Raw genomic sequence first — 230,686 nt, 5'->3', positions numbered from 1 at the left:
ATTACGTCGTATGATTGACGAAATCCACCTTCAATATCCGTTCATGGGCAGTARGCGTGTTCGAACCGAGCTGGCTAAAAAGGGCCACAACGTTAATCGCAAGCGTATTGTTCGGATCATGCGAGATATGGGCATTGGAGCGATTTATCCCAAGCCAAAAACAACACTGGCGAACAAAGCACACAAGGTTTACCCCCTACCTGTTGCGTGATATCGAAGTCACTTACCCGAACCAAGCTTGGGCTATTGATATCACTTACATCCCAATGGCTAAAGGGTTCCTGTACCTGGTCGCYATTATCGACTGGTATAGCCGTAAAGTGTTGTCTTGGCGCTTATCGAACAAGCTTTTGCATTGAGGCTCTCGAAGACGCGCTTCAACACTACGGGCCACCTGATATCTTTAACTCCGATCAGGGTAGCCAGTTCACCAGTTCTGACTTCACGGAGAAGTTACTTGACCACGGAATACGGATCAGCATGGATGGAAAAGATCGCTGGGTTGATAATGTCTTTATCGAACGACTGTGGCGAAGCCTAAWATATGAGGAGGTTTATTTAAAAGCTTACACCACGYCCCGAGAGGCAGAACTTGAAATCGGTCACTACATGGTGTTTTATAATGAAGAGCGTAATCATCAAGGACTCAATGACCTCACTCCTGATGAAGCCTACTTCGGCAGGCAGAGATACGCTGCATGAGCAAGATCAACCACTTAAGAAATTAGCTTATGTGTCCAACCATCGGGGTCCACTTCTCTGGTGTTTTATAATGAAGAGCGTAATCATCAAGGACTCAATGACCTCACTCCTGATGAAGCCTACTTCGGCAGGCAGAGATACGCTGCATGAGCAAGATCAACCACTTAAGAAATTAGCTTATGTGTCCAACCATCGGGGTCCACTTCTATTTTATTCATCTCTTAAATATGTGGATTATTATTGTTTTTTATTTTTAAATATACATTTTAGTGTTGTTTTAACTTGAAATATATTTACGCTTATTATATTTAAAGCGCAAGAATGCAAAATGAATAAAATTATTGGCTTTAGCGGTTACCGTGGGCTTAGAGACTATCTCGATAGGTGTTGTCTGAGTCCTATCTACATAAAGCCTTCTCCCTGAACGCTGGATAAAAGCCGCCATAGCGACGGCTTGGGGTTAGGGCTGACTATTGTTTCAGAATCCGCCAAACGACTCATCTGGTGCATTTCAATAGATGAGAGCGAATTGGCTGGGGCTCGTTTTAAGGTTTTTTATCGAGTGTTAGTTCACTGAACTGTACCAGCGTTCACCATAAGCACTGCTGTAATCGGGTTCTTCCAAATGTGTGGATGCTTCTACTGGCTCAAGTGGGCCAACTGTCGTCCGATAGGGTAAGACGCCAGCCCACACAGGAAGATCCAAATCGGATTCATCATCGTTGACACCAAAACAACTGATTTTGACAGACGCTTCGCTTAAAGGCATCTTCAGCACCATTGTCGCGGCGAGTTCTCTATCATTACTTAATCTGACCTGCTCCGTTCTTCCGGGGGCAATCTGCTCTATAAAATGATTGAGTAGACGATCTTTTTCCTGCTTTTCTTCAACTACTTCAAATTGGCCGAAAACGACAGCTGAGCGGTAGTGGGCGCTGTGGTGAAAAGCCGATCTTGCTAAAACCCAGCCATCGAAAAGTGTGAATGTCAGGCAGGTCTGGTGGCCTTGTTTTAACGAGCGCAGCAGTCGGCTGTTGTTTGCCCCATGGATATACACATGTTGATCGACACGCCATGCCAATATAGGAATCACAATAGGGCCGTTAGCGTCATTAATCGCGATATGGGCGATTAATGACTCATCAATAATTTGTGCAAGATGTTTGTCCTCGAACACGGCTTTGTGAGCGCCTTTTTTTATTTGGGTCCTTTCTGTGTTTGATAGCATTGCGTATCTCCATTGGCTTGTCATTTATGGTTCCAATCTAGTACTTAACTGGTATGTTATTGAGAGCCAGTTTTAACAAACTTATAGGTCCAGTTAATGGCGTTGATTGATATCGGAGATCTGACCCTCTCAGGAGGGGCGAGCACTTTACAGCAGCAGTTGTTTCATGCGATTCGAGCAAAAATAGTGAAAAGCTTGTGGCCATTGCAGGGTAAGTTACCTTCGACGCGTAAGCTCGCCAGTGAGCTCAATGTGAGTCGTAATACCGTAACGGCTGCTTATGAGCAGCTTTTGGCGGAAGGTTACATAGAAAGCAAGCAAGGCTCGGGGTTCTACGTTGCGGTTGAGTTACCGGACAAATATGTGCCAGCGACCGTGACTCAGGGTACGTCTTCGGTCGAGTCCAGCTGCTTTGATATCAATTCGTCATTTGCACCTGGCGTTCCAGATCTTTCACTGTTTCCGCTTGGTAAATGGCAACGACTGTTGCAAAGGCATGTTCTACGCCCAGTGCTACTGGGAAATCAAAATATTCAGGGCAGTGAAGTGCTTAGAGCGGCGCTGTCTGATTACTTGTCTTCCAGTCGCTCCGTTTATTGCTCAGCACAGAGAATTATCGTGACTTCTGGCGCGCAGCAGGCTTTGACCATTGCGATGGCAGCGACTCTGGCACAAGGTGAAAAAGTCTTGATGGAGCAGCCCGGGTATGCCCAAATGACCAAGGTGCTTGAATTCAACCAATATCGACTGGAACCTTTGACGGTGTATCAAGAAACAGGCTTTGAGTTGAGTGATGTCCTGGAAAGTACGGCACGAGCGTTATACATCACCCCGAGTAACCAATATCCGATGGGAACGACCATCAACACTGAAAATCGCCTGAAGTTGATTGAATGGGCGGCGAGTAATCAAGGATGGATCATTGAAGATGATTATGACAGTGAGTTTCAGTTTGCGCACCGGCCTTATACCAGTCTACAGGGATTAGCGGGGCAAATGGGGCTAGATGAGCATGTGATCTACATTGGCTCACTGAGTAAAGTGATGTTTAACGGCTTAAGGTTAGGTTATATGGTGGTGCCGGATAATTTAATTCAGCGCTGTCTTGAAATCAAAGATGCCATGAGCGGGGATTCTCCTTCTCATACACAAGAGGCTTTGGCTGACTTTATTGCTGAAGGTCATCTCATTCGTCATATTCGGAAAATGCGCCGGTTGTACAAACAGAAACATGAAATAGTCAGCCAAGCCATTGTCGACTATTTTCATGGAAGGATGGAAATCATCAGCCAAGCGGCAGGATTGCATGTCACGCTCAAATGGGACGGCGGAATAGATGAGCAAGAGTGGGTGGCAAGGGCCGAAAAGCAAGGCATTGTACTGCGTCCGTTGAGCTACTACGAGCATACCGCGGCAAGTCACCGCACTTGGCGATCTGTTGTGCTTGGTTTTGGTAATACGCCCTTGTCAGAGCTAGAACCGAGAATACGAGTGCTTGCCCGATTGTTTGAATCGTGATTGTATTGAATGAAATATCTTCAATTGAGGGAAGCTTATGTGCCGCTGGTTAGCCTATCAAGGAGAGTCCATTTATTTAGACAAATTAGTCTATGAGCCTGAGCACTCCTTGGTGCACCAAAGTCTTGATGCAAGAAAAGCAGTCACGCGCGTGAATGCCGACGGTTTTGGGCTCGGCTGGTATACCGAGCGAGATACTCCAGGGCAGTTCCACGAAGTCTTACCGGCTTGGGGAGATGAAAACCTGCGCTCATTAACTCACCACATTCGTTCCCATCGATTTATGGCTCATGTTCGCTCTTCCACAGGGACTCAGGTTTCTCGTTCTAATTGTCATCCGTTTATCATCGATAATTGGATGTTTTTGCATAATGGCCAGATTGGGGGCTTTGAACAAATAAAATATGAGTTACATAAGAAGTTATCGGAGCCGTTGTTCCTCCAGCGCATGGGCACAACGGATAGCGAGCTTATCTTTCTTTTAATGTTACAAAATGGCCTACGTGAGCAGCCTGTTGAAGCGATTCGTACAACTCTCAAGGATATAGGCCAGCTGGCGACATCGAGAGGAATAGAAGAACCATTGAAAGCATCGATTTGTATTTCGGATGGTGAGCAATTTTGGGTCGTGCGTTATAGCTCAGCGAATGATGCGCCAACCGTCTTCATTCGACAAGATGGCGCAAACATTGCTCTGGCATCAGAGCCGTTGGAAAAAAGCGCTGATTGGAGAAAAGTCTCTGCGCAAAGTATTTTGTCTATAAAGGGTGACGCCGTAACCTATCATGCTATTTAGCCCGACTTTGATTGAGATAGCGTCGCTTTCTCCATGGGAGAGAAAGAACGGCGAAAATAGTGACGGCATATAGCATTGACCAACCTAAGCAGATGAATACGCCAGTACATATAAACAATGACACGCCAGCCATCCATTTACTGGTACCTGTCAGGAGCTTATAGGCTGAAAGCATGGCCAAAAGGTAAACCAGAACGAAAATGCCATTGGCCAGCTTTAGAAAAAACTCAAGATCTAGGCCTGAAATTTCCCCGACCAAACATGAAAGCACTAGCACCACGCCGACTACCAAAGTTGCGTTGGCCGGAACGCCGCGAATTGAGACTCTGGCTAAGGCGCTTTTAGGTTTGTATTCGCGTGCCTGAGCCCAGACCATTCTTGAGAGACTCTGTGTGTATAGATTGACGCTAGCAAAACAGGCAGCAAACCCAAGGGCGCTGATGAGCAGTTTAAACTGTTCACCAAACAGCATTTCTGATAACCAAGGTATGGAAGCGCTGTCGAATTCGCTGCTTCCATAGGCACCAAACTTTAAAATAACGACGGAGCAGGCCCAGTAAGCGGCTCCAGCGACAAAACAACCGATAATGATCGCAATGGGGAAATCTCTTTGCGGGTTTTTAAACTCTTCTCCCATGTGTGCGAAAGCCTCTATCCCGACAAAACACCAAAACATAACGGCTAGTGCAGCCCCAATACTCCAAGTTGATTCGGAGGTGAGTGCCGGCATCTTCAGATCTTGCCCGCCAATATCACCTTTCCACCAGAAGGCTGCGACCAGAATGAAGATACTGAGCGCAATAAGCGTCTGAAGGCGCCCCGATGACTTTGTGCCTGCCAGATTAACAGCGATCAACAGAAATACCGTTAGCAGTTGGGCGAAAGTAGAGGAGTTCAGCGCTTCGGGCAGTAATTGTTGTAAAAAGCCAGCGGCAAGTGCCACCGCGGCAGGTACACCGACGGGAATTACACTGACAAATAACCAAGCCACGCTTTTTTCAAGGCGCTTATCAAATGCTTGACGTACAAAATACGCGGTTCCACCTGCGTTCGGGTAACGCTTACCTAACTGAGCAAAGGTCAGCGCAATCGGACATATCGCAATAAATAGAATGAGCCACGCCCAAAGAGAAAGTGAACCAGCGATGCCAGCTGCAATCGCGGGGACCATAAAAAGGCCAGTACCCAGCAAGGTCGTTGAGAGTTGCCCAACGCCTGATAATAATGTGATTTCTTGTTTTAGCTGCCCCATGGTTCCTTTCCCGTAATTTTTTTTGATAGCTTACTCAAACATTAAGAGAAACACAGCAAACAATTTGTCGGATTTATATGTCACTTTGGCGGAACTGAGGGAGGTAAATAGGCAGATTGCACTCTTTCGCCCAACGGCTTTTTGTGTCACATTACCTGAAATCAACAGGATAAGTTGAGGTATGACAGGAAGTAATATGGATAAGTTTGATAACCAAATTCTTAATATCTTAAAACATAACGCCAGAGCATCGGTCAGTGATATTGCTCGTCAAGTGAATTTGTCACGTTCAGCTGTTACTGCAAGAATTCAAAAACTGGAACAAGAGAAAGTGATTCTTGGTTATCACGCCAATATTGCCCAAGACGAGCCGGAGTCAATACAAGCCTACATTGCATTAAAATTCGATATGTCTGCGTCGTCACATTATTGTGAGTCGTACGCTGCGAAGATCTATAAGATCGAGGGAGTGAAGTGGTGTCACGCCATTACAGGGGAAACGGATATGATGCTATTTGTTGAAGTGCCTACCATGGCTAGGCTTAATGCAGTTCGCGATGAATTACAAACGATTCCGGAGTTACGTCACCTAATGACCCACACTGTACTCACGGAGTTTTTTAATACCCGTCATGTCTCTTAATCATATCAATCTCAATTTATTGCGCTCGTTGCAGGTACTGCTAGAGGAATGTCATGTCAGTAAGGCTGCAGAACGACTTAACATCACCCAATCTGCAGTGAGTCGCCAGCTCGCCCAATTAAGAGACTTATGTGGTGACCCGTTATTGGTGCGTGACGGTAATGCTTTGGTTCCGACCCCAAGAGCGCTCGCAATGCAGACAAAACTCAATTTGCTTTTGGGCGAGTTTGAACAGCTGCTGCATGACAAGCCATTCGATCCTAAAACTTGGAAGCAGGAGTTCGTTTTGTCTTCAAGTGATTATGTTGCTCAGTACATAGTGCCAGATGTTGTTGCGGTAATGGTGGAGCAAGCCCCTAACGTCAACTTGGCTTATCGCCTTTGGCAGCCTGATTATCTTCAGCAGTTTGGCGAAACGGGTATCCACTTAGCGTCAACCATGCAGCCAGAGAAACCTGCTAATGTAACCAGTGTGAAGCTTGGGGAAGACAAGTCAGTTTGCCTTATGCATCGCTCTCATCCATTATCGTCTAAACGCACACTGACTGTAGAAGATTTAATCGCTTATCCGCACTTGAAAGTCACCGGAGGGGGAGACAAAGATTCCAGCACTGACACGGTATTGAAAAATTTAGGTTATGAAAGGCGGGTAGCGCTGAAAGTGCCTTTCTTCTTTGCTGCCGTGAATGCGCTAGTTTCTAGTGATTATTTAATGGTAGTGCCTGAACACATTGCGTTGAACTTATCCGCCAATCACGATCTGGAATATCGCCCGCTACCGTTTGACACGGAAGCGCATCAGTATTGGCTTATGTGGCACCCTAAGTATGATCAAGATAAAGCCCATCAGTGGATGCGTGAGAGGGTGCTTCATGCGATCCGCACTTCAAGGTATTCTATTAGTATGATTTGAAGTCATAGCTAATATAATAAACTTTGATTTCAAATCATTATTTCGCTGCGATAACTTAATGGTATGACTCTAGTTTCAGGAAAAAATAATGACACTCACAATCTGGCTATCACTTTTCACGATCTGCATTTTAGGGGCGATGTCACCCGGACCAAGCCTAGCGATGGTGGCCAAGCATAGTTTGGCTGGTGGTCGTAGAAATGGTTTGGCAACGGCATGGGCGCATGCATTTGGTATCGGTATATATGCTTTTATTACCCTGATTGGTCTTGCCGTTGTCCTGCAACAGTCCCCACTGCTATTCAAAGCAATCAGTTATTCGGGGGCGGCGTATTTGGCCTATCTTGGCTACAACGCTCTGCGCTCAAAAGGTGGCGTGGCAGCGAAGTTAGAATCAGGAGAGCACACAACGGCTTGGCAGTCGGCAAAAGAGGGCTTTCTTATCTCCATCTTGAGTCCGAAAATTGCCTTGTTCTTTATCGCGTTGTTCAGCCAATTTGTGGCCGTTGGAGATAGCTTGGCAGCCAAAGCTCTGATTGTATTAACCCCTTTCGTTGTCGATGGTCTGTGGTACACCCTGATTACTTTTTTACTCTCTAGCCCCCGTTTGCTAGACAAAATTCGCTCCAGAGCACAATTGATTGATCGTTTGTCAGGTGCCGTGTTGATTTTTTTAGCGGTGCGAGTCGTCATGACAGTGTAAGATACTCAATACATATGAGAATAGATAACAAAGGAGCCCTTGGCTCCTTTTGTCATGATTGGAGAAGAAAGGATGATTAGACTTGCTGTTATCGGAACAAACTGGATCACAGACCAATTCATTGAGGCCGCATTAAAAACCGATCTGTATCTTTTAGCAGGCGTGTATTCCCGTTCTATTGAAAAAGCGAAAGCGTTTGCCGAGAAATATGATTCACCAGCTCTGTTCGATGATTTTGACGAATTGGCCACTTCAACAGAGATTGATGTGGTTTACATTGCCAGCCCGAATTCACTGCATGCCCCACAAGCGATAAAGCTACTAGAAGCAGGGAAACATGTGATCTGTGAAAAGCCGCTGGCTGCCAATGAGACGTTAGCGCAACAGATGTATCAGACGGCATTAGCAAACGATGTTGTGCTGTTTGAAGCATTTATGTCACCACATACTCCCAACTTTAAATTATTGAAAGAGCATAGCCGCCATATAGGTAAGATTCGTAAAGCATTGATTACTTATTGTCAGTATTCATCGCGTTACCCTAAGTATCTGGCGGGTGAAAACCCAAATACGTTTAATCCTGCTTTTGCAAACGGCTCAATTATGGATATTGGCTACTATTGTGTAGGCGCTGCGGTAGAGTTATTTGGCGAACCACTCAGTGTGAAAGCTCACGCCCAGCTGCTGGACAGTGGTGTGGATGGCAGTGGAAGTGTGATTTTGGGTTATGATGGCTTTGAAGTCGTGCTTCAGCACTCTAAAACCAGTGACTCCTATTTACCAAGCGAAATTCAAGGCGAAGAGGGCGCGCTTTTGATGGAGATGATTTCTACGGGTAAAAAGCTGACCAAGATTACAAAAGGCAGTGTTGGAGTAGATTTGAGTGTGAAACAAGATCCGAACCCAATGTATTACGAAGCCTTGGTTTTTGCTAAGCAATTTGAAACGAACAAAATGGACGAAGACTGTATGAAGCGCTCGCTGATTGTGGCTAAATTGCTGACAGAAATTCGTAAACAAACGGGCGTAATATTCCCGGCAGACGTATAAGAGAGAAAGATATGCAAGCTGAAGTTAAGTGGGTTGAAGAATTTAAGTTTCTTGGTCACTCTCAATCTGGTCACTCTGTGGTCATGGATGGTAATGGCGGTGCAACTGCACCAAGCCCAATGGAGATGGTTCTGATGGCGGCGGGTGGCTGCAGCTCAGTCGATGTTGTTGACGGGCTAAAAGAAGCGGCGCAAATGGTAACAAGTTGCACGGCAAAACTGTCGACTGAGCGTCGTGAAACCGCGCCTAGAATTTTCACCAAAGTAAATATTCATTTTGAGGTGTCTGGTGAAAATTTGGATGCCGAGGTTGTCGCAAAAGTAACAGCAGACTCTCTAGAAAAGTATTGTTCCGTGTGCCTGATGCTAGGTGAAGGCGTAGAAATGACCCACAGTTGGGACATAGCATAGCTTACTATAAAACGTGGAAAGCCGGGTTTACAACTCGGCTTTTTTGTCAATTACGGAAATGATCCTCTGTCAGCTTTCCCTTTTTACAATCCTCTATTCGCGCTACTTTATCTTTTTTATTCAAGCCGTTAATGGGAAGGCGTGATGACAGAGTTTGAAAAAATGATCGCTGGCCAGTTGTTTGATGGGTCAGATGGCAGCATCAATCGTATTCGTGAGCAAGCCACTCGCCTCTTGCAAGAATTGAATCACAATACCAGCGATGGGCAGCGTGTAGACATCTGCCGCCAATTGCTCAATCATGTTGGTGAGTCAAGTATGATTCGTTCACCATTTCTCTGTGAATTTGGTCAAACCATATCGATAGGGGATAACACATTCATTAACATGAACGTGACCATGTTGGATGGAGCTGAGATTAAGATAGGCAATCATGTGCTTATCGGCCCTAACACTCAATTCTACACTGCAGGCCATGCTTTGGATTACCGTTGTCGACGAGGTTGGGAAACGACTTGCTTGCCAATCACGGTTGAGGATGATGTTTGGATTGGTGGTAATGTGGTCATCAATCAAGGTGTGACCATAGGTGCACGCAGTGTGATTGCGGCTAACTCGGTGGTGACACGAGATGTACCGCCTGACAGCCTATATGGTGGCACCCCAGCGACTTTGATAAGACATTTGACAGAGAATGACAGTTAACGCTAGCTTAACCTCTTTTATTGTCAATTTGAGAGAATAGTGTGAGCCAACATAAATTTACTTTGTGCGGTGTACTAGCCATCCTGCTTTGGAGTAGTGTTATGGGGTTAGCTCGTACGGTCACCGAGTTTTTAGGCCCTATTGGCGGTGCAGCATCAATCTATAGCGTTGCTTCTCTGTTTTTAGTTATGGTCATGGGGCTGCCTAAGGTTCGAAGTTATTCAATGACTTATGTGCTGTTCGGGGGTGGGCTATTCGTCGCTTACGAAATCTGTTTGGCTCTGGCATTGGCGATGGCAAACTCTCGTCAGCAAGCTGTAGAAATGTTGGTGATTAACTATTTATGGCCCGCTCTAACCGTCTTGTTGGCTGTAATGTTCAGCCCGAAGAAAACCAATATCCTCGTTTACCCTGCGATAGCGATAGCCTTCTTTGGTGTCGCGTGGAGTATTACCGGAGAACAAGGGCTTTCTTTCTCTCAGATTGCTGCGAATATCGCAACGAACCCGCTGACGTACACTATGGCTTTTGTCGGCGCCTTCCTGTGGGCAATATATTGCAATCTGACTAAGCGAATATCTAAAGGGCAAAACCCGATCACGCTGTTCTTCATCATGACGGCGGTAACTCTATGGATGAAGTATGCCATCAGCAATGAAACAGGTTTGAGCTTAAATCTTGAATCTGGTGGATTGTTACTCATTACGGGGATTGCAATGGGTAGTGGTTATGCGCTTTGGAACTACGCGATCATAGGCGGGAATATGGTGCTTTTAGCCACTTTGTCTTACTTTACTCCCGTTCTTTCAACGATTATCTCTTCTGTGATCCTGGGTCTTGTGCTCACCGATACCTTTTTGCAAGGCGTTGCGCTAGTGACAGTCGGTTCATTACTGTGCTGGTGGGTAACAAGAGAGAAAAAGGCTGAGCCAGCGGAGCCTCAAACATGTAATGATTAATCATTACCAGCGTATATCAATGGGTGTACCAGATTTCACTAGAGTGAGCAGCTCATCCATTTCTTCATTAGTGATGGCAATGCATCCATTGGTCCAGTCAAAGCTCTGTACGAAATTTGCAGGGCGCTTTTCCCCATTCCTTAAGCCATGAATCTTAATATTTCCTCCAGGATTAACCCGAAGCTTTGCTGCGTATGCAATATCTTGAGGGTTTGGGTAGCTGATATGAATCGAACGGTAGAACTCTGAATCGTTGATGACAAAGTCTAGGAAGTAACGGCCTTCTGGTGTGCGGTTATCACCCTCTTGAGTTTTATGCCCTCGTGGGTGTTTGCCAAGTGCAATGCGAAATTCTCTAACCACCTCACCATCGTCGATGAGGTACATACGACGTTTGGACTTGTCGACGGTGACCAAGTCGACGGATGCATTGGCGCTACAGACGAAAATTATTGTGCTTAGTATGAGGGTTACTCGAATTGCAATCTCAATCATTGCTTTCAGCTCGCTTAAAAAACAGAAAGGTAGCTGCAAAGCTACCTTTCGAGTTTAGGCGGTTTCATCAGGGAGAAATAGAGAAAATATCACACTCCGCAAAACCCAGATCTTTAAACGCCTCTATCGCCTCATAACGACTTTTTGCATCGACTTCAAATGAAGCCATTTGAGAGCCGTCAAAATAGAGGATCACATAATGAGTACTGGGATCTGGCTTTTCTATTGCCGACATCATTCCTCCAGTTATTCATTGGTACACCAACGTGGACGCGACCAATGCCTCTATGTATTAAAGCTTCGCTAAAGTTTCATTCGGCTTATCTTTTGTCCGAGGCATCTTGTCCACCTTTTTAATCAGTTTAAGCAATTTTGATGCGTTCCAGCTAGTTTCTTGCTGAGAAAAACGTGACTTTTGCATATCATCCAGTTCATTTTGGATGTCAGAGAGAAGAGATTTATCACTGATTTGTGCCTCCTGAAGCCATTTTGAAGCACAGTGCTGCGCTTTAAAATGATCGCCAGCCTTTAGCGCAGCGATCAAACTGTCACTTGATTTTATTGGTGTTTTGGCATCATGGTGATTTGGCGCTTCAATCGGAGTGCGTTTCTTTAGCCACAATATGGTTGTGGCGATCCAAAGACATGCAAAGAGGCCAGTTAAATAAGGCCAGAACCCTGGGTCGTTGACGGTGATCGTTTCGACTTCTGCGGGGGCTGTATATTGAGAGGCTGGAACCGGAATATTCAAGCTCTCACCGGGGCTTACATTCAGTGCTAAACCATCAAGATGAGCGACTTTCTGCTGTTTATTCTGGCTATCCCACCAATTTAGATTCACTTCTGATAGCTCAACATCACCGGTTTGTTGGGGAATGAGCACCTGTTTCAATGTCATGCGGGTAAAGCCATTGTTCAGTTGCGTGAACTGAGGTTTTTCTGCATAGACACGAATGCCTTGAGGGTAGGTGATCTTGATATTAGGGAAGCGATCGGAAGAAAGCCCCTCAATATCAAGAGTAATTTCTCGTGTAATTGAGTCTCCGACTTTGGTGTCATGAACTGAAGAAGAGGTTATCTTCTCACCGTTGGCTGCTGTCCAAGTTTGAGTTAATTTAAGTTGGGAAGTTGGCAACCAGACGCCGGTGTAGCCTTCGGGCTTATCTTCTACTTTAATCTCAAAAGTTTTAGCTGGGGTGTCAACGGAAATGAGTTTAGTGGTGCCCGTACGATCGTTGCCATAGACAACAGAACCTTTAAACGCAGCGCCAGTCAGTGTGTAGTCACCGGGCTGATTGGCGGTAACGCGATAGCTTTGATCAAGCACTGTTACTTCTACCCCATCAAGTACACTTTGGTACTGATTTGGTTCACCCATCTGAGCTAATGTTAGCCCTTCAACGCGAGGCGGAATAACGTTAGGGCTCTGCAGGCGCCTTGGATCCGCTTTAATGATCAGGCGAGTTCGTAGTGAGGCACTTTCATTTGGGTAAAGCGTTGTTTTATCGAGTGAGCTTTGCAGCTCAACGAGATCAGAGATTTGAGGTTCATCATTATCAGTTGTGACTTGAATAGCAATGGGTTTTGAACTGGCGCCATTGATAGTAAATGCGGGGATCTTGGCAACCCCTAGGGTTTGAGCAGCGAGTGTTAAGTTCCACTCGCTGCGTGTGCTGCGATCACCATTGACGATGTTAATTGAAGAGCCAAAGCTAGGCCTTCCCACATAGAAATCCTTTTCCAGTGCACTGAAATCTATAGCATCGGAAGAGACTTTTTCGTCAACCACAACGCGAAGCTGAAATACTTCATTCTTAACGACTTTATTTTTGCTAACGGTAGCCCAAACATTGGCTGCCAATGCCGCTGGGCTAACAAAAGTAAAAGCCAGCGCCAGTAAGCTAATCAGTTTTATTATTTGTCGGTTCATAGTTACCACTTCTTACCTGTATTCTGCGGTGGTTGTTTTTGCTGAGCTTGCAACATCATCTGAGCTTTGAGTAAACGGCTAGGATCGCGTGCACTCTCAACTTGTTCTAGCTTGCGAAGCGCAGGATCTATCTGTTCTAGGTTTTGCTCCTGTTGTGCTTCACCTTGTGGTTGTTCTGAAATTTGGTTCTCCTGCTGAGGCACTTGCTCTGCTTTTGAAGTGCTTTGCGATGACTCTTTTTGCTCAGCTTGGGAGTGGGAAGCTTGTTGATTTGGCTGCTTGCTTTCACTCTCATTTTGCTGAGACTCTGGTTGCTTGTCAGAGGGCTGTTTGTCTGAACCAGAGTTTTGTTCAGATTGAGAGGAGCGCTCTTGCTCTGGTGACGAATCCTGTTCAGACTTTTGTTGCTGTTGCTGTTGCTGTTGCTGTTGCTGTTGCTGTTGCTGTTGCTGTTGCTGTCTGACTATCTCCAAGTTTTTTTTGGCATCTTTATTATTCGGATCTTGTTTAAGCACGTCCTCGTAAAGCTCAATAGCTTGCTCCAACTCTCGGTTTTGAGCGTAGGCGTTGGCAAGGTTGTATTTTCCGTGGAGTGTTTGAGACTCTTTAAGGGCTTCAATGGCGGCAGGGAAATTGCCCGCTTGATAGTGCGCAATACCTTGCCATTCTCTATTCTCAAACAGCTCAGCGGCGGCTTTATACTGCCCCGCGTCGTAGAGTTGTTTGGCTTGTTGATTACTGTTTAGAAAAGCGGAGGCCAATGCGGGTTCGGGGGAAAGTAGCGGGTAAGTTAAGGCTACTAAAGCAAACAAAAAGCCGCGACGGAACATTAAAAGTGCAGGAATAATCAAAAGTGGTAATAACCAAATACCACTGTTGACACGATCACTGATTTGTTGTGATTGATTGAGTTTTCCTGTGTGCTCAATTTTGCTAGTGCGATTGGCAATCGCGTCGATATCGCTGTTATTAAGTTGAATAGGCGTGAAGAAGCCACCAACAGAGTTGGAAAGGCGATTCATATTTCTGAAGTTCGATTTCGCAACGACGGTTTGCCCTGCATCTTTGAGTAGGGTGCCGTCACTGAGCCGGATTGGTGCACCAGATCGAGTTCCGATCCCAAGTATGGATAGACGCCATTGTGTGTTAGCAATAAGATCCTGAATGCCTTGGCTTTCTTCATCATCTAAGTCATCGCTGAAAAGGACGATGTCACCGCGGGATAACCCGCTATTTTTCATCATCTCGATGGCCAACTTAACCGCTTTAACTGCATCGGCCCCGGGGTAGGGCATCAACTCAGGTGAGAGGTTTGGTATCAGGTTTTGAATAGTCCGCGTATCTGAAGTCATCGGGCTCACGGTATATGCATCGCCAGAGTATGCGAGTAGGGCGGTCGTCCCTTCACTCCATTTCTTGAGCAGATCAGTGGCTTTGTACTTAGCTTGAGTGAGCCGATTCGGTTTGATGTCGGTGGCGTACATTGACATCGACATATCCATGATAAGCACTCGCGCATTGTCATTGCTAAAGCTCGGTCGTTCAGAACTGGTGAAGCTCGGTCCGGAAAGGGCGATAATAGCAATAAAGCCACTGAAGGCGATGATACTGGTTATCGCGGTTCGTGTTGATTGATGCTTAATGCCCATTGCTTTTGCTAAATGAGGTGCGATCAATGTTTGGCTACGACTACGTTTCGAGAGCCAGAAAACCATCCCTAAGAGTGGAATAAGCACCCATAACCACTCTGGGTAGAGGAAGCGAAAATCAGACATGATTCCTCCTAATGATGATAAGGGCAAAGAAGCCTACTAGTGATATTGCCAGCGGAAACCCGAACCACTCTTGCTGTGGTCGCCAAGTTTGAGTCGCTTGACTCACAGGTTCTAGGCTATTTATGGTGTCATAGATGGTCGCCAGTTCTTTACTGTCACGGGCACGGAAGTATTGTCCTCCTGTCAGCTTGGCAATTTCCATCAGTGACTTCTCATCCAGATCCTGTGCCGTATTGACTTTGCGCGTCATGAAAAACTCTTTGACCATCATCTCACCCGCACCAACACCGACGGTGTATATGGTCGCATTGTACTTTTTAGCAATTTTGGCGGCTTCTATCGGGTCAAGTACACCAGCAGTATTGCTGCCGTCACTGAGTAAAATCATGACACGTTGTGGAGCATCACTATCGACAAAGGTCTTCGTCGCCAGTCCTATACCTTCACCTATGGCGGTTTTGGTACCAATCAATCTCAGCACTGTTTGATTGAGTTGCTCGGCAACAGTATTCCTATCAAGCGTTAATGGTGTTTGCAGATAAGCGTGATCGGCAAACAGCACTAGGCCGAGTCGGTCTCCCTGACGTTTGGCAATAAAGTCTGATAAGACCTGTTTTACTGCACTTAAACGGTCGATATAGTCACCGTTAAATTGCATGTCTTCTTTACTCATCGAGTAAGACAAGTCGACAACCAGCATCATGTCTCTGTGCTTCGGTTGTGTCGTGACCGGGTCGCCATACCAAACCGGTCTTGCGACTGCGGTAACCAGACAAACCCAAATCAGACCAGCCAGAATTTTAGCCAATAAATTCCTTGGTGCGTTACCTGCCGTAGAGTCTGGCAGGTAAGGCATATAAACAGGAGATGACTGCTTAACTGGCGGCAGTAAAAAATAAATCAGTATGGGTAGCGGCAGCAGAAAAAATGCCCACCACCATACAAATTCGATGTTAGCCAACTTTGGCTCTCCTTCTTTTTGGCGGAAGTGCTTCGTCTACCCATCGTGAGCAATGTGTTACCAATTCGGCTGCGTTTCCGATAGGCTCTTTCGAATACAAAGCTTCTTGCCAGAGTTCGTAATTGTCTAGAAATACAGGGGATTTAACCTGAGTATCAAGAAAGGCGTACCACTCTTTACCTGTAAGCTGTGCAACTTCTTCTCTTGGGTAGTAGCACAGGGCTGCTTGACGAAGTAATTCAATGGCTTCCGCAGGCTTTTCACCTGCTTGAATGAGTTTCAACGCGGTTTTCTTGGGGGCCAAGCGCTTTTTGTTCCAGCGATAGACTAACCAAATGACCAATGCGCCGAACACCATTGCTCCTGCGGTTGCCCACCAGCCCCATGCTAATGGAAACCACGAAGGTACTTCCGGTAAATGCATAGGGTTGAGTGGGAGTAATGAATCCTTATTATAGGTGCTCATTGAGTACGTCCAGATAATTGTTGTAGTAGTGACTCTTGGGTGGAGAGACGGGTAAAACTCAAGCCGTGTTTAATAGATAAGTCTTTCAGATCTTGCTGTTTTTGTTCAAAAACCGACTTGATCTGATCGCGCGCTTTTCGTGAAGAAAAGTCCATCCACAAAGTTTGACGTTTGTCGGAAACTTGCTCGACGCCACGATAATTGGTGATACCGGCTTCTAAAGGATCGGAAATATGCACCAGCCTAACTCGGTTGTGGGAACGCAACCTAGTGAGTAATGACTGGTTGGACTCTGAAAAGCGCAGGAAGTCACTGATAATAACAACTTCACTGCCTTTGGGACAAAGTCGATTAAGAGCTTGTAACCCGTTCATCATATCAGGTGATGCTTGCGTGGGTGCAGAGCGCAGTTTGTCCTGATGAAGCTTCACCATATGCTGAATGAATGCTAACGGTCCTTGATTACGGCTAGTCGGCTTTAACTCGGTCAGCTGATCGCCAGTATCGATAATTGCACCGATGCGATCGCGCTGCGCGACAGATAGCCAAGCAATCAGGCTTGCTATGTGTGCGGCTAAGACCGATTTAAACATCAGTTGAGAACCAAACATCATGCTGACACTGAAATCCACGTACACTATGATGGGCTTTTCTCGTTCTTCAGTGAAAAGTTTGGTATGAGGTTTGCCGGTTCGAGCGGTTACACGCCAATCGATGCTGCGAACATCATCTCCAGCTTGATACTGGCGGACTTCAGCAAAGTCCAAACCACGCCCTAGTTGCTTACTCTGATGCTGTCCCAGCGTTTGAGACCACAAACTCTTAGCAGGAGGTAACCACTTTATCGCTTGTTGCTTATAGTAAAGCAGTTCATCAAGACACAGGTTTACACCGTCTGAGTATGGGGATAATTGTTTATCCATCTGTAACCCTTACGCGCTGCCCACCAGAGACAGAAGACGGTTCACTACCTGATTAGCACAGATGCCTTCGGCTTGCGCCTGATAACTAAGCAGAATGCGGTGTCTGAGAACGGGGAAGGCCATGGCTTGTACATCTTCTGGAGAAACATAATCGCGACCAGACAGCCAAGCGTGTGCTCGAGCACAGCGATCCAAAGCGATTGTGGCGCGTGGACTTACTCCCATTTCTATCCAACTACTCAATGTATCATCGTATTGAGCGGGCTGACGCGTTGCCATGACGAGACGAATAATATAATTCTCAACCCCTTTGGCCATATGAATGTTCAACACTTCCTGACGAGCAGAAAAAATATCTTGTTGAGAGAGAACTGGTGGTGTGATTTTTTCTGCCCCTTTGGCTTCGCCGCGGTTAAGACGCAAAATTTCCAGTTCACTTTCCGCATTTGGGTAGTCAACATTGAGATGCAGTAGAAAGCGATCTAACTGAGCTTCAGGCAGTGGGTAGGTACCTTCCTGCTCAATGGGGTTCTGTGTTGCCATGACCAAAAACAAATCGGGCAATGGGTAGGTTTGTCGACCGGCCGTAATTTGCTTTTCTGCCATCGCTTCAAGCATTGCTGCTTGCACTTTAGCAGGAGCACGGTTGATTTCATCGGCCAGAATCAGTGAGTTAAAAATCGGCCCTGGTTGGAAAGTAAATTCGCCTGTTTCTGGACGAAAAATATCGGTGCCAGTTAAGTCTGCAGGCAGTAGGTCAGGAGTGAACTGAATGCGATGGAAATCGCCTTCAATACAGTCAGCCAATGATTTCACAGCTCGTGTTTTGGCCAACCCCGGAGGGCCTTCAACCAAAATATGTCCGTCGGCCAGTAAAGCAACTAAAAGCTGCTTGACGAGTTCTTGTTGGCCAATAACCTGACCTTCTAAATATTGCTGTAGGTGGTGCAATGACTGAGAGTTCATCAGTGTCTATCTCCTCACTTTTTCACTTAGTGGTTTGAGCTATGAAAAAGTTCATCCATTTTGACTTTATTGTCGTTCGGCTGCTTATTTACTACTCAACGCAGCAGTACAACATAAGTGCTATTATTTCAGTTGTTTACAATATGGGGATTTTCGTTCCTCATGCAAGTGTTCAATATCGAAAAATTGGTTTGCAAATCAGGGTTAAATTGATGACTTATTCAGTAAAGAAATGTAATTTACATCCGATATAAAAAGATGCGTCACAATTTAGCTTGGCTCGCCCCTTTCTGGAGCTAGTAAATCAGTGGTGATGATGAATTTTCATAATGACAAAGCGCTAAAAGGCAACTCGAATGATGAAACTAAACGCGATCAGTATTAAGCAAAAGGTTGTTGCGGGTATTACCTTTGCTGTTCTCGCTTCAACAATTATTGTTGGAGTCATGGCACAGCGTCAGGCACGCGAAGTTCTGGAGCATAGACTGGTAGATATTGAACTGCCTTCCATGCTAGACCAGATCAAGGGACAAATTGACTACGATGTAACTCAGCTACTGCGAGCAGCAGAGCAGATAGCAAATAATGAATTTATTAAAGATGCGATTAGCACGACCAATATTGACCCTCAGGTTGAAGCTAAGCTGGTTAAAGAGCTTAACAACGTTCGTAACCAATACAGTTTGAATGATGCTTCTGTTGCGAATCGTGAAACGGCTTACTATTGGAACCAAAATGGCTTTTTGCGCCAGTTGAACCAACAACAAGATGGCTGGTTCTTTGGCTTTACCCAATCTGGTCAGCCGACCATGGTAAGCATGTTCCAAGAGTCGACGGGTGAAGTAAAAATGTTCGCCAACTTCCAGTTTGTTAATGGGCTAAGTATGTCTGGCCTGTCGAAATCAATGGATGATATGGTTAGGTTGTTGAATGGCTTTCAAATCGAAGACACCGGCTTTGTATTTCTGACCGATGCACAAGGGCAAGTACAAATTCACCGTCAGAAAGACAAAGCACGTTCGACGTTATCTCAGCTCTATGGTGGGGAAGCCTCTCAACTTCTGAATAAATCGGGTTTTAATTTGATAGAAGCGAACTATGAAGGTGAACAGGTGTTTGTTTCAAGCCTGTATATTCCTTCTATGGATTGGTTTGTTATTGGTGTAGCCCCGGTTGATGAAGTGTTTGCTGACCTTAACCATGTTGCCAAGCAAATGACCTTTACGACGATTGTGGTTGCTGCTCTGTTTATCTTCATGGGTCTATTCTTAGCTAATAGCATCACACGCCCTATTAAGTCGATTGCTGCTCGCTTTACCGACCTTGGCCGAGGCGATGGCGACCTTTCACAACGTATCGAAGTTCAGAGTAGCGATGAGATTGGCCAGCTTTCTGAAGGTTTTAACGGCTTTATTGAGAAAATACACGAGTCAATGAAAGAAGTAGCGTCAACCAGTGGTGCGTTGCAAACGGCCGCTGACAGTGTGTCTCACAAAGCTAACACGACTCATGACAATAGTCAGATTCAGCGTGACCAAACCATTCAAGTGGTGACCGCGATTAACGAGATGGGCGCGACGATCAGCGAAATTGCTTCGAATGCGGCCACCGCAGCGGAAACCGCGAACCAAGCTTCAGACAACACTCAGGTCGGCCAGAGCGTCGTCAACAAAGCTAAGGACGCGATCAGTCGTTTGGCGATGGACATAGAAAACACAGGTCAAGTGGTTGAGCAACTGGCATCTACAACGCAAGAAATTGGCTCTATTCTGGATGTTATCCGTGATATCTCCGAGCAAACCAACTTACTTGCATTGAACGCAGCAATTGAGGCTGCACGTGCGGGTGAACAGGGACGTGGCTTCGCTGTGGTCGCAGATGAAGTAAGAAACTTGGCCAGTCGAACGGCTGATTCGACGGAAGAGATCCAGAAAATGATCAACCAGCTTCAAAGTGATGCAAAAGATGCTGTAACGGCGATGGAAGCTGGTAAGTCTGTAACGCATGAAGGCGTGTCATCGTCAGATGAAGCGGTAGAAGTGTTGGTGAACATTTCCGAACGTATCCACGACATTTCTGACCGTAACACTCAGGTGGCAACGGCGACGGAAGAGCAGTCAACGGTTGTGCATACTATCAACCAAAATATCGAAGAAATTAACGCCATTAATGAAGTGACAACCAGTACTGCCGAGGAACTGGCGGCCGCCAGCTCTGATCTAAAAGAGCTGTCGGAACGTCTAGATCGTATGGTAGGTAGCTTTAAGCTATAAAACTGTCCGTAAGCTAGAATAACTGGGGTTAAGTAGGTAAACTTAGCCCCAGTTTTTATATTGATTAGGTAAGTAAATAGCATGAGTGATTTTGAAAAAGAGCTAGAGCAAATGTCTCAGGAAATGAGTGATGAGCCTGAGGTAGCTCTTCCATCACTTGAAGAGCAAAAAGCTATCGCGGCAGAGCTAAAAAAACTCGAAGAAGCTGGTGAGCTAACACCAGAGATCCTAGAGCAGTACTTCGGTAAGTTTTATTCTAAAACCGATAAGCCAGTGCATTAGTATTAGAATTCGCTCTAACAAAAGCCGCTTTAAGCGGCTTTTGTTTTTATCTACAACCGATAATCATTTATTTTTCGGTCGCCTATTTTCATCCCCAAACTCTAATTGCTGACGATTCTCAGAAACTAACTCGCTCAAGAATTCAGCGACTACTCTTATTCGTCTTGAGTGCGCTAAATCTGAATGTATAGCCAACCAGATAGGCTGATTGCAGTCTACTTCGTGTTGAATGCAGACGAGTCCTTGCTGCTGGGCTATGAAATGCGGGAGTACTGCGAGCCCAAGGCCTGCATGAGCGGCACTGAACTGTGCGGATAAATTGGTTGTGGAGATCTTGCAATTTCTTCCTCTGAGTGTTTTCTGTACCCACTGAGCCGTGGGGAGGTGGTGTTGAGTTTCTGCCCAGCCGATGAAGTCATCGTTGTCATAGGGATGGGTCTGCGCTGAATCTGTTCTGCTACTGATATAGCTCTCAGAGCCGTAAAGGCCAAAGCCCAGCTTCCCTAAACGTCGGATAGTCACATTTCCTCTATCTGGTCTCACCATACGTATGGCTAGATCTGCATCCCTTCGATGCAAATTAACGATTGAAATACTGGTCACAACTTCTACGCTGAGCTCGGCATGCTTGCGTAGTAGATTTGGTAGGGCTGGAATGATTAAGTGGTCGGCAAGCCCTTGGGCTGTGGCTATACGAACGTGTCCTGAAACTCCATCATCATGGCCTTGCGCGGCAGAGCCAAACGCATATCCGGCTTGTTCTAGAGCTTCTGCTTGAGGAATAAGCGATAACCCTTCGTCAGTGAGTTTATAACCCAGTTGATCTCTTACAAACAGCCTTAAATTGAGTGCACTTTCTAAGCGCTCAATACGACGAGTTGCCGTTGCTATTCCGACACCTAATGCTTTGGAGGCACCACTTAATGTCCCCGCTCTAGCTATGGCTAAGAAGACTCGTGCATCATCCCAGTGGATTTTGTTGAATTCCCATTTTCCGATATCGGAAGATGGATTGCGTTTTTTTGGCATATAACTTTCCCTTTTGGGAAATCATACTGTGAACAATACAACAAACCAAGGAAATTAGATGATGGAAAAACGTATCTTGGGAAATGGCTTAGAAGTATCAGCAATCGGGCTAGGCTGCATGGGAATGAGCGAGTTTTATGGGCCAAGAAATGATCAAGAATCATTGCAAGTACTTAATAAGGCAATCGATCTCGGGTGTACATTCTTGGACACAGCGGATACATATGGGGACCATCACAACGAGGAATTGATTGGCCGATTCTTACGGACTAAAGACAAAAATATCAAAGTTGCCACCAAGTGCGGCATCGTAAGGGAGCCAGGAGAATACAAACGACGTATTGATAATAGCCCCGAGTATATTCGCCAAGCGTGTGAAGGGTCACTGCGTCGACTCGGTGTCGAGTGTATTGATCTCTATTACATTCACCGCTTGGATCCCAAGGCTTCTATTGAAACGACAATGGAGACGCTAAGTGAGTTGGTTTCAGCAGGAAAAATTGCACATATTGGGCTTTCCGAGGTAAGTGCAAATACCCTGAGAAGAGCTAATGCAATTCATCCAGTTACGGCAGTTCAGACGGAATATTCACTTTGGACTCGAGATGTTGAAGCTGAGGTACTACCTACTTGTCGTGAACTCGGTATTGGATTTGTACCATATTCGCCGTTAGGGCGTGGTTTTCTGACTGGACGTATCCAGTCAGAAAAGGATTTCTCTCACAACGATGCTCGTAAAGCGCTGCCACGCTTCACGTCTGAAAACTTAAAGGCTAATCAACCTTTATCCGATGCGGTGAAGTACTTAGCGATGGAGAAGGCGTGTTCGCCCGCACAGATCGCCTTAGCTTGGTTACTCGCGCAAGGGGACGATATTGTGCCTATTCCAGGTACTAAACAACTTAAATACTTGGAAGATAATCTTGGTTCGGTGAACGTGAGGCTAACACCTCAGGACGAGGCTATCCTGGAAAAAGCCATTGATGGTTTTAAGCCAGTAGGTGAGCGTTACACCCCTGAAGGCATGAAGGGTGTGAACGCGTAAGGGGACTTTTATCAGTGTACCGGCCTTGTTTAGCCTTCAGGCGCTCTAATTGCTTATCTGTTAGCTAGTCTAAAGTTCGGTTTTTTGATAAACAAAGAGGCATAGCATTGATCGTGCCTCTTTTCAAAACTGAAACTCCACCCCAGTTGCTGACATAAACGCTTCACCAATATGAGACCTAGCCCAAAACCTGAGTGCTCCGCATAATATTCATGATCTTCCTGCCGTTCTCGGTTAATGATCTGAACGGCTCCCTGACGCTGATCAATAGTAATCATACCCTCATGTGTGTGTTGCACGGCATTACGCAATAGGTTAGCGATTATCATTTGCACAGCCGCGTAGGGTAGGTTGACCTCATAACTGTCAGTACGGATTTGCACTTCAATGCTTTTTCCTTGTGTCAGATAGCTCAGGTTCTCCATTTCTGAATGCAGTAGCGATGATAGATCCACGGGTTGAGTGGATAGCTGAGAATCTTCGGCTTTATTTAGCCATAACAACGTATTGCAGAGTTCAGCCATGCAATGGCTGGCATCCTTAATTCTCTGCATTGCGCGATGACTCTTGACCTCCCATTGCTGTTCGACTTTTTCCATTAGTTCCACACTACTACGAATAACGGCAATCGGTGTACGTAGCTCATGGCTGGCATACTGAACAAACTCCTGTTCTCGCTCAAGTGAGGCATTCGTTTTACGTACGCTATCGAGGATAATTTGAGCGAGTGTATTCAGCTCTTTGTATCGGAACCCTGGCGGTGCGGCACTTAAATTTTGGGCATCCAGCTCTCTGGCCCAGCCATACAGTTCTTTAATTGGTTTAGTGACTGAGTTCATAAACATTAGCAATATCATGAAAAAGAAACTCAATGCGCAAAGTCCAAGAAAAACTGCTTGAACTTCAGGTGATGTGAACCAGTATGGGGCGGGGATGTTTGGAGGCTCTTTGAAATGATGAGCAGCATAATGGATTTCTCCATTGGGCCTTGCTAGGGAGAGCAAAAACACGGACTCGGTCGGCCTAGAGAACAGGCTGTCTCGATCTGACTTTTGATAGAGTCGATCTGGGATGAGTTGTTCACGAGTGAAATGACGGCGAATCTCGATAGGTAGGTCATGCCAATTGCTGGTTTTTAAGAATCGATGATTTGCCTCAAGATGGTCTGATTCGCTCCTATGGGCTACTTCGAGTAGAGCGCCCTTAATCATGTTGTCTTGACTGCTAAAAAAATGAAGCATCCAGAGAGCGGACATCAGTGTTACCAATATAACAGCGGAGGTGAGAAGCACGATTAGAGTATAACGTTTTAAGCTTGGTATCTCGCTGATCATGGGGTCTCCAACTCTGTAATTTGTAACTTGAAGCCTTGTCGATTGATAGAAATGATGGAGGCCGAACTGTTATGACAAGCTAATGCCTTACGTAGGTGATGTATGTGGACTTTAAGGGAGTCACTGTTGGGCAATCGGTCATCCCAGATCGCCAAATTAAGAGATTGACGAGTGACTGAGTGCGGGTAAGCACGCATTAATTGCTCTAAGATAGTCAAGCTTGTCGGCGGGAGCTTGAGCGGTTGATTATCAACATACGCTTGTTTTTCTTGCGAGTTAAACATTATGTTTCCCGCCTTGAACTGAGTGAGTTGACCGCTTTTTCTATTCACCAGTGCTTTCGTTCTTGCCACTAATTCTGCCATTGCAAAGGGCTTTACGAGATAGTCATCAGTGCCAACTTTAAATCCTGTCAGCTTGTCTTCAAGTTGACTTCGGGCAGTTAACATAATAATTGGAACCCCGATTCCTTGAGAGCGAAGCTGTTCGCAAACGCTAAAGCCATCAAGTCGTGGGAGATTTATATCCAGAATAATAACCTGATAATCATTATTTTCTATCAGGTTGAGGGCTGTAATACCATTACTGGCGAAATCACATGTAATGTTTTCCAGTTCAAGAAAATCTATGATATTGCCTGCTAGCCGAGTATCGTCTTCAACCAATATTGTGTGGATCATGGGCACCTTAGTGAAATCCAATAGAAGTAAAGCCAAGCCAGTGATGGCTTGGCAACAATGTTCCCTTTTCTTGAGAAAGCGAGTTATCTTTGTTTGGAGACATCAAGTTGTATCGATGTACCATGATTGATTCCATCGCCAGCCGCTAGGATGAAGTACCAACCGGGAGGTGGAGAGTCAATTCTGATGTACTCACTACTGCCAAGGTTTTGAGAGGAAAACTCAAATTGGTTGATACTTGGCCAATAAGGACTGACATACAAATCCGTATTACCGCTACCGTGTTGTGTTCTAACTTCCAGAGTACTGTTGGGTTGGGTGACCTTGATGAAATAATAGTTGTCACCTTGTGCAGTACAGACGGGAGAACCACTCTGCAATTCGCTAAAGGAGATAGGAGCAGAAACAGCACACTGGTCTGAGATGACTTTAGGCTGCTCTCCAGGTTCTTTATTTGCTTGGTGTTCACCCAATGCGATAGATACCCCTTGGTACCCCTGTTGTGAGATGGCACTTAGGTAGTGGCGTCCCCGATTTAGGGTGATGATAAGGACTTGTTCTGTGCCTTCTCCCACTGATTCAGCTAACGCATTTTCCTCAGATGCCCAAGTTGTTGGGTGATAGTAGAGTTTAAGATCACCCTGACCATCGCGACTGCTCAGGTAGACAGTGGTGTTATCTCTCTGAACATCAAAATAAAAGTGTTCAGTTAAACCAGTGATACACTCGCCTTGATCTCTTGTTAGCTTTTCACCGGATTGTAGGGCTTCACCCTCCGAACACTTGGAAGGCAGGTAAAGAGGTACCCCCTGATAGTTGATTGCTTGCAGTTGAAGCCCATCAGGATCTGACTCCTCCGGCTGAGGAAGCCAAGCTTGCAGGCACTCTGCGCTTTTCACACAAGGGTCGGTGAGTGCTTTCATAAAGTTAACCAAATCGGTTTTCGATTGATCTGACAAGTTGAGTTTTTGTAGCACAGGGGCACCATCGGCAATTTCATCATCAATGATCTTGGCGGCTTTATTTGTATTCTCTCTTGTCTCTGGGAACAGACTATTGCAATGTTCAATGTCTTTAAACTGCGGTTGTTCACACCAGCCTAGCTCATCGATGTACTGATCGAGTATCTGATGATAATCATCATAATGATCAATTACTTGTTCGAGTGTATCGTAACTTCCAGCATGTCCGAATGGTCCGGTGACTTCGATGTTTAATAGCGTACCAGAGCGAAAGCTATAAATGTCGTCTTCACTTTCATTACGATGGGCACGGCCTAAGTCATTGGTTTCCATTCCTGGTTCTCCAGTTCCGGGGCCAATTTGTGGGAAAGCAAGGCGATGATAGTTTGAATCTTTTGTTTGACTGAAGGTGTCCGTGTTATGGCAACCAATACATTGGGTGGGTAAGAAATCGGGCTCATTACCACCATCAGACGGAGGGGGTGGCATGTAGAGGTATAGGTAAGCACCGCGCTTTTGTGAAAGGGTGAGCGCAGACAAATCCCCTTTTACGTATCGGTTCCAAGCATTGTCGGTAAAATTCATTGATTGTTGGTACGCAGAGAGTGCTCGGGTAATGTTGGCAAACGTCACAAGCTCTTGAGGTGATTTGTCTTCCCCGTAAACGGATGAAAATTTTTCTACCCAGTGATTGCGAAACAATTCGCCTTTCGCGTCACCATAGTCGCCAATTCTTGCCGCGAGATGTGCTCTTACAGCTTGATTAGAGGCATCCTGCATGAAATCAAAACCGCGCATTTCTGAGGCTGTGACCGGTGGAAAGCGAGCTTGAGCTGCTAACAAGGTATCACCTGCGTTTGGGTCAGCTTCACCAAACGCCACATCGGGGGTGCTGATCCCTTTTGAGGGATCAAGCCAATCAACAAACTCTACGCGTGCATCGCGAAACAGACTGCGTTTGTATAAACCTGCATTGAAGATCGTTGGAGTGTTGCGTGCTACGTAGAATTGGCCAGTCGTCGTTTTTCGGCCTGGACCCAGTACATCTTCATTCTCAGCCAGTGTACCGACTGGAAGTGATAACCCGTCTCCACCACCAAGGTAGGGGTGATGACAGCTGGCACAAGCGACGTCTTTATTGCCACTCAGTGCTTTGGAGAAAAATAACAGTTTGCCTAGTTTTACTTCTTCTGAATCCACACTGGGTATCTCAAAACCTTTGTTGGGCTCCCCAGTCAGGCTGTGTTGCTCAATCAGTTTACGTAGTTCTGTATCCAGATCATCGGGGATAGGGATCGCCATTGTTTGGGATGCTAGCCCCAACGTCAGGGCGAATAAACACGCTTGCTTTTTCATCGCTTTCTTCCTTGTGTGCAGTAATAGATGGGATACTAGGAAGGCGAGGGTTAAAAAACGGTTAAAGCGGACGAAATCAAATTGTCTTGGATGGAGTAAGTTTACTAATCTTGATGCATATCAAGGTTAGTGGTGAAATGTAATCTAACTCGAGTAGAAAATGTTTTGAGCTTAATGCTCGAAATCTCAATAAGTAAAAGGTATAACGTAGCCTTGTTTCTAGTTGCTTTGTAAGCCGCATTGGCGGCTTTTTTCACGCTTGAGGAAGTGTTTATGTTCATCGTTTATCGTCTTTTGAAGTTGGCGGTTATCTGTGCTGTGTTTTTCACCATTTATGACTTGATTGAAATGGGCCAAGTGACTTGGCCTATGCGCTTCTTTGGCCTTTAAGCTATTCACATCAATGATTGTCTGTAATTATATATTCGTCATATAACAGAAATACGGTTGTACGGAGTTAGCACATTGAGCGATAAAACAACGATCGTCATTATTGAGGATGAACCAGCCATTGCCGAAAACTTAATTCATGTTATCGAAATGGATGGCTATCAGACTGCATGGTTTTCAACCGCGAGAGAAGGGTTGGCCTTCATCAAGCAGAGCGAACCAGCGTTAGTAGTACTTGATGTTGGCTTACCGGATGGGAATGGATTTGAACTTTGTAAATCCATTCGAGAGTTTTCTGATGTACCGATTATTTTTCTGACTGCGAGACATGAGGAAATCGATCGTGTGGTGGGGTTAGAGATTGGTGCCGATGACTATGTCACTAAACCTTTTAGCCCAAGAGAAATGCTGGCACGAATCAAGCTGCGTATCAAATCACGCTTCACCTTAGACCAACCGCCGAAAGAACATGAGAGTGAGTTAAAAGCGGACAACTTTGATTACAGCGTTGGTGACCAATCATTAGGTTTAACTGCCGTTGAGTTTAAGATCTTAAGCAAACTTATTGCTGTATCCAGTCGTGTTTTAAGCCGTGAGCAATTGATGCATGCGGCTGATATGACACCGCATACGTCTTATGAGCGTAATATCGATTCTCACATTAAAGCGATACGCAACAAGCTCAAGCCCTTTGCCATGAATGATCGTATTTGCACCAAGCGTGGTTTCGGTTACTACTACGAACAAACGGATGAGTAACGATGCAATGGCCTAAGATCCCACTCGGATTAAGACTGTTCTTTTTGTATTTTGTTCTTGTCGGTCTGACGGCCTATACCGTGAGCACTACGGTGATTCAGGAGCTTAAACCGACGGTTCGACAAACGACCGAAGAAACGCTGGTGGATATGGCCAACCTCTTGGCTGTGCTTGCGGAAGAAGACGTGGCGAATGGCCAAATTTCAGAGAGTCGATTCTCAACACTTCTTACTGCATATGGCTTAAGAGAGCCCAAAGCTCGTATCTGGGAAATCGGTAAGAAAGCGATCAATCATCGCATTTACATCACAGACAAAAATGGGGTTGTGATTGCGGACTCGTGGCAACAGGATGTCGGAGAAGATTATTCGAGATGGAACGATGTCTATCTCACGTTACGTGGTCAATACGGAGCGAGAAGTACTGCTGAAGATCCAGATGATCCTCTGTCAACAGTGATGCATGTCGCAGCCCCTATTTATCATAAGGGGGAAATCATTGGCAGCGTGACGGTGGCTAAATCCAACCGTTCGGTTCAGCCATTTATTGACCTGTCGAAGCGAAATGTCTTGTTTTGGATGGTGTGGATGAGCGGGTTAGTATTGCTGGCTGGGGCTTTGTTCGCATGGCGTATTCACTCGGCGCTGAATAAGTTGGAAAATTATGCGGTAAAAATGGGCCAAGGAGAGAAGGTCACTAAACCAAGCTTTCGCGTGTTTTATGAATATGGGACTTTGAGTAACGCATTAGAAAACATGCGTAATCAACTCGATGGTAAGCAGTATGTCGAAGAGTATGTGCAAACATTGACGCATGAACTCAAAAGTCCGCTTTCAGCGATTAAGGGAGCAAGCGAAATATTACAGATGCCGTTATCCGATGAAAAAGTAGCGCGTTTTGCGACAAACATCGAGCGCGAGAGCGATAGGATGCAGTCTTTGGTAGACAAACTATTGGAGTTGGCTCGACTAGAGAAGCAACCACATTTGGATAAGCAGGAACCGATCAACATCAACACTATGCTTAATGATATTTTAGCGGCCTCCGATGCTCGACTCAATGCTAAAGGAGTTACATGCGAAGTCGTTATAAAGTCTGATTTTGAGATCGTTGGTGATCGCTTTATGTTCCAGCAGGCCTTGTTCAACCTTATGGATAATGCACTGGATTTTGTGGATTGTAATGGCGCGATTCGTTGGTGTTACTCACAATCAGGTGATCGAGTTGCTTTGTCGATATCTAATGACGGGCCACGTATTCCAGATTACGCGATGCCAAGGCTTACAGAGCGATTTTATTCTCTTGCTCGCCAAAATGGCGTGAAAAGTACTGGGCTTGGGCTGAATTTTGTTGAGCAAGTTGCCAAACTGCATAAGGGTTCATTGCTGATTGAGAATGTCGACCAAGGTGTTAAAGCCACTTTGAGCTTTCCTTCTCCATAAAAACTCCATAAACGCTCCATCTCTTCTCCAAGTGGCTGTTTTACATTAGCCACATCAGTTAAGGAGAAAACAGATGAAAAAAATCTTTAATAATCAGCTTGGCATGAAGTTTGGCTTTGTGCTGCTTTTGTTTGTCTTATTACAAATCCCGGTTTCTATGGTGAGTGGCCTTGTTTCCGAGCGCGCTTACCGTCAGCAAGAAGTGAGAGAGGAAATCGCACGCAGTAGCAGTGGTGAGCAACGTATTATCGGTCCATTCATCGCGATAGACTTTACCGAAACGGTTAGCAGTGAAGAACGGACTTATACGGTTGAGCGTCAGGCTTACATTTTGCCAGATACTTTTGATATGACAGCTCATTTAGACAGCTTCGAGAAATATAGAGGCATCTACAAAGCTCGCTTATACAAAGCGCAAAGTGCGCTCAAAGGATCGTTCGATCTTTCGTTGCTAAATAAGCTTAAGCAATATCAGATCAAAAAAGTAACTATGGTGGTTGGTATTAAAGATAGCCGCGGCTTAGTTAAGTTAGATGCAATGAAGCTGGGCAGTAAGACACTTAATGTAGTGCCGGGTACAGGTATTAAACAACTGGCTCAAGGTTTTCATATTTCACTTGATTTGGTTCATTTAGATCCTAACCAATCTCTTGATTTTAATCTGAGTTTTTTATTACAGGGGATGGGGAAACTTCAAGTCACACCAATTGGGAATACCACCTCAGTAACGCTGTCATCAAAATGGCCACACCCGAGTTTTATCGGTGACTATCTGCCAGTAGCGTCGGATGTTTCTGAATCAGGCTTTAGTGCAAAATGGGCCAGCAGCAACTTTTCATCCAATATTACGCAACTGTTTAAGAACTGCATGGAAGAAGCCTCGTCTTGTGATGAGTTAGAGCAACGTCAAATGGGGGTTGACCTCATTGACCCGGTTGATCATTACCTTAAATCACACCGTGCTATTAATTACTCTCTTCTTGTCATCACCTTAGTATTTGCCAGCTTCTTCTTGCTTGAATTGTTTCAGGCTCGCCCTGTTCACCCTGTTCAATATGGTTTTGTTGGCCTTGCTTTGGCGTTGTTCTATCTATTACTGATCTCACTCAGTGAACATACTGGTTTTAACTGGGCTTACGTCATTTCTGTTTTGGCTTCGACCAGCCTCTTGAGTGTCTACGTCAGCGGTATGCTAGACAACACCAGGCTGGGGGCAGTATTTGGAGCGAGTTTATTGTGTCTATACGGATTACTCTTCGGGTTACTTGAGGCAGAAAGTTACGCACTCCTGATGGGGACAGCATTGTGCTTTGTGATCCTAGCTTTCGTTATGGTTATCACCAGAAAAGTCGATTGGTATCAACGCAGTAAAAAAGTTGTACAGCCACCACAAGCTAGGGGAGAAGCGCAGAATGAGTGATACTAAGCCGATTAAAAAGCGAGTACGACGCAGTTTGCTTGAGAAAGTGTTTATCTGGTCTCTTGAGCAAAGGTTCCGTGGATTCATCATGACTAATCGGCGATAACAAGGATTTACTCAGTCTGATAAATTTCCAGTGGTAAACCATCTGGATCCTGAAAGAAGGTAAAGGGCTTGCCGGTGAACTCATCAATACGTACGGCTTCGACGGCAACCCCTCTACCTTCTAAGTATGTTTTGACTTCTTCAACGCTATCTACCGCAAAAGCTAAATGACGTAGGCCTTTTGCTTCTGGGAAACTCGGCCTTTTCGGTGCACTGGGAAAGCTGAACAACTCAATTTGCGAGCCGTCTGGGAGCTCTAAATCGAGTTTGTAAGAAGATCTCTCCTCTCGATAATTTTCTGCCAAGACCTTCAGCCCCAACACCTCAGTATAAAACTGCTTAGACACTGGGTAATCAGAGCAAATAATCGCTACGTGATGAATTGCATTAAACATAGGAGTTCTCGTTAATGGCTGGCGAGTTTATCGCCTAACGCTTGGCTAATGTAGTCGATAAAAACACGCAGACGAGCGGGCATGTATTTGGTTTGCGGGTACTGCATGGCGATGGCACCATGGTAATTACTTTTGATGGTCCAATCAGGGAGTACAGGCACAACCTTTTGTTTTTCAATGGCTTCTGCAATAACAAAGTCGTGAAATATGCCGATCCCTAGCGCGTTTTTTACTCCAGTGAGTCTCATTTGAGAGTGGTTTACTGCATAGCGACCTGACACCGTCATTGAATGGAATTCGTCATCTTTGAAGAAGTCCCAGATGTTATCTCGTTCTGTTTCAGCTAGATATAGGCAATCATGCTGTTGTAGGTCGGTAGGGTGTAAGGGCATCCCGCGCCGTTCGATGTATGCGGGACTTGCACAAAGCACCAGATTCGTTTTACCAATTTCTTTAAGCACCAAGTTTTCATCGGGTCTATCGGTGAGTTTGAAGGCGACATCGATCCCGTCTCTGAGTAGGTCGATCTCACCATCAGCCACCCGCAATTTGAGCTGAATGTCTGGGTACTGTTTTAAGAAAGGCACGACAAAAGGCTGCAAAACAGAGTTGAGAAAGGCCTCTGGCGCTGCAATGGTAAGAGAGCCTGTTGCTTGTTTGTGATCAGTGGTTGAGAGCTCCCAAGCTTGCTGGGCGGCGTTTACCATCACGATCGCTTGATCGTATACCTGCTGTCCTGTCGGCGTGATCACCAGTTTTCGGGTGGTACGCTCGAACAACTTTGCAGATAGTGCAAACTCAAGCCGAGTGATCAATTTACTCAGTGCTGAAGGGGTCACTTCGAGCTTTTTGGCAGCGGCTGTAAAGCTACCTTCATCAACGATCAAAATGAAGGATGCAAGATCTGGGAGCAAAGCGATAAGTTTTGAATTAACCAAGTTGAAACCGTGATATGTCTTTAAATTGAGAATTAAATCGGTTGTTAATAATTTGTTGTATCGATAAGGTGGTCAAATGTTAAACAGCAAGAGGTACTCAAAGTGCAAGAACCAGGTTTTCTTCTTGACTTGGGATCAATGATGCAAGATATCTTGCTGGCCGCATTCGCAGTCGTATTGCTCACCATAGTCACCTTAGTGTTAGAAAAGTAACACGCGTGTTCATTTATGTCACCAAAACAGGCGGGTAGGTCAAAGTAACCAACGCCTGTTTTTGTTTCTTACAGTCTTTAATACATTCCCATAGCTACACAGCACACTATATTTATCCACCTATACATCCATAAGTGTCTAATCTTGATTACTGTTAGACAGCAATTTTATATCTAATCGGAAAGATGGACTGTGACTTTTATCATAAAAAATCCTTATTTGTGCCTGTGATTCACGAATGTTTTTCCACCTGATGGGATAATGAAAGTGACGTGCTTGAATTACACTTAGGGCAACTTTTTACGCCTTCGAAAAAACGAAGGTGATGAATAAGCAATGTGCTTAACATAATAACTAGGAAGGAATTTGAAATGTCTTCTGCATTCTACGAACAGATCAAACAACAGATTGAAGAAGTAAAGGCTGAAGGTCTTTACAAGTCAGAGCGCGTCATCACTTCTCAACAGCAAGCGGCTGTAAAAATCTCTACAGGCGAAGAAGTGCTTAACTTCTGTGCTAACAACTACCTTGGCCTAGCTAACCACCCTGAGCTGATTGAAGCGGGTAAAGCGGGCATGGATAAGCACGGGTTTGGTATGGCGTCTGTTCGTTTCATTTGTGGTACTCAAGATATCCACAAAGAGCTGGAGCAAAAGCTTTCTACGTTCCTTGGTAAAGAAGACACAATCCTATACACCTCTTGTTTTGACGCTAACGCTGGTTTGTTCGAAACGATTCTGGGCAAAGAAGACGCGATCATCTCTGATGCGCTTAACCACGCTTCAATCATCGATGGTGTTCGTCTGTGTAAAGCGATGCGCTTCCGTTACTCAAACAACAACATGGAAGAGCTTGAGCAGCAGCTAATCGCGGCTAAAGAAGCGGGCGCTCGTAACATCCTTATCGTTACAGACGGAGTATTCTCAATGGACGGTGTAGTCGCTAACCTGCCAGCTATCTGTGACCTTGCTGACAAGTACGGCGCACTGACTATGGTCGATGACTCTCACGCGGTGGGTTTCATGGGTAAAACAGGCGCAGGTACTCACGAGTACCACGATGTGGTTGAGCGTATCGACATCATCACAGGCACGCTAGGTAAAGCCATGGGCGGTGCATCAGGCGGCTATACTTCAGGTAAAGCAGAAGTGATTGATTGGCTACGTCAGCGTTCTCGTCCATATCTGTTCTCAAACTCGGTAGCACCAGCCATCGTTAATGCTTCTATTCGAGTTCTTGATCTCCTAGAGCAAAGTGGTGACCTACGTGATCGTCTATGGGAAAACGCAGCGCATTTCCGCACGCGTATGGAAGCTGCTGGTTTCACTATGGGTGGTGCTGACCACGCGATCATTCCAATCATGCTTGGCGATGCGAAAGTTGCGGCTGAGTTTGCAGAGCGCGCACTAGAAAAAGGCATTTACGTTATTGGCTTCTCTTTCCCAGTAGTACCAAAAGGCCAAGCACGTATTCGTACACAAATGTCTGCAGCACACTCGCGTGAGCAACTTGATCGCGCCATCGATGCCTTCATCGAAGTGGGTCGTGACATGGAGATCATTAAGTAATGAAAATTAAAGCGCTATCTAAGCTAAAGCCTGAAGAAGGCATCTGGATGACTGAGGTTGAAAAACCGAAAGTTGGCCATAACGACATTCTGATCAAAATTAAGAAAACCGCAATTTGTGGTACAGACGTTCATATCTACAACTGGGATGAGTGGTCTCAGAACACGATTCCTGTTCCTATGGTTGTTGGTCATGAATACGTGGGTGAAGTGGTTGCTATTGGTCAGGAAGTTCGCGGATTCGAAATCGGTGACCGTGTCTCTGGCGAAGGCCACATCACTTGTGGTCACTGTCGTAACTGTCGCGGCGGCCGCACTCACCTATGTCGTAATACTATTGGTGTGGGTGTAAACCGTGAAGGGGCATTCGCTGAATACCTAGTGATTCCAGCATTTAACGCGTTCAAGATCCCTGAAGGTATCTCAGACGATCTAGCATCAATCTTTGACCCGTTCGGCAATGCTGTACATACGGCACTGTCTTTCGACCTTGTGGGTGAAGATGTACTGATCACAGGTGCTGGCCCAATCGGTATCATGGCGGCGGCAGTTGCTAAGCACGTAGGTGCTCGTCACGTTGTGATTACAGACGTGAACGAATATCGTCTTGAACTTGCACGTAAAATGGGTGTGACGCGCGCAGTCAACGTTGCGGAAGAAAAGCTTGAAGACGTAATGGAAGAGCTGGGCATGACGGAAGGTTTTGATGTGGGCCTTGAAATGTCAGGTGTTCAGGCGGCATTCAGCACCATGCTGAAGACAATGAACCACGGCGGCCGAATTGCACTACTAGGTATTCCGCCATCAGACATGGGTATCGACTGGAACCAAGTGATCTTCAAAGGTCTGGTGATTAAAGGTATCTACGGCCGCGAAATGTTCGAAACTTGGTACAAGATGGCATCATTGATTCAATCGGGCTTAGACTTGACGCCAATCATCACTCACCATTACAAGATTGACGATTTCCAAAAAGGCTTTGACGCAATGCGTAGCGGCCAATCAGGTAAAGTGATTCTCGACTGGGAATAAAGGAATCTAGATTCTGATTAGTAAAAGGCGATAGGTTAACCTGTCGCCTTTTTTGTAGGGCAAGATCAAACTGGCAATGTTAGTCAAACACCGACAGCCTCCAGTGAAATTGACAAAAAAGAAACTTTCACTTTTTTGTATCCGGTTCCAAAATTCGCAGGTAATCAAAGTTTTCCTACTACTCATGAATTTGGTCATCGACTTATGATGGTGGCCGATCTTCCGTTGGTGACGATAATAAGGAAATAACATGAAAAACACATTGATTGCCGCAAGTTTGATGATTGCGATGGCCGGAACGGTTCAGGCCTCTGAATGGGGTTACAAAGGGGATAAAGGGCCTGAACATTGGGGAGATGTTGCCAAAGAGTGTGCCACTGGCAAAAACCAAAGCCCGATTGATATCAAGGATGTGGTTGACGCGGAGCTGATGCCACTCAACATTGAATATCAGGGTATGGTGACTGGGCTGACGAATAACGGACATACACTTCAAGCTGTTGTTGAGGGGAATAACGCCGTGACAGTAGATGGAGTTGAGTTTAATCTGGCGCAGTTCCACTTCCATACGCCTTCAGAAAACCATATTCGTGGTCAACACTTTCCCTTGGAAGCGCATTTTGTCAATGCGGATAAAGATGGCAACCTAGCGGTTGTTGCTGTGATGTATAACGCAGCACCAGGGGAAAACAACCAGATCACACAGTTGACGGCGACCATGCCTGAACCCGGTCAAACCGTGAGGCTACAAACGCCGTTTGCGGTAAAAGATATGTTGCCTGCAACGGGGGAGTATTACCGCTTTAATGGCTCTCTGACGACGCCACCTTGTTCTGAAGGCGTACGCTGGTTTGTGCTTAAATCTGCGCAAACCTTAACGACGGAACAGGCAAAACAAATGCAGATGGTGATGGGTAACAACAACCGCCCAATTCAAAAACAGAATGCTCGTGTCGTTCTCACTAACGATTAAAATAATCAGGCCGGGACATCCCGGCCTTTTCAGCGGCTGTGAAGCAGCACTGACAGACCTTAGTCTGGTTTTTGCTTCCCTTTCACACTCAGTATCCCAGTGGCGATTCTCACAATGATGTGAGGTTGGGTGATCGCAGTTCTACCGAGTTCGAATTAGCGACTTTGGCTAATGGCCGCGTATTGGCGCAGTAAGTCGGTTAACGTTGTGACCCACTCTAATGCGTTGGTTGGGGCTTGTTTAAGTAGTACTTCCACATGCTGACAATGGACTTCAAGAGGTATTGCCTGTTCAAGGTGAAACGAAACCGAATAGAAATGCCAAAGCAGTAAGCGTTGCATGCGTAGCGTATTTTGCTGTTGATTGTCTGATTCGCTGAAAAGGGCTGGCAGTTCACTCAGAGCGATCGCACTCATCCTCAACATGGCATCAAACTGCGCCTCTTGCAGTTTGTCTTTGGATTCCGTCTCATCGGCATCGAACGTAAACAGCTCCGTCATCGATTCTTCTGCGATCAGGCGGTGGATCATTCGTAGACTCAGTTCTTCCAGCTCTTCTCTTGGGGTAGCTTGTAGGGATGAGAGGGTGTAATCGCGTTGCATGGTGATCTCTGGCATCTGTTAAAGGGGCGATTATTCTATACCGCTAGTGGCATAAATCTAGCTCTAATTGAGTTACTGCTTAGCATGAAGTTCCCAATCAGCGCTCTAAATTGCTCCAAATAAAATAGCCCCACCAAACGGTGGGGCAATATGCAGTTGTGTTTGCGTTATTAGCTTGCTGACGTTGTTAGAGAATTCTTTTGCCACTAGTACGTTAGTTGATACTTTTATAAACCTAGATGGCAAATCGTGAATTGCCAAACTTTTTGCGTAAATGAATTTGGTTACATATTAGTTATTGTGATCTTGGTTCATTATTTCATAGCAACAAAATGCACAATTTGTACACTTGCTGCTAGTTTCCCTGGTCAATCTTATCAGGGGTGAAAGTATTGCTTATAGATTGAGCGCTTGAACGTTTGCGTGAAAATATGTGATGAATCTCTCATTATGTTCGCTATACTTACCGCCCGGTTAAGAGCGACAGCTCTACCAATACAAGCCGTCACATGGAATGGTGAATGACCCCACGGACCGGACCAGCTATTTTTCAATGCTTGTAGAGGTTATCTTTAATGAATGTCCTATTCGGATTAATCGGTGTTGCGACACTATTATTGTGTGCTGTGTTGTTGTCAGAGAGTCGCAAAGCAATCAACTGGAAAACAGTCTCTCGCGCTTTGTTACTTCAGGTCGGTTTTGCCGCTTTAGTCTTGTACTTCCCTTGGGGACAAACCGCACTCACCAGTTTAAGTCATGGTGTTTCTAGCCTATTAGGCTTTGCCGATGAAGGTATTGGGTTCTTATTTGGTGATTTAGCCAATACAGGATTTATCTTTGCGGTTCGTGTTCTTCCTATCATCATTTTCTTTAGTGCGCTAATTTCTGCACTTTATTACCTTGGTATTATGCAAAAGGTTATCGAGTTTATCGGTGGTGGTATCCAAAAGTTCCTAGGGACGAGTAAAGCTGAGTCTTTGGTTGCTACCGGTAACATCTTCCTATCTCAAGGTGAGTCTCCACTTCTTGTTCGACCTTTCCTTTCGCGTATGACTCGCTCTGAACTGTTCGCTGTGATGGCCGGTGGGATGGCCTCTGTGGCTGGTAGTGTGCTGGGTGGGTATGCCGGATTAGGCGTTGAGCTGAAGTACTTAATTGCCGCGAGCTTTATGGCCGCACCGGGCAGTCTGATGATGGCAAAGATCATTGTGCCTGAGCGTGAAACACCAATTGACCAATCTGATATTGAGATGGACAAAGCGCAAGACAGCAATGTGATTGATGCCCTAGCAAGTGGTGCAATGAATGGTATGAAGGTTGCCGTTGCTGTCGGTACCATGTTGATTGCGTTCGTGAGCGTGATTGCCATGGTCAACACGGGCCTAGAAAGTTTGGGCGACGTGGCGGGCTTTAGCGGACTGACGCTGCAAACGCTGTTCGGTTACCTGTTTTCTCCTCTGGCATGGGTAATTGGTGTTCCGGCAAATGAAATGCTGATGGCGGGCTCTTACATTGGCCAGAAAATTGTCATGAATGAGTTTGTGGCTTTCATCGACTTTGTCGAGCACAAAGCGCTACTCTCTGAACACACCCAAGTGATCGTCACATTTGCACTGTGTGGCTTTGCCAACATAGGTTCGATTGCTATTCAGCTTGGCTCTATTGGTGTGATTGCACCAGAGCGCCGCTCTGAAGTGGCTAATTTAGGCATAAAAGCAGTACTTGCTGGTACACTGGCGAACCTAATGAGTGCATGCCTAGCGGGGATTTTCATTCTACTTTAACCCATCGCTAGATTCTAAAATCTATAAAAGAAGTACAAAGCCCAGTTTATGACGTTGGGCTTTACTTATCTATTTGAGCCAAAACTGATTTATAGCAACGTTTCGATTTGTTGTAGGCGTAGGATGGGAGCATCCCGTCTGGGAGATTTCCAACAATAATAAGAGATACCGCTATGAATGAACTGATTCAACGTTTTTTGCGCTACGTAACTTTTAACACACAATCCAATCCTTCAAGTTCCAAATGTCCAAGTAGTGAAGGACAGAGAACGTTCGCCCAGTTTTTGCAACAAGAGTTAATAGAACTGGGGTTAAGTGATGTTTCGCTTGATGAAAATGGGTATTTGATGGCGAAACTGCCAAGTAATGTCGATTATGATGTCCCTGCGATAGGTTTTGTCGCTCATATGGATACCGCACCTGATGCGTCAGGAAAAAATGTCAAGCCTCAGATTGTTGAGGATTATCAGGGGGGGGATATTGCACTTGGTAAGGGGGATGAAGTGCTTTCTCCTATTCAGTACCCCGAGCTGCACCGACTTCATGGGCATAACCTTATCACCACAGACGGTACAACGCTTCTCGGTGCGGATAACAAAGCGGGCATCGCTGAAATTATTTCCGCTATCGCTGAATTGCAAGCGAGCCCAAGTATTCCACATGGTGATATTTGTATTGGGTTTACACCAGATGAAGAAATTGGTCGTGGAGCAGACTTGTTTGATGTGAAGAAATTCGGCGCGCAATGGGCATATACGATTGATGGTGGTCCTGCTGGTGAACTGGAGTATGAGAACTTTAACGCAGCCAGTGCCGATGTCATTTGCCATGGTGTCAACGTACACCCAGGAACGGCAAAAAATAAAATGGTGAATGCCATGAACATTGCAGCTCAGTTCCAGTTGTTGATGCCTACTGATGAAACGCCAGAGGCAACGGAAGGGTATCAGGGCTTCTACCATTTGAAATCTGCGGAAATGACCGTTGCACGTTGCGAGTTAGGTTATATCATTCGGGATTTTGAACGTGATGGACTTGAGCAACGCAAGGCGTTTATGCAGAGCAAAGTGAACGAGCTCAATGAAACGCTAACCAAAGGTAGAGTAGAACTTAAACTGACAGACAGCTACTTCAATATGAAGGAGATGGTTGAGCCGCACCCTCATATCGTAGAGCTAGCAAAACAAGCGATGATCGCCTGTGATATCGAACCAAACGTTAAGCCAATTCGCGGTGGTACCGACGGTGCAAGGTTATCATTCATGGGGTTACCTTGTCCTAATCTCTTCACTGGTGGCTATAATTTTCATGGAATTCATGAGTTTATCAGTATTGAGGCTATGGAGCAGGCCGTTAAAGTCATTATGACCTTGTCAGAAAGAACCGCACTTAGCTATAGATAAAATCTTGATATATTCCTGTTATCTCATTGATTATCGTGTACATTTATTAGAGTATGCTCGATAAACAGAGGTTTCAGGGATGAAAAGGATTTTTTTACTGTTTACACATCTTATGTGTGGTGGTGTTGGTTTTGCAATTGGTATCTATGCCTTACCTATACTCATCCAGCCTGATTCGCCTTCGATGAGCTCAGTAGAGAATGTCACTAACAATGCCGTTTATACGGCGACCTTCCAGCGTGATAGGAAAGACAGTGATTTTTTGCATTGGGGCGAAGGATCAGTGTCTATCAGTCAGGACAAAATCGCTTTTGTTGGTGAATTAGCTCCGGGGCCGGATTATAAGCTTTATTTATCGCCACAGTTTGTCGAAACCGAAGCTGACTTTAATCAACAAAAACAGACCATGGTGAAAGTCGGTGACGTGAAGACGTTTGACCGTTTTACTCTCGATTTACCGAGTGATGTGAGTTTAGCAGAATATAATACGGTGATAGTTTGGTGTGAAACCTTTGGTGAATTTATCACCTCTGCGCGTTTTAAATAGTGTCTCACAGCACATAGACTGTATTTATAGCAATGTAAACTGGATCCTTCTCAACAAGTATGGGAAGTTATTATTGATCATGTATAGATTTCTATGAGGGGCGTTTGCCCCTTTCTTATATAACAAAAACAGGAGCCGAGAATGGAGAAAGTGCAAGTTGTCATCGATTTTCTTCTGACTCATAAATTTATTTTCACAGCGCTGATTATGGTATGTGTAGTCGTAATCCGCCGCATCATTCTATCTAAGATACGTGGCGATGTTGCCTTTGTGTCTGAGAAACAACGTAACTGGATGTCACGCACCAAGAATGGTGCATTTGCCGTGACCGTTCTGCTACTTTTCATTCTGTGGAAGTCTGAGATCAATGAATTCGCTCTTTCGGTAACGGCGATTGCCGTGGCGATAGTTGTGGCATCCAAAGAAATTATTTTATGTTTTACCGGCTCGATTCAAAGAGCCAGTTCTCGTTCATTTCGAGTTGGTGATTGGATTGAAGTTGGTAAGCTTTGTGGTGAAGTGATTGAGCACAACATGATGGCTACTGTCATTCAGGAAATCGATCTCCACCATGGCCAGTACCACTACACGGGGAAAACCGCGACCCTCCCCAATAGTATGTTTTTTACTTATCCGGTGAAAAACCTCAACTTCATGAAGCGCTATGTTTATCATAATTTTTCGATTGTTTTGGCTGAGTTTGTCAACTTGTATCCACTAGTGCCGATAATGATCGAGAAAATCGAAGAGCATTGCCATTATTTCAGCGATGTTGCAACACGTTATAACGCCATGATCGAGAAGCACGCTGGTGTTGATTTGCCGGGGGCAGAACCTCATATCCATATCAATAGCGGCGCGACAGGGGAGCAAGTTGTTCATTTCATGATTTTTTGCCCGACTGATAAGGCGACTCATCTAGAGCAGGAAATCAGAAAAGACTTTATGGAACTCTATGAAGAGAGGTTCCCGCCAAAGAAAGACGAGGAGAAAGAGAGCTGAGGCTCTCTTTTTGTGCCTAAAACGCTTCTATTCGACAGCTCTATCTTCAACCGCTAGTGTTAACATGAGAGGGTGAAGATGAAGACTGTCGTTGAAAAGGTGCCCATCCCTTGTGTGAGAAATTGCTGCCTTGATGGTGATGACATTTGCTTAGGGTGTTTTCGAACGCTCAATGAGATATTGGAGTGGCGCTCTTATACGGATGAGGAAAAACGCGCTGTGCTAGTACGTTGTGCAGAACGCAGAAAGAAAAGAAGTCGGTAGCGCCCGATATTGATGAACAGTATGAAAAGTTTGCATGAGCTGAGCGCTTAATCGCTAAGGCATTCAATTAAAGAGATGATTAAATACATGCTCAAAATCTGCGATGCCATGGCGATTGATTCTATAACACACCTTAGGGGGATTCGGCTCTGCAATAATAAACTCAGCTTGTTTTAGAATACGTAAATGCTCAGATACGGTTGATTGTGCCAGTTCTAACTGCGATACCAGATCACAGTTTAGGCAGCCTCCAAGGTTATCCAATGTTACTAAAATCTTAAGAATTCTAACGCGGGCAGGGTGAGAAAGTGCTTTCGCTTGGAGAGCAAATGCAGTTTCTAGTGCGATTTCAGCATCTGTTGTTGAGAATGCTCGCTGGTTTGCTAAGTTACATTGGTTAGTCATATGAGTGATACTAATTGATAATCGTCAAATCGCGATTGAATATACTGATGGTTTTTTTCTGGTGCAACAAAAAAAGCAGTCCTGTTAGTAGGGTTTTGCGAGTGGATAGATGTCTGCTAGATTCAGACACCTTCCGGTTGCATATCTTCCAACTGAACTCGAATTGGGTGCTTGTCAATGATTAAGCTGAGCTCTTTGAGCCGATTCACTAGGCGGCTATCGAGTAATGTTCCCGCTTTCAATAAACACCCGCCATTATTTGCAAATATATCGCCTGCTAACGTCATTCCTGCTTGTAGCTCAGCCAGGCTCGCGAGTGTAATAAATTGGTTGGAATTCGTTGTAGAATGAGGTGTTGTCGTATTCGAGGACTCTCGATTAATGTCGGTTACGACATCATGGTATTGATGCTGTTGATACAATTCTGAGTGTGCGGTGATCGCTTGCTCGATTTGCTCTCGGGTGTCTTTGACTTTGATCGGTTTTGACAGAAATGCGTCGATTTCGAAACGCATGCAGGTTGAGATTGTTTTGGTGTCTGAGAGCGCTGTAACAGCGATAATACTGGTTTCTGGCGGGGCTTTAGTATTCCCCATACGAATAGCTTTAATCAATTCTAATCCGTTAATATGAGGCATATTGATATCTGTGATGACTAAATCAATATGGCTTTGTGCTATTTTTTCTATTGCACTTTGGCCGTCTGCTGCGCTCAGAATGTTTTCGTAACCACTTTTAAACAGCATGCCTATGAGTGATTTGCGAGACAAGTTATTGTCTTCTACAACAAGAATGGTAAATATTCTAGGTTCGAATGTTGTCATAAACCTCTCCTTGTAACTATGTGAGAGTAGCGTTGCTCGAATTATACGAGTTCTGCAAATATCGAACCAATAACTGGCTATTTCAGTTCATCTGATTATTTTTGTTTTAAATCAATGATATGTTTACTGATTGAATATGTTGGATGCTAGAATTGAACCCTAATTTGTCTCTCAATATTGGAAAGTTTGAGGTGTTCTCAGTTTGATTCTGAATCTGAGAAAGTGGCTTAGACAGCCATCTGTGTTTTGTCTTCTCTAACCACGATGCTATTTGTATCAACAATTTTACTGAGCTCAAATAAGCGTAAAATGAGCTTTTTGTTAAGCACAGTGCCAGCCCGAAGCAAGCAACCACCCGAGACGGCATTAATATCATAAACTAGGGTCATACCTTCTTTGAGTTCCGAAAGCTGTGATAGTTCGCGTACACGACTGTCTATAGACCGGATACGCTGTGTTGTTTCTTGCGGATTTTCTTGAGGAGTTAAGTCAATGTGGGTATCGACCTCTTGGTAAAAGTGTTGTTGATATAAACGCTTAGGTTCTGATATTGCACTTTGAATTTTTTCTTGTGCCGACTTTATATTGATGGGTTTGACTAGAAAAGCATCGACTTCCATCGCCATACAAGCTGAAATAGTGGAGGTATCAGACAGGGTTGTGACAGCGATAATTCGTGTGTCACAGGCGATTTGGGCTTGGTTGGTTCTTATGGTTTTAATCAACTCCAGTCCATTAATATTGGGCATGTTGATGTCTGTGATAATTAAATCAATTTTGTTCTCTGCGCATTTTTTCATGGCTTGCATGCCGTCTTTAGCGCAGAGTAAGTTTTCATAACCACCTCTTACTAGCATCCCTACGAGCGCTTGGCGAGAGAACTTGTGATCTTCAACGATAAGAATCGTAAAATCGGCTGGGTCATAGTTACTCATAAATCACTTCCGTATCTTCGATGATTGAATGCTCAATTAGGTAGTTCTTTAAGCGTATCAGTTCTGCTTTGGCGTCGTTTAAAGTGTTCGATAGTTCTAACCAGTTTTTTTGATGTGCTGTTTTTTGTAAGATCTCAAATGTATTGGCGAGTTCATCAGCTCCCGCAGAGCGGGCGGCTCCCTTTGCAGCATGGGCAATTTGTTGAAGTTCTTTATCGCTTTGCTCAGTCACTGCAAGCTCTACTTTTTCTATATCTTCATTAACGGACTCCCAGTAGCCTTCTAATAAAGGGCCAACAACCGATATCTCTTTAGTGCCTAAAAGCTGCTCCAAAGTAGACATACTGATAGGGGCTTGCTCTGATTTTTCTACGGGGATTTCGGTATTTTCTGGCGCAGTCTCAGGTTGATTGGCAGATTTATCCCCCAGTGGGATAGGGGAGAGCTTCATCCAGTTCTCTATTGCTTGATCGAGAGCTTTTAGCTCAACTGGTTTGGTCAAATAATCGTCCATCCCCGATGCGATACATTGCTCCGAAGCCTCAACCATCGCGTTGGCGGTAATGGCGACGATTGGCGTATGGCCTCGATTCTTGTCTTGACGTTCTATATTCCTGATTTGATTCGCCAGTTCATAACCATCCATTACCGGCATGTGGCAATCCGTCAATATCAAATCAAATTGTCCATGCTTCCACTTGTGGAGGGCTTCTTGTCCATGCACGGCCATTTCACATTGGTAACCGAGGTGACTGAGCTGTCTTTGAATAACATCTCGGTTGGTGGGTTGATCATCGACAATTAAAATGACGCCTGTTTTGCTTTTGGGAATGCCTTTACTGGTGTCATTCTCAAGTTGTTTGATGTTTTTTTCACAACTGATAAGGCCTCGCATGACACCGATAGCGGTAGTGAGCTCGCTTGGCTTAAAAGGCGTACATGGCATTACATAGCTGTTAGGTTTGGTTAAGCCGGATTCTGCGGTTGGATTACGAGTCAGAAAGATGAATTTTTGTTTATCCAGCAGGGGTGATTTGAACTCAGACAGTGGTTTCTCTTCGTAATAATGATAGAGATCAGGGCCAATGATAATGAGATCGATGGTCGCACCGGCATTACTTGCGTAGTCGAGTACGGAAATCGCTCTTTGAATGGTGGCAACGCAATTGGTTTTACAACGAAAGTTTGCAAGATTGATATCACAGAAGGTAGAAATGTTTTGATCATTGGTGACGAAAAGGATTCTGGAGCCATTAACATAGTTTGGCGTTGGGTCTTGAGGGCCTTCTTCTACTTCTATGAAAGGGAGTTCAACAGAGAACCGGCTACCCACACCAAACCTGCTGTCTACCTTGATATCGCCTCCCATCATTTCTAATAGGGAGCGGGTGATAGAGAGGCCTAACCCCGTTCCACCATAGAGTCGAGTAGTACTGGTGTCTGCCTGACTAAAGGCTTTGAATAGTTTTTCAACCTGCTCCTCAGTCATACCAATTCCATTGTCTTCAATGATGATTTCGACGTAGGGCGCGATTTCATGCTGGTTAAGAGTTGCAGACACCCACACCTTACCTTTCATTTCATCCGTGCTATCGGTGAATTTGACGGCATTACCAACTAGGTTGAGTAACACCTGACTGAGCCTAACACTGTCACTCATGATGACTTTCGGTAGGCTGGCATCATAGGTGAGATAAAGCTCAATTCCCTTGTTGTTTGCCTGTAAGCAGAGAACATCTAGTGTCCTTTCGATGAGTTTTTGCAGCTCAACAGGGACACTTTCCAAAGACATTTGACCAGCTTCTATCTTAGAAAAATCTAGAATGTCGTTAATAATATGAAGTAGGGTAAGAGCGGAATCTTTGATGGTGGTGACCATACTTTTTTGCTCACCGTTAAGCTCTGACTCACTCAAAAGGCTCAACATTCCGACAACACCGTTCATCGGAGTTCGTATTTCATGACTCATGTTCGCTAGGAACATAGATTTTGCTTCACTGGCGGCTAATGCGATTTCACTTTCTTGCCTGAGGTTAGCTTGTGCTTTTTTTTCTTTCGTGATGTCAATGTTAACACCACCCATACCAATAGGGGTGGTTCCATCCTGATCAAAGAGAACATCTGCAGCGGCTTTAACCCAGCGTATATTCCCGTCTGGTAATTGTATTCTGAATTCAGAGTTAAATTGAGTGAGGTTTTCTCGGGCTTTGTTAAGGGCTTCCTCAGCGCTGTATACATCTTCTTCTAATACTCGTTCTTGCCACATAGCGTAGTTGTTCTTACAGTTGTCAGGATCTACGCCATATATCTCGTACATACGTTCATCCCATGAGAGCTCATTGCTTTTAAAGTCCCAGCTCCATATTCCGATCCCCCCAGCTTGAGTTGCTAAATTGAGGCTCCTTACTACCTCTTCAAGCTCACTTTGGCTTTTTCTGAGTTCATTCTGAGCTATCTGCTCTTTACTGATGTCACGCAAAACCAAAACGATGTACTTTTGCGATTTCATTGTTATGTATCGAACAGAACCGAGCATGCTGAGAACGTCATTAGTTCGATTGACTTTTATGACGTCATCTAGTGGCACTTCTTGGTACATTTCCACACTGGAAAGCTTACTTTCGATGCTGTTTTCTGAAAACTCATAAAGGAGCGAGGTGAGGTTCAAGCCAAGCAGAGCGGTTTTGTCATGCTCAAAAAGAGAGAGTGCCGAGTCATTGACGTCGAGTATTCTCAATTCAGAGTTGAGCAGCAGCATATTATCGACGGCCTGTTCGAACATGACCCCCATTTGGACTTCTTGCTCATTGATGCGCTGATTTTGGTTAGAGACCAACTGTTGAAGCTTACGATTAGACTTTTTGAGCTCTTGACGAACTTGTTTCATTTGGCTGATGTCAGTTTGGCTGAGAATGAGGTAGTGGTTACCGCCTCCTTTTTTTCTCATTGCTTCCAAGTTGATACGTAGCCAACCTTGCTTTTTTTCTTGATTGATACAAATTTCACTGGTGTGGGATGTGGCTGCATGGACTGCGCTATGAAGACTAGCGATATGATCGTCACTGAGATAATGTGAGAAAAATTCAATGATATTACGGCCAATGACTTGGTTAGAAGGGAGTTGGTAGTATTTGAGAAAAGCAGGGTTGGCATAGAAAATGGCATTGGAGCCTACTTGGCCATCAAATATCACCATACCATCAGATAGCAGATCTAAAATGCTGGTTTTAATGCTGTCATCACGTTGTGGTAATGCTTTCTTTGGCTGTTTGTCTGCCAGTAATGACGTAAACGGGTTCTTCATAGGCGCCAACCTTGATGTGCTCGTGTTACTGCCTCTCCATTTTGAGATTGGAGATGTCTTTTATGAAATCATATACATAATAATAGAACGAGCTGGCGCATTTGGTAGGATTAATAACAAAATCTCCCTCTTCAGAGGGAGATTTCTAATGTTTTAACAATGGGTTATTTAACCCGCAATATGCAAATTAAGTCTAAGGTCGAGCGGTAGCTTAGAGAGTTTATCTTTCAAAATGCGACGTGTTTTCTCAATATCTGCGATAGCCACCTGTTTCTCTGTTGAATGGACATCAAGGTTCACTCTAAGCTCACGACCCACTTTAGTGACAGCCGTTAACTCAATTTGTTGTTTTACTTCTTTAACCAGTGCCGATACACCTTGATCAACTGCGTCACAGATCTCATCACTAGGAGGCATCATCAGGAGTTCACGAACCGCTTCTTTAAGCATCTCATAGGGTACTTTGATGAAGTAAAAAGACATCAGAATCATCATCATAGGATCAGCGTAAACCGAATATTCAGCAAGTGGAGATAAGGCAACTACCCATGCAGCTATAAAGCCTAAAGTGACGGCAACACTTAATAATGTGTCCATTTGCCATTGTTTGACTTCCGCTTCGATTAAACCAGATGAAAAACGCTTGGACTTTTGAGCAATGTGCCACCACGCGTAACCACAGCCTAGAACATTGACTACACCAAACAAGGTAGCGATAGAGGCATCGACTTCACGTCCACCATTGAACACTGCGATAATGGCAGAATAAAGTGAGTACGCAACAATAAGAAGGATGACACTGCCTTTAGTTGCGATAACAACAGGCTCTAAGACTGCTTTACCAAAGGGGAAGTGACTCCGGGATGGGCTTTGAATGTACTTAGATACAGCGAGCGACAGTAAAGTTAGCAGCAAACTAACTGAAGAATAAACCCCATCAAAGACAATGACTAATGAACCAACAAGCAGCCCGAGTACCAATCCGCCTACTGCAAAGCCTGAAGCTAAAAGGGCTGAGAAAGTCAGTATTCGTTTTTCATTTAAGCTTGTCCTGGCACACATAGAGTTTTCTCTTCGCTATACATACCTTTATTCTTCTCATACTGAGAGAATTTGACAAACTCGATCTGACTTTAAAATAAACAATGTTCTTTGCTTTAAATTAAAGTACTTCTAAATCAATGGATTAGTTGTTATTCTTGGTGTCAGTTAAATTGGCACTGACTGTCGTATTGTAAACGGAATCTATCATTTTAAAGCTTGGGCTTGGTTTTTAAATCGAGGCGGCAGTTAAAAATCAAACAGATATTCGTTAAGTTTGTCAGCTAACCAGGACATGCCGGGGTGTTCTGCCATACCTGCGGCGGTAAACATGCAGTAGTCCTCTTGAGTCAGGCCATAGGTATGTTTAATGACCGCCAGTTCTTGCTTGCGCAAGTGATGGCGTATGAGGGGTTCAGGGAGCACTCCCCAGGCGTCTTCTGTAAGAATGGTTTTGAGTATGTAATCAAAGCTGGAAAAGCCAATATGGCGCAGAGAAAAAGGTTGCAATTCCGGATTATCCTTTTCATTCAAATACACCATCACCGCTTGATTTGCGTTGCGAAGCTCTTCGTCTGAAACACGTCGAAGTTGGCTAAGACGATGATCGGCCTTACAGACAGACATCAACCTTATTTTACCTAAAGGGTGATAGCTGATGTGTGGATCGTCAATGCGCTCGTAGTCGATACCAAAGGCAAAGTCGACTTGCTGTGTTGTGACTAAATTGGCTAAATCTCCACTGGATGCCAGCACAATGTTGAATGAGGTCGCTGGAAATTTATTGTTCAATCGGTGAGAAAGTTCTTGCCACATGTCGTCTGGTAGTGAGTCATCACGTGCTATCCAGACTTCGGCGTTGAATTCGCCTGAAACTTGCGCGCAGGTCTGACGAATACGGGAAACCGTTACCAGTAAATTCTGGCAATCTTTATAGATGGCTTTGCCAGCCTCAGATAGAGATACATGATTACCTGTACGCACAAATAGTTCAATATTAAGGTCTTTTTCAAGTGCTTTAATGGACATGCTCAGCTTGGTGCGATTGCATTCGAGTTGTCTGGCGGCCTCGGATACTGACCCAGTATCAGCAACAGTACAAAAGGCTTCAATCTGCGATAGGTTCATCTGAGTAATTCACGTCATTGGTGTTTATATAAGCTAATGTTATAAGAATACATTACGCTTGTCTGTTTTCTGGTGGCAAAAGCTATGAATTTTATGCAGTTTTGATACTCTTACTGGACGCCAAATGAATGAGGTAACAGGGAGATCATGATGGCTACAAATTGGGATGATTACGCAGCAGAGTGGGAAAGCGAACCTTCAGCAGTCTTGTATGCACAGAAAGCATTCGACTCTCTGCAAGAAATTGTCGATGTCCAAGGGAAGCGTATTCTCGATTTTGGTTGTGGTACAGGATTACTAAGCCAGAAACTTTCTCCTCTCGCGAAAGATATTGTCGCGCTAGACAGTTCAGAAGCCATGATTGAGCAACTGGACATGAAAGAGCTGGATAATGTTGAACCTGTTGTTGACTACTTGTCTCGTGGTTTGGTCGCAATGCATCCAGCGTTTCGCAATCAGTTTGATCTCGTTGTCGCATCGTCTGTTTGCAGTTTTCTACCTAACTACTCTGATATTGTCGATATTGTCTATAGCTTGCTTAATAAAGGAAACCACTTTGTTCACTGGGACTGGTTATCTGAGAAAGACGAAGAAGGTGGAATGACCCCAACACATGTTTTGCAGGTATTGAGCAGTGTTGGGTTTGATGAGGTCGAAGTCACAACGCCGTTTAGTATAGACACGCCGCAAGGTAAGTTGACAGTACTGATGGCGATAGCAAAGAAATAACGCCAACTTCAAAATTTTGTAAGCCCGAACGATTGTTGTTCGGGCTTTTTGTTTAAGACACCGCTTGAGTCGCGTATTGAGCAATTTCATCCAATACGTGAGGGTTAGCTATTGCCCCTTTGTTCAGGACTTCTTTACCGTGTAAGACCTGTTTGACGGCTAGCTCCACTAACTTACCAGATTTGGTTTTTGGTACTTCGCTAATGGGGTAGATTTCAGCGGGTACATGCCTAGGTGAGCATTGAGTTTTGAGCTGTAACTTGATGGTTGAAATGAGTTCATCGTTAAGTGTACGGTTTTCATTTAACTGAACGAACAGCACCACTTTCTCATCACCGTCTGTGACCCGACCAACAGCGATAGAATCCTTGACTTCTTCAAGCTGGTTAACCTGCTGGTAGATCTCCGCTGTGCCTATCCGAACGCCCCCGGGGTTGAGGGTGGCATCACTACGGCCATAGAAAACCATTCCCCCGTTGTCTGTTATTTCCACATCATCACCATGGTGCCATGTGTTGTGGTACTTATCCCAATAAGCGTTGTGGTAGCGTTCACCATTGTCATGCCAAAAGCCGACGGGTTGATTCGGGAAGCTGTTAAGACAAACGAGTTCACCGCGCTGATTCTCGACGGGCTGTCCTTGCTCATTGAATACTCGGATATCTAACCCCAGTCCCGCCGCCTGACATTCACCACGATATACCGGAGAAATTGGGTTTCCGAGAACAAAACAGCCACAAATATCAGTGCCACCGGAGATAGAAGCCAAGTGAACATCTGCCTTGATGCAGCTATAGACGTAGTCATACTGCTGTGGGTAGAGTACGGAACCAGTTGAACAAAGAGTTTTAAGGCTTTCTAGGCGGTAGTAATGACTCGGGTTGAACTCTGCTTTTTGCAGTGCTTCGAGATACTTAGCTGATGTGCCAAATAAACTGACTTGTGCTTCTTCAGCCAATTCCCATAAAACACTGGGCATTGGATACATAGGGCTGCCGTCGAAAATGACGAGAGTCGCGCCACTGGCGAGGGCTGAAACGTGCCAGTTCCACATCATCCAACCACAGGTAGTGTAATAAAACACGCGATCACTTGGCTGAATATCACAATGTAGTTGATGCTCTTTCAAATGGTTAAGTATCGTGCCACCGACGGAATGGACGATACATTTAGGCTTGCCGGTCGTGCCGGAGGAGTAGAGGACAAACAGTGGGTCATTGAATCCGACGCGTTGGTATCGCACTCCACGAGGGATGTAGCTGGCTAAAATCGACTCCCAGTCAGAAAACTTTTCATTGCTGTGGGGCCCTTCTTGCCCAATCTGCAAATAATCAATGTGACAGGTGTTTTGAATGCTGGATATAGCCTTCACAATTTGGTTGTTCTTTTCATCCATGTTGAATGTTTTACCGTTGAAGCTATAACCGTTGCAGCAAAACAAAATCTTAGGTTGAACCTGTCCAAATCTTTCTTTGACGCTCTCCACCCCAAAATCAGGGGAAGTGGATGTCCATATGGCGCCTAAACTGGTTGTCGCAAGCATAGCGACGACCGTTTCTGGCATATGGGGTAGGTATCCGGCGACCACGTCACCTTTTTCTACACCGTTTTGTTTTAACCATTGTTGAACAATAGACACCTGATCGCACAGTTGTTGCCAAGTGAGCTTACGGCTTTGGCCGCGCTCATTTTTAAACCAGATGGCGACACCTTCAGGCTCTTGAAATGCATAGGAGAGCAGGTTTTCAGCGTAGTTTAGCTGAGACTGTGGGAACCAGATAGTGTCGCGATTGGATAAGAACTTTTCCCAACGCGCTATTCCTTCGCCATGAATGCAATCACCTTTGAATCCGATTACATCGCAAAAGTGCCAAATCTCCATCCAGAAATGTTTTTTATTTTCTACAGACCATCGGTGTAAATCACTATAATTTTCAATGGCCTCTCCCTGCATGTTGATATGCTGGATAAATTGATACAGATTGGATGCGGCCATTCTTTCTTGGCTAGGCTCCCAAAGTGGGAGTGGCCCAACTGACTTTTGAGTGGACATGACTTCCTCGTCTTACACACTTTTCCATAACTATGGCTAAGTTTTGTTGCAAAAATAGCCAATGTCAAACAATCCGCCAATAAACATATCGCTGATAAATAAGCAAAAAAAATGAAAATGTAAAATAAATGTTACAGTGGTCGTGACGGTGATGTAAGTGGACGAATTGTCACCGATTTCGTGAGGGGATAGGCTTAATGTAAAAGAGTTGTTAAAAGGAAATGTGATGACTCACTACGTATCTAAACCTGTTAATAAACAAGGATTTGTCGATTGGAGCAGCGAAGAAGATCAGATCTGGCATGATCTTGTCTCACGTCAGTTAGATTTAGTTAATCAGCGTGCTTGTAAGGAATATCTTCGTGGTCTTGAGTTGCTCAATCTACCGCTCGATAGAGTTCCTCAACTGCCTGAAATTAATCAAGTCTTACAAAGAGAAACCGGGTGGCAAGTCGAGCCTGTTCCTGCATTGATAAACTTTGATCGTTTTTTCGCTCTACTGGCAAATAAGAAATTTCCGGTGGCCACCTTCTTACGCTCACGTGAAGAGTTTGACTACTTACAAGAACCCGATTTCTTTCATGAAATTTTTGGCCATTGTGCAATGCTCACTAATCCGGAATTTGCTGAGTTCACACATATTTACGGTCAACTTGGCAAAGACGCGACAAGTAAAGAACGGGTGTATTTAGCTAGGCTTTACTGGTTTACTGTAGAGTTTGGTTTGGTGAAAGAAGGCCAAGAATGCAAAATTTATGGGGGAGGGATTTTATCGTCTCCTGGAGAAACACTGTATGCCTTAGATGACGAGCGCCCGTTGAGAGAAGGGTTTGATATCCATACTGTACTGAGGACGCCATATCGCATTGATATTATGCAACCAATATATTTTCTGCTCGAAGATATTAGGCAGTTATATAAGCTAAGTAAAACGGATCTGATGTCTCATGTACATCAGGCAATGAACGCGGGATTGCTACCTCCGCTATTTGAACCAAAGGAAATCACCCATGCTTAATGAATTACGATGTGAAGCCTGCAGCAGTGATGCGATTGCACTGAACAAAGAAGAGCAAAGATTGCTGCTTACAGAGCTTAACGATTGGATGCTAATAGAGCGAGATGGTATTCCTCAGTTAGAGAAGGAATACAAATTTAAGAACTTTAAGTTAGCGTGGGCATTTGCTAATAAGATTGCCGAATTGGCTGAAGATGAGTTTCACCACCCTTCGATACTATTGGAATGGGGTAAAGTAACTATCACATGGTGGAGCCACTCAATCCAAGGCCTGCACCGTAACGATTTCATCTGTGCAGCGAAATGCGATAAATTGAAAGATTAACCACAAAGGCCTGAAGCTTGCCTCTGTTTTGCTTCAGGCCGTTTTATCTCACTGAACATATCCCACCTTTATTGTCGCCCTTATCCTATATCGATTTACCATTATCATTTAATGGATTTTCCATCAGTAAGTGGTTAATTAATCCTAAATCATAATTTGATTTATTTAAATAAACTGAGAGTAGTAATGCTGAATAATTTCTATTAGTGATATTAATGTTTTTTAAAGGTGTTGTCATTTATATGATTTTCAACTCTCCGTTACGATGAGTAAGTATTAATTATTATTTTACTTTAACTGACAATCTAAGTTAATTTAAATTAAATATTAGTAAGATTTATCTTAGAGGTTTGACAGGTATAGTGGTTGGAAATATATTTATTTTTTAAATTTAATATCACTTTAAATTCACAACCATTCAAATAACAGAACTACAGGATATATGATGAACAGACTATTTATAGCGGCATGCCTTACCGTTTCTTTATCAGGTCAGTCGTTTGCTAATGAAGAGCAAAGTTTAGGTGATAAAATGACACCTAAAGTGGAGCAGTTAGCGAAATCTTCTCGAAGCTGGGAAGGTTCTGAGCTCCCAAGCTACGGCCAAGGCATACCGGAAATCACCGTCCTGAAAATTACTATTCCACCTAAGGCACAGCTTCCTTTGCATGAGCACCCTGCAATCAACGCTGGTGTTTTGACTAAAGGTCAGTTAACAGTCATTACTCAAGATGAGGTAAAGGGCAAAAAGGTGTTAGAAATGAAGGCGGGAGATTCACTAGTTGAAGTGGTTAACACTTGTCATTATGGTCGTAACGAAGGTAATGAGCCCGCTGAAATCATTGTATTTTATGCAGGGATTAAAGACGCGCCTGTGACGGTTTCAAGTAAGCGATGTGTATAATTCTAAAGGCTGCATTTAATGCAGTCTTTCTTTTTATGATGGTTTGAGTTGATCTAACGTAGTTTCTTTTAATACATAATCGTTCTAAAAGAGGTCTTGTTATTATGTGCTACTTGGATCTACTCTAATTACGCAGGTGATGGGGTTCCACCTATTTAACCGCCACTGTGGCTGATGACTCCTACAGAATACGAAAACAAGTGATTCGTCGAAAGGTAATCTGATCAAATCAGGTTGTTGGTTCTGTAGTAGTGAAAATCCACGACCCACTTCCACTTGTTTTCCGATTAAGAGGAAAACATCATGCAATACTCTTGTGAAATTGAATCCATGTGTCCGATTCAGCGTGGAGAATTACACCCTTCTTCACCTATCCCTGTCGAAGGCCAAATGATACGTCCAAAAGAAGTCATCGCTATTTCGGGCTTGAGCCACGGAGTTGGGACTTGTGCTCCACAACAAGGTGCAGCAAAGCTTACGCTCAATGTGAAGCAAGGTGTTATCGAAGAAGCCTTGATTGAGACTATTGGATGCTCGGGCATGACTCACTCTGCCTCAATGGCGGCGGAAATCCTCACAGGTAAAACCATTTTGGAGGCACTGAATACTGATTTAGTCTGCGATGCCATTAATGTAGCGATGCGCGAAATCTTTCTACAGTTTGTTTACGGGCGGACACAGTCGGCTTTCTCTGAAGGAGGGTTAGAAATTGGTGCAGCGCTCGAAGACTTAGGGAAATCACAACGCAGCCAGGTAGGGACGAGTTATTCAACCATAGCAAAAGGCGTACGTTATATGGAGTTAACAGAAGGCTATGTGACCAAGCTTGCCTTAGATGAATTCAGCGAAGTGATAGGGTATCAATATTTGAACTTGGGCAAGATGATGGCGGACCTTGATCAAGGTATGGATGCGAATGAAGCAATGGTGCGCGCAACGGGTTGCTATGGCCGATTTGACGAAGCCAGTACAGTCATCAACCCCCGTAATGCGTAGGAGGCTGCCGTTATGAATGAATCAATGACTCAATTACTCCAAGAGATGAACTTATCCTCTATCGAGCAAGCTCATGAATACTGTATGAGTTTCGGTATTGATCCTAAAAAAGTAGTACTGGAGACTCAGCCCATAGCCTTTGACAATGCCTGTGATGCTTATACGTTGGGTTCTGCACTTGCCATAAATCGAAAAGCTCAGACTGCGGTAGATGCGGCGAATATCATCGGTGAAGGCTTGCAGGCATATTGTAAACCGGGCAGTGTGGCCGCGCAGCGAGAAGTCGGTTTAGGGCACGGGGCTCTTGCAGCTCGTTTACTTAGTGAAGAAACCCAATGCTTTGCATTTCTGGCCGGTCATGAGTCGTTCGCTGCTGCTGAAGGGGCGATTAAAATAGCGCTTAATGCCAACAAGTCTCGTCAAATACCTCTTAAGGTCATTTTAAATGGCCTGGGTAAAGATGCGGCATATCTTATTTCGCGCATTAATGGTTTTACCTATATTCGAACAGAATTTGATTACCAGACCAATCAACTGATCGAAGTCGAACGCAAGCGGTTCTCTGGAGGCGCACGAGGCGATATCTTGTGTTACGGTGCTGATGAAGTACGTGAAGGCGTTGCTATCATGCATAAAGAATCAGTCGATGTCAGTATTACAGGGAATTCAACAAATCCAACGCGATTTCAGCATCCGGTCGCAGGCATCTATAAGTCAGAATGTAACGCATTAGGTAAACACTATTTTTCAGTGGCGTCAGGAGGTGGCACTGGGCGAACCTTGCATCCTGACAATGTTGCCGCCGGCCCCGCGTCCTATGGGATGACAGATACCATGGGAAGAATGCATGCCGATGCTCAGTTTGCAGGCAGCTCTTCTGTGCCAGCTCACGTTGCGATGATGGGTTTTATTGGAATGGGTAATAATCCGATGGTGGGAGCGACTGTCGCTTTAGCTGTTGCCGTCGAACATCAACTGCATCGCTAGCAAAATGTGGAGATTGGGGTTTATGGTTTGTTCTTTTCCAGGGCCTCGATTTCTTGCTGATAAATACGTCGGACCCGCTCTATTTTTCTAAGCAAGATTTGAGTGTCATTTCTTAACGTCTGATTAAGCTGTATGTATGTCAGGCTAGAAAAGCTATTAAGCTTGTACTGGGCAACTTTACAGTGGCGGTGAATACCTTCCCACATTGAGATTGCGTTATCAATGATGGCAGATTCACTAGTGAGTGCATCCACTTCTTGATTGAGTGATTGGACCACCGTGTTGGCAGCACGTATCTGCTGATTCATCTTGTAATGTAAAGCGTGCTTTTCCGGTTTCCAAAAACTGGTGATCTCTTGTTCAGAGAAGGCTTTGTGTAGAAATGTCTGTTGGTGGTGTAGTTTGAGTAACTGATTGAAACGTTCGGCTTTGGTATTATACCAGTCTTCAACTTTTTGCTGAGATTTGAGGGCTTTATTCCACGTATCTGCACGGCAATGCTCACCAAAACTTTTAATTGGTAAAGTGATCAATATAAATGCCGTTACAGTGACATATAGCCCGTGCCATTTCATATTAGCTATATTGTTCATGAAAGATGGCTTAAGTATAGAAAAGACGCTGACTCAATATGAAAAAGATAATCATGGTTGTTTTGCTTTTACTCGGTATAGCTTGTGCTGGTGGTGGCTACTACATCTTCTACTTAAAGCCGCAGCAAGATGCAGAAGCAGCAGCGGCGATGATGGAGGCGAATAAGGAGCCGCCGCCCCCGCCAGTGAAAGAAGAGAAAGCACCACCGCCTAAGCCAGAAGTGACAGATTTTTACGTTAGCCCCGAGAAACTCGGCGTTAGAGAATATCCCCAATATGAAGCGTTCGTGGAAAGCGTTGTTTACCGTGGCGACAAACTGCATATTCTGGAGAAGAAAAATGGATGGGGGCGTATCTCTCCTTATTATGTTTACGAGGAGGGAGGGGAAGAAGTGGCCGAATGGGTGCCAATGGAAGCCTTACTAGAAGTAGCGCCAACCATTACTAAAGAAGAACGTGTAGAAACAGTCAGCAGTTACATAGAAGAATCTGATGACTTTAAACTTCACTTTGAGATGTTTGTACAGAAAACCGATCAACTACTCAAGGAGAAGACCTGTGTGCCTGAAGATTTTGAAGAAACCAGCGGTTGGATTCGGTCACTGACGTTTGAGCAAAAGGACGTGTACTTTGTCTATTGTGGAGGAATTAAGCAAGCCAACAAAGTTTACCTCGATGTGCAGACGGGAGAGATCTTCTATCGATAGCCAGTGAAGACTCAGGTTTTTACTGGTTTTATCTGACATTGTTTACTGTTCAAATGTGGAATATTAGCTTTTAGATAATTTTAGTTGTTTATAGATAGGCTTGGACTTAACATCCAGCTGTCTTTTTGTATTGGTGTTGTGAATGGCTCAACGTTTTATCCACTTTTTCTGGTTTTTATTGCTTGCGATGGTTCTTCCAACGCAGGCAATGGCGTATTTCACGCAAGCAGAAAATGATGCAAGCGCACGCTTAAGCCGCCATACGACCCAGATCTTACCTCAGTCCCAAGCGGGCTATCAGACTCTGTTTGAAGAGTCCCAGCAGGAAGATAAGCCCCAACAACCCATATCTCAGTCTGAAGTTGGTGTTGATGTGGTGGCGATTGTCCCACTCAGTCGTTGGAGCTTATCTGATCGCCACACTGAGGAAGGAGAAGCGCCTGGGGCCAGTGATGGCCATTATTCCGGTCAAGCACAGCTTCCTCTTCATTCGCTTTATCTTTACCCCTTAGCCAGTCAAGGCTATTGGGTTACACATTCGTTTTCCTCAAACCACCGTATCTCGGGCTGGAAAGAGTCCAATGCACTGTACGTTGCACTCAATAGCCAGTTCGCTTGAACGCCTTCCTGTAATCTGTTGATGGCGCTTAATGTAGCGTAAATTCGCTGCATAAATGGACGATACGTCACTGTTGTCCCACTTCAGATTCTATCAACAAGTTTAAGACTGACCTCTTTGAGGATCAGGCGACCTTCTATACCTATCAGGCTACAGCCGTGACTAGGTATTGCATGTAAAAGATAAATATATGAAGAAAAATACACCTAATAAAAAACATGCGAGAGTGATGAACCGTTACTCGGCATGGCAATATGTTGTGCTGCTTGTAACAGTGGTCGTTCTTGCACTCAGTGCCATCCCAACTTGGTATGGGGAGCTGCCCTCCATTCAAGTGACGACGTCACAAAAAAATGAAGTTCTTGATAATCCCTTACAACTGAATCGCTACTTGGAACAACGAAATATCCACGCGAATGAGATTACTCAGGAAGATAACACCACCATTTTGGTGTTTGATAACGAAACCGCTCAAACCCAAGCGCGTGAAGTGCTGAATGATTTGTTAGGTAAACAAGACTCGATTACTTTTTCGTACGTGTCTGTTGCACCCAAGTGGTTGAGTGACATGGGCTTTAGCCCAATTAAACTTGGGCTGGATCTTCGAGGCGGTGTGCAATTCTTGCTTAATGTAGATGTAGACAAAGCATTTGAAGAACAAAGAAATACTATTGTGGATGAAATGCGAGATATGTTGCGTCGGGAGCATATTCGCGGGGTTAAATTTGCCCAAGTTGGCGTGGATGGGTTTGATCTGAAAAGTAACTCAGGAGAAGCGTTAACTCAGTCTGCGAACTATATCCGTCAAAATTATTCGGGTTGGGAGATTAAGCGTCATTCTGACTATTTAGCAGTGAAACCAACAGCGCAGAACAAATCAGATTTCCAAACCGTCACGATAAAGCAAAACCTTAAGATCATGCGCGATCGTATCGAAGAGCTTGGGATTACAGAGGCGCTGGTACAACGACAGGGAGAGCACAGCATTCGGATCGAGTTACCTGGGGTGCAAGATCCTTCACAAGCAAAGAATGTCATAGGTGCAACAGCCACACTTGCGTTTCATGAAGCAAAAGCGCCATCTGAAGGAGTTTCCTATGGTGACATTGTTCTGAAGGACAATGATGGCCGTGATGTAGTGCTGTCAAAACGTCCGGTCTTAACGGGTGAGCACATCGTTAATGCTCGCGCTGGTGTCGACAAAATGGGCTTTTCCGAGGTGAACATTTCACTGGATCACTCTGGTGGTAAAATAATGAGTGATTTTTCCGGCAAACACATTGGTAAGCCAATGGCGACGGTATACCGTGAATACACGACCAATGCTAACGGCGAAACCGAGCGCAGTGAAAAGGTCATCAGTGTTGCCACTATTCAGTCGCAACTTGGTAGTCAGTTCCGCATTACTGGAGCAGGTACTTTGGATGAAGCTCAAAATTTAGCGTTACTGCTTCGTGCAGGTTCACTAACTGCGCCCGTCACTATCGTTGAAGAACGTACCATTGGTGCCTCACTCGGAGCCGAAAACATTGAAAATGGTTTTGCGGCACTAGCGCTTGGTATGGCGATGACGTTGATTTTTATGGCGCTTTGGTATCGACGCTTAGGATGGGTTGCCAATGTGGCACTTGTCGTCAACATGATTAGCTTGCTGGGCCTAATCGCGTTATTACCGGGGGCGGTTTTAACACTGCCGGGCATTGCAGGGCTTGTACTGACTGTCGGTATGGCGGTGGATACGAATGTTCTGATATTTGAAAGAATAAAAGATAAGTTGGCTGAGGGGCGAACTTTTGCTCAGTCAATTGACTTAGGCTTTGGCAGTGCATTGAGTACCATTCTGGATGCCAATATTACCACTATGATCACGGCGGTGGTCCTTTACTCGATCGGTAACGGTCCGATCCAAGGTTTTGCTCTGACGTTAGGCCTCGGGTTGTTAACTAGTATGTTCAGTGGCGTTTTCGCTTCACGCGCAATTATTAATTTAGTTTGGGGACGCGATAGCCGTCGTGATGTAAGGGTTTAATTATGGTTGAGTATCTAAAACAAAATATCCGTCTAATCCGATATATCACAAGTTTTGTTTCGGTTGGATTGATGGCCATCTCACTGATTGCCTTCGGTGTAAAAGGCTTAAATATGGGCCTAGACTTCACTGGTGGTATGGTGACAGAAGTTCAGGTAGATAAAACCCTGAACAACAGCGATTTGCTCGAAGCTCTACAGCCTTCGCTGGGAGAGTTCACGTCTGTGACGCATTCTGATCAAGAGGGGCGTTGGATAATTCGTTACCCAATCCCAGATGAGGGGGCAAGCACACCTGATATTTCATCAGTATTGTCTGGGCTATCACATCAAGTAGATATAGTGAGTAACAGCATGGTAGGGTCTCAGGTCGGACAGGATTTGGTTGACCAAGGTGGATTGGCGTTGCTGATCTCGATGATGTGCATTCTGGGCTATCTGTGCTTCCGTTTTGAGTGGCGATTGGCAAGTGGCTCATTGCTGGCCCTTATTCATGATGTCGTCTTGGTACTGGGTTTCTTTGCTGCTACTCAGATGGAGTTCAATTTAACTGTATTCGCCGCTATTCTGGCAATATTAGGTTACTCGTTAAATGATTCTATCATTATTGCAGACCGCATTCGTGAGCTGCTAGTGGCCAAACAGACTACACCTACTGATGAGATAAACGATCAAGCGGTTATTGCAACATTCTCCAGAACCATGGTTACGTCCGGCACCACGCTACTCACAGTATCAGCACTATGGATCATGGGGGGCAATGCGCTTGAAGGATTTGCGATTGCAATGTTTATCGGCATTCTTTCTGGTACTTGGTCTTCGATATCGATAGGGACGGTATTGCCGGAGTGGCTAAAGCTGGAGCCTAAGCATTACTTACCTGTTGAAGTTGACTCTGCGCCATAACTCCGCATCATAACCTTAGCTTATGCCCTGTAACCAAGTTATAGGGCATTTTTTGTTCTCTTCACACCAAAACTCCGCTAGCTTATGGTGTTGACTGAGATTGGCTATGGTGGAGGATGCATGAAAACAGAGCAAGAAATGGCGCAAATGGGCGCTGCTAAGGTGCATTTGATTGAAAAGCAAGGACAACAATACATTCGAAAACAAGGGGTAAACGCTATTGAGAGAAGCTTCTACCTAAGCGCCGCTGAGGTTCTAAGTCAACAAGGTGTTAAGTCACCACGTCTTATCACAGCTGACGAGGACTCGATTGTCATCGAATATGTGCCTCATTCGGTAACGCTGGAAGAGTTGGTTAATGCGAGTGAACCATTTAAGCAGATAGCCGCTATACATCAAACGCCAGTCTGTCCTAATTGGCAACTTAAGTCGCACTGTTGGAGTGATAATGCGATGGAGACATCGCTGGCTATGCTCTCTCTAACTGCGGAGCATAAACAGTTTCTTGGCAAGTTACACTCACAGAGTGACGTGATATTTGAAAACCCCACTCTACTGTCTGGTGATACTAATGACGGCAATTGGGGCAGAAGAGAAAACGGTGAATGGGTATTATTCGATTGGGAACGCTTTAGCACGGGTAGCCCAGCAATTGACTTAGCACCTTTGGTTAAAGGGCTAGGGGATAAAAGCGATATGTTACGTATTGTTGATACATATCTGAGTGTGCATCAGCCTATGTCGCGAGAAGCGTTGCTGAAACAGCTTATTATTGCGAAAGCATGGCTGGTCATTGAAGTAACCAACCTTCTTTATAAGCGTAAAAAGCCCCAACTCAGCAAGTATATCGACTGGTTCAACCTACATTTACCAAGATGGATTACCAGTATTGAGGCTTTAATTTAAATGCTGAAAAGGTATTCTATCTTATATTTTTCTTTGATATCCATTCTTCTATTATAATGTAAATATATTATATTTATTAAAATTAACTATAGTGATGGCTACTTATAAATAATTCATAATTAAATTATTTTAAATGCAGTTTAATTTAAGTGAGTTATGTTTCTTTTGGTTTTTTATATCTGAATTAAAATCATTATTATTGGTTATTTATCTTTGTTAATTATCTATTTTTTATGTGATTATTTATTATTATAGTTCGCTCTTTATTTAGTTGTTACTTTTTGTTTTTGCTTTGTTATCAATGGCTTGATTGTTGTATTGATCAAGTTTAAGGTTTTAAATAAAAATGAAATACGACTGAAATGTTACCTTTTTAAAAATGTAATAAAGTCATTTTATAACCTAGCGCCTCAATGGAAATACCATAAAAACTAGGAGTAATGTAAATAATGGGCGCAAGAAACACGGCTAAGCAGGGGCTGGTCTTATCTCTTTTAGGCTTGTCTGTGCAAACAGCTTTTGCCACGGGAGATGATGGAAATATCGATCTTGGCGAGAACATCAAAATAGCGATATTACCTGATACACAATATTTGTCATTGAATTACCCAGAAATTTACGAGAAGCAAACTCGCTGGCTTGCTGAGAATGCGGACAATGAAAACATTCAGTTTGTCATCCATGTAGGGGATATTGTCCAAAAAGGTCAAAACGACTGGGAATGGGATAATGCTAATAAGGCAATGGCGATTCTTGATGACGTAAATATCCCGTACAGCACTACGTTAGGTAACCATGATGTAGATAAATCGGCATCATCATGGGAACTGGTCAATGCAGTAAATTATCTCAAACATTATGGACCTGAGCGTTTTGAGAACATGCCAAACTTTATCGCAAGTTCCCCAAACGGTCTGTCTACAGCGTTCAAATATCAGCTAAATGAGCAGGAAATCATCGTGCTCAACATGGTGATTGACCCGACGGATGAAGATTTGGACTGGGGACGTAAGGTATTGGATGATCATCCGAATGTCCCTACGATTCTTGTCACTCATCGATTGGTGGGCCAAGACGGTGAGCTTGGTTATACGAACAATGTTTTCTCAGGCTTCTTGACTCATGACCCGATTCAAATGTGGGAGGAGTTTATTAGCAAAGAAGACCAAATATTTATGACGATCAATGGTCACTCTTCTCCTGCGCCTACTAATGGCGCTTATAACATTGTCCGAACTAATGACAGTGGATTGCCAGTAAATCAGGTGCTTGTCGATTATCAAAATCTTTATGAAGACGACGAAACCTGTAGTGATGTGTACCCAGAAAACTGTGGTGAAAAGAGTGGTAAAGGTTACCTGAGAATTCTTGATATTGATTTTGACAACAACAAGATTTCCCACCGTTCATATTCACCGCATATTGATGAGCTAGAGGGGGATGGGGACTATACCGTTGGCACTGAAGGTTACTTCACTGATAAATGGAATCACTATGATGATTACATTAACTTTAGCACCAGATTCGCCCAAGAAGTCCCCCAAACTATTGAGAAGATCGACATAAGAATAGAGTACGACGATCCAGACAATTATGGCGGTAATGAGTGGCTGACCAAGACAGAAACGTCACTCCCAGCTGGTACCTATGAAACCATTTATGCTAAGGCATCACCGGAAGTTAAAAGCAACAATCGAAAAGACTTGGAATGGGTCGTTGCTGATGACAGTGTAGCAAAGCTTGATGTTGACTCTACCACACGTAAAGCCGTTTTGACCGCAATTGCTCCGGGTGAAACCGAGATCCACGTACGCTCTGGTGAACAGTGGTCTAACCCCATTACTGTAGAAGTGACGGAAGCGGTGAATAATGTATACGCGTTGGATATTGTTAATGAAGACAATGTTGCGTTTGCTGAAGAAGGGGAAATGGTCGAGTTTGGAGTTGATATGTCAGCGTTGGATGACGTTGAACAGATCGAACTTAAATTTACCATGCATACCCAGACCATCGAAGACGATAAGGTTGAAGTGACCGATAGCGTGTATATCGATACTGGGATTATCGAAGGCAAGGGAGGCTTCAAGGTTGTAGAACAAGATGGGGCCCAGTATACGTATGAACCTCTGTTCGATGAAAATGGAGAGCCTATGCCCGGTGCTCAAGTCGAGGTGACCGTAGTACTAGAGTGTGTCATGAAAGGTGGCTGTTCTTCAGATACAGGCGAAACAGAGCAAGTGGTGAATGTTAAGTTTGCAACTAATGCAGAAGTTTCAACAGGTAAAGCAAGCAAAGACGACGCTTACACGGAATTTGAAATCACCCGTTTAGACGTCACTAGCTCTGGTCAAACTTCGACGCACGCAATGATGACTAAAGATCGTATCGCGTTTAAGGCGGTCTACCCAGAAGGGGATATTGCGGGCCACCCAACCGGTGGTGAGTTTATCGGTGACACTAAAATTGATTTAGCTGACTTGGCAATGGTGCAGCGTTATATGCACTCCACAAACGCACCTAGCGATCCATATTGGCATCATATGCGTTGGGACGCAGGGAGTGCCAATCTCGTTGATATACCTAATGATAGCGGTGCTCAGGTTATTGATATGAAAGACTTTATGTCTGTTTACAACAAGCTCGATATGCATAAGTAACACAATACGAGAATATGAATATGCTAAGTAACAACACTTTGTTCAAAGCCGCACTAGTCACCGTTTGTTTGAGTTTAGTTGGCTGTAACCTTGGTTCATCAGATGATGCGTCACAAGGAAACCTTTCTTTAAATGTTGAAGAGGTATGGGATGCTGAGAAAAACATGACGTACGACATTTCAGCAGTTAACACGGGCGAAGAAGGACCAATCACTTGGTCGGTAAGTAATGAGTCAATCTTAGAGATTTCTTCAGTAAGTCAAGACGGGTCTTCTATCAAGTTAAAGGCGCTGGATTACGGTACAGCAAAAGTTGTAGCGAGTAGTGACAATGGCCACACAGCTGAATCAACACTGGTGGTTGAAGGGCTCACTGAGCAAGTCTTTGCCATTACCTCTGAAGGTATAACAACATCAGCAGATGCATCAGGGAATGTAGACAGTTTTGCTACGTTCGCTTTTACCATGCCTCATCATAGTGGTCTACTCAATGCTAAAATTGCATTCAAAGTTGAAGGGACTATAGATGAAGCTGGCTCATACGTAGATGGGCTCGGGAAGTTTGAACCCTTAAGTAGCGAAGGTAGCCAGAATGGTATCGTTTGGACTGGTGAGAGTGAAGGGTACGTATTGCTCTACGCCAAAAGTGATAACCCTGGTGAGCTCTTCCATGGTGTGACAGAAGAAGGAGAGCTTAAATTAGGATCGATCAGTTTGAAACTTCCACAAGGTGCAGAACAATCAGCAGAGTTAACGATCACTGAGGTTAAGATGGCAGGTGTGAATGAATTGATCAACGTGCATCAGTTTGAGCCTTTCGTTGTGACTGATAGCGCTTCACCACAGTAAACTAAACCACTTGTATTAATTGATTGAGCACAATGTCAGTAACTAAGGTTACTGGCATTTTCATTTCTGAATTCCTGAAACAATGCGTCTAGGGCGAAGCCCACCTTGTAAACTTCTTAATGAAATCCACACTCATTAATGAAAGTACGTTAACCCCTACTAAAATTGAGCAAGACGGCAGCTTTGCTCAAGGTAAAACCAAGTCAGTGACGTTATATTTTGGCGAAACCGATGCTTCGATACTAGGCTTGATCACTCGTTCTTACTAGATTACTGCTATGAAAAAAGCCTCCCGAAAGAGGCTTGAGTTAGGAAAAGAAAAACGGAATTACATAGCGGCTTCGAAGATGGAAGAAATTTCCTCGTGAGTTGCTTGTTTCGGGTTGGTAAAGCCACACGCATCTTTCAGTGCGTTATCTGCGAGTGTCGGAATGTCTTCTGATTTCGCACCTAGTTCTTTGATGCCCGCAGGAATGCCCACATCTTTCGCCAGTGTCACGATGGCATCGATTGCTGCTTCTGCGCCTTGCTCCGCTGTCATACCTTCAATATCTACTCCCATCGCTTTCGCAACATCACGTAAACGTTCAGGGCACACCTGCGCGTTGTATCGTTGTACATGTGGAAGCAGAATGGCGTTACACACCCCGTGTGGTAGGTCATAGAAGCCGCCCAGCTGATGAGCCATGGCGTGGACATAACCCAGAGAAGCGTTATTAAACGCCATACCGGCCATAAATTGCGCGTAAGCCATTTGTTCGCGAGCTTCGATATCTTCACCGTTTTCGACAGCGGTGCGCAGATGAGCCTGAATAAGCTCAATAGCTTTGATGGCGACGGCGTCGGTGATAGGAGTTGCAGCGATAGAAACATACGCTTCAATAGCGTGTGTAAGGGCATCCATACCTGTTGCGGCTGTCAATGATGCAGGTTTTGCTAGCATCAGTTCTGGATCATTGACTGAAATTAGCGGAGTGGTGTGCTTGTCAACAATTGCCATCTTAATGTGGCGTTCTTCATCAGTAATGATGCAGAATCGGGTCATTTCAGATGCCGTTCCAGCAGTAGTGTTGATTGCAATCAGAGGTAACATGGGTTTGGCTGATTGATCAACGCCTTCGTAATCGCCGATCTTGCCACCGTTTGAAGCGACAAGCGCAATTCCTTTTGCGCAATCATGTGGAGACCCGCCGCCTAGAGAAATAACAAAATCACATTCGTTGTCGGCGAGTAGAGCCAGGCCGTCGTTTACGTTTCCTATTGTTGGATTAGGTTGAGTGCCGTCAAACACTACAGTTTGGACGTCGCGTTCTGTTAGCAGATCTTGAACCTGCTTTACTACACCGATTTGGTTAAGAATCTTGTCTGTAACGATAAGACCTTTTTTGAAGCCCTGAGACTGCACACTGTCTGCTGCATCCTTTAAACAGCCAGCACCCATTAAGTTTACAGTAGGGATAAAAAATGCACTTGTCATCGACTTGCTCCGAATATATTTAGAATAAAAACTACAAATAGATTGGCACATACAGAGGCATTGTAATTTTGATCTCAAACAATTTGCCTACCCAAAAGTGGTATATATGCTCTAGATTTGTGAGCTTGGTCAGAGAGGCCGAGTTTTCCTGATAATAATGTTAAATATTAGTGGGTTACCGCAACCGTTTATTCAACAGGAACCGTGATTGTCGTAATATTGTTCAGCGATGGTTTTGTGTGAAAATGAAAAAAAGCCCTCTGATTGAGCAGAGAGCTGTGGTGTCGAATCGGGAAATTAAGCAATTTCTACTAGTTTTCTCACTAGTTTATCGATGCCGCTGGCTGCCTGAGAAATACTGCCCGCTAACATATATGCAGGTGTTGAAAGCACTTTGTTCTCTTCATCGAAGACGATGTCGCCCACCTCACAATTGATATGTTCACCTCCCAATGCACTGAATGCAGAAGCAGTGGCTTCATCATTGCCGATTGTACCCTTGACGCCATTGCCGTAAATCATCGGAATGATGGCTGGTGCAATGCACAGATAGCCGGCTGGTTTTCTTGCTTGGGCGAAAGCTCGACATGCTGAAGCGACATGTGTATTGATACTGCATTCTGCGCCATTAATAGCAAAGTCCGTCAGGTTTTTTGCGGCACCAAAACCACCAGGCAGAACGAGTGCGTCAAATTCCTCAGCATTTAGTTTCGCCACATCTTCAATATTACCGCGTGCGATACGAGCCGCTTCGATCAAGACATTTCGATTTTCCGGCATCTCTTCTCCGGTGATGTGATTAATCACATGGAGCTGATCAATATCTGGAGCGAAGCAGTGCCAACTGGCTCCTTGCTTTTCAATCGCGTGCAAGGCGAGAACTGATTCATGAATTTCTGCGCCATCAAATACACCTGAGCCACTGAGGATAACTGCGATTTTCTTCATTACTTATTTCCTTATCAAACTGACGTTGCATAGGGTAGATGAAAATAAATACTTTAGACCGGAAGTGAGTCGCATTCTTTCTCATCAGTTTGAGACACGGTGTTAGAGTCATCATCAGTATCAATGTCACTATCATCTTGTTCTGGCTCAGAATAATATTTGACGACAAAAGGAGTGAGCATCACACTCGAGGGGAAAAATCGTTTCATAAAACCTCTAGATTCATCGCGTGGGATTGGTCTAATTGTGGTCTTGATAAGTTGATTAACTTTTGTCTTACATCATGAAATTGACCTCGAAATTGTCCGATGGTTTGGTAGTGAGGACACAGTCACGTTTTTATGGTGATGACGTTCACTTGTTTAAATCGAGTCCCAGTAGGGGATATCGGAGCCAAATTTTTCGGCGATAAAGTCAACAAAAGCTCGAACTTTCAGTGGTAGATGCTTTCTTTCTGGGAATACGGCATATACGGCATGAATAGGTAGGTCATAGTTTGACAGTACAGGTTTGAGGTTACCTGCGGCAATATCTTTAGCGACAATGAAAGTCGGCAGTTGGCCGATGCCAAGCCCTTCAAGTAAGGCTCGTCGAATGGCTTCGCTGTTATTGACGACTAATTTTCCTTTTGGTACCACACTGAAAGATCCCGCAGCACTTTCAAATGTCCATTCACTTCCACCACGAAAATAGGCGTAGCGTAAACAATTATGATGACTAAGATCGCTGGGTTTTTCGGGCTCTCCAAATGCATCGAGATACTGTTGAGAGGCACATAAGATGCTTCGACATGTTGCGAGTCTTTTCGCAACTAAGTTGGAAAGAGGTAAGTGACCGATTCTGATTCCCAAGTCAAAACCACCTTGGACGAGATCAACCATCTGATCTTCAAGCTGCAAGTCAATTTCTAGATCAGGATATAGATTCAAAAACTCAGCCACCAGAGGGGCTATATGCAGAACACCAAAAGACATTGGAGCAGTGATCTTTAGCTTCCCAGTTGGCTTTCCCTGCAGTTCTGTTACAGCATCAATACCTTGTTGGGCCAAGCTAAGTGATTGAGCTACGTAATCATAGTAGCGTTGTCCGGCTTCCGTGAGGCTGAGCTTTCGAGTCGTGCGGTTCAACAATCGAATCCCCAGTTCATCTTCTAGCTGGTTAATTCGCTTGCTTACGGCTGATTTTGTTATATGGAGCTTCTCTGCCGCTGTTGAGAAGCTTCCGCTCTCTACGACGGCAACAAAAATAGGTATGGACGAGTATGCTTGCATTGGTTGAGTAATAGTAAACAATAAGTTTCTTAATTGGTAGATTATCATCTTAAGGAAAACAATCTACACTGGCAGCGAATTTTGAGGAGAGAAAAATGAAGTACGATTGGATCTTATTTGATGCTGACGAAACCCTGTTCCACTTCGATGCCTTTCAAGGGATGCAGTTGATGTTCTCTCGTAAAGGGGTTGAGTTTACACAGGATGACTACAACCACTACCAAAAAGTGAACAAGCCACTGTGGGTTGATTATCAGAACGGTGCCATCTCCGCCCATGAATTGAAGCACACTCGTTTTGAAGAGTGGGCAGCAAAGCTTGAAACGACGACCTCAGAGCTAAACAGCGCATTTCTTGATGCAATGGCAGATATTTGTACCTTGCTGCCGGGGGCAAAAGAGCTAATGGACGCGTTACAGGGAAAAGCGAAGCTGGGGATTATCACTAATGGTTTTACTGAGCTACAGGCAATCCGCTTAGAGCGTACCGGAATGACCAATTATTTTGAGCATGTGATCATTTCAGAAGAAGTAGGCATTGCTAAACCAGATGTGGGTATTTTCACTCATGCGTTGGAGAAAATGGGCAGCCCATGTAAAAGTAAAATCCTGATGGTGGGCGATAATCCACATTCCGATATTTTAGGCGGTATCAACTTTGGTATTGAAACCTGTTGGTTGAATTGTGCCAAACAGGATGACGTGGAAGGCATTGTCCCGAATCACACTGTCAGTTCTTTATTTGAATTGAAAGAAATATTATTGGCTTGAAGGTGATCTTATTGCGCTACCTGTCAGTACAATCTTCAAGATTATGAATGAGGGTTAGCGCATGTTAGGAGTCATCGTAAAGTGGAATGCAAAACATGGCTATGGTTTGATATCGTCACAAAATTCACCCACTCAGCACATTTTCTTTCATATTAGAGATATGAGTCGTGATGAAGGACCTCCTTTTGTGACTGAACATGTGGAGTTTGATGTGCTGTGTGACATGAGTGGATGCAAAATGGCAACCAACATCTGTCCGACATTTTTAACTGTCGATTAGTCCTTCGGAGCATATATCGTGATGTAATGCTCTAGGCATTTATCTGCTGTAGTTTCAAACTGTTGATCCAATATGCTCAGTGTTTCTATTCTATCTAACCGGAAATGTCGATAGGCATTTCTGAGTTCACACCACGCGACCAGCGTCCACACTTTTCCCCAGAACATTTGTCCAAGTGGTTGCAGCCTTCGTTGCGTTCTAGCGCCACTTTCTGCGGTGTAATCAATATCTATTTTCAGTTTTGCATCAATCGCATGGCGCAGCATTTGTCCATGTCGGGCAGACTCTGTTTGCGTGTAAAAATCTGGGACTAGAATGGGGAAACTTTCAACTTGTTGCTTTCGTTTGTCTGGTAATACGGAAAGAATTTTTGTAGACGCTGTTGTGGAAGCATCAGCGAGTTCGCTGTCGGACCAAGCGCGTACCATCCTCATACCTAGCTCGAGAGCCATCATTTCCCGTTCAGAAAACATTAAGGGAGGTAAATGCGAACCAGCTTGTAGGACATAGCCCACACCAGCTTCCCCCTGAATCGGGACACCGGAGTTCATCAGCGACTGAATGTCACGATAAATGGTTCGTTCACTGACTTCCATTGACTGAGCTAACTCTGCTGCTGTCACCGCATAGCGCTTTGAACGCAGCAAGGTTAGTAGCTCAAACAATCTTTCCGATTTACTCATTTCTTTCCTTGTTGATTAAAAGGAGAACATCGAAATGTTCTCCTTAGCGAGGCGTTAAATCAATATTACTGGTACTTAGCTGCTAGATCGCTCATTCGGAGAATCTGATGTTGCATGTTCACCGATTCGGAGTCAATCAGTGCCATTAGAGGTTGACAGTCAGCACAGTTAACAAACTGCTCACCAGCGGCTTTAGCATCTTCCATTGAGTCCCAATACACGACATCTGTCCATGTGTTGTTCTCCTCGTTATGGCTCAAGGAACGATATTGAAAGCCTTTTAAATTGGCGACGAACTTCTGGCTTTGATTGGCCGCTTCTACCAATTCATCCGGTGTTGTACCTGATAATAGTTTAAAGCTAACCATTTCAATAACGTTTTCCATTGTGTTACTCCTTTTGACTTTGTTTTAAGTTCAAAGTGAGTGTATGGCAGTGGAGTGTCAGAAACTGTCAGTAATGATGTTGAGCCCAAACTGGGGTTACTTGAAGCATTATTATAATGTTATTAAGCAACTTGTTGTTTATGAGCTAAACTACTCGTAGCAGTGCAAATAAATAATAGATTGGTTGGGCTAGGTATCCTTGAGTAGGACGCTCAAGGGAGTGAGGGATCATTATGGCTATTCAAGGCACCATTAGTGAGTGGCATGATAGTAAAGGCTACGGATATATTTCGGTTGATGATCAGGAAGCACAGATTAAGTTCCATCTATGTGATTTGGAAGCGTATGGTCATCCTCCTCGTATCAGTGAACGAGTGCAATTTCGCTTAGCTAAGGATGCGCATGGAGGGATACGTGCTGTTAATATAGAGCGTCAGGTAGTCTTCAATTTTACGCTTTCAATAGCCATTTGGTTTTTCAGCACTCTTGTGGCGAGTGTTTTTCTGCTTGATTATCCACCGCTTTCTTTTGTTCTCTACATTACGCTAAGTACCATTGCATATATGGTGTACGCACTAGATAAACATGCGCTTCATACTGGTGGTTGGCGAGTACCATCGGTCACTTTTCATATCATCAATGTTTTTGGTGGCTGGCCCGGAGCGTTGTTGGCTCAGTCTGTTCTGCATCATAAATACAGTGATATAGGCTTTAAAAGTCTATTTTGGGTGACACTACTAGCAAACTTTACTCTGTTTTGCTGGACGCTAACAGAAGAGGGAATGATGACAACCTTAGAGTTTTTGTCTCAGTTGCAAGTGATGCTTTTGTTTTAAAAAGCAGCCAGCTACTTTGTGGTAGCTGGCTGATACTCGCTGTAGCTGTCTGTCACCGTTTATGGGCGCTCTCCGGCTGCTAATCGGCGCTCGACATCTTTAATCACGTCTGGTAACTCAGAAATCGTATCGATGAGGTAATGAGGGGCGCTTTTGATGAGTTTTGCTTTGGCCTTCTCACGTGCTTGATTCAACGTATCTTCATCTGCAGATTGATATTCTTCGAAAGTTAACCCGGCTTCATTACCGGATAGTAGCAATCCAACAGTCCACATACCCGCATTGTGCCCTTCGTCAATTCCTGGGGCAGCGTCATCAACTTTGATGCATGCCTTAACATCCGTCACACTGAGTTCGATAACATTTTTTAGTGCCATGTAGGGGGCAGGGCGACCACCTTGAGGAAGGTCATCCGTTGCTACGACATAGTCTGGTTTGTAGCCATAGTCGGCTGCGACAGGAATAAGCACATCCATGACTTCACGAGGATAACCTGAACAGGATCCAATTTTGATACCTTGAGCTTTTAGATTATCGACCACTTCAATGGCATTGAGAATTGGTTCTGCGTGGTCGGCCACTTTGGCTTTTTGCAGCGGCATAAAGGCTGCGTAAATACGGTCAATATCGTCACTGTTCATTGAACGACCAAATTGTTCGTTCCAGCGTTTATCGACAGATGGCAGCTGGCCTACCGCTTGGATGTGATCCCATTTACCCAGTCCCATCGGCTCTCGGGCTTCTGCAAGGTTTATGTCGAAATCGAAACCTTGTTTGAAGGCTTCAACGAAAATACTGGTTGGAGCAAATGAACCAAAATCTACTATGGTCCCAGCCCAGTCAAAGATAACGGCTTGGATTGGTGAATTAGTCATAATTGATACCTTGTTATCAATAGTTGTATTCATTACACACATTAGCGATTGCTTCTTCAAAGATCGCTAGTGCTTCGGTCAGTTGTTGGCGTGAAATGATCAGTGGAGGACTCAACTGAATCACATTACCTTGGGAGACTTTAAAGCTCAGCCCATTGTTGAGGCATTGGTAAAGTACTGACTCTGCTTCATCGTACGCTCGCTGTTTTGTTTGTTTATCGGTAACGAGCTCTATTCCCCAGAGCAGGCCAATGCCACGAATGTCTCCAATTACTGGGTATTTCTCTTTCATTTCCAGCAATTTTTTACGTACAAATTTGCTATCGTCTTTTACTTTTTCCAGCAAACCTTCTTGCTTAATAGCTTCCATGGTCGCGAGAGCGGCGGCGCAACCTATTGGACTCTTCTCATGGGTGTAATGACCCATAGAGATCTGCTCAGCGGTGTTGTATTTGTCTTTGGTGACCATAGCTGCAATTGGAACCAGGCCTCCGCCAAAGCCTTTACCAATACATAAAATGTCCGGTTCTATATCGTAAGCTTGATAAGTAAACCATTCACCGCTACGCCCCATACCATTAGGAATATCGTCGATGATCAACATGACATTGTGTTTGTCACAAATCTCACGTACACGTTTCCAATAGGCTTTGCTCGGGACTTGAACATCGGTGTTTCGTACTGCCTCAGCAATAAATGCACCAATACCGCCTTCTTTCTCGATGACATACTCTAGATAATCGGCGTAGTGAACATCATCAGAGGTATTGGGAAATGCCCCCCGATAAGAAACGGCAGGTGGAATGCGTTCTACACCAGCCATTAAAGGCCCCATACCTTCTCGGAAGCAAGCTTCGCCTCCAACGGAAATGGCATCAAGCGAGGCTCCATGAAACGAGTCCCAAAGTGATACCACCTTGAAGTTTCCCGTGACATGGCGAGCTAATTTGAGTGCCATTCCTATGGCCGAAGTGCCACCGGGGGCAAAGAGCACTCGATTTAGCTCTCCGCCACAGATTTGAGTGAGCTTTTCTGCACATTTGATGGCCGTTTCATTGGTGAATCGACGAGGAGAAAATGGCAAGCTTGCTATTTGCTCCGTGACTTTTTTAATGATATGAGGGTGGCCGTAACCTAACTGGTGGACATTGTTACCATGGAAATCCATGTATTTCTTGCCCGTTGCGTCTTGCAGATAAATGCCTTCAGCACTTTCAAGCGCGTCTAAACAAGGGGTCGACATTGCCTGATGCACGAACACATCACTATCGCGTTGAAGTAAGCTTTGCGTTTGCTCATCTTTCAAAGAAGCGCTCCAAGCTTGTCGTGCAGAGGTGGTGTTCACGTCCCCTTCGCTACGAAAGTGAGTGGGTTTGACTGATTGACTCATGGCATTAAGCTACCGTTGCTGTTTCTTGCCAGTACATGGCGTTTTTTATCGCCCCAATCAGGCGTTCAATGTCTTGTGGGTAGACTTCGCCGATGTTGCCAATTCGGAAACAATCTGCATCCGATACTTTACCTGGATAGATCACAAACCCTTGTTCTTTAAGGCGTTCATAAAAGGTCTTAAACTGATAATCTTCGTGGGTGGGTGAATAGAAGGAAGTAATGATTGGAGAGTGAAGCTCGTCGTTGAGCAAAGGCTCAAAACCAAGGGAACGCATACCAGCGACCAGCGTGGTCTGATTGGTGTGGTAGCGCAGGTACCTCGCTTCGATACCGCCTTCTTGTTCCAGCTCTAGCAGAGCTTGGTAGAAAGCACGCACAGTATGAGTTGGTGACGTGAAACGCCATTTACCGTGATTCTTTTCCATGCAGTGCCACTGGTCATAGAGGTCTAAGCTAAGAGAACGTGCACGACCCTGACATTTTTCCAACTCTTCCTTCTTAGCGATGACAAAGCCAAAACCAGGTACGCCTTGAATGCATTTATTGGCTGAGCTGATCATGAAGTCGATACCCATGTCACCAATATCCATTGGGATACCCCCGAAACTCGACATTGCATCTAGGATGACGACTTTGCCATATTGTTTCGCGAGTTTAGTCAGGGGTTGAATTGGGTTAAGCATGCCGGTTGTCGTTTCACAATGAACGACAGCAACGTGTGTGATATCGGGATCCGTTGCCAATGCCGTTTCCACCTCGTTCAAGTTTGGCTGTGATGTTTCGCCAGGGGAAACGACATGGCAATGGATGTCCAAACATTGTGCGATTTGGGCGATTCGAGCACCATATGCGCCATTATCGATGACCAGCAACTTGCCTTTTTTGCTAATAACGCTGCCTATTGTTGCTTCGACAGACGCCGTGCCACTGCCTTGCATCAATACGCTTGTATAGCCGCTGTGATGAGTGGCTAACTTCACCAGTTGCGCTCGAATCACTTCGACGATATCTCTGTTGTAATCATCATCCCAAGTACACCAGTCTTTGAGCATGGCTTGACGAACAGTAGCAGAAGTTGATAGAGGTCCAGGAGTAAGTAGTAGGTATTCGTTATTCATCCTAATATCCATTTTGTTTTTTTTGGTATACACCAGAATTTAAGCTTACTCTAGCAAGCGAGGAAACGATGAGTAAATAGACAAAAACTGAAATTCATAAAACTTTCATATCGAAAATATTAGGTCCGTGATGAAGGAGGATTTTTTGAACAGGTTTATAAAAAGTGCCATTTTTTATTCATAGAATCGTCACAAAGCCAATTTAGGGTGTATGTCATTAACTGGTACAGACCAATGTATTTTGCCCAAAGGGAAGTGAATTGGTCTCAAACGATAGAGTCTTAACTGGAGAAAATGATGAAGAACCGTTTGATGAAAGGATCGCTGGCTGCGCTTGTCTCTGTTCTAGCGACTAATGTGATGGCCGCTGAGGAAGTGACGGTTTATACCGCTTTTGAAACTGACATTCTTGCAAAATATAAATCGGCATTTGAAAAAGAAAACCCAGACATCACAATTAAGTGGGTCCGTGACTCTACGGGTATAATGACAGCAAAACTCCTTGCTGAAAAAAACAACCCGCGTGCGGAAGTCGTATGGGGCCTTGCGGGCTCTTCAATGGCATTGCTGAAAGAGCAAGGCTTGCTTAAGCCATATACACCAAAAGGTGCTGAGTCTCTACATGCCAACCTCAACGACCCGCAGTCGAATCAAGCTTGGTTCGGTAATGACGCATATTTCAATGCGGTTTGTTTCAATGAAGCTGTGGCAAAACAGTTGAACCTACCTAAACCATCGTCATGGGAAGATCTGACGGATCCGGTTTACAAAGGCCATATTGCAATGCCAAACCCAGCGTCATCTGGTACTGGATATATGCAGGTGTCAGCGTGGCTTCAAAGCATGGGTGAGGACCAGGGCTGGAATTACATGAAAGCACTGGATAAAAATATTGCTCATTACACGCATTCAGGCTCTAAACCTTGTGTTCAAGCAGGTATGGGAGAAGTGGCGATTGGTATCTCAATGGCAAGTCGCGGCGCTAAGCTGAAAACTCAAGGTGCGCCACTTGCGGTGATTACGCCTAAAGGTATTGGTTGGGAATCAGAAGCGGTTGGTTTGGTAAAAGAGTCTGACGCAGCGAAACGTGTGGTTGACTGGTCCATTTCTAAGAGTGCTAATGAACTGTACGTAGAAATGTACCCAGTGGTTGGTCATAAAGAAGTGAAAGCAACAGTGTCCAACTTCCCGAATGTACAAGAAAATATGGCGGAGATGGATTTTGCGCAAATGGGTAGCAAGCGAGCTGATATCTTGGCTACTTGGTCTGCGAAATTTGACGCAAAGTCTGAGCCAAAATCGTAATCAGTGATACACAATTTGGTTAATCCATAGGGAGAACTTAGGTTCTCCCTTTTGTTTTCTAATCAGCTAGAGGTATTTTTATCAATATTGGTGTGAGCAGATAAAGAGTTACACAAGAGGCTGGTATCCAATAGCACTAGCGGTGTTGGATATATGAATCTCTTATTCATTTTTTTGTCATCTTTGCTCTATAAATTTGTAATGTGCCTGAAATAAACCAGATTTAAAGTTGGTATATACCATTTGGAGTGTGTGTTATGCCAACTAACCAACCTTATCTACAGATTGAAAATGTTGTGAAGCAATTCGGACAGTTCACAGCACTAAAACAAATTTCGCTATCCATTGAAAAAGGTGAGTTTGTTTGTTTCCTTGGGCCATCCGGTTGTGGAAAAACGACCTTACTAAGAGCCATTGCTGGTCTCGATTTACCGACTTCTGGCTCCATATCTCAACATGGTGAGGAGACGACTTTTCTCCCCCCAGAGAAGCGCGACTTTGGTATCGTTTTCCAATCCTATGCCTTATTCCCCAATTTAACCGTCCAAGAAAATATTGCCATTGGTTTGAAGAATCAGGGGATGACGAATCAGGAAGCCTTAGAAAAGGTGGATTGCTGGCTTGATATGATAGGGCTAGCAACATCAGGACAGAAGTACCCAAACCAACTTTCTGGAGGGCAGCAGCAGCGTGTTGCGCTTGCTCGTGCATTGGCTTTATCTCCAGGATTGTTGCTTCTTGATGAACCTTTATCAGCTTTGGATGCTAAGGTTCGAGTGCACCTTCGCGATGAGATTTGCAAGCTCCAACGTAAGCTGGGAATTACCACGATTATGGTGACCCATGATCAGGATGAGGCGCTAACCATGGCTGATCGTATTGTTGTTATGAATCACGGTGTTATTGAACAAGTTGGCACGCCACAAGAGATCTATCAACAGCCAGCCACCAGATTTGTCGCGGAGTTTGTTGGTAGCATGAACTTTATCAACGCTTCCGTTGCAACTGACAGCCAGCTTAGAATTGCAGAGTCATTGATTGAAGCGCCGATATTGGAAAATCGCGATTTGGTTCGTGGTGATCACTTTGATTTAGCTATCCGTCCAGAGAATATTCGCTTCTCAGATGAGGTTAAAAATGCGTTGCCGGTGCGTATTCGTACCTATGAATTTCTAGGGGCTTTCTGGCGATATGAGTGTGAGTTGCAGCATGACAAACATGCACAGCCCATCTTTATTGATGTGTCTGGGGAGCAAGCGCAAAACATGAAACTTCGAATTGGTGATATTCGCTACATTCAATTTGCTGAGCATGGGGCAAGAGCCTACCCAGTGATGAGCCCTACGGGTGATAAAGCGATTGCGGCTTAGGGATAGATTAATGGAAAGTAACACAATGAATAGCCCGACGATGAATGCCCTTAAAGCTCGGCCCGCTGGCCTGTTAAAACGAGTAAGCCGCGACAATATCGTCTTATTTGGTTTACTTGCTTTTCTTTTCACACTATTGGTGCTCTTTATCGTCATGCCCTTGTGGGCAATGCTGGAAAAAAGCGTTCAAGGTGCGGAAGGGGAGTTTGTTGGTTTAGCCAATTTTGCTAATTATTTTTCCCAAGCAAGTTTGTGGCAGTCTTTGGGTAATACGTTCACAGTCGGCATTCTGGTGACTGGCGTTGTCGGGGTATTGGCATTTGGCTATGCCTATGCGTTGACACGCTCCTGTATGCCATTTAAAGCCATGTTTCATGTGTTGGGGGCGGCGCCGATTCTTGCTCCGTCGTTATTACCTGCAATTAGTTTGATCTTCTTGTTTGGTAATCAAGGTATTGCCAAAGAAATCCTCGGTGGGCACTCGGTTTATGGTTTGATTGGTATCTCTCTAGGCTTGATCTTCTGGACGTTTCCTCATGCGCTGATGATATTAACCACCTCACTCAGAACGTCTGACGCGCGTCTTTATGAAGCCGCGCGGGCGCTTAAAACATCGCCACTGAAAACTTTTTTTGTGGTGACATTACCTGCTGCCAAATATGGTTTGATAAGCACGCTTATCGTTGTATTTACTTTGGTGGTTTGCGATTTCGGTGTGCCGAAAGTCATTGGAGGGAGTTACAACGTCCTTGCGACTGATATTTTTAAGCAAGTGGTAGGACAGCAGAACTTTTCGATGGGGGCGGTGACCAGCATCTTGTTGTTGATCCCTGCTTTATTAGCGTTTGTTGCTGACCGTTGGGTACAGAAGAAGCAAAAGAGTTTGTTTGATACTCGCTCCGTGCCTTATCAGCCAGAGCCAAACACTTTGCGCGATGGCGCTTGTTTTGTTTATTGCTCAGTCATTTCATTAGCAGTGCTTGCCGTGCTTGGTATGGCGGTGTATGGATCATTGGTTACCTTCTGGCCATGGAATAAAGCATTGACGTTAAATAACTATAATTTTGCCGAGATGAGTACTTACGGCTGGCAACCTTATTTTAATTCATTGTCTTTGGCTACATGGGCTGCGATCATTGGTACTGCACTGATTTTTGTCGGAGCTTACTGCATCGAAAAAGGGCGAGCGTTTGCACCTATTCGGCAGGCAATGCAAATGTTAAGTGTGGTGCCTATGGCGGTTCCTGGTATGGTGCTCGGCTTGGGTTACATATTCTATTTTAATGACGCCAACAATCCTTTGAGTTTCCTTTACGGTACGATGGCATTTTTGGTGATTAATACGGTTGTGCATTACTACACGGTTGGGCATATGACTGCCTTGACGGCACTAAAGCAAATCCCTGCAGAGATTGAAGCCACGGCGGCCTCGGTGAAGCTGCCTCAGTACAAATTGTTCTTCAAAGTGACTTTGCCAGTGTGTGTTCCTGCAACGTTAGATATCGCTACCTATCTGTTTATTAATGCATTAACGACCACTTCTGCGGTAGTATTCATTTATTCAACTGAAACCATTCCTGCTTCAGTATCTGTACTAAATATGGATGATGCTGGGCAAACAGGCGCAGCTGCTGCGATGGCAGTCATGATTATGATTTCTGCTGCTGTGGCAAAATTGGTGCACATGACGTTAGGGAAATGGTTGGAAAATAGAACGCAAGCGTGGCGCAGAAGGTAAGGACAACGAGTGCAGTACGTAAAAATTAAAGATTCCATTGTTGAACAAATAGAATCAGGTCTTTTGTCACCTAGACAAAAATTACCCGCAGAGCGCAAGTTAGCAGAATCCTTTGATACAACCCGTGTGACTTTACGCGAGGCGCTGTCACTACTGGAATCAGAAGGTCGTATTTACCGAGAAGATCGTCGAGGTTGGTTTATATCTCCAGAGCCACTTAGATACGATCCGACGCAAACACTGAACTTTACTAATATGGCCTTATCACAGAAGCGAACACCTCTGACGGAGCTGGTTGCCGCCAAAGGCATATTGGCTAATAAGCAGGCAGCGAGTTTACTTGGGCTTCAGCCTTTTTCCGATGTATACAAGGTAGATAGAGTGCGTTACTTAGAAGGTCGCCCAGTCGTGTTTGTGACTAACTACATTCGCCCTGAATGGTTTCCGAACCTACTCGATTTTGACTTGTCTCAGTCACTCACGGATATTTATCGTGATCACTTTGGCATGGTGTATCAAAAGATCAGATACCGAATCAGTACCAGCAGTTTGCTTGGCGATACCGCACAAGCATTGAGAGCGACCTCAGGTACGCCTGCAATGGTGGTTGAGCGTATTAACTACAACCAGCATGGAGAGCTTATTGATTGTGACATTGAATACTGGCGTCATGATGCTATCAGTATTGAATCCCTTGCTGAACTAAACCGTTAACCTGCTCTTTACTATGGATGGGCTTCCGACAGGAAGCCTTTTTTCACAAGGATTTTCTATGTCACTTTGGGCCATCACACTGGTCGTGATCTCCGCTTTCCTTCACGCTGGTTGGAATCTGCTTAGTAAAAGCAACAAGGCTTCAGGGCCCGCATTTTTTCTCGCCAGTAGTTCAGCCGCCGCAATACTACTGACTCCTTATGTGATTTGGTATCTTAACCAAGTTGATATGACTTTCTTTCCGACGACGTTTTGGCTAATCCTGATTGTCAGCGGTATTGCGCAGATGATTTATCTGCTGGGACTTGGTTTTGCTTACAAGCAGGCGGATATCGGCGTGATTTATCCTATCGCACGAGCACTGCCTGTTTTGATGGTTGGATTAGTAACCGTTGTATTGGGCTATGAGCTGAGCATCAACAGCTGGATTGGCTTTACGTTGATCACTCTTGGCTGTTTATTTGTGCCTTTAGAGTCATTTAGTCAGTTCAATATTAGAGATTATCTCAACGTGGGGGTTCTATGGGCATTGATTGCCGCTTTTGGAACTACAGGTTATTCCATTCTTGATAAAGAAGCCTTGCTGCTTTTAGCCAGTACATTTCAAAACGTGGTTAGTGACAGAAGTTCTGCTATTTTCTATCTTGGTATACAGTTTTGGTCTATTGCGCTTTGCATTACCCTCTATTTGCTTATTGCACGAAGGGGTGACGATTTTAAACAGGCCTGGGCGATTAAAAAGCCTTCAGCATTAGCTGGCACAATGATGTCAACAACTTATGGGTTAGTGTTATATGCCATGACAATGACAGAAAATGTCAGTTATGTTGTTGCCTTGCGTCAACTGAGTATTGTGTTTGGTATGGTTTTTGGGATCATTTGGCTATCAGAAAAATTCTTAATGACCCGACTGATAGGAACAATATTGATTTTAGTTGGATTGGTTTTGACGGTAGCCTAATTGCGCTAATCAACATGCTTTGTATTGTTCTCTTTACGACGAAAATCGATGAGAGTTAAACCTCTAGTCTGCAGCGAGTAAAAGCCCCAATGATTTCCTCGCTGGGGCATTTTATATGTATTTCTGGGTTATTAGCTTTCCACTTCCACCATTGTGGGTTGCTCGTCAGCATGCGCCGCATCGAGAATCTTGCGAATAATGAATGAAGAGACTAGTGCGATGACGACCATTAAGACAGCTAATACAGTCAGCAGTTGGAAGTAATCACCGTAAACCGTTTGAACAATCTCTTGGGTCAGTTCTTGGCCTTTTTCGAGCGCTATAGAAGTAGAGAAAACCGCACCAACAATTCCACTCAGTGCTATTGCGACGGAAAACAAAGACACCGAGAAGCCTTCAATATGTTTAGGAGCCACCGATAGAATAAAGGCAACGACTAAGCTACCGACGATGACTTCTGCAAACGCTTGGAAGAAGTGAATTGCCAGGAAGATTTCAGGGCGGATCACTACGTCTTCACCGATATTCATTACCGCCATCGTTAAGATACCAAAGGCAATAGCAGTGAAGATAAAGGCAAAACCAATCTTTGTCGCGGTAGAGAAGTTAATCCCTTTTTTCTCGAGTGAAGAGAATGTCATGGCAATCACCGGGCCTGCGACGATACACCAAAGCGGGTTCATTGCCATTGAGGCTTCAGGGGCAATAGGGATGATATTGAACAAATCACCACGCATCGTATTGATGGTGACCATCGTCATCGATGTCATCATCTGGCCATAGTAAACAAAGAAGCAGGTTGTCAGCACTGTCATGATCAGAATCGTGCCCATTTTCAGTGCGTCCGACTTGCCAGACTTAATCATGAGAGTAATGAAGTACAGAATCGCGGCTGCGCCAATGGCGTAAACGATGTTTTTACCGATAGCCATGTTCGAGAACATGAAAAACACCAAGCCAACCATCGCGGCAGATAACGCAAAGAAAGAGAGCCAATTTTTTATGCTGACAGGGGTCTGGTCAATATCGGCACCCACGCCAACTAATTGTTTGTTGAAGATAACTAAGATGATAAAAGCAAAGCCAGCCATTACTGCTGAGAGCATAAAGCTACCGTGGAAACCTATCGCTAACACAAACATAGGGAATAGATATTGACCGAGCAGAGCGCCTACATTGTTAACAGAATAGTTGACTGGGTAGCCGTTTTCGAAGTCTTCTTCTGTTGAAAAAGTGCGCTTGTAAAGACTGGGATAAGAAGGAGACATCAACCCACGGGCATAGCTAGCCAAGGCAATACCGATTAAGCTCATCGGAACATTGGTGGTGGAAGCACCTAAAACGAGCAAGGCGTATCCTATTGCGAATGTACCGTAAGCAATGGTCAACGAACGATAGGCGCCGAGGAATTTATCCGCTATGAACCCACCCGCAATGGCGAAAAGTGGGCCAATAGAAGAGAAAGCCCCGACAACCATCATGGTGTCGGCTTCACTGTACCCTAAATCTTCTAAGAAGAATCGGGTCAGGATAACCATCACACCGTAGAATGATAAGCCAAACATTGCTTGGCAGAACATCATTGATTTATTGAGTTTATTCCACATAATAGTCTCGCATAATTGTGTGATATAGAATTAATGTCTGATAATTATATCATTTGTGGTTTGTTATAAATTGAAACAATTATCGCAGAAAACATAATCCATGCACGATTTTTTCTAAATTTCGCATAACTTTTTATAATGAAATTGATCTAAAACGTTTGCGTTGGATAAGCACGATTTGCAAGCCTTTTGTCAGGAGTCTGCAATTTCATTTTTGCGTACTAACCTTTGTGTTAGCCTGTTTATAAAGTTGTTTTTATTGATAAGGAAAGTAACTCAATGAAGATCTTCAGCAATTTCGAAAGTGGTAGTATTGAAGTCGTCAACGCGGATAATAAAGACGCAATTCAGCTTAAGATTCCTAATGATAATCAGTCTGAGTTTTATCAGTGGTTCCATTTTCGTTTGGAAACCGAAGCAGAGCAGTCACACTCGATTCAGATTGTTGACCTGAAAAACTCCGCTTATCCAGAAGGTTGGAAAGACTATGATGTTGTTGCGTCGTATGACCGAGAAGAGTGGTTTCGTATTCCAGCAGAATTTGATGGTGATACGCTGAGCTTTACGCTGATTCCGGAGCACGGATCTGTCTATTTTGCCTACTTTGCACCTTATAGCTACGATCGCCATCAAGATTTACTGCATGCTGCCCAAAGTGCCCATCACTGCAAATTAGAAACATTAGGTCATACTCTTGATGGTAATGATATGAGTTTGCTGACTTTTGGTGAGCCTAGTGATGGTAAGAAAAAGATATGGGTGATTGCGAGGCAGCACCCAGGTGAAACCATGGCTGAATGGTTTATGGAGGGTATGATCCAACGCCTTATTGATGACGAAGATACGGCAGCGCGTGCTTTGCTGGAAAAAGCGGTGCTGTACGTTGTGCCAAATATGAACCCTGATGGTAGTATTCGCGGGCATTTACGCTGCAATGCGGTGGGTGTAAACCTGAATCGTGAATGGCAATCTCCAAGTATGGAGAAGAGCCCTGAAGTCCTTCTTGTAAGAGATAAGATGCTTGAAATTGGCGTGGATATGTTCCTTGATATACACGGTGATGAAGCTATTCCTTACAACTTTGTTGCTGGTTCAGAGGGCATCCCTTCTTATGACGAGCGACTGGCTTCACTGGAAGTTGCATTTAAACAGGCGCTACACACAGTGACACCTGAGTTCCAAGATGAGTTTGGTTATGACAAAGATGAACCAGGCAAGGCTAATCTAACAGTCGGCTCTAACTGGGTAGCGGAGCAATTTAAGTGCTTGTCTTACACTGTTGAAATGCCGTTTAAGGACAACAATGATTATCCAGATCCACTTTATGGCTGGTCGCCGGAAAGAAGTGTGAAATTCGGTGAGGACACCTTGTCCGCTATTCTGGCGGTGTCAGATAAAATATAACCAGAGTGAGCCCAAGTACAAGAAGCGCAGCATAGCCTGCGCTTTTTTCATTGCGTTAGTTATGTTGACGCTAAGCGTCAGATATCCTCGCTATGTACATCAAACGGATCCGATTACATTTTGAATATCGAAAACAACAGGTATTCAATCATGTCACAACATCCCTCATTTTGGTTTAAGCAAGCTTTGGAGCGAGAACAGCCGCTGAATACCACTACCTTAATGGATGATATTCAAGTGGATGTTGCTATTGTTGGTGGTGGTTATACAGGCCTTTGGACGGCCATCATGCTTAAAGAGCAGCAGCCTAAATTATCTATTGCAGTGATTGACAAAGGTCTGTGCGGTAGTGGAGCTTCAGGCGCGAATGGCGGCTGTATGTTGACTTGGTCAACGAAATTCCCAACGATGAAGCGGTTGTTTGGGGAGGATGAAGCTAAAAGGTTGGTCAAAGAATCCGAAGCAGCGATATATGAGATTGAAGCGTTTTGCCATCAACATCATATTGATGCCGAGCTTCGTCGTCATGGTGCTTACTACACGGCAACCAATACTGCTCAAAAAGACTCGATGAGTCCCATAGTGGAAGAGTTGAGCCGATTAAATATCAATAGCTGGCAGTCATGTTGTCCTGAAGATATTGCGAGATTAGCGGGCTCACATCGACACTTGGAAGGCTTCTATTCACCTGCTGCTGGCAGTGTGCAACCAGCTTTATTGGTAAGGGGGCTAAGGCGAGTCGCGATAGAAAAGGGGGTCCAAGTCTTTGAAAATACACCCATGAAAGTACTTAATTTTGGTCATCCAGCCCTGATAGAGACGCCTAATGGGACTATCACAGCAGATAAAGTGGTATTAGGGCTTAATGCTTGGATGGTTAAGCACTTTAAACAGTTGAAACGCAGTATTGTCGTGGTTTCCTCTGACATGGTCATTACGGACCCTATCGAATCGCAACTTAACGAATGTGGAATTGACAGAGGGGCTGCGGTGGTCGATTCACGTATTTTCGTCCATTACTATCGTGATACCCAAGAAGGGAGGTTGATGCTAGGCAAGGGGGGGAATCGTTTTTCTTATGCCAATCAAGTGGATAAGATGTTCAATCAACCAACTCGATATTTGCCTTTATTGACACGATCATTCGCTCGGTTATTTCCTCAGTTCAAAGGGGTTAAGTTCGCGTATAACTGGACGGGGGGATCTGATCGGTCTGTGACAGGTTTACCTTTCTTTGGTCGATTAGAAGGTCAAGCAAACATCTTCTACGGTTTTGGCTATTCCGGTAACGGTGTTGCTCAAACTCGGATAGGAGGAAAAATTTTATCTTCGCTTGTACTTGGAGAAAACAATGATTGGACACGAAGTGGTTTAGCGCAAGGACCACTCGGTCTGTTCCCTTCGGAACCTATTCGTTGGATAGGTGCAATGTTAGTCAGAAATGCAGTGAGACGAAAAGAAGAAGCGGAAGATAACGAGCAATCGCCAATGTTCTGGGATAAATGGCTATCAAAGCTTGCTGGTGCCGCCGGTAAAGCAGACAAGGTGAAGTAATATCTCTGTCACACAGAATTGCCATGCTTATCGCTTTGACATTAACTTGCCAATCTATGCGTTTTATACCTCCTCTTAATGCTTTAAAAGCTTTTGAATCCGCTGCCCGACTACAAAGTTTGACCAAGGCGGCGGATGAACTCAATGTCACTCGTGCCGCAGTGAGTCAACACGTTAAACAGCTTGAAAGCTATCTAGAGGCTACTTTATTTGAACGTAGAGGGTCGAAGCTCCAACTGACTGAAGACGCGCAGTATTACTTACCTTTGCTGACTCAAATGTTTGAGTCACTCTCTGTTGGAACAGAGCAGCTGTTTCAACGGAAAAAGCGTCATAGGTTGAACTTGAGTATTGCGCAAAGTTTTTGCTTTCAGTGGTTAATCCCCCGCCTTGAAGACTTTCGCCGTGACCACCCGAATGTCGAACTAAAGATATCTACTTCGTCAAATGCTTATCCCAATGGCAGTAAAGTTGCGGATATTGAAATCATTAATGGCCCGAAGCCCATGGGTGAGGGAAATGTCATTGCTTTAACAGAAGAAAACTGGGTACTGGTTGCAGCACCAAGATTGGTGGTATCCAACTCCATACAGACACTAGATGAGATAGCGAATAGTGAGAAGATAGCCACTACGGGTTATCAGGAAAACTGGCAGTACTGGTTTGATTATCATCATTTCACAGGTCGTATTGTGGAGCCTGCAATACAATTTGATCATTCGCTTCTCTCAATTGAAGCGGCAGTATCAGGGCTAGGTATTTTGCTGGTCAAAGAGCTACTAGTAGAGGAGCATCTTATTCAGGGCAGTTTAGTGAGAATCAGTGATAAAATAGTGCCCAGTCGAGATGGGCACTATTTACTTCAACACGACCCGAGTAATCCGCTTGCTACCCAATTTTCCAATTGGATAACAAGCAGCTTGGATTATTCACAGGGTGGAGCCATATGAATGACCGCCAGCCCGCCAAGAGATGTTTCACGGTATTTTTTATTCATGTCTTTACCTGTTTGATACATAGTTGCGATAACTTTATCTAGAGAAATAAGACATTTGCTGGTTCTTTTTAGTGCCATTCGTGAGGCATTGATGGCCTTCATCGCCCCCATTGCATTACGTTCGATACATGGCACTTGAACAAGCCCACCAATGGGATCACAAGTCATGCCTAACGAATGCTCCATTGCAATCTCAGCTGCGATACAGATCTGTTCGTTACTGCCACCTCTGAGTGCGGTTAAGCCAGCTGCGGCCATTGATGACGAAACACCGACTTCGCCCTGACAGCCTACTTCAGCGCCAGATATCGACGCATTTGTTTTGTACAAAATACCAATTGCGCCAGCGACAGCTAAAAAGTCTTTGATTTGTTTAAGGTCGAGTTCTTTAATAAAGCGATGGTAATACATGAGTACAGCGGGAATAACCCCTGCCGCGCCATTCGTTGGAGAGGTAACTACTTGGCCACCTGCCGCGTTCTCTTCACTGACAGCGAAGGCGAAGAGGTTAATCCAGTCCATGATTTCCATAGGATCGTTTTCAATCGCTTCGTTAGCTTCAAGCTTTTTCAATAAGTTAGGCGCACGTCGTGTGACATTGAGTCCACCTTCCAAAATGCCTTCAGTGTCAAAGCCACGTTGCATGCAAAGGGTCATTACTTTCCAGATCTGTTCTGCTTTACGATCGATTTCATCACTGTCAAAGAAGCAGACCTCGTTTTGTAAAATCATGCCGCCAAGGCTGAAGCCATTCTCTTCTGCCATGTTTAGCATTTCGTCAGCAGAAGTAAATGGATAGGGCACATCGACGGGCTGCTCACTGCTGCCATTTTCCAACTCGGCGGCTGTGGCAATAAACCCACCTCCGATAGAATAGTAAGTTTCAAATGCGAGCTGTGCCCCAAAGCTATCATAGGCGGTAATTGTCATGCCATTTTCATGTAACGGTAGATTGTCGCTGTGAAATATAATGTCACTCTCATAGCGGAATGCTAAGGTATGGGCGCCTGCCAGCAGCAACGATTCATTATCCAGTGTCTGTTGTAAAGCTTGCTTGGCACTGGTAATTTTTATTGTGTCAGGCCTATTACCCATAAGTCCTAAGATCACAGCACGATCCGTATGGTGACCTATGCCAGTTAAGGATAGCGAACCATACAAATCAACCTGTATCCGATCCACTTTGGATAAGGAATCACTGAGCAAGCGCGTGAAATGATAACCGGCCAGCATTGGCCCGTTGGTGTGGGAACTGGATGGCCCAACTCCGACTTTGAAAATATCGAAAATCGACAGCATAAACTAACTTCCTGTGATATGGCCTGTTGGTCAGACTCTACTTAAATATAGTTAACAAAACATTAACCTTGCTAACGCTATCTATAAAGAAGATGTTTGTACAGGACTTCGGCAAGTTAGTATTAATAATTGAGAAGTGAGTAAATAATGAACATTCGTAATGTGGTTATTGTTCTTGGTAAGCGGCTGGTGGACGACACACTAACAAAAGAAGGCCGCTCTCGTGTTGAAGCATTGCCCGCATTACTCAGTTCTCTTAACGATGACGAAACTGCCTTAGTATTTTGTGGTGGTGTAACCCCAGGACAAACCGTTTCTGAAGCTGTGGCAATGAGAGAGTATTTTAACCAAAGCGCATCTCAGATTCGTCTGAAAGAAAGCCATGTTATTTTGGAAAGTGAATCGCAAAACACAGTACAAAATATTCACAATGTCGCGCTGAAACTACAGCAAATGGGGCTGAATCGTCAGCCAATCAACATTACCTTGGTATCTAACGATTATCATTTGAAGCGTATCTTTGAAGTTCAGCAATTGATGAATGAGCAAGGGCTACTTCGCGCACTTAAACAGCGCTGCAATAGTGCGGGATTGGACATAAAGATAGATATGGATATTCGTCACCATTGTAGTGTCGAGTACCCGCACCGAGAAGGTAATGCTGAAGCATTTCTACTGGTCGATGAACTGACGACCTATCGAGTGTATTTAGAGGGGGCGACCAACAATGCTTTTCAAAGACCTCTAGAAAGAGTTCGATGTGTACCGGCGGAGTTAGCGCTTCACTCACTTTCGCAGTTAGATGCACTTAAACTTTCAGACGAGGTGCAGGAAAAGTTAACTATCTTGAAAGAGATTGTACTCAGTACAACCTCCGACGTGGATGGAGCAACATTACGTTCATCATTGGCTCGCTTTCATCATAACCTTACTTGGTTAAATAGGCATTTGGACCCAGAAATGGCCGCCATGCAGTCAACTTAGAGAATCAAGATGCAGGTGAATGATGGTTCTGGCGATAGTATTCCCATTCCTCGACTCGTTTCTCTGAGCTAAGGACACAATACGTGATACGTTGCTCGTTTTCGCTCACTGTTTCCAGCTTTCCACCTTGCTGAACGCAGTAGACTGACGCAGGGTTAGCGACAGAGGTGTAACTTTTTACCTCATATTTGTCCGGTTCAGCAGCACAACCTGCAAGTGTGATGATAGCGGTTAATATCAGACCCCAAGTGACTTCCTTCATTTTATTTTCCCATCATAATCAATTAGTGGCGCATTTAGTTTAGAAGAGTAGATAAAAAACATTGCCTTAAGTTTGTTAAAAGATCGAAGGTGTCTAAAATTAAAAATGTACTCATAGCGCCTATCTATGAAACGACTGATGAAGTAACAGTACCAGTTATTCAGATGAAGTACTTTGTGCTGTTAAAAGATAAGGATATTAAGATGTCGAAACAGAAACATCGTTTAGTGACACGAAGTGATTTTGACGGACTAGTGTGTGCCGTACTTCTTAAGCAACTTGACCTTATTGATGATATTAAGTTTGTTCATCCAAAAGACATGCAAGATGGCATTATAGATATTACCCCTCAAGATATTGTCACGAATCTTCCCTATGTTGAGCAGGCTCATCTTGTGTTTGACCATCACCTGTCAGAAATGATTCGCAATCAAGGAGAGCGATCAAATCATATTATTGACCCAGATGCCCCCTCCGCGGCTCGTGTTGTTTGGGAGTACTATGGTGGAGAAGAGACTTTTCCCTCTGACTGGCTAGCAATGATGGAGGCGGTTGATAAAGGTGATTCGGCGCAGTTTAGCCGAGATGAAGTCCTCGACTCAACGGGTTGGAATCTACTTAACTTTTTGATGGATGCTAGAACAGGTTTAGGGCGCTTTAGAAATTTCAGAATTTCAAACTACAATCTGATGATGGATTTGATTGAGTATTGTACTTCTCACTCGATAGAAGAAATCCTTGAGCATCCTGATGTCAAAGAACGTATTGATCTTTATAAAGAGCACGAGAACTTATTCAAAGAGCAGATCCAGCGTTGTGCCACAGTGTATGACAATTTAGTGTTTCTCGATCTTACTGGAGAAGAAACAATCTTCGCTGGTAATCGATTCATGATATATGCCTTATACCCTCAGTGTAATATCTCAATTCATAAAATGTGGGGATTTCAAAAACAGAATATTGTATTTGCTACGGGTAAATCGATATTTGACCGAAGCTCAAAAACGAATGTGGGTGAGCTAATGCTTAAGTATGGTGGGGGTGGACATAAGGCCGCTGGAACTTGCCAGATTGATAATGACAAAGCGGATGCTGTGCAAAAAGAGTTGATTCAAGCGATCACTTCCGATGGGTAAATTCATCCCAACCCAAAAGGAGCCCTTGATTAAATGGGGCTCCTTTTTTACGTGGTTCAGAAAGTTAAATTGGCATTACTCGGTTGCGGCCGAGCTGCTTCGCTTCATAAAGAAGTTTGTCCGCTCGCTCGATGATTGAGTGTGGCATTTCACCGGGCTGTAATTCAGCAACCCCAAAGGATGCGGTGATATTTCCTACCTGCTTGCCAGAACGACGGTCTTTCACTGATAATTTTTCGATTGAGCGCCGTAAACTCTCTGCAAATTGGCGAGCAATTCTTAGTTGTTTATTTGGCATAATCAAAGCAAATTCTTCACCGCCAAATCGGTAAGCATGAATACCATCCCGACTGCTGATCTGAAGGCGTTTGGCGATGCCTTTGATAACCGCATCGCCAAAAAGATGGCCGTAAGTATCGTTGTAATTTTTGAAGTGGTCGATATCAGTCAGAATTAAACAAATTTTTTGCTCTGAACGACAGAGGGTATCTAAATCATTATCGAAGGCACGCCGATTGTACAAACTGGTTAATCCATCAAATAGAGCATCCTGTTGGACTTCGGCTAGCTGAGTTTTTAGATTCTTTATTTCTTTGCTTGCTGTTTCAAGTTGGTTGTTAAGAAAGTTTGTTGAATGGCGAATATCTTTAGATTCCGCAACCAGTTGACGAATTACTTTCATTACTTCATCAATGGACATCGCTTCGTCATCGACTTTTTCTAGGTTCTCAAAGCTTTTATCGATTACCTGAGAAAAGTGAGAGGTATCCGCGAGAGTATCCGTCATGGAGGATGCGACTTGACCCACCAGCACTTCAATGTTCGCACGCAAGTCGTTTATGTCTGTTTCCGCTCTACTCGCAACATAATTGTTGTAGAGCATTTCACCAGCTGCGGGGGGGCATACACCGTAATTCTCGATGATGTTTTCAAGCTCACGGTTCATCTGAGGAATGGCATTTTCGACGTAGGTGTACCATAGCGCGTAGTTAGCAGGTGTTGCGGCTACGTGATTTTGCATCATGAGTGGGACAGCTTTTTTTAAATTAGCGGTTGATTTTTTAAAGTCGTCGGTCATTTGTTTATTAGCATTCTGCGTTAACTACCAATTAACTTAAGATTAGCGGATTTGTTTCTGAGATGCTTGAGTTAATGGCAATAAAATTCGAATATTTAATAGGTTTGATAAGTCGAATTCAGTGAAACTCATCAAACCTAAACTTTCAGTAGGTTAAATTTCTACTTCGATTCGCTCTGTTGGGTTTCCGGATTCAAGCTTGGCAGCACCTCTCAGCATAGCTTTGATTAAATCCCCAGCATTAAACTTTTCAAGGGCTTCATGTGCGCCGACTTGGCGTGCTCTGTCCACACAGATCTCGCTCGATAGTGAGGTGTGAAGAATGATGTAAGCGTTACTCAGTTGCTGCTCACTTTGGGTTTCAAAGGCCAACTCGTAACCGTCTAGTCCCGGCATTTCAATATCGCTCACTAATAGCTGAATAGGCTGACCACGTTCTGCTTCCTCTTTCATCAGTTCAAGTGCTTCAATGCCATTGTTTCGTATTTGATAGGAGATATTAATGCTATCAAGAGCATCAGCGAGTTGTTTTCTTGCAATAGAGGAGTCATCGACAAGCAAAATATTTAATGCTTTGAGTCGTTCACGTTCAATATCCGTCAACATTGGAATCTTTGTGGATTCGTACTGTGGGTAGATTTTCGACAGAAGCAGTTCGACATCGAGCATCTGAACGATCTGATCTTCAAAACGAGTGATACCTGTTACAAAGACATTTCGGCCTGCGGATTGGGGAGATGGTTCGATGGAGCGCCAATCACATTCAATGATTTTTTCAATTGAACGCACCATAAAGGCAACGATAGTCCTTAGGCAATCTGTCACAATCAAATAACAAGAGTCATACTCTTCCGGTTGTATAGGTCTGAAGCCAATAGCCGCAGGCATGTTAATCACTGGAATGGTTTTATCTCGAATCGTAACAGTACCAATCACATGGTGGTGCGAGTAGGGAATTTGAGTTGTCGGTTGATACGGGACAATCTCACGAACCTTTAGTGTGCCAATCGCAAAAAGTTGTTCACTTTTAGTCAGAGTGAACATCAACATGCCTTGAGACTGATTTGCTTTACTGATTGTTTTTGCCATAACGGACGTTTCTCAAATATGATACTTTATAAATGTGATGTTAACTGATCTGTGGAGCTATTCAATTAAGATAGGTCAATTAACCCAGACTCTTTGATAATTTTTATGGATATTTTCCTGAGAGATGGTGATCTTGCCGTAAATCGTTAAAATATGCCCTTATAGTTAAGCCCAATAGGTTAAGAGTTTTACATGGCAAATACAGCAGCTGCTTTACACATTTTGGTCAAGCATAAAGAACAGGCTGAAGACATTATCAAACAGCTGAAGAAAGGCGCTAAGTTTCAGACATTGGCGAAGAAGTATTCCACTTGTCCATCAGGCAAAAAAGGTGGGGATTTGGGAGAGTTTCGCCGAGGGCAAATGGTTCCGCAATTCGATAAAGTATGTTTTCAAGGTGAAACGCTCGTTCCTCATTTAGTAAAAACCAAATTCGGATGGCACGTAGTTAAGGTGCTTTATCGAACATAAAAGCACCCCGCACTTGCGGGGTGTTTTTCTTGCCGAGTTAGAGCTTAATCCAAGCGTCACTCCAAGCCGAGCCCGTTCCTGGGGCATATGCCCAAGCCGCGCCTGAACACCAACCTGAGTATGGGTAAGGTTTACACTCGTAGTTTTCTCCTACATTAGTCACGCGGTCTCCAGCTTCGTACGGAGTTCCTTCAACATATTGTGGGTACTCGCCAGGGTTACCGTCATCACTCGCTTTTACCAGAATAGATAAGCTGGCCGTATCAGAAGCCTTGCCATCTGAAACCGTGACAGAGACAGTGACATGGGTATCTTGCGTAAACTCAGGAGCGATAAAGCTTGCGTTGTCACCATTTTCAGTGAGCGTGACATCAGATGAACTCCACTGATAAGTCAGGTTGTCGCCATCAGCATCGTTGCTGCCAGAAGCATCTAATACAACGTTGTTACCAGCTTCAGCTTGTTCTGGGCCGCTAATGTCAGCAACCGGCGGTGTGTTTTCTGGTTCACTGCCAAACTCAGCTTTAATACTCATGGTGTCATAGGACGTTGCGTTTTCATCATCCATGACGGTTAGCTTGAAGCTGTAAGTCTCATTCGTTCCTGTATCTGGCACTGTCACTGTAGCGATCGCTTTATTTGGGTCGGTTATGCTCAAGTTAGGGCCAGAAACCTGTTCCCATTGATAGGAGGTAATACTCCCATCGTTGTCACGTGAACCAGACCCATCGAGTTGAACGCCTTGAGCCGTGTCAATGACGATGTCATTACCAGCATCGGCAACCGGAGGCTGATTACCTGGCTCTCCACCATCAAGGAGTCCTTGCTGCATGGCATTAAGGATATCGCCATTGTCAGCATCGATTTCCCAAGAGAACAAGCCTGCAAAGCCTTGAGATCTTACGTAGGCAGCTTTGGCTTTAACAGAACGTTCGTCATCATAGGTGATCACTTCACCAGTCGCTTCTTTGTAGAGATATGGGGCTTTTGCAGGTTCGTCGTAAAATTCTTCAACGCCCGGTTGGCCAAAGTAATTACTGGCAAGATCTTTATAGTCAATGACACCTGGTTCCCAGCTGCCAGCAATAGGGCCATTACCGACACCAGTGATAGGGTTTGCAGGATCGGACATACTATCGCGAGTAACCCCTTTCCAGCCTCGACCGTACATGGCTGCCCCCAGTACTAACTTACTTGGCGATACGCCTTGTTTAAGTAGCTCTTTAGCTGCATTATCGGTTGTGTATTCAGGGCCGTCGTCCGGCGTTAACGTTCCTTCACACTGGGCTGAAGAGACGTGAGAACCACAGTATAGTGCGGCCTGATGACCGAGGTTATTGTCCCATGCTCCATAGAAGTCATACGTCATAACGAAGAGGTAATCCATGTATTGGGTGGCATCAGGGTAATCAACGTCTTCTATTTTATCCCAGCCAGCGCCAATAGCAGAAGTTAGCTCATAGGTTCGACCTGTCTCTGCAGACAGCTCATCCAACATTTGACGAAGCTCTCTCATCAGTGCAACGTAGGCAGGACCGTCTTTTTCTGGGTCACCTAGATCTGGGTTCGCACCGGTTCCGCCTGGGTACTCCCAGTCAATGTCAACGCCATCGTAAAATTTCCATGTCAGAAGAAATTCTTTCACTGAGGCGACGAAGGTATCGCGATTCTTTTTATCGGTGAAGCCAAAGAACGGGTCGGACAATGTCCAGCCACCAATCGAAGGAAGAATTTTTAGGTCTGGGTAACGCTGCTTTAATGCCATCATCTGACCGTAAGTTCCTTTGATAGATGAATCCGCAGTACCCGGCAAGTTTGAACCAAATGCGCCCCATTGGTCATGAACCACAACTTCATAATCCTGAGAATCACCACAAGCCAGTTGCAGGGCTCTTTGCGAGTTCGGGTCGGTTAACGAATCATTAGGGCCACATATTGGAACAAATCCATATATGATATGCGTTAGATTGTCCGCTGGGATGTTATCCACCGTGAACTTTCGGTCATATTGGCTCCATTCGACAAAATAGGTCCCTACAACCGTACCATCTGGCTGTGGGGGAAAAGATTGGTTATTGCCGTCGACGTTCATTTCCAGTGGCGCCATGCCTTTGCCATCAGTATCTGTCACCGAAACAGCGTGGACAGGTGAAGTTGAGCACTCCCCGTTAGCGTCACAAATATTAACGGTCATGTCGTATTGGCCTGCTTTATCTATCTGTACTTGCGTTTCGCCTGAAAAAGCAGAGCCTGTAGGGCCATTGATCGCTTCAGAAAAGATGACCTCATCATTTATGCGAACTTGCCATTCTGTTGCTGGTGTTCCGCTGTTGTACCAAACATCCCATTCTACTGGGAAAGTTACTTGGTCATTTCTTACCACGGTCTTTTTGTAAGATTGCTGGCCTGCTTCTCCGTTAATCTCAACAAATGACTGGCTCTTCACGCTAGTCATATTCCAGTCCAAAGTTGCAGCCGATGGCGCAGCGTATACATCCATGCTAACTGTTCCTAAACTGAGTGCGATAACTGCAGACAAAGGTTTTAAAATGCCTTTTTTACTCAACTGACAATTGTATTTTATGCTCATTGCACATTTCCTTTTTATTCAACCCTATGTTGAAACCTGAAAGTAACTTCAATAAGGAACTTATTTTTCAGGCTATCCATTTTCAATTTAGAAGGTTTTTTAGAGGAGAAAAAAGGCAACTTTTCAAGATGGAACTAGAAGCAGTAATTAATATTATTTCATAAATAATTGCTGGACTTCATAAAGCTTAAATGGAAGGTTAACTTAGTGTTTTTATTCTAAAAAACCTCGGCAAAAACGTTAAAAATCGCATGCTTAAAATTAACGTTTTTATCGTCTGTGTTCTTTTGTTTTAAATATGTCAAAAATTTATGCTTATTAAAGAATTAAATTATTAGTAGGGCGTGGTTGGATAAGTTTCTTTATCTAGGAGAATATATTTTATCCATAGAAACCTTTATGGAAGAGTCATTAACTGTAAAACATCATAAATGGTACGAGCATTTACTACATGTCATACTGATGGGGAAGTGGCTGAGAATGGACTCTTGGAGAGATGGAAATGAAAAACTCTTGGTTGAGCAGTGCCGTATGCTTAATAAAAAAGCCAGTCACATCATTCGTAACTGGCTTTTAGAGAGAGTTATGGTGAAAACTATAAATATGTTTTTAACTTATCAATAAGCAACTTAATGTCAGACTCAGAAACGTCTTTATGAGTTACAAAGCGTATTGGGTTTCCTGGTGAAACGGTAATGCCATCTTCACTCAATTTACTTGCAATGGCGTGGATATCGACGTTGTCGTCTAGCTTAGCAAAGACAATATTAGTCTGAACGAAATCAGGGTTGACGTGGAAGCCTTGAAGCTGACTTAATTCTGTCGCCAGTAGCTTCGCGTTAGCGTGGTCAACTTTGAGTTGCTCTACTTGCTCTGTCAATGCCAGTTTGCCTGCCGCAGCAAGAATACCAGCCTGACGCATACCACCGCCGACCATTTTACGTAATCGGCGAGCTTTAGCGATATAAGCCTTGCTGCCAAGAAGCAATGAGCCGATAGGCGCTGAGAGCCCTTTTGACAGGCAGATTGTCATTGAGTCAAAGTGTTTGGCGATCTCTTTTATATCCACATTGAGAGCAACCGCCGCGTTGTAAGCTCTCGCTCCATCAAGGTGTAGTAAAAGGCCGTGTTGATCAACAAACTCACGGGCTTGTGCTAGGTAAGAAAGTGGGAGCACTTTGCCATTGATGGTGTTTTCTAGGCTTAGTAATTTAGTACGAGCAAAATGGCTATCATCGGGTTTGATTGCGGCTTTTAGTTTATCGAAATCCAGTGTGCCATCTGGGTTGTTTTCGATTGGCTGAGGCTGAATGGACCCAAGCACTGCAGCACCGCCAGCTTCGTATTTGTAGTTATGCGCTTGTTGGCCACACAAATACTCATCGCCTCGTTCGCAATGCGCCATTAAACCAAGCAGGTTGGCTTGTGTGCCGGAGGTGGTGAAAAGCGCAGCTTCGAAGCCGTGGCGCTCTGCTACCCATGCTTCTAGCGAATTAACGGTCGGGTCGTCACCGTATACGTCATCTCCGACTAACGCGTCGGCCATTGCTTGTCTCATTGCTTGGGTTGGTTTGGTGACGGTATCCGAACGGAAATCCATGCGCTTTTCTCCTATATGTATCCGCATAACTTTGCTTTACTCAAACATGCGATCGTTTTGGCATCGGTGAGCTCTCCATCGATAATCTTTTGTTCGATTTCTTTTACTGATAGAGACACCACTTCAATGACTTCATCTTCATCGCACGCAAATTTTGTTACCTCTGAGAGGCCTTTCGCGACAAATAGGTATTGAATCTCATCGCAGAAGCCTGCCAAAGGTGTGACTTGTCCTAGAGATATCATGGTTTCAGCGCTGTAACCAGTTTCTTCTGCCAGTTCTCTTACTGCACAAAGCTCAATGGGTTCATTAGATTCGAGTGTTCCGGCTGGTAGCTCGAGTAGCCATTTCTTGAGAGAGGGACGATATTGATTAATAAGAACGATATTCCCATTGTTTTCAATTGGCAAAATAACGGCAGCGCCAGGATGAGAAATCGTAGTGTGAGTGATGGTTTTACCATTAGGTAGGGTTGTTTGCTCTTCCTGAAGGGAAATGCCTTTCCATGTGTGTAAAATATTCAAAGGTGTATCCATGTCGTCTTAAAGTGACTCATTTTTAATGCGGATTACATTACAGCCAACATATAGTGAATAAAAGGTTAATAAAGAGCTTGGCTCAAATTTGAGACACTCTCCCAGTGACTTGCCTCCCAAATTTGCAAACATTGATTTCAACAAGTTACGTCAAAATTGCTTCTGCTATAAAGACGAGTCAAAACTAAAAAATGCACTTGTAACAAAGTGATAACAAATGTATATAAATATACATACAATAAATTCTGAACGAAGTCAGAGGAGCGCAGAATGATTAGCCCTACCAGAGTCTCCCACTCGCAAAAAGCGTTACTCTCTGAACGAATTAACAAATTAGCGCATGCCTTATCTGACGGGGTCTACGAGCGTGAAGATACCATCAAAATGTGTTTGCTTGCAGCGCTGGCAGGTGAAAGTGTATTTCTCTTAGGTCCACCAGGTATTGCGAAAAGCCTTATTGCTAAACGGCTTATTCAAGCCTTCGACAATTCTTCTTATTTTGAATACTTGATGACTCGCTTTTCAACGCCTGAAGAGGTGTTCGGACCTCTGAGCATTCAAGAACTGAAAGATAATGGCCGCTACCTTCGTTTGACTGAAGGGTACCTGCCAACAGCTCAAGTGGTATTTTTGGATGAAATTTGGAAGGCGGGGCCTGCCATTCTCAACACATTGCTGACGGTAGTAAATGAGAAAACGTTCAAAAATGGCAGTGACGTAGAGCGTGTACCTATGCGCCTTTTGGTTTCGGCTTCCAATGAATTGCCGGATGAAGACAGTGGCTTAGAAGCCCTCTATGACCGAATGTTAGTGCGTATTTTTGTTAATCGAATTCAAAACAAGCAAAACTTTAAGTCGATGTTAACGGTAGGGACGCCTCAAGAAGCGCAGATCCCAGAAGGTTTAGCTATTACCGATGAAGAATACCATTTGTGGCAGTCGGAGCTTGAAAAGTTACAGCTTAGTGATGAAGTGTTCGAAAAGCTCTACGAACTGAAACAGATGTTAGAGCAAGCCGCCATGGAAAGTACTGGAGCTGACATCGCAGATACCGACATGTACGTATCGGATCGTCGTTGGAAAAAGGCGGTTAAGTTACTCAAAGCTAGCGCATATTTTAACGGTAGAGATGCGGTCAATCCGCTCGATTTACTGCTTCTACAGGACTGTTTATGGAACAGCCCTGAGTCTCGAGAGGTAGTTCAAAGAGTAGTCAAAGAATTTGCTCTTAAACAAGCTTTTGATCAACAAGAGGTTGAACAGCAGATCAGTCTATGTCGAGAAGAATTGGCTGAAGTTCAGGAAGAGTTAGAGTCTGAATTTGGCATTATGTTATCAATGGAATCGACAACCGGGTTACTCAAAAAACAAATTTATAGTTACGATATTTCGGATGCAAAAACTTACAAAGTAGGCAGTGCTTTCGACTTGGTTAAGTTGGTGCTACTGCAGAGTAATATGTCGGTATCTGAATCCGAGAAAGGCGACAGTCGCTGGGTTTACGTGCCTAAGAATGAGTTGGAGCGAGTCATTAAAGAAGGGAACGGTGATGTCTATGGCTACGTGAACCAGAACACCAATATGTGCCGACTTCGATTTGATATTGATGCTGCGAACAATCTGGTCATTAAAGATATAGCCAACAGGGCTGTGCTGGTGTCGGTCGTGACGAATAAAGGGTTAGATGAAGGCTTATATCAAAGTTGGCTGACAAAATCAGAACAAGCACTTGCTCAGCTTGAACATGCCGAGCACCACTTATTGAAAGTACGCTCTAATTTCCACGGCGCATTACCGCACAGCTTTATTGATCAAGACTTGCCTAGGGCGATGGAAGCAAGCCTCCAGCATATTCAACAAGTGCTTGAGTCCACCAAAACTGAATGTGAACGTACGGTTTTACGTTTTAGAAACCTAAACCAGTTCTTCTCTTAAAGGAACAATGAATGTTAGGAGCCGACGGACTCAATCTCGCATTAATGATAGCAGACTCAGGGATTATCGACTCTGCAGTGAATGATTTAATGGCGCGATCTCAAGTGATGGCGCTCACCGAAAACAGAGGGGTGAAAACCAAAGTTAAAAACCATCTGTTGAAGTGGCGAGGGAGCGTTAAGAAACGAATTACTCGAGTGTGTGAAACGGAGCGATTTCAGCAAGAGTTGGGACTCTATCAAGAGGTGATTCATTGGGATGAAGCCACGTTTTTTGAAAAGGTTCCTGACGTCATTAAGAAACTGGAATGGCATTCTGCTTTTTATCTTCAAGCTCGTCGACTTATAGAGAAGAATAAAGGGGTAAACAACCCAATGTTTCCTCATTACTTCTGTGACCAGTGGTATCAAAGTCTGTCAGATGCCATCCATCAGGCTCAGGTGAGTGAGCTGGAAGCAAGCAAAGAAAAAGCTCTGAAAGATCTCTATCAGCGTATGGAAACCATGAAGAACATGGATAAAGTCACTGAGGAAGGCGATGAAAACAGTGTTGGGCGTCTGTGGGATATGGCTTCTGCGAAATTGAGTAAAACGGATTTATCAGTAATGAAACGTCATGCTGAGTTTCTGAAAAAGAATCAGGGCTTACAGGAAATTGCTGAAAAATTAGGGCGTATGGCTGGTCAGGTTGACGATCCGGATTTAAATCGCGCTCCAACTGAAGAATTGCAAATGGTCGAAGAAAAATCGGATGAAGCAACAGATGATATTGTTGGTATCCACGAAAGTGATGACCTCAATAAGTTGCTTCCGAACGAGACCATGTTTTTGGCTTACCCAGAGTTAGAGGTGGTTTTTTATAAGCACTTAGTCGACAAGCGGCTTATGAATTATCGTATGCAAGGTAAATCTCGTACTCTGCGTAAAGTGAAAGCGCAGAAGCCGGAGCACAAGCAAGTTGATGTCGAAAAAGGCCCGTTCATCGTTTGTGTTGATGCATCAGGCTCTATGAGCGGGTTCCCAGAGCAATGTGCAAAAGCAATGGCTTATGCGCTCATGCAGATCGCTTTGGCCGAAGATCGTGATTGTTTTGTTATTTTGTTTTCCACAGAACAAATTACGTATGAGCTGACGAGGCAAGATGGTTTGAGGGAAGCGAGTGACTTTCTTACATACAGTTTCCATGGTGGAACGGACTTAGAACCCGTTTTGATCAAGTCTATTGACTTGATGTGTGGTGATAAATACAAAAATGCCGATATGGTGGTGATTTCTGATTTTATCGCCCCCCAACAATCTCCGGAAATCCAAGATAAAGTTACGCAGCTTAAAAAGAGTAAGAACCGATTTCACGCGATCAGTTTGTCAAAATACGGTAACCCTGAGCTTATGTCTATGTTTGATCATAGTTGGGCTTATCATCCCAACCTAGTCGGTAGGATAATGAAGAAGTGGTAACCTTCATCCAATATTTAAACAATCGGCAACGCATTCAGACATTTTCTACACAGACAAGTGTCATTAGATGTTAAGGAAGAGATGTCACGCTGTTCGACAGAAAAGCACCAGCACGTACTTTTCCCTGCACTGATATCGCATTGAGCGGGTTGCCCACATGAAGGGCATAAGTGACTTGTAACGCTTCCCTGAAGAGCTTGTATTACAGTCTCTCTTTTATTATCTGATAGATGTCTCCAACTGATGATTTCGTCTATAGTTCGATGGCAGCCGTTACAGATCCCACCATTATTTTTGCATGCAGCAATGCAGGGCGTTTTCAAAATAGATATCCAAGCGAAAAAACTGACACAGACTATACCGGAGTCTGCCGGTAACAACAAAAATCAGTTGTCATTAATATTGATTCCCACTAACATTTAATGTAAATGATAATCAATATCAAAAAGTAATTTATTCATGATAGCTTTGCTTGCTGTTTCAGTCTTTATCGTCGGGCTTGGAATTAAAATTTATGTTTCTCACCTGCAAATTGTCTTTTGGTTGCTATTTACATTAGGGCTAGCACAGTTTGTTCATAACCTGGCCTTGAATGTATTGGTATCGATGTTCATTGCATCGCCATTTTTAATTAAAATGGACAATAAGCCATTGGCTCGGCAAATCTACATTCTATGTGTCATTGTTCCAAGCATCACACTCATCTCTAAGCTTATTTAAACTTAGGCGGTTGATAGAGCAAAGAGGTATCCTGTTTCATGAAAACATTGCTGGCTATTAGGCTCCCGACACAGATTAACCCAAGAGCGAACCATCCAAGCACGGTTGGCTGCTCGTTAAATACAACTATTGCTAGCAAAGTCGCAATGGCTGGTGTTACTGCACCAAAAGCGGCGGTACGTTCTGCACCTAGTACTGAGATCGCGTGTAAGTAGGTATAGGCAGCGACTATACCAGCACCTATACCTTGTAAAGTAATATGACCAGCCAGCTCCTTCCAAGGCCACTCTGCAACGTTAGTCTTGAATAAGTAGCTGTCTATGTTGCCGCTGAAAATCAGTGCGGGCAGAGCTAACGTTGATAACAACGAAATGAACCCTGCGGTGATAAGTGGATTAAGGCTCGAAACACGGGCGCAGATAGTAAATGTTGCCCACATCAAACTTCCAATTAAAAACAATAAGTACCCCTTGAGCAGGTGACTATCTGGTTGGCCAAAGCCTTGATAAAGAAAGGCCGCTATTCCGCTTACTACCAGTGTTAACCCTAAAATGCGGTGTGAGCTCAAAGGTTGTTTAAATAAAACGACAGCAATTCCGGAAACAAACAATGGCAGCGTTCCTGGAATCAGTGCACTACCATCAGATACGGGAGCAAGCTGCATTCCTGCGCCTGCGATAAGCAAGTAGGGCAAGCCACAACCCAAAAACATGCCCATTATGTAGCGCTTTGGTACTCTTTTGATTACGGATTTCGATTTGATAACCAAAGGCAGTAGCACGATAGCGGGGATTAGGAATCGAACTAAGGCGATATCCGCTGTGGTTAGGTCTGAATGTGCTCCGTCACGAAGTGATAAGAAAAAGCCGGACCAGAGTAGTAGTGTGGCGGCCATGGCCAAGTAACCTGAGATCATAACGTTAATAATAATTGAATTCGGTGATGATAATTATGGGTCGTTTCTTGCGACCAAATATGGCAAAGTTAACTATTAATAGATTATAGGTTGGCTGAAAACGCTAATATTTCATTGTTTTAAGCGATAAAGAAGCGTGCTTCATGGACAGAATCGATCAACATATTTTAATGCTGTTACAAAAGGATGCGCGTCAATCGACCGCAGATATAGCCGATAAAGTCGGGCTTTCGCCTTCTCCCTGTGCCAGGAGAATTAAAAGATTGGAAGAAGAAGGGGTGATCGCTAGTTATCGAGCCAGTTTGAGTAAGGCTAAAATCGGAGTAGGGATGACGGTCTTTGTTGAAGTTAGCCTGAGTAACCATCAGGCATCGTCGATAGAGGATTTTGAGCAAGCGGTGCAAGACATGGAGGAGGTTGTCAGTTGCCACGTGGTTTCCGGAGCTTATGATTACCTACTAGAAGTTGTGAGTCATGACTTAGCAGGTTATGAGTCTTTCACACGAAAAATTCAAAGGTTAGAAAATGTGAAAGATATCCACACCCACCTTGCTATCAGACAAGTTAAAGAAGCGAGCCAGCTACCTATATTTAAGTAGTTAGCGGGTTGTCTGCTGATATGTACTTTGGCTGCCTTCGCTTAAATAGTCTGGCTTAGAAAAGAGAGAGACACGATCTCGGCCTAGTCTTTTGGCTTGATAGAGAGCGATATCTGCGCGTTTTACCCAGTCTTCGATGGCTTCAAGGGGTTGGGACTCTGCAATACCTGAGCTGAGGGTGATTTTTACTTTTATGGGGTAATCGCCTTCTTTTATTGATTGATTAATGAGCTCCATCGCGGATTTTGCCGTGTATTGGTCGACTTGAGGGAAGAGCAGCAGGAACTCATCGCCACCCAAGCGAAATAACATGTCCGTACGTTCAGTATGTTGAGTTATTATTTCAACTGCTTTGCTGATGACTTGATCTCCCACATCATGCCCATAGAGATCATTAATGGTTTTAAACTTATCGATATCAATCAATGCGATTGAAGACGTCGTATATAACTGGCGGATGTTCTCTAGTGAACTTTGTAATTGATGTCGGTTATAAGCTCCTGTCATAGGATCTCTCACTGAGAGAAAACGTAACTCGGCCTGGAGCTTTTTGATGGCTTTAACCACAACATGCACAATAATTGCTGTGGCAAGCAAAGAAAAGGCGTATCGAGAAGTTTCTGATAGTTCTTGATGTGGAAAGAGAGCAATAACACAACCGAGACACATTAGGACATTAGCCATTAAAGCTGTTCTGGTTGGAAGTAAAAAAGCAATGCTGATTACAATTGGGAACACCCAGTAACTTGCAAGTGTTCCAAAAATATTCACCGCCATAATATTTGATATGACCAACAAAGAGAGCGGCACTATATGCCCAAAGAAGCCTGACTTATTGTAGATGATCGCCGTGATTTCGAGCAGCAAAGTGATCTCAAATGCCAGTAGTACGGCACCAAGCATCAGCTCACCTGTCAGAAGGTTTTTTATACCGAGTGGCACAAAGAAAATAAGCGTAATTGCAATGATAAGCTTTAAAACGTGCTTCTGCTGTTTGGTATCAAGTAGGGTATTCCTATGACGAGTCGGAAGCGTTTTTTCTTTTATCATGCAACACCCTTGACTGTTTTTACGCCTTTACTAAAAAGTAAGTCTAAAGTGTTGCTAAATCAATTTTACGATAGAAAGTTACTCGGCTTTGGTGATACTGCCGATCTCTAATACCGGTGCTACATCAATATCTTCGGCATTCATCATAGATGAAATGCGTTGTACAGAAGAAAGTAACAAGGACTGTTCCCACTCTTCAAGGTGCTGGAATTTGTTAATGAAGTTTTGCTGTAGAGGCATTGGAGCTTGAGCAAGCACCGCAGAACCTTTTTCAGTTAAGTGTGCATGCACTTTTCGTTTGTCTTGCACACTGCGAACGCGTGTAACCAATTCTTGACGTTCTAAACGGTCTAGAATAGTGGTCGCTGTTGCTTGACTCATGTTGGTATGGTTAGAAAGCTCGCGAATAGTGACTTCACCCAGCTCTCTTATTGAGCGCATCAGAATCAGTTGAGGGCCCGTTAAGCCTGATTCTTTACTTAGCCTTTTCGAGTGCAGATCGATGGCGCGGATAATCTGTCGAATAGAGATAAGAACTTCTTCGTGCTTTTCCAATGTAAATCCTTAGTGAGCGAAGCGTTTGGAGGCGAAAAAATACATGAAAACTCTCGCAAAATGAAGTCTGAAAAGTCATAAATTTCATACTTAACTCTCATATTGATGAGGATATTGATAGTTATGAGAGTTGACGAGAAATTTTCTAGTGTAAATGTGATGTTCTCAAATGTTTAGAAGTCGAATTTAGTGCCTGTTAATGGATTGTTGATTGTTGTATAAATGATAGACGACTTAATCTTAGTTTGCCGAAAAAGTAGCCGAGTGAGAGTGATTTACTGGAATGTTTTGTATCTCAGCGTACAATAGTGGTGATTTGATCAAGTCTTGATATAGACTAAATTGTTTTTATCACTAACGATTTTCTATCTGAAGACTGGATTAGGGAAGAGTATTTATCCATAGAGAGGAAAGATGACTAAAGGTATTGATAAGTACAGTATCGATAGTACCGATTACACTGTCGGTCAAGATAATGTACAGAAGTGGGGGTTTGACGTTCATAACCCTGTATTTGGAGTAAGTGCCGGATTTATTGGTTTATTCCTATTTGCAGTTCTTGTGATGGACGCTCAATCTGCAAAATCGATGTTGGATGGTTTAAAGTTTCAAATCATCGGAAGCTTTGACTGGTTGTTCATTTGGTCAGGAAATATTTTTGTTATTTTCTGTTTGGCATTAATTGTTAGCCCTCTAGGTAAAATTCGCCTAGGCGGACAAGATGCGACTGCTGATTATTCGTTTATCTCGTGGTTGTCGATGCTGTTTGCGGCCGGTATGGGTATCGGATTGATGTTTTGGAGTGTTGCTGAGCCTGTAGCGTATTTTACAGGTTGGTATGAAACTCCTCTTGGTGTTGAAGCAAATACTGCGGAAGCGGCTAAGCTGGCGATGGGCGCGACGATGTACCACTGGGGTTTGCATCCTTGGGCTATTTACGGTGTGGTTGCTCTGTCTCTGGCATTTTTTGCTTACAACAAAGGTTTGCCACTTTCTATCCGTTCTATTTTCTACCCAATCCTCGGTGACCGTGCCTGGGGCTGGGCTGGGCATGTGGTTGATATTCTAGCAGTATTGGCGACATTGTTTGGTCTTGCAACATCACTAGGGCTAGGGGCTCAACAGGCTGCAAGCGGTATCCATCATGTCTTTGGTCTAGACGCAGGCATGGGACTACAAATTATTGTGATCACGGTTGTAACCTTGCTCGCGGTAGTTTCAGTCGTTCGCGGTATTGATGGAGGCGTCAAGGTCATTAGTAACATTAACATGATCGTTGCTTTCCTGCTGTTGATCTTAGTTGCTCTGATAGGTTATGCCGTAGCATTTGGTAATATTGGAACGACCTTGATGGCTTACGTCGAGAACATCATTCCACTGAGTAATCCTCATGGCCGCGAAGATGAAGCTTGGTTCCAAGGTTGGACAGTATTCTACTGGGCTTGGTGGATTTCATGGTCACCATTCGTTGGTATGTTCATTGCTCGTGTTTCTAAAGGCCGTACGGTCCGTGAATTCATGACAGCGGTACTATTGGTGCCAACAGTGGTTACGCTACTTTGGATGTCGGTATTTGGTGGCATTGCGATTGACCAAGTTGTAAACAATATTGGTGAGCTTGGTGCTAACGGCCTGACTGATGTTTCATTGGCTATGTTCCAGATGTTTGATGTACTGCCATTTGGCACTGTTTTGTCTATCATTGCTATTATTTTGGTGTTGGTATTCTTCATCACTTCTTCAGATTCTGGTTCACTTGTTATTGATAGCATCACTGCTGGTGGTAAAGTGGATGCACCTGTTCTTCAGCGTGTATTCTGGGCCTTTATGGAAGGAGCTATTGCTGTAGCACTTCTATGGGTTGGTGGTACGGAAGCAGTACAAGCGTTGCAGGCAGGGGCTATTTCAACCGCATTACCTTTCACGTTCGTTCTATTAATGATGTGTGTGAGCCTACTGATGGGGATGCGCACTGAACAATACGATCGTTAATTGCAAGGGATGATACTTCATCCCTTTCGATGATTTAACAAAGGCCTAGCTTTCGAGCTAGGCCTTTTCTAATTGGAGTATGCAAAGTTGTTATTACTATAATGATGCAAGCTTCTGCTTCAAATAACCGTTGGCTTTGTTTGATAAAGATGACGTTATTGACTTTGAATACATGAGAGTAGTGAAAATGGAAATCCGCCTATATGCGACAAAATAGCGAGTTAATGGTGGATATAATCTTCCGAAGAGATTGAAACGAGGGCCAATTGAATTGAGTGGAGCGGGAATAGACAATCCCCGAGAATGATATCTTAGGGATTGTGTCTTAGAGGTTGTGAAAGGGTCTATGCGTAACGTGCGACTAACATTTCCCAGCTTTTGCGCTGAGATTCAAGCTCTTGCTTCATTTGCTGATAGCGAACTTTAAGTACGGAGTGTTCATACTTTTTGGCTAAATCACACTTTTTACTTTCAAGCATTTCTTTTTTCAGCTCGTAGTAGTCGGACATTTTGTTCATTAGGGCATCAAACTCTTTATTTAACGCCTCATTAAGCAGTGAGGCGTTAGGAAGTTTGCTGACGTTTTTAGATGCTTTGGCTAAGTCTTGCTTTGCCATTGCTTTCTCTATTTTGAGTTTGGGCGTGACACGAAGCTTCTTGGTTAGTCCAAGCCATGAACAAGACTTGATAAGCCACTTTGTTGGATCGTACTGCCACCAGTGAATGCCATTGCGATAATCATTTTCAAAAATATGGTGATAGTTGTGGTAACCCTCGCCAAATGTGAACACTGCGAGTACTGCATTATCTCGTGCTGTGTTCTTATCAGTGTAGGGTTGCGATCCCCAAATGTGTGCCAGAGAGTTGATAAAGAATGTGGAGTGATGGCTTAACACCAGACGTACCACACAAACCATTAGTAACATGCCCCAGATATCCTGATAGAGAACACCTAGTAACAGTGGTACTCCGATATTCATAACAATGGCAAGCAACAGGTAGTGTTTGTGCTGCCACATTACAATTTTGTCTTTTTGTAAGTCTCGACAGTTGCTGTAATCAGAATAGGTCGCTGGATTGTAGTGTCTTAGCATCCACCCAATATGTGAGAACCAGAAGCCACGTTTGGCGGAGTATGGATCTTTATCATTGTTGTCGACATGCTTATGGTGGACTCTATGGTCTGAGCTCCAATGTAGAGCACTATTTTGTAAAGCGAACGCGCCACCTAAAGCGAAGATCAGTCTTAGCGACCAATGAGCGTCATAGGTTTTGTGGGACCACAAGCGGTGATAGCCCGCGGTGATTGAAAGGTTACAAAAGGAAAAAGTTATCAACAGCCAAAGCCAGTGCTCCACATCATATCCGTATTTGAAGCCATACCAAGGTGCAACAACGGTAGCCACAATAAAACTAGAGAGAAAAAGCATGACATTAAGCCATATCAGCGGTGGCTTTTCCTTTAAAGACATTTCAAATTTCCATTCAGCTAACAGATGTGCGCCAGAATATCAGCGTACATGTGTAAGTCAAATGAAAGTTAGATGTCGTGTGAGTTCAGTGAAGGGTTAATTGTCAGAATTTATAACAATATCATCAATAAATAAGTTTAAGGGGAATTGAGCTGATTAGCGGGGATTATTCTTAGAATCCTCGTAGTACGATTGGCTTTTAGTTAAATGTTTTATAGTATGAAGAGATAAGCAATCCTTACAGGAAGTAATAAGGAACTACAAATGGAATTAAAAGTAGCTGAATATAGTGACTACGAGCGAATAGCCACTCTGCATACGCAAAGTTGGAAGACATTCTACCAAGGGCTTCTTGCTGATGATTATCTCAAAAATGAAGTTCAGGATGAACGAATGGCTATTTGGCAGACGAGATTGATCAACCCTCCGTTCAACCAACACGTTCTTTTGTTGGAAGAAGGGGGACTACTCTGTGGCTTTATCTGTGCTTTTGGCAATCATGACTTTGAAAAAGGCACTATCATCGATGCGTTACATATTGATGATAATTATCGTGGCCGTGGGCTAGGCGTGAAGCTTATCGTAGAGATGGCAAAGTGGATTACTCAACACTTTCCGGATAATGGTGTTTATCTTGAAGTCATCAAAGGCAATCAACAAGCGGTAGACTTCTATGAGCGTATTGATGGTCAGTTGGTTGAGGAGCGTTTATGGAATGCTCCATGTGGTAGCCAGACCCCTGAGCTAGTTTATGCTTGGAAATCTGGCGCTGATTTGCTTGAAAGTATTCAAAGTTACACTCCGACAGAAGTCGTAACAGGTTGAAACACATAAGCCTGTTCTCCTGATAATTCTCGGACAATACCCACAAGATCGTTAGGTACTTTGGCGGCAGCCTGTTTTCTCAATTTACCTAGCGGTCTATTCAATGAAAAAAACGTTACTAGTTACGGCACTATCCAGTGCGATACTTCTTTCAGGATGTGGGGAGCAAAATCAGGGACAGAAACACATGCCAGCATCGCTTGTCGTCACGGAGCAAACATCGGTTATTCCTTATCAGCAAAGCAAATCTTATATCGGGCGAGTCGAAGCGGTAGAAGACACAAATATTACTGCACAAGTTACCGGTTATCTTAAATCCCGTCATTTTGAAGAAGGTCAGATGGTTGAAAAAGGCCAGCTACTCTTCACTATTGAACCTTCTTCGTTTGAAGCTCAGGTCGCCAGCGCAAAAGCAGCATTAGCACAAGCTAATGCTGAACTTAAAAAAGCTGAGTTAGACTTTCAACGAGGAAAAAATCTTTTACCCAAAGGCAGCATCTCTCAATCTGAATTCGACAATCTCAATGCTGCGCTATTAGGCGCAAAAGCCCAAGTTGAAGCGGGTAATGCTCAGTTAAATTTAGCCAAGGTTAATTTGTCTTACACGCAGATCCGTGCGCCATTTTCTGGTCGTATCAGTCAAAGCAAGGTCAGTACGGGCGATTTGGTTTCGCCTCAGTCAGGTATTCTAACCACACTAGTCAGTTTAGACCCAGTGCATACTCGTTTTAGCATCAGTGAGCGAGAGCGTTTAGAAATGGGTATAGACCGTATGAAAGGTGACGGTTCTGCTGATGTGGTTGAAGTGCAAGTTGTATTAGAGAATGGTCAGCATTTTGAACATTTGGGTCAGCTAGATTTCCTTGGCAATCGCATTGATTTAAACACGGGCACTATCGCTATGCGTGCTCAAGTCCCTAACCCAGATTATCGTCTCTTACCTGGCCAGCATATCCGTGTTGAGCTTAGAGAAAAGCAACCGACAGATGTGGTTGTGGTTCCACGCCGAGCGGTGCAAACCGACTTGGAAGGAAACTTTGTTATGGTAGTAGCTGAAGGCAATATTGCTGAGCGCCGTAATGTTGAGCTGGGTCGCCAACTAGAAGAGGGTATTATCGTGACCAGTGGGGTGAGTATTGGAGATCAAGTGATCACTCAGGGCTTACAGCGAGTTCGTAATGGTGCCCCTGTGCGCATAAATGAAAACACAGACGTTGAGTAGAGGAGCTTAAATGTTAAGTCGTTTCTTTATCCAGCGTCCAAAATTTGCGCTGGTCATCTCAATTATATTGACTCTGGCTGGAGCAATATCGCTCGCCGTTTTACCTATTGCTGAATACCCAAAGATTAGCCCGCCGTCAGTGAGTGTTAGCGCTTTCTACACCGGTGCGAGTGCCGAAGCGGTTGAACAGGCGATCGCTGACCCAATAGAAACATCCGTCAATGGTGTTGAAAACATGATTTATATGTCTTCGAAAAGTGCCAATGACGGTTCGTATAACCTCAACGTTACATTCGATGTTGGTACTGATCCAGATATGGCGCAAGTCAATGTTCAGAATCGAGTCGCACAGATCGAGTCGAAGCTGCCTCAGGAAGTGCGTATGGTTGGGGTGACTGTCAAAAAGCGTTCACCGGACCTTTTGATGGTTCTGAACTTTTACTCACCAAATGGTAAGTACAATGATCAGTTTTTAATCAACTATGTGAACTTGAATCTGAAAGACCAGCTAGCGCGTGTTAAAGGGATCAGTGAAGTTAACGTATTAGGTGGTGGTGAGTTTGCTATGCGTGTCTGGCTTGACCCAGAGAAAATGGCAAATCTGAATTTAACCACCAGTGATGTTCACTCTGCTTTGGCAGAGCAAAATGTTCAGGTTGCAGCAGGACGAGTTGGTTCAGCGCCTTACAGCACCGCGCAAGAAGTGCAGTTTAACCTTGTGACTAAAGGTCGATTGGAAAGTGTTGATGAATTTGAGAACGTTGTATTACGAGCCAATAGTGATGGCTCAACGGTCTACCTTAAAGACATTGCACGGGTAGAGCTAGGCAAAAAATTCTATGACGGGACTGGAAAATTCCGCGGACAGGATGCGTCGATAGTGACGCTGTCACTCCAGTCTGATGCGAATGCCCTAGAAAGTGGAAGGGCGGTGATGGAGCTACTTAATAGTCTCAGCGCTAACTTCCCAGAAGGAATGGCTTACGAGACGAGCTATGACACTACAGTGTTCGTTGCGGAGTCGATTAAAGGCGTAGTCAAAACCTTAGTCGAAGCGATTTTGCTGGTTATTGCCGTCACCTATTTGTTCCTTGGTAGTGCTCGCGCCACGTTAATACCGGTTATTGCTATCCCGGTCTCTCTGATAGGTACTTTTGCCATCATGCAGTTAACGGGTTTCACGATAAATACAGTAACGCTGTTTGGATTAATATTGGCAATTGGTATTGTGGTTGATGACGCTATTCTGGTGATTGAAAACGTTGATACAACAATGGCGAAAGATCCGTCCATTAGTCCACGTAAAGCAACATTGATAGCGATGAAAGAGGTGACGGGGCCTATCATTACCTCAACACTCGTGCTTCTCGCTGTTTTCCTTCCTGTGGCGATGCTTCCGGGAATAACTGGCATCATGTATCGCCAGTTTGCACTCACGATTTGTATCTCTGTGGTTATTTCATCGATCAATGCTTTGACATTATCTCCTGCACTTTGCTCTTTAGTACTAAAACAAGGTGGTGGCAATACGGCACGCTGGTTTAAGGCATTTAATAGTGGCCTTGAGCGAATAACCACACGCTACGGTCAAATTGCCGGCTATCTGGTCAAGAAGTCACTATTGCTGGTGGTGTTTTTCGTTGTTGCAGTAGCAGCTGTGAGTTTCTTCGCCAAAACAACGTCTACAGCTTTTGTACCTCAGGAAGATAAAGGTATTTTGCTTGTTAACGTTCAACTTCCTGATTCTGCATCATTATCCCGCACTGAGTCTACAACGGCTCAATTGGCTAAGATGATTGAACAGGAGCCGGGCATTGACGGTATCACGGTCGCGAATGGGTACTCATTCATGACGGGAGCCGCCGCTTCCAATGGGGCGTCGCTCTTTATCAAACTTCATGATTGGGAGACTCGAAATGGGCTGGATGGAGAACACTCGGCGGCTGCCATCGCCAACAGAATCAATGGTCGATCTGTAGTTGAGCTTCCGCAAGCGGTAGTTTTTGCTATGGGCCCGCCTGCAGTGCCGGGGATGGGAGCTGCATCTGGATTTGAATTCGTCTTAGAAGATACGCTTGGCAGAAGTCGCAGTGATCTTGCTGTTGTGATGGATCAAGTCATTGCTGAAGCGAATAAACAACCGGAAATTGCACGTAGCTTTAGTACGTTCCGAGCTAACGTTCCACATTACTACGTTGATATTGATCGAGAGAAGGCTCAGCAACTTGGGATTCCACTATCGAGCATTTTTCAAACGCTACAGGGCAACTTAGGGTCGCTATATGTCAATGACTTTACGATGTTTGGTAAGAACTTCCGCGTGACGATGCAGGCGGATGCAGAGTACCGCACAGGAATGGAAGATTTAGAGCGCTTTCACGTGCGCTCGTCAGCTGGAGAGATGATTCCACTCAGTACATTAGTAAGCTATGAGCAGATATTCGAGCCGGATGTGGCATGGCGTTATAATATGTATCGAAGTGCGATTATTCAGGGGCAACCTGCCCCGGGGTACTCAAGCGGTGATGCAATTGAAGCCATGGAACGTGTCGCGGCTGAGATATTGCCTCAAGGCTATCAGTACGAATGGACGGGGATGGCTTATCAGGAAGTGCTTGCAGGCAACCAAGCAATATTTGCCTTTGCGCTGGCTTTGATTTTTATTTACCTGTTTATGGTAGCGCAGTATGAAAGTTGGAGTATTCCTCTAGCTATCATTCTGGTGGTGCCAATCGCTACTTTAGGATCGTTCTTAGCTCTGAACCTGACTGGAACACCACTTAACCTCTATGCTCAGATAGGTTTGGTTCTCTTGATCGCTCTCGCAGCTAAGAACGCAATTTTGATTGTTGAATTTGCAAAAGTTGAACGAGAAGATAAAGATGCGCCAATTGCCGAGGCTGCCGTGAAGGGGGGAAAACTGCGATTTAGGGCAGTGAATATGACATCTTGGTCGTTTATTCTGGGTATCTTCCCGTTAATTTTTGCTGCGGGAACAGGGCATGTAAGTCAAAACTCATTGGGTATCTCTCTCATTGGCGGTCTGCTGTGTGTTTTGCTTGCGGGAACCTTCTTGATCCCAGGCTTTTACGCGCTTGTTCAGCGTCAACGTGAAAAAGTCCATGGTGGTAATACTAAACGGCTTCCCTTAGATGATGAGTAAGCCAACGAAATAATGCAAAATCCCCTTAGCAGAAGCTAAGGGGATTTTTGATATTAGTCTTAAAATTCCAGTGTCGTTATAGGTATTTACTCTGTGAGGTATTTGTCCATCTCATGTTGTGGAACCATACCGCCACCTGTTGCCCAGACGAGATGAGTCGCGTTTCCCAAAGCGGATTCAGATAAGCTCAATCGAGCCAAATACTCGCGATCCTTGCAAGCAATGATTGGGCCTTTCATGCCAGCGAGCGCAGAAGGTTCAAGTTCAATGCCCTCTGTTTTCTTTAGCAGCTTTAACTGTGCGAAAAGTGTATCGTCCGCAACAGTGTAGTAGCCATCGATCATGCGCTCCATTGCTCTACCGACGAACCCAGATGCTCTGCCAACTGCCAAACCATCCGCTGCGGTGATATTGTCTAGACCGATGTCTTGAACGGAAATTTGATCGTGTAGCCCAGTATGTACTCCGAGTAACATACATGGCGAGTGTGTTGGCTCTGCAAAAATGCAGTGCACATGATCGCCAAATGCCAACTTAAGGCCAAAAGCCACCCCTCCGGGGCCTCCACCGACACCGCAAGGCAAGTAGACAAATAAAGGGTGCTGTTCATCGACATGAATATTCATATTTTCAAATTGCTTTTTGACCCTTTCACCCGCTACCGAGTAGCCAAGAAACAGTGTTTTGGAGTTTTCGTCATCAATGAAAAAGCAATTGGGATCTTGCTCGGCTTCCAAGCGTCCTTGTTCGACGGCAACGCCGTAGTCGCTATCATATTCTCGTACAGTCACACCATCTTCTCGAAGCTTTGTCTTCTTCCATTCTCTTGCATCTGATGACATGTGCACAGTGACTTGAAAGCCTAGGCGAGCACTCATGATACCGATGGACAGTCCCAGATTCCCTGTCGAGCCAACGGCAATACTAAAACGAGAGAAGAAGTCGCGTAATGGTTGAGTATCGAGTGTTTGGTAATTTTCATCTTTACCGAGTAAACAATGACTTATGGCGAGTTGCTCGGCATGGGTCAAGACTTCATAGATACCACCCCTTGCTTTGACCGAGCCTGAAATGGGTAAATGGCTATCCATCTTCATCAAGAGTTGACCAGCAATCTGGGTTTGATAAGTCGCTTCCAACTGAGACTTCATGGCAGGGATTTCACGAATGGGGGATTCGATAATGCCATTAGTCTTGGCTGTTTCAGGAAAGACTTTCGCTAAATAAGGGGCAAAGCGTTGTAATCGCTGTGAAGCATCCAGTAAATCTGATTGTGTTAAACCTACAAAGGGAAGGGCTTCTTTTGTGCTGGTGATATTGGGGTTAAACCAGCTCGTTTCTTCATATTGAGTTAAACGGTTAATGAGAGGGTACTGAACTAAGAGGTCATCCATAGAGCAATCAACAGGTAAGAAATCATGACTCAATGTAACGCTTGAACTCTTTGGCTGGCAAATAATACTTTTTCACTGAGTGTGAATGATGCTGTCGAAATAGGATGGGCAAACTTTTTTGTACATGATTAACAAAATACTAATATAAACATGGGATTAACTAATATCGAGCGATATATTGGTTGCAGGCATTAACCATAAAGGACTTGATATGCAGCTTGAATTACTTAAAGAAGGTCACAGGGAGAAACTTCTTGAGTTCGAGCTTCAAAACAGAGAATGGTTTGAAGCCAACATCCCTCCTCGCGAGATAGATTTTTACTCACAGAAAGGTGTTCAAGAACACATCCAGATGTTCCTGCTTGAATTTACTGCGAAGACACTGATTCCGATGCTGATTGTTGAGGATGGTGAAATTCTCGGACGCGTGAATGTATCCAATATTAACCGCCGAAAAAAGGTTGCACATCTTGGCTATCGTGTGGGTAAATCTTTTACGAACCGTGGTGTAGCAAAATTCGCAGTGTCCAACATTATTCAAGTTGTTGAAGAAATCGGAGTGAAGACGTTGATCGCCTATGCGTCGACTGAGAACGTAGCGTCTCAGAAGGTATTGATAGCTAATGGGTTCAAGCAGAATAAGGTAGTAAATCATTACGCAGAGATGAATGGAGAGCCTATAGACTGTATTGAATTTCAGTTACGTATCACTTGAGGAGCAATGAATGATTAAACAAGTAGGTCAAACCACGATCAAAGAGTATCATAAAGCGACTTGCCACTGTGGCAAGGTTGAAATGGAGCTACACCTTCCCTTGGGTATCGATAAACCTCGGCGCTGCGACTGTTCGATTTGCAGAAGAAAAGGGGCGATTGTTGCGTCGGTGAAGCTCAATGGGATCCGAATAGTGAAAGGGCAAGAGCTGCTAAAGCTTTATCAGTTTAATACGGGGACGGCAAAACACTACTTTTGCTCTGAGTGCGGAATTTACACCCACCATCAGCGTCGCTCAGACCCATCTGAATATGGGTTCAATGTAGGGTGCTTAGAAGGTGTGAACCCCTTTGAATTAGGTGAGATTGTCACTCACGATGGGGTTAATCATCCGGCTGATCGATAACATAAAATGAGGAACTATCATGAACTTTCCAATCAATGCATCTTGTCAGTGTGGGCAGGTTTCTTACCAGCTTAGCGCTGCGCCTTTAAAGGTCATCGCCTGTCATTGCCAAGAATGTCAAAAGTTATCGACTAGCCCATACAGTGTGACGGCAATGGTTAGAACCCAAGATATCAAGTTCAAGGGGGAGTTGAGTGAATGGCATCGCATCGCTGAGAGTGGCAACAAAAACTTTGCCAAATTTTGTCAGGGATGTGGCAATCGTGTTTACCACTACAACCCAGATGATATGGCGACCATTAAACTCAAGCTGAAACCTGTAGGTGCCGAATATAACGCTATCTTTGAGCCAGAAATGCATGTTTGGCTAAGTGAAAAGCAAGATTGGGTGCACATTCCCAAGGGCGTTGCATGTTTTGATAAGCAGCCTTAATTCCGAAGCTGTGCTCATTTACCTGCTTTCTTATCTATGAACGAATTCAGATGCTGAATGTGAAGTCACAGTACTCAGTGAGCTAAAAATCCCCAAGCCAATGCTTGGGGATTTTATGTGAAGAGAAAGCTAAAATTTCCTTTAGAAATTGACAGAGCGTTTAGCCAAGTGACGGCAGAACGCCCATGGTAATGAGCAGTTGGGCTGCCACAATTACAAAGCCAATTGTACCGCTGATCATCAAACCTGCTGTACCACCAAACACTTGGTAGCCACCTTGAGTATCCTCAGCAACACGAGCTTTCTTCACCATCATAATAGGCAGGAATATGGCTAGAATGGCTAGCGCAATCGCTGCGTATCCAAGAGCCATAATAAAGCCTTGTGGGTAGAACAGTGCGAAGCCCATTGGCGGGACAAAGGTAATAGCACCAACGACGATGCGACTAGAAGCGTTTTTCTTCTTGAAGCTGTCTCCCAAGAACTCAAATAACCCTAAGCTGACACCGAGGAAAGAAGTTAACAGCGCTAAATCCGCAAATACACCGATAGTCTGACCAAGACCTGATTGGTGGACTTTATTCGACAGTGTCGAAATCAGCCCACTTAAGCCTTGGTTGTCCACCAGTGCATCCTGACTAACTACACCCAGTGTAACGATTTGCCAAAAGACATAAATGACCAATGGGATAGAAGAGCCGATTACAATTGCCTTACGCAGTGATGGGGTATTCCCATCAAGGTAGTTGACGATAGCGGGAATGCTTCCATGAAAACCGAATGATGTAAAAATAACAGGGATAGATGCGACGATAAGTCCTTGTTCAATAGGCATACTAAGCAGGTATGACTCTGTTACGTTTGGTACAAGAAATGTCAGCACCATTGCCATCGTGACAAGTTTGATTGTGAATAAAACACGATTCACTTTATCGACGGTACTCGTACCTATGGTAACGACTGAAGCGACTACAATGGTGAAGATCACCGTTGATGCTGTCCCTGTGATTTCAAGGCCAGTGAACTGCGCAAGACGCTCGCCAAATTGAGCCCCGCCACCTGCAATGTACGCAGCACAAAGTGAGTAAAACAGAAACAGCATAGAAAAGCTGGCAACCCACTTACCTTTTTGCCCAAGGAACTGCTTTGCAAGAGTGTGTAAAGTCGCACTTGAATCAGCGTGCTGGTGGAGTTCCACCATCAAGAGAGCGGTATAAGCCATTAATGCCCAAAGCGCGACCATAATGATTAGAGAGGTAGCAAAGCCGATTCCAGCAGAAGCAAGTGGTAGAGCGAGCATTCCAGCACCGATTGTCGTGCCTGCGATGATCAAAGTGCTACCCAGAACTTTTGAATTAGTCATGTACGTTATTCTTTACGTTTTTGAGGTGACTTAGTGCTAAAAACTATGTTAAGCACCAATTTCATTATTGAAAAACTAGTATTTAGCCATTTTGTAGAATTTAAGAGAGCATTTCAAGTGATTTGTACATATATATATCCATTGATGTAAGTTTTTTTATACATTATTGGTGGTTGAATCTGTGTAATAAAGATGCAAACGATTACTTGCGATAAAACTCATATCACTATGATTATTTACTTTGTTCTTTCAAAAAACTGTCATATAAGTGGTTTAAAAAGGAGCAATAGGCCTTATATTCATGTTGAGACTTGAAAACAGGTCTATAAAATTGTTTGCTATTAAGGAGGTCAGAATGAGTGACCAAACATTGAACGAAGAGTGCCTTGAATTGCTGGATGCTATGGAGATTGGTTTTGAACTGTCAGATTATGAGCAGTCAATCGAAGAGCTAGCTGAAGAAATCTTCAATAAATAATCGTTCGTTTAAATCAACACTCAAGTTGATTACAGAAAGAGCCAGTGCAAATGCGCTGGCTTTGTGCTTTTATGGAGTTAACGTATCCAACAAAGCAGAGTCATGAATTATCTTGCCCACCTCCATATTGCTCAGCATTGCCAGTCGAGTTTATTAGGGAATTTGCTTGGAGACTTTGTCAAGGGGAACCCTACACATCGGTATTCACCACGCATAGTTCAAGGCATCAAGCTTCATCGATTTGTTGACAGTACGACAGACAGCCACGCTCTTATGCGACAAGCAAGGCAATACTTTGGCGGCAAAAGCCGACGCTTTTCAGGCATTGCACTGGATTTGTTTTGGGATCATTGCCTTGCTTCAGAGTGGCCGCGATACCATAAGCACAGATTGAAAGATTTCTGTGATGATGCAGAGCGTGTGGTGCGAATAGAGTCCCCAGAAGTACTGCCTGAGCGTTTTGTCATAGTCAGCCAAGCGATGTGGCAAGGCCGGTGGCTTGAATCCTATCAGGAACTTGAGAACATCGAGTACGCTCTGCAAAGAATGTCGACTCGCTCACCAAGAATGGGGGAGTTATCACGTTGTTTTGCTACGTTAGATCAGCGTTATCAACCATTGAAAGAAATTTTCCATAGCTTGTACCCAGAGATACTAAACGCTGCAAAAAGATTCTGATAGAATCGGCAGCCCAGTTTCACTTGGAAAGTCACCATGTCCTCATTTAAACAGCTTGGCCTGCCTCAAACACTTATTTCTTCCGTAGAGAGATTAGGTTTTAACACACCTACACCTATTCAGGAGCAAGCGATTCCTCATGTACTTGAGGGGAAAGACATCCTTGCCGGAGCACAAACCGGAACGGGGAAAACAGCCGCGTTTGGATTGCCGCTGTTAAGCAAATTACTGAATGAACAAACGGTTCGTGATCCACAATCGAATGACGTTTTGGCCCTAGTCGTGGTGCCGACACGTGAACTGGCGCAGCAAGTATTTGACAGCTTAATGGCTTATGCGAGTACAACTGAACTCGACATTGTGACCGCCTATGGGGGGACTAGTATGAATGTTCAGACGCAAAACTTAAGACAAGGCTGCGATGTTTTGATTGCAACGCCTGGACGCTTATTGGATCACCTTTACTGTAAAAATATCAATCTCAGAAAAACAGACTACTTGGTATTGGATGAAGCAGACCGAATGTTGGATATGGGGTTCATGCCTGATATTCAACGAATATTGAAAAAGCTTAAGCCTGAACGTCAGACTTTATTCTTTTCCGCCACTTTTGATCAGCGTATTAAAACCATTGCCTACAAGCTAATGAACGACCCTGTTGAAATCCAAGTCACACCTTCAAATAGTACTGCCGAGACCGTTAAACAAATGGTTTATCCTGTCGACAAGAAGCGAAAGGCTGAGCTGCTGGCGTATCTCATCGGTTCACGAAATTGGCAACAGGTTTTGGTCTTTACGAAGACTAAACAGGGTAGTGACGCGCTGGCAAAAGAGCTCAAGTTGGATGGTATTAAAGCAGCATCAATCAACGGAGATAAAAGCCAAGGTGCTCGTCAAAAAGCGTTGGATGATTTTAAATCTGGAGCCATCAGAGCTCTGATCGCCACAGATGTAGCTGCGCGAGGATTAGATATTAGTCAGTTGGAACAAGTGGTTAACTTTGATATGCCCTATAAAGCTGAAGATTATGTCCATCGTATTGGGAGAACAGGTCGCGCGGGTAAAGAGGGACTTGCTGTCTCTCTTATGAGCAAAGATGAAGAGTATTTATTAGAGGCAATAGAGCGGCTGTTGGATTCACGTTTGCCCCAAGAGTGGTTAGAAGGTTTTGAGCCTAGCTTGAATGAGCCAGTGGAATCTGAAAGAGAGCGAGGTGGAAGGCGACAAAGCCGTTCCTCAGAAAAGAGAAAAATGAAAGCAAAGCTGAAGATCCACGCGTATCGTGGCAAGAAGAAATAAGCTCGAATAAAAAAGCGCTTCGTTATGAAGCGCTTTTTCGTTGTTATATCAAACTCACTTTTATTTAGAGGTCTGGAATTCAGCAACGGCTTTATCCATTTCACTGGCTTGTAGCGAAACTCTATCGACCTCAGAGAGGCAATTCTGCGCTGAGTGCATGTTACCCTCTGAAATAGTGTTGAGCTCAGTAATTGACTCACTGACTTGGTTCATTACGATACCCTGCTCTTCAATCGCAGAGGCAATACGTTCAGAGTTGGCCTGAATGTTTGTCATGTCGGTGATAATCTGACCTAAACTTTCATCCAATGTTTCAGATGCACCTAGTGTTTGTTGTCCTTGATCGTTACATTGATCGATATTAGTAACCACAGTGGCCATTTGAGTTTGAATAGCCGTGACCACTTTGGTTATCTCTTCGGTTGATTGATGAGTGCGACTTGCAAGGGCTCGAACTTCATCAGCGACGACTGCAAAACCGCGTCCTTGTTCACCAGCACGTGCTGCTTCTATTGCTGCGTTGAGTGCTAACAAGTTCGTTTGCTCGGCGATGCCTTGAATGATGTTGACGGCATCCCCTATCTTATCAACATGATCGTTTAGAGAACTGATTGAGCCCTGACTGTCCGACAAAATTTGCGACAGTTGGCTAATATTCTTAACCGTCTCTTCCACAACTTCTCGGCCATGTTGAGCATTGACTGATGCTTGTTGAACGCCTTCGACAGCTACAGCGGTACTTTCTGAGATTTCGTTAATCGTCGATACCATCTCTTGTACAGATGTTGCCATAGTTGATGTGTGGTCCGCTTGAACATGGAATTGCTCTATAACGCTCTGAAGCTCGTTGTGCATACTTTGCGTACTTTGGGACAATTCTGAAGATTTTGATTGTGTCCCTGAGATCAGCTCTTCCAGCTTATCTAGCAAGCGGTTGAAATAGTTGCCGATTGAAACGAGTTCGTTATTACCAGAAAGCTGGGAGCGCAGGGCGACATTGTTCGTTCGGGCAATTTCTTGGATGATTGAAAGTAGAGCGGCAACTTGCACGTTGATAGAGCGAGATATTTGGAAGATGAAGCCAAGGATGAAGAGTACAACGGCAATACTGACCCCTTGTTTGATCAGGTTGAGTTCTTTTCTAGTGATCTCACTTTGTTCATCCAGTGCTCCTGAGAAAGTCTCGAACTGTGTTTCTACAGCATGGGATAAACCTCGAGCTTCACCGAGTAAGCCTTCGTTGTATTTTAGGCCAATGGTTTTCTTTTGGGCTATCACTTGATTGGCAGCGTTAGCTAGCTGACTAGCATTACTTGGTAGTAACTGGGGATTAACTCCACCTTTTGCCACGAGCGCATCAAATTCAAACAGATCGACTAACTGATCACTCGATAATGAACGCCTTAATGTTTTAAGCTCGGCATTGTAGCGTCCTATAAGCTTTTCTTCTGGCTTGAGCCCAAGAGCATCAAAAGCATTAACAAGGCGGGTAAACCCATTTTGATATTTCAAAATATCTTGTCTTACTTGTGAGCTTGAAGGTAAATCGTTATCGTCAAGAATAGGAGCTAACTCAGATTCGAGATCAAGAAAGATATCCATATTCTTATTAAACTTATCGAGGTATTTCATATCTTTTCTAAGAAGAAAGTCTTTTTCATTTCTCCTTAGATTGAGAAGGCGAATTTCCAGCTTTGCCACGAGTAAATTCGCTTTATTAAGTTGATTGGTGGTTTGGGCAAGTTGAGAAGTTGCTAAAAGTAATGAAACAACCCCTAAAATGGCGACTGCACCTAATGAATACAGTTTATTCTTGATATTCATGGGACTACCTGAGTTAATTGAGCGGTTAGTTTGTTGACTTCTTTTTGAAGAGTAGTTGCTATTCATATATATATCAATTGATATAATCTTGATGAATAATGATTGATGCTATCAATGCTTGGAGCGGTGAATATCAAAATGTTAAAACAATTGGAGCAATATCAAGGTTTAATCTTTGATATGGATGGAACCTTAATCGATACCATGCCAGCACACCTTAAGGCATGGGCGGTGACAGCACGTGAATTTGGCTTTCCATTTACGCAAGACTGGCTACATAGCTTAGGAGGTATGCCAAGCTACAAAATCGCGACTGAAGTAAACAAAAAGCATGGATTGTCGTTAGATCCTATGGAGGTATCGAAATTCAAAATGAAGGCATTTGCAGGGCTTAATGACTTTGGTCTACCAATTGATTCAACCAACCACATTTTAAACCATTTCCATGGTAGAAAAAAAATCGCGGTAGGCACAGGCAGTCAACGAGAGAGTGCTTTGAGGTTGCTTAAAGAAAGCCAAATCCTTGATAAGCTAGATACCTTGGTTACGGCAACTGACGTCGTTAATCACAAACCAAACCCTGACACTTTCTTAAAAGCGGCTGAACAACTTCAACTCACACCTAATCAATGTATAGTATTTGAAGATACTGAATTGGGCAAAAAAGCTGCCCATGCAGCAAACATGGACTGTGTGATGGTGGAAGGGGCTGAGTTGGTTTTTTATCCTTGCTCAGCAGAGTGAAAAGAGCCGCATAGCGGCTCTTTCAGTATGAGAACTTATCTGTCCCAGTACGCTTCTTCCAAGCTATCTTCACGCTCAGGAAGAGCACGAGCCAAACGAGGGGAATGCTGAGTTAACACTTCATAACTGACTCGGTTAGCGTATTTGCAAATTTGAGATAGCGATGAATACGTCAAATATGGCTGATCATGCTTGGATGAGTTCGGTACGTTGACTTGGTGATGACTGTTTGCTGCCATATCATGTAAAAGTGCCGACAGTGCCGCGTCTCCTGCGCCATTGGTATTCTTAATCTCTAGAGGACCACCAAGGTAAGGGCCAATATGAGAATAGACTTTCACCGGTGTAGCACAATCTTTTTTGCGCATAGCACGGCTAAACTCATATTTGTTGAATTCAGGAATGTTACCCGGTAGTAATGGCAATTCTGTTGTGCGCTTTACTGAATCTTCAGTGTAACCTGCCATATATAATCCAACAGGGCCAGAAGTACACAGTACCAAGTCAACCCATTCTAACGCTTTGTCTGCGGCTAGAAGCGGATCTTTCTCACCAGTTAATGCTTCGCCTTCTTCCTCGTTCATTGCAACGATGGAAATGTTTTCTTTAATGTAGTCCTGCCACCATTTCGCATTGCCTTCGATCACCCATTTTGTACCCAGAGTCAATACGACAGGGACATTTTTAGATTTAGCAATTTCGATTGCTCGAGCCACAGCTTGAGGCATTGGATCTTCAGGGTTTCCGCGCATTAGGTATGACGAAACGACCAAAGCAGAGGCTTTGTCGAAGACATCTTCCGGAATGCTGTCCGGACGAAGCTTATTCATGTGGCCTTCGTTAATGGCGAAAGTGCGCTCGCCATTTTCTGAAATGAGCGTATAGCAGCGACCAATAGAGCCTTCTACCATTTGCAGGTGATTAAGGTTCATACGTGAAGAAGTACGGCATAGGTAACGATAGGCAAAAGAGCCGACTTCGATGTTCTTTGACATCACACCCAAGAGTACAGACTTGCTGTCGGCAAGTACTGAGTAGTTGTGCAATGTATTACCAATAGTATCGCCAGGGTACTGGTGTGTAATTAGTTCACGCTGTACCAGTTCATCATATAAAGCATCCGCTTTGCTCTCTTCTAACACGAGAGAGTGCCCTTTACTCAAGTCGTATTTAGCGAGGAAATCGTCGTCCACACGAGCTTCTATATCAACGATTGTCTGACCAACACCAACGATGATTGGTCGGTAAAGCTTAGGTGTTTGCTTCATTTGGTTGACAAGAGGATCACGAGCGTGAGTCGGGAAATAGTGCTTAGATTTGCGCTGTCCGGGAAACTTCATTTTAAGAGTGCGGTTAGAAATTTTCGCGCATCATATCACATCAAAATAAGATTGCTTTCATTTTTGTTACACAAAAAAGAGCCAAACTGAAACGTTTGGCTCTTTTTCGTCTACTTTTTCGTAGTGTGGATGCCGTATGCCTTTGTGCCCCACAATGGCACGGTTGAAAGGCTATGCTTGAAGCTGCCAGATGTCTCTTTCGTCGAATATGACAAGTACATCAGTGTTTGGTTTTCGGCATCAAAAATTCGACGTACCTTCATGCTTTTAAAGAAAATACTTTTCGACTTCTTAAATACCACTTCGCCACTTTTTGATTTATCAATGGCCGCTAACATTTCAGGGGTAATTTCCCCTGTTTGACGACAAGAAATTGAACTATCACTTGGATCTGCGAGGCTCAGGTCGGCTTCAATAGAGGCAATATGGCAGGTAACACCTGTAACCACCGGATCCTTGAGGTGATTCAGTTTGATGTCTTTTAGTGTGAACAAGCCTAGGCTGACATCGCCAACTTCGCTATTGTCACAGGCTGTTAAACCTAAGGCCAGCAATGATACGGTCGCGATTTTTTTGAACATGATGTGAGTTGTCCTAATGATTGAATTCCGTTTGTGAACTTGCCTAGTTTGACACAGATGACAGCAGATATCCTTAAAATACTTGAGACATCAGATCGTTATCGCTAAGCTTCACGGTAATGACACATAAAATACAGTAGTCACCCAGTATGACCGAAAGTGTGAATCCAATTGTTGAGGTCAAGAACCAATGGCTAAGTCAGCACGTCGATGTGGAGTTTCCGACTCAAGAAAGCCTTGCGGGGAGAGCTCTGTTTCTAGAAAAAAGCGCAGATAGTCAGTTCAAAAAACTGGATGATAAGCTTGATGCTGGTACTGATTTCGTTACGCAAGATATATATAAGGTGGACTTTCATCGTCTGACGGTGATGTTCTCTTTACTTCAGTCGAAAAGGTGGGAACAGCTGCGGGATCAAGAGCTGATAGTTGAGTTTTTGAGCCAAATTATCTTCTCAGAGCCATGCGATCTTTATGTAGGTTTTCAAAATGGAGAGCCCACTGCTGCAGCTATTGTAACCAAACTAGACAACACATTATTGATTTCTGATGTGGTGTCATGTGCTAGCGAGCCTACTGCATTTATTGCCTCTTTACTGGGTCACCCCAGCGTAGAAGCATCACTATTCTCGAATATATACATCGAATCATAAAGCCTATAACGATAGTATAGACACGGTTATCCGCATACCAATTAACGCTTCTTTTTAGTCCACTTGGTGTTATTAGTATTGAATTCATGCAATTAGCATATCAATTAGTGACACGTCCGGTATTTTTATCATCAACTAAGTGGTATTTGATTGAAGTGTTAACCCCATCATTCCAATCTCAGTTACCTCGCATAGTATTTGACGAGTACCTTATAGAAAGGAAACTGGAATGGGTAAACCTCAGACTCAATGTGTGATCTTCGATTGTGATGGAACCTTAGTGGATAGTGAAAGGCTTTGTTGTCAGGCACTTTGCGATGTGTTCAATCGATACGACGTTCACTTGTCTTTAGAGACGGCAATAGAGCATTTTGAGGGAGGTAAACTGGCCGATATTCTTACCGATATGCGAGACCGGTTAGACCTGAATGTTTCATTGGACGAACTCGAGCCAATATATAGAAAGTCTCTGGAAAAGCGGTTTGAGGCCGACTTAAAGCCAATGGAAGGAGTATTTGATGTTATTCAATACTTAGAAGCAAAAGGCATTGAGTATTGTGTCGCTTCAAATGGTCCAAAAACAAAAATTGAAAAAACACTGCAAATCACGGGTCTGTTGCCCTATTTCAAGGGCAAGATCTTTTCAGCGTTTGATACCAATAGTTGGAAGCCTGAACCTGACTTAGTCCATTATAGTGCGATGAATATGGGATTTAGTCTCAACGAATGCATCTATGTCGATGATACGCCAAAAGGGTTGGAAGCAGGGATACGAGCAGGAGTTAAGACAATCCACCTAGTCGGCCTTAACAATAAGGTTCATTCAGAAAATATTGTGAGAATTAAGACTCTAAAAGAGTTAGAAGCTTTGCTCTAGTGGAGCCACGCAGTTAGGCATAAATATGTTTTGTTCGTCTTCTCGTCTCTTTTGCTAACGGCTTTTTAAATACCGAGTACCTAACTTCCAGTGTGACTTGAACAACGAGTATAACGAACGCCTTTTGCTCAAAGTGCTCGTCAATTATCCCGCAAAGTCTGGTTTTTAACCGTTTGAATCAAAAAGACAAAATTTTTATTGATCTCAAATCTCAATCCGTTAAAGTACGCCTCGTTCTCACGGCACAGGCCGGTGAGAGATGGTGTTACCATCGCATGATTGCGTTGCCCTGGTGGTGGAATTGGTAGACACAAGGGATTTAAAATCCCTCGGCGTTCGCGCTGTGCCGGTTCAAGTCCGGCCCGGGGCACCATCTAAAAAATGAGGCGCGTTGGCAGAGTGGCTATGCAGCGGATTGCAAATCCGTGGACCTCGGTTCGACTCCGGGACGCGCCTCCATTCTCTTTGAGAATACAGTAACCAGCTTAGGCTGGTTTTTTTGTATCTGCGTATCGAAAAGCTCATTTTAGAGAGTAGCGATATTACTATCGGATGATTGTTTTCCTATTAGCTTTGTCTCTTTGGCTCATTACTTATAGTTGGTAGTTCCAACCTATCCGCCTCTTCGTAATATAAAAGTTACCTTTTACGGTGACTGATTGAAAAATCGAACCACAATGGTCATAAACTGCACGGCATTGGTGCAGACTTAGTATGGTAACCTAATTAACTACCTGAAAATTATGATGTTATTCGATGGCATTACATTTGCTGTAGAGCTGATTGGAAAACAACAACGTCACGGGCAAAGAAGCCTCCTTCACTAAAGCAGTGGAGGAGGCTTTTTTATTTCAAGGAGTGAGTGATGACAACGGAATGTTTAAAGACAGCCTGTCCTTATTGCGGAGTTGGCTGTGGGGTGAAAGTCGATAAAGGGAAGATTGTAGGTGACGATGCGCATCCTGCGAACAAAGGGGCGCTTTGTGTGAAAGGTTCAGCGTTAGCTGAGAGCCTAAATATGCCGTCTCGTTTGCTTTACCCTAAGTTCAATGGCAAAGAAATCAGTTGGGATGAAGCGACAGATGTGATTGCAGAAGCCATGAACAACTCAATACAAACGGAGGGTCCTGATTCTGTAGCTATGTATGTATCGGGCCAGCTTCTGACTGAAGATTATTATGTCGCAAACAAGCTGATGAAAGGCTTCGTTGGCAGTGCAAACATTGATACCAATTCACGGCTTTGCATGTCTTCCGCGGTAGTGGCACATAATCGTGCGTTTGGGGAAGATGTGGTACCGGTCAACTACAGCGACCTAGATAAAGCCGAACTCATTGTTATATGCGGCGCGAATACCGCATGGACGCATCCAGTTATCTTTAGACGTATCCAGCAAGCAAGGGAAAAAAATCCAAAGCTGAAACTCGTTGTGATTGATCCTCGAAAAACGGTAACGGCTCAACAAGCGGATCTGCATCTTTCTATCCCCAACGATGCTGATATCGCGCTTTTCGATGGGCTTATAAGGCATTGTATTGACACTGGCTGCTTGGATACTGAATTTATTGAGCGGAACACCTCAGGCTTCAACCAGTTAGCGGAAAAGCTCAAAAACTCCAAATTCACTCTCGCTCAACTGAGCGATACGCTTGGTATTGATAAACAATCGCTGCTGACATTTTATCGCTGGTTCAGTGAAACGCGTAAAGTGGTTACGGTATTTTGTCAGGGTGTAAACCAGTCACAAACGGGTTCAGACAAAGGTAATGCGATCATTAATGCGCATTTAGCCACTGGCTCTATTGGTATGGAAGGCGCAGGGCCGTTTTCGATTACTGGCCAGCCCAATGCTATGGGTGGGCGTGAAGTTGGCGGACTGGCCAATCAGCTAGCGATTCATCGCGGCTTCGACCAAGAATCGATTGACGCTATCAAAGCGTTTTGGCGGTCACCTGATATTGCGACCAAACCGGGTTTGAAAGCGGTAGAGATGTTTGAAGCGGTTGAACGCGGTGATATCAAGGTTATCTGGATCATGGCGACGAATCCCGTGGTATCTATGCCGGATCATGACTACGTCCGTCGAGCATTGGAACGTTGCCCAATGGTCATTGTTTCTGATATCACGCCTGATTCGGATGTTGCGAAATACGCTAATCTCCTTTTACCGGCCGCTGGCTGGGGAGAAAAGCAGGGCATGGTCACCAATTCAGAAAGGCGCATGACTCGACAACGTCGATTTATTCAACCACCAGGTTGTGCCAAGCCAGACTGGCAAGCGATTTGTGAAGTGGGCAAGAAGCTTTGTGAGCGAATGGAAATAGCAAACGGATTTGGTTTCTCCAATGAGGTGGAAGTATTTAGAGAGTTCGCCGCCATGACAGCATTGAATCAAGACTCATCGTTGATGCTTGATCTCTCTGAGCACGCGGATATTTCCGAACAAGAATATGACAATTGGAAACCTCAGCAGTGGGGTAAAGACAAGCCATTTTCAGATGGGAAGTTTAGTTTTCCTGATGGTAAGGCAAAATTTGTTGTCAGTGACCAGATGCCAGAAGCTCAAGCCCCCCACTGGTGGCTCAATACAGGTAGGCAGCGAGACCAGTGGCATACGATGACACGGACAGGGCACATTACCCATCTGGCCGCTAGTGAGTTGGAGCCTACGGTTTATATGAGCCAATTATCCGCTGATCTGTTAGGTGCTAAAAAGGGTGAGTTGGTTAGAGTTGTGAACGGTGACAACAGCATACTGGCTAAAGCCACGATTGAAGACAGCCTGCCGATAAAACAGCTGTATATGTCGATGCATTGGGCTGGAGATTATGCAGGGAATAGCCAAGTTAACGCGGTGGTAAGCCGCTTGGTCGACCCTCATTCTGGGCAGCCAGCTTTTAAGTCCAGTCGTGTTGAAGTATTGCCAGAGAAGATTGCTAGCTACGGTTTATACATTGGTGCTCAATTCTCTAAAGAGTCTTTTGCTTATTGTGCATTTCAGGCGGAAAAGCAGTCTGGTATTTGGCGATTTGCTAATACAAAACGCGTATCCAAGTCTTACGGTCAGAAATCTAACCAACAGAGGATTACGCTTGATCTGCCAGTAGGCTGGTTGGCTTTTGATTATGAAGAAGCCTCAAGTTGCCGTATTGTCACTTCTATCCTTGTTGTTTCCCCCAAGCCTGTTGAAATTGACTACACCAAACTTATTGATTTGATTGGTAAACCACAGTCATTTGCTGAGCTAATTACGGTTGCTTCGAGTGAGAAGACCAGCCAACTGGTATGTAGCTGTTTTCGAATTAGCGACAAACAGATTACTTCTGCTTTGGAGAGCGGTCGTTGTCACAATGTTTCCCAATTACAAAATCAGCTCAAATGCGGCACTAATTGCGGCTCGTGTATTCCTCAGGTTGAAGCATTAGTGAATAAGCATAGTGCTAAGACAGCAGTGATGAAATAAAGGGGCATAAGATGAAATACGATATCAATCTAAGGGAAGGTTCATATTCAGATTTGAATGGTGCAAGCTTCAGCGAACACCGTCAACTGTATAACGATTCTTGTAAGCTACACAAACTTGACCGCTATCGAACAAAAGGAAAAGTCTATCTAGTTGGCGCTGGCCCCAATGCCCCTGACTTACTGACCGTCAAAGCGTTAAAACTAATTAAGCAGGCTGATGTGGTGGTTTACGACCGCTTAGTCAATCGAGAGATTTTAGATCTAGCAGAAAAGGCCGAGAAACTGATCTATGTAGGTAAACGTTGTGGTCAGCCTAGTTTAAAACAGGAAGAAATCAGCCAGATTTTGGTGGATTTAGCAGAGTCTGGGTACATGGTCGTGAGGCTTAAAGGAGGCGACCCTTTTATTTTTGGTCGTGGTGGTGAAGAAGGGCTACTGCTGGCGCAAAACCACATTGATTATGAAGTAGTACCTGGCATCACAGCCGCCATTGGTTGTGCAGCGGCGTCCTACATTCCATTGACGCACAGAGCGTTGGCTCGAAGCGTGACGTTTGTGACGGGGCAAGTCGTATCAGGCGCACTTCCGGCGTGGGCTCAACTTGTATCGTCTGGGCAAACGTTGGTGTTTTATATGGGGTTGGAAAAGGCCAGTGAGATACAAGAGGGATTGCTCCGTCACGGTATGAGAGATGACTTTCCTTTAGCGGTAGTGACACACGGGTGCAGCTCTCAACAGAAAGTCCATGTATCAAGCTTAAGCCGCCTAACAAGTCTGTCAGAAGCGCTGAAAGGTGTGAGTCCGGCATTGATTATCTTGGGGGAAGTCGTCACACTTCGTGAACAACTTAACGCGACCGTAGAGTCGGTGATTTCTCAAGAGGTAACATGAGCATAATTCAGGAATGTATTCGAACAGTGGGTCGAGGTGAACGAGGCCGTAAGCCGCTGACGTTTGATCAAGCTTTTCACGTCATGGATGATTACCTTGATGGACGATGCGACGATGATCAGATGGCTATGCTGCTGATGCTGATTCGTGTGCAAAATGAAACTCGTCAGGAAATCGCTGGCTTTGTGAAAGCATTTCAATCTCGAGTACCTAACATTGGCGCTGATATTGACTGGCCATGTTATGCAGGTAAAAGAAAAGCCGCAGGTAAACCATGGCATCTGTTGGCAGCGAAAATACTGGCTGATAGTGGCAGAAAAGTGCTCTTGCACGGATATCATGATAGGCCCGCTGGGCGAGAGCATGCAGAAGATTACCTGAGTGTGTTGGATGTCAAAAAGGTCGAGTCCGCTGAGCACGCTAAGAATGTGCTCCAAGAAAGCAACATTGCCTACTTACCACTCAAGCATTTCGCGCCTCAAGCCGAAACCATGATTGGCTGGAAAAATCGCTATGGTTTACGTACCCCAATTAACACTGTGGTAAGAGCGCTAAACCCAGGTGGTGCCAAGATTGGCATTCGTGGCAGCTTTCACCCCGGATTCCAGCAGTTGCATGCCGAGGTAGAAGGTGAAATCGGGCTGACTCGCCATGCGGTTGTGTCCTTCAAAGGCCAATCTGGGGAGTCCGAATATAACCCTAAGGTCAGTCAAACGGTTTGGATGAGTACGCCTTCCGGTGTGGAATCGCACTATTGGACAGAACAAATGCTCACAGACATTCCATTGCCTGATGAGTGCCCGTTAGGTACGCCAGAAGAAGAGCTGAATATGATGGCGAACACCGTTGTTACCACAATGGCTAGTATTCTGTTTGCTGAAACGGGCGATAAAGACAGATCCTTTGAGCAAGCTTATCAGCTATGGTCAAAACATTGTGAGTCTCGCTCATAAGCATTTTTGAGCCCCTTCCTAAGTTGACTTAATCACTCTGGCACATTCCTTGTTATGTCTCTTACAAGCAAAGAGATAAAACAAGGAATGTTATGCAAAAGAAAATCTCTAAAACTCCCACCATTGTTTGCTGCGATTCGCTGGAAGAACAAGCAAGGCTGACCACCTTATTGGCTCAGGATTATGACGATGTCATAGGATGTCAGCTCAACCAGTTTGAAGCCTTGTTGCAGCGTGAGCCGAGCGCCAATGTTGTAGCGGGTTGGAAACAGCCCAGTGCGGAACTTCGTTTAATCATTGATGTTTGTCGCGAGAAACAGCGGCCATTACTCGTCGTGATTAAGCAGTTTTTATCCAATGATATTAATCGTTTACCAGAGCGTATGGATTACGTTTTATTACCTGCCGATTCTGATCTTAGCCTTAAACCTTGGCTCGAACATGCCGCTATTGCGAGGGCATCATTGCTGGCGATGGAGTCTGAAATTGAATCCTTAGCAGGGAAACTGGAAGAACGAAAAATGATAGAAAAAGCCAAAGGGTTGCTAATGAAAATGCATAATGTGGACGAAGAGTCAGCCTATAAAGCGATGCGAAAATCTGCAATGCAATCAAGCCAAACCTTGGCTCAAGTGGCGAAAAACATATTGATCACTTTAGAAACCTTGAAATAGCGAGCTACCTCTTTGGGGTTAGGTGTAAATTTCCTTAATGGTGCAGTATGCACAACTTAATAGCATCAATCTTTGCTATCAAACGCTTTAGGAAGCTAACGTGATGAAATAAAAAGAAATGTAGTGTTGGCACGTAACTTGGAATACATATTTTAGAAATTTGGTTCACACGCGATTCAACGTTATCAACGGCGGTAATGAAGGAATGCAACGGCGCTACTGCTCGAAAGAGCAGTAGCGCTTTTTATTTGGAGAAAGCGAATGAAATGGACGTCAACTTTTAAACAATCACTATTGGCTCTTCCCCTAGCATTATCGGTCTCTGTACCGTCTGCTTGGGCTGAACTCGGCGAGCCTGAACTGGAAGATCTGAAGTTTGGCTTTATTAAGCTCACTGATATGGCGCCGCTTGCGGTTGCTTACGAGAAAGGCTTTTTTGAAGATGAAGGGCTTTATGTCACGTTGGAAGCGCAAGCTAACTGGAAGGTTCTGCTTGACCGTGTCATTGACGGTGAGCTTGACGGCGCGCACATGTTATCTGGTCAACCTTTGGGTGCAACCATCGGTATTGGTACACAGGCTGAAGTGATCACTGCGTTTAGCATGGACCTAAATGGTAATGCGATCACGGTCTCTAATGATACTTGGGAAGAGATGAAGCCACACATCCCCAAACAGGCTGATGGAAAACCTGTTCACCCAATCAAAGCGGATGCACTCAAACCAGTTGTCGAAAGCTACCTTGATGAAGGTAAGCCCTTCAACATGGGGATGGTGTTTCCAGTCTCGACACATAACTACGAACTACGTTACTGGTTAGCTGCAGGCGGCATACACCCAGGCTACTACGCACCTGAAACGGGTGATAACAGCGGACAAGTCAATGCAGATGTATTGCTGAGCGTAACACCACCACCACAGATGCCAGCTACCATGGAGGCGGGTACCATCAAAGGTTACTGCGTAGGTGAACCTTGGAATCAACAGGCGGTGTTTAAAGGGATTGGCGCACCAGTGGTTACGGACTATGAAATCTGGAAAAACAATCCGGAGAAAGTATTCGGCGTGTCGAAGTCATGGGCAGAGAAATACCCAAATACCCACATACGGGTTGTGAAAGCCTTAATTCGAGCGGCACATTGGTTGGATGAAAATAACAACGCGAACCGAGACGAAGCAGTCAAACTGCTGGCGAAAAGCGAGTACGTTGGTGCAGATGCAGAAGTGATCGCGAATTCAATGACGGGAACGTTTGAATACGAAAAAGGCGACAAGCGAGCTGTGCCGGATTTCAACGTCTTTTTCCGTTACAACGCAACGTATCCTTACTACAGCGACGCTATTTGGTATCTGACGCAAATGCGCCGCTGGGGCCAAATTTCTCAGGAACAATCGGATGAATGGTACATGGACATCGCGAAAAAAGTCTACCGACCAGATATCTACCAGCAAGCAGCCGATGCATTAATAGAGGACGGTGTTCTGACTGCGAAAGATTTCCCGGATTTCGCTAAGGAAGATGGCTTTCGAGCTCCTCAAACCCATTTCATCGACAACATTGTTTACGACGGTCGCGAGCCTAATGCCTACCTCAAGAAATTCAGCATTGGTTTGAAAGGTAAAGACAAGGTTTAGAGGCAGTGAAGGGGAGCAATCTGCTCTCCTTTAAAAAGGAATTAAGAAGTAAAGGAGTAAGTATGCCTAGCAATGTCATATCGTTAGTTTCCAGCCCTAAGCTGGTGGCTAATAAAAGTAAACTGATTCTGTTCCCTCTGATTGGCATTCTGATGTTTCTCATGTTTTGGCACTTAAGTGCCCGTCAGGTCGAAACATCACTCGGTACATTGCCGGGGCCAGTTCAGACATATCAACAGTTTAGTAATCTGGTTAACGAACATTGGCAAGAGAGAGACAAAGAACAAGCTTTTGTTGAACGTCAGGAAAAGCGCAACGCAGCCAAGTTGGCAAAGAATCCTGAAGCAAAAGTGAAGATAAGGCCTTATACAGGAAAGCCGACATTCTTTGACCAGATCATCACCAGCCTGATTACGGTTGCGGCTGGATTCTTGCTGGCGACACTGATTGCCATCCCACTCGGGATAATGCTAGGTCTCAACCAAGGGCTTTATCAAGCATTTAACCCAATCATTCAATTACTAAAACCAGTGTCGCCATTGGCTTGGTTACCTATTGTCACCATGGTAGTGAGCGCGACTTATGTGAGTGACGATCCTTTGTTTGCGAAGTCTTTTATTAACTCACTACTGACGGTGGCTTTGTGTAGCTTATGGCCGACTTTAATTAATACTGCTGTAGGTGTTACGAGTGTCGACAAAGATCTGATTAACGTCAGCAAGGTACTGCAGCTCTCTTGGTGGCAGCATATCCGAACCATTGTTCTGCCATCGGCTATTCCTATGATCTTCACCGGCCTCAGGTTATCGCTAGGTATTGCATGGATGGTACTCATTGCGGCCGAGATGTTGGCGCAAAACCCAGGGCTGGGGAAATTTGTCTGGGATGAATTTCAAAACGGCAGTTCAGCATCACTAGGGCGGATTATGGTCGCTGTTATTACGATTGGCTTTATTGGACTAATGCTCGACAGAGGAATGTTGCAGCTTCAGAAATGGCTTTCATGGAACAAACAGCAAGCATTGCGATAAAAGGAATTAATAATGTCAAAACCACTATTAGATTTGACGCAACTCGGAATGCGATTCCCGACACCCAATGGTGAGTTTATCGCGCTGAAAAACGTCAACCTTCAAATTAATAAAGGCGAATTTGTGTCGCTGATTGGCCACTCCGGCTGTGGTAAATCAACGGTCCTCAACCTTGTCGCTGGGCTACACCTACCCACTGATGGTGGCGTGATTGTCGATAGCCGTGAAGTGAGCGGGCCAGGGCCTGATAGGGCTGTTGTGTTCCAGAATCATTCCTTACTCCCTTGGTTAACGGTGTATCAAAACGTTGAGTTGGCGGTAAAGCAGGTGGCGGGTGGTAAAGGTAAGCACTGGATTCGCGAGCAAGTTGAGCATTACCTTGAACTGATTCAGATGACTCAAGCCGCAGATAAAAAACCGGATGAAATCTCTGGAGGGATGAAACAACGTGTTGGGATCGCTAGAGCGCTGGCACTCAAGCCAAAAGTCTTGCTTATGGATGAGCCGTTTGGTGCGTTGGATGCATTAACACGCGCACGCCTTCAGGATTCATTAATGAGCATTCAGGCGGAGTTAAACAATACCGTGATCATGATTACTCACGATGTCGATGAAGCTGTGCTGCTTTCAGACAAGATAGTCATGATGACCAACGGACCCGCGGCAACCATTGGTGAAGTTCTGGAAATTGAACTTCCTCGCCCACGAAATCGCGTGGAACTCGCTGAAAACCCTGTGTATCAGCGCTATCGTCAATCTGTTTTGAAATTCCTGTACGAAAAACAATCGAAACAAGAGTCGCCAGCAGATAAGAAAAAAGTAAACAGTAAACCTTTACCTGCGAAGACAGCATAAGGAAGTGAGTATGGAACATGTAGTGATTGTCGGAAATGGCATGGTCGGCCACCACCTTGTCGCACAGCTCGTCGAGCGTGGGGCGCATTTGGAAAAGAAGATCACCGTGATTGGTGAAGAAAGGTTTATTGCCTACGACCGAGTTCAATTGTCGTCTTTGTTTTCGGGAAAGTCTCATCAGGATCTAATGCTGAGTAGTGAGGAGTGGTATCAGAGACACGGGATTGAGTTGGTTTTGGGTAGTCAGGTGACTTCTATCGATAAGCAGGCTAAACGTATCGTACTGGATGGCGAAGATATTCTTGGCTACGACCAGTTGGTGCTTGCGACAGGTTCGTATCCTTTTGTTCCACCAATTGAAGGCAAAGACAGAGAAGACATCTTTGTTTATCGTACCTTGGAAGATCTTTCTCAGATCAAACAAGCGTGCCAAGGGGCGAAAACAGGTGCGGTTATTGGCGGTGGATTGCTAGGTCTTGAAGCCGCAAATGCGTTAAAACTGCTTGGAGTTAAGACCCACGTTGTAGAATTTGCACCGCGTTTGATGCCAGTCCAGCTCGATGACGGAGCGGGCACGGTGCTAAAAGAAAAAATCGAAGCCATGGGGCTGAGCGTTCACAACTCAATGATCACAGAAAAGATCTGCGATGGCGAAACCGCTCGGCATCGTTTGGTGTTCAAAGACGCTGAACCATTGGAAGTGGATGTCATTGTGTTTTCCGCAGGCATACGGCCACAAGACGCACTTGGTCGGGAAGCTGGGCTCACATTGGGGGAGCGAGGTGGCATTGTGATTGATGATGAATGTCAGACAAGCGACGCAAGCATCTACGCCATTGGCGAGTGTGCGTTGTGGCAACAAAAGATTTTTGGGCTGGTTGCCCCCGGATACGCCATGGCGCGGGTAGTGGCAGACAAGCTCACAGCACGAGACACGACAGGATTTACGGGCGCTGACATGAGCACCAAGCTCAAACTGCTTGGTGTCGATGTGGCGTCGATTGGTGATGCTCATAAGACGACGGAAGGCGCACAGGAGATGACCCTGCAAGACACGGTGTCCGGTGTTTACAAAAAGCTAGTTGTCGATGAAACGGGTAAATTTTTGCTCGGGGCGATCTTGGTGGGTGACAACTCAGACTACGATGCGTTACTGCAATGTTATCTCAATCAAACTGAACTTCCCGATCACGCTGCCAACCTCCTATTTGATACCAGTATGCTGCAAGGGGAAATGAACGATACAGCGATCATATGTTCCTGCCACAACGTTTCCAAAGGCGATTTAGTGTCGGCTATTCAGGCTGGCGCAAATGATTTAGATACTCTGAAAACTCAAACCAAGGCTGGGACAGGCTGTGGTGGCTGTAGCAATATGGTTAAGACAGTACTGGATGCTGAGCTAATGGCGATGGGTGTTGAAGTCAATAACCATGTCTGCGAACACTTTGAAATGTCTCGACAAGAGATGTTTCATATTTGTCAGGTCGAGCAAATCAAAGACTTTGACACTCTATTGAGCAAGCATGGCAAAGGGTTAGGGTGTGATCTGTGCAAACCAACCGCAGCATCAGTCTTTGCTTCTCTTTGGAACGAACACATCATGGAGCCTCAACACAGTGCGCTCCAAGACTCGAATGATGCATTCATGGCAAACCTACAGAAAGACGGCTCATACTCGGTCGTTCCTAGGGTTGCCGGTGGCGAGATTACACCGGAGAAACTCATTGTACTCGGTGAAGTTGCACAGAAGTTTGATTTGTACACCAAGATCACCGGCGGTCAACGAGTCGACCTTTTTGGTGCACAAGTGGAGCAGCTACCGGAGATCTGGCAAACACTGATCGATGCAGGCTTTGAAACGGGTCACGCCTATGGGAAATCACTTCGCACAGTAAAATCTTGTGTAGGATCAACATGGTGTCGCTATGGCGTCGATGATTCTGTAGGGTTAGCGATTGAATTGGAGAACCGCTACAAAGGCTTGCGAGCGCCACATAAGATTAAGTTCGCGGTTTCAGGCTGTACGCGAGAATGTGCAGAAGCGCAAAGTAAAGACATTGGTGTTATCGCAACAGAAAAAGGTTGGAACCTTTATGTATGCGGCAATGGGGGAATGCGCCCTAGACATGCAGATATCTTAGCCTCAGACCTGACTAAAGAGCAGCTAGTACAACTCATTGATAGGGTGTTGATGTTTTATGTCAGTACTGCTGACCGATTACAACGAACCTCAGTGTGGATGGAAAACCTTGAAGGTGGCCTTGAGTATCTGAAACAAGTGGTAATCGAGGACTCATTAGGCTTGTGTGACCCACTCGAAAGCCAAATGCAGCATATTGTCGAAACCTACCAATGTGAGTGGAAGAGTACACTGGAAAATCCGGATAAGCTCAGCAAGTTCCGTCCGTTCATCAATGATGATTCTACGAGCCAAGCGCTCCCTTACCAGCGAATCAGAGGACAGCGAATTCCAGTTAAGGAGGAGCTATGATTACCGAACAGAAACTAAAAATATGCCGATTGGATGACCTAGTACCCTACGAAGGTAGGGCTGCATTAATTGATGGCGAACAAGTGGCGCTTTTCCGAATTCCTGATAAAGGCGTTTTTGCGATACAAAACTGGGACCCGATAGGTAAGGCTTACGTCATGAATCGAGGCATAGTCGGTGATGTTAAAGGAGAGCTGTGTGTCGCTTCTCCCCTTTATAAACAGCATTTCAGCCTAAATACAGGTCGATGTATTGAACAACCAGACGTAAAGATTAAATGTTGGCCGGTGGAAGAAGAAACTCCATATCTAGTATTAATCTAAATATGGAAAAGAGGGCTGATACTGAAGGATATCAGCCCTCATTATTATTGGAATGTTAGGCCGAGTTCGGCTTCACTTGCGCTGTCATCTCGCACTTGTGTTGAAATCGCTGACATAAATGAGTCAAGAGCGAGTAATTCCTCCGTAGTCATCCCAAGCCTTTCAATCAGTGGTGAAACCTCAGGGAACTTCTTGTCATATTTGTTGGCATATTGGGGGAAATTACCGCTACGATTTCGTGTCATACCGTTGTTGTACATAGCAAGAAGGCCGAAAATGCGTCCGCTACCCGTAACGATACTTAAATCAAATAAACCAAGGTGCGTTACCGGATCGGTAGATTTTATATCTCGAAGCATAGGCACTCGGAACTTACCCATGTCAGATGGATTTCCTGTTACGTTGTAGCGTCCTCGATCTTCGAGACTTCTACCATAATAAGTCAGCCCGATATTTTCAAATTGGTTGTTGGTCATTAATGGACCACTATGGCAATTCATGCAGCGAGCTTTGGTTCTGTATAAATGAAGGCCATGAATTTGTTGATCGGTCATGGCAGTGCGGTCGCCTTCAAGGAACTGGTCAAAGGCACTTTTCTGGCTGATGATGGTTCGTTCAAACGTTGCGATTGATTTAGCAATTCGATCTAGAGTGATCTGGTTATCGCCAAACGCGGCGGTAAATAATGGCTTGTATTCGTTAATGTTATCCAGCTTATTTAACATCTCATCATGGGGAAGGCCCATTTCAATCGGGTTTGAAATAGGGTGTAATGATTGTTCTTCGAGAGAAGAAACACGTCCATCTAGGAATAGAGTCTCATAGTAAGCTGTGTTAAGAATGGTTGGCGTATTTCTTTTTCCGGTTTGCCCATTGATACCTACCGCGGCTCTGAGCCCATCAGCCCAACCTTTGCTCGGATCATGGCAACTTGCACAAGAGATAGTATTGTCTTTTGACAAGCGCTTATCGAAAAATAATGCCTTACCTAATGCCACTTTTTGTTTCGAATATGGGTTATCGCTTGGAAAAGGGACAGCAGGTTTCAGGCCTAGTTCTTTCCATTCCACTCCGTCATCCACTGTTGGTTGCGGCCAGTTTTCAGGCGCTTGAGAGTATTGGCTTCTTAGTACTGCGAGATCGACGGGAGTTTCTGTTGGCGATATGTTAAACCAAACATCATAAGGCTCAAAATTATGTAATATTGCTACAGCGGATGAACGTTCATTCGGGGCTGTTAGCACTGCGCTACCTGTAGAGAAGGACACCAGTGTCGTGTTTTCTTCATCATCAGTGGCCCAGAAGCTGGAATCTGGTGATAGAAATGGAAAAGTATTAGGAAACTTACTATCGCCACCATCAAGTAGGGTGGTTAGTTCAGCTACAGATGGCAATCGCCACCCCGCTTTCTTACACAATTGAGCTTGATTAGCGGATGCAATAAGCCTCTTCACCGCTGTGTTGTCTATATTGCCTGTCTTGGTGCGATCAAAGTGCCACAGCCTTGTTCCGTAGTTGCGAAGCGAAACTCGGCGAATATCATCGGCACAAGCCCAAGGCGTTTGTTCATACGATCGAGACTGATGTTTCAGCGGCCATCCATTAGTGTCTAGACGTAGAAAGTCCGCGACTTCTGGGTTAGTTGATTCGATTTCGTTAAACAGGTTGGCACGCGCGTCACGTACTGAATCACTATTGCTTGCGAAAAAAGCATTCTTGGCTGATTCGTCATTATGAAAATCAGTCATCATCTCGTATGTCGATTTGTAGTACAGCTTCCCTGGATTTTGCTGAATGACATCGGCAGCAATCATTAAATCCTGTACTTCTTCCAGGTAATCTGCGCTTATGGAATCCAAGTTTTTTTGTTTGATTTCGTTATCCGATAGTAAGCCATTCTGGTCTTTATCTGCATAGGCAAATTCTGCTGTGGTGCGCAGTGAAATACTGATAGGAGGTGTTGTCGATCTAGTGTCGTCATCTTCACGAGTCGTTAGAGTTCGTGTGGATTGTGACGAGGTTTGGTTAGTATTGATTGCCTCAAGTGTGGCTACATTGTCAGTTAACGATTTGTATGTGTCATTGGTCATGTCGACACTGATCTGCAATGGCTCGTTGAGATTAGCTCCAGCAGGAATAGTTTCGTGAATACTTCCATCATCAGCTACCGTGCCTTGAATTAACAAGTTCGTGGTGAGTTGTCGAATAGTGTATAAGCTGCCTGCAGCATCAGTGCTGTCAACTTGAGCTTTCACTGAGATGTCACGCATTGTTGCTGTAGGGAGGCTTGTGGTTGAATCAGGAGTGGTGTTGAGTCCGTCGTCTAAACAACCGGTAGTGAGCGAGGCGAAAACGACTGACAAAGCGATAGCCATTTTGCTTCTAGAAAAAGAGATAAACATACTAGATTGCACTTAAATGATAATGATTATTATAGTTATTAACTATTGGATTGGGGAATGTAAGTGATTATTTGAGAATGTGCAATGGCAAGGATCTATTAGATATTTATATCTGGCCCTGTTTGTTGATTAATTACTCTAATTGATGAAGGAATGTCAATGGGGATTTAGTTCTGGCTCTATGCAGAGCAGGGGCTTGGCCTCCGCTTTATTTCATGTTGACGCATTGGCATCAAATCAATGGTTTGCTTAATATTTTCCCAATCGGTTTCTTTACCCCAACGAAGTTTTTCGGAACCATCCTTGCCTATTAGTATTGCCGTGTGTGTACCCGGTTCGATACCGTAGGCTCTGAACATGCCCAGTAGATTAAATTCGTTTTTAACCCAAGATGGAATGGTAAAGCCGTCTTGGGTTATAACCAGAGTAATAATGTCACGATCGGAGAGTTCACACTCATTGATCAAGGTTTCGAGCAAGAATTGCTTCACATGTTTATCATTGGTTGGAGCGAAATAAATGACACTTCTATGAGACCATTTGTGTGAGTGGGCAGGATAACTCCACGCCAAGCCTATACTCTGAACAAGCAATAATACGAGAATAAAGCTACGCATGTTTGGCCTCCGTGGAAAATTGGGCTTTCAAACCTCAATCACTTTCTACGTTAAGTGTAGGTGGTAAGCTCACCTCTAACCTAAGTAATGCGTAAGCACTTGATATGGAAAATCTAGAAACTCATCGTTTGATACTGCGTTTACCAACAGAAGATGATGCCGCTTTTATTCAGTCACTCTATAACACCGACGGTTTTCTACGCTTTGTTGGTGACAAACAGATTAGAAACCGAAGTGATGCCACTGAGTATATTCGCAACAATATCCTTGCGATGAGAAGGGAAAAAAGTGTCTGCTTGTTAATCGTAGAAAATAAATCAGATAGCGAGCCGCTTGGTGTTTGCGGCCTGATAAAGAGAGACGATTTAGAGGCTTATGATATTGGTTATGGTTTTATGCCGGATTCACATGGGCAGGGCTATGGGTTAGAAGCAGGGCAAGCCATTATTAAATATGCACAACAGCGTCGTGATATTGATGAATTAGTTGCGATCACATCTTCGGATAATGAAGGCAGTAAGGCCTTATTAAATCGACTCGGTTTTACCTACGTCAAAGTTCAAAATCAGATAAGCGATAAAGTAGACTTACTTCTGTATCAATTGTCATTCACAGACTAATGAAATTTACTCATTCGAATATTTTACAAGGTAATTTGCTGACGGAGCTCAAAACGGTCAGTGCAATGATTGCGATTTATTGCCGCGATCATCATGGATTGCCAGACGGTTGTTTGTGTCATTCGTGCCTAGAGCTGAAAGAGTATGCTGAGGCGAAGCTTGATCGCTGCCCGTACGGTCAAGGCAAGCCGACCTGCAATAAATGTCCGATCCACTGCTATAAGCCTGAACCCAAAGAAAAAATGCGGCAAGTCATGCGTTACTCCGGACCAAAAATGTTGCTACCTCATCCAATTCTTGCGGTTCGGCATTTGATTCATGAGCGAAGAGCTGCGCCAGATAGGCCGGTTAGTGGAGCGTCTAACCGGCATAGAAGGAAGCAGAAGTGATGGGAGGTTATTCTCCAGCGACAGCTTGGTGTTTTGCTTTAATACTCGCAACGAGCATATATAAGCAAGTAGCGAGTAGAATTGCGAACAGGTATCCCATCAGTCCATGGTCACTCGCCATATACCAGCCAGCAACGATAGGCCCGAATACAGAACCTACGCTATAACTGAAAAGCATGACTTGGGTCGCTGAGACAATATAGTGCTGTTCCAATTTATCGCAGCCAAGGTTTATCGCAATTGGGTATAAAGCAAAAGCTGCAACGCCAAGCAGAAATACCCCTACGGCTAATACTCGAATAGTATCGTCTAGCAGAATCATGCTGCTAGAAGCAGCACCAAGTAAGCAAAAGAGGGCCATCAATAAAGTGCGGCCAAAGTACTTTGACATCAACGGCACCACTGGCTGAACTGCCATACCACCGAGTATAATTAAAGCCATCAATCCACCTATGTCGTCATGGGCAATCCCTTGCTTAGCTAACTCTAGCGGCATTAAGCCGTAAATCGCGCCAAGGATCAGGCCAGAAACAATACAGCCAATAATGGCTGCATGGCTCAATCTGGTGATCTGTTTAAGTGATAGATTGGTTGTATGTGCAGACTCTGGCTGGTCGCTTTCCCCAAACCACAGCACTACGATTGCAAGAAGTAACAAGGTCGAAATTGCAATAAAAGGTACGCCGCCATGGATACCCAATATACCAATGCCCAACTGACCAAGCGCACTTCCACCATATAATGCAGCCATGTACAGGCCAAGTCGCTTTGCTCTGGCTGTTTCATCGCCATGTAATAACCAAGATTCCACAATAACGAACACACCAGCGACAGCGATACCAGCAAAAAAGCGTGCTAACAGCCAAGAGGTTGAACTAGGGAATATAGGTAATGTACAAATAGTCGCGATGAATAGGCCCAAACAAAGAACAAACGCATTTTTGTGGCCTAGCTTAGTGACCAAAGGTTCAATCGCAATCGCACCGACTAAAAGACCTGCATAGAATACACTGGCTAACCAACTGGCCAACGAATTGTCTAGCCCGTAATCCGATAGCATCAGTGGTATCAGGCTCATTAGGTAGCCTGACGCAACCGCATAAAGAGCCAGCGCAATCACAGGGACTGTGATGCGAGCTTTTGGTGCAGGAGCAAGAATGTTTTCCAACGTCGTAGCCTCTTGAGTTCATTAATAAAGTGGAACGTATTTTGGGCGCGACTATGAGGTGGTTTTAAGGCAGGGTAAAACGAATAATTTTGGTCGTGTCGATAAAAATCATTTTTCGATACGATTGTTTATTATGAGTAAAAAAGACCGCTCATAATCCATAAAAGCGGTCTGTTAATTTGAAATGTTCGATATTTTTATTTCAGTAATGCTTCATTAAGCCATTGATCAAATTGACCTTTAGGTAAGGCACCATTAATTACATCGATTCTTTCACCGCTTTTAAACACCATAATCGTCGGAATACTTCTAATTTGGTATCTAGCTGCAAGGTTTTGCTGGCTTTCGGTGTTAATTTTTACAAATCGAACATTATTTGCTCGCTCTTTGGCGACATCTGAAAAAACAGGAGCAAAGCCAACGCAAGGGTTGCACCAAGGTGCCCAAAAATCGACGACGACAGGATGGGGGCTGTTTAAAATTATATCAAAGTTGAGTTCGGTTCCTTCAACGGGTGCGCCATCCAGTAAAGGCGACTGGCATTTGCCGCATTTCGGGCTTTCAGACACTCTTTCATTAGGGACACGATTGACACCTGAGCAAGAAGGACAACGTGTATTGAATGTAGACATGACTTTTCTCTTGTTTGTGTTTTTCTACGCAAGTGTGACGTCCATTTAACCAATTAGGTGACACCACAGATATTCGCTAGTTATACTCTGAAAATAGTATTTTCCCAAGAGTTCTCTCAGTCGGACTGAACAGATCGAATGGGCCGCTAACTCAAATAAAAATAAAAGGCTTCGAATGACCACATTCTATGCAGAAATTACAGGTTGGGGTAAATGTGTACCACCAACAACGCTCTCTAACAATGATTTAAGCACCTTTCTTGAGACTTCAGATGAATGGATTTGCACGCGCACGGGGATTGAAAATCGCCGTATTAGCCATGTGAACACGTCTGACTTAGCCACAGTGGCTGCTAAGCACGCACTGGCATGTTCAGGCCTTGAAGCGTGCGATATCGACCTACTGATAGTTGCAACGTGTTCACCAGATTCCCTCATCCCAAATATTGCCTCCAAAGTATCGCAAAACCTCGGCATGATTGGCACTACAGCGTTTGACCTAAATGCTGCGTGTACAGGTTTTCTCTACAGCCTAGAGACAGCGACTCGTATGATTCAGGCGGGCAGCTACCAAAATGCCTTGGTTATAGGTGCAGAGCGTCTCTCTTTCTTTATCGACTGGACAATGCGCGATACGGCTGTGTTATTTGGTGATGGTGCCGGTGCCGTAGTACTGAGCAAAACAGATAAACCTGTGGGCTTACAACATGCTCAGCTCGGCTGTGACTCAAAAGGGCGCGATATTCTATCTGTACCAAAATTTGGTACGTCTATGGATCGTTTTGCTGCAGATAACGGTTACTGGGATTTTAATTTTGTAGGTAAAGAAATTTTCAAACGTGCAGTCAAAGGCATGGGTTCTGCAGCACAAACTGTACTATCTCGCAGTCAACTTTCGACGGATGACGTTGATGTCGTTATTCCTCATCAGGCGAACATCCGTATCATTCAAACGCTTTGTGATTTGTCAGGTATTAGCCAAGATAAAGCGTTTGTTAATATCCAGAAGTATGGAAATACCTCTGCTGCGACTGTGCCATTAGCCTTGTGTGAAGCTATGGAGCAAGGTTTTGTTAAGCCTGGCGATAACCTGCTTCTTGCAGCGTTTGGTGCAGGTTTGACATGGGGAGCTGGTCATATCAAGTGGGGTGACCGCGTAACACCTTTGGGTCAAAGCGATGCAGCATTGCCTGAAAATGATAAGTCTGCTCTCGAATTACTCGACGAAGCGATCAGATTCTGTAAGCAGCACGCTCCTAATTAGCGAATCTTAACGCCATTCTGGATAGGAGGCTGTCCAGAATGGTATTATCTAGCCCTAGACGATAAGAATAACGCAGGGCTTAAATGAAGTTTCTTCACACCTCTGATTGGCATCTCGGACGCCAATTTCACAACGTTTCTCTCCTTGATGATCAAAAAGCGGTACTTACCCAATTGATCGAATATATACAAATACACCCTGTTGATGCTCTAGTGATCGCTGGCGATATTTATGATCGCTCTGTTCCTCCAACCGCTGCGATTGAAGTAATGAATGAATTCGTTAGCCAAGTGTGTGGTGAACTGAAGTTGCCAGTTATTCTTATTCCCGGTAATCATGATGGCGCGCAACGGCTTGGCTTTGGCGCTTCACAGATGAGAAACGCGGGATTGCACATCATTGCAAATTTTGAAGAGATGTTGGAACCAGTTGTTCTGAATACTGACGCCGGAGAAGTCGCCTTCTATGGGATGCCATACAATGACCCTGAATTGGTGCGGCATCATTTTAGTCAGCCAGTTTCGACCCATGATGATGCTCATCAACTGCTAAGTGAAGAAATTAAGTCCAAATTTAAACCTAACCAAAAGAATGTGTTGATAAGTCACTGCTTTGTAGATGGGGCTATTGAATCAGATTCAGAGCGACCTTTATCCATTGGTGGCTCAGATAGGGTTAGCCATGAACACTTTGTCGATTTTGACTATGTCGCTTTGGGGCATCTGCACCAGCCACAAAAAAAAGGGCAGGAGTACATCCGTTATTCAGGTTCTTTAATGAAGTACAGCTTCTCAGAGCAGTTCCAAAAGAAAGGTATAACGCTGGTTGAAATCACTAAGCAAGGCTTTCAATCTGCTACTCATATTGATTTAACCGCGCCTCACCAAATGCGAATTATTGAAGGTGAGCTAGATGAAATCATTGCAAAGGGAAAGACTGATCCTAACCAGTACGATTACTTGTTGGTTCGTTTGCTGGATAAACACGCCATTCTCAACCCTATGGAAAAGCTTCGTACCGTTTACCCCAATGTTCTACATATTGAAAAGCCCGGCATGTTAATGGGTGTCGAGCAAGAAATGGCTCAGGCCAAACTGGCACGAAGTGAAGTGGATATGTTCAAAGATTTTTTCCTCGAAGCACAAGACAGTGAACTTACCGAAGCGCAAACTGATGCCATTAATGACATCATTAATCAGTTAACGAAGCAATAGGAATAAGTGATGAAACCACTCTTACTAACAATGCAGGCATTTGGTCCTTTTGCTAACACTGAAACTATCGACTTTACATTGCTTGGTTCCAATCCGCTGTTTTTGATTAACGGCCCAACAGGTTCAGGTAAGACTTCAATTTTAGATGCCATTTGTTTTGCTTTGTACGGCCAGACAACGGGCAATGAAAGAGACGGGACGCAGATGCGCTGCGATATGGCTGCGCTTTCGTTACCGACCGAAGTGGTGTTTGAATTCGCACTTAAGGGTAAGAGCTATAGAGTCACGAGGTCACCTGATCAACTTGCGCCTAAAGCACGAGGCGAAGGAACAACAACACGAAAGCACACCGCCTCTTTGTATGAAATTACGAATGAAGAACGACTGATTACAAGCAAAACGGCTCAAGTAAAGACGGAAGTCACGGATTTTATTGGTTTGAATGAAACGCAATTTCGACAGGTAATGGTGCTACCGCAAGGAAAATTCCGTGACCTTTTACTCGCGAGCTCTAAAGAACGAGAAGAAATATTTGGTCAGCTATTTCAAACCGATATTTACAAGAAAATTGAGTTTGCACTCAAGGAAAAGGCAAGCACCATCATCAAATCGAAAGATGAATTTGATAATCAAATTCGCGGTGCGCTTCAGGTTGCGGGAGTGAATAGTGAAGCAGAACTTACCGAGCATATCGACTTGCTTTCTAAACAGTTTGAAGAGCTTACTTTAAGTGAAAAGGGGCAGTTAGAGAAGCTGAACCAATCGAAACTGAATCAACAGAAGGCAATTCAGCTCAAAACTGAGTTTGAAAGGTTAGCCATCGCTGAACGTACGTTGTCTGAGCATGTTCAACAAAGAGAGGCTAATGAGCAGATAAAGCACAACCTAACGATTGCGCGACAGGCAAGCAAGTTAGACCTTCCTTATGCGAATTGGTCATCGGCTTTAAAGCTAGTTCGTGATACCACGGAAAAAGGCAATGCGCTTGAAAAAGAGCTTCGAGCTTCAAATCTTGCGCTTGAAGAACATAAACAGATCCTGGATAGCGCAAATCAACAAGCTCAGGCACTCCCTGAGCAAACGGATAAGCTTTACTTCTTGGATGATATCAAAGCCAAGTTATTGGAAAAGCGCGAGCTTGAGCTAAAAATAAAAGACTCTACAGCAAAAAAGAAAAGCTATGATGAGACTTTGTCTAAGTATCAGGCACACAAAGAAAAACTTTTATTAGAAGCCACTAAAGCGCAACAAGAGTTTGAAGCGGCAAGGTTGGCTATGACGGACAAATCAGCCCTTGAATCTGAACTGATGCGTTTATCCCATTTAATCAAGGATTTAACTAAGAAGCAGAATATTTCGAAAGATCTAGAGGTGCTTGACGCTGAACTCAAGCCAATGCTTTCTCGTCAATCTGAGCTTAAGACCAGATGGGAAAAGTTACGCAATGAAGCTGATAGAGGTGAAATACGTTGGCATAATGCTCAAGCAGCCGTTCTTGCACAAAGGCTACAACAAGATCAGCCATGCCCAGTATGTGGCAGCAAAGAACATCCAAATCCGACTTCATTTGAAGGGGAAGAAGTCACTAAAGAGCAGGTTGAGCAATGGCGTCATCAAGAACGCCAATCTTTGCAAGCTTTGAATGAGCAAACTCAATTGGTGGAACAGCAAAAGTTATTGATTGAGCGCCAAAAGAGTCAACTCAATGAGCTTCAAGCCGAGTTAGGAGAGCACTCAGCTCTGTCACTCCATGTAGTTACAACACAGCATGCAGAGTTAAAACTTAAACTCGAGAGGCTGGTGGCCATCAACCTCGAACAAATGCAAGCGACGGTGACAGCGTTCAATCAACGTTGTGACAATGGTGAAAGCGAGATTAACAAGCTCAAGGAAGAAATATCAGCACATGTTGCTACAGAGAACACCCTCCGACAAAGGTTAGATATGCTGGCTCAATCTATAGGTGAAAAATACCAATCTATTGAGCTTGTTGAAGCAGAGCATACGCAGATCAAAACATCCATCGAGTCAGTTCAAAAACAGCTTGAGAAGGCCAATGAGACTCAGCAAACACTCGCTAAACAGCAATCGGCACTTGAGGGTCAAAGGCAAAGTAATATTGAATCGTTGGAAGAAGCACATCGACAATTAGATAAAGCTCAGACTGAATGGCATATCTCAATAGAGAGTACGCCGTTTACAAACGAACAGCATTATTTAGACAGTAAAGCCACAGAAGAGCAAATCGAGCATTGGGAAACGTCAGTGGATGCCTATGCACACACTGAGGTGAAGCTTAAGCAAACCATTGAGGACTTGAAACACTCGCTCGAAAATCAGTCATTGCCTGATTTAGAGAAGTTAGATAAACAAGTCGCCCTACATAGCCAAGCATATGTGGAGGCGAGGAATCAGCTAGATACGATTCGCTCCAAGTTTGAACGCTATCAAAAGGTGTGTAGAGATATCGCTAAACTGCATGAGAAGAACACCGAGCTGGAAGCTAAATACCAAGTGTACGGAACGCTCTATGATGTTGCGAGCGGTAAAACTGGTAGCCGTGTGAGTCTGCACCGATTTGTTTTAGGCGTGCTACTGGACGATGTATTAATACAGGCCTCTCAAAGACTCAGCATAATGAGTAAGGGACGTTATATTCTCTCCCGCAAAAAGGATGGATTCAAAGGTTCAGCTGGCCGTGGGCTTGATCTGGTTGTGGAAGACAGTTACACAGGCAAAAGTAGAGATGTAGCCACGTTATCAGGGGGAGAGTCCTTCATGGCAGCCTTATCTTTAGCACTCGGTCTTTCTGACGTTGTTCAGTCATACAGTGGTGGTATTCGCTTAGATACGTTGTTTATTGATGAAGGTTTCGGGAGCTTAGATCCAGAGTCATTAGATCTTGCCATTCAAACGTTAATTGATCTGCAACAGACTGGAAGAACGATAGGGCTGATTTCTCATGTCAGTGAGCTAAAAGAGCAGATGTCACTGCGTGTAGATGTTCAGTCAGACCGAGCGGGAAGTACGATAACAGTAAATGCTGCATGAGTTAGCATTTACTGTTGATATTCTGGTGGCTTATCATTAAGTGTGCTAGTTATTAGTTAAAAGCTAAAAAGTAGGACTCAACTTAACTCAGTGCATTTTGATTGGCACCAGGAACACTCATGACAGCAGTTCTGGAATCAGTACGTAAGGTATACCAGTATGCGGAGCCCAACTTAACGCTAGTGGGATGGATGGGGCTGCTTGGCTTTCCGACCTATTACTATGTCTGGTCGTATCTATTTCCACAACCCTATGAAAACCTTGCTTTAAGATTACTTTGCTCCGCATTGTTTGCGGTGATCGCGTTTAGGCACTCGTTGCCTAAGTATCTGCAAAAGTACATGCCTCAATACTATTTAGTATCTATAGCGTTTTGTTTGCCTTGTTTCTTTAGTTTCATGATGTTTATGAATCAGTGGTCTACGATATGGGCGATGTCCTTTATGGCGTCTATATTTCTCCATATCTTATTGGTTCACCAGACACGTTTGATGTTACTGCAAGCCGTATTTTCACTGTTGATTGCGTTTTTCGCTGTTTATGGGTTCGATTTTTCTTACGCCATCGAACAGGTCGTTTGGCCTTACATACCCATTTTTTTGTTTACTTATGTCTTTGGTAATTTGTTCTACTTCAGAAACCAAGTAGAGCATGAGAGTAAAGTATCAATCGCGAAATCTTTTGGTGCTGGCATCGCGCACGAGATGCGAAACCCTCTCAGCGCTCTAAAGGCTTCTTTTGATGTTCTCAGCTCTCTTCTACCTGATGATAAGTCAAAGTACTCAGACTTTTACCCAATGTCTCATCAGGAGCTGACTATCGCTAGAGAAGTATTGAGTGATGCTGATGAGGTCATACAGTACGGTAACGAAACGATAGACTTATTGCTGACTTCAATTGATGAAAATCGCGTTTCTACCTCGACGTTCAAAAAGCAATCACTCAAGAGGGTAATAGAAGATTCTCTCGCTAGCTTTGCCTATAAAAGCTCTAAAGATAAGCAATCTGTCCAGTTTCACTGTGAAGAGGACGCCGCTTTTTTTGGCAGTGATACCCTCATTAAATACGCATTATACAACTTGCTAAAAAATGCTTTTTACTATCAAAGTGGTGAAGATTTTAGAATCAATATCGAATTAAGGTGTTATGAAAAATACAATGTCATGACCTTTCGGGATAATGGTGTTGGTATTGCTCCGGATGTGCTAGAGAATATTTTTAAGGACTTCTATACCTTTGGTAAATCTGGGAGCTATGGATTAGGTTTGCCGTTCTGTCGCAAAGTGATGCAAGCAGTTGGCGGTAAAATCAGCTGTCAGTCGGTGCTTAATGAATGGACGGAGTTTACTTTGACCTTTCCAAAGTACCAATCAGAAAAAGTTGACCATATAAAATTGGATCTGATGAAATCTAAATCAGCACTCTATGTTGGTGATACCAGCGTGATTTCTCGTCTTCTTAATGAGCAATCATTCTATAAAGGCTTCACACTCAATACTGTTGATATTGAGCTCGCCAATAGCCGGGAAGAATACGAGTTTGAATATGATCTCATCTTTATTGATTTAGATGCTGTGATTACGTCTCCAAATCAGTTGGCAGCTTTAGAAAATAAACTTCACTTTACCGAAGCACGGATTGTATTCCTATATGATGAAAACAACCGTTACCACAATGATATTGAAAGGCATTTAACTATTTACCCAGTAGAAAAACATCGTATGTTGCTTGAGCCTGGTCGTGTCTTGGATGAACTCTTCTTTGAGTCACCAGAACCGGATAGAAATCTGCTCCCTCGTAAAGAGGTACGTGTTGGTAAAACTATTGTTATTGCCGATGATAATCACTCTTTACGTACTTACACATCTATCCTGCTTGAGCAGCAAGGATTTGAAGTGATACAGGCGCAAAATGGTCAAGAGGTGTTGGATAAACTACAGAACAATTGGGTTGATTTAGTTCTTATGGACATTGAAATGCCACAACTCAACGGACTAGATGCGGCCAATGCGATTCGCTCTTCTGATCGTGAATATGCCAATGTTCCTATTTTAGGGCACACCGGGGATTCAACATCTGGCGCTATTGATAAAATCCATAAGTCGGGGATGAATGATTATATTATTAAGCCAGCGGGAACTGAGGTGTTGCTAGATAAAATCTCTAATTGGATTTAAGGCTAAGCTCAAGAGCTGAGGTTAGCCTTTATGTTGTCTAAATAAAATACATATCTGGCTGTTCATTAACCAGCTTACAAGTATTTATTATCTGATCTGCATCCGATTTAGTGGTGGAGCTATTTAAAGATAATCGAATTATATTTTTATTTGCTGTTGTGGCTGGTCGACAAAATACAGCGCCAAAAATACCATGAGACTCGAGAAAATCGCGTACTCGCTCTGTATTTTTTTCGTCACCGGTTTCAAGAGCAATTATTTGTGTATCGCTACGAATTGTTAAACCTATACTTGATAAGTTCGTTTTTAAATAACGACTTATTTCTTGAAGGTAATCCCGCTCATTGTCATATTTCTTTATGACGTCCAACGTTTTATCTAATCTGTCCAGTTCATGTGGCAACATCGTTGAACTGAAAATAGCAGGATAAGCGACAAAGGGAATACAATCATTAGCCTGATTATTACACCAAATCGCCCCAGCTCGATAAGCGAATGTTTTTGCGAGACTCGCGGTCATGAAATCGACTTGGTGGCTTAGCTTAAGCGATTTAAGCAGCCCAGCCCCTTGCTTGCCATGGGTGCCTAAAGAGTGTGATTCGTCAACGACGATTGCGCAGCCATACTCTTTGGACAGTAAGACAATGTCAACAAGGGGTGCCATGGTTCCAATTGTACTGTATACAGAGTCAACTAGAACGATACCAGGTCCGTGTCTATTAATCAGCTTATCCAGATGCTTAACGTTATTGTGCATAAAAGGGTGGATGTTTGCCCCCGCAATTCTTGCTCCTTCCCACAATGACATATGTGCAAAGAAATCAATATAGACATTGGTTTCGCTATCACAAACAGTTTGTAGTAGTGCTGTATTGGCAGCCCAACCAGACTGAGAGAGCAAGCAAGACTTAAACCCCACATACTCGGCCAATTTTTTCTCTACTTTGGGTTGAGACGCTTCGTCTCTGAGAAATATCCCTGACATGAAGGGGCTGTTTTTACGCGCCAAAATTGAATTTACATGATGATCAATGATTTCAGCGTTATTGGATAAATCGAGATAATCATTACTCTGTAACACGAGGTCATTGTTACTTGGCCTAGCACCTAAAACTAAGTGTTTTCCATTTTTGTTTTTACGGACAAGATCATCCAGATAGTGTTCTATTTTTTTACTTATAAAATCTGGCAAGGGTGGGTAATGGTTAAGCGTATTCATAATAAATATCCTTTTTGTATAAACCAGTGCCAGCTGACAATGGGATATATGAACCAAAATGGATATAATTTCGACACCCAATATTTATTAGTTTGGAGTCTGTTGCAAATAAAATCATCAACTATAATAACTGATGAAATCTATCTATACGCTGATCCAGCTTACTCTTTGTTTTTAATTGTATTGTTTGCTATTTATTCAGTACGAAATGCTATTTTTATAAATCTTCTTTTTTGCGTGTGACAAAAATTTCTGGCCAATACATTTTGATATAGCCAACTAAGACCCAAGCTACCAGTCCTGTGGCAACACTGAGCTCGAAAAATCCAAATTTGTGAAGCCAGTGCCAATGTGGATGATATTGCTCGAAAAAGCTGGTGAGTCTATGCATGGCAATCGCACTAATCACGGAGGGGAAAGTCACTGCAGCAATAGAAGGCTGAAATTTTAATCTCATCAGCCGGAAGTAGCAGAGGTAAATGGTCAGTGTCATTGTTATTGCAATTCCAGCTAATGCTCCTGTCAATATAGGATCGGGCTTCTGGAAATTAACCAAATAAGTCGCTAAGGAGAGGTTTATTGGTGCAGCCATGATGGCCAAAGTTGGCCTTGCTCGACGTGGCAACATTCCTTCAAACATCAATCGATATAACACCAGTGGCAGCATAAAGAAGTAGATGGTGATACAAATACTGACGAGAGTTTCTGAAAAAACAGTATGTCCAAACTTGGTTCCTGCCAGTGAGCTACTGATTAGCCCAACGGGGTAGAGAAACCAACTGGGAACAATGTTGGACACTTTGAATCGAGTTATCTGGAAAAAGAAGAAAAGAACCATCATGGTGATGTGCAGCAATAAAGCGGCAAACCATAATGGGTAAGCAATCAAAGGGGATATCACTGCCAGATAGTCACATAAGATAAGTAATGCCATACTCATTGGAGCCATCAAGCTACCGCTGAGAGGGTTACGTATGTCATGGATAAAGGTTCTGTAGTTACTGAAATACTTTATCAATACAGGAAACAACAAGACAGCGCCACCTGCGGCTAAGTAGGGACGTATAAACACACCAATTTCAGGAAGGTATAATGCCCATGCATGTCCAAGGCCAATCATCCCTAATGCCAGTGCGGCTTGTGATGGCGGCACACTTTGAAATTGTATGAAGCGTCTCCAGTTCAACTGCTTATTCCTGATTAGCTTGAAATTGATGATGAGGCGATGAGTGAGAGTAATACTCTATGCTACAAATATCTTAAGGCTCAGGATCATATCAAGGCAGTTGGTGACTGCGCAATTATCATTTGGTGTCGCAGGGAAGGTCTTCCTGTCTCAACTTCTCATTTTTTAATGTTCGATGTAACAGTTGGCTATATATTGGCTGCCCACCTAATAATTGAGCGAAAATCACCGCTCCTAAACAGGTGATGATCAGGGGTAAAATAAGATAGTAATTGTTGGTCATTTCGATAACCAAAAGGATTCCGGTAATAGGAGCGCGAACGGTTGCAGCAAACAGTGCACCCATTCCAGCTATGGCAAACATCCCAGGCGAGATCATCAACTCAGGCATTAGCCCTTTAGCGATCAGCCCGAAAGCATAGCCAAATAAAGTGCCTAGCGCGAGCATAGGGGCGAAAATACCGCCTGGTGCCCCCGATCCAAAACAGATCAGAGTGGTTAAAATACGTGCGACAAACAGCATTAAGAGAACTGTCGCTCCATAGCCACCATTAGTGATGGTTGGGATAAGATCAATACCTCCTCCTGTCACTTCTGGCAAATAGAGCAACATGATGCCAAAGAAGCCACCAATACAGCTACCTGTAATGAGATAACGCTTCCGATCGTTCCTATGTAGCTTCACAAAGAGATCTTGGGATAATGTGACAAGACGATTGAATACAACCCCGAACATGCCAAACATTGCGCCTAAAAGTAGGAATAGCCAAAGGGCTGCAAGTTCTGGTGGTTGGTATTGAGGCATTGTGATGACAGCGCCTTGTCCGTTAATGGCACGAAATACAATGTTGGCTGTAATGGCTGAAATGATGACTGCTCGTATTGAGATGAGCGAATAACGAAATTGAGGCCTCATTTCCTCGACGACAAACATGATTCCTGCGAGAGGAGCATTAAAAGCGGCGGCTAAACCTCCAGCTGCACCGGAAGCCAGTAGGGAGTGCTTAGTGTCGTCATTCTTAACCTGAAAAATATCTGTCACCATACGGCCAATGGCCCCGCCCATTTGTACTGTAGGTCCTTCTCGGCCAAGCACCATACCTGAGCCAAGTGCGCCCATTCCTCCGAAAAATTTAACCGGTAGAACACGCCACCACCGGACAGGGCGGATTCCGTCCATCGCGCCCTCAATTTCGGGGATGCCTGAACCTGCGGCTTCAGGAGCAAAACGATGAACCAAATAGTAACCAATAAAAGCAAGCGCGGCGCTTATTAGGAAGGCGGAGAGCCAGAGTGGCAGTGCACGACCAATGGCTTGCTTTAGCCAGTCAGTTCGAGTTTCGGAGACAAAGTGCACCGCTATTTCGAAGAAGGTGCCTACGGTTCCAGCTAAGAGACCCACGATCAAAGAAAGGAAAAGAACGGAGAGTGGCGTTTTATCTTTTGAGAGAAACTGGTTGATAGCGTCTTTTGGCATGCTGGCTAACAGGGACTGCTTAATTTTCTCTCTTTTAGTCATATAGGTTGCACCCTTGTACGATTTATTTCGCCATTAGAAATAATAATGTTTTCAGCAAGAATTATACGCTTGTGCAGGCTTAACTATAGCGTCAAGAATGAAAATTTGATTTTCAAATATGGAGGGAATACCAAGATCGAGAAATAGATAAGAATTGGCATGAGATCACGTTTCTTACCTTGCACTTTGGTGGTTTTGAACCATAGTTAAGGGGTAAGGCAATCTGAACCGACCCGCATGGAGGATTTGCAGCCTTACCTACAATTTGGATGGATTCAACAAATCTTTTTGTGATCCTCGTTTTATTATCAGGGTGCAGTCACAGATGGCCTTGATTCGCAGACTCACGATTGAGTAACGAGGGATAGGGCGCACTTAATAGTGCGCCTTTTGTCGTCTAGGGCTTAGCCTAGCTTTGCGATATGTTTGAGTACGGTTTCTAATTGATCCCATGGCAAAAGCTCGGTATCAATAACTTCCAGTCGACTTTCAAAACCTTCCAGTGACATTTGGTTCACCGATACGACACCATTACTGACATTAAATGAGTAACAACCTTTATCGGTATTCATAACGCCTTTTACTCGCTCTGCTGTCAAATCAGAAAGCATTGAAAACAGTTCATCAAAATCAAACGTAACTTCTGCTCCGAACAGCCAGCCACAGCTAAAGTAACCTTGCCCTTTGTTTTCTTTACGCATCATGGTTTGATCAGGAGCGAGCGCAAACTGAGGCTCAGCTTCTGCATGTTGATGATGGTGAGCCTCGATATTGTCGGACGTCGTTGGGTTTCGTCTTGGGTTATCGAGAAGTTCGATAGGGAAGCGCCCCTGTTTGACTAACTGGCTGTATATTTTGGGTGGATTTTGATCCGCCACCCAATCGTTAAACGCATCCACATCGCTGACATGGCACTCATCGACTTTATTGCCGATGACGATATCTGCAATACTGAGCTGGTCAATGAAATTCTGATTTTCAAGATATTTAGGGCGTGAAAGGTTACGAGGATCGACGAGTCCAATTGTCGCTCTGAGATCAATGTAATCTCTGAACTGAACAGATGTCAGAGTTGCAAGTATCTTATGTGCATGGCCTAAACCTGTGGGTTCCACAATAAGTCGATCTGGTTGCGTGCGAAGTAGAGCGGTGATTGCGACAGAGGTAGGAACTCCAGCGGCACAACACATGCAGCCCCCGGGCACTTCTTTGATCATCGCTCCTTGCTCGGTCAACATCGCCCCATCAATACCGATTTCACCGAACTCGTTAACCAGTACAGCCCAGTTCTCATCGGCTGGCTTCTCTTTTAGAAGGTTTAGAATAGCGGTGGTTTTTCCGGTACCTAGAAAACCAGTAATGATATTGGTTGGAATTTTCATCATGCAACACTCTTGGATAAAACTGCATTGACTATATCAAAAGATGTGTGGAAACGAGCATAAAAAAACGGCGGTAAATACCGCCGTTGTTCTGTCTATCTTTTGTTTTTGAGATAACGTTTTCTACGTTCTTCTTTTTTCTTGGCTTTTTCTTCGGCTTTTCTCGCCGCTTCGATTTCGACTTCAACAAGCTCTTTAGTGATCATTTCGGGCAGCTCAAGCGTCACTTGTCCTAATGTGCCATTACGTAGCTCGTGAAGTAAAATTTCTGAACACTTGTGTAGATCAACTCGCCCACCCGAACGTAAAGCTCCTCTGCGGCGACCAATCTCTTCCATCAGCTCTATGTCGCTTTCAGGCATTTCTTCGATCTGATAGCGTTCCTTCAAACGTTCAGGGTAGGCTTTTGCTAGGTATTCGACAGTGTAAAAGGCGACCTCTTCATATTCCATCGCCGTGTCTTTAACCGCTCCAGTTGCCGCTAGGCGAAATCCACTGTGTGGGTTTTCAACTTTAGGCCATAAGATTCCTGGTGTGTCAGACAAGACGATACCATTTTGAAGATTAATACGTTGTTGGCGGCGAGTTACCGCTGGCTGATTGCCTGTCACGGCAATCGTACGACCCGCTAGCGTATTGATAATGGTCGATTTGCCTACATTCGGTATGCCCATGATCATGGTGCGAATGTTTTTACCAATTTCTTCACGGTGTGGGGCTAACTTACGACAAAGTTCGAGGATTTTATGCACTTCTTGTGTGTTAGAAGTGGTAATGGCCATCGCTTTGACGTTGTGCTCTTTTTCGAAGTGATCAATCCATAATTGTGTTAGCTCTGGGTCAGCAAGGTCGCGTTTGTTTAGTACTTTTACGACAGGCTTTTCACCACGGATTTCAGAAATCATTGGGTTCTCACTACTGAATGGGATGCGGGCATCCAGTACTTCGATAATGACATCCACTTGAGGGATAGCTTCTTCAATTTCTTTGCGGGCTTTGTGCATATGCCCAGGAAACCATTGAATTGTATTGTTAACCATTTGAAAATATTGCCTTTTTATTTAATGGTTTAATCTGCTGTGTGATTTTAAAAATAACAAAGCATTGGCACATCACAAGTTTAAGAGGCCAAACTTTACGCATAGCAGATTGACTTGGTCGCAATCTTATCACTGACCGGAGTTTTCTCATAACAAAGGCCTAGATAAACCAACTTGTATTTCTGAGCGCTTGTTTCCGCTCAACGGAGGAAGAAGGCTTAGTCTGGCAAAGTAGTCGGTTTATTATTATGACGGCCAATGCATTAGATACTGGTTTAGTTACTTCATAATGGCAGTTGCTTCTTCTGCCTGTCTGCGACTAATTCTCTTACCGCTTGTTCCAGTTGGGGGAGTAAATGCTTGTTGGAGATATGAATATAGTGGTAGAGAGGTTCATAGAGTACCGCGCTGCTTACCGGTTTTATATCGGGATATTTTGATTTCAGGACATCGTAAACAGCTTCAGGTGCTAGCCACAAATCAGCGCGACCTTTGCTCACCATTAGAGCGGCTTGCTCGGCATTTTCGACTAGAAATAGACGTTTGTAGTCTTTGACCTTGTCAACAAATCTCATTCCTAGTTGAGAGACTAATATTTTACCGGATACTTCTTCTAGGCGGTTATAAAACTGGCCTTCGAAACCGTACACGTAAATGCTGATGTAGTAGAGAGGGACGTCTACCTTGAGCATATTTGCATCATTGGCGAGGTTTGAAATTCGTAAGTCTAACCCTTGATATCGTCCTTCACTGACTGCTCGTATGGCTCTTTCATTGGGTAAGTAAGCAAACTCGACATTGATTCCCAATTTGTTGTAAATCTGCTTTAAGTCATCCACTAGAGTGAAGCCCACGACCTCATTCAACGTCTTACTTTGGTAAACTTCACCAATGGCGATAACGACAGGTTCTGAATGAACCGGGCGCATAAAAAGCAGGAGGAAGGTTAACCAACAATAAGAGAAAAACTTGGTAAGCATTATCGAGATCGCTTCTTATGGGTATACCACTTATATAGTCTATTTAGAATGGAAGATAAATGAAGGGCACTCCAATATGTGTTTACTTTTAACTTGAGTCAGCAGAAGGCTTAGCTTGCCACCATGATACGATAGCCGTTTCTTCCTTCCTGCTTGACCATATAAAGGGCTTGATCCGCAAACTGGAATAAACTTGTTAAGTGTTCATATGACGTTATCTGCTTTGAGGTCGCCCCCGCGCTTACAGTAATAAATGGACTTGTCGGTGAGTATGCGTGCTCAATAGCCAAACTGCTGATTGCTTGAACTAGTTGATTAAGGTATCCATTAAGATCCAGCTCTATGTCACTAGCAAGAATCACACAGAACTCCTCACCACCGTATCTGCTGACTAAATGCTCATAGGGTGATTCGACGGTATTTAGTGCTGCGGCAATATGACATAACGCATGATCACCAGCCATGTGTCCGTAGTTATCATTGTATTGCTTGAAATGATCAACATCGACAAGTATGACACCGATTTGGTGATAGCCTAATTCTTCAATGAAGTGTTTGGCCATCTCGTACAGATGACGACGGTTTGCAATCCCTGTTAATGGATCGATGATAGATTGTTTTCTGAGCAATTCCCGTTTTTCATCGAGCTCTGTAATTAAGTTGTTGATATCACGAGCGAAGCCTCTCATCTCCTTAGAAATAAAAGTCGCTTCGTTGGGCAGCATGTCACCGGATTTTTGAAATTGACGCAGCGCTTTTTGTGCATTTCCAAGTGGTTTGATCAATTTGGAAACTACGGTTAGGTTAAACGCAAACATGACCAGCGCAAAGCAAGCGAGTACGCTGGCTTCTGAGAAAGTGAGAAAAGCGGGATGCTTTTCACTGTGAGTGATTTCGATAGCGATATTATCACCATCAAGAAAGTCATCGCGATATATAATGGATACGTTATCTGGCAAGGTACTGTGGACAGATTCATGCTCGCTAAGTGGATGAACAGTAATCTTTACACCCGTGGCTGCTTCTATTTCAGAGATAAAATCATCACGAATTTTACGAATAAAGACGATATAGCCAAAATTGCATGACTTGCCATCGCTCAAGCAAATTCGAGCTGAGGCGAGGATATAAGGCGAATTTTTATATACCGCATACTGGATATGCGAGGCAATCTTAGCGCTTGAGGCATTAATCGATTGCTCAAGCAGTTTATGCACAACTTCAGGGTCATTGAGAGCAATAAACTGCTCTGAACGGATGCGACCATCTTCGTACAAAGCGCTCCATGTGACGTCTAGCTGATCATTAAAAATGATGATGCCGTTAAGCAGCTTAGATTCAAAAGCGTGGGGCCCAATACTATCTTGGATAAATGAGTCATTCGGATTTTGAACGAATTGCGCTAATGTTGTCCAGGCAGCGTAATCTTCTAAGGAAGCCCTCAGTTCAAGTTCTTCCATTTTTAGAACAGTTTGTACGCGTTCAATTTCAAGGCGTTGCCGTTTCTGTGATGCCTCTATCGCAAGCTCGTGACTCCATAATGCCTTAAAAGAAAAGTAAAACATTAGAAATAAGAGAACGACAGAGATAGAAACCAGAATGGTAAGCTGTTTGAGACTGAAGTGTTTTAATTTATACACTAATAAAGGGTTACCTGAGAAACTGAGCAAAATTGCACCGTTATTGTAGAGATCATTTTCTATTTGAGCCAGTAGTTAACAGATTAGTTAGTTGAAATAGAGAGGAAGTGATTGTGTTTAAAACAAAAAAACTCATCAAATAATCCAAAAGTGTTACATGAGATCACTTTAATATTTTGTCATGATTTGAATTATTGTTTATATTTCCGTGCCATATAACTACAACAAAAGTTTACCTTCATGAGTGCTAACCAAACTTCGTCAGACTGTGAAACTCTTCTTGATACCAACGAACAACTTGTCTCAACAACCGATCTTAACGGCGTTATTACCTACAGTAATGAAGCCTTTTGTCGTATAGCCGAATTCACTCAGGATGAGCTGCTGGGTCAAAATCACAATATTGTACGCCATGATACGATGCCAAAGGCGGCATTTGCCGACATGTGGGCAAATCTTAAGCAAGGCAAAGCTTGGCGCGGAATTGTAAAAAATCGTACTAAATCCGGTGGCTACTACTGGGTGGATGCTTATGTTACCCCGATTTACGAAAATGGAGAAATGACCGGTTATCAATCTGTGCGCGTTAAGCCTAAGCGAGAGTGGGTTATGGTCGCAGACAAAGCCTATCAATCATTGCTAAAGGCAGAACGTTCAGGAAGAAATTGGTCATTGCAAATCGGCGACTCACTTCGTTATGCCATTTTACTGGGTTCTCTTTCAGCACCTGTTATAGCGAATTTACTGTCATTGGAAGGTGGCGCAAGCTGGTTGTCTAGCTTCTTACCGCTTTCTGTCGTTGCTTTGCTCTTTAGACAGGAGTTAATTGACACGCCAAAGCAACTGAAAGAACTCCAGTCTAAGTACGACAGTGTTAGTCGTTTGATTTACTCCGGGAGCAGCAAATTTTCTATCGCTGACTTCCATATTAAATTACTGTCTGCACGTATTCGCACTGTGTTAGGTCGTATGACGGACTCAGCTAAGCCTCTTCAGGATTTGTCGGACGGTTTGAGTGCAACAACATTACAAGTCACCCAAGCGTTGGAGCAGCAGACTAAAGACATTCGTCAAGTACGTGAGGCAACTGAAGAAGTGGAAGCGTCGGCCAATGAGGTGTCAACCAGCACACATGAGGCACATGACCTTATTGATGTGACACTAAAAACCTGCTTATTGGCAAAAGATACGATCGATAAAACACATGACAACCTCGAGCAACTAAGCGTGCAAGCAGAAAAAGCGACGAATACCACTTATCAACTGAGTGAGCAGGCTCAAAATGTTAGCCAGATGATGCAAGAAATTGGTGGAATTGCGGAACAAACGAACTTATTGGCTCTTAATGCAGCGATTGAAGCGGCTCGGGCTGGTGAGCAGGGGAGAGGTTTTGCTGTTGTTGCAGACGAAGTGAGAGCACTGTCTGGCAGAACTTCAAATGCGACAGTTCAAATTAAAGACAGCATTGAAACTATGCTGACCACTATAGAGAATTGGCAACGTGACATCATCACTAACCGTGAACAAACGCAAGCTTGTGGTGCAGTTGCAGAAGAAAGCGCTAAGCGTTTATCTGAAGTGGAAACCATGATGCAGTCAATGAATCACTTAATGAGCACAGTTGAAGATGCAGCGAATAAACAACGCCAGCTGTCTGGGGATGTCAATCTACACATTCAGTCAATTGCCTCCGCCGCTGAGCAGAACTTAGCAGCAACACACTCTGTAAATCAGCACTCACAAGAATTGCGGAATCAAGTTAGAGAGTTTTATCAGTTGGCCCAGCGTTTTGAAGAGAAATAAAAGCGCCCTGCTAATCAGCAGGGCGATAGTCATGGCTGAACGCTTTTATACAAATATCGTTGACACGTTGCCTCACTGACTCGCTTAAGGAGCTGTGAAATGATGGCGACTACGATCAATGCAAAGGCCAGTCTTCCCCAGAATATAGTGATAAAATCTGCGCCAATTAGGAGCACAAGGATGGTGTCTTCAATCATGCTATGGGCGAGATTGAGTAGCATGACAGCGGTAAACACATCTCTCGCGGGTATATGCCCGCGTTTGGCTTCGTTAATCAACAGGCCTCCCCCGAAAGAAATGCCCAGAGTAATGCCAATAATGGTCATGTTGGTGGCTTCTCTACTGATGCCAAGTGCTGAAAGTATCGGTTTCAGCGCGACTGCCATTAACTTTTCAACGCCTAGTAGCTTCAAAACTCTCAAAGAGAAGAGTAATACGGCAATGATAACGAAGATGGCGAGTAAATTTTCCACTTGAGACCATGCCCATTCTAGATGACTTTGTTCTGGTGGAATCTCGGGGTTCCAAACGATTTGTGCAGGTGTGTTAAGTAGATCTCCAAACTGGTAAAGCTGATGAAGAAGCCAAGCAAAGAGCAAACCACCACCCACTCTGAACAGTGTTGTGATCGTTAGGCTTACTCCTGCTCGTTTGGCTATTGCAGCTTCAATTGGTATCGAATGGGCTATGAGCATTAAAGAACCGAGAATCGATACCTGAGCAACGGTCAGCTCACTATTAGTGCCCATAAAAATCAACAATCCGGCGTACATATTGGTCAGTAAAGTTGTTGCCCAAACCAGCCCCATTTCATCGGGCAAACCGATAAGGTTCATCAAAGGGCTAAGCCATTCGCTTAGCAGAGCAATACCGCCGAGCTCCTCTATTCCTTTAATGATGATGATGATAGGAATCATCACTTTGTAAAGTGTCCAAGTGACATCGAATATTTCTTTAAGGAGATCGCGAAAGAATTTGCGTGCGCTTTCCATGATAAGTTCCGCTTAGAATAATTAGATAGCTCAAATGCTAATAGACTTAAAAGAAATTTGGAGTTCAATTTTCTAGGTAGATGTAAGTTAAAATTTCTTTATCATTTAACTTTCGTGTTAAAGTTTTCCAAAAATGGCTTTTTAAGAAATTATGGAAATTGATCGTTTAGACAGGAAGATTTTAGCGATTTTACAGAAGAATAATCGCATCGCGAATGTCGAGTTGGCAGAGGAAGTTGGCTTGTCTCCACCCGCTTGTTTAAAAAGAGTCAAGAGGCTGCGAGAGGAAAAGGTGATTATTGGTGATGTGTCGATCATCAACCCTGAATTGGCTGGAAATAAGATGAACTTGATTGTTTCCGTCGAAATGGAGCGGGATAGACCTGATATATACAGTGTTTTTAGACAGTCAGTAATGAAAGCCCCCGAAGTGACTCAATGTTATCAGATTACGGGTGGATACGACTTTATGTTGGTTGTGAGTGTGCCAAACATTAGTGCTTATGAGAAGTTCATTGAACGCGTGTTACATCAAGATAAAAATATTCGAAAGTTTCAGACGTCTGTCTCCACTCGCACCGTCAAATTTAGTACCGAAGTGAATGTCGAAGAGATTGAATAACGCCCAGTCCATTTACTGAGCTGGGCTTTGAGAATGTAGGTTGTGTTATATGTCTGGGTTTTAATAAAGTGAACTAAACTCTTCGATACGCGGTTTGCCACGTAAAAGGAGAAAGTTTAAGAACCTTGCAGTTGAGGTTGTAATGATTTTCTCTTCAGCAACCTTGTGTTGTTGAAGTAACTTCTTTGCTAAATCTAGCCTTGCGATTTCATGGCAAAAGTGAGCATCAGAGCCCGTTGTAAAGTAGACACCTACTTGTGAACCTAACTCAACAATTTCACTGCAACGTACGTCACTGCCTTTACGGCTTTTGCCTGTTAGGGAAGTGTTGTTTACTTCAATTGCAACGTTATGTTGCTTAGCGCATTCAAGGACCGTTCTGAGTTCAAATGGGTAATTAGGATTACCAAGGTGGCCGAGCGCGTCGACTTTACCACTCTCAATAACATTGATCAGAGTTTGAGTATGCTGACGGGTGGTTGCCGGTTTGTAGACAGGCTCGTGAAAGCTCGCGATTACCCAATCTAAATGTTGATATGAACTAGGGGGGAGATCGAGATCGCCTTCAATATTAAGTGTATTCGCCTCGACGCCACGCAAGATACCGACTTGATGAAGAAAGCGGGGCAAAATTCTTTGATTATTAAAATACCAGTAGTGGGGGGCACCTGGCATTTCAGGAGCATGATCCGTGGTGCAAAGAAGTTTTAGCCCCTTGTTTTTGGACTCAAGGGCATTTTCGATGATTGTGCTGTAAGCATGACCACTTGCGATAGTATGAGTGTGGCTATCAACAACGATGTTCATACTGCCTCCTTAAGGAGTTAATTGATTTCAAACGAACCGTCTTGGTTCATGTATAAAGTCAGATCGGCCGGTACCGAACATGAGAGAACTTTATTCACATTGATGGAATCAGAGCTTTGATAGAAGGCTTTTGCCTCTTCAAGACTACTGCCACCACGGACCTTACGGTCAATGAGTCGCTGTTCAAGAAAGACTGGGTCGGTATCTATAGCAATGGTAAAGTCAGCTAAATCGTGTAGTCCATTCCATACCGGCTCATCAAGCAATAACCAGTTACCTTCAACGATAATGACGTTGTTTTTGACGTGGATAGAATCATCGACTGGATCATGTAAGTTACGATCATAATAGGGCCAAAGCGGGTCACCTGTTTTGAGCTGTTTTAATTTACCGATCAGTTCCGTTAGGTTGAACGTTTCATAGGATCCTTTGATTTTACGTAATGGGATTAACTCACCATCACGTTCAGTCATATTGTTATCCAGAATATCATTGGGGTAGTGGAAGCCATCAAATGGTAATACCTGAATAGGTTCAAGTTGCGAATCTTGGTATGAAAGGTACTCCCAAAATGCTGCTAGAGTTGATTTTCCGCTACCGGGAGGGGCAGCTAAAAACACGACCACGCGTTCCTGCTTTTGTTGATATAAGCGCGTGAACTTTTCAACTAATGGCTTGTGAACGAGTGAGACATCACTGTCAGGAAAAACGGCGTGAGTGTCGAAGCCACTCACATTCAATGTGACTTTCATAGCGGGAGCCTTATTCTAAAATCTCTTTCTCGACTCTTTCGAGTAGCATCTCACAAGAGAGTTTGAGTACCGTTTTTATTAGAGACTCATAACGCATTTGTGAGAAAGACTCGAATGAAGAAAACTTAAGCTGATTGATGGAGTCCAGATAAAAACTGTCTTCACCTTTAGTTAGGGTCGATTGATTGGTGATGAAGTCGTATACCATGTCATCGTCAAATCGCAGTTTAGTTGGCTGTTGGAGCGCATAGTCGAGCATTTGGTCATACAAGCCAATATCGGCGTATGTTTCGAGGGATATTTTCCCCATCGCAAATACGAGTTTAGAAACCACATCGGTAGTAACCAGTGGACCGTCTTCTTTGATTAGCGGTGCGACAGCATACTGCATGACAAACTCATCTTGAACGAAGACGTTAGGCAGTAAACTCTTCAGCTTTAAGTTAATAATCTTATTTGATACTTGAAGAAAGCAGGTAGCGGTTTCACACTGCTCCATAGCATCAAGCAATTCTTCTTCTCGGGACAAACGTTGATTAACCTTTTTAGAATGTGGCAGCTCAAGGCTACCACACGCTACGTCTTGCCTAAACGGTAAGACTGACATCATAAAACTCAAGTAACGCTTTTTCTGCGTGCTCATTCCAAACGTAGTTGCTCTCGGCCAAAATGGCATCGAGTTCAACAAAGAATGGGTCCACGTCAGCCAGTGAACGGAAGTTATCGATCGCTGTTAGCGGCATATCAATATGGGGGTAAATCAGCTTTTTCCCTCCTGGGATATCTAACTGGTTTAAAATAGTATGCGGAGCCGATTCTAGACCACCGACATGAGTGATCATGAACGATGGGTTGATTCTGTTTTGCTCTGATAGCTCAATCGACTCGATCATATCGCCGGTAGAGCCTCCTGATGTCCCGACGATGTGGGTTGACTCATAGTGCACGTTGTAGAAATTAAATGGCACCTTGAATTGCTTATCAGTCGGCCCTGCAAAAAAGTTTAGGCAGCCATCATTGCCAAGCAATTCGTCTGCCTGCTCAAGGACTTGTGTGACTGCTGCGTAAACCATCACATCATCATAACCTTCACCTTGGTTAAGTTGCTTTAAATACTCAACGGGATCGTCAAGTTTGGCGGTGTTAATGTAATGAAGTTCAATGCCATTTTCTTTGGCGGTATCGACGGGAATGAGACTCTCAGCCCGTGCCAAGCGCTGCTCATCAATGTCTGTGACCACAATCAGGCGAGGTTTTACTGGGCCGTTGATAGCATAATCAATAGCGCCTATCCCCATCGGTCCTGCACATGCAAGTAAGGCTAGTGAGCCATTAGGCTTAATACCCATTTGGTGTTCATAGACATAAGGGGTGGTGTGATAACTAGCATGGTAAGCCCCTATGATACAGGACATAGGCTCGGCGAGTGAGGCATTGGCAAAATAGCTACCTTGGTACGGTAATACGCAGCCGAGTTCGATAGCAACCTTAGGGATGATTGAATAAGTTGCATTACCACCAAACGTTTCATAACTGTAACCGGCAGAGTAACCTGTTGGTAGACCCATGGCGGGTTGTAATACGAAGGGTTGGCCCGGTTGGTATTGGTCGCGTAGATTTGCGCCGACCTCGATAATGATACCCGCGTATTCGTGCCCAGTCATGACTGGAACTTGTTCAATATTATCTGGTACGCGTTTGTGTTTGCTGCCAAGAAGAGCGGCTTTGTATGTCGATAGACAGATACTATTCGAAATATTTTTGACCAGTAACTCGTCATCTTTAATCTTTGGAAGATCAAACGTTCTTAAACGAACATCTTTCTCGCCACAAATAACAGCTGCGGTAGTTTGAACCATGGTTTTCTCCCGGGTATTGGGGCCAGGGGCCCCAGCAAATTTGAAAAATTAAGCTTGTTGACTGATGGTGTTGATTAGGTCATCGAGCGCTGGATCATGAAGGAAGTTCTTGATAGTGATGACTGGCAATCCAGTTGCAGTTACGGCTCGACTTTCAAGGCTTTCGTGGGTCACCACTATGTCAGCATGTGCTGGGACTTTTTCAATCGAAAAGTTCTTCACTTCAATGTCATAACCAGCATCGCTCAGTTTTTTCCTGAAGGTGGATGCTCCCATGGCACTTGAACCCATACCCGCATCACAAGCGAAGGCAACAAATTTGATTTTCTTCGTTTCGACAGTTGTTTGAGCGTTAGCCGTAGTGACACTACCTTCCGCTTTCATTTCTTTCATGTCGGTCACTGACTGTTCAAATTCTTTCTCTGATTCCTCGTTCTTGCTCATTTTTAGAATGGCACTGGCAACAAGGAAAGATACTATCGTTGCTGTGGTCACACCGGCAATGGTAGCGATGAAGCTGCCTTTTGGCGTCAATGCTAGATAAGAGAAGATAGAGCCAGGACTTGGACCTGCAACCAAACCACCATCAAGAAGGTTAAAGGTGGCGATACCCGTTGCTGCGCCGGCAATCATGGCAACGATCATAATTGGCTTCATTAACACATATGGGAAGTAAAGCTCATGGATACCCCCAAAGAAATGGATGATAATCGCACTTGGAGCAGAGCGCTTACTTAGTCCTTGGCCAAATTTCGCATACGCAAGCAGCATACCAAGGCCTGGACCTGGGTTAGATGCCACCATAAAGAAGATTGACTTACCTGTTTCCGCAGCAGCTTGCAGGCCTAATGGATAGTAGATGCCTTGGTCAATAGCATTGTTGAGAAACAACACTTTAGCTGGTTCATTAATAACAGCCAGTAAAGGAAGGAAACCCGTTGCAACAAGTGCTTCGATGCCAGATTTTACAAAAAGGTTAGCAGCAGTTACCGCAGGTCCCACGATCGCATAGGCAAAGAGGCACATGACCATGCCAAAAATACCTAATGAGAAGTTGTTTACGACCATTTCAAAACCGGATGGAATCTTATTTTCCAGTTTTTTGTCTATCTGGACAATTACCCAGCCACTTAGGGGACCCATGATCATTGCACCAACGAACATAGGAATCTCTGCACCAGCAATGACACCCATAGTACCAATAGCGCCAGCAACGGCCCCACGTTTGTCTCCTACAATCTGACCACCCGTGTAGCCAATGAGTAAAGGCAGTAGATAAGTGATCATTGGGCCGACAAGTTCACCAAAATAAGCATTTGGTACCCAACCGGTCGGAATAAATAGTGCCGTTATAAAGCCCCAAGCAATGAAGGCTCCAATATTTGGCAACACCATGGCGGTCAAATGACCTCCAAAAGCTTGCACTTTAGCTCTTACATTTGTTGTCACGTTATGTTCCTTCGGGTTAGTAGTTTTTTATAATATTTAGTACATCTTGTTTAGAAGATGCAGCAGCAAGTTTAGCGATATTTGCTTCGTCAACGAGCATTTCGCTAAGTGCTTGAATAACTTCGATGTGGGTGTCTGAATCTTTAGCGGCTAGTGTTAATAGCACGTTGGCTGGCCCCATTTCAGATCCAAAATCTACGGGTTGAGTAAATACATGAATCCCTAACCCTGTCTTTAGCACTCCAGCCTCAGGGCGAGCGTGAGGCATGGCAATACCTGGACAAAGTACGTAGTATGGGCCATTATCAACCGTTGATTGAATGATTGCTTTTGAGTAATCTGCGGTGACATAACCTTTTCTTTCAAGATATCGAGTAGTAACGTGAACAGCGTCCTCCCATTGGTAATCTTGATGATCGATGACATCGATAAGGTCGTGGTCGATTAGGTCATACAGCATGTTAGCTTCCCATGTATTGCGTTATTGATAGATACATTATCTTTAGAGGCTGGTTATTTGGGAATAGAAGCTTTTTTGTGATCAGAACGACATTAAATCTTGCGTCAAGTATTTTGTTTTGCTAACTCTCACAATTTACTGCTGATTTTTTCTTTCATATTTTGTTTTTATTACAAGTCAATATGTGTTTTGTGGGATACCTCTCGATTTTGTCTTTACCTTTAATCTTGTAAATTGTGATTAACCTCTTATTTTGTTGGTTGACTGGTGTTTATTTGTGATTTGTTACTGGTCTTTTGGAAAGGAATTAGAGAGTTGATGGATGGGGCGGTGTGAAGTTTATCACGGTGTAAATTTATTAAGCTGTCTTGGTTGCTCACTTTCTTTAAGTTTTTTGCTCCAATTCGTGTATAAAAAAATGCCCCGCTAAGATAGCGGGGCATTGATTATTGAGATGCAAAGATTAATCTAGTAGCTCTTTCGCTGTGTTCACTACGTTTTCAGTCGTGAAACCGAACATCTTGAACAGTTCACCTGCTGGTGCAGACTCACCGAAGGTTGTCATACCGATGATACGACCGTCGAAACCAACGTACTTATACCAAAAGTCAGCGATACCCGCTTCTACAGCGATACGAGCTGTTACGTCAGAAGGAAGTACAGATTCACGGTACTCAGCGTCTTGCTTGTCGAATGCATCCGTTGATGGCATTGACACAACACGTACTTTCTTACCTTCCGCAGTTAGTTCAGTCGCAGCGTTCACCGCTAGCTCAACTTCAGAACCGGTTGCGATAAGGATAAGCTCTGGCTTGCCTTCACAATCTTTCAGGATGTAACCACCGCGTGCAATGTTTGCTACTTGCTCTTCGCTACGCTCTTGCTGTGCAAGGTTTTGACGAGAGAAGATTAGCGATGTTGGGCCATCTTTACGCTCGATAGCCAGTTTCCAAGCCACTGCCGATTCCACTTGGTCACATGGGCGCCATGTGCTCATGTTTGGCGTTAGACGTAGAGAAGCCATTTGCTCAACGGGTTGGTGAGTTGGGCCATCTTCGCCCAGACCGATAGAGTCGTGCGTGTACACTTGGATGTTCTGAACTTTCATCAGAGCCGCCATACGCATTGCGTTACGCGCGTATTCCATGAACATTAGGAACGTTGCACCGTATGGTACGAAACCACCGTGTAGAGCAATACCGTTCATGATAGCCGTCATACCGAATTCACGAACACCGTAGTGGATGTAGTTACCTGACGCGTCTTCAGCTGATACCGACTTCGAACCAGACCACATGGTTAGGTTAGAAGGCGCAAGGTCAGCCGAGCCACCTAGGAATTCAGGTAGCATAGCACCGAACGCTTCTAATGCGTTTTGCGATGCTTTACGTGATGCGATGTTTGCTGGGTTAGCTTGAAGATCAGCAATGATTTGGTTTGCTTTCTCTTCCCACTGTGCTGGTAGTTCACCGTTTACGCGGCGTTTGAATTCTGCTGCAAGTTCTGGATATGCTGCTTCATAAGCTGCAAGTTTCTCGTTCCACGCTGCTTCCTTAGCTTCGCCTGCTTCTTTCGCATCCCATTGCGCGTAGACATCTTGCGGAATTTCAAAAGGACCGTGCTCCCAACCTAACTCTTTACGTGTCGCTGCAATTTCTTCAGCACCTAGTGGTGCACCGTGACAGTCATGAGAACCAGACTTGTTAGGTGAACCAAAACCGATGATGGTCTTAGTACAGATTAGAGTAGGGCGAGGGTCAGCTTTCGCTGCAACAATAGCGGCATTGATCGCTTCTGGATCGTGACCGTCTACTGCAGGGATTACGTGCCAACCGTACGCTTCAAAACGCTTAGGTGTGTCGTCAGAGAACCAACCTTCAACATGACCATCGATTGAGATGCCGTTGTCATCCCAGAACGCGATTAGCTTACCCAGACCTAGCGTGCCAGCTAGCGAGCATGCTTCGTGGGAGATACCTTCCATCAGACAGCCGTCACCCATGAAGGCATAAGTGAAGTGGTCAACGATGTCGTGGCCTTCTTTGTTGAACTGTGCTGCTAGAGTCTTCTCAGCTAGCGCCATACCCACAGCGTTCGTGATACCTTGACCTAGAGGACCTGTGGTTGTTTCGATACCCGGTGCGTAACCGTACTCAGGGTGACCCGGAGTCTTAGAGTGCAGTTGACGGAAGTTCTTTAGATCGTCGATGGATAGCTCGTAACCTGCTAGGTGAAGCAGAGAGTAAATCAGCATAGAGCCGTGGCCGTTTGAAAGCACAAAGCGGTCGCGGTCAGCCCACTCTGGGTTAGCTGGGTTGTGGTTTAGGTGGTCACGCCAAAGAACTTCAGCGATATCCGCCATCCCCATAGGTGCGCCTGGGTGGCCAGAGTTGGCTTGTTGTACGCCGTCCATGCTAAGAGCACGAATTGCATTTGCTAGATGTTTGCGATCCATAATAAATACCGATTATTAGATTGTTTCTTAGAAAGGATGTGAAGAGGGGAACGCAAACGTTCCCCTCTAGAAATTCGATGGATTAAAGCTTAGCTTCAATCATTGCTTCAAGTTTGCCTTGGTCTACTGCGAAGTTGCGGATACCTTCAGCAAGTTTCTCAACTGCCATTGGATCTTGGTTATGATCCCACAGGAACTCAGCATGAGTCATTGGTGCTGGACGCTCTGCTGCGCCTTTAGAGTCAACTAGCTTTTCTACCACTTCACCTTCCGCTGCTTCGAGCTCAGCAAGAAGAGCAGGAGCGATCGTTAAGCGGTCACAGCCAGCTAGCTCAAGGATTTCACCAATGTTACGGAAGCTTGCGCCCATTACAACTGTGTTGTAGCCGTACTCTTTGTAGTAGTTGTAGATCTTAGTTACAGATAGCACACCTGGATCTTCCTGAGCTTCGAAGTCACGACCTTCTTTTGCTTTGTACCAGTCCATGATACGACCAACGAATGGAGAGATTAGGAATACGCCGGCTTCAGCACAAGCACGAGCTTGGGCAAAAGAGAATAGTAGAGTCAGGTTACAGTTGATGCCTTCTTTCTCTAGGATTTCTGCTGCGCGGATGCCTTCCCAAGTTGAAGCCAGTTTGATTAGGATGCGATCATTTGTGATGCCGGCATCGTTGTACATTTTCACTAGCTGACGCGCTTTAGCTACGCTGCCTTCCATGTCGTAAGAAAGACGTGCGTCAACTTCAGTAGAGATACGTCCAGGGATGGTTTTTAGAATTTCTTTACCGATGTTGACTGCAAGCATGTCACAAGTATCTTGAACTTGCTGTGCTTTATCAGAGCTTTGCGCTTTAGCGTATTCAATAGAGGCATCGATTAGAGGTGCATACTCTTCGATTTGAGCGGCTTTAAGAATCAGAGAAGGGTTAGTCGTTGCGTCTTCTGGTTGGTACTTTTTAATCGCATCGATTTCACCAGTGTCTGCTACGACGGTCGTTAGTTTACGAAGTTGCTCTAATTTGTTGCTCATTTCGATCATCCTATTTAATGGGCCTTCACATCAAAACAGTTAATGTGAGTGGTGCAATTGCAATCGAGTTAGCTAATTGTCTTTCAACCCTTTCCGAGTCCATCAAATCAACTAACCGGAATTATTTTCAGCGTGAGAGCATTTGTTGTGAACATTTGCTCTTACGATGAGTAAATGATGGGTCCATATTTATCTCATCTACACAGAATGTCAATTGCTAATTTAAGGTTATAGTGATGTTCATCAAGTATTTCTCCAGTTGCCTTGATGGGTTATTCGAATTAAACGTTTGCCCAGTAATGAGAAGGGTTTGTAATACTCTAATAGGGTCAAGAAACAGCCTGAGAATTTGTCCCGGTAGTGAGCAAATGTTGCATTTATCTATAGTGATAACATATGCTACGGCATTGAGCAGATGTTATATGTATATTCCTATACAGGAGCTGTAGCAAAATGAACAAATCGCAACAAGATATGTCTGATGACAGCGCTGATCTCCTTACTGAAATTTCCGTTGCGTATTATCAGGATGGGGCAACTCAAGAAGAAATCTCGAAGAAGTTTTCTGTTTCCCGTGCGAAAGTAGGCCGAATGCTTAAGCAGGCACGTGATGAAGGCATTGTCGAGATCACCGTTAAATATCACCCTGTATTTAGTGCGAAGATCGAGCAAAGGTTAATAGAGCGATTTGGGGTCAAGAGAGCCTTGGTCGCACTTGATCAACCGAATGAAGAGCAACAGCGCCTGCAAGTGGCGGGTTTGGTTTCTAAGTACATGGCTAGCTCTATTCAAAATGGCTCGGTGGTGACGGTTGGTCAGGGGCGTAACGTATCTGCTGTAGCTCATCACGTAGGAGTGATACCTCAGCGTGATGTCAAATTCGTCTGTGGTATCGGTGGTATCCACCCGAGAGGGGGGATGTTTAATGCCGATCATATATGTCGCCAGTTTGCGAAAAGCTATGGTGGTACCTCTGAAACTCTTTATGCACCAGCCTATGCAGAAAATCCTGAACAAAAACATGCGTTTATGCAGAATGCAACCGTGAAGCAAACGTTGGATCTTGCCCGTAAAGCTGATGTGGCGCTCGTCGGTATCGGAGATATGAGTGAAAACAGCTATATGGTTGACTTAGGCTGGTTTACTGCGGATGAAGTGGTGCAATCTCGTATGAATCAAGGTGTAGTCGGGGACTTTGCAGGTTATGACTTCTTTGATATTCAGGGAAAATCGGCTAAGACGGTCATGAGTGATCGTGTTATTGGTCTCAGTATTGAAGAGTTTCGCCCTATTTCGGAGGTAATTGCGATTGCCGCAGAAAATAGCAAACCATTAGCCATGCTTGGTGCATTAAGAACAGGTGTCATTGATGTTATTGCAACTAGTGTGAGCAATGCGCTAACCGTTTTAAACTTGGATGAACAAATGAAATAACGAAAAAAATGGTCATCTGCAGGCACGAGAGATTGCTCGTGCTTGCTCTTAAAGAGTGTTTTCAGCGTTCTCTTTTATGAAATCAATAAAGGCGCGTATTCTGGCTGGCATCTGTAAGCCATAGTTATGCACTGCCCATACAGGCGCTTTCAATGCCATTCCGTCAGCCGTTAATCTCACTAAATCACCTCGCTCAAGCTCTTCTTTAATAGCCAGGATAGGCAAACAAGCAAGCCCCAGTCCTGACAAGGTCATCAGGCGAATGGTCGGAATACTGTCTCCCATGCGAGTGGAATGGAATCGATAACTGATACTTTGTTTTCCCACCGAGAACTTTCGCTCAACATTTATGCCCTCCCATTGATTCGCAATATAGTCATATTCGAGTAGCTCGGTTGAGGTCACAGGCAGTGTAATGTCGCGACTTTTCATGTATTCCGGTGAACAGCACAACACTTGTTCCAGTTCGCCAATTTTGGTCGCTCGGGAGCTGGAGTCTGGCAGCTCCCCCACCGTTATGGAAAGATCGATGTATTTATCGATCAAGTTGAGGCGCATGTCATTGGCAAGGAGTCTAGGCTCTATACGAGGATGATTCTTCACAAACCGGCACATAGATGGGCCGATAAGGTGTGTCATCAGCGTATGAGGAGAGGTAACCGTCACTGTACCTGCGAGGTCGGTATTCGATTCGCGCACCTCTTCTTCTGCCAGAGACATCAGTTTTTTCATCTCCAAGCATCGTTGGTAATAACGTTGTCCTGCTTCGGTGAGAGATTGTCGGCGTGTCGTTCGAGTCAGTAGCTTTACACCTAAATGTTTTTCTAAGCTCTGCAAATGGTGACTTAGTACAGACTTAGAAACATCGAGCTCATCTGCTGCTTTGGTAATGGATCCTGATTCGACGATTTGAGCAAAAACCTGCATACGGTGAAGGTCAGATTTCATAAGCGTTATTGTTCTATTTAATGAGATTATTTGTTGGATTTTACTTAATTTATCATTAAGCCTAAATAATTAAACTCTCCTATGAATTTAAAAAAGGAATAAAAGGAGAGAGTGATGAGCATTCTAGTTCAATTTAAACTTAACCATTCGTTGGAAAACACCCAGTCTATCAAAGACTTCTTTACAGCAATCTTGCCCGATACGAGAACATTTGCAGGGAATTTGTCGGCACACTTGTATGAAAAGGTTCAGGGGCAGCATGAATTGGTGTTACTTGAAGAATGGCAGACGCCTCAACATTTTGATAAGTACATTTCGTGGCGTAAAGAGATCGGTGACTTTGACCAGCTTGGCACTATGCTTACGGATACACCAACTATTAGCATGCTTTCCAAGGAGGTGTAATGAATATTATTTGGAGTCCAGCGACGGTTCCACCACCAGCTGCTAATTACCATCAATGTGCAATGATACCTTCTGGCTCGACTCGGTTACATATAGCAGGGCAGCTTGGCATCGATGAGTATGGTAAAGTGCCGACTAGCACAGAAGAACAAATGGTTTTGGCATGGCAGAATCTGCGAGGAGTTCTACAAGCGAATCGAATGGACATACAAGACCTGATTAGCGTTCGAATTTACATGGTAAATCGACAAGATTTATCGGAATATCAACGAGCTAAAACACGTATTCCTTTTGAAGTAGGTGGATTGCCGACTACTTTACTGTTTGTAAATGGATTATTTGATGAAAACTGGAAAGTAGAAATTGAAGCAGAGGCTGCAAAACGTTTTCAGATAAGTGAAGTACTTGGAAATTTCTGAAAACAAAGTCAACAAAGGCAGCTGTTTATCGCTGCCTTGTTTGCGATTTAGCTAATGGGCAAATGGTCACTCGCCCCCCATTCTGTCCATGAACCATCATAGATAGAGAGGTTTTTGTATCCTGTAAGCTGCGCGGCTAACAGTACAATCGCTGCAGTAACCCCTGAGCCGCAACTAAATATGTATTGAGATTTATCGCGGCTTAATGATCTTGATAAGATAGATGTTAACTCGTCGGTTGACTTGAGTTTGTGACCCTCCATTAGCTCTGTAAATGGTTGGCAAACAGAGCTGGGGATATGTCCAGCACGTATGCCCGGTCTTGGCTCAGGCACTTGCGCATTAAATCGAGCATGAGAGCGAGCATCAACCGTCTGGTTAGAGAGATTGTCTATTTGTTCTAGAACATATTGAGAATCAACAAAGTAAGATGGGTTGAGCCGACCGTCGAAATTGCCTTCCGCTATCGACTTTTTGTAAGATGTCACTGTATTGAAGCCAGCGTGTTTCCACTCAGTGAGGCCACCATTTAGAATGTACACCTCTTTATGACCCATCGCTTTTAACATCCACCACGCTCTCGGAGAGGCAAAGGTACCGCTGTTATCGTAAACCACGATAATAGAGTCTTGATTAAGACCTATGCTTCTTGCTAACTGATTGAAGCGGTCTTGTGAAGGCATCATATGTGGCAGTGAAGTGTCTGGGTCACAAAAAAACTTGTCATAATCGAAGCGGATGGTATTGGGGAGCAAGTTATGCTGATCTTTTTCTGTCTCGGATGGGATCTGAAATTCAATACTGGTGTCTAAAACTACCAACTTGCCGGATTTTTCCAGTTCAATAAGTTCTGCTGGAGAGATAAGCGGTGACATGATATTTCCTTATAAGTCTATGTGATTTATAGATTTAATCGGCTCAGTTTGCCTCTAACTACACACGGCGCAATCAGGCATTTTCATGAGATTCATTTCTCGCCATGACATGGTCATCGCATCAAGAATAAGAATCTTACCTTCTTTTGCCTGTCCGTAATTGGCGATAACTTTAATCGCTTCCATTGCTTGCACCGCGCCGATGATGCCTACAACTGGCGCCATGACTCCAGCTTCCACACAACTTAATGCTGCAGAGCCGAAAAGGGCACTTAAGCATTGGTAGCAAGGTTGTGTTTTATCCTGATAAGTGAAGACACTGACTTGTCCTTCCATTCGTATTGCTGCACCGGAAACCAGCGGTATTTTTAACGCATAGCAGAGGCGATTAAGTTGATTGCGAGTCTCTACATTATCCGATGCATCGAGCACCAGCGTATGCTGCTCAATTTCCTTTTTTAAATCCTCATTACTCAAGCGTTGATCTATGGTACGCACTTGCAGGTGAGGGTTCAGCTGCTGAAGAGATTCAGCAGCTGACAGGACTTTCTTTTTGCCAACGTCGACATCATGATGAAGCACTTGGCGTTGTAGGTTAGACAGTTCAACAACGTCATCATCAATTAAGGTCAGCGAGCCAACCCCAGCGGTCGCTAAGTATTGACTTGATGCACAACCAAGGCCACCAGCCCCGAGAATCAACACGGAGCTTTGTTTCAATGCTTCTTGACCGTCAAAATCAAATTGCTTGAGTATAATCTGACGGTTATAGCGCAGCATTTCTTGATCGGAAAGGATCTCCAAAGTGTTCACTCCTAGTAAAGGGTTGAATTGAACAATTGGATATTCACAGTTTCACCGACTTCAACACGGCCTCGTTCACGCTCCAAAACGACAAAACAATTGGCTAAACTCATCGAGCGAAACGCGCCAGAACTCTGATTGCCTGTCGTTTCTACTACAAACTTGCCATCTTCGATGGTGTAAATGCCACGCTGGTAATCTGTACGCCCCGGTGATTTCTTAAACGCAGTGCGGGTTGTTGCCGGTATAGATTCAGGCGCTGTCCATTCAGTATGTCCGGCAAGCTTGGCTAGCATAGGCTGAACCAGAACGTACATTGTTAGCACTGCTGAAACGGGGTTACCTGGAAGGCCGCAGAACCACGAGGTCGATAATTTGCCAAAGGCAAATGGTTTGCCAGGCTTGATAGCAAGCTTCCAAAACCCAATTTGGCCCAGTTCTTCAAGAATATCTTTCGTATAATCAGCTTCCCCGACACTCACACCGCCCGAAGTAACGACGACGTCAGCTAAAGTTTGCGCCTTTTCAAAGGTGGATTTTAACTCTTCAGGACAGTCAGGGATAATACCAAGATCAATAGGTTCACAACCAAAGTTCTCGATCAGTGGTTTTATGCCATAACGATTGCTGTCGTATATTTGGCCAGCTTTGAGTGGTTCACCAAGAGGTTTGAGCTCATCACCTGTTGAGAAGAAGGCAACACGAGGCTTACGAACGACAGTGACGTGGCTAATACCCAAAGTCGCGATCATTGGTATATCTCGGGCGGTAAGGCGCGCTCCTTTAGGTAGTACGACGTCACCTTTGCTAATGTCATCACCTGTAGGACGAATGTTATTCTGCGGCTTCACATCGGTCTGATTGAACTGCACGCCTTGTTCAGTCTGCTCAGTGTTTTCCTGCATGATGACGGCATCACAGCCTTCAGGAATTTGAGCGCCAGTCATAATGCGAACGCATGTGCCTTTTGGCCATTCGCCCTCAAAAGGTTGGCCTGCAAAAGATTTACCCGCTAAAGGCAGAACATTATTGTTGTTTAAGTCGGCAATACGAATTGCGTATCCGTCCATGGCTGAGTTATCAAAAGGAGGAACGAAAATAGGGGAAAGTATATCTTCAGCAATAACATAGCCAATGGCTTCGGCAAGAGGCAGTTGTAAGGTGGTTTGGATTGGTTTAATTGGCGACAGCATTTGTTCCATCGCATCTTCGATTGGCATCAGGCCAGGAGCGTCACAGCAACCCATAATACAGTCCTAAATCATTATTATATTAGCGTTTAATGAACATCACTTTATCACAGAAATCGTAGTCGCAATAATGACCACGGATAAAATATGGGTGTAATTATTCAAAAATCCGAGTATCCTTGTCAGCCATCCGAAAGAGGTAAATCCCTCGATTTCTGGGTGTTTTGAGTTGTTCAGTACTGAGCCAGAGTTTGTCGAGGCTTCAGTCAAATTCAATCGATTGAAGCATGTACGGCAAGTTGATGTAAGAGGAAGTGGAATGTCAGGTCTTAGCGAATCCGCGAAGTTGGTAAAAGATGCGCTAGAAAGCCGTGGTTTGGAGACGCCAATGTCACCGAACCAAATCAGTCGCGAAGAGAAAAAGGAAAAGATTCAGCACCATATGCGTGAAATTCTTTCTCTACTCGAGCTTGACCTTACTGATGACAGTCTCGAAGAAACGCCGCATCGCATTGCTAAGATGTACGTTGACGAAATCTTCTCGGGGCTTGATTACGCGAACTTCCCTAAAATTACAGTGATTGAGAACAAGATGAATGTGAGTGAAATGGTGCGTGTTAAAGACATCACACTGACAAGCACTTGTGAGCATCACCTAGTAACGATTGATGGCCGTGCGACTGTAGCGTATATTCCTCGCGGAAAAATCATTGGCTTGTCTAAGATCAACCGCATCGTCCGTTTCTTTGCTCAGCGCCCTCAGGTGCAAGAGCGCATGACTCAACAAATTCTAGTCGCACTACAAACTCTCTTAGAGTCTGATGATGTTGCAGTAACCATTGATGCCACACACTATTGCGTGAAATCTCGTGGAGTGATGGATGCAACAAGCGAAACCACCACCACTGCGTTAGGTGGTATTTTTAAGAGCAACCCGGCTACGCGCCACGAGTTCCTTCACGGAATTCGTTAGAGCAGCCGATACGCTTTACGGATTATTCAAAACCGCTTCCTTGTTGAAGCGGTTTTTACTTTTTAACTGCTGACGGTCCTTGGTCGTTAGCCATCCTTGAAGGATACACTTGTGATAACCTCATTTAAGAGTCTGAATCTTAGAAGCGAATTGATAGAGACGCTGAACAGCCTTAACTACACGGAAATGACGCCTATACAACAACAGGCGTTGCCGCTCGTTCTTGAAGGTAAAGACGTGATTGGGCAGGGTAAAACTGGCTCGGGTAAAACTGCGGCGTTTACACTTGGGTTACTAAGCAATCTGAACGTTAAGCGCTTCCGTGTTCAGACCTTGGTTCTGTGTCCAACTCGCGAGCTCGCCGATCAGGTAGCGAAAGAGGTTCGTACACTGGCACGTGGTATTCACAACATCAAAGTGCTCACGCTGTGTGGTGGTATGCCGATGGGGCCTCAAATTGGCTCACTAGAGCATGGCGCGCATATCTTGGTGGGTACGCCTGGACGCATTTTGGACCACCTTTCTAAAGGACGTATCAATTTAGCTGAGATGAACACTTTGGTTCTGGATGAAGCTGATCGAATGTTGGAAATGGGCTTCGAAGAGGCTATTGACGCCATCATTGACGAAGCACCTCAAGACAGACAAACCTTGTTGTTTAGTGCAACGTTCCCGAAAAATATTGAGTCTTTAGCGTCAAAAGTGATGCGTGATCCACAAATGATCAAAGTGGAATCAACACATCAAACAACGACCATAGAGCAGCGATTCTATAAGCTCAATACAGCAGAAGAGCGTGATGAGGCTCTGGAAGCTTTACTGCTGACACACAAACCTGAGTCGTCAGTTGTGTTCTGTAACACCAAGAAAGAAGTCCAGAAGGTGACCGATGAGCTAAGCCACCGTGGGTTTAGCGTTGTCGAACTTCATGGTGATATGGAGCAGCGTGAACGCGAACAGGCATTAACCATGTTTGCTAACAAAAGTGTCTCGATTCTTGTTGCGACCGACGTTGCAGCGCGTGGCCTTGATGTTGATAACCTTGATGCTGTGTTTAACTTTGAGTTATCTCGTGACCCAGAAGTTCATGTTCATCGTATTGGTCGTACTGGCCGTGCCGGGTCGAAAGGGGTGGCATACAGTTTCTATAGTGAGAAAGAGGAATACCGCGTCGCACGAATTGATGAGTACATGGACATTGCCATCTCTCCTGCGATGCTGCCTGAAAAGCCAATCGAGAAACCTTTCTATCCTAAAATGCAAACTATTCAGATCCTTGGCGGTAAGAAGCAGAAAGTACGCGCAGGTGATATCTTGGGTGCTCTCACTAAACAGGCAGGTCTGGACGGAAACAAGATTGGTAAGATAAATATTCTGCCAATGGTTTCTTACGTCGCGGTGGAGCATGACATTGTCAAGCCCGCTTTAAAGCAGCTTCAAACGGGTAAAATGAAAGGACGAAACTTTAAAGCTCGAGTCATGAAATAAAGAAAAGCCAGCCTTTGACTTGGCTGGCTTTATCTCGACATGTTGGATGGATTAACTGTCGAATAAATACAGATATTCGCCATAGCCTTTTTCTTCAAGCTCATCGATGGGAATGAACTTCATCGCGGCTGAATTCATGCAGTAGCGTAGACCCGTTGGTGCCGGCCCATCTTTGAAGACATGACCCAAGTGAGAATCCGCAAATCGACTTCTGACCTCGGTTCTTGGGTACACCAAGTGATAGTCAGTTTTCGTGATAATGTAGGCTTCATTAATGGGCTTGGTGAAGCTTGGCCAGCCTGTGCCTGATTTGTATTTATCAGTAGAAGAGAATAAAGGCTCACCTGATACTACATCCACATAGATACCACGCTGCTTGTTATCCCAGTACTCATTGTTAAACGCTCGTTCTGTCCCTTCTTCTTGCGTGACGTAATACTGTAGGTCTGTTAGTTTTGCTTTGATTTCTTGCTCAGAAGGTCGCTTATATGGCTTTACGTTGGCTACTGCTTTATGTACATCAATCAATTGACGCAGTGTCTTCGGGTTTTCTTCTCTATCATCACCAAAGATGTCATCCAAATATTGATCACGGCCAGACGCGTAGCGATAGTAGTTATAACGGATTTTATTCCTCTTGTAGTAGTCCTGATGATAGTTCTCTGCTGGCCAGAATTTAGTGAACTTAATGAGTTCGGTCTTGAGCGGCTTTTTAAAGATCCCTAATTCTTCGATTTCAGTCATAAAGCTTTCTGCGATGCGCTTTTGCTCATCGTTATGATAGAAAATGGCAGGGCGGTATTGCGGACCACGGTCCACAAATGATCCTTTGTTATCAGTAGGATCAATATGACGGAAGAATTGATCAAGAACCTGCTCGTAGCTAACGGCCTGTGGATCAAACTTCACTTCGATGACTTCAATGTGGCCCGTTTTACCTGATGCAACCTGCTTGTAGGTGGGATTCTCTAATTTACCGCCAGAATAACCCGACACAACATCAAGGACGCCAGGCAGTTTCTCTAGATCAGATTCAGTACACCAGAAACAACCACCTGCCAGCGTTGCTACCTGATACTCTCCATGAGTCGAGCTTTTCGTCATGTCGCTGCCTGCTGTACCAAAAAATGACGCTAATGCAGCAGCCAGAATGATGGCGGAAAAAATTATCTTCGACTTCATTTTCATATCAACCTCTTCGATTGCTTTGTCTTTGATTAATAAGAAAGGCCAGTTGAGGAAAAAATTGCATGAGATCTGATTTTTTGAAAACTTTCTTCGATGACAGGGATATTTCCACACTAAGCGAGTGCCTATATCGCCTTTTCCCATCATAGGATTCCTTTTTATATGTTTGATTACTGGTTTGAAAATTACTTTAATTTTAATAATTTAAGTTTAATTTGTTCAAGATAAAGGAATCGATCACTCATAGCAGTAGCTTGACTTAATAGTGTCTTGCACTATTACTTACCGATAACATCAACTTAATACTGATGGAACAGTGTTTGGAGTTATCACTATGAAAAAAACCTTAACTTTGCTCTGTGCGGTTATGGCTTCTGCCTCGGTCTTTGCAAAAAACGATGTCACTGTTTATGGTGACGATTCATACCCTCCTTATTCTTATGTCGAAAGTGGAAGGGTTACGGGTATTTATACAGTTATTCTTGAACGAATTTTTTCTAAAATGCCGGACTATAATGTGACCATAAAAGGTGTGCCTTGGAAGCGTGGGTTATCTGAAGCTGAAGGTGGCAAAATCTTCGCTCTTTATCCTCCGTACAAACGTCCAGAGCAGCGGCCATACATGGAATACGATATGCCAATACTTGATGAAAAGCTTGTCGTTGTGTGTCAGAAGTCTGTATTGAGTAACCCTAGACCAAATTGGCCGGGTGACTATATGGGCCTTACGATAGGTAACAACGCTGGGTTTTCCGCGGGTGGCGATGAATTTAGAGCAGCGGTAAAAGCAGGCAAGATCAAACTCAACGAAACCAAAGGCACGCCTAAAAACCTTCTTAAGCTTATTGCTGGCCGTGTCGATTGCTATATGAATGATGCTCTTTCAATCCAGTGGGAACTCAAAAAACTGCAGAATGAAGGCAAGTATGATGGTCAAAGTATTGTTGAAGGCGCGACTATCAGCTCGGAGCAAGGGTTCTTAGGCTTCGTGACTGATGGTGCCAAGTTCCCCTATAAAGAGGATTTTAAAGCACAATATCATAAGATTTTGTCTGAAATGAAAGAGAGTGGTGAAGTCGATCAAATAGTGAATGACTTTATCAAATGACATCCAAACATGGGTCGACTCGCAAAGGGTCGGCCTGTTATTTTAAAACTTTTAAATTTTCCCTTTTGATATTCCTTCCGATCAAGTGTTGAAAGACCAGTCGCAATTAACTGATGGATTGCTTTGCGAGCTTTGCAAACAGAGCAAAGATCATTGTAATTATTAATCAATACCATAGACTACCTCTATATTTACTGTTGAGACTAAGCAAATGGATCTGAATACATTCATTGAACAATTAAGCCGTGCCCCTGAGTCGATTGAATTTGAGCACACGATGGCAGTTATAGACGCACATTATGTTTTTACGCCAACGGCTTTTACGAATGGTGAGAGTGAGAATGAGGCCAATCAGAATAACGGCTCATGCAAGATATTTGCTTTCGCGAAACTTAACCAGTTGTCAGAACAAGCCACCTTAGCCTGCTTTGGCCGTTTTTATAGGGAAGATGTGCTGCAAAACCCTGATGGTCATGATCATGCTAACATTCGCAACTTCATGAATTCGGGTTGGCGAGGCATCAAATTTGAGTCAGAAGCGCTTATTCGTCGATGATTAATGAGGAGCAGCATTGCTCCTTTTTTCATGGGTAAAGGACTATGAACAACAAACAGCTTATTGAATATCTTGATACTTTTATGAGTGTTGAATCGGGCCATCCGTTTGGCCCTGAAGCTTTAGTGTATAAAGTGAAAGGAAAAATGTTTGCAATCTTATCCGAGAGAGAAGGGCGTGAATATGTCACTGTCAAGGTAAAACCGGAAGATGGTGAGGTTCTGACTGGTCAATTTAATGATATTACACCTGGTTACTATACCAATAAAAAGCACTGGGTAACGGTTTACTATCCTGGCGACGTTGAAGATAGCTTGATTCAGGATCTCTGTGAGCGCTCCTATGAATTGGTCGTGAGTAAATTGCCTAAAGGGCAAAGAGTCCAACTAGGTTACGATTGAATCTTAAGACTAGTTAATCGATCGAATAAACAACCACTTGGTGTAAATACCAGCAGTCAAATAGAAAATGGATATTTTGATTTGACTCTCTCTCTGCAATCCGTAAAGTGTGCGTTGAGCGTGGCGGTGGGTAGCTAAAGCGCGAGAATAAAGGCGCGTTGGCAGAGTGGCTATGCAGCGGATTGCAAATCCGTGGACCTCGGTTCGACTCCGGGACGCGCCTCCATTCGACCTCTTCTACTAGAAAACTCTTATATAACTAACTTTGTAATGGCGTAGTTGTCTAGCTTCGACGGTACGATTGGTTGTGTCACAACCACTTGTTTAATATCCTCAAAAAAAGCCCCGCATTGAGCGCACAACATACTATCTGCTTCTGATAGCAAATACTCTTCACTGCCGCACAGCAGGCAACACAATACTTTGTCGTCTTGATTTGATTCCATGAAAGCTCCAGCAGCAAAAGTAACTAGGTATGTTCTATAGCTAAGGTTTTTTTATTATTGTTTAATAATGCAAATAGCCAGAATATCTGTATACGATGACATTCTAGTTGAATACTCTTTCAAATATGCTTTGAATGGATGGTTTTCGTTAACTATGAGAGTGAATTCATAAAATTTAAGGCTTGTTTTATAAACAAACAGGTCTAGAAGAGAAGCTATAAGTGAAACGCTACTCTATGTGTATGAGGAGCTTTTCACTTTCACTTTAGCTTACTAACTTGACCGCTTCACGAGTGAGTTTTGCCAGTTCTGGCCAATTCTGTTCTTCAACAAGGCGTTTCTCAACCATCCATGTTCCGCCACACGCCAAAACGCGAGGAATAGAAAGGTAGTCTTTAATGTTTTTAGGGTTAATTCCACCCGTTGGCATAAGGTGAACATCTGAGTAAGGTGCTAAGAGTGATTTGACCATTTGCACACCACCAGACGCTTCTGCTGGGAAAAATTTAAGAGTGGTTAAGCCAAGTTCTAAAGCTGCTTCAATCGTGCTTGGATTATTAACTCCGGGGATAATGTCAATACCAATTTCCTGACAAGCTTTAACTGTGTTTGGATTAAACCCTGGTGAAACGATGAACGTCGCGCCAGCTTCTTTGGCTGCTATTGCTTGTTCTTTATTCAAGACTGTGCCAGCACCGATTAACATATCTGGCTGGGATTCTCTTAGTAGGCGAATGGCTTCCACGGCAGCTTCAGATCGGAACGTAATTTCGGCCGCCGGTAATCCGTTTTCTACGAGAACTTTACCAAGAGGGACAATGTCCTTTGCATCGTCAATCGCGATAACAGGGATGACTTTTAGTTTTTGTAGTTGTTCGTTAATAAGTGACATCGATTTACCTTATCTTCATACGCAGCTTGTATTGAGTGATTATCGTCTTGTGACCATAAAGCAGGACGAAAATTGCTTCGCAGGGATTTTAGCAGAGTCAGTAAGTTGGCTCTATCTTCGTCAGATAATATCGCAAGACTACTCCACTGATATAAATCATATCGACTTGGAACTGGTTAGATTTAATGTCAATAAACTGAGGAGTTTAGAATAGTTCCAATTTTAGTAGATATAAAATGATAAAGAGTAAACAGAGGGCTTTGAATCAGCCCTCAATAAAGGTTTAGGTACGATCAGCGAGATAAGCTTCGTAATCTGGGATTTCTATGTCTACTTCAGACTCGATTAAATCAGACTCAATTAAGAAATTAGCCGTAGCACGGTTGGTTGCAACAGGGATGTTCCAGACACTTGCAATTCGGAGTAGGGCTTTCACATCAGGATCATGCGGCACGGCATTGAGCGGATCCCAGAAGAAGATCAGCATATCAATTTTCTTTTCTGAAATGAGAGCACCGATTTGTTGGTCACCACCCATAGGGCCTGAAATCATACTCTTAATCGCGAGTCCGGTTTGTTTACTCAGCATTGAGCCTGTGGTTCCTGTTGCATAAAGAAAGTGACGTTGAAGTTTTTCCTTATGCTCAGTGACCCAGCGTAGGAGTTCTGGTTTACAGTTATCATGGGCAACCAGAGCAACATGTTTGTGTGCAGGCAATGTGCGAGTTGTTTTCTGCATTATTGATTTTTCCCTAATATTTTTAATTAGTTACGTAAAACGTAGGTCTGTATTCCGATGGTGACAAGGATTCAGCTATAACTTTTGGTTTTAAGTTTTTGGGTGTCAGTGCTTCGATAATCGGAGCTTCAATAGTTTCATACGATTGACCTTTCAGATAGCTTACCGCTTGTCTGACAGATAAGCGACCTTGTTTAACCATTTTGTCAGTAGGCGCAAATTCTACGCGATTTCTTAGCAGCCCTCGATAGACACCATGGCTCAAATAAGTAGAGACCAAACCGATATTCTCTGTTTTCCCTGCGTTTCTTAGCTCACTAATCGCGGCTTCAATGGCCACTGCACTGCCGACTAGGTAAGAGATGTCTTCTATTTCAATCGCTTTTTGTACTAGATTACGCTGAAGCTCTTTATCATTATCGGCCCAGTAGGTTTCGACAATTTGAATGTCACTATCTTCGATAGCGCTAAGAAAGCCACGAATCACAGGTTTTGTCCCACCACTGGAATTAGGGCCGGGTAGTAAAACGATTTTTATCTCACCAGAGCCTTTCGGGTGTTTATTTTTAAGGTATTGGCCGGTGTAGAACCCCATCCAATACCAATCTACCCCGACTTCTCCTTTAAGCTGCTTTTGTGATTGGCTACCGAGGATCATCTGATTGACACTGGCGAAGACAGGGGTTGCCCCTGCGTATTGACGCAGGCTATTCATGTATAAATCTGGTGCCACAGTACCGAGAATAATGGCATCAGCGTTCCAGCTTAGACATTTACCTAGCTGTTCTTTTTGCTTAAATTGATTCGGATACCCACCAGCTTCAAAGACCTGTAAATCGACGCCAAGGTTTTTGGCTTCATCAACCATACCGTAGTTAACGGACAACCAATACGAATCTTTAAGGTGCGGGTATAAAGCACACAGTCGGTAGGGAGCCTGTTCCGCATATGCATAAATTGGTGAAAAGGCGCTAATTACAATGGCTGAGATCAATAATCGTTTTGCTGCTAAAGCTGAAAGCATGAGGTATATCGTTGGTAATCGTTACGTAAACACTGCAAAATATAGCGTATTCTCTCAGTGTAAAGAAGTGTCGTTACTTAATGTTACTTGCCAAAGCCAGTATCGGTCGAAAGTTGCTGTTTGCGTTTCTTGCCATGGCTCTGCTGGTATGTATTTCTGCATTAATTGGCGTGTTTGGTTTTTCTTCTGTCGCTAAAACGGAAAGAAACGTTGTAAATTCCGCCATTCCTTCCATGATCGAAGCGCGTCAAGTCTCTGAGCTGAGTGCAAAAATTATTTCCTCCGTACAAAGCTTATCGAATGCCAAAACTGAAGTGCAACGCCAGAAATCAGGCAAAGAATTGTTTTCGCAATTGGAAAGTTTGCTCACACATATTAAGCAGCTTGGCTCTGACTCATTTGACTCTGAACTTCTGACTCGATTGGAAGCGGATGTCCAGACAGTGATCAATACTTTAGTGGAGCTAGGTATTGTGGTAGAGAAAAGACTACAGCTCAATCACCAACTGGCTGTGACAACCACAGAATTGCGGGAGTTGGCATCAGAGCTCGAACAGTTGACACGCACTCAGGTGGCGAATACCAGTACTATCGCTGTTGCCAATGTGACTCACATCTATGATTTGCTAGAAGAGAAGCGAACAGAGCAAGCATATCAAGCCTTAGATACCTTGGTTGAGGTCGATTTGGACCTCGCTGAGCGACTGCATGAATTACACCTTCTCGCGTTTAAGATGCTCAACCATATTGAAGAGACGCGAACGATTTCTGATATTGAACGAATTCGAACGGTTCGAGAAGAGTTCATGGATAATCTTGACATCATGAAGCGCCGAGTTCGTGGTGTAGAAGATCCTACCCGTTCTATCCAAATGGAAGAATTGCTTATTCAGCTCAAGCATGGTGAAAGGGTTTTTGACGTTCTTCTACAACGTTATCAAAACGAGAAAGCAGCCCAACAGTTGATGCAAGACACGTTGACACAGTTTACGGCTTTGAACACCACAGTAAATAAGCTGGTTGATGATTCTAACCAAGCAACAACACGTGCAGTCGAGAAGTTAAAAACAACACTGGATTATGCTCAACTTAGCCTGACACTGATCACTGTGCTTGGGATGTTGATCGTGGTTATGATCGTTTGGAAAGTGGTTTATGTTTCAGTGCTTAAGCGTTTAGCTGAGTATTCATCCGCCTTGCTTTCTATTGCTCAAGGTCAACTTAAGGTCGACATTACGGTAAAAGGGAACGATGAGCTTGCTCATATGGGTCAAGCGATCATCACGGCTAGGAATACCGCTCAAGCATTAAAGGTAGTCGCTGAAAGCGAAACGAAAGCGAAACAGGAACTACAAGAACACAAAGAACACCTCGAAGAACTCGTGACGGAACGAACTCACCAGTTACAAGATACCAACAAGCGTCTAAATCATGAGGTGTTAAATCACGCTAAAGCACGTCGACAAGCAGAACAAGCCAACCGAGCTAAATCCGCGTTTCTAGCTACGATGAGTCATGAGATCAGAACGCCTATGAATGGTGTTCTTGGGACTGCTCGATTACTTCAAGAGACGGGATTGAATCAACAGCAAGCACACTACGTAGATGTCATTAATCGCAGTGGTAATACACTGCTCGCCATACTTAATGATGTCCTTGATTATTCCAAAATCGAAGCAGGGCACCTTGAAATTCGAGCCGTGGATTTTAATCTTTATGACATGGTTGATGATGTCAAGCAGCTGCTAGAAGGACGGGCAAAGGAAAAGCAAATAGAGCTCAATGTGTTGATAGAAAGCGATGTGGCTCAATTTTTCTTTGGAGATGTAACTCGTATTAATCAAGTATTGACCAACCTTGTAGGCAATGCGGTCAAGTTCACTGAGCAAGGCCATGTCGATATCTATGTGACCAACGATCCAGACAACCCCGAGAATGTATTGTTTGAAGTGTCCGATACCGGGATTGGGATCAGTCAGGATGAACAAGGCACGTTATTTGAAGCATTCACCCAAGCGTCTGGTGGACTTCATTCTAAAGGTGGTACAGGCCTCGGGTTAGCGATCAGTAAGCGTATTGTTGAAGCCATGGGAGGTTCATTGATGCTCGAGTCTGAGCTTGACCAAGGTAGTCAGTTCAGCTTTAGCATACCGCTGAGCCAAGGTGCGGAAGTTCAGCCAAAAGAACAGAGCGTTCGTCCATCACTTAAAGCAAGCGTTCTACTGGTGGAAGATAACCCTGTAAACTGTATGGTAGCTGAGGGGTTCCTGAAAAGCTTAGGGCACGAGGTCATGACTGCCACTGATGGGGTAACGGCTCAAAAGCTTTATTCGGATTACCATTTTGATATTGCTCTCCTCGATATTAACTTACCCGACTGTAATGGTGTCGAATTATTGAACGAGCTAAAGTGTTTAGATAGTGACGCTGTCACACCTATGATTGCTATTTCTGCTCATGTTTATAATGAGGAAGTTCAAAGTTACCTCTCTGCTGGTTTTGATGGCTATCTCCCGAAGCCACTGGATAAAGATGCGCTTAGTGATGTGATCCAAGATAGCCTAGAAGGGCGAGCTTTGAGTTTGGTTTCAACTGAGCACGAGAAAACTTCCCCTCTAGTTCTGATTGATCCGAATGTAGTTGAAGAAGATTCCCTCGTTTTAGGTAGTGAAAAAATGAGAGAAATCATTAACCTGTTTATTGCAGGGGCTAATGAAGCATTGAATTTTATGCAAATAGCCGCTGAGCAAGATGACCCGAATCAAATAAAACAACTCGCGCATAAGTTGAAAGGTTCTGCAGGAAGCTTGGGTCTGCTAGCATTGTTCGACGTTTGTTTAAGCATTGAGAAGTCTCAGCAGCCAGTAAAGGATTATTTGGCTTTCCGAGCTCAGCTTCAAACACTCATTGATGAATCAAAACAAGCGCTCAATAAATTGGTTGACTAGGTATCACTATGATAGAAATTGCTTCTCCTCGACTCTCAATGCGTCAGATTACAGAAACCGACTGGCCCTTGTTTCTTCGTTTGCACCAAGAAGAAGACGTCATTCGTTACGCATTTGATCAGCCCGAGCTGAATGACATTCGTCAGCGCTTTGAATCTCGACTTCCTACTTGGCAATGGGGAAGTGCACATTGGTTATGTTTAGTGATCCGAGATAACACCAATAACAAGGCGGTGGGTGTGACGGGGCTATGCATTGAAGATGAATCGGATGATTCTGTTGAGATTGGTTATCTGTTGCTGCCGGAATTTCACGGTAAAGGGATTGGCACGGAATCACTGCTAGCATTGATTGATCACGTCAAACAGTCCTTGCCAGCGGTTAAGAACATTAATGCGATCGTGACGGACGGAAATATTGCTTCATGTAAGGTTCTGGAGAAAGCTGGGTTTGAGCTAATAGAGCGCGAAGAAAATGCTTATCAGATTGGCGGTAAACTTTATGACGATTTAATCTATCGCTTTCATGTTTGATTTGATCAATCGAATAGATTCCCAAGAAAAAAGCAGCAAAATTGCTGCTTTTTGTTTTATTTAGGGGGGGGGAGTTAAGCGATCGCTTGTGTGAGTATTTCTCGGCTCTCTTTGAGAGTGATCGTTTGATTCTCGCCTAGCGCTTTCATACCGTGTTGCTCAAGTTGGTCAATCACAGAATCGATAGCACTTTGCTTATTGATACCATGCTCAGTTAACTGAGTAGAGACTTTCATGGTTTGGTAAAAGCTTTCAATCGCGTCTACAGTGCGCTCAGCTAAATCCTCCCCTGACTCTAGACCAAACACGTTAAGCCCCATTTGCTCAAGCTTGGCACGTTTATGTGCCATTTGGTTGCGCAGCAGTGATGGCTGAACGATAGCGAGTGAGCGTGCATGATCTACACCCCAAAGTGCTGTCAGTTCATGACCAATCATGTGAGTTGCCCAGTCTTGTGGCACTCCGCTACCAATCAAACCGTTTAATGCTTGGTTTGCAGACCACATTAGATTTGCTCGCCAAGCATCGTCATCACGATTGTCAAAATCTTCACCCAGCGATTTTAATGTACGAAGTAGAGTTTCCGCATAGCCATCCTGTACCATAGCACCATGGTTGGTTGTTAAGTACTGCTCACAAACGTGTACCCAAGCATCCACAATACCGTTGATCAGTTGCTTTTCTGGCAGCGTCTTCATGACGTCTGGATCCATTACCGCGAATTTCGGTTGAACGAATGGACTCATGAATGCGAGTTTGTCTTGTGTTTCCGCTTTGGTGATCACCGCGCCCATGTTGGATTCAGAGCCTGTTGCCGGAAGTGTTAACACTGCTCCTAGTGGTGTTGCTTCAGAGACTTGATGTTTGCCAGTGAGAATATCCCAGCCATCACCATCGTACTTCGCTGCTGCTGCTACATATTTCGAGCCGTCAATCACTGAGCCTCCACCAACCGCTAGAATAAAATCGATGCCTTGCTGTTTTACGATAGACACGGCTTTATCAAGGGTTTCTTTTGTTGGGTTAGGCTCGACGCCAGAAAACTCAACCCATTGGTGGTTGTTTAGAGCGTCAATAACTTGGTCGTAAACACCGTTACGTTTTATCGAACCGCCCCCATAGATGATCAATACTTTATCTTTTGGCTGAACAGATGATTGGATAGAACTGATTTGACCTTGACCAAAAAGAATCTGGGTAGGGTTAGCGTAAGTAAATTGCATTGTCATTCCTCTTGCTTCAGTTTATTGCCTGCTAGGCTGACTGATTTAGCATTCCGTGATTCGAGATGCTTCATTGTTTTATGCATATTAGTGTTGAAAAGAGGTTTTAAAAATATCGATTCCTCTGTTTTTATTGCCTAATCCTACTTTTTGTATATTCTGAGAGAAAAGGTGTAGGAGGTAAGATGACACTTGCTCAATTAATGCAACAGTATGTTGATACTCATAACTTAAATGACCTTGAGGGGGTAAAGAAGACCGAATTAGACGGCATATGGTTCTATCGCAGCAGTAAAGGTAACTCTCGTAAGCCTTTTGTTTATCAGTCAGGGGTGATTGTTCTAGGCCGAGGTCATAAGAATATCCATATTGGTAATCAACCTGTTCAGTATGGGCCTAACGATTACCTTGTTGTTGGAGTTCCTATGCCACTTGAATGTGAAGCCATTCCAACTGATGGTGAACCGTTAATGGGCTTAACGATAGATATTGACTCTCAATTGCTCCACCGCCAGGTGAATAAGCTAGAAGAATTGGGCTTTTCTCCGAGAAAAGATAATATGCATCAAACCTGCGGGTTGAGATCGGTCAGCATGGAAGCCTCTATGTTGGACGTATGCATACGAATCATGAAAGCACTTTGTAATCCGGTAGAGTTAGCACTACTCGGTGATGCGCTTAAAGAGGAGCTTACCTACCGTGCATTAACTAGTAGTGAGGGGCATGTGCTGTTTGATTTAGCTCATCATGAGGGGCAATATGCCAGAGTCGCGAAAGCTCTGGATAAGGTTCACCGGAATTACAGTGAAGCGCTTTCAGTGCAACATTTGGCTGAAGAAGCTAATATGAGTATGTCTGCTTTTCACAGCGCATTTCGCCAGATTACGTTAGAGTCACCGATTCAATACATCAAAAAAGTGCGTCTGAACAAGGCGAAAGAGTTAATTCAGCTCGAAGGAAAGAAAGTCAATGATGCGGCGAGGCTCGTCGGTTATAACAGTGCTTCCCAGTTTTCTCGTGAGTATAAACGTCACTTCAACGAAACACCGACAGGTTTGAAGTTGGCCAGCTAGTAAGAAAAGAGGAAATCAGAGGTTAAAAAATTACTGTTTTTTTAAAGCGTTAGTGTTGGCATACTTTGCTATGTAAAAAGAACAAAACACCTTACTCTTTTTATATACCCCTATAGGAGATCTAGTCAGTCTCTTAGATTAGCCCTCTTAAGACATTAAGAGGGCTATTTTTATGAAAACTGATAGCTCTCAGGAACAACGACAATCCCTTTCTCAGAAATATGAAAACGCTTAGCATCTTCAATTTTATTTAAGCCAATTTGTGTGTTTGGTGGGATTTTTACATGCTTGTCAATGATGCAATTGACTAATTGACAGCCTTCTCCTACCTCGACATCATCAAAAAGAATACTGTCGACAACCGTTGCGCTGTCATTGATACGCACATTTGGTGAAACAACGGAATGTTGCACTGAGCCACCTGAATTAATCACGCCATTAGCGATAATAGAGTTAATGAAAATCCCTTCATTTCCGGTAGCAGATGAGACTGTTCGAGCAGGAGGACATTGAGCTTCATAGGTTCTTATGGCCCAATCGGGTTGATATAAGTTCATCGGCGGGACTGGCTCGAGTAAATCCATATTCGCTTCATAGAAAGAATCCAATGTGCCGACATCTCGCCAGTAACAATCTTTTGCCACTCGTCCTTTGTCGTTACAGAAGTCGTAAGCATATACGCCTTGTGTATCTATAAGATTTGGGATGATGTCTTTACCAAAATCATGGCTCGACTCTGCACAATCAGCATCGTCATCCAAAGCATTGCGCAGCACATCCATATCGAAGATATAGATGCCCATCGAAGCAAGACTGCGATCAGGCCGACCCGGTATAGATGGAGGATCCTGAGGCTTTTCGATAAAAGAAGTGATCATGCCAGTATCGTCAATATCCATGACTCCAAACTGGGTGGCTTCCTCGCGACTTACGTCCATACAAGCAATGGTGAGCTTAGCATTATTTTGCTTGTGTTCTTCGAGCATGGCGGCGTAGTCCATGCGATAGATATGATCACCTGATAGCACAACCACATACTGAGCATCACTTCGCGATAACAACCATAAATTGTGATAAATCGCATCGGCAGTGCCTTCATACCATTTGCCACCACCTCGCATTTGTGGAGGTACAACGGAAATAAACTCGCCAAGTTCTGGGTTAAAAATAGACCAGCCGTCACGTAAATGTTTTTGCAGGGAGTGGGATTTATATTGAGTTAATACAAGAATTTTTCTTAACCCAGAGTGCAAGCAATTCGTGAGCGTGAAATCAATGATTCGATACTTGCCTCCGAATGGTACTGCGGGTTTGGCTCGATCATCCGTTAGAGGACTTAGTCGTGACCCCATACCACCGGCGAGGACTACCGTTAGTGTATCTTGCATGCCTTTCTCCCTGAATGAGTGCGCTTTATGGCTTCCTAAGGGAATAGCTACAAGTTTCGAGCCAATATCCAACTTGTTGATTATATACGGAATGTAAGAATTCTAACTCACGGCCATTGCACCAAGAGAAGGCATTGCACCAAAATCAGGCAACCGTGTCCATTTCGTCTGATGCTAGGATCGAGACGCTATTTCGACCTAAAGACTTTGACTCATAAAGTGCGACATCAGCACGTTTGTAAGTGTTTTCAATGGAGCCATCCATATCGGTAACTCCAACACTGACGGTAATTTTCTCGCTGTGTTCGAGCGATACTGAAGTACGAAGTCGGTTGGTGACAATTTCAGCTTCCTGAAGACGTGTATGCGGCATGATGATCGCGAACTCCTCGCCACCAATACGAGCAATAAAGTCAGTTTCTCGAAGGTGAGCGCTGAGGACAACTCCAACAGATTTTATTATTCTATCGCCTTCATCATGACCCAATTGATCGTTAACGCGCTTGAAGTGATCAATGTCGACAATCGCAAAACAAGTGGGCTCTGCATCGTGATATCGTTTAGTGCGTAGGCATTGCGCCGCCATTTCCTGATCAAATTTACGTCGATTCCACAATCCGGTCATGGCGTCTTTCTCACTCATTTCTCGCAAACGATTTTCAAGCTCCTTGCGGTGGGAGATGTCAACGAATGAGGCGACGTAGAATTGAATCACACCATTTTTATCGGTTACCGTCTGGATGCGTAATATTTCAGTTATATGTGAACCATCACGACGCTTATTGACCACTTCACCTTCCCATAAGCCATCTTTTTCAAGGATCTTCCACATATTAATGTAGAACTCTTGTTCATGCTTATTGGCCGCAAAAAATGAAGGCTGTTTTCCTTTAACTTCCTCAAAGGTATAACCGCTCACCCGAGTGAATTCTTCATTGGTTTTAATGATTCTGTTTTGCCGGTCGGTGATTAACATGGCAGACATACCATTCATGGCCGCTCGAGCAATTTGACTGTCCATACTGTTTTTAGTGTGGTTATAGTTCCAAACTATAAAACTAAAGGTAATGAGTAAAATAATGATGTAAACCGACATGGCTTTGATTGCGAGTTCATCTTTACGCGAGAGGTACAACTGATCTGCGTCATGCTGGGAAACTTCTGCCACGAGAATGAAGTGAAGTGGTCTGTCGAGCGTGTTGAGAGCCGTCTTAACATAGGAGAGCCATTTTCCTTGCTCGAAAATCGTGCCATGTTGATTCAACTGAATTTCACGCCATAAATTAGGGTAGAGTTTGCTTAGTTTGTATTGGGAATTTTCCTTCGCGATATGACCCATTATGTTGGTCATATTTTTAGACATCACATAATAGCCTTGAGTATTGTAGACATCAGGCAATTCATTATTAAATTTGTCGTAAGTTAGTCGTTGGTATAGAAATTTAAAGTCAAGATTAGCAATAAAATATCCATGACGTTTGGCATTGATATCAACTGGCACAATGATACGCAGACTTGGCGTTAAGGGTTTTACTATTTCATGGTTCTCTTTTTTTAAATCAATCCCGAAGGTGCCAATAGTATTGGTAGGAAGCTGCCTAGCGAAAGTGAAATAGTCTCGATGCGCTCTGTTTTGCAGAAGCTTTGGAGAAGTGACAGCGCTGGTTTTTTGATTGTGGGTGATACGTACAATTTCTTGTCCATCGTTATCTAAATAGCGCAGTTGAGAAAAGTAGCCTTGCGTGCGGGCAACTAATAACCAAAAGTCTTGTAATGCACTTGTATTTATTGGGGTTGGCTCAAGAATAGCGCGGCGGAAGATGCTGTTACTAGAGAGTGTTTTGACGGATTTTAAGATTTTGGTCGAATGGGACTTTAACTCTAATCGAGCGTATTCAAGCTTAGCTTGCGTTAGGCGATCCACTTGTTGGCGAGCCTCTTCCTCTGCTTTTGATAGTTCGCTGGCAAAGTAAAGTGTTGGCACAAAGGCTAGGGCGATAAACACGAGAGCGAATTGTAGAAGAATGCGGAAATTTAGTTTGAACATTTCGCCCCAACGAAGTCACAAATTTATCTAATAATTTTGTGAATAATTATATGGGCTTTTATGAATTTTACTGTGAGCCGTGTGGAATATCCTATGATATCGACTTTGATGCTGAGCAATATGATGCATTTGGTTATTGTAAGTACTTAAAAAGCAAAACTAAAAAAGCCCTACTCATAGAGTAGGGCTAGCGCCAAGTCAGATATTGGGGGGACTGGCTAAACAGTTTCTGTTTAAGCGGTCGCGGTTTCGGCTTGCTTTTCGCTATTGCGATTTTTCAAGAATGCGTAGCCAAATCCTGTTAACGCAGTACCGGCAGCGATGGCGAGTAAGTACATAAGAACCGGGCTTATAGCGTTAGGGATAAGCAGTACAAATAATCCACCATGTGGTGCCATGAGTTTTGCTCCAAACAGCATTGAAAGAGCACCGGTTAATGCGCCACCGGCCATACATGCAGGAATAACGCGCATTGGGTCTTTTGCCGCAAATGGAATGGCACCTTCTGAGATAAAGCATAACCCAAGGACAAATGATGCTTTTCCTGCTTCACGTTCACTAGCTTCAAACTTATCTCTTGCAAGGAATGTGGCCAGCCCCATACCCAGTGCGGGAACCATACCGGCTGCCATAATCGCTGCCATAGGTGCGTAAGTTTGGGAAGCCAGTAGACCAACGCCGAAGGTGTAAGCCGCTTTGTTGATAGGGCCACCAAGGTCAAAACACATCATTGCGCCAAGGATAACACCGAGTAAGACCGCGTTTGCCGACCCCATGTTATTCAAGAATTCAGTCATCGCAGCCATAATGCCAGCAACCGGTCCGCCTACGATGTAGATCATTACCAAGCCAGTAAAGAGGCTAGCAATGAAGGGAATGATCAGAATCGGTTTCAATGCTTCCATTGACTGAGGCAAGTGTACTCTATCCGCAATCAATTTTGCTGAGTACCCCGCAATGAAACCCGCAGCGATCCCACCAAGGAACCCAGCACCCGTTGAACTCGCAAGCATGCCTCCAATTAGACCAGGTGCTAAACCCGGACGATCCGCAATGGAAAAGGCAATAAAGCCAGCAAGCACAGGGATCATAAGCGCAAAGGCTGAGCCACCGCCTATCGTCATCAAGGCTGCAGCCAGTGTACCTTCCTCTTTGAACGCTTCAATACCAAAGACAAATGACAGAGCAATGATCAGGCCTCCAGCCACTACAACAGGTAACATGTGAGAAACGCCGGTCATCAAATGCTTATAGACGCCTTTCTTTTCCTCTATCTGATTACTATCGCTTGAACCTGTGTGCTGGTACACCGTTGCTTCAGCAAATGCTTTGTTGATCTCTTGTTTGGTTTTCTTTAGTGCAGGGCCTGTCTTCGTTCGATACATCAACTTGCCGTTAAATCGGTCAAGCGGAACTTCGATATCGGCTGCGACAATAACAAGATCGGCTGCGGATATATCTGCGTCGGTTAGTTGGTTTTTGGCACCTACTGAACCGCGTGTCTCGACTTTGATCTGGTGTCCCTGACGCTTGGCTTCGTCTTCAAGTGCTTCTGCTGCCATGAAAGTGTGTGCGACACCGGTAGGGCATGCTGTAATGGCGACAATCTTTTTCGATTCTTTGGTCGTAGAGGTGTCGATTGACACTATGTCCTCAGCGCTGAGGAGCACGGCTTTATTTGTTGCTGATTGTAGAAAAGCCACGGCGTCTTCAGTCACGTCATTAATTGACGCTTGGTATACTTTTTTACCGACAAAGCGTGATGTATCAACCTGTGTATTGGCCGCAATGACTATTATTTCAGCGGAGTTTATCTCCTCAGAAGTTAACATTTGAGTTTCAATAACATTTGATTGGCACTCAATTTTCGCATTCCACTTGAGTTTATCAGCGGCTTTCTCTAATAGCCCTGCAGCAATGATGCTGTTTGCGACACCACTAGGGCAGGCGGTAATGATTGCAATATTCATAATCTCGACCTTTGTCCTTAAGCTTTCGGTTTAGAAAGCGGATTGATTTTGATTTGTTTTTGTAGGGTATGTACTTGCTCGATGTCTGGCACACCAACACCGACTTGGCTCACAGCCAAGGCGGATAGTGCAGTAGCAAAAGACAGTAATTCTGTTTTCTCTAGCGATGTCATATGTCCCCAGCACAAACCGGCAACAAGTGTGTCTCCTGCTCCCACAGTACTAACAACGTCCATGTGAGGAGGTTGCGCTTGGAGCCATTCATCTTGGTTTAACCACATCACACCGTCAGCGCCCATCGACACGACGACATTCTCGATTCCAAGCTTGTTCAGTTCTTCTGCCACAGATTGGCATTCTTGTGTGGAGGTCAAAACGCGGCCGACATAATCAGATAGCTCTTCATCGTTAGGTTTTATTAACCATGGAGAGGAGGCTACTCCAGCCTTAAGCGCTTCACGGCTTGAGTCAAATAGGACTTTTTTGCCTTTTCCTTGTAAGTAGGAAATCCAAGAAGCACAACGTTCAGGAGTGACCCCTTTGGGTAGGCTGCCCGCTAGTACAAAATAATCGTGATGTTCTGTAAGCTCCTCCAGTTTTGCTTCAAATTGACTCAATGCCAATTCATCGATAGCTATTCCAGGGAAGTTGATATCGCTGACGTCACCGCTTTGTTCTACGAGTTTGACGTTAATTCGAGTTGCACCGTTGACACGAATAAATTGATCGTCAGCTCCTATATCTTGGAATAACTGACAAAACATCTCTTGGTTATCTCTTCCGAGGAAACCAGTGACCGTGACGTCAGCTCCTAAATCTGACAATACTCTTGCAACGTTGACACCTTTACCTGCTGCATGGAATGAGCTTTCGTGAACAAGGTTTACTGAACCTTGCTTAAGGCTCGAAAGGCTGCCAGTGAGGTCAAGAGCTGGGTTGAGAGTGATAGTAACAACTTTATTTGTCATGACGTTTCCTTAACTCTCGCCTAAGCCGGATTCAATGGCTGCACCGATTGAAGCTAAAGCTTGCTTTGCATCACTACCTTCTGCGGTGAATTGAAGGTGATGGCCTTTCTTTACTCCTAACGCAATGACTTTCATCAGGCTCTTCGCATTCACGGCTGAACCATCACCATCTAGATTTGAAACCTTAATGGCGGATTCAAACTTTTTCGCTTCGGCTACAAGCATAGCGCCTGGCCTTGCGTGTAATCCGTGAGCATTCTTAATCACAAAGGTGGCGCTATTATCACTATCCGCTACAGGTTGGGAGTCTATGTCGTTCGATTTGAATAAAGCGAGTAATTGGTCTGCCGTCGCTTCTGTTAACGTATTTTGCTTACCTTCAAACACGATGTGGCTAATGGTGTTTAATTGAGGTTTATGACTATCGTTGCAAGCTGCAAATGCGATTAATGCTTTTACATTCTTACCTTCGTACTCGCAGTGGTTGGCGGTAGAAACAAAAGCCATACCTGTGCGGAGAACTGAGCGGTCTGAGCTGACTAGCCAAAGGCCATTGCCAAGATGAGTAGGGGGAGTCGTCACTAAGCTCGCCACGAACTCACTATTGGCACAACCGGTATTTTTCAGCAGCCCACCTGCAACCGCAGACATTTGAACCATATCGCTCGCTGGGAAGTTAAGCTGAATCAATGAAGGATCAAAATCAATGTCTAACTGCGCTTCCCCATTGAGAAGGGCAATGATTTCTTCTTCACTCTTAGCATGTTTTATCTTTTCCTCTACGCCATCGGCTGATAACACCTTGGTAAGTTGTTTTAAGATGCCTAGATGTTCATCAGATTTAGCCGCAATGCCAATCGCCACGTAGGCCGTATTGCCGTCTCCCCAGTCAACACCTTCTGGGAAGTGTGCAATGGTTACCCCTGTTGTTTTTACAAGAGAGCGAGTGTCAGTTGTACCGTGGGGGATGGCAATGCCGTTACCGAGAAATGTTGAATTCTGGTTTTCGCGGTTGAGCATTCCTTCAACGTAACCATTGTCGACTAGACCTTTATTAGTCAGTGACTCAGCCAGAAAACTAATGGCACTTTTTTTATCCGAGAACGATTGCTGTAGTGCGATATCGTGTTTTGTTAGTTTAAGCATATGCGCCTCAATTCGTTTGTTAATACGATTCAGCTGTCTTTAACTTCAAGCTGAATCGTTTCAGCAAATTAGTAAAAAAATTCAGCAAATCAAAAAGCGTCGCTTTATCTTGCTGTGATATTCAAAACTCAAATCTTTATCAAGTTTTCGATTTTGCTGAATCCTTTCAGCTTTTATGCTGAATCGTTTCAGTTTATAATGCAAATATTGTTGGGATCATCATTTAGGATTTTTGATCCAATGCACAGAATAAGTAGGCTCATATGACACTTGATGAAATAGCCAAATTGGCTGGGGTATCGAAAACGACAGCCAGTTATGTCATTAATGGCAAGGCACAAAAATATCGAATCAGTGAGAAGACACAAAAGAAGGTCATGGCTGTTGTCGATGAACACAATTACCGACCAGATCTCGCTGCAAGTACGTTAAGAGCAGGGCAGAGTCGCTCATTTGGCTTGATTATTCCTGATTTAGAGAACACCAGTTATGCCCGCTTGGCTAAGCTATTAGAACAAAACTCGCGTGCAGCGGGATATCAAATACTTATTGCTTGTTCGGACGATGATCCGGTGACGGAAAAAAGCGTTGTTCAGGCATTGGTTAGCCGTAAAGTAGATGCTCTTTTTGTAGCTAGTGCTATTCCAGAAGCCAGTGACTTTTATCTCGAATTGCAAAATAAAGGCACGCCAGTGATTGCAATAGACCGACCTTTGGATGATGAACATTTTTCATGTGTCATTAGTGAAGATTTTAGTGCAGCTTATGAGTTGACCTCGTCGGTTTTAAGTGACAGTGTGACTAAGGTCGGATTGATCGGGGCACTACCTGAGCTGAATATTTCTCGAGAGCGTGAACTCGGTTTTCAATCCGTGGCTCAGAAAGCACAAATAGATACCGTTGTTGGGTATGGTCAACATTTTTATCGTCAAGATGGTCGAAAAGTTCTCGAAGGCTGGATTGTCGAAGGTAACGTGCCTCAGGCTATCATCACAACCTCATACACGCTTCTAGAAGGAGTGTTAGATGTTCTTCTTGAAAGACCTGACGTTATGGCGAACGTGAAACTATCGACGTTTGGTGATAATAGGTTATTGGATTTCTTGCCTTTCAAAGTCAATTCCTTACCGCAGCAGTTTGAACTGATCGCTGATAGTGCTCTTGCTTTGGCATTGAATGCCACAGCCAAACGTTATCAACCTGGGATTGAACTGGTGCCGAGAAAAATCATAGTGAGACAATAGGTAAGCCCGGTAAATGACCGAGCTTAGTTTTGTGCTAATACTGGAAGCGGACTGACATAGTGATCTGAGGTCCGTAGAGGCCATTATTGCGAGTTTCCGCGGAAAGAGACAACTGCTCCGTGGAATGAAAACGTACACCGGCGTGGAATACAGAACTGTCATCATTGCGCCCAATGCGGCCTGTTGCTTCAATTTGCTCAGCAAGCCACATGCGAAAGCCAATATTGACTTCCGCAACAGTATCGGTGTCACCGCCAGCTTCTTCAGTAAATTTAGTTTGGTGTACAAGTAATTGACCATATACGTCAGCAAACTGACTGATTGGTCCATTAAAGCCAATACCGCCAGCCAAATCGTAGTCGTTGTCGAACTGTGTATCCGCTCTCAGAATAAAATGAGAGTTGTCAGTGAAGAGTGTGCTGAATTCAACACCGCTCATTTCAGGGTTCACCGCTGTGCGTACTTCAAAGAAGTTATAGTTAAAGTTGTTCGCATTTACCGCGCCAGCGAAACCAGCACAGATGAACGCACTGGTTAGGATGATCTTTTTCAAGGGTAGTACTCCGACTCGCATCAAGTTTTTGACTATAAAAAAGGCTTGCAATAAGCAAGCCAAATCTTAACGCAGTGGGAGAGGAATTACTTTATCTTTAAAGCAGTTGAATACGATCGACTTCAATTTCTGGAGTATTTCCACCTTCAAATTCACCAAAAATACGCAGGTTTGTTGTCGCATCTATCGCTTGGTTAAGTCGGACATCATCATCGATTTCAATTTGAATTTCACTCTTTCCATCAGAAAACACAAACGTATCGCCTTTAACTTGACGAACAATGTTTCCATCGACGACCACGTTCTTCTCTGTAAACATGTTGCTGTCTGCGAGTAAAGAGTCCACAGTTGACAGATCAACGGGACCATTAAATTGAATGCCAGATGAAGTATGATCTGCTTTTGCTAGTACCAGAGTAGGTGAAAGAATTAGAGCAGTAGCGGTAGCCAAAATAACTTTTTTCATATGATTTCCTTTTAGAAAAGTTTCGTTGTTGATGGTGCTATTAAGCCATAGCTATTTTGAATAACCTCTGAGGAGAGTATTCATATTCGATTCATTTATTGAGTCAACAAAGCCAAAGAGGCTATGATTAAAGAATACCGAAAAAAGACTCGTAAAATTAATAGATTATGCAATCAGCATTACAAGCACTAATGGTTCAAGGCACCACATCTGACGCCGGGAAAAGTGTACTCGTGGCCGCGTTATGTCGTGTTTTGGCAAGAAAGGGGGTAAAAGTTGCTCCTTTTAAGCCACAAAATATGGCACTGAATAGTGCTGTTACGTCCGATGGCGGTGAGATAGGTCGAGCTCAAGCGGTTCAAGCTAAGGCTGCTAAAGTAGCTCCTACTGTGCACATGAATCCTGTTCTGCTCAAGCCTAACTCAGACACAGGTGCACAGGTCATATTACAAGGTAAGGCTCTAAGTAATATGGAGGCGATTGGCTATCAGAATTATAAGCAAATGGCCTTGCCGACTGTGCTTGAATCGTTTTCAGTGCTTCAAGAACAATTTGAGGCTGTTATGATCGAAGGGGCTGGCAGCCCCGCAGAAATTAATCTTCGTGAAAACGATATCGCTAATATGGGGTTTGCTGAAGAAGCCGATGTACCTGTTATTATCATCGCCGATATTGATCGTGGCGGCGTGTTTGCGCACTTAGTTGGCACATTAGATCTTCTTTCTGAATCTGAGCAGAACCGAGTTGTAGGTTTTGTAATCAATCGATTTAGAGGTGATATCTCTTTGCTTCAATCGGGGTTAGATTGGTTAGAACAACGAACCAATAAGCCAGTACTTGGCGTGCTGCCTTATCTGCATGGTTTCGACCTAGAGGCGGAGGATGCGATAAATAATGAGCAGTCTTCTAGTGAATCGGCAAAGTTGAATGTGGTTGTCCCTGTGTTAACCAGAATCAGCAATCATACCGATTTTGATGTACTAAGGCAGAATACGGATATTCACTTTCGTTATGTGGGTAAAGGCGAGAAGCTTGATAAAGCCGATCTCATTATTTTACCGGGGAGTAAATCTGTAAGAGCGGATCTGGAGTATCTACGCAGCCAAGGTTGGGACAAAGACATTGCAAGACATGTTAGGCTAGGCGGCAAGCTTATGGGAATTTGTGGTGGTTACCAAATGCTAGGACAGGCGATTCACGATCCTTTCGGTGTTGAAGGTAAAGCGGGGCGCGCAGATGCTTTAGGCTATTTACCTGTTGAAACTGAATTGACGAAAGAAAAAGCGCTGACCAATGTGAGAGGAATACTCGAACTATGTGACGAATCGGTTCCTGTGAGCGGGTATGAAATTCATGTTGGTAGGACATCCGGTGAAGGCTTATCCCCGATTTCTTTAGATAATGGTTTATCAGATGGAGTAATCAGTGATTGCAATCAAATCTTCGGTACCTATCTACATGGTATTTTGGATACCCCAGAAGCAATGGAACTGGTGTGCCGGTGGGCAGGTGCTGCGGATATTCGCGCAATTGACCATCATAAAAATCAAGAGCTCGCTATAGATCGTATTGCCGATGCTGTTGAACAACATATGAAGCTCGATGTAATCTGGCCAGAACTTTATAACTGAAATAGATGATGATTTTTTTTAAGCGACTGACTGTCGTTATTTTTACGCTGTTTTCTTCCGTTGTGGTTCATGCGTCTGTTAATGTTTATGCGGCATCTTCAATGACCAATGTGATTAAGAAGCTGGCAGAAGAATTTCAAACAGAAACAGTTACGAAAGTGACCCCTGTATTTGCAGGCTCTTCTTCACTTGCTAAGCAGATCCTTAACGGGGCGCCCGCAGACATCTTTATCTCTGCCAACCTTAGGTGGAGTGACTACCTTATTCAAAAGGGCATGATACAGAGTGACAATGTCACTAATTTGGCTGAAAATCAGTTAGTAGTTATTGCTCCGTTAAATAAGCCTACCAATTTTGATGTGCGAAGTAGTGAACAGTGGTTGAAGAAACTGTCTGGGCAAAGAATTGCGATAGGGCAAACTAATGCTGTTCCAGCAGGAATGTATGCCAAAGAGTCATTAGAGACGTTAGGTGTATGGGAATCTTTGAGAGATCATCTAGCGCCGGTCAATAATGTGAGGGTAGCACTAACACTTGTTGAGCGAGGAGAAACGCCTCTAGGGATAGTGTATATAACCGATGCGATGGTGAGTGATAAAGTGAAGATTGTCGCTACCTTGCCATCTTCGACTTACTCACTAATTACGTATCCTATGGCTAGATTAAACGAAAAACCGGCCACTTTAGAGTTTGAGGCTTTTCTCCAAAGTGAAAAAGCGCAAGCGATACTAAAACAATACGGATTTAACTAGGATTATCTTCATTGCTTTCTGATTACGAATATCAGGCGCTAATGCTTAGCCTAAAAGTTGCGCTTTATACTATCTGTTGGCTGATTCCTATCGGGATTGGATTTGGTTGGCTGCTGGCTAAAAAGCAGTTTATCGGTAAAAGCTGGCTCGACAGCTTAATTCACCTTCCTTTGGTACTTCCTCCTGTTGTTATTGGTTACTTACTCCTGATTTCAATGGGACGCCAAGGTTTTATTGGCCAATGGTTATACGAATATTTCGGGCTAGTCTTCTCTTTCAGCTGGAAAGGGGCGGTACTTGCGTGTGTGATTGTTGCTCTACCTCTGATGGTTCGTTCAATTCGCCTGAGCTTAGAGAGTGTAGATCCTAAACTTGAGCAAGCAGCCGCAACACTTGGTGCCTCTCCACTTAAAATCTTCTTTACCATCACGTTACCACTGACAATTCCCGGAATCATCACAGGGACAATGCTTTCATTTGCACGTAGCCTAGGGGAGTTTGGCGCAACGATCAGTTTCGTATCTAATATTCCCGGAGAAACCCAGACGATTCCTTTAGCTATGTTTACTTTCATTGAAACGCCTGGAGCAGAATTAGAAACGATGCGCTTGTGCGCAATCTCTGTAGTCATTGCTTTAGCTTCTTTAATCGGCTCGGAAATGTTGAATCGTCAGTGCGCCAAAAGATTAGGAACACAACGATGAGTAATATCCTAATCCAATTTAAGCAGACTCTCGGTGAGCAGTTATTCGATGTTGATGTGTCTATACCGGGAAAAGGGATAACGGCTATTTTCGGCCGCTCTGGGGCAGGTAAAACATCAATTATTGATGTTCTAGCGGGTTTAAGAGCCCCTGATGAAGGAGAGATTGTTGTTTCGAACAAGACACTATATAGCTTTCAGGCCAAACTGAATATTCCTGCGTATAAGCGTCAGGTTGGTTACGTGTTTCAGGAATCGAGGCTTTTTCCGCACTATCGTGTAAAGGGGAATCTTCTTTATGGTGTGAAAGATTTTGACCAAAACCACTATGATAAAATAATTAAGCTGCTTGCTCTTGAGCCACTTCTGAAACGATTCCCTATCCAACTTTCAGGTGGAGAAAAGCAAAGAGTTGCCATTGGTCGAGCGTTATTATCTAAACCCCAAATACTGCTTATGGATGAACCTCTGGCTTCGCTTGATATCCCTCGAAAACGAGAAGTTTTACCATTTTTGGAACAGCTGGCGAGCGAAATAGAAATTCCGATCCTTTATGTCTCTCATAGTTTGAATGAAGTTGTACGCCTAGCAAATCACATTGTCGTGATTGATGATGGCAAAGTGGTGACTTCAGGAAACCTCGAGGAGGTATGGTCTTCAAGAGCGATGAGACCTTGGCAATCTTTCTCTGATCAAAGCTCGCTATTTGAGGCTAAAATCCTTCACCATAACTCAGACTATGCATTGACTAAAGTTAAGCTGGCTGAAAATGTTTGCCTCTGGGTTCAGCGTTTAGAAATGGAGAACAATGCCAAAGTCAGACTTCAAGTAAGAGCTAGTGATGTGTCTATTGCATTGGATAGACCGGATAAAAGCTCGATACGAAACATACTTAAGGCCACAATTGAGCAAATACAAACTCACTCAAACGGTGCAAAGCGTCAAAGTGTTTCAGTTAAGCTAAAACTGGATAAAGAGTGTTATTTATGGGCGACGATTACCGCTTGGGCCAAAGATGAGCTAGAACTCGAAGAAGGGCTTGAAGTGTTTGCACAAATTAAAGGGGTGAGTGTGACCCAAAAAGATGTTGTATTGAGCCATTAAAAACGCCGCACTGTATCATGCGGCGATTTTTGGTGTTGTTACTTGGCGAAAACGTCAGTGAAATCACGCTTTAAAATGGGGTCACGACGTGCTTTCTTAATCTGTTTAACCATATCTTTTACACAGTTATGAAGAACTTGATCAAGAAGCTGAGCACGATACTCTTCTTTCTGCTCATCAGTCATATCTTCAGGTAGCTTTAACGTTGGGAACTCTTCCATTACATTAACACCTGCAAACGCCTGACTCACAGAGATTAGAGCATGAAATTGCTCGAAGTTATCTAGAACATTTTGAGCACTTTTTGGTAGCTCATCCCAAGCTTCCCGAACCGCTTCTTCAGAGACTTCGTGAATGGATGTCACCATGAAGTGCATCGCTTCAGGTACATCGTCAAATTCGATGACTTGACGAAGCTCTGCTGAAACTGTCGAAAGGTCAACTTTAGGTTGTTCTGTTTGATTTGCGTCAGACATTAATTTTTATCTCATAAATTTTACGTATACAGCGGCGTTATCCTAAAAAATCCACATTAAATGTCAACCATAGTGGAGGAATTGGTGACCTTAGAGTATTATTTTTTATAACCAGCTGATTTTTCGGCCAGTTTATAAATAACAGGTAGCGCGAGTGGAATTATCGGGATCTTCGATGAAAATACTTTTAGTCGATGATGTGCAAATGGAGCGCATGCAATTGGCTATTCGTCTAAAACAGCTGGGCCATACCGTCGAAATGGCCGAATCAGGGGAACAGGCATTAGAAATGTACCCCACATTTGAACCAGAACTCATCTTACTCGATATTTCAATGCCTGAAATGGATGGTTTTGAAGTTTCTAAGCGTATTCGTTCCATCTACAAAGAGTGGATACCCATCATTTTTCTTAGTAGTCACGATGAACCAACGATGATCGCTAATGCAATTGAAGCGGGTGGGGATGACTACCTAACCAAGCCTGTCGATAAATTGGTTCTTGCTTCCAAATTAATTGCGATGCAACGCATTGCCTTTATGCGCCGTGAACTTAACCAAAAAACGGCCGAATTGGCTAAGGTGAACCAAGAGCTGGAAAAATTAGCCAGTGAAGATGGTCTGACTAAAGTGAAGAATCGTCGCTACATTGATGAAAAACTCAAAGAAATGATTGCTGTCCATGGTCGTCACAGCCTACCGCTGAGCTTGATTTTGCTCGACGTTGATCACTTTAAGCTCTACAACGATAACTATGGTCATATTGAAGGGGATAAGTGTTTGATAGAGATTGCTCAAGCCTTGGACTCCTTATTTTCACGCAGCGGTGAGATTGTTGGCAGATACGGTGGGGAGGAGTTTGTTATTGTATTAGGCCATACGGACGCCGAACATGCTCAGCAGCACGCAAAACGTATTCAATCTACACTCGAAACCTTAGCAATCAAGCATGAATATAGTTTAGTTTCTGACTATGTGACGGTGTCACAAGGTGTGTGTAGTTTCACCCCCAAAGGTAGCGAAATACCAGATGTGATGTATTCAAAGGCAGATGAGGGTCTCTACAAGTCAAAAAGTGAAGGTCGTAATCGATTCAGTTATATCGAATAAGCGATTTTATTCTAACAGTTTAAAGGCTCAATAAATTGAGCCTTTATATGTAAATTATGCAATTTCGACGCGGTTTCGTCCTGCTCGCTTGGCTTTATATAAAGCCGCATCAGCACTCTTCATCACTTCACCGACATTATCAGCGTCACTATAATCTGCGACCCCAATACTAATTGTCACATTAACGTGATCATGAGAGCTCGATCTTTTACGTTTTTTGGCGCCTGTCTTGTCATTTTTGGGTCTGGATTTCTCGTTTCTTACAACCATTTCATATTCTTCTATGGAAGCTCGTAACAGTTCTAAGTGATCCAAGGCTTCATCAACGTTTTTATTTTTGAACAAAACCGTAAACTCTTCCCCCCCATAACGATAGACCTTTGCTCGTCCCCCGACTTGCTTCATTTTACTGGCGACAAGTTTAAGGACATCATCTCCGGTTTCGTGGCCATAAGTATCGTTAAATGATTTGAAATGGTCGATATCAAGCATAGCGATAGTGTAGCGCTTACCTAGGTGACGCAAATCAGACTCTAATGCAAGACGACCAGGAATATCGGTTAATCTATCTTTGAAGGCAAGCTCGTAACTCGCTGAAAACATGTAAATGAGCAAGAGAAAACCCGATAGGGTGAACATAGTGCTGGATACATATTGAATATGAAAGAAGGTAAACGTAACAGTTGAAAGCGTTATAGCTGAGTATACTACCGCGTCAATAATACGATTGGCTTTTAAAACGAATATCGCACTTAATAATACGGCGCCGATCGAATACAAAACCAGTATCAGAGGTAACCTAGAGACACTTGGCTCAGAGTAGAGAAAGGTTTTATCAAAGCTTTTGAAGCCACCTTCATAGAAATGCGTGAGGATAAGGTAACACCACAAACCTATAAGTGACAGTGTGACAATGTAGATTATAAATGACCGACTTAGTACGCCTCTTTCTTTGTATGGATACACCAACGCACAAGCAATAGGGACAACAAATGCTAATAGAGAGAGCTCAAGTAAAGTAGAGCCTGTAGAGAGTGAGCTTTGTAGGTGTTCTTGTATGTACCAATAGACGACAAGCATGGTCAGTGCCACCATAGCAATTCGACACTGTTTGAAGGCATGACCTAATCCGATAACACTCAGGAATAAAAAATAGGGGAGATTTGCAGTAATGCCTAAGTTGGCTTGAGTGAGAAGAATCACATTATTCATGCCCAAACCAATCATCGCTAACAGCAGCACCGGAAACGTTAAACGAAACCAATTTGTTGTTACCAAAGAAAACGACATGTACCTAGCCTTAGCCTTATTTATTAACTTCTTAATATACAAGCCTTAGAATACTTTGATTTGATGATTTTCCAAGCTTTTTACTAAACTAATGAATGAAAAGTGAGTGTTAGTATAAACAATGGTCAAAAAGTGACGGCAAAATACCCCGAATCCCACTTTGTGCCTTATAGTTAACTGATACTCATAAGAAAATTCCAAATCTTAAAGGAGTTAAGGTTTATGCAAATTAGTGTTGATGTTCACAACTACATGGAAACTCTTGTAGGCCAGGTTTTAGCTCACAGTAAATACACTGACCAGTTTGATCATGAACAACTCGCAGATTTGGCTTGTTTGGCCCTAAGTCAACTTAGACCTGTTTATATTCGTCATGATATCGACTTCTTATCTGCGCTGTCAGAGGAAAGGCTCGTTGTTCTTAAGAGGTATTCAGTCACAGCTGTTGAAGCTGCGTTGACAATGATAGTTGACGATAGAAGAAGAAATCGTAAAGATGAAGTTCCAATCATGTTTAGCCAACCAAGATTCGATGATGATACGGAACTTGAATGGTTTGAAAAACCTCTGATTATGCATAAGCAAGATACCTAAGGAGTACTAGGTGGGACTATTTTCTCGTTTGTTTGGTGGCGCTAGTAAAGAGCAAGCTAAAGCCGAAGTTGAACCAATAGAATATAAAGGCTTTCTGATTTACCAAGAAGCTCAGCCTGAAGGTGGTCAGTATCGAATCGCAGGTCGTATTACAAAAGAATTTGAAGGGCAAATTAAAGAGCATCGATTTATACGCTCAGATGTTCTGTCTTCTGAATCGGATGCTAATGAATTTATGTTAAAAAAAGCGCAAATGTTTATCGATCAGATGGGCGATAATATTTTTAATTAGTCTTTCCAACTTGATGAATGTCATAAATTTAAGAGCCATTAGTCGTTATGCTGATGGCTCTTTTATTTTGTGTATTACCGCTATTTATCTGATTTAATTAATAATTAAATTCAGCTGGTACGACCTCTCAAATTTTAGTGAAAGCGTTGTTTCATCATCACGTAATACTCGAAGTGCTTCATTACCAACGGTTATATGTAATGATATTTTGTATTTTTGTTACAAAGTGCTTGAAGTTAATGAAACCGTTAGATAAAAACAGTTAATCATTGTTGCCAGTAGTCAAGGAATAGCTATGCAAATTGGTGTGCCAAAAGAAATACTCGCGGGTGAAACGCGAGTGGCTGCCTCGCCCAAGTCGGTTGAGCAGCTGTTGAAGTTAGGGTTTGATGTTAATGTCGAATCTAGTGCAGGGGAACTTGCAAGTTTTGATGATTCCTCCTTTGAATCATCTGGTGCCAAAATTGTCACCACGGAAGAGGTATGGCAGTCAGACCTCATTCTTAAAGTTAACGCACCAAGCGACGATGAGATCGCCTTAATTAAAGAGGGTGCTACACTCATCAGCTTTATTTGGCCAGCTCAAAACCCAGAGTTGATGGAAAAGCTTTCGAGCAAGAACATTAACGTAATGGCAATGGATTCAGTGCCTCGAATTTCAAGGGCACAAGCGTTAGATGCATTGTCTTCAATGGCCAATATTGCCGGCTACCGTGCAGTGGTTGAAGCTGCCCATGAGTTTGGTCGCTTCTTCACAGGCCAAATTACAGCGGCAGGTAAAGTTCCACCCGCCAAAGTGCTTGTGGCTGGGGCTGGTGTTGCTGGTCTTGCTGCAATTGGGGCTGCTGGTAGCTTAGGGGCAATTGTTCGAGCGTTTGACGTTCGTCCGGAAGTCAAAGAGCAAGTTCAATCGATGGGAGCTGAGTTCCTAGAAGTCGATTTCAAAGAAGATTCTGGTGCGGGCGATGGCTACGCAAAAGAGATGTCAGATGAATTCAACAAAAAAGCGGAAGAGCTCTATGCTGAACAGGCTAAAGATGTTGATATCATTATTACAACGGCACTCATTCCAGGCCGGCCTGCGCCTAAGCTAATCACCAAAGAAATGGTGGACAGCATGAAAGCGGGAAGTGTCATTGTCGACCTAGCAGCTGCTAACGGCGGTAACTGCGAATACACTCAAGCAGATAAAGTCATTACGACTGACAATGGTGTTAAAATTGTCGGTTACACCGATATGGTTGGCCGATTACCGACTCAATCATCTCAACTTTATGCGACTAACTTAGTCAACCTGCTTAAACTACTTTGCAAAGAAAAAGACGGTAATATTGATATCGACTTTGAAGATGTTGTTCTTCGCGGTGTTACGGTTGTTAAAGAAGGAGAAGTGACATGGCCTGCTCCTCCGATAAAAGTATCAGCTCAGCCGCAACAGAAACCTGCTGAGCCAGAGAAAGTTGAAGAAAAAATCGCAGAGCCAGTTTCTCCGGTCAAGAAGCTTGCCGCTTTAGCTATTGGTGTTGGTGCTTTTGCTTGGATTGCGTCTGTCGCGCCTGCAGCATTTCTCTCTCACTTTACGGTGTTCGTCCTCGCGTGTGTTGTAGGTTATTACGTTGTCTGGAACGTAACGCACGCACTCCATACTCCTCTTATGTCTGTGACTAATGCAATTTCAGGCATCATTGTTGTTGGTGCTTTATTACAGATCGGGCAGGGGAATGGAGTTGTATCTTTCTTGGCATTTATTGCCGTTTTAATTGCAAGTATCAACATTTTTGGTGGCTTCACCGTCACTAAACGTATGCTTGAAATGTTCCGTAAAGACTAAGGAGTAACGAGAATGTCTGCAGGATTAGTACAAGCAGCTTATATTGTTGCTGCATTATTCTTTATTTTGAGCCTAGCTGGTTTATCCAAACAAGAATCAGCGAAATCAGGTAATTACTACGGTATTGCCGGTATGACGATCGCCTTGATTGCAACGATCTTTGGTCCTGAATCTCAAGGCTTTGTTTGGATCATTATCGCAATGGCAATTGGTGGCACCATTGGTATTCATTACGCTAAGAAAGTAGAAATGACCGAAATGCCGGAGTTGGTTGCAATTCTTCATAGCTTTGTTGGTATGGCTGCGGTTTTGGTGGGCTACAACAGCTACCTAGATGCACCAGAAGCTGCGACACACGCTGAACATGTGATTCATTTAGTTGAAGTCTTCTTGGGTGTGTTCATCGGTGCGGTAACTTTTACGGGCTCTGTTGTCGCATTTGGTAAGCTTCGAGGTATTGTTTCATCTTCTCCTTTGAACCTTCCGCACAAACATAAAATGAACTTGGCAGCAGTTGTTGTTTCGACTTTGCTTATGATGCATTTTGTGAACGCTGATGGCAGCATGTTCGCACTTATTGTAATGACATTGATTGCATTCGCGTTTGGTTACCATCTTGTCGCTTCTATCGGCGGTGCTGATATGCCAGTCGTTGTTTCAATGCTTAACTCTTACTCTGGTTGGGCTGCCGCAGCGGCAGGCTTCATGCTTGCAAACGATCTTCTCATCGTAACGGGAGCTTTGGTTGGTTCTTCAGGTGCTATCCTTTCGTACATTATGTGCAAAGCAATGAATCGTTCGTTTGTCAGTGTTATCGCAGGCGGTTTTGGTCAGGAAATTTCTATTTCAACCGATGTTGATCATGGAGAGCACCGTGAATCCACTGCGGATGAAGTCGCTGAAATGCTGAAAAACTCTAAGTCGGTGATTATCACTCCAGGTTACGGAATGGCTGTTGCTCAAGCACAATACCCAGTTCATGAAATTACTGAGAAGCTGAGAGCTAAGGGTATAAAAGTACGTTTTGGCATTCACCCAGTTGCCGGCCGGTTACCGGGTCACATGAACGTACTTTTGGCAGAAGCGAAAGTTCCGTACGATATCGTTCTGGAAATGGATGAAATTAACGACGATTTTGATGAAACCGACACAGTTCTCGTGATTGGTGCAAACGATACTGTTAATCCAGCAGCGCAAGAAGATCCAAACAGTCCGATTGCTGGCATGCCGGTTCTAGAAGTTTGGAATGCGAAAAACGTTATTGTGTTTAAGCGCTCTATGAACACAGGTTATGCAGGCGTGCAAAACCCGCTGTTTTTTAAAGATAATACACAGATGCTATTTGGTGACGCGAAAGAGAGTGTAGACGCCATTTCTAAAGCTCTGTAACATAGTCTAACTAAGTAAGAAGCCAGCAACTGCTGGCTTCTTTTGTTTTCTGAGTAGCATTATTGACACCAATATTACATTTGAAATTTATATTTTTGCCATAATGTTTTACTCTAAATCTAACCTACTGATTTATAGAATTTTTGCATTGATTAGAACGGCTTTCAATATATTAACAGTATGTACAGCAGCATTGAGTTTCAGTGTTAATGCTGATTCGCTGCCTGAACGCATCGATCAATTTGTCGATTCTTTCAGCCAGGACCAATTCAGTGCATCTTACGATATTCGTATCATACAATCTGATTATCCGACCCGTTTGATCACACCAGATTCAATGCTTCCTCAGACCTCGTCTTATCCATTGAAAGATATTCAACGTTTGTATCAACTGGCACAAAACTGTACAGGGAAACTGCCGTTAAGCCCGTTGATTACTGAACCGTTGGTATTTACTCGAGCAGTTTGTAAAGGGACTAAGCTGAGTGAAAAATGGTTTGCACGCAGTGGGTTAATTCACCCGGGTGGCGGTACTTATGCCAAACGTTATGTTTCGTTACACCCTGAAAGACAAGAGCAGCTCCAACAGTATATGCATATTAAGGAGAGGCCATTAGCGCCAAGGGAAACACTGCTTGGCCGCTTGCAAAGAATGAACGAAGAAACAATACTCGCGTTGCTTTCAGGATCGAGTATGTTTCTTGAGCAGGGTGAGATGTGGCTACGTCAAAATGATAGCTACTTAGTTTTCCCAGAAAGTATTTGGAAACAAAATGCAGATGACGCAGGATTAAGTGTTCAGCTAAAAAGCGAGTCGAATAGCTGTTTTGTCCAAAGGGGGAATCTCTGTTGGGATGTTGAAGATCACTCTCAGATACTTCGAGTCAGCATGGTCGTATTGGTTATTGCCAATATTCTGTTGGTTTTAGGATGGTCTGTTTACCGTTGGAACACTAAACGCCAAGAAATGAAGAGTCGAATGTTGATTCTTCAGATACTAACACATGAACTTAGAACCCCGATCGCGAGTCTATCTCTAACGGTCGAAGGTTTTCGGCGTGAGTTCGAAAAGCTGCCTGAGTCAGTTTATGATGAGTTTCGTCGACTATGTGAAGACTCTCGGCGCTTAAGACAGCTGGCTGAAGCCAGCAAAGATTACTTACAATCAGACAATAAACCTCTGGCCACCGAATGGGTGCCATCAGTGAAAGAATGGTTAGAGTTTAAAGTTGATGAAGAATTTAATGGCAAGATCCAATTAGCAGTCAATCATGATGTAGCAGCAAAGCTGAATGTTTATTGGCTAGGAACTTGTATTGATAACCTGATACGCAACGCGACCAAATATGGTGTTGCGCCGATAGTGCTGGATGTCAGCACTGATGATAATTTAATTACCGTTAAAGTGATAGACCAAGGCGAGTTAACTCAAAAAGATTGGCGACAATTGCGTAAGCCATTTGTTAGTAAAGCTGGTCTTGGTTTAGGCTTAACAATCGTTGAATCTATGGTAGGCAGAATGGGGGGTAAAATGACCCTGATTGGACCGCCAACAACGTTTATATTGGAGATACCTTGTGAAACAGACACTGCTTCTTGTTGAAGACGATAAAAACCTAGCCGATGGCCTGTTAGTCAGCCTAGAACAAGCAGGGTATGAATGTTTTCACTCTGAAACCATTGCTGATGTAGAGCAATATTGGGATAAGGCGGATCTTGTTATTTTGGACCGTCAATTGCCGGATGGTGATTCCGTAGAGCATCTGGTTGGCTGGAAGGCGATAAAAGATGTTCCTGTCATTTTGTTAACCGCACTGGTAACAGTAAAAGACAAGGTTACGGGGTTAGATGCGGGAGCAAACGACTATCTAACGAAGCCTTTTGCGGAAGCTGAGCTTTTTGCTCGTATTCGTGCTCAACTGAGAGCGCCTGAGTCTGATGCTCAAGATGACAGTAAAGTAAAAACTCAACATTTAGTGATAGATAAAGCAACTCGTGAAGTCTTTTATAAAGATGAGTCCATTACATTAACCCGAACTGAATTCGATTTGCTTTTATTCTTAGCAAGTAATTTAGGCCGCGTATTTACTCGTGACGAGCTACTCGATCACGTTTGGGGTTACAATCATTTCCCAACGACTCGAACAGTCGATACTCATGTTCTTCAGTTACGACAGAAGCTGCCTGGATTGGAAATTGAAACCCTTCGTGGGGTTGGCTACAAAATGAAGGCCTGATGAAATTTAAAGCGTTACTTCTAGGCGTGCTAGCTAGCACGCCTACCTCTGCGGCTAATATCCCATGGTTTGAGAGTAATTCTCCGCTAACTCAAGCCCACCGTTATTTGCTGAATAATGATCTCCCAGCGATGTTTACATCGTTAGTTGAAGTTTGGCAACAGGATAAGAATAGAGCAATCTCACCACACCTTAATGAGCTGTTTCAGCAGTCACTTCAAGTTGATTGCGGCAAAGGTCTAGATTCAAAACCCTTCCCTGACTGGATAAAAGGGGTTACGGTTCGTGCAATCGAAACCCAAAGCCCAGGACGAGATTCATATCGTGCGCTAATTGAAATTGCGTCTCGAAAAGATGTCACTGATATTTCACTCTCTCGCTGGGTGCAGAAAAGCATTTCTACAGATAATTCCTTTGTTAAGCTAGCTGAAAATGAAGAGCAGATTAAATCATACGTTAAGCGTTACAATCTAAACAGCAAAATCCCTATGGGCTTATATCGCTTAGATGTTACAGCCAAAGATCAGACTTCATGGAGCTCTTGGATAGTATTCGGCGAACCGAAGGCAAAAGTCACGGTACGCTGGCAATCCAAAGATCAATGGAGGGTCGAAAGAAATGCGTTATTGAATTCTCATTGCCCTTTGCCAAAGTTAGATACGGCTCTATATAACTATGTTGATGGACAATATAATAAAGTGTGGGGAGACACCTATGAGTCCGATTATCCAAACGCTTTAGAACCGAATATTGTTGAACCCGGTCGATACGTCTTAGCCGTATCCATGACTCATCAAAGATGGCAAGGCCCAATAATTGTTGAACAGTCCCAAATAATTAGTAAAACATATGACGTTTCTATAGAGGAATAATTAAAGTTAAGACACAATAGGACGATATAAACATAAGGAAATAGAAAGTTTATATCGATATGAAAAATTCAATAAAAATCTTATCGTTGTCTATCGCTTTGGCTTCAACAAGTTCCTATGCAGCCACCTATGCAGTAGAAGCACGAGGCGATGCAATGGGGGGAGTCGGGGTTGTTTCTGCAAACTTTTTAACAGCACCTTTCTACAACCCAGCCATCACAGCAATCTATAGACGCAACGACGATGTTGGTATGATCATCCCCTCATTTGGTTTAGCCTATAATGATGAGCACGAGATGGTTGATGGATTAGACCAAGCTGCTGACATCATTAATAGTGCTGTCAGTAGCAATAGTATTACTTCTGAAGATGCTGCTCGACTTCAAACTACCCTCAATGGTTTAGAAAATGATATTGCAAAGCTCGAAATTGGGGGGGTAGTCGCTTTCGCAATACCAAATAGTTTTATTGCGGCGAATCTTTTCGGTAAGGCCTATGCGGAATCATTTGCACAAACAGATATATACTCTGGTGCCAACACCGGCAATAGTGACTTAGATACCGCAGTTAACGCAGAGCTAAGTGCGGTTAACGCTGTCGCTATAGGTGTGACAGAAGTTGGTCTCTCTCTTGCCAAGTATCAAACATTCCTTGGTCAGCATATTTCATTCGGTGTTTCGCCAAAAATTCAGCGCGTTTACACTTATGTGTACAGTGCAAACCTAAACAATTACGATATTAAAGACGTGCGTGACAATGGAACCGGTGAGACCATGTTTAACATGGATGCAGGTTTCTTATGGTTTCATGGTCCATTACGTGTTGGCGTCTCGGCAATGAACTTGGTATCTCGTGATATCATGACGCAAGAGCTTCCGGAGCAGACATTAACTTCAAGCATAGATGGAAGCCAATCGAGAACTATTCCTGCATCTTCATACGCTTATCAAATGAAACCTCAATACACTGTTGGTGTTGGCCTAGTCGCGGATTACGCAACATTAAGTGTCGATTACGATATTAATGAAGATGAGCGTTACACAAATTTTAATGATAACACTCAATATCTGAGAGTCGGCGGTGAAATCGACATCATGCGTCAACTTAAGCTAAGGGCAGGGTGGCGACGTAATCTCGCCTATGACAATCTAGACGATACTATTACTGCTGGTATAGGTCTATCACCATTGAACCTGTTCCAAATGGATATCGGTGCAAGTTACACCAACGAAAACTCAATGGGTGCCTATATCAACTTCTTAGGAAGTTATTAGAAGTTCTGGTGATAATAAAGAAATCATAATATAGTCGGATCCTAAGTAAATAGGAGCTTTTTTATGCTAGATGATTTCCCACCTCTATCTCACCATGAACAACAAAAAGCTGTTGAAAAAATCCAAGAGCTAATGGCACAGGGGATAAGTACAGCAGAAGCCATCAAAATTGTCGCTGAGGAAATCAGACAGCAAGCAAAGCCAAAAGAGTAGAGCCGTTTATTTATATAGGAGAGAGCAGGAAACTGCTCTCTTTTTATTTACACTGCAAACATATTTTCTGTGGAAAATTATGTTTAAACCAAAACGAATCACGCGATTAAGCAATGAGAATTTCACATTAAGTTATTTAAATACAATGAGTTAGAATGAGATATTCATCTCCACAACAAAGTGACACACCCCCTTGTTGTAATTTAATTACAAAGAGTAACCTTTTGTCTGTAAGCGCTCACTATTCCATAGCATTTTGTTCTTATGAGTTATGGTGTCACAGATAGCTTTTGGAATATTTGGATTAGAAAGAAATGTTAGAGTCCGATCTCTGAGCGTAGAAATGATAAGTTGTAATATGACAGGAAGCTCTAGTTTGACTTCACTATAAAAAGATACAGTGTCACTTATTGGCTGTGATCATAAGAGGTAAATACGAGATAAAAGGCAGATAATTTAATATCTAAACATTGTGGGGGCGGACATCAAACGCTCGCTATAAATTGAAATCAACGAACGTAGATTCAACTAACTTATCATTAGAGTATCTTTTTAATGGATACGCGACTGAGTCAGGACGATAAACAGCCTTATACTGGGCAAGTTTCTTCATAATAGGCTCGAGAACTTTCTTGCCGTCGATATACTTTGGTTGAAACCCTAACAACAGGTTCAGTTCGTAGGAAAGAAGATATTTATCATTTTCGAGTGGATGGATTGCAACCCACGAGTCACAGTTAATGGTGAGCTTTGAAATTACACTGATATCAGCATCACTCAAACTATCATATTGGCCATTGTTTTCACAAAGCTTAAAGCGCATTACGACTGGTTCAAAATCGATATTTAAAACCACAGTTCGATCTTTCTTGCCTTCGCGACTATAGGTAAACATCACATTCTTTTTGTTAGTACTTGGTACGCCAATAACATGCTCATACTCAACGTTCTCAATAAATGATAAATCCTCCATAATGGTGGTAGAACAGCCAGATAAAAGAAGAAAAGAAAGAGAGAGAGCAAGTACTTTCATTGATTAATCAGTTTCAGCTTTACATGAACACATAGCATTTTCGCATGAGCTGTATGATAAGTACCAGATGTGGAGGCGGATTTTTTAATCGCTCAAACTGGACATTAGTAAATTGCGCCTACAACCTTAGTGCGCATTATATGTGTTATGTTAAATTAAATATAAAAATAGAAAGCGCCTGTTTAAGCGCTCTCTTCTGTTATATGGTATTTCTCAAATTAAACATAATCAGATTTACCATAAAATACTTAATAAACAGTTTGTTTAATCAGAGATTAACAAACCATTATTAGTTGTCCTTAACCGCCAGCGAGTTTAACTGTATGACCTTTCTTTTCAAGGTGAGCCTTTATTTTCTCTCTCGCATCACCTTGAATTTCGATATTGCCATCTTTTACAGAGCCTCCACATCCACACACTTTCTTCAGTTCTGCGGCTAATAGTTTAAGTGGTGCATCATCCAAATCTAACCCAGATACAATACACACGCCTTTTCCTTTGCGCCCTTTGGTTTGTCGCTGGATACGAACAATACCATCACCTTTGGGTCGTTGAACCTTTTCATCTTCAGGTTTGATTCGACCAACTTCTGTGGAATAAACAAGACTCATAAGTACTACTTCTTCTGTTCGGCTTTTTGTTTAGCCATCAAGTATGCCTCTATATGCTTCTGGATCGCAAGCTTCCCACCCTTAATGAGCTTGCCGTTAAAGAAACAATACCAAGCATTAGGCTCACCAGTATCGTTTTTTATAGTGTAGCCATGAAAGTTTTCTTGTGCTGGATTACCTTCTGCCTGTTTTTTATTTCCCAAGGAACCAAACTCTTTGGGATCAATTATTGTGGCAGTATCGCAAAACCAATCAATACTCTTTTTTACTGCTGGCATGCTTCCAGACAAAACATGATTTTTGATCTGAACTTGCCATATGTCAGTAGAACTTCCAGCAGTTTTGAGGGTAAAACCTCTATATGTCGCAGCAGCCATAGTCACTTTATTTTAGTAATAAGTTAAATTAATAATAATTGTATATCGCCCTTAATCAAGTATATTGGGTAAGGATAATTCTGTTATAGTGCGCTTGAATGAAGAAAAATATTAGGGTAATCACAGATTTAGATACAAGAAATCGATTCATTCAACTCTTTACTCAATCTGTGAGCATAGACATGATGAATTCACTCACAGATGGTCAATACGCACATAACTCTCTGTTAGCATTAACAAAAGACTGGAATTTATTTTCTGATTATTGCAAGAGGAAATCGGTTAATACTCTTCCCGCTTCTACGGCGGCTGTACGTCTTTTTTTGGAAAGAGAGTCTGCTCAAAGAAAATACTCAACCCTTAGGCGTTACATTGTAACTATTTCACTTATTCATAAAACGCTAGCAATGAGTGACCCAACAAGTCATTCTAATGTTCAGCAATCATTATCTCAGTTAAGAATCGAGAAATCCGGTGATGCAAGCCCTGCAATCCCTTTTGAACGGCAGCACCTTGAACAGCTGACAGAAAAGCTCGACAAGAAACCTTCAATCAAGGTAGTACGTGACCTAGCGATTTATCACTTAATGTTTGAGTGCATGCTAAAGCGTTCAGAGCTGAAACAATTAACTCGAAACAACATTAAACTAGGAACGAATGATTGTCTTGTTTTTATTGGAGACTCAACCTACACACTTACAGATAATGCTTACAAATATTTATCAAAGTGGTTGAAGACGCTACCTATACAGAATACATTTTTGTTTAGTGCCATTGATAAACATGGAAATATTAGTACTGACCAATTGAATGATTCTTCTATTTATAGAATTTTGAGATCAGCAAGTGACAAGCTAAAATTAAACGTCAAATTCTCAGGTCAGTCATTGAGAGTTGGAGCCGTGAAGGAAATGTCACGCAAAGGGATAAAGACGGTGGATATTCAACACTATGGTCGATGGTTAAGCCCTGCGATGCCTTATCAATACTTGGGAAATAAGGTCACCGCAGAAGCAGAAATGATGATATTTAAACGTTTTAAACCGTGGGACTAAAGTGAGCGTCTTACACAATCTGCAAGGAACTCGGAGAATTTTAAGCCACTGTGCTCGACCATTTTAGGAAACATCGAAATCGGTGTCATACCGGGAAAAGTATTGACCTCATTCAAATACACATCACCATCCGGAGTAAGGAAAAAATCGATACGAGACAAATGACGAAGTTTCATCTGTCTAAACACTTTTTCAGAAGCCTGTTGGATAATGAGTCGTTGATCGTCAGTCAGATCCGTCGCTTCAACATCTGTTGTTGAATGACTATCTGCACTGTATTTCTCTTCGTATGAATAGAATGTGTCTTCCGGCGCTTTAATTTCTCCCGGGGGAGTCACATACAATTGACCTTGGTATTCATACGCTGCAACTTCTAATTCGCGGGGTTTGACGGCTTTTTCTACTAAGACTTGATCTGAATATCCAAATGCATCATTGATTGCTCTTTGCAGTTGAGCTTTTTCTGTCACTTTATAACAGCCAACAGAAGAACCTTGTCTTGCTGCTTTAACGAATACACTACCCCACTGCTCGAACGCCGCTAAGCTTTGATCATATGCTAACTTATTGTTCTCAGACAAAAAGATATATGGCGTATTTGGAATGGAAAGTGCATCGTACCAAAGTTTCGACGTGATCTTGTTAAAGCTATTCGCACTGGCTTCAGGGCCACAGCCTAAATAAGGAATACCTGTAAGCTCAAGCATCGATTGGATATCACCTGTTTCCCCCGGAAAACCATGAATGCATGGCACAACAAAATCCAATTTTGTTGCATTTACTTCAGAGTTCAAAGTTCCAGCGTTTGTATCGAGATAAACCAGTTGCTCCCCTTGATACCAACCTTCAGGTTTCATTTCTACTCGAATCACCTCAAATTCAGGTGTTAACTCAAGTTGGGATTGTACGAAATCTGCTGAAATGAGCGACACTTCATGCTCAGCCGAACCGCCACCACAAAGTAGTAAAATTGTTGTATTCGCCATTAAGGATCTTTCCGTGAAATAACAGAGGGATTAGTAGAGTTAATCATAATAAAAACTCGGCAAGGATTCATTGATTTAACCGAATTATGACCGTTCTGACCGTTTGTTTGATGGATTAATACCCATTAAAAAAGGGGCTGATGCCCCTTTTTATGAAATTAGTTAAGCTTATTAAGCGTTGGGAACTCAGAGTTCTTAATCGCATCAATACTCTTAACGAAAGGTTTCATATCCTGAAGGTCACTAGGAAGTTTTGAAATGGCTTTCTTCGCATCAGCGCGAGTGGCGTAGTCTCCGTAAAGGACTGTGTACCACTTTGTGCCGTTGACGACTTTATAGTTTTCCCACACTGGCTCGCCATCACGTGGTAGTTTACGTGCAAACTGGTCCACTTTGGTTTGGCTGCCAACCGCAACAACCTGAATCGTGAAACCATAACGTGGGTTCATCGCTTTTTGTTTTGCAGTTGGTGGGATAATCGCGACTGCTGGCTTAGCCTTCTTCTGAGGTTGCATGTTAGTCATTTGCTTCTCAGCCATCGGCCTTACAGTCTTAACCGCTTCTTCCGTGACGCCGTTGGTAACGCCTTGTTCTGAAACAATCGGCTTCTCTACTGCCGCTGTTTTGTAATCCTCACGATAGCTTTCAGAGGACACGTCAGTTACGTAATCACTCGATACACACGCTGAAAGCACCACTGATAAGCCAACTATTGCGATTTTTTTCATGAATTCTTCAAATGCCTTTTGTAGAAATTACTGTAAATCATGCCGTTAGATAGGATTAGAATCAACCCAACATTCTAATTATATATCAATACACTGTGACACATGGCACAAAGTCGGAGTCACGTCAGGTGATCTGATTAAAACAACGCCTAATTATCTCTGAATTCGTTTAAGTGCTTGGTTAATATTAGCTTAAACGCTGAATGTCGGAGTGCATAAATGAATAGTCTGAGCCACTTACTTAAACCAAAGTCAGTCGCTGTTGTTGGAGCTTCGACCAGAGCGATGCGAGCAGGCAATATCGTTATGAAGAATCTTCTTCAAGGCGGGTTCGAAGGTGCAATTATGCCCGTCACTCCACGTTATAGCTCAGTGTGTGGTGTTCTTGCTTATAAAGATATAGATTCACTTCCCATTACACCAGATGTCGCTATTTTATGTACAAACGCGAGCCGGAATTTAGAACTCTTCAGGCAGCTTGCCGAGAAAAAAGTAAAAACGGTTATTGTTCTCTCTGCAGATATGCATTTGGCTACTGACGATGGTTGTAGTATTCAGGAAGCCTGTCTTACGGTCGCTCAACAGTCCAATATGCGAGTATTAGGTCCTAATAGCCTTGGTATGATCCTACCTTGGATCAATTTTAACGCATCATTTTCGCCGGTCACTGCGCAGCAAGGGAAAATTGCTTTTATCTCTCAATCAGCAGCGATGTGCACCACAATACTCGATTGGGCAAATGACAAAAACATTGGCTTTTCTGCTTTTATCTCTCTTGGTAATGCCCTCGATATAGACTTTGCAGATTTGCTCGATCACCTAAGTACTGATGCTCATACGGAAGCTATACTGCTTTACGTCGATACCATAAAAGACGCAAGGCGATTTATGTCTGCAGCTCGCGCGGCATCTCGAAATCGTCGAATTTTGGTATTGAAAGGAGGTAAAACGTCAGCAGGTCGGTTAGCCGCTCAAGCCCACACTGGTGGAGACAATACCCTCGATATTATTTATGACTCAGCAATTCGCCGTACCGGTATGTTAAGGGTAAACAACTCACATGAGCTATTTGCTGCAGTAGAAACACTGACTCATTCAGTCCCACTTCGTGGTGAACGCCTTGCCATTATCACTAATGGTGGCGGTCCCGCAATCATGGCCGTTGATACCCTGCTAGTCCGTGGCGGGAAACTAGCTGCTCTTCCAGACGAAGTGATAGAACAGCTCAGTGACGTATTACCTTCCAGTTGGAGTTACAATAACCCGATTGATTTAGTGGGTGATGCAGGACCTCAGCGTTATATTGATACACTCAATATTTTAATGGATAGCGACTGTGCTGATGCCATTCTGATTATGCATAGCCCTTCTGCTATCGCCCACTCCGAGAAAACGGCGATGGCTATCGTGGAAGCAATTAAAGCGCACCCTAGGCATAAACGATTTAATATACTCACTAACTGGTCCGGTGAACTTACGGCGCGGCCTGCCCGTCAAATATTTACTCAAGCAGGAATTCCAACCTACCGAACGCCCGAAAGTGCCGTTGTTGCATTCATGCACTTGGTTGAGTATAGGAGAAATCAAAAACAATTGATGGAGACACCAACCACTGCAGAACCAGTGCATATTAGAGAGTTAAATGAAGCCAAGAAATGGATAAACAGCAAATTACTGGATAAAGAAACAGTATCACTAGATACTCACCAAATTGGGCAATTTCTTAAGCACTTTGATTTTAATGTCTTACCCACTTGGATTGCTTCTGATGCCAGTGAAGCGGTTCACGTTGCCGAACAAATTGGTTACCCTGTCGCGGTAAAACTCCGATCTCCAGATATTGCCCATAAGTCTGATGTACAAGGGGTTATGCTCAACTTACGTAATAGTCATGAAGTCGCCAGTGCTTCACAAGCGATTCTCGACAGAACGAAGCTTTCCTATCCTTCTGCTCATGTGCATGGCCTTTTGGTTCAAGGCATGGCAAAACTTGCAGGTGGCGAAGAGATACGTATCAAAGTCAAAACCGATGAGACATTTGGCCCTGTGATTTTAATTGGGCAAGGCGGTTCAGAGTGGGATGAGTCTATCGATGCGGCGTCTGCGCTCCCACCGCTCAACATGACACTGGCTCGCTATTTGATCGTCAGGGCAATAAAGAGCGGTAAAATTCGCTTGCAAAAGCTACCCATACCAATGAATATCCAAGGGCTGTCTGAACTTCTAGTTCGGATATCACAAATGGTCGTGGATTGCCCTCAAGTTCACGAGCTGGATATCCATCCAGTCCTTGCAGTTGGAGATAGCTTTACCATTCTCGATGCAGATTTAATCCTCAAACAATATCAAGGTGATGCTCAAAAACGGTTAGCTATTCGCCCATACCCAGTTGAGTATGAAGAAAAAATTGAGTTAAGAGATGGTGAAGTCATCCTATTACGCCCTATCCTTCCTGAAGACGAACCTGGCCATGCAGATTTTATTCGTAATGTATCTAAAGAAGATCTGTACAAGCGTTTTTTTAGTGATGTAGGAGAGTTTAACCACGAGGCTCTAGCTAACTTGACGCAAATTGATTACGACCGAGAAATGGCGTTTGTTGCCGTAGCTGACTATGATTCGCAACCGAAAATCATCGGTGTCTCTCGTGCATTGATAAACCCTGAAAATACAGATGCTGAGTTTGCGATTTTGATTCGATCTGACCTCAAAGGAAAAGGGCTAGGTAAGATTTTGATGAACAAAATCATAGACTACTGTCGCCACAAAGGAACTCAGCAAATGTCGGGTATGACCATGCCAACTAACAGGGGAATGTTGATGTTGGCACAGAAACTCGGGTTCAAACTTGATGTTCAGTTTGAAGATGGCGTCGCTGACATGGTGCTCCCGCTTCAGTAAGCCAGCAACGAGCTTGGATCACTCTTTAAGCATCCAATTTTTCTTAAGATACTTAATACACCATGATTTTGCTTCACCCATTTGGTTTCTTTTCCAAGCAAGTATGATGTCTATATCAAACGTTTCCGTATCTGAGATCTTAGCTAGCGTTCCATCATCTATTAAAGGCTTTGCCACCGATTGCGGCAGGGTTCCGATTCCTAAGCCGGATTGCAGAGCTTTAACTTTGGCCGGTAGATTGCTCACGGTTAGCCTTGGTTGTCTTTGAAGGATGTTAACGCTTATAGCTGGTTGTTCTCGTGCGGTATCAGCAATTGCGATGACTCGATACTTAGCTCTTGCTGCTTCATCGAATGGGCCGTTCCGTTTATGGACATAATGATTCGGTGCTGCGACCCAAATCATTTTCAATGAACCAATCGATTCCGCTTTCACATCAAGTGGTAACGTTTCTGGTTTTGGGCAGACCAACAGATCAGATCGACTTTCATCAAGTGACTCCCAACAACCGGCAAGAATCTCTTCTTGTAGCCGAATACGTGTTGAACTGACATTGCTTAAAGCCTCTACCATAGGGAAAAAGTGCTGTACCGGAATCACCCCATCAAAAGCGAGTGTGATATCTAACTCCCAGCCATTAGCAAGCACACTGGCATCATTAACCAGTTTTTCAGTCGCGGCTAAAATGGCTCGCCCTCTTTCAAGAATGAGCTTACCGGCACTGGTGAAACTCGCTTTGTGCCCTGAGCGGTCAAAGATCATGATGTCTAGATCTTGTTCAAGTTTCTGTATCTGATAACTCAGCGATGAAGGTGCTCTATCGAGCTCATTCGCTGCTGCTGCGAAGCTTCCTCTGCGATCTATCGCATCGAGAATATGCATGGCTTCTAGAGTAATTGGACTTTGCAATGCTGTTATTCCTATTAATATAAATTAATGATTAGCGAAAATAATCACATTTCCAGCGTACTAAATAAATCTTTACAATTGTAAATAAAATGTTTATCCGACTGTATTAAAAAGACTTTTAATTAATTAACACGAAGATCGGTAAAATAAGAAACACGAATAAATAATACGAACGATAGTAATTATCATTTAGATCCTATAGAGTTCTGTCCGTCCCAAACATAAGCCTCATTGTGGATCTAAAGGTAATTACAACAATGTATAAAAAATCATTATTATCAACTTCAATTATACTCGCTCTTGCCTCGAACGCGCACGCTGAAGAGTATGCATTATTTGACGAGGTCGTGGTATCCGCTTCACGCACAGAACAACAACTTGAAGATGTTGCTGGTTCAGTCTCTGTGGTTACAGATGATCAAATTGATAAAACATTAGCATCTAACATTGATGATGTACTGAAATATACACCGGGTGTAGACGTCATTTCAGATGGACGAATGGGAATCCAACAAATTAACATCCGAGGTATGGAAGGTAACCGTATTAATATCTTGGTTGATGGTGTCGCACAACCCTATATGTATGACCAATCCTACACATTCATCTCTTCCGGTCGAATTGCCTTAGATACAGACATGATTAAGGCGGTTGAGGTGGTTAAAGGGTCAGCTTCAAGCTTATATGGCTCTGATGGTATTGGCGGTATTGTTGCGTTCCAAACTAAAGACCCAAGTGATTTCCTTGGTGAAGGAGATGGGTTTGGAGGGCAAGCAAAATTAGGCTTTGCTTCTCGTAATGATTCTTTCACTGAAAATGTGGTTCTGGCTAATCGCAGTGGTGATCTAGAAACACTCGTTGCATATACTCGAAACGATGCAGGCTTGACAGACAATTTTGCTAATGGCGACTATCAGGATTACTCACCAAAAGACTTAGACTCTAAAGCTGACAATGTTTTGGCTAAGGTTCAGTATCAAATAGATACCGCAAACAGAATAGAGTTTACTGGTGAGTTCATTAACGAGAATAGTAAAGGTGATATCCAACATTCGTCATTCCCTACTTTCAACAGTGACGATACTACCGAACGTTCACGCATAAGCCTCAAACATATTTGGGAAGGCAGCACGAAACTTGCCGACTCGGTAACATCGCAGCTTACGTGGCTATCTCACGAACAAAATAATGTGACTGACCGTGTTGGAACTTCTTTTGGTAGTGTTGTAAATGAAATAAAAGATTATTCTTATGAAGATAAAGGTATTCAAGCAGACTTGCAGGTAAACAAATA

210 protein-coding genes, 3 tRNA genes, 1 pseudogene and 1 riboswitch (2 of these 215 cut by a window edge) are annotated in these 230,686 nt (G+C 43.9%); of the genes and pseudogenes, 117 read left to right on the top strand and 97 right to left on the bottom strand.

The genetic code is table 11. The features are described from left to right. A pseudogene (locus L1D23_RS03810) lies at nucleotides 1-702 on the top strand (IS3 family transposase); it begins 412 nt to the left of the window's first position. A gap of 565 nt (nucleotides 703-1,267) precedes the next feature. Here L1D23_RS03810 and L1D23_RS03805 read toward each other — a convergent pair. Further along, nucleotides 1,268-1,930 carry a pyridoxamine 5'-phosphate oxidase family protein gene (locus L1D23_RS03805; protein WP_239865380.1) on the bottom strand — a complete coding sequence of 221 codons (663 nt, stop codon included), beginning with the start codon at nucleotides 1,928-1,930 and terminating at the stop codon, nucleotides 1,268-1,270. Nucleotides 1,931-2,026: 96 nt separating this feature from the next. Between L1D23_RS03805 and L1D23_RS03800 the strand changes: the two genes are divergently transcribed. Both L1D23_RS03800 and L1D23_RS03795 read left to right on the top strand, forming a co-directional pair. Beyond that, nucleotides 2,027-3,448 carry a PLP-dependent aminotransferase family protein gene (locus L1D23_RS03800; RefSeq protein ID WP_239864322.1) on the top strand — a complete coding sequence of 474 codons (1,422 nt, stop codon included), beginning with the start codon at nucleotides 2,027-2,029 and terminating at the stop codon, nucleotides 3,446-3,448. 37 nt (nucleotides 3,449-3,485) lie between these two features. Beyond that, nucleotides 3,486-4,244, top strand: coding sequence for a class II glutamine amidotransferase (locus tag L1D23_RS03795; RefSeq protein WP_239864321.1), 759 nt, complete (start codon nucleotides 3,486-3,488; stop codon nucleotides 4,242-4,244). Here L1D23_RS03795 and yjeH read toward each other — a convergent pair. After that, entirely contained in the window at nucleotides 4,237-5,496 is a 1,260-nt protein-coding gene (gene yjeH / locus L1D23_RS03790; RefSeq protein ID WP_239864319.1) for an L-methionine/branched-chain amino acid transporter, read from the bottom strand. The genes L1D23_RS03795 and yjeH overlap by 8 nt on opposite strands. A gap of 196 nt (nucleotides 5,497-5,692) precedes the next feature. On the opposite strand from yjeH, the gene L1D23_RS03785 reads away from it, so the two are divergent. The 7 genes from L1D23_RS03785 to yddG all read left to right on the top strand — a co-directional run bounded on the left by L1D23_RS03785 (nucleotide 5,693) and on the right by yddG (nucleotide 10,879). Further along, nucleotides 5,693-6,139 (top strand): Lrp/AsnC family transcriptional regulator, encoded by a 447-nt coding sequence (locus tag L1D23_RS03785; protein ID WP_239836159.1) that lies wholly within the window; start codon nucleotides 5,693-5,695, stop codon nucleotides 6,137-6,139. Then, nucleotides 6,129-7,052 carry a LysR family transcriptional regulator gene (locus L1D23_RS03780; RefSeq protein ID WP_239864317.1) on the top strand — a complete coding sequence of 308 codons (924 nt, stop codon included), beginning with the start codon at nucleotides 6,129-6,131 and terminating at the stop codon, nucleotides 7,050-7,052. The genes L1D23_RS03785 and L1D23_RS03780 overlap by 11 nt, the downstream gene beginning before the upstream one ends. An 88-nt stretch (nucleotides 7,053-7,140) precedes the next feature. Then, entirely contained in the window at nucleotides 7,141-7,755 is a 615-nt protein-coding gene (locus tag L1D23_RS03775) for a LysE family translocator (protein WP_239864314.1), read from the top strand. A 72-nt stretch (nucleotides 7,756-7,827) separates the two neighbouring features. Beyond that, nucleotides 7,828-8,805 carry a Gfo/Idh/MocA family oxidoreductase gene (locus L1D23_RS03770; protein WP_239864312.1) on the top strand — a complete coding sequence of 326 codons (978 nt, stop codon included), beginning with the start codon at nucleotides 7,828-7,830 and terminating at the stop codon, nucleotides 8,803-8,805. Between the two features lie 11 nt (nucleotides 8,806-8,816). Then, a complete protein-coding gene (locus L1D23_RS03765; RefSeq protein WP_239864310.1) occupies nucleotides 8,817-9,215 on the top strand; it encodes an OsmC family protein in 399 nt (132 codons plus the stop codon). 144 nt (nucleotides 9,216-9,359) lie between these two features. Continuing rightward, nucleotides 9,360-9,920: a sugar O-acetyltransferase gene (locus tag L1D23_RS03760; protein WP_239864308.1), complete on the top strand. Its 561-nt coding sequence runs from the start codon at nucleotides 9,360-9,362 to the stop codon at nucleotides 9,918-9,920. Nucleotides 9,921-9,961: 41 nt separating this feature from the next. Further along, nucleotides 9,962-10,879 (top strand): aromatic amino acid DMT transporter YddG, encoded by a 918-nt coding sequence (yddG, locus tag L1D23_RS03755; RefSeq protein WP_345779097.1) that lies wholly within the window; start codon nucleotides 9,962-9,964, stop codon nucleotides 10,877-10,879. Between the two features lie 3 nt (nucleotides 10,880-10,882). Here the strand turns inward: yddG and L1D23_RS03750 are convergent, their stop codons facing one another. The 8 genes from L1D23_RS03750 to L1D23_RS03715 form a co-directional block, all read right to left on the bottom strand. After that, complete coding sequence (locus tag L1D23_RS03750; RefSeq protein ID WP_239836165.1) at nucleotides 10,883-11,374, bottom strand: L,D-transpeptidase family protein; 492 nt, start codon at nucleotides 11,372-11,374, stop codon at nucleotides 10,883-10,885. 67 nt (nucleotides 11,375-11,441) lie between these two features. Beyond that, nucleotides 11,442-11,612 carry a hypothetical protein gene (locus L1D23_RS03745; RefSeq protein WP_239864306.1) on the bottom strand — a complete coding sequence of 57 codons (171 nt, stop codon included), beginning with the start codon at nucleotides 11,610-11,612 and terminating at the stop codon, nucleotides 11,442-11,444. Between the two features lie 54 nt (nucleotides 11,613-11,666). Beyond that, a complete protein-coding gene (locus L1D23_RS03740) occupies nucleotides 11,667-13,304 on the bottom strand; it encodes a BatD family protein (RefSeq protein WP_239864304.1) in 1,638 nt (545 codons plus the stop codon). Nucleotides 13,305-13,306: 2 nt separating this feature from the next. Beyond that, the gene (locus tag L1D23_RS03735) at nucleotides 13,307-15,079 is read right to left on the bottom strand and encodes a VWA domain-containing protein (protein WP_239864302.1); all 1,773 of its coding nucleotides are present in this window, start codon (nucleotides 15,077-15,079) and stop codon (nucleotides 13,307-13,309) included. Further along, the gene (locus L1D23_RS03730) at nucleotides 15,072-16,040 is read right to left on the bottom strand and encodes a VWA domain-containing protein (RefSeq protein ID WP_239864300.1); all 969 of its coding nucleotides are present in this window, start codon (nucleotides 16,038-16,040) and stop codon (nucleotides 15,072-15,074) included. Before L1D23_RS03730 ends, L1D23_RS03735 begins: the two co-directional genes overlap by 8 nt. Further along, complete coding sequence (locus tag L1D23_RS03725; RefSeq protein ID WP_239864298.1) at nucleotides 16,033-16,506, bottom strand: DUF4381 domain-containing protein; 474 nt, start codon at nucleotides 16,504-16,506, stop codon at nucleotides 16,033-16,035. Before L1D23_RS03725 ends, L1D23_RS03730 begins: the two co-directional genes overlap by 8 nt. Further along, nucleotides 16,503-17,429, bottom strand: coding sequence for a DUF58 domain-containing protein (locus tag L1D23_RS03720; RefSeq protein WP_239864296.1), 927 nt, complete (start codon nucleotides 17,427-17,429; stop codon nucleotides 16,503-16,505). Before L1D23_RS03720 ends, L1D23_RS03725 begins: the two co-directional genes overlap by 4 nt. A 9-nt stretch (nucleotides 17,430-17,438) precedes the next feature. Further along, the gene (locus tag L1D23_RS03715; RefSeq protein WP_239864295.1) at nucleotides 17,439-18,395 is read right to left on the bottom strand and encodes a MoxR family ATPase; all 957 of its coding nucleotides are present in this window, start codon (nucleotides 18,393-18,395) and stop codon (nucleotides 17,439-17,441) included. Nucleotides 18,396-18,751: 356 nt separating this feature from the next. Here L1D23_RS03715 and L1D23_RS03710 point away from each other — a divergent pair, with 356 nt between their 5' ends. Both L1D23_RS03710 and L1D23_RS03705 read left to right on the top strand, forming a co-directional pair. Then, complete coding sequence (locus tag L1D23_RS03710; RefSeq protein WP_239836173.1) at nucleotides 18,752-20,668, top strand: methyl-accepting chemotaxis protein; 1,917 nt, start codon at nucleotides 18,752-18,754, stop codon at nucleotides 20,666-20,668. An 81-nt stretch (nucleotides 20,669-20,749) separates the two neighbouring features. Beyond that, on the top strand, nucleotides 20,750-20,950 hold the full coding sequence (locus L1D23_RS03705; RefSeq protein ID WP_006960686.1) for a chromosome segregation ATPase: 201 nt from the start codon (nucleotides 20,750-20,752) through the stop codon (nucleotides 20,948-20,950). Nucleotides 20,951-21,013: 63 nt separating this feature from the next. Here the strand turns inward: L1D23_RS03705 and L1D23_RS03700 are convergent, their stop codons facing one another. After that, nucleotides 21,014-21,979 (bottom strand): LysR family transcriptional regulator, encoded by a 966-nt coding sequence (locus L1D23_RS03700; RefSeq protein WP_239864294.1) that lies wholly within the window; start codon nucleotides 21,977-21,979, stop codon nucleotides 21,014-21,016. A gap of 58 nt (nucleotides 21,980-22,037) precedes the next feature. Here L1D23_RS03700 and L1D23_RS03695 point away from each other — a divergent pair, with 58 nt between their 5' ends. Continuing rightward, complete coding sequence (locus L1D23_RS03695) at nucleotides 22,038-23,024, top strand: aldo/keto reductase (protein WP_239864293.1); 987 nt, start codon at nucleotides 22,038-22,040, stop codon at nucleotides 23,022-23,024. A 53-nt stretch (nucleotides 23,025-23,077) separates the two neighbouring features. Here the strand turns inward: L1D23_RS03695 and L1D23_RS03690 are convergent, their stop codons facing one another. From L1D23_RS03690 to L1D23_RS03680, 3 genes are all read right to left on the bottom strand, one after another. Further along, nucleotides 23,078-24,358, bottom strand: coding sequence for a HAMP domain-containing sensor histidine kinase (locus L1D23_RS03690; protein ID WP_239864292.1), 1,281 nt, complete (start codon nucleotides 24,356-24,358; stop codon nucleotides 23,078-23,080). Then, the gene (locus tag L1D23_RS03685; protein ID WP_239836177.1) at nucleotides 24,355-25,038 is read right to left on the bottom strand and encodes a response regulator transcription factor; all 684 of its coding nucleotides are present in this window, start codon (nucleotides 25,036-25,038) and stop codon (nucleotides 24,355-24,357) included. Before L1D23_RS03685 ends, L1D23_RS03690 begins: the two co-directional genes overlap by 4 nt. Before the next feature lie 83 nt (nucleotides 25,039-25,121). Beyond that, nucleotides 25,122-27,356: a cytochrome c peroxidase gene (locus L1D23_RS03680; RefSeq protein WP_239864290.1), complete on the bottom strand. Its 2,235-nt coding sequence runs from the start codon at nucleotides 27,354-27,356 to the stop codon at nucleotides 25,122-25,124. A gap of 465 nt (nucleotides 27,357-27,821) precedes the next feature. Between L1D23_RS03680 and L1D23_RS03675 the strand changes: the two genes are divergently transcribed. The 3 genes from L1D23_RS03675 (at nucleotide 27,822) to creD (ending at nucleotide 31,367) form a co-directional block, all read left to right on the top strand. After that, on the top strand, nucleotides 27,822-28,505 hold the full coding sequence (locus L1D23_RS03675) for a response regulator (RefSeq protein ID WP_239864288.1): 684 nt from the start codon (nucleotides 27,822-27,824) through the stop codon (nucleotides 28,503-28,505). Nucleotides 28,506-28,507: 2 nt separating this feature from the next. Then, nucleotides 28,508-29,947 carry a two-component system sensor histidine kinase CreC gene (gene creC / locus L1D23_RS03670; protein WP_239864286.1) on the top strand — a complete coding sequence of 480 codons (1,440 nt, stop codon included), beginning with the start codon at nucleotides 28,508-28,510 and terminating at the stop codon, nucleotides 29,945-29,947. 73 nt (nucleotides 29,948-30,020) lie between these two features. Beyond that, on the top strand, nucleotides 30,021-31,367 hold the full coding sequence (creD, locus tag L1D23_RS03665; protein ID WP_239864284.1) for a cell envelope integrity protein CreD: 1,347 nt from the start codon (nucleotides 30,021-30,023) through the stop codon (nucleotides 31,365-31,367). 113 nt (nucleotides 31,368-31,480) lie between these two features. On the opposite strand, the gene L1D23_RS03660 is transcribed toward creD, so the two are convergent. Both L1D23_RS03660 and L1D23_RS03655 read right to left on the bottom strand, forming a co-directional pair. Then, entirely contained in the window at nucleotides 31,481-31,867 is a 387-nt protein-coding gene (locus tag L1D23_RS03660) for a VOC family protein (RefSeq protein WP_239864282.1), read from the bottom strand. A gap of 11 nt (nucleotides 31,868-31,878) precedes the next feature. Further along, on the bottom strand, nucleotides 31,879-32,805 hold the full coding sequence (locus L1D23_RS03655; protein ID WP_239864280.1) for a LysR family transcriptional regulator: 927 nt from the start codon (nucleotides 32,803-32,805) through the stop codon (nucleotides 31,879-31,881). Nucleotides 32,806-33,389: 584 nt separating this feature from the next. Between L1D23_RS03655 and L1D23_RS03650 the strand changes: the two genes are divergently transcribed. The 3 genes from L1D23_RS03650 (at nucleotide 33,390) to L1D23_RS03640 (ending at nucleotide 36,590) form a co-directional block, all read left to right on the top strand. Next, complete coding sequence (locus L1D23_RS03650; protein ID WP_019274389.1) at nucleotides 33,390-34,586, top strand: glycine C-acetyltransferase; 1,197 nt, start codon at nucleotides 33,390-33,392, stop codon at nucleotides 34,584-34,586. Then, a complete protein-coding gene (gene tdh, locus L1D23_RS03645) occupies nucleotides 34,586-35,617 on the top strand; it encodes an L-threonine 3-dehydrogenase (protein WP_239864278.1) in 1,032 nt (343 codons plus the stop codon). Before L1D23_RS03650 ends, tdh begins: the two co-directional genes overlap by 1 nt. 250 nt (nucleotides 35,618-35,867) lie before the next feature. After that, nucleotides 35,868-36,590, top strand: coding sequence for a carbonic anhydrase family protein (locus L1D23_RS03640; RefSeq protein WP_239836186.1), 723 nt, complete (start codon nucleotides 35,868-35,870; stop codon nucleotides 36,588-36,590). A 155-nt stretch (nucleotides 36,591-36,745) separates the two neighbouring features. On the opposite strand, the gene L1D23_RS03635 is transcribed toward L1D23_RS03640, so the two are convergent. Beyond that, the gene (locus L1D23_RS03635; RefSeq protein WP_239864276.1) at nucleotides 36,746-37,192 is read right to left on the bottom strand and encodes an exoribonuclease R; all 447 of its coding nucleotides are present in this window, start codon (nucleotides 37,190-37,192) and stop codon (nucleotides 36,746-36,748) included. 575 nt (nucleotides 37,193-37,767) lie between these two features. Here L1D23_RS03635 and L1D23_RS03630 point away from each other — a divergent pair. The 5 genes from L1D23_RS03630 (at nucleotide 37,768) to L1D23_RS03610 (ending at nucleotide 42,192) form a co-directional block, all read left to right on the top strand. Continuing rightward, nucleotides 37,768-38,976 carry a NupC/NupG family nucleoside CNT transporter gene (locus L1D23_RS03630; protein ID WP_239864275.1) on the top strand — a complete coding sequence of 403 codons (1,209 nt, stop codon included), beginning with the start codon at nucleotides 37,768-37,770 and terminating at the stop codon, nucleotides 38,974-38,976. 173 nt (nucleotides 38,977-39,149) lie between these two features. After that, nucleotides 39,150-40,379 (top strand): peptidase T, encoded by a 1,230-nt coding sequence (gene pepT, locus L1D23_RS03625; RefSeq protein ID WP_239864274.1) that lies wholly within the window; start codon nucleotides 39,150-39,152, stop codon nucleotides 40,377-40,379. A gap of 79 nt (nucleotides 40,380-40,458) precedes the next feature. Beyond that, entirely contained in the window at nucleotides 40,459-40,926 is a 468-nt protein-coding gene (locus L1D23_RS03620) for a DM13 domain-containing protein (protein WP_239836190.1), read from the top strand. A gap of 141 nt (nucleotides 40,927-41,067) precedes the next feature. Further along, nucleotides 41,068-41,928 (top strand): mechanosensitive ion channel family protein, encoded by an 861-nt coding sequence (locus L1D23_RS03615; RefSeq protein WP_239864273.1) that lies wholly within the window; start codon nucleotides 41,068-41,070, stop codon nucleotides 41,926-41,928. A gap of 78 nt (nucleotides 41,929-42,006) precedes the next feature. Beyond that, nucleotides 42,007-42,192, top strand: a complete 186-nt coding sequence (locus L1D23_RS03610; protein ID WP_239864272.1) for a DUF1289 domain-containing protein — start codon at nucleotides 42,007-42,009, stop codon at nucleotides 42,190-42,192. Between the two features lie 63 nt (nucleotides 42,193-42,255). On the opposite strand, the gene L1D23_RS03605 is transcribed toward L1D23_RS03610, so the two are convergent. The 6 genes from L1D23_RS03605 to L1D23_RS03580 all read right to left on the bottom strand — a co-directional run bounded on the left by L1D23_RS03605 (nucleotide 42,256) and on the right by L1D23_RS03580 (nucleotide 49,829). Further along, nucleotides 42,256-42,597, bottom strand: a complete 342-nt coding sequence (locus tag L1D23_RS03605) for a winged helix-turn-helix domain-containing protein (RefSeq protein WP_239864271.1) — start codon at nucleotides 42,595-42,597, stop codon at nucleotides 42,256-42,258. Nucleotides 42,598-42,719: 122 nt separating this feature from the next. Then, nucleotides 42,720-43,421: a response regulator gene (locus L1D23_RS03600; protein WP_239864270.1), complete on the bottom strand. Its 702-nt coding sequence runs from the start codon at nucleotides 43,419-43,421 to the stop codon at nucleotides 42,720-42,722. Between the two features lie 227 nt (nucleotides 43,422-43,648). Then, nucleotides 43,649-44,356: a response regulator gene (locus tag L1D23_RS03595; RefSeq protein WP_239864269.1), complete on the bottom strand. Its 708-nt coding sequence runs from the start codon at nucleotides 44,354-44,356 to the stop codon at nucleotides 43,649-43,651. Further along, entirely contained in the window at nucleotides 44,349-47,660 is a 3,312-nt protein-coding gene (locus L1D23_RS03590) for an ATP-binding protein (protein WP_239864268.1), read from the bottom strand. Before L1D23_RS03590 ends, L1D23_RS03595 begins: the two co-directional genes overlap by 8 nt. A 168-nt stretch (nucleotides 47,661-47,828) precedes the next feature. Further along, entirely contained in the window at nucleotides 47,829-48,722 is an 894-nt protein-coding gene (locus L1D23_RS03585) for a cation diffusion facilitator family transporter (protein WP_239864267.1), read from the bottom strand. A 228-nt stretch (nucleotides 48,723-48,950) separates the two neighbouring features. Beyond that, the gene (locus L1D23_RS03580; protein WP_239864265.1) at nucleotides 48,951-49,829 is read right to left on the bottom strand and encodes a LysR family transcriptional regulator; all 879 of its coding nucleotides are present in this window, start codon (nucleotides 49,827-49,829) and stop codon (nucleotides 48,951-48,953) included. Nucleotides 49,830-49,979: 150 nt separating this feature from the next. On the opposite strand from L1D23_RS03580, the gene L1D23_RS03575 reads away from it, so the two are divergent. Continuing rightward, the gene (locus tag L1D23_RS03575) at nucleotides 49,980-50,558 is read left to right on the top strand and encodes a methyltransferase domain-containing protein (protein ID WP_239865377.1); all 579 of its coding nucleotides are present in this window, start codon (nucleotides 49,980-49,982) and stop codon (nucleotides 50,556-50,558) included. A 52-nt stretch (nucleotides 50,559-50,610) separates the two neighbouring features. Here the strand turns inward: L1D23_RS03575 and L1D23_RS03570 are convergent, their stop codons facing one another. Beyond that, nucleotides 50,611-52,611: an acetoacetate--CoA ligase gene (locus L1D23_RS03570; protein WP_239864263.1), complete on the bottom strand. Its 2,001-nt coding sequence runs from the start codon at nucleotides 52,609-52,611 to the stop codon at nucleotides 50,611-50,613. Between the two features lie 226 nt (nucleotides 52,612-52,837). On the opposite strand from L1D23_RS03570, the gene phhA reads away from it, so the two are divergent. From phhA to L1D23_RS03545, 5 genes are all read left to right on the top strand, one after another. Further along, complete coding sequence (phhA, locus tag L1D23_RS03565; protein WP_239864261.1) at nucleotides 52,838-53,629, top strand: phenylalanine 4-monooxygenase; 792 nt, start codon at nucleotides 52,838-52,840, stop codon at nucleotides 53,627-53,629. Continuing rightward, nucleotides 53,622-53,954, top strand: a complete 333-nt coding sequence (locus tag L1D23_RS03560) for a 4a-hydroxytetrahydrobiopterin dehydratase (RefSeq protein WP_239836201.1) — start codon at nucleotides 53,622-53,624, stop codon at nucleotides 53,952-53,954. Before phhA ends, L1D23_RS03560 begins: the two co-directional genes overlap by 8 nt. Before the next feature lie 445 nt (nucleotides 53,955-54,399). Next, nucleotides 54,400-54,858 carry a cupin domain-containing protein gene (locus L1D23_RS03555; protein WP_239836202.1) on the top strand — a complete coding sequence of 153 codons (459 nt, stop codon included), beginning with the start codon at nucleotides 54,400-54,402 and terminating at the stop codon, nucleotides 54,856-54,858. Between the two features lie 126 nt (nucleotides 54,859-54,984). Next, a riboswitch (Fluoride riboswitch) is annotated at nucleotides 54,985-55,049 on the top strand. A gap of 112 nt (nucleotides 55,050-55,161) precedes the next feature. Beyond that, nucleotides 55,162-55,854, top strand: coding sequence for an iron-sulfur cluster assembly scaffold protein (locus L1D23_RS03550; RefSeq protein ID WP_239864259.1), 693 nt, complete (start codon nucleotides 55,162-55,164; stop codon nucleotides 55,852-55,854). A 12-nt stretch (nucleotides 55,855-55,866) separates the two neighbouring features. Continuing rightward, nucleotides 55,867-56,841, top strand: a complete 975-nt coding sequence (locus tag L1D23_RS03545; protein ID WP_239864257.1) for a GGGtGRT protein — start codon at nucleotides 55,867-55,869, stop codon at nucleotides 56,839-56,841. Between the two features lie 20 nt (nucleotides 56,842-56,861). Here the strand turns inward: L1D23_RS03545 and L1D23_RS03540 are convergent, their stop codons facing one another. Then, complete coding sequence (locus tag L1D23_RS03540; protein ID WP_239864255.1) at nucleotides 56,862-57,434, bottom strand: hypothetical protein; 573 nt, start codon at nucleotides 57,432-57,434, stop codon at nucleotides 56,862-56,864. A gap of 38 nt (nucleotides 57,435-57,472) precedes the next feature. On the opposite strand from L1D23_RS03540, the gene L1D23_RS03535 reads away from it, so the two are divergent. The 8 genes from L1D23_RS03535 to L1D23_RS03500 all read left to right on the top strand — a co-directional run bounded on the left by L1D23_RS03535 (nucleotide 57,473) and on the right by L1D23_RS03500 (nucleotide 66,374). Beyond that, nucleotides 57,473-58,141, top strand: coding sequence for a hypothetical protein (locus tag L1D23_RS03535; protein ID WP_239864253.1), 669 nt, complete (start codon nucleotides 57,473-57,475; stop codon nucleotides 58,139-58,141). Nucleotides 58,142-58,283: 142 nt separating this feature from the next. Continuing rightward, nucleotides 58,284-58,760: a hypothetical protein gene (locus L1D23_RS03530; RefSeq protein WP_239864252.1), complete on the top strand. Its 477-nt coding sequence runs from the start codon at nucleotides 58,284-58,286 to the stop codon at nucleotides 58,758-58,760. Between the two features lie 190 nt (nucleotides 58,761-58,950). Continuing rightward, nucleotides 58,951-60,789 carry a protein translocase subunit SecD gene (secD, locus tag L1D23_RS03525; RefSeq protein WP_239864250.1) on the top strand — a complete coding sequence of 613 codons (1,839 nt, stop codon included), beginning with the start codon at nucleotides 58,951-58,953 and terminating at the stop codon, nucleotides 60,787-60,789. A gap of 2 nt (nucleotides 60,790-60,791) precedes the next feature. Next, the gene (secF, locus tag L1D23_RS03520; RefSeq protein WP_239864248.1) at nucleotides 60,792-61,694 is read left to right on the top strand and encodes a protein translocase subunit SecF; all 903 of its coding nucleotides are present in this window, start codon (nucleotides 60,792-60,794) and stop codon (nucleotides 61,692-61,694) included. Nucleotides 61,695-61,814: 120 nt separating this feature from the next. Continuing rightward, complete coding sequence (locus L1D23_RS03515) at nucleotides 61,815-62,600, top strand: hypothetical protein (RefSeq protein WP_239864246.1); 786 nt, start codon at nucleotides 61,815-61,817, stop codon at nucleotides 62,598-62,600. Between the two features lie 449 nt (nucleotides 62,601-63,049). Beyond that, nucleotides 63,050-65,257: a metallophosphoesterase gene (locus L1D23_RS03510; protein WP_239864244.1), complete on the top strand. Its 2,208-nt coding sequence runs from the start codon at nucleotides 63,050-63,052 to the stop codon at nucleotides 65,255-65,257. Nucleotides 65,258-65,277: 20 nt separating this feature from the next. After that, on the top strand, nucleotides 65,278-66,105 hold the full coding sequence (locus L1D23_RS03505) for a hypothetical protein (RefSeq protein WP_239864242.1): 828 nt from the start codon (nucleotides 65,278-65,280) through the stop codon (nucleotides 66,103-66,105). A 119-nt stretch (nucleotides 66,106-66,224) separates the two neighbouring features. Further along, on the top strand, nucleotides 66,225-66,374 hold the full coding sequence (locus tag L1D23_RS03500; protein ID WP_239864241.1) for a hypothetical protein: 150 nt from the start codon (nucleotides 66,225-66,227) through the stop codon (nucleotides 66,372-66,374). 59 nt (nucleotides 66,375-66,433) lie between these two features. On the opposite strand, the gene yiaY is transcribed toward L1D23_RS03500, so the two are convergent. The 4 genes from yiaY to L1D23_RS03480 form a co-directional block, all read right to left on the bottom strand. Beyond that, a complete protein-coding gene (gene yiaY, locus L1D23_RS03495) occupies nucleotides 66,434-67,582 on the bottom strand; it encodes an L-threonine dehydrogenase (protein WP_239836212.1) in 1,149 nt (382 codons plus the stop codon). A gap of 297 nt (nucleotides 67,583-67,879) precedes the next feature. Continuing rightward, nucleotides 67,880-68,530 carry an isoprenoid biosynthesis glyoxalase ElbB gene (elbB, locus tag L1D23_RS03490; protein ID WP_239864238.1) on the bottom strand — a complete coding sequence of 217 codons (651 nt, stop codon included), beginning with the start codon at nucleotides 68,528-68,530 and terminating at the stop codon, nucleotides 67,880-67,882. A 53-nt stretch (nucleotides 68,531-68,583) separates the two neighbouring features. Beyond that, the gene (locus tag L1D23_RS03485) at nucleotides 68,584-68,739 is read right to left on the bottom strand and encodes a hypothetical protein (RefSeq protein ID WP_239864236.1); all 156 of its coding nucleotides are present in this window, start codon (nucleotides 68,737-68,739) and stop codon (nucleotides 68,584-68,586) included. A gap of 153 nt (nucleotides 68,740-68,892) precedes the next feature. Further along, nucleotides 68,893-69,801: a LysR family transcriptional regulator gene (locus tag L1D23_RS03480; protein ID WP_239865374.1), complete on the bottom strand. Its 909-nt coding sequence runs from the start codon at nucleotides 69,799-69,801 to the stop codon at nucleotides 68,893-68,895. 95 nt (nucleotides 69,802-69,896) lie between these two features. Here L1D23_RS03480 and yjjG point away from each other — a divergent pair, with 95 nt between their 5' ends. Continuing rightward, complete coding sequence (gene yjjG, locus L1D23_RS03475; RefSeq protein WP_239864234.1) at nucleotides 69,897-70,571, top strand: pyrimidine 5'-nucleotidase; 675 nt, start codon at nucleotides 69,897-69,899, stop codon at nucleotides 70,569-70,571. Nucleotides 70,572-70,847: 276 nt separating this feature from the next. On the opposite strand, the gene L1D23_RS03470 is transcribed toward yjjG, so the two are convergent. Together L1D23_RS03470 and L1D23_RS03465 are read right to left on the bottom strand one after the other, a co-directional pair. Continuing rightward, nucleotides 70,848-71,534 carry a YafY family protein gene (locus tag L1D23_RS03470; RefSeq protein WP_239864232.1) on the bottom strand — a complete coding sequence of 229 codons (687 nt, stop codon included), beginning with the start codon at nucleotides 71,532-71,534 and terminating at the stop codon, nucleotides 70,848-70,850. Between the two features lie 65 nt (nucleotides 71,535-71,599). Then, nucleotides 71,600-71,920, bottom strand: a complete 321-nt coding sequence (locus L1D23_RS03465; RefSeq protein ID WP_239864230.1) for a hypothetical protein — start codon at nucleotides 71,918-71,920, stop codon at nucleotides 71,600-71,602. 233 nt (nucleotides 71,921-72,153) lie between these two features. On the opposite strand from L1D23_RS03465, the gene L1D23_RS03460 reads away from it, so the two are divergent. Beyond that, complete coding sequence (locus tag L1D23_RS03460) at nucleotides 72,154-72,756, top strand: DUF1294 domain-containing protein (protein WP_239864228.1); 603 nt, start codon at nucleotides 72,154-72,156, stop codon at nucleotides 72,754-72,756. A gap of 59 nt (nucleotides 72,757-72,815) precedes the next feature. Here L1D23_RS03460 and phnX read toward each other — a convergent pair whose 3' ends face one another. The 3 genes from phnX to phnW are packed head-to-tail and all read right to left on the bottom strand — an operon-like array spanning nucleotide 72,816 to nucleotide 76,141. Continuing rightward, nucleotides 72,816-73,631, bottom strand: coding sequence for a phosphonoacetaldehyde hydrolase (phnX, locus tag L1D23_RS03455; RefSeq protein WP_239864227.1), 816 nt, complete (start codon nucleotides 73,629-73,631; stop codon nucleotides 72,816-72,818). 16 nt (nucleotides 73,632-73,647) lie between these two features. Next, nucleotides 73,648-75,021, bottom strand: coding sequence for an aspartate aminotransferase family protein (locus L1D23_RS03450; protein ID WP_239864226.1), 1,374 nt, complete (start codon nucleotides 75,019-75,021; stop codon nucleotides 73,648-73,650). Nucleotides 75,022-75,025: 4 nt separating this feature from the next. Then, nucleotides 75,026-76,141 (bottom strand): 2-aminoethylphosphonate--pyruvate transaminase, encoded by a 1,116-nt coding sequence (gene phnW, locus L1D23_RS03445; RefSeq protein ID WP_239864225.1) that lies wholly within the window; start codon nucleotides 76,139-76,141, stop codon nucleotides 75,026-75,028. A gap of 294 nt (nucleotides 76,142-76,435) precedes the next feature. Between phnW and L1D23_RS03440 the strand changes: the two genes are divergently transcribed. The 5 genes from L1D23_RS03440 (at nucleotide 76,436) to L1D23_RS03420 (ending at nucleotide 82,229) form a co-directional block, all read left to right on the top strand. Further along, nucleotides 76,436-77,446 carry a putative 2-aminoethylphosphonate ABC transporter substrate-binding protein gene (locus tag L1D23_RS03440; RefSeq protein ID WP_239836222.1) on the top strand — a complete coding sequence of 337 codons (1,011 nt, stop codon included), beginning with the start codon at nucleotides 76,436-76,438 and terminating at the stop codon, nucleotides 77,444-77,446. A gap of 257 nt (nucleotides 77,447-77,703) precedes the next feature. After that, nucleotides 77,704-78,816 (top strand): putative 2-aminoethylphosphonate ABC transporter ATP-binding protein, encoded by a 1,113-nt coding sequence (locus tag L1D23_RS03435; RefSeq protein WP_239836223.1) that lies wholly within the window; start codon nucleotides 77,704-77,706, stop codon nucleotides 78,814-78,816. Between the two features lie 10 nt (nucleotides 78,817-78,826). Beyond that, complete coding sequence (locus L1D23_RS03430) at nucleotides 78,827-80,554, top strand: putative 2-aminoethylphosphonate ABC transporter permease subunit (RefSeq protein ID WP_239836224.1); 1,728 nt, start codon at nucleotides 78,827-78,829, stop codon at nucleotides 80,552-80,554. Nucleotides 80,555-80,563: 9 nt separating this feature from the next. Then, complete coding sequence (phnR, locus tag L1D23_RS03425) at nucleotides 80,564-81,268, top strand: phosphonate utilization transcriptional regulator PhnR (RefSeq protein ID WP_239836225.1); 705 nt, start codon at nucleotides 80,564-80,566, stop codon at nucleotides 81,266-81,268. Between the two features lie 58 nt (nucleotides 81,269-81,326). Then, a complete protein-coding gene (locus L1D23_RS03420; RefSeq protein ID WP_239865372.1) occupies nucleotides 81,327-82,229 on the top strand; it encodes an EamA family transporter in 903 nt (300 codons plus the stop codon). 131 nt (nucleotides 82,230-82,360) lie between these two features. On the opposite strand, the gene L1D23_RS03415 is transcribed toward L1D23_RS03420, so the two are convergent. Continuing rightward, entirely contained in the window at nucleotides 82,361-83,836 is a 1,476-nt protein-coding gene (locus L1D23_RS03415) for a peptide MFS transporter (protein WP_239864224.1), read from the bottom strand. A gap of 279 nt (nucleotides 83,837-84,115) precedes the next feature. On the opposite strand from L1D23_RS03415, the gene L1D23_RS03410 reads away from it, so the two are divergent. The 3 genes from L1D23_RS03410 to L1D23_RS03400 all read left to right on the top strand — a co-directional run bounded on the left by L1D23_RS03410 (nucleotide 84,116) and on the right by L1D23_RS03400 (nucleotide 87,744). Continuing rightward, complete coding sequence (locus L1D23_RS03410) at nucleotides 84,116-85,240, top strand: M14-type cytosolic carboxypeptidase (RefSeq protein ID WP_239864223.1); 1,125 nt, start codon at nucleotides 84,116-84,118, stop codon at nucleotides 85,238-85,240. Between the two features lie 150 nt (nucleotides 85,241-85,390). Next, nucleotides 85,391-86,794 carry an FAD-dependent oxidoreductase gene (locus L1D23_RS03405; RefSeq protein ID WP_239864222.1) on the top strand — a complete coding sequence of 468 codons (1,404 nt, stop codon included), beginning with the start codon at nucleotides 85,391-85,393 and terminating at the stop codon, nucleotides 86,792-86,794. 23 nt (nucleotides 86,795-86,817) lie between these two features. After that, nucleotides 86,818-87,744, top strand: coding sequence for a LysR substrate-binding domain-containing protein (locus tag L1D23_RS03400; protein ID WP_239864219.1), 927 nt, complete (start codon nucleotides 86,818-86,820; stop codon nucleotides 87,742-87,744). On the opposite strand, the gene L1D23_RS03395 is transcribed toward L1D23_RS03400, so the two are convergent. After that, complete coding sequence (locus L1D23_RS03395; RefSeq protein ID WP_239864217.1) at nucleotides 87,720-89,090, bottom strand: L-serine ammonia-lyase; 1,371 nt, start codon at nucleotides 89,088-89,090, stop codon at nucleotides 87,720-87,722. The two genes, L1D23_RS03400 and L1D23_RS03395, sit on opposite strands and share 25 nt — an antisense overlap. A 147-nt stretch (nucleotides 89,091-89,237) precedes the next feature. On the opposite strand from L1D23_RS03395, the gene L1D23_RS03390 reads away from it, so the two are divergent. Beyond that, on the top strand, nucleotides 89,238-90,074 hold the full coding sequence (locus L1D23_RS03390; protein ID WP_239864215.1) for a YdcF family protein: 837 nt from the start codon (nucleotides 89,238-89,240) through the stop codon (nucleotides 90,072-90,074). Between the two features lie 4 nt (nucleotides 90,075-90,078). Here L1D23_RS03390 and L1D23_RS03385 read toward each other — a convergent pair whose 3' ends face one another. After that, on the bottom strand, nucleotides 90,079-90,336 hold the full coding sequence (locus tag L1D23_RS03385) for a DUF333 domain-containing protein (protein ID WP_239864214.1): 258 nt from the start codon (nucleotides 90,334-90,336) through the stop codon (nucleotides 90,079-90,081). Nucleotides 90,337-90,539: 203 nt separating this feature from the next. Here L1D23_RS03385 and L1D23_RS03380 point away from each other — a divergent pair, with 203 nt between their 5' ends. After that, nucleotides 90,540-91,472, top strand: coding sequence for an exopolyphosphatase (locus tag L1D23_RS03380; protein ID WP_239865370.1), 933 nt, complete (start codon nucleotides 90,540-90,542; stop codon nucleotides 91,470-91,472). Between the two features lie 64 nt (nucleotides 91,473-91,536). Here the strand turns inward: L1D23_RS03380 and L1D23_RS03375 are convergent, their stop codons facing one another. Together L1D23_RS03375 and L1D23_RS03370 are read right to left on the bottom strand one after the other, a co-directional pair. Then, a complete protein-coding gene (locus L1D23_RS03375) occupies nucleotides 91,537-92,550 on the bottom strand; it encodes a GGDEF domain-containing protein (RefSeq protein ID WP_239864213.1) in 1,014 nt (337 codons plus the stop codon). Between the two features lie 153 nt (nucleotides 92,551-92,703). After that, a complete protein-coding gene (locus tag L1D23_RS03370; protein ID WP_239864212.1) occupies nucleotides 92,704-93,639 on the bottom strand; it encodes a chemotaxis protein in 936 nt (311 codons plus the stop codon). Between the two features lie 192 nt (nucleotides 93,640-93,831). Here L1D23_RS03370 and ppiC point away from each other — a divergent pair, with 192 nt between their 5' ends. Next, nucleotides 93,832-94,110: a peptidylprolyl isomerase PpiC gene (gene ppiC, locus L1D23_RS03365; RefSeq protein WP_239836236.1), complete on the top strand. Its 279-nt coding sequence runs from the start codon at nucleotides 93,832-93,834 to the stop codon at nucleotides 94,108-94,110. A gap of 37 nt (nucleotides 94,111-94,147) precedes the next feature. On the opposite strand, the gene L1D23_RS03360 is transcribed toward ppiC, so the two are convergent. After that, on the bottom strand, nucleotides 94,148-96,700 hold the full coding sequence (locus L1D23_RS03360; RefSeq protein WP_239864211.1) for a glycosyl hydrolase family 18 protein: 2,553 nt from the start codon (nucleotides 96,698-96,700) through the stop codon (nucleotides 94,148-94,150). A gap of 399 nt (nucleotides 96,701-97,099) precedes the next feature. Between L1D23_RS03360 and L1D23_RS03355 the strand changes: the two genes are divergently transcribed. Beyond that, nucleotides 97,100-97,324 (top strand): hypothetical protein, encoded by a 225-nt coding sequence (locus L1D23_RS03355; protein ID WP_239864210.1) that lies wholly within the window; start codon nucleotides 97,100-97,102, stop codon nucleotides 97,322-97,324. On the opposite strand, the gene ltaE is transcribed toward L1D23_RS03355, so the two are convergent. Then, nucleotides 97,296-98,300: a low-specificity L-threonine aldolase gene (gene ltaE, locus L1D23_RS03350; RefSeq protein WP_239864209.1), complete on the bottom strand. Its 1,005-nt coding sequence runs from the start codon at nucleotides 98,298-98,300 to the stop codon at nucleotides 97,296-97,298. The genes L1D23_RS03355 and ltaE overlap by 29 nt on opposite strands. A gap of 11 nt (nucleotides 98,301-98,311) precedes the next feature. After that, nucleotides 98,312-98,836: an NUDIX hydrolase gene (locus L1D23_RS03345; protein WP_239864208.1), complete on the bottom strand. Its 525-nt coding sequence runs from the start codon at nucleotides 98,834-98,836 to the stop codon at nucleotides 98,312-98,314. Between the two features lie 270 nt (nucleotides 98,837-99,106). On the opposite strand from L1D23_RS03345, the gene L1D23_RS03340 reads away from it, so the two are divergent. Together L1D23_RS03340 and viaA are read left to right on the top strand one after the other, a co-directional pair. Continuing rightward, nucleotides 99,107-100,771 carry an ATPase RavA domain-containing protein gene (locus tag L1D23_RS03340; protein ID WP_239864206.1) on the top strand — a complete coding sequence of 555 codons (1,665 nt, stop codon included), beginning with the start codon at nucleotides 99,107-99,109 and terminating at the stop codon, nucleotides 100,769-100,771. An 11-nt stretch (nucleotides 100,772-100,782) separates the two neighbouring features. After that, a complete protein-coding gene (viaA, locus tag L1D23_RS03335; protein WP_239835194.1) occupies nucleotides 100,783-102,228 on the top strand; it encodes an ATPase RavA stimulator ViaA in 1,446 nt (481 codons plus the stop codon). Between the two features lie 14 nt (nucleotides 102,229-102,242). Here the strand turns inward: viaA and L1D23_RS03330 are convergent, their stop codons facing one another. Both L1D23_RS03330 and L1D23_RS03325 read right to left on the bottom strand, forming a co-directional pair. Further along, complete coding sequence (locus L1D23_RS03330) at nucleotides 102,243-102,551, bottom strand: cysteine-rich CWC family protein (protein ID WP_239864204.1); 309 nt, start codon at nucleotides 102,549-102,551, stop codon at nucleotides 102,243-102,245. Nucleotides 102,552-102,940: 389 nt separating this feature from the next. Next, a complete protein-coding gene (locus L1D23_RS03325; protein ID WP_239864202.1) occupies nucleotides 102,941-103,864 on the bottom strand; it encodes a DMT family transporter in 924 nt (307 codons plus the stop codon). Between the two features lie 143 nt (nucleotides 103,865-104,007). Here L1D23_RS03325 and L1D23_RS03320 point away from each other — a divergent pair, with 143 nt between their 5' ends. After that, the gene (locus L1D23_RS03320) at nucleotides 104,008-104,463 is read left to right on the top strand and encodes an Lrp/AsnC family transcriptional regulator (RefSeq protein ID WP_239835191.1); all 456 of its coding nucleotides are present in this window, start codon (nucleotides 104,008-104,010) and stop codon (nucleotides 104,461-104,463) included. Here L1D23_RS03320 and L1D23_RS03315 read toward each other — a convergent pair whose 3' ends face one another. Both L1D23_RS03315 and L1D23_RS03310 read right to left on the bottom strand, forming a co-directional pair. Then, nucleotides 104,464-105,513, bottom strand: coding sequence for a diguanylate cyclase (locus L1D23_RS03315; RefSeq protein ID WP_239864200.1), 1,050 nt, complete (start codon nucleotides 105,511-105,513; stop codon nucleotides 104,464-104,466). 78 nt (nucleotides 105,514-105,591) lie between these two features. Further along, the gene (locus tag L1D23_RS03310) at nucleotides 105,592-106,068 is read right to left on the bottom strand and encodes a MarR family transcriptional regulator (protein WP_239835189.1); all 477 of its coding nucleotides are present in this window, start codon (nucleotides 106,066-106,068) and stop codon (nucleotides 105,592-105,594) included. 414 nt (nucleotides 106,069-106,482) lie between these two features. Between L1D23_RS03310 and L1D23_RS03305 the strand changes: the two genes are divergently transcribed. Further along, nucleotides 106,483-108,060 (top strand): BCCT family transporter, encoded by a 1,578-nt coding sequence (locus L1D23_RS03305; protein WP_239835188.1) that lies wholly within the window; start codon nucleotides 106,483-106,485, stop codon nucleotides 108,058-108,060. A 344-nt stretch (nucleotides 108,061-108,404) separates the two neighbouring features. On the opposite strand, the gene L1D23_RS03300 is transcribed toward L1D23_RS03305, so the two are convergent. Continuing rightward, nucleotides 108,405-109,532, bottom strand: coding sequence for a fatty acid desaturase (locus tag L1D23_RS03300; protein ID WP_239835187.1), 1,128 nt, complete (start codon nucleotides 109,530-109,532; stop codon nucleotides 108,405-108,407). A gap of 264 nt (nucleotides 109,533-109,796) precedes the next feature. On the opposite strand from L1D23_RS03300, the gene L1D23_RS03295 reads away from it, so the two are divergent. The 3 genes from L1D23_RS03295 to L1D23_RS03285 all read left to right on the top strand — a co-directional run bounded on the left by L1D23_RS03295 (nucleotide 109,797) and on the right by L1D23_RS03285 (nucleotide 114,742). Further along, nucleotides 109,797-110,357, top strand: a complete 561-nt coding sequence (locus L1D23_RS03295) for a GNAT family N-acetyltransferase (RefSeq protein WP_239864198.1) — start codon at nucleotides 109,797-109,799, stop codon at nucleotides 110,355-110,357. A 103-nt stretch (nucleotides 110,358-110,460) separates the two neighbouring features. Then, a complete protein-coding gene (locus L1D23_RS03290) occupies nucleotides 110,461-111,579 on the top strand; it encodes an efflux RND transporter periplasmic adaptor subunit (RefSeq protein WP_239864196.1) in 1,119 nt (372 codons plus the stop codon). A 10-nt stretch (nucleotides 111,580-111,589) separates the two neighbouring features. Beyond that, nucleotides 111,590-114,742 (top strand): multidrug efflux RND transporter permease subunit, encoded by a 3,153-nt coding sequence (locus L1D23_RS03285; RefSeq protein ID WP_239864194.1) that lies wholly within the window; start codon nucleotides 111,590-111,592, stop codon nucleotides 114,740-114,742. 86 nt (nucleotides 114,743-114,828) lie between these two features. Here L1D23_RS03285 and L1D23_RS03280 read toward each other — a convergent pair whose 3' ends face one another. After that, nucleotides 114,829-116,136 carry a D-serine ammonia-lyase gene (locus tag L1D23_RS03280; protein ID WP_239864192.1) on the bottom strand — a complete coding sequence of 436 codons (1,308 nt, stop codon included), beginning with the start codon at nucleotides 116,134-116,136 and terminating at the stop codon, nucleotides 114,829-114,831. Between the two features lie 211 nt (nucleotides 116,137-116,347). On the opposite strand from L1D23_RS03280, the gene L1D23_RS03275 reads away from it, so the two are divergent. Genes L1D23_RS03275 through L1D23_RS03265 form a run of 3 tightly spaced genes read left to right on the top strand, consistent with a single transcriptional unit; the run spans nucleotide 116,348 to nucleotide 117,690 of the window. Beyond that, nucleotides 116,348-116,851, top strand: coding sequence for a GNAT family N-acetyltransferase (locus L1D23_RS03275; RefSeq protein WP_239835182.1), 504 nt, complete (start codon nucleotides 116,348-116,350; stop codon nucleotides 116,849-116,851). Nucleotides 116,852-116,861: 10 nt separating this feature from the next. Further along, nucleotides 116,862-117,257: a GFA family protein gene (locus L1D23_RS03270; RefSeq protein ID WP_239864190.1), complete on the top strand. Its 396-nt coding sequence runs from the start codon at nucleotides 116,862-116,864 to the stop codon at nucleotides 117,255-117,257. A gap of 19 nt (nucleotides 117,258-117,276) precedes the next feature. Further along, nucleotides 117,277-117,690, top strand: coding sequence for a GFA family protein (locus L1D23_RS03265; protein WP_239864188.1), 414 nt, complete (start codon nucleotides 117,277-117,279; stop codon nucleotides 117,688-117,690). 160 nt (nucleotides 117,691-117,850) lie between these two features. Here the strand turns inward: L1D23_RS03265 and L1D23_RS03260 are convergent, their stop codons facing one another. Further along, nucleotides 117,851-119,053 carry an aromatic amino acid transporter gene (locus L1D23_RS03260; RefSeq protein WP_239864186.1) on the bottom strand — a complete coding sequence of 401 codons (1,203 nt, stop codon included), beginning with the start codon at nucleotides 119,051-119,053 and terminating at the stop codon, nucleotides 117,851-117,853. Nucleotides 119,054-119,408: 355 nt separating this feature from the next. Between L1D23_RS03260 and L1D23_RS22200 the strand changes: the two genes are divergently transcribed. The 3 genes from L1D23_RS22200 (at nucleotide 119,409) to L1D23_RS03250 (ending at nucleotide 121,508) form a co-directional block, all read left to right on the top strand. Then, nucleotides 119,409-119,531, top strand: a complete 123-nt coding sequence (locus tag L1D23_RS22200) for a hypothetical protein (protein ID WP_006960927.1) — start codon at nucleotides 119,409-119,411, stop codon at nucleotides 119,529-119,531. A gap of 102 nt (nucleotides 119,532-119,633) precedes the next feature. Then, nucleotides 119,634-120,209 carry an ACP phosphodiesterase gene (locus tag L1D23_RS03255; RefSeq protein ID WP_239864185.1) on the top strand — a complete coding sequence of 192 codons (576 nt, stop codon included), beginning with the start codon at nucleotides 119,634-119,636 and terminating at the stop codon, nucleotides 120,207-120,209. A gap of 36 nt (nucleotides 120,210-120,245) precedes the next feature. Beyond that, complete coding sequence (locus L1D23_RS03250) at nucleotides 120,246-121,508, top strand: DEAD/DEAH box helicase (RefSeq protein ID WP_239864184.1); 1,263 nt, start codon at nucleotides 120,246-120,248, stop codon at nucleotides 121,506-121,508. A gap of 60 nt (nucleotides 121,509-121,568) precedes the next feature. Here L1D23_RS03250 and L1D23_RS03245 read toward each other — a convergent pair whose 3' ends face one another. Further along, nucleotides 121,569-123,332: a methyl-accepting chemotaxis protein gene (locus L1D23_RS03245; RefSeq protein ID WP_239864183.1), complete on the bottom strand. Its 1,764-nt coding sequence runs from the start codon at nucleotides 123,330-123,332 to the stop codon at nucleotides 121,569-121,571. 138 nt (nucleotides 123,333-123,470) lie between these two features. Here L1D23_RS03245 and L1D23_RS03240 point away from each other — a divergent pair, with 138 nt between their 5' ends. Beyond that, nucleotides 123,471-124,076, top strand: a complete 606-nt coding sequence (locus tag L1D23_RS03240) for a beta-phosphoglucomutase family hydrolase (protein ID WP_239864182.1) — start codon at nucleotides 123,471-123,473, stop codon at nucleotides 124,074-124,076. A 35-nt stretch (nucleotides 124,077-124,111) separates the two neighbouring features. On the opposite strand, the gene L1D23_RS03235 is transcribed toward L1D23_RS03240, so the two are convergent. Next, complete coding sequence (locus L1D23_RS03235) at nucleotides 124,112-125,416, bottom strand: inosine/guanosine kinase (protein WP_239864181.1); 1,305 nt, start codon at nucleotides 125,414-125,416, stop codon at nucleotides 124,112-124,114. Between the two features lie 110 nt (nucleotides 125,417-125,526). Then, nucleotides 125,527-125,997: a CreA family protein gene (locus tag L1D23_RS03230; protein ID WP_239835173.1), complete on the bottom strand. Its 471-nt coding sequence runs from the start codon at nucleotides 125,995-125,997 to the stop codon at nucleotides 125,527-125,529. Nucleotides 125,998-126,146: 149 nt separating this feature from the next. Between L1D23_RS03230 and L1D23_RS03225 the strand changes: the two genes are divergently transcribed. The 13 genes from L1D23_RS03225 (at nucleotide 126,147) to nirD (ending at nucleotide 139,845) form a co-directional block, all read left to right on the top strand. Beyond that, on the top strand, nucleotides 126,147-126,647 hold the full coding sequence (locus tag L1D23_RS03225; protein WP_239864180.1) for a flavodoxin: 501 nt from the start codon (nucleotides 126,147-126,149) through the stop codon (nucleotides 126,645-126,647). Between the two features lie 229 nt (nucleotides 126,648-126,876). After that, nucleotides 126,877-127,524, top strand: a complete 648-nt coding sequence (locus L1D23_RS03220) for an HAD-IA family hydrolase (RefSeq protein ID WP_239864179.1) — start codon at nucleotides 126,877-126,879, stop codon at nucleotides 127,522-127,524. 286 nt (nucleotides 127,525-127,810) lie between these two features. Beyond that, nucleotides 127,811-127,897, top strand: a tRNA-Leu gene (locus L1D23_RS03215). A gap of 12 nt (nucleotides 127,898-127,909) precedes the next feature. Further along, nucleotides 127,910-127,983 (top strand) — tRNA-Cys (locus tag L1D23_RS03210). A gap of 406 nt (nucleotides 127,984-128,389) precedes the next feature. Beyond that, on the top strand, nucleotides 128,390-130,987 hold the full coding sequence (locus tag L1D23_RS03205) for a nitrate reductase (RefSeq protein ID WP_239864176.1): 2,598 nt from the start codon (nucleotides 128,390-128,392) through the stop codon (nucleotides 130,985-130,987). A gap of 11 nt (nucleotides 130,988-130,998) precedes the next feature. Continuing rightward, nucleotides 130,999-131,880 (top strand): uroporphyrinogen-III C-methyltransferase, encoded by an 882-nt coding sequence (cobA, locus tag L1D23_RS03200; protein WP_239864174.1) that lies wholly within the window; start codon nucleotides 130,999-131,001, stop codon nucleotides 131,878-131,880. Beyond that, nucleotides 131,877-132,833, top strand: coding sequence for a glycosyl transferase family protein (locus L1D23_RS03195; RefSeq protein WP_239864172.1), 957 nt, complete (start codon nucleotides 131,877-131,879; stop codon nucleotides 132,831-132,833). The genes cobA and L1D23_RS03195 overlap by 4 nt, the downstream gene beginning before the upstream one ends. A gap of 92 nt (nucleotides 132,834-132,925) precedes the next feature. After that, nucleotides 132,926-133,507, top strand: coding sequence for an ANTAR domain-containing protein (locus tag L1D23_RS03190; protein ID WP_239864171.1), 582 nt, complete (start codon nucleotides 132,926-132,928; stop codon nucleotides 133,505-133,507). A 261-nt stretch (nucleotides 133,508-133,768) separates the two neighbouring features. Next, nucleotides 133,769-135,142: a CmpA/NrtA family ABC transporter substrate-binding protein gene (locus L1D23_RS03185; protein ID WP_239864169.1), complete on the top strand. Its 1,374-nt coding sequence runs from the start codon at nucleotides 133,769-133,771 to the stop codon at nucleotides 135,140-135,142. Nucleotides 135,143-135,204: 62 nt separating this feature from the next. After that, nucleotides 135,205-136,173 carry an ABC transporter permease gene (locus L1D23_RS03180; RefSeq protein ID WP_239864167.1) on the top strand — a complete coding sequence of 323 codons (969 nt, stop codon included), beginning with the start codon at nucleotides 135,205-135,207 and terminating at the stop codon, nucleotides 136,171-136,173. A gap of 12 nt (nucleotides 136,174-136,185) precedes the next feature. After that, nucleotides 136,186-137,028 carry an ABC transporter ATP-binding protein gene (locus tag L1D23_RS03175; protein ID WP_239864166.1) on the top strand — a complete coding sequence of 281 codons (843 nt, stop codon included), beginning with the start codon at nucleotides 136,186-136,188 and terminating at the stop codon, nucleotides 137,026-137,028. 10 nt (nucleotides 137,029-137,038) lie between these two features. Continuing rightward, the gene (nirB, locus tag L1D23_RS03170; RefSeq protein WP_239864164.1) at nucleotides 137,039-139,522 is read left to right on the top strand and encodes a nitrite reductase large subunit NirB; all 2,484 of its coding nucleotides are present in this window, start codon (nucleotides 137,039-137,041) and stop codon (nucleotides 139,520-139,522) included. Further along, on the top strand, nucleotides 139,519-139,845 hold the full coding sequence (nirD, locus tag L1D23_RS03165; RefSeq protein ID WP_239864162.1) for a nitrite reductase small subunit NirD: 327 nt from the start codon (nucleotides 139,519-139,521) through the stop codon (nucleotides 139,843-139,845). Before nirB ends, nirD begins: the two co-directional genes overlap by 4 nt. A gap of 44 nt (nucleotides 139,846-139,889) precedes the next feature. Here nirD and L1D23_RS03160 read toward each other — a convergent pair whose 3' ends face one another. Further along, nucleotides 139,890-142,247, bottom strand: coding sequence for a cytochrome c peroxidase (locus L1D23_RS03160; RefSeq protein ID WP_239864160.1), 2,358 nt, complete (start codon nucleotides 142,245-142,247; stop codon nucleotides 139,890-139,892). A gap of 179 nt (nucleotides 142,248-142,426) precedes the next feature. Next, nucleotides 142,427-142,864: a DUF4174 domain-containing protein gene (locus L1D23_RS03155; RefSeq protein WP_239864158.1), complete on the bottom strand. Its 438-nt coding sequence runs from the start codon at nucleotides 142,862-142,864 to the stop codon at nucleotides 142,427-142,429. A 104-nt stretch (nucleotides 142,865-142,968) separates the two neighbouring features. Between L1D23_RS03155 and L1D23_RS03150 the strand changes: the two genes are divergently transcribed. Further along, nucleotides 142,969-143,484: a GNAT family N-acetyltransferase gene (locus L1D23_RS03150; protein WP_239864157.1), complete on the top strand. Its 516-nt coding sequence runs from the start codon at nucleotides 142,969-142,971 to the stop codon at nucleotides 143,482-143,484. After that, complete coding sequence (locus L1D23_RS03145; protein ID WP_239864156.1) at nucleotides 143,484-143,873, top strand: nitrous oxide-stimulated promoter family protein; 390 nt, start codon at nucleotides 143,484-143,486, stop codon at nucleotides 143,871-143,873. Before L1D23_RS03150 ends, L1D23_RS03145 begins: the two co-directional genes overlap by 1 nt. A gap of 7 nt (nucleotides 143,874-143,880) precedes the next feature. On the opposite strand, the gene L1D23_RS03140 is transcribed toward L1D23_RS03145, so the two are convergent. Beyond that, nucleotides 143,881-145,041 carry an MFS transporter gene (locus L1D23_RS03140; protein WP_239864155.1) on the bottom strand — a complete coding sequence of 387 codons (1,161 nt, stop codon included), beginning with the start codon at nucleotides 145,039-145,041 and terminating at the stop codon, nucleotides 143,881-143,883. A gap of 197 nt (nucleotides 145,042-145,238) precedes the next feature. Next, nucleotides 145,239-145,673, bottom strand: a complete 435-nt coding sequence (gene trxC / locus L1D23_RS03135) for a thioredoxin TrxC (protein WP_239864154.1) — start codon at nucleotides 145,671-145,673, stop codon at nucleotides 145,239-145,241. 175 nt (nucleotides 145,674-145,848) lie between these two features. Between trxC and L1D23_RS03130 the strand changes: the two genes are divergently transcribed. From L1D23_RS03130 to L1D23_RS03115, 4 genes are all read left to right on the top strand, one after another. Then, on the top strand, nucleotides 145,849-146,937 hold the full coding sequence (locus L1D23_RS03130; RefSeq protein WP_239864153.1) for a ketoacyl-ACP synthase III: 1,089 nt from the start codon (nucleotides 145,849-145,851) through the stop codon (nucleotides 146,935-146,937). Nucleotides 146,938-147,020: 83 nt separating this feature from the next. Beyond that, entirely contained in the window at nucleotides 147,021-148,151 is a 1,131-nt protein-coding gene (locus L1D23_RS03125; protein WP_239864152.1) for an exonuclease SbcCD subunit D, read from the top strand. A gap of 9 nt (nucleotides 148,152-148,160) precedes the next feature. Then, nucleotides 148,161-151,202 carry an SMC family ATPase gene (locus tag L1D23_RS03120; protein WP_239864151.1) on the top strand — a complete coding sequence of 1,014 codons (3,042 nt, stop codon included), beginning with the start codon at nucleotides 148,161-148,163 and terminating at the stop codon, nucleotides 151,200-151,202. Between the two features lie 119 nt (nucleotides 151,203-151,321). Next, nucleotides 151,322-153,379, top strand: coding sequence for a hybrid sensor histidine kinase/response regulator (locus tag L1D23_RS03115; RefSeq protein ID WP_239864150.1), 2,058 nt, complete (start codon nucleotides 151,322-151,324; stop codon nucleotides 153,377-153,379). 37 nt (nucleotides 153,380-153,416) lie between these two features. On the opposite strand, the gene cqsA is transcribed toward L1D23_RS03115, so the two are convergent. The 7 genes from cqsA to L1D23_RS03080 form a co-directional block, all read right to left on the bottom strand. After that, entirely contained in the window at nucleotides 153,417-154,598 is a 1,182-nt protein-coding gene (cqsA, locus tag L1D23_RS03110; RefSeq protein ID WP_239864149.1) for an alpha-hydroxyketone-type quorum-sensing autoinducer synthase, read from the bottom strand. Nucleotides 154,599-154,815: 217 nt separating this feature from the next. Then, on the bottom strand, nucleotides 154,816-155,784 hold the full coding sequence (locus tag L1D23_RS03105) for a TDT family transporter (RefSeq protein WP_239864148.1): 969 nt from the start codon (nucleotides 155,782-155,784) through the stop codon (nucleotides 154,816-154,818). 118 nt (nucleotides 155,785-155,902) lie between these two features. Continuing rightward, nucleotides 155,903-157,303, bottom strand: coding sequence for a H(+)/Cl(-) exchange transporter ClcA (clcA, locus tag L1D23_RS03100; RefSeq protein WP_239864147.1), 1,401 nt, complete (start codon nucleotides 157,301-157,303; stop codon nucleotides 155,903-155,905). 404 nt (nucleotides 157,304-157,707) lie between these two features. Continuing rightward, a complete protein-coding gene (locus L1D23_RS03095; RefSeq protein ID WP_239836350.1) occupies nucleotides 157,708-158,685 on the bottom strand; it encodes a GTP-binding protein in 978 nt (325 codons plus the stop codon). Nucleotides 158,686-158,780: 95 nt separating this feature from the next. Continuing rightward, nucleotides 158,781-159,725, bottom strand: a complete 945-nt coding sequence (gene ylqF / locus L1D23_RS03090; protein WP_239835148.1) for a ribosome biogenesis GTPase YlqF — start codon at nucleotides 159,723-159,725, stop codon at nucleotides 158,781-158,783. Nucleotides 159,726-160,009: 284 nt separating this feature from the next. Further along, nucleotides 160,010-160,705, bottom strand: a complete 696-nt coding sequence (locus L1D23_RS03085) for a transporter substrate-binding domain-containing protein (protein WP_239864146.1) — start codon at nucleotides 160,703-160,705, stop codon at nucleotides 160,010-160,012. 110 nt (nucleotides 160,706-160,815) lie between these two features. Further along, a complete protein-coding gene (locus tag L1D23_RS03080; RefSeq protein ID WP_239864145.1) occupies nucleotides 160,816-162,345 on the bottom strand; it encodes a diguanylate cyclase in 1,530 nt (509 codons plus the stop codon). A 240-nt stretch (nucleotides 162,346-162,585) separates the two neighbouring features. Between L1D23_RS03080 and L1D23_RS03075 the strand changes: the two genes are divergently transcribed. Next, complete coding sequence (locus tag L1D23_RS03075; protein WP_239864144.1) at nucleotides 162,586-164,148, top strand: PAS domain-containing methyl-accepting chemotaxis protein; 1,563 nt, start codon at nucleotides 162,586-162,588, stop codon at nucleotides 164,146-164,148. 29 nt (nucleotides 164,149-164,177) lie between these two features. Here the strand turns inward: L1D23_RS03075 and L1D23_RS03070 are convergent, their stop codons facing one another. Next, a complete protein-coding gene (locus L1D23_RS03070; RefSeq protein ID WP_239864142.1) occupies nucleotides 164,178-165,140 on the bottom strand; it encodes a hypothetical protein in 963 nt (320 codons plus the stop codon). Nucleotides 165,141-165,291: 151 nt separating this feature from the next. Here L1D23_RS03070 and L1D23_RS03065 point away from each other — a divergent pair, with 151 nt between their 5' ends. Further along, entirely contained in the window at nucleotides 165,292-165,762 is a 471-nt protein-coding gene (locus L1D23_RS03065) for an Lrp/AsnC family transcriptional regulator (RefSeq protein ID WP_239835143.1), read from the top strand. A gap of 60 nt (nucleotides 165,763-165,822) precedes the next feature. Here L1D23_RS03065 and L1D23_RS03060 read toward each other — a convergent pair whose 3' ends face one another. From L1D23_RS03060 to tal, 8 genes are all read right to left on the bottom strand, one after another. Next, on the bottom strand, nucleotides 165,823-166,569 hold the full coding sequence (locus L1D23_RS03060) for a phosphatase (protein ID WP_239864140.1): 747 nt from the start codon (nucleotides 166,567-166,569) through the stop codon (nucleotides 165,823-165,825). 17 nt (nucleotides 166,570-166,586) lie between these two features. Further along, nucleotides 166,587-167,321, bottom strand: a complete 735-nt coding sequence (locus tag L1D23_RS03055) for a nucleoside/nucleotide kinase family protein (RefSeq protein ID WP_239864139.1) — start codon at nucleotides 167,319-167,321, stop codon at nucleotides 166,587-166,589. A gap of 10 nt (nucleotides 167,322-167,331) precedes the next feature. Further along, nucleotides 167,332-167,850, bottom strand: a complete 519-nt coding sequence (locus L1D23_RS03050; RefSeq protein WP_239865367.1) for an MltR family transcriptional regulator — start codon at nucleotides 167,848-167,850, stop codon at nucleotides 167,332-167,334. Between the two features lie 58 nt (nucleotides 167,851-167,908). Continuing rightward, nucleotides 167,909-169,180: a zinc-binding dehydrogenase gene (locus L1D23_RS03045; RefSeq protein ID WP_239864138.1), complete on the bottom strand. Its 1,272-nt coding sequence runs from the start codon at nucleotides 169,178-169,180 to the stop codon at nucleotides 167,909-167,911. Between the two features lie 48 nt (nucleotides 169,181-169,228). Further along, nucleotides 169,229-170,629: a PTS mannitol transporter subunit IICB gene (locus L1D23_RS03040; protein WP_255906873.1), complete on the bottom strand. Its 1,401-nt coding sequence runs from the start codon at nucleotides 170,627-170,629 to the stop codon at nucleotides 169,229-169,231. 16 nt (nucleotides 170,630-170,645) lie between these two features. Beyond that, the gene (locus L1D23_RS03035) at nucleotides 170,646-171,089 is read right to left on the bottom strand and encodes a PTS sugar transporter subunit IIA (protein ID WP_239864137.1); all 444 of its coding nucleotides are present in this window, start codon (nucleotides 171,087-171,089) and stop codon (nucleotides 170,646-170,648) included. Nucleotides 171,090-171,552: 463 nt separating this feature from the next. Further along, complete coding sequence (gene tkt, locus L1D23_RS03030; RefSeq protein ID WP_239864136.1) at nucleotides 171,553-173,544, bottom strand: transketolase; 1,992 nt, start codon at nucleotides 173,542-173,544, stop codon at nucleotides 171,553-171,555. A gap of 82 nt (nucleotides 173,545-173,626) precedes the next feature. Further along, nucleotides 173,627-174,577, bottom strand: a complete 951-nt coding sequence (gene tal, locus L1D23_RS03025; protein WP_239838917.1) for a transaldolase — start codon at nucleotides 174,575-174,577, stop codon at nucleotides 173,627-173,629. Between the two features lie 453 nt (nucleotides 174,578-175,030). On the opposite strand from tal, the gene L1D23_RS03020 reads away from it, so the two are divergent. Continuing rightward, entirely contained in the window at nucleotides 175,031-176,011 is a 981-nt protein-coding gene (locus tag L1D23_RS03020) for a sugar-binding transcriptional regulator (RefSeq protein WP_239838918.1), read from the top strand. Between the two features lie 48 nt (nucleotides 176,012-176,059). On the opposite strand, the gene L1D23_RS03015 is transcribed toward L1D23_RS03020, so the two are convergent. Next, complete coding sequence (locus L1D23_RS03015) at nucleotides 176,060-176,959, bottom strand: LysR family transcriptional regulator (protein WP_239864135.1); 900 nt, start codon at nucleotides 176,957-176,959, stop codon at nucleotides 176,060-176,062. Nucleotides 176,960-177,073: 114 nt separating this feature from the next. Between L1D23_RS03015 and L1D23_RS03010 the strand changes: the two genes are divergently transcribed. After that, entirely contained in the window at nucleotides 177,074-177,364 is a 291-nt protein-coding gene (locus L1D23_RS03010) for an antibiotic biosynthesis monooxygenase (protein ID WP_239864134.1), read from the top strand. Beyond that, nucleotides 177,364-177,783, top strand: coding sequence for a RidA family protein (locus tag L1D23_RS03005; protein ID WP_239864133.1), 420 nt, complete (start codon nucleotides 177,364-177,366; stop codon nucleotides 177,781-177,783). Before L1D23_RS03010 ends, L1D23_RS03005 begins: the two co-directional genes overlap by 1 nt. Before the next feature lie 47 nt (nucleotides 177,784-177,830). On the opposite strand, the gene L1D23_RS03000 is transcribed toward L1D23_RS03005, so the two are convergent. The 3 genes from L1D23_RS03000 to moeA are packed head-to-tail and all read right to left on the bottom strand — an operon-like array spanning nucleotide 177,831 to nucleotide 180,709. Next, nucleotides 177,831-178,658, bottom strand: a complete 828-nt coding sequence (locus L1D23_RS03000) for a sulfurtransferase (RefSeq protein WP_239864131.1) — start codon at nucleotides 178,656-178,658, stop codon at nucleotides 177,831-177,833. Between the two features lie 54 nt (nucleotides 178,659-178,712). Then, nucleotides 178,713-179,462: a molybdopterin-synthase adenylyltransferase MoeB gene (moeB, locus tag L1D23_RS02995; RefSeq protein ID WP_239864129.1), complete on the bottom strand. Its 750-nt coding sequence runs from the start codon at nucleotides 179,460-179,462 to the stop codon at nucleotides 178,713-178,715. 11 nt (nucleotides 179,463-179,473) lie between these two features. Continuing rightward, complete coding sequence (gene moeA, locus L1D23_RS02990) at nucleotides 179,474-180,709, bottom strand: molybdopterin molybdotransferase MoeA (RefSeq protein ID WP_239864127.1); 1,236 nt, start codon at nucleotides 180,707-180,709, stop codon at nucleotides 179,474-179,476. A 262-nt stretch (nucleotides 180,710-180,971) separates the two neighbouring features. Between moeA and folE the strand changes: the two genes are divergently transcribed. Together folE and dbpA are read left to right on the top strand one after the other, a co-directional pair. Continuing rightward, nucleotides 180,972-181,625, top strand: coding sequence for a GTP cyclohydrolase I FolE (gene folE, locus L1D23_RS02985; protein ID WP_239838924.1), 654 nt, complete (start codon nucleotides 180,972-180,974; stop codon nucleotides 181,623-181,625). Between the two features lie 111 nt (nucleotides 181,626-181,736). Beyond that, nucleotides 181,737-183,113, top strand: a complete 1,377-nt coding sequence (dbpA, locus tag L1D23_RS02980) for an ATP-dependent RNA helicase DbpA (protein ID WP_239864125.1) — start codon at nucleotides 181,737-181,739, stop codon at nucleotides 183,111-183,113. A gap of 51 nt (nucleotides 183,114-183,164) precedes the next feature. On the opposite strand, the gene msrB is transcribed toward dbpA, so the two are convergent. Next, nucleotides 183,165-184,301 (bottom strand): peptide-methionine (R)-S-oxide reductase MsrB, encoded by a 1,137-nt coding sequence (msrB, locus tag L1D23_RS02975; protein WP_239864123.1) that lies wholly within the window; start codon nucleotides 184,299-184,301, stop codon nucleotides 183,165-183,167. A 334-nt stretch (nucleotides 184,302-184,635) separates the two neighbouring features. Here msrB and L1D23_RS02970 point away from each other — a divergent pair, with 334 nt between their 5' ends. The 4 genes from L1D23_RS02970 to L1D23_RS02955 all read left to right on the top strand — a co-directional run bounded on the left by L1D23_RS02970 (nucleotide 184,636) and on the right by L1D23_RS02955 (nucleotide 186,592). Further along, nucleotides 184,636-185,409: an ABC transporter substrate-binding protein gene (locus L1D23_RS02970; RefSeq protein WP_239864122.1), complete on the top strand. Its 774-nt coding sequence runs from the start codon at nucleotides 184,636-184,638 to the stop codon at nucleotides 185,407-185,409. Nucleotides 185,410-185,620: 211 nt separating this feature from the next. Then, nucleotides 185,621-185,965, top strand: coding sequence for a HopJ type III effector protein (locus tag L1D23_RS02965; protein ID WP_239864120.1), 345 nt, complete (start codon nucleotides 185,621-185,623; stop codon nucleotides 185,963-185,965). 44 nt (nucleotides 185,966-186,009) lie between these two features. Continuing rightward, a complete protein-coding gene (locus L1D23_RS02960; RefSeq protein ID WP_239864118.1) occupies nucleotides 186,010-186,366 on the top strand; it encodes an MmcQ/YjbR family DNA-binding protein in 357 nt (118 codons plus the stop codon). 152 nt (nucleotides 186,367-186,518) lie between these two features. Beyond that, nucleotides 186,519-186,592 (top strand) — tRNA-Cys (locus L1D23_RS02955). A 25-nt stretch (nucleotides 186,593-186,617) separates the two neighbouring features. On the opposite strand, the gene L1D23_RS02950 is transcribed toward L1D23_RS02955, so the two are convergent. From L1D23_RS02950 to torT, 4 genes are all read right to left on the bottom strand, one after another. Beyond that, entirely contained in the window at nucleotides 186,618-186,812 is a 195-nt protein-coding gene (locus L1D23_RS02950) for a hypothetical protein (protein ID WP_239864117.1), read from the bottom strand. Nucleotides 186,813-187,077: 265 nt separating this feature from the next. Beyond that, entirely contained in the window at nucleotides 187,078-187,704 is a 627-nt protein-coding gene (locus L1D23_RS02945; protein ID WP_239864116.1) for a bifunctional 4-hydroxy-2-oxoglutarate aldolase/2-dehydro-3-deoxy-phosphogluconate aldolase, read from the bottom strand. A 283-nt stretch (nucleotides 187,705-187,987) separates the two neighbouring features. Beyond that, nucleotides 187,988-188,443 carry a methylglyoxal synthase gene (locus L1D23_RS02940; RefSeq protein WP_239838932.1) on the bottom strand — a complete coding sequence of 152 codons (456 nt, stop codon included), beginning with the start codon at nucleotides 188,441-188,443 and terminating at the stop codon, nucleotides 187,988-187,990. A gap of 22 nt (nucleotides 188,444-188,465) precedes the next feature. Further along, on the bottom strand, nucleotides 188,466-189,467 hold the full coding sequence (torT, locus tag L1D23_RS02935) for a TMAO reductase system periplasmic protein TorT (RefSeq protein WP_239864114.1): 1,002 nt from the start codon (nucleotides 189,465-189,467) through the stop codon (nucleotides 188,466-188,468). A gap of 80 nt (nucleotides 189,468-189,547) precedes the next feature. Here torT and torS point away from each other — a divergent pair, with 80 nt between their 5' ends. Further along, entirely contained in the window at nucleotides 189,548-192,415 is a 2,868-nt protein-coding gene (gene torS / locus L1D23_RS02930) for a TMAO reductase system sensor histidine kinase/response regulator TorS (RefSeq protein ID WP_239864112.1), read from the top strand. 8 nt (nucleotides 192,416-192,423) lie between these two features. Continuing rightward, on the top strand, nucleotides 192,424-192,948 hold the full coding sequence (locus tag L1D23_RS02925) for a GNAT family N-acetyltransferase (RefSeq protein ID WP_239838935.1): 525 nt from the start codon (nucleotides 192,424-192,426) through the stop codon (nucleotides 192,946-192,948). Between the two features lie 74 nt (nucleotides 192,949-193,022). On the opposite strand, the gene L1D23_RS02920 is transcribed toward L1D23_RS02925, so the two are convergent. Further along, entirely contained in the window at nucleotides 193,023-194,171 is a 1,149-nt protein-coding gene (locus tag L1D23_RS02920) for an iron-containing alcohol dehydrogenase (RefSeq protein ID WP_239864110.1), read from the bottom strand. Nucleotides 194,172-194,356: 185 nt separating this feature from the next. On the opposite strand from L1D23_RS02920, the gene L1D23_RS02915 reads away from it, so the two are divergent. After that, nucleotides 194,357-195,244 (top strand): AraC family transcriptional regulator, encoded by an 888-nt coding sequence (locus L1D23_RS02915; protein ID WP_239864108.1) that lies wholly within the window; start codon nucleotides 194,357-194,359, stop codon nucleotides 195,242-195,244. Nucleotides 195,245-195,414: 170 nt separating this feature from the next. Here the strand turns inward: L1D23_RS02915 and glgC are convergent, their stop codons facing one another. From glgC to fruB, 5 genes are all read right to left on the bottom strand, one after another. After that, on the bottom strand, nucleotides 195,415-196,677 hold the full coding sequence (gene glgC, locus L1D23_RS02910) for a glucose-1-phosphate adenylyltransferase (RefSeq protein WP_345779100.1): 1,263 nt from the start codon (nucleotides 196,675-196,677) through the stop codon (nucleotides 195,415-195,417). Between the two features lie 100 nt (nucleotides 196,678-196,777). Next, nucleotides 196,778-198,679 (bottom strand): sensor domain-containing diguanylate cyclase, encoded by a 1,902-nt coding sequence (locus tag L1D23_RS02905; RefSeq protein ID WP_239864104.1) that lies wholly within the window; start codon nucleotides 198,677-198,679, stop codon nucleotides 196,778-196,780. A gap of 233 nt (nucleotides 198,680-198,912) precedes the next feature. Next, nucleotides 198,913-200,649: a PTS fructose transporter subunit IIBC gene (fruA, locus tag L1D23_RS02900; RefSeq protein WP_239864102.1), complete on the bottom strand. Its 1,737-nt coding sequence runs from the start codon at nucleotides 200,647-200,649 to the stop codon at nucleotides 198,913-198,915. 17 nt (nucleotides 200,650-200,666) lie between these two features. Next, nucleotides 200,667-201,617: a 1-phosphofructokinase gene (pfkB, locus tag L1D23_RS02895; RefSeq protein WP_239864100.1), complete on the bottom strand. Its 951-nt coding sequence runs from the start codon at nucleotides 201,615-201,617 to the stop codon at nucleotides 200,667-200,669. A 9-nt stretch (nucleotides 201,618-201,626) separates the two neighbouring features. After that, complete coding sequence (fruB, locus tag L1D23_RS02890; RefSeq protein ID WP_239864098.1) at nucleotides 201,627-202,763, bottom strand: fused PTS fructose transporter subunit IIA/HPr protein; 1,137 nt, start codon at nucleotides 202,761-202,763, stop codon at nucleotides 201,627-201,629. 263 nt (nucleotides 202,764-203,026) lie between these two features. Between fruB and cra the strand changes: the two genes are divergently transcribed. Next, nucleotides 203,027-204,007: a catabolite repressor/activator gene (gene cra / locus L1D23_RS02885; RefSeq protein WP_239864097.1), complete on the top strand. Its 981-nt coding sequence runs from the start codon at nucleotides 203,027-203,029 to the stop codon at nucleotides 204,005-204,007. A gap of 34 nt (nucleotides 204,008-204,041) precedes the next feature. Here the strand turns inward: cra and L1D23_RS02880 are convergent, their stop codons facing one another. Then, a complete protein-coding gene (locus L1D23_RS02880) occupies nucleotides 204,042-204,560 on the bottom strand; it encodes a hypothetical protein (RefSeq protein ID WP_239838944.1) in 519 nt (172 codons plus the stop codon). Between the two features lie 97 nt (nucleotides 204,561-204,657). Further along, complete coding sequence (locus L1D23_RS02875) at nucleotides 204,658-205,026, bottom strand: NirD/YgiW/YdeI family stress tolerance protein (protein ID WP_239838945.1); 369 nt, start codon at nucleotides 205,024-205,026, stop codon at nucleotides 204,658-204,660. 167 nt (nucleotides 205,027-205,193) lie between these two features. On the opposite strand from L1D23_RS02875, the gene L1D23_RS02870 reads away from it, so the two are divergent. Genes L1D23_RS02870 through modC form a run of 4 tightly spaced genes read left to right on the top strand, consistent with a single transcriptional unit; the run spans nucleotide 205,194 to nucleotide 209,216 of the window. Continuing rightward, nucleotides 205,194-206,657: a cobyric acid synthase gene (locus L1D23_RS02870; RefSeq protein WP_239864096.1), complete on the top strand. Its 1,464-nt coding sequence runs from the start codon at nucleotides 205,194-205,196 to the stop codon at nucleotides 206,655-206,657. A gap of 5 nt (nucleotides 206,658-206,662) precedes the next feature. Beyond that, nucleotides 206,663-207,409 carry a molybdate ABC transporter substrate-binding protein gene (gene modA / locus L1D23_RS02865; protein WP_345779096.1) on the top strand — a complete coding sequence of 249 codons (747 nt, stop codon included), beginning with the start codon at nucleotides 206,663-206,665 and terminating at the stop codon, nucleotides 207,407-207,409. An 11-nt stretch (nucleotides 207,410-207,420) separates the two neighbouring features. Further along, entirely contained in the window at nucleotides 207,421-208,113 is a 693-nt protein-coding gene (modB, locus tag L1D23_RS02860) for a molybdate ABC transporter permease subunit (RefSeq protein ID WP_239838947.1), read from the top strand. After that, the gene (gene modC, locus L1D23_RS02855) at nucleotides 208,110-209,216 is read left to right on the top strand and encodes a molybdenum ABC transporter ATP-binding protein ModC (protein WP_239864095.1); all 1,107 of its coding nucleotides are present in this window, start codon (nucleotides 208,110-208,112) and stop codon (nucleotides 209,214-209,216) included. The genes modB and modC overlap by 4 nt, the downstream gene beginning before the upstream one ends. 38 nt (nucleotides 209,217-209,254) lie before the next feature. On the opposite strand, the gene L1D23_RS02850 is transcribed toward modC, so the two are convergent. Beyond that, a complete protein-coding gene (locus L1D23_RS02850) occupies nucleotides 209,255-209,692 on the bottom strand; it encodes a DUF3069 domain-containing protein (protein WP_239838949.1) in 438 nt (145 codons plus the stop codon). Nucleotides 209,693-209,867: 175 nt separating this feature from the next. Between L1D23_RS02850 and L1D23_RS02845 the strand changes: the two genes are divergently transcribed. Further along, nucleotides 209,868-210,800 carry a diguanylate cyclase gene (locus L1D23_RS02845; RefSeq protein WP_239864094.1) on the top strand — a complete coding sequence of 311 codons (933 nt, stop codon included), beginning with the start codon at nucleotides 209,868-209,870 and terminating at the stop codon, nucleotides 210,798-210,800. 54 nt (nucleotides 210,801-210,854) lie between these two features. Here the strand turns inward: L1D23_RS02845 and L1D23_RS02840 are convergent, their stop codons facing one another. Further along, entirely contained in the window at nucleotides 210,855-212,090 is a 1,236-nt protein-coding gene (locus L1D23_RS02840) for a GGDEF domain-containing protein (RefSeq protein ID WP_239864093.1), read from the bottom strand. A gap of 222 nt (nucleotides 212,091-212,312) precedes the next feature. Between L1D23_RS02840 and L1D23_RS02835 the strand changes: the two genes are divergently transcribed. The 9 genes from L1D23_RS02835 to L1D23_RS02795 all read left to right on the top strand — a co-directional run bounded on the left by L1D23_RS02835 (nucleotide 212,313) and on the right by L1D23_RS02795 (nucleotide 220,792). Continuing rightward, nucleotides 212,313-212,684 carry a late competence development ComFB family protein gene (locus tag L1D23_RS02835; RefSeq protein WP_239838952.1) on the top strand — a complete coding sequence of 124 codons (372 nt, stop codon included), beginning with the start codon at nucleotides 212,313-212,315 and terminating at the stop codon, nucleotides 212,682-212,684. Nucleotides 212,685-212,694: 10 nt separating this feature from the next. Continuing rightward, nucleotides 212,695-212,976 (top strand): HlyU family transcriptional regulator, encoded by a 282-nt coding sequence (locus L1D23_RS02830; RefSeq protein WP_239864092.1) that lies wholly within the window; start codon nucleotides 212,695-212,697, stop codon nucleotides 212,974-212,976. Nucleotides 212,977-213,271: 295 nt separating this feature from the next. Further along, nucleotides 213,272-214,807: a Re/Si-specific NAD(P)(+) transhydrogenase subunit alpha gene (gene pntA / locus L1D23_RS02825; protein ID WP_239864091.1), complete on the top strand. Its 1,536-nt coding sequence runs from the start codon at nucleotides 213,272-213,274 to the stop codon at nucleotides 214,805-214,807. 12 nt (nucleotides 214,808-214,819) lie between these two features. Then, nucleotides 214,820-216,196, top strand: a complete 1,377-nt coding sequence (gene pntB / locus L1D23_RS02820; protein WP_239864090.1) for a Re/Si-specific NAD(P)(+) transhydrogenase subunit beta — start codon at nucleotides 214,820-214,822, stop codon at nucleotides 216,194-216,196. 103 nt (nucleotides 216,197-216,299) lie between these two features. Beyond that, nucleotides 216,300-217,799 (top strand): sensor histidine kinase VxrA, encoded by a 1,500-nt coding sequence (gene vxrA / locus L1D23_RS02815; protein ID WP_239864089.1) that lies wholly within the window; start codon nucleotides 216,300-216,302, stop codon nucleotides 217,797-217,799. After that, nucleotides 217,774-218,433, top strand: coding sequence for a response regulator transcription factor VxrB (gene vxrB, locus L1D23_RS02810; RefSeq protein WP_239838957.1), 660 nt, complete (start codon nucleotides 217,774-217,776; stop codon nucleotides 218,431-218,433). Before vxrA ends, vxrB begins: the two co-directional genes overlap by 26 nt. Continuing rightward, nucleotides 218,433-219,305, top strand: coding sequence for a DUF2861 family protein (locus L1D23_RS02805; RefSeq protein WP_239864088.1), 873 nt, complete (start codon nucleotides 218,433-218,435; stop codon nucleotides 219,303-219,305). Before vxrB ends, L1D23_RS02805 begins: the two co-directional genes overlap by 1 nt. A 59-nt stretch (nucleotides 219,306-219,364) precedes the next feature. Next, nucleotides 219,365-220,579: a conjugal transfer protein TraF gene (locus L1D23_RS02800; RefSeq protein WP_239838958.1), complete on the top strand. Its 1,215-nt coding sequence runs from the start codon at nucleotides 219,365-219,367 to the stop codon at nucleotides 220,577-220,579. A gap of 63 nt (nucleotides 220,580-220,642) precedes the next feature. Then, entirely contained in the window at nucleotides 220,643-220,792 is a 150-nt protein-coding gene (locus tag L1D23_RS02795) for a YoaH family protein (RefSeq protein WP_239838959.1), read from the top strand. A 496-nt stretch (nucleotides 220,793-221,288) separates the two neighbouring features. Here the strand turns inward: L1D23_RS02795 and L1D23_RS02790 are convergent, their stop codons facing one another. The 3 genes from L1D23_RS02790 to L1D23_RS02780 form a co-directional block, all read right to left on the bottom strand. Then, nucleotides 221,289-221,825 carry a hypothetical protein gene (locus L1D23_RS02790; RefSeq protein ID WP_239864087.1) on the bottom strand — a complete coding sequence of 179 codons (537 nt, stop codon included), beginning with the start codon at nucleotides 221,823-221,825 and terminating at the stop codon, nucleotides 221,289-221,291. A gap of 299 nt (nucleotides 221,826-222,124) precedes the next feature. After that, the gene (gene yciH / locus L1D23_RS02785) at nucleotides 222,125-222,436 is read right to left on the bottom strand and encodes a stress response translation initiation inhibitor YciH (RefSeq protein ID WP_239864086.1); all 312 of its coding nucleotides are present in this window, start codon (nucleotides 222,434-222,436) and stop codon (nucleotides 222,125-222,127) included. Between the two features lie 5 nt (nucleotides 222,437-222,441). Next, nucleotides 222,442-222,813, bottom strand: coding sequence for a DUF3319 domain-containing protein (locus L1D23_RS02780; protein ID WP_239836340.1), 372 nt, complete (start codon nucleotides 222,811-222,813; stop codon nucleotides 222,442-222,444). Nucleotides 222,814-222,911: 98 nt separating this feature from the next. Here L1D23_RS02780 and L1D23_RS02775 point away from each other — a divergent pair, with 98 nt between their 5' ends. Then, nucleotides 222,912-223,868 (top strand): tyrosine-type recombinase/integrase, encoded by a 957-nt coding sequence (locus L1D23_RS02775; RefSeq protein WP_239864085.1) that lies wholly within the window; start codon nucleotides 222,912-222,914, stop codon nucleotides 223,866-223,868. On the opposite strand, the gene L1D23_RS02770 is transcribed toward L1D23_RS02775, so the two are convergent. Both L1D23_RS02770 and L1D23_RS02765 read right to left on the bottom strand, forming a co-directional pair. After that, complete coding sequence (locus tag L1D23_RS02770) at nucleotides 223,865-224,854, bottom strand: D-alanine--D-alanine ligase (protein WP_239864083.1); 990 nt, start codon at nucleotides 224,852-224,854, stop codon at nucleotides 223,865-223,867. The genes L1D23_RS02775 and L1D23_RS02770 overlap by 4 nt on opposite strands. A 158-nt stretch (nucleotides 224,855-225,012) precedes the next feature. Beyond that, entirely contained in the window at nucleotides 225,013-225,582 is a 570-nt protein-coding gene (locus L1D23_RS02765; protein WP_239864081.1) for an SPOR domain-containing protein, read from the bottom strand. A 219-nt stretch (nucleotides 225,583-225,801) separates the two neighbouring features. On the opposite strand from L1D23_RS02765, the gene L1D23_RS02760 reads away from it, so the two are divergent. Next, entirely contained in the window at nucleotides 225,802-228,483 is a 2,682-nt protein-coding gene (locus L1D23_RS02760; RefSeq protein ID WP_239864080.1) for a bifunctional acetate--CoA ligase family protein/GNAT family N-acetyltransferase, read from the top strand. An 18-nt stretch (nucleotides 228,484-228,501) separates the two neighbouring features. On the opposite strand, the gene L1D23_RS02755 is transcribed toward L1D23_RS02760, so the two are convergent. Continuing rightward, the gene (locus L1D23_RS02755) at nucleotides 228,502-229,392 is read right to left on the bottom strand and encodes a LysR family transcriptional regulator (RefSeq protein ID WP_239836335.1); all 891 of its coding nucleotides are present in this window, start codon (nucleotides 229,390-229,392) and stop codon (nucleotides 228,502-228,504) included. Between the two features lie 257 nt (nucleotides 229,393-229,649). Here L1D23_RS02755 and L1D23_RS02750 point away from each other — a divergent pair, with 257 nt between their 5' ends. After that, nucleotides 229,650-230,686: the 5' end (the start) of a TonB-dependent hemoglobin/transferrin/lactoferrin family receptor gene (locus L1D23_RS02750; RefSeq protein ID WP_239864079.1), read on the top strand. 1,093 nt of this gene lie beyond the right edge of the window; the window shows 1,037 of its 2,130 coding nt (coding positions 1-1,037); the start codon lies at nucleotides 229,650-229,652; the stop codon falls past the right edge of the window.

Origin of the sequence: Vibrio sp. Isolate24, from assembly GCF_022398215.1 — a bacterium.
GTDB classification, from domain to species: Bacteria; Pseudomonadota; Gammaproteobacteria; order Enterobacterales; family Vibrionaceae; genus Vibrio; species Vibrio coralliilyticus_A.
The sequence above is the reverse complement of the archived record's forward strand: the minus strand, read 5'-3'. Positions and strand labels throughout refer to the sequence as shown.

What these genes read in the sequence shown, in the direction of transcription:
- L1D23_RS03805 (WP_239865380.1), bottom strand. Translation starts at nt 1,930, where the DNA reads ATGCTATCAAACACAGAAAGGACCCAAATAAAAAAAGGCGCTCACAAA.
- L1D23_RS03800 (WP_239864322.1), top strand. Translation starts at nt 2,027, where the DNA reads ATGGCGTTGATTGATATCGGAGATCTGACCCTCTCAGGAGGGGCGAGC.
- L1D23_RS03795 (WP_239864321.1), top strand. Translation starts at nt 3,486, where the DNA reads ATGTGCCGCTGGTTAGCCTATCAAGGAGAGTCCATTTATTTAGACAAA.
- yjeH (WP_239864319.1), bottom strand. Translation starts at nt 5,496, where the DNA reads ATGGGGCAGCTAAAACAAGAAATCACATTATTATCAGGCGTTGGGCAA.
- L1D23_RS03785 (WP_239836159.1), top strand. Translation starts at nt 5,693, where the DNA reads ATGGATAAGTTTGATAACCAAATTCTTAATATCTTAAAACATAACGCC.
- L1D23_RS03780 (WP_239864317.1), top strand. Translation starts at nt 6,129, where the DNA reads ATGTCTCTTAATCATATCAATCTCAATTTATTGCGCTCGTTGCAGGTA.
- L1D23_RS03775 (WP_239864314.1), top strand. Translation starts at nt 7,141, where the DNA reads ATGACACTCACAATCTGGCTATCACTTTTCACGATCTGCATTTTAGGG.
- L1D23_RS03770 (WP_239864312.1), top strand. Translation starts at nt 7,828, where the DNA reads ATGATTAGACTTGCTGTTATCGGAACAAACTGGATCACAGACCAATTC.
- L1D23_RS03765 (WP_239864310.1), top strand. Translation starts at nt 8,817, where the DNA reads ATGCAAGCTGAAGTTAAGTGGGTTGAAGAATTTAAGTTTCTTGGTCAC.
- L1D23_RS03760 (WP_239864308.1), top strand. Translation starts at nt 9,360, where the DNA reads ATGACAGAGTTTGAAAAAATGATCGCTGGCCAGTTGTTTGATGGGTCA.
- L1D23_RS03750 (WP_239836165.1), bottom strand. Translation starts at nt 11,374, where the DNA reads ATGATTGAGATTGCAATTCGAGTAACCCTCATACTAAGCACAATAATT.
- L1D23_RS03745 (WP_239864306.1), bottom strand. Translation starts at nt 11,612, where the DNA reads ATGATGTCGGCAATAGAAAAGCCAGATCCCAGTACTCATTATGTGATC.
- L1D23_RS03740 (WP_239864304.1), bottom strand. Translation starts at nt 13,304, where the DNA reads ATGAACCGACAAATAATAAAACTGATTAGCTTACTGGCGCTGGCTTTT.
- L1D23_RS03735 (WP_239864302.1), bottom strand. Translation starts at nt 15,079, where the DNA reads ATGTCTGATTTTCGCTTCCTCTACCCAGAGTGGTTATGGGTGCTTATT.
- L1D23_RS03725 (WP_239864298.1), bottom strand. Translation starts at nt 16,506, where the DNA reads ATGAGCACCTATAATAAGGATTCATTACTCCCACTCAACCCTATGCAT.
- L1D23_RS03720 (WP_239864296.1), bottom strand. Translation starts at nt 17,429, where the DNA reads ATGGATAAACAATTATCCCCATACTCAGACGGTGTAAACCTGTGTCTT.
- L1D23_RS03715 (WP_239864295.1), bottom strand. Translation starts at nt 18,395, where the DNA reads ATGAACTCTCAGTCATTGCACCACCTACAGCAATATTTAGAAGGTCAG.
- L1D23_RS03710 (WP_239836173.1), top strand. Translation starts at nt 18,752, where the DNA reads ATGATGAAACTAAACGCGATCAGTATTAAGCAAAAGGTTGTTGCGGGT.
- L1D23_RS03705 (WP_006960686.1), top strand. Translation starts at nt 20,750, where the DNA reads ATGAGTGATTTTGAAAAAGAGCTAGAGCAAATGTCTCAGGAAATGAGT.
- L1D23_RS03700 (WP_239864294.1), bottom strand. Translation starts at nt 21,979, where the DNA reads ATGCCAAAAAAACGCAATCCATCTTCCGATATCGGAAAATGGGAATTC.
- L1D23_RS03695 (WP_239864293.1), top strand. Translation starts at nt 22,038, where the DNA reads ATGATGGAAAAACGTATCTTGGGAAATGGCTTAGAAGTATCAGCAATC.
- L1D23_RS03690 (WP_239864292.1), bottom strand. Translation starts at nt 24,358, where the DNA reads ATGATCAGCGAGATACCAAGCTTAAAACGTTATACTCTAATCGTGCTT.
- L1D23_RS03685 (WP_239836177.1), bottom strand. Translation starts at nt 25,038, where the DNA reads ATGATCCACACAATATTGGTTGAAGACGATACTCGGCTAGCAGGCAAT.
- L1D23_RS03680 (WP_239864290.1), bottom strand. Translation starts at nt 27,356, where the DNA reads ATGAAAAAGCAAGCGTGTTTATTCGCCCTGACGTTGGGGCTAGCATCC.
- creC (WP_239864286.1), top strand. Translation starts at nt 28,508, where the DNA reads ATGCAATGGCCTAAGATCCCACTCGGATTAAGACTGTTCTTTTTGTAT.
- creD (WP_239864284.1), top strand. Translation starts at nt 30,021, where the DNA reads ATGAAAAAAATCTTTAATAATCAGCTTGGCATGAAGTTTGGCTTTGTG.
- L1D23_RS03660 (WP_239864282.1), bottom strand. Translation starts at nt 31,867, where the DNA reads ATGTTTAATGCAATTCATCACGTAGCGATTATTTGCTCTGATTACCCA.
- L1D23_RS03650 (WP_019274389.1), top strand. Translation starts at nt 33,390, where the DNA reads ATGTCTTCTGCATTCTACGAACAGATCAAACAACAGATTGAAGAAGTA.
- tdh (WP_239864278.1), top strand. Translation starts at nt 34,586, where the DNA reads ATGAAAATTAAAGCGCTATCTAAGCTAAAGCCTGAAGAAGGCATCTGG.
- L1D23_RS03640 (WP_239836186.1), top strand. Translation starts at nt 35,868, where the DNA reads ATGAAAAACACATTGATTGCCGCAAGTTTGATGATTGCGATGGCCGGA.
- L1D23_RS03635 (WP_239864276.1), bottom strand. Translation starts at nt 37,192, where the DNA reads ATGCAACGCGATTACACCCTCTCATCCCTACAAGCTACCCCAAGAGAA.
- L1D23_RS03630 (WP_239864275.1), top strand. Translation starts at nt 37,768, where the DNA reads ATGAATGTCCTATTCGGATTAATCGGTGTTGCGACACTATTATTGTGT.
- pepT (WP_239864274.1), top strand. Translation starts at nt 39,150, where the DNA reads ATGAATGAACTGATTCAACGTTTTTTGCGCTACGTAACTTTTAACACA.
- L1D23_RS03620 (WP_239836190.1), top strand. Translation starts at nt 40,459, where the DNA reads ATGAAAAGGATTTTTTTACTGTTTACACATCTTATGTGTGGTGGTGTT.
- L1D23_RS03615 (WP_239864273.1), top strand. Translation starts at nt 41,068, where the DNA reads ATGGAGAAAGTGCAAGTTGTCATCGATTTTCTTCTGACTCATAAATTT.
- L1D23_RS03610 (WP_239864272.1), top strand. Translation starts at nt 42,007, where the DNA reads ATGAAGACTGTCGTTGAAAAGGTGCCCATCCCTTGTGTGAGAAATTGC.
- L1D23_RS03605 (WP_239864271.1), bottom strand. Translation starts at nt 42,597, where the DNA reads ATGACTAACCAATGTAACTTAGCAAACCAGCGAGCATTCTCAACAACA.
- L1D23_RS03600 (WP_239864270.1), bottom strand. Translation starts at nt 43,421, where the DNA reads ATGACAACATTCGAACCTAGAATATTTACCATTCTTGTTGTAGAAGAC.
- L1D23_RS03595 (WP_239864269.1), bottom strand. Translation starts at nt 44,356, where the DNA reads ATGAGTAACTATGACCCAGCCGATTTTACGATTCTTATCGTTGAAGAT.
- L1D23_RS03590 (WP_239864268.1), bottom strand. Translation starts at nt 47,660, where the DNA reads ATGAAGAACCCGTTTACGTCATTACTGGCAGACAAACAGCCAAAGAAA.
- L1D23_RS03585 (WP_239864267.1), bottom strand. Translation starts at nt 48,722, where the DNA reads ATGTGTGCCAGGACAAGCTTAAATGAAAAACGAATACTGACTTTCTCA.
- L1D23_RS03580 (WP_239864265.1), bottom strand. Translation starts at nt 49,829, where the DNA reads ATGAACCTATCGCAGATTGAAGCCTTTTGTACTGTTGCTGATACTGGG.
- L1D23_RS03575 (WP_239865377.1), top strand. Translation starts at nt 49,980, where the DNA reads ATGGCTACAAATTGGGATGATTACGCAGCAGAGTGGGAAAGCGAACCT.
- L1D23_RS03570 (WP_239864263.1), bottom strand. Translation starts at nt 52,611, where the DNA reads ATGTCCACTCAAAAGTCAGTTGGGCCACTCCCACTTTGGGAGCCTAGC.
- phhA (WP_239864261.1), top strand. Translation starts at nt 52,838, where the DNA reads ATGACTCACTACGTATCTAAACCTGTTAATAAACAAGGATTTGTCGAT.
- L1D23_RS03560 (WP_239836201.1), top strand. Translation starts at nt 53,622, where the DNA reads ATGCTTAATGAATTACGATGTGAAGCCTGCAGCAGTGATGCGATTGCA.
- L1D23_RS03555 (WP_239836202.1), top strand. Translation starts at nt 54,400, where the DNA reads ATGAACAGACTATTTATAGCGGCATGCCTTACCGTTTCTTTATCAGGT.
- L1D23_RS03550 (WP_239864259.1), top strand. Translation starts at nt 55,162, where the DNA reads ATGCAATACTCTTGTGAAATTGAATCCATGTGTCCGATTCAGCGTGGA.
- L1D23_RS03545 (WP_239864257.1), top strand. Translation starts at nt 55,867, where the DNA reads ATGAATGAATCAATGACTCAATTACTCCAAGAGATGAACTTATCCTCT.
- L1D23_RS03540 (WP_239864255.1), bottom strand. Translation starts at nt 57,434, where the DNA reads ATGAACAATATAGCTAATATGAAATGGCACGGGCTATATGTCACTGTA.
- L1D23_RS03535 (WP_239864253.1), top strand. Translation starts at nt 57,473, where the DNA reads ATGAAAAAGATAATCATGGTTGTTTTGCTTTTACTCGGTATAGCTTGT.
- L1D23_RS03530 (WP_239864252.1), top strand. Translation starts at nt 58,284, where the DNA reads ATGGCTCAACGTTTTATCCACTTTTTCTGGTTTTTATTGCTTGCGATG.
- secD (WP_239864250.1), top strand. Translation starts at nt 58,951, where the DNA reads ATGAAGAAAAATACACCTAATAAAAAACATGCGAGAGTGATGAACCGT.
- secF (WP_239864248.1), top strand. Translation starts at nt 60,792, where the DNA reads ATGGTTGAGTATCTAAAACAAAATATCCGTCTAATCCGATATATCACA.
- L1D23_RS03515 (WP_239864246.1), top strand. Translation starts at nt 61,815, where the DNA reads ATGAAAACAGAGCAAGAAATGGCGCAAATGGGCGCTGCTAAGGTGCAT.
- L1D23_RS03510 (WP_239864244.1), top strand. Translation starts at nt 63,050, where the DNA reads ATGGGCGCAAGAAACACGGCTAAGCAGGGGCTGGTCTTATCTCTTTTA.
- L1D23_RS03505 (WP_239864242.1), top strand. Translation starts at nt 65,278, where the DNA reads ATGCTAAGTAACAACACTTTGTTCAAAGCCGCACTAGTCACCGTTTGT.
- L1D23_RS03500 (WP_239864241.1), top strand. Translation starts at nt 66,225, where the DNA reads ATGAAATCCACACTCATTAATGAAAGTACGTTAACCCCTACTAAAATT.
- yiaY (WP_239836212.1), bottom strand. Translation starts at nt 67,582, where the DNA reads ATGACAAGTGCATTTTTTATCCCTACTGTAAACTTAATGGGTGCTGGC.
- elbB (WP_239864238.1), bottom strand. Translation starts at nt 68,530, where the DNA reads ATGAAGAAAATCGCAGTTATCCTCAGTGGCTCAGGTGTATTTGATGGC.
- L1D23_RS03485 (WP_239864236.1), bottom strand. Translation starts at nt 68,739, where the DNA reads ATGAAACGATTTTTCCCCTCGAGTGTGATGCTCACTCCTTTTGTCGTC.
- L1D23_RS03480 (WP_239865374.1), bottom strand. Translation starts at nt 69,801, where the DNA reads ATGCAAGCATACTCGTCCATACCTATTTTTGTTGCCGTCGTAGAGAGC.
- yjjG (WP_239864234.1), top strand. Translation starts at nt 69,897, where the DNA reads ATGAAGTACGATTGGATCTTATTTGATGCTGACGAAACCCTGTTCCAC.
- L1D23_RS03470 (WP_239864232.1), bottom strand. Translation starts at nt 71,534, where the DNA reads ATGAGTAAATCGGAAAGATTGTTTGAGCTACTAACCTTGCTGCGTTCA.
- L1D23_RS03465 (WP_239864230.1), bottom strand. Translation starts at nt 71,920, where the DNA reads ATGGAAAACGTTATTGAAATGGTTAGCTTTAAACTATTATCAGGTACA.
- L1D23_RS03460 (WP_239864228.1), top strand. Translation starts at nt 72,154, where the DNA reads ATGGCTATTCAAGGCACCATTAGTGAGTGGCATGATAGTAAAGGCTAC.
- phnX (WP_239864227.1), bottom strand. Translation starts at nt 73,631, where the DNA reads ATGACTAATTCACCAATCCAAGCCGTTATCTTTGACTGGGCTGGGACC.
- L1D23_RS03450 (WP_239864226.1), bottom strand. Translation starts at nt 75,021, where the DNA reads ATGAGTCAATCAGTCAAACCCACTCACTTTCGTAGCGAAGGGGACGTG.
- phnW (WP_239864225.1), bottom strand. Translation starts at nt 76,141, where the DNA reads ATGAATAACGAATACCTACTACTTACTCCTGGACCTCTATCAACTTCT.
- L1D23_RS03440 (WP_239836222.1), top strand. Translation starts at nt 76,436, where the DNA reads ATGATGAAGAACCGTTTGATGAAAGGATCGCTGGCTGCGCTTGTCTCT.
- L1D23_RS03435 (WP_239836223.1), top strand. Translation starts at nt 77,704, where the DNA reads ATGCCAACTAACCAACCTTATCTACAGATTGAAAATGTTGTGAAGCAA.
- L1D23_RS03430 (WP_239836224.1), top strand. Translation starts at nt 78,827, where the DNA reads ATGGAAAGTAACACAATGAATAGCCCGACGATGAATGCCCTTAAAGCT.
- L1D23_RS03420 (WP_239865372.1), top strand. Translation starts at nt 81,327, where the DNA reads ATGTCACTTTGGGCCATCACACTGGTCGTGATCTCCGCTTTCCTTCAC.
- L1D23_RS03415 (WP_239864224.1), bottom strand. Translation starts at nt 83,836, where the DNA reads ATGTGGAATAAACTCAATAAATCAATGATGTTCTGCCAAGCAATGTTT.
- L1D23_RS03410 (WP_239864223.1), top strand. Translation starts at nt 84,116, where the DNA reads ATGAAGATCTTCAGCAATTTCGAAAGTGGTAGTATTGAAGTCGTCAAC.
- L1D23_RS03405 (WP_239864222.1), top strand. Translation starts at nt 85,391, where the DNA reads ATGTCACAACATCCCTCATTTTGGTTTAAGCAAGCTTTGGAGCGAGAA.
- L1D23_RS03400 (WP_239864219.1), top strand. Translation starts at nt 86,818, where the DNA reads ATGCTTATCGCTTTGACATTAACTTGCCAATCTATGCGTTTTATACCT.
- L1D23_RS03395 (WP_239864217.1), bottom strand. Translation starts at nt 89,090, where the DNA reads ATGCTGTCGATTTTCGATATTTTCAAAGTCGGAGTTGGGCCATCCAGT.
- L1D23_RS03390 (WP_239864215.1), top strand. Translation starts at nt 89,238, where the DNA reads ATGAACATTCGTAATGTGGTTATTGTTCTTGGTAAGCGGCTGGTGGAC.
- L1D23_RS03385 (WP_239864214.1), bottom strand. Translation starts at nt 90,336, where the DNA reads ATGAAGGAAGTCACTTGGGGTCTGATATTAACCGCTATCATCACACTT.
- L1D23_RS03380 (WP_239865370.1), top strand. Translation starts at nt 90,540, where the DNA reads ATGTCGAAACAGAAACATCGTTTAGTGACACGAAGTGATTTTGACGGA.
- L1D23_RS03375 (WP_239864213.1), bottom strand. Translation starts at nt 92,550, where the DNA reads ATGACCGACGACTTTAAAAAATCAACCGCTAATTTAAAAAAAGCTGTC.
- L1D23_RS03370 (WP_239864212.1), bottom strand. Translation starts at nt 93,639, where the DNA reads ATGGCAAAAACAATCAGTAAAGCAAATCAGTCTCAAGGCATGTTGATG.
- ppiC (WP_239836236.1), top strand. Translation starts at nt 93,832, where the DNA reads ATGGCAAATACAGCAGCTGCTTTACACATTTTGGTCAAGCATAAAGAA.
- L1D23_RS03360 (WP_239864211.1), bottom strand. Translation starts at nt 96,700, where the DNA reads ATGAGCATAAAATACAATTGTCAGTTGAGTAAAAAAGGCATTTTAAAA.
- L1D23_RS03355 (WP_239864210.1), top strand. Translation starts at nt 97,100, where the DNA reads ATGGAAGAGTCATTAACTGTAAAACATCATAAATGGTACGAGCATTTA.
- ltaE (WP_239864209.1), bottom strand. Translation starts at nt 98,300, where the DNA reads ATGGATTTCCGTTCGGATACCGTCACCAAACCAACCCAAGCAATGAGA.
- L1D23_RS03345 (WP_239864208.1), bottom strand. Translation starts at nt 98,836, where the DNA reads ATGGATACACCTTTGAATATTTTACACACATGGAAAGGCATTTCCCTT.
- L1D23_RS03340 (WP_239864206.1), top strand. Translation starts at nt 99,107, where the DNA reads ATGATTAGCCCTACCAGAGTCTCCCACTCGCAAAAAGCGTTACTCTCT.
- viaA (WP_239835194.1), top strand. Translation starts at nt 100,783, where the DNA reads ATGTTAGGAGCCGACGGACTCAATCTCGCATTAATGATAGCAGACTCA.
- L1D23_RS03325 (WP_239864202.1), bottom strand. Translation starts at nt 103,864, where the DNA reads ATGATCTCAGGTTACTTGGCCATGGCCGCCACACTACTACTCTGGTCC.
- L1D23_RS03320 (WP_239835191.1), top strand. Translation starts at nt 104,008, where the DNA reads ATGGACAGAATCGATCAACATATTTTAATGCTGTTACAAAAGGATGCG.
- L1D23_RS03315 (WP_239864200.1), bottom strand. Translation starts at nt 105,513, where the DNA reads ATGATAAAAGAAAAAACGCTTCCGACTCGTCATAGGAATACCCTACTT.
- L1D23_RS03305 (WP_239835188.1), top strand. Translation starts at nt 106,483, where the DNA reads ATGACTAAAGGTATTGATAAGTACAGTATCGATAGTACCGATTACACT.
- L1D23_RS03300 (WP_239835187.1), bottom strand. Translation starts at nt 109,532, where the DNA reads ATGTCTTTAAAGGAAAAGCCACCGCTGATATGGCTTAATGTCATGCTT.
- L1D23_RS03295 (WP_239864198.1), top strand. Translation starts at nt 109,797, where the DNA reads ATGGAATTAAAAGTAGCTGAATATAGTGACTACGAGCGAATAGCCACT.
- L1D23_RS03290 (WP_239864196.1), top strand. Translation starts at nt 110,461, where the DNA reads ATGAAAAAAACGTTACTAGTTACGGCACTATCCAGTGCGATACTTCTT.
- L1D23_RS03285 (WP_239864194.1), top strand. Translation starts at nt 111,590, where the DNA reads ATGTTAAGTCGTTTCTTTATCCAGCGTCCAAAATTTGCGCTGGTCATC.
- L1D23_RS03280 (WP_239864192.1), bottom strand. Translation starts at nt 116,136, where the DNA reads ATGGATGACCTCTTAGTTCAGTACCCTCTCATTAACCGTTTAACTCAA.
- L1D23_RS03275 (WP_239835182.1), top strand. Translation starts at nt 116,348, where the DNA reads ATGCAGCTTGAATTACTTAAAGAAGGTCACAGGGAGAAACTTCTTGAG.
- L1D23_RS03270 (WP_239864190.1), top strand. Translation starts at nt 116,862, where the DNA reads ATGATTAAACAAGTAGGTCAAACCACGATCAAAGAGTATCATAAAGCG.
- L1D23_RS03265 (WP_239864188.1), top strand. Translation starts at nt 117,277, where the DNA reads ATGAACTTTCCAATCAATGCATCTTGTCAGTGTGGGCAGGTTTCTTAC.
- L1D23_RS03260 (WP_239864186.1), bottom strand. Translation starts at nt 119,053, where the DNA reads ATGACTAATTCAAAAGTTCTGGGTAGCACTTTGATCATCGCAGGCACG.
- L1D23_RS22200 (WP_006960927.1), top strand. Translation starts at nt 119,409, where the DNA reads ATGAGTGACCAAACATTGAACGAAGAGTGCCTTGAATTGCTGGATGCT.
- L1D23_RS03255 (WP_239864185.1), top strand. Translation starts at nt 119,634, where the DNA reads ATGAATTATCTTGCCCACCTCCATATTGCTCAGCATTGCCAGTCGAGT.
- L1D23_RS03250 (WP_239864184.1), top strand. Translation starts at nt 120,246, where the DNA reads ATGTCCTCATTTAAACAGCTTGGCCTGCCTCAAACACTTATTTCTTCC.
- L1D23_RS03245 (WP_239864183.1), bottom strand. Translation starts at nt 123,332, where the DNA reads ATGAATATCAAGAATAAACTGTATTCATTAGGTGCAGTCGCCATTTTA.
- L1D23_RS03240 (WP_239864182.1), top strand. Translation starts at nt 123,471, where the DNA reads ATGTTAAAACAATTGGAGCAATATCAAGGTTTAATCTTTGATATGGAT.
- L1D23_RS03235 (WP_239864181.1), bottom strand. Translation starts at nt 125,416, where the DNA reads ATGAAGTTTCCCGGACAGCGCAAATCTAAGCACTATTTCCCGACTCAC.
- L1D23_RS03230 (WP_239835173.1), bottom strand. Translation starts at nt 125,997, where the DNA reads ATGTTCAAAAAAATCGCGACCGTATCATTGCTGGCCTTAGGTTTAACA.
- L1D23_RS03225 (WP_239864180.1), top strand. Translation starts at nt 126,147, where the DNA reads ATGACCGAAAGTGTGAATCCAATTGTTGAGGTCAAGAACCAATGGCTA.
- L1D23_RS03220 (WP_239864179.1), top strand. Translation starts at nt 126,877, where the DNA reads ATGGGTAAACCTCAGACTCAATGTGTGATCTTCGATTGTGATGGAACC.
- L1D23_RS03205 (WP_239864176.1), top strand. Translation starts at nt 128,390, where the DNA reads ATGACAACGGAATGTTTAAAGACAGCCTGTCCTTATTGCGGAGTTGGC.
- cobA (WP_239864174.1), top strand. Translation starts at nt 130,999, where the DNA reads ATGAAATACGATATCAATCTAAGGGAAGGTTCATATTCAGATTTGAAT.
- L1D23_RS03195 (WP_239864172.1), top strand. Translation starts at nt 131,877, where the DNA reads ATGAGCATAATTCAGGAATGTATTCGAACAGTGGGTCGAGGTGAACGA.
- L1D23_RS03190 (WP_239864171.1), top strand. Translation starts at nt 132,926, where the DNA reads ATGCAAAAGAAAATCTCTAAAACTCCCACCATTGTTTGCTGCGATTCG.
- L1D23_RS03185 (WP_239864169.1), top strand. Translation starts at nt 133,769, where the DNA reads ATGAAATGGACGTCAACTTTTAAACAATCACTATTGGCTCTTCCCCTA.
- L1D23_RS03180 (WP_239864167.1), top strand. Translation starts at nt 135,205, where the DNA reads ATGCCTAGCAATGTCATATCGTTAGTTTCCAGCCCTAAGCTGGTGGCT.
- L1D23_RS03175 (WP_239864166.1), top strand. Translation starts at nt 136,186, where the DNA reads ATGTCAAAACCACTATTAGATTTGACGCAACTCGGAATGCGATTCCCG.
- nirB (WP_239864164.1), top strand. Translation starts at nt 137,039, where the DNA reads ATGGAACATGTAGTGATTGTCGGAAATGGCATGGTCGGCCACCACCTT.
- nirD (WP_239864162.1), top strand. Translation starts at nt 139,519, where the DNA reads ATGATTACCGAACAGAAACTAAAAATATGCCGATTGGATGACCTAGTA.
- L1D23_RS03160 (WP_239864160.1), bottom strand. Translation starts at nt 142,247, where the DNA reads ATGTTTATCTCTTTTTCTAGAAGCAAAATGGCTATCGCTTTGTCAGTC.
- L1D23_RS03155 (WP_239864158.1), bottom strand. Translation starts at nt 142,864, where the DNA reads ATGCGTAGCTTTATTCTCGTATTATTGCTTGTTCAGAGTATAGGCTTG.
- L1D23_RS03150 (WP_239864157.1), top strand. Translation starts at nt 142,969, where the DNA reads ATGGAAAATCTAGAAACTCATCGTTTGATACTGCGTTTACCAACAGAA.
- L1D23_RS03145 (WP_239864156.1), top strand. Translation starts at nt 143,484, where the DNA reads ATGAAATTTACTCATTCGAATATTTTACAAGGTAATTTGCTGACGGAG.
- trxC (WP_239864154.1), bottom strand. Translation starts at nt 145,673, where the DNA reads ATGTCTACATTCAATACACGTTGTCCTTCTTGCTCAGGTGTCAATCGT.
- L1D23_RS03130 (WP_239864153.1), top strand. Translation starts at nt 145,849, where the DNA reads ATGACCACATTCTATGCAGAAATTACAGGTTGGGGTAAATGTGTACCA.
- L1D23_RS03125 (WP_239864152.1), top strand. Translation starts at nt 147,021, where the DNA reads ATGAAGTTTCTTCACACCTCTGATTGGCATCTCGGACGCCAATTTCAC.
- L1D23_RS03120 (WP_239864151.1), top strand. Translation starts at nt 148,161, where the DNA reads ATGAAACCACTCTTACTAACAATGCAGGCATTTGGTCCTTTTGCTAAC.
- L1D23_RS03115 (WP_239864150.1), top strand. Translation starts at nt 151,322, where the DNA reads ATGACAGCAGTTCTGGAATCAGTACGTAAGGTATACCAGTATGCGGAG.
- cqsA (WP_239864149.1), bottom strand. Translation starts at nt 154,598, where the DNA reads ATGAATACGCTTAACCATTACCCACCCTTGCCAGATTTTATAAGTAAA.
- clcA (WP_239864147.1), bottom strand. Translation starts at nt 157,303, where the DNA reads ATGACTAAAAGAGAGAAAATTAAGCAGTCCCTGTTAGCCAGCATGCCA.
- L1D23_RS03095 (WP_239836350.1), bottom strand. Translation starts at nt 158,685, where the DNA reads ATGAAAATTCCAACCAATATCATTACTGGTTTTCTAGGTACCGGAAAA.
- ylqF (WP_239835148.1), bottom strand. Translation starts at nt 159,725, where the DNA reads ATGGTTAACAATACAATTCAATGGTTTCCTGGGCATATGCACAAAGCC.
- L1D23_RS03085 (WP_239864146.1), bottom strand. Translation starts at nt 160,705, where the DNA reads ATGCTTACCAAGTTTTTCTCTTATTGTTGGTTAACCTTCCTCCTGCTT.
- L1D23_RS03075 (WP_239864144.1), top strand. Translation starts at nt 162,586, where the DNA reads ATGAGTGCTAACCAAACTTCGTCAGACTGTGAAACTCTTCTTGATACC.
- L1D23_RS03070 (WP_239864142.1), bottom strand. Translation starts at nt 165,140, where the DNA reads ATGGAAAGCGCACGCAAATTCTTTCGCGATCTCCTTAAAGAAATATTC.
- L1D23_RS03065 (WP_239835143.1), top strand. Translation starts at nt 165,292, where the DNA reads ATGGAAATTGATCGTTTAGACAGGAAGATTTTAGCGATTTTACAGAAG.
- L1D23_RS03060 (WP_239864140.1), bottom strand. Translation starts at nt 166,569, where the DNA reads ATGAACATCGTTGTTGATAGCCACACTCATACTATCGCAAGTGGTCAT.
- L1D23_RS03055 (WP_239864139.1), bottom strand. Translation starts at nt 167,321, where the DNA reads ATGAAAGTCACATTGAATGTGAGTGGCTTCGACACTCACGCCGTTTTT.
- L1D23_RS03045 (WP_239864138.1), bottom strand. Translation starts at nt 169,180, where the DNA reads ATGGTTCAAACTACCGCAGCTGTTATTTGTGGCGAGAAAGATGTTCGT.
- L1D23_RS03035 (WP_239864137.1), bottom strand. Translation starts at nt 171,089, where the DNA reads ATGCTGTATGACCTAATCGACCACGACCTTATCGATGTCATCGATCAT.
- tkt (WP_239864136.1), bottom strand. Translation starts at nt 173,544, where the DNA reads ATGGATCGCAAACATCTAGCAAATGCAATTCGTGCTCTTAGCATGGAC.
- tal (WP_239838917.1), bottom strand. Translation starts at nt 174,577, where the DNA reads ATGAGCAACAAATTAGAGCAACTTCGTAAACTAACGACCGTCGTAGCA.
- L1D23_RS03020 (WP_239838918.1), top strand. Translation starts at nt 175,031, where the DNA reads ATGAACAAATCGCAACAAGATATGTCTGATGACAGCGCTGATCTCCTT.
- L1D23_RS03015 (WP_239864135.1), bottom strand. Translation starts at nt 176,959, where the DNA reads ATGAAATCTGACCTTCACCGTATGCAGGTTTTTGCTCAAATCGTCGAA.
- L1D23_RS03010 (WP_239864134.1), top strand. Translation starts at nt 177,074, where the DNA reads ATGAGCATTCTAGTTCAATTTAAACTTAACCATTCGTTGGAAAACACC.
- L1D23_RS03005 (WP_239864133.1), top strand. Translation starts at nt 177,364, where the DNA reads ATGAATATTATTTGGAGTCCAGCGACGGTTCCACCACCAGCTGCTAAT.
- L1D23_RS03000 (WP_239864131.1), bottom strand. Translation starts at nt 178,658, where the DNA reads ATGTCACCGCTTATCTCTCCAGCAGAACTTATTGAACTGGAAAAATCC.
- moeA (WP_239864127.1), bottom strand. Translation starts at nt 180,709, where the DNA reads ATGGGTTGCTGTGACGCTCCTGGCCTGATGCCAATCGAAGATGCGATG.
- folE (WP_239838924.1), top strand. Translation starts at nt 180,972, where the DNA reads ATGTCAGGTCTTAGCGAATCCGCGAAGTTGGTAAAAGATGCGCTAGAA.
- msrB (WP_239864123.1), bottom strand. Translation starts at nt 184,301, where the DNA reads ATGAAAATGAAGTCGAAGATAATTTTTTCCGCCATCATTCTGGCTGCT.
- L1D23_RS02970 (WP_239864122.1), top strand. Translation starts at nt 184,636, where the DNA reads ATGAAAAAAACCTTAACTTTGCTCTGTGCGGTTATGGCTTCTGCCTCG.
- L1D23_RS02965 (WP_239864120.1), top strand. Translation starts at nt 185,621, where the DNA reads ATGGATCTGAATACATTCATTGAACAATTAAGCCGTGCCCCTGAGTCG.
- L1D23_RS02960 (WP_239864118.1), top strand. Translation starts at nt 186,010, where the DNA reads ATGAACAACAAACAGCTTATTGAATATCTTGATACTTTTATGAGTGTT.
- L1D23_RS02950 (WP_239864117.1), bottom strand. Translation starts at nt 186,812, where the DNA reads ATGGAATCAAATCAAGACGACAAAGTATTGTGTTGCCTGCTGTGCGGC.
- L1D23_RS02945 (WP_239864116.1), bottom strand. Translation starts at nt 187,704, where the DNA reads ATGTCACTTATTAACGAACAACTACAAAAACTAAAAGTCATCCCTGTT.
- L1D23_RS02940 (WP_239838932.1), bottom strand. Translation starts at nt 188,443, where the DNA reads ATGCAGAAAACAACTCGCACATTGCCTGCACACAAACATGTTGCTCTG.
- torT (WP_239864114.1), bottom strand. Translation starts at nt 189,467, where the DNA reads ATGCTTTCAGCTTTAGCAGCAAAACGATTATTGATCTCAGCCATTGTA.
- torS (WP_239864112.1), top strand. Translation starts at nt 189,548, where the DNA reads ATGTTACTTGCCAAAGCCAGTATCGGTCGAAAGTTGCTGTTTGCGTTT.
- L1D23_RS02925 (WP_239838935.1), top strand. Translation starts at nt 192,424, where the DNA reads ATGATAGAAATTGCTTCTCCTCGACTCTCAATGCGTCAGATTACAGAA.
- L1D23_RS02920 (WP_239864110.1), bottom strand. Translation starts at nt 194,171, where the DNA reads ATGCAATTTACTTACGCTAACCCTACCCAGATTCTTTTTGGTCAAGGT.
- L1D23_RS02915 (WP_239864108.1), top strand. Translation starts at nt 194,357, where the DNA reads ATGACACTTGCTCAATTAATGCAACAGTATGTTGATACTCATAACTTA.
- L1D23_RS02905 (WP_239864104.1), bottom strand. Translation starts at nt 198,679, where the DNA reads ATGTTCAAACTAAATTTCCGCATTCTTCTACAATTCGCTCTCGTGTTT.
- fruA (WP_239864102.1), bottom strand. Translation starts at nt 200,649, where the DNA reads ATGAATATTGCAATCATTACCGCCTGCCCTAGTGGTGTCGCAAACAGC.
- pfkB (WP_239864100.1), bottom strand. Translation starts at nt 201,617, where the DNA reads ATGACAAATAAAGTTGTTACTATCACTCTCAACCCAGCTCTTGACCTC.
- fruB (WP_239864098.1), bottom strand. Translation starts at nt 202,763, where the DNA reads ATGCTTAAACTAACAAAACACGATATCGCACTACAGCAATCGTTCTCG.
- cra (WP_239864097.1), top strand. Translation starts at nt 203,027, where the DNA reads ATGACACTTGATGAAATAGCCAAATTGGCTGGGGTATCGAAAACGACA.
- L1D23_RS02875 (WP_239838945.1), bottom strand. Translation starts at nt 205,026, where the DNA reads ATGAAAAAAGTTATTTTGGCTACCGCTACTGCTCTAATTCTTTCACCT.
- L1D23_RS02870 (WP_239864096.1), top strand. Translation starts at nt 205,194, where the DNA reads ATGCAATCAGCATTACAAGCACTAATGGTTCAAGGCACCACATCTGAC.
- modA (WP_345779096.1), top strand. Translation starts at nt 206,663, where the DNA reads ATGATGATTTTTTTTAAGCGACTGACTGTCGTTATTTTTACGCTGTTT.
- modC (WP_239864095.1), top strand. Translation starts at nt 208,110, where the DNA reads ATGAGTAATATCCTAATCCAATTTAAGCAGACTCTCGGTGAGCAGTTA.
- L1D23_RS02850 (WP_239838949.1), bottom strand. Translation starts at nt 209,692, where the DNA reads ATGTCTGACGCAAATCAAACAGAACAACCTAAAGTTGACCTTTCGACA.
- L1D23_RS02845 (WP_239864094.1), top strand. Translation starts at nt 209,868, where the DNA reads ATGAAAATACTTTTAGTCGATGATGTGCAAATGGAGCGCATGCAATTG.
- L1D23_RS02840 (WP_239864093.1), bottom strand. Translation starts at nt 212,090, where the DNA reads ATGTCGTTTTCTTTGGTAACAACAAATTGGTTTCGTTTAACGTTTCCG.
- L1D23_RS02835 (WP_239838952.1), top strand. Translation starts at nt 212,313, where the DNA reads ATGCAAATTAGTGTTGATGTTCACAACTACATGGAAACTCTTGTAGGC.
- pntA (WP_239864091.1), top strand. Translation starts at nt 213,272, where the DNA reads ATGCAAATTGGTGTGCCAAAAGAAATACTCGCGGGTGAAACGCGAGTG.
- pntB (WP_239864090.1), top strand. Translation starts at nt 214,820, where the DNA reads ATGTCTGCAGGATTAGTACAAGCAGCTTATATTGTTGCTGCATTATTC.
- vxrA (WP_239864089.1), top strand. Translation starts at nt 216,300, where the DNA reads ATGTTTTACTCTAAATCTAACCTACTGATTTATAGAATTTTTGCATTG.
- L1D23_RS02805 (WP_239864088.1), top strand. Translation starts at nt 218,433, where the DNA reads ATGAAATTTAAAGCGTTACTTCTAGGCGTGCTAGCTAGCACGCCTACC.
- L1D23_RS02800 (WP_239838958.1), top strand. Translation starts at nt 219,365, where the DNA reads ATGAAAAATTCAATAAAAATCTTATCGTTGTCTATCGCTTTGGCTTCA.
- L1D23_RS02795 (WP_239838959.1), top strand. Translation starts at nt 220,643, where the DNA reads ATGCTAGATGATTTCCCACCTCTATCTCACCATGAACAACAAAAAGCT.
- L1D23_RS02790 (WP_239864087.1), bottom strand. Translation starts at nt 221,825, where the DNA reads ATGAAAGTACTTGCTCTCTCTCTTTCTTTTCTTCTTTTATCTGGCTGT.
- yciH (WP_239864086.1), bottom strand. Translation starts at nt 222,436, where the DNA reads ATGAGTCTTGTTTATTCCACAGAAGTTGGTCGAATCAAACCTGAAGAT.
- L1D23_RS02780 (WP_239836340.1), bottom strand. Translation starts at nt 222,813, where the DNA reads ATGGCTGCTGCGACATATAGAGGTTTTACCCTCAAAACTGCTGGAAGT.
- L1D23_RS02775 (WP_239864085.1), top strand. Translation starts at nt 222,912, where the DNA reads ATGAAGAAAAATATTAGGGTAATCACAGATTTAGATACAAGAAATCGA.
- L1D23_RS02770 (WP_239864083.1), bottom strand. Translation starts at nt 224,854, where the DNA reads ATGGCGAATACAACAATTTTACTACTTTGTGGTGGCGGTTCGGCTGAG.
- L1D23_RS02765 (WP_239864081.1), bottom strand. Translation starts at nt 225,582, where the DNA reads ATGAAAAAAATCGCAATAGTTGGCTTATCAGTGGTGCTTTCAGCGTGT.
- L1D23_RS02760 (WP_239864080.1), top strand. Translation starts at nt 225,802, where the DNA reads ATGAATAGTCTGAGCCACTTACTTAAACCAAAGTCAGTCGCTGTTGTT.